Annotated in this window: 246 protein-coding genes, 12 tRNA genes, 1 other RNA gene, 3 pseudogenes and 1 other annotated feature (2 of these 263 cut by a window edge); of the genes and pseudogenes, 124 read left to right on the top strand and 138 right to left on the bottom strand. The window is 55.2% G+C overall.

Annotation, left to right across the window (positions count from 1 at the left end; genetic code table 11):
* A protein-coding gene (uvrB, locus tag E0E17_RS13015; RefSeq protein WP_130834463.1) for an excinuclease ABC subunit UvrB crosses the window boundary here: on the bottom strand, window positions 1–815 show its beginning. Its footprint begins 1207 nt before the window's first position; only the first 815 of its 2022 coding nucleotides appear in the window; the start codon lies at window positions 813–815; its stop codon lies off the left edge, out of view.
* A gap of 895 nt (window positions 816–1710) precedes the next feature.
* Between uvrB and E0E17_RS13010 the strand changes: the two genes are divergently transcribed.
* Window positions 1711–2427 (top strand): ATP-binding cassette domain-containing protein, encoded by a 717-nt coding sequence (locus tag E0E17_RS13010; RefSeq protein WP_130834462.1) that lies wholly within the window; start codon window positions 1711–1713, stop codon window positions 2425–2427.
* Window positions 2428–2435: 8 nt separating this feature from the next.
* On the opposite strand, the gene bioD is transcribed toward E0E17_RS13010, so the two are convergent.
* Genes bioD through bioB form a run of 4 tightly spaced genes read right to left on the bottom strand, consistent with a single transcriptional unit; the run spans window position 2436 to window position 6025 of the window.
* Window positions 2436–3107 carry a dethiobiotin synthase gene (gene bioD, locus E0E17_RS13005; protein ID WP_130834461.1) on the bottom strand — a complete coding sequence of 224 codons (672 nt, stop codon included), beginning with the start codon at window positions 3105–3107 and terminating at the stop codon, window positions 2436–2438.
* The gene (gene bioC, locus E0E17_RS13000; protein WP_130834460.1) at window positions 3104–3856 is read right to left on the bottom strand and encodes a malonyl-ACP O-methyltransferase BioC; all 753 of its coding nucleotides are present in this window, start codon (window positions 3854–3856) and stop codon (window positions 3104–3106) included. Before bioC ends, bioD begins: the two co-directional genes overlap by 4 nt.
* Entirely contained in the window at window positions 3840–4994 is a 1155-nt protein-coding gene (bioF, locus tag E0E17_RS12995) for an 8-amino-7-oxononanoate synthase (RefSeq protein WP_130834459.1), read from the bottom strand. Before bioF ends, bioC begins: the two co-directional genes overlap by 17 nt.
* Window positions 4994–6025, bottom strand: a complete 1032-nt coding sequence (bioB, locus tag E0E17_RS12990; RefSeq protein WP_130834458.1) for a biotin synthase BioB — start codon at window positions 6023–6025, stop codon at window positions 4994–4996. The genes bioF and bioB overlap by 1 nt, the downstream gene beginning before the upstream one ends.
* 86 nt (window positions 6026–6111) lie before the next feature.
* Here bioB and bioA point away from each other — a divergent pair, with 86 nt between their 5' ends.
* From bioA to E0E17_RS12970, 4 genes are all read left to right on the top strand, one after another.
* Window positions 6112–7404 (top strand): adenosylmethionine--8-amino-7-oxononanoate transaminase, encoded by a 1293-nt coding sequence (gene bioA, locus E0E17_RS12985; RefSeq protein WP_130834457.1) that lies wholly within the window; start codon window positions 6112–6114, stop codon window positions 7402–7404.
* Window positions 7405–7474: 70 nt separating this feature from the next.
* On the top strand, window positions 7475–8527 hold the full coding sequence (gene curA / locus E0E17_RS12980; RefSeq protein WP_130834456.1) for an NADPH-dependent curcumin/dihydrocurcumin reductase: 1053 nt from the start codon (window positions 7475–7477) through the stop codon (window positions 8525–8527).
* Window positions 8527–9207, top strand: a complete 681-nt coding sequence (locus E0E17_RS12975; RefSeq protein WP_130834455.1) for a type 1 glutamine amidotransferase domain-containing protein — start codon at window positions 8527–8529, stop codon at window positions 9205–9207. Before curA ends, E0E17_RS12975 begins: the two co-directional genes overlap by 1 nt.
* Window positions 9208–9221: 14 nt before the next feature.
* Window positions 9222–9698, top strand: a complete 477-nt coding sequence (locus E0E17_RS12970) for a kinase inhibitor (RefSeq protein WP_130834454.1) — start codon at window positions 9222–9224, stop codon at window positions 9696–9698.
* 63 nt (window positions 9699–9761) lie between these two features.
* Here E0E17_RS12970 and pgl read toward each other — a convergent pair whose 3' ends face one another.
* A complete protein-coding gene (pgl, locus tag E0E17_RS12965) occupies window positions 9762–10760 on the bottom strand; it encodes a 6-phosphogluconolactonase (protein WP_130834453.1) in 999 nt (332 codons plus the stop codon).
* A gap of 156 nt (window positions 10761–10916) precedes the next feature.
* Here pgl and E0E17_RS12960 point away from each other — a divergent pair, with 156 nt between their 5' ends.
* On the top strand, window positions 10917–11735 hold the full coding sequence (locus E0E17_RS12960) for a pyridoxal phosphatase (protein ID WP_130834452.1): 819 nt from the start codon (window positions 10917–10919) through the stop codon (window positions 11733–11735).
* On the opposite strand, the gene modC is transcribed toward E0E17_RS12960, so the two are convergent.
* The 4 genes from modC to E0E17_RS12940 all read right to left on the bottom strand — a co-directional run bounded on the left by modC (window position 11736) and on the right by E0E17_RS12940 (window position 14640).
* Window positions 11736–12794, bottom strand: a complete 1059-nt coding sequence (gene modC, locus E0E17_RS12955) for a molybdenum ABC transporter ATP-binding protein ModC (RefSeq protein WP_130834451.1) — start codon at window positions 12792–12794, stop codon at window positions 11736–11738.
* On the bottom strand, window positions 12788–13483 hold the full coding sequence (gene modB / locus E0E17_RS12950) for a molybdate ABC transporter permease subunit (RefSeq protein ID WP_130834450.1): 696 nt from the start codon (window positions 13481–13483) through the stop codon (window positions 12788–12790). Before modB ends, modC begins: the two co-directional genes overlap by 7 nt.
* Entirely contained in the window at window positions 13480–14253 is a 774-nt protein-coding gene (gene modA / locus E0E17_RS12945; protein ID WP_130834449.1) for a molybdate ABC transporter substrate-binding protein, read from the bottom strand. Before modA ends, modB begins: the two co-directional genes overlap by 4 nt.
* A 231-nt stretch (window positions 14254–14484) precedes the next feature.
* Entirely contained in the window at window positions 14485–14640 is a 156-nt protein-coding gene (locus E0E17_RS12940; RefSeq protein ID WP_130834448.1) for an AcrZ family multidrug efflux pump-associated protein, read from the bottom strand.
* A gap of 148 nt (window positions 14641–14788) precedes the next feature.
* Between E0E17_RS12940 and modE the strand changes: the two genes are divergently transcribed.
* The 6 genes from modE (at window position 14789) to gpmA (ending at window position 21478) form a co-directional block, all read left to right on the top strand.
* Entirely contained in the window at window positions 14789–15571 is a 783-nt protein-coding gene (gene modE / locus E0E17_RS12935) for a molybdenum-dependent transcriptional regulator (RefSeq protein ID WP_130834447.1), read from the top strand.
* Between the two features lie 73 nt (window positions 15572–15644).
* Window positions 15645–17117, top strand: coding sequence for a molybdate ABC transporter ATP-binding protein ModF (gene modF, locus E0E17_RS12930; protein ID WP_130834446.1), 1473 nt, complete (start codon window positions 15645–15647; stop codon window positions 17115–17117).
* 235 nt (window positions 17118–17352) lie between these two features.
* Window positions 17353–18399, top strand: coding sequence for a galactose-1-phosphate uridylyltransferase (galT, locus tag E0E17_RS12925; protein WP_130834445.1), 1047 nt, complete (start codon window positions 17353–17355; stop codon window positions 18397–18399).
* Entirely contained in the window at window positions 18396–19544 is a 1149-nt protein-coding gene (galK, locus tag E0E17_RS12920) for a galactokinase (protein WP_130834444.1), read from the top strand. The genes galT and galK overlap by 4 nt, the downstream gene beginning before the upstream one ends.
* Window positions 19538–20572 carry a galactose-1-epimerase gene (gene galM, locus E0E17_RS12915; protein ID WP_130834443.1) on the top strand — a complete coding sequence of 345 codons (1035 nt, stop codon included), beginning with the start codon at window positions 19538–19540 and terminating at the stop codon, window positions 20570–20572. The genes galK and galM overlap by 7 nt, the downstream gene beginning before the upstream one ends.
* Window positions 20573–20725: 153 nt before the next feature.
* Window positions 20726–21478 carry a 2,3-diphosphoglycerate-dependent phosphoglycerate mutase gene (gene gpmA / locus E0E17_RS12910; RefSeq protein WP_130834442.1) on the top strand — a complete coding sequence of 251 codons (753 nt, stop codon included), beginning with the start codon at window positions 20726–20728 and terminating at the stop codon, window positions 21476–21478.
* A 59-nt stretch (window positions 21479–21537) separates the two neighbouring features.
* Here the strand turns inward: gpmA and aroG are convergent, their stop codons facing one another.
* Window positions 21538–22590 carry a 3-deoxy-7-phosphoheptulonate synthase AroG gene (aroG, locus tag E0E17_RS12905; RefSeq protein ID WP_130834441.1) on the bottom strand — a complete coding sequence of 351 codons (1053 nt, stop codon included), beginning with the start codon at window positions 22588–22590 and terminating at the stop codon, window positions 21538–21540.
* Window positions 22591–22880: 290 nt separating this feature from the next.
* On the opposite strand from aroG, the gene E0E17_RS12900 reads away from it, so the two are divergent.
* The 4 genes and pseudogenes from E0E17_RS12900 (at window position 22881) to zitB (ending at window position 27908) form a co-directional block, all read left to right on the top strand.
* Window positions 22881–23237, top strand: a complete 357-nt coding sequence (locus tag E0E17_RS12900) for a YbgS-like family protein (protein WP_272940793.1) — start codon at window positions 22881–22883, stop codon at window positions 23235–23237.
* Window positions 23238–23340: 103 nt separating this feature from the next.
* Window positions 23341–23928 (top strand): response regulator transcription factor, encoded by a 588-nt coding sequence (locus tag E0E17_RS12895; protein WP_130834440.1) that lies wholly within the window; start codon window positions 23341–23343, stop codon window positions 23926–23928.
* Window positions 23910–26998 (top strand): annotated as a pseudogene (locus tag E0E17_RS12890) (ATP-binding protein). The gene E0E17_RS12895 and the pseudogene E0E17_RS12890 overlap by 19 nt, the downstream one beginning before the upstream one ends.
* Window positions 26967–27908 carry a CDF family zinc transporter ZitB gene (gene zitB / locus E0E17_RS12885; RefSeq protein ID WP_130834439.1) on the top strand — a complete coding sequence of 314 codons (942 nt, stop codon included), beginning with the start codon at window positions 26967–26969 and terminating at the stop codon, window positions 27906–27908. Before E0E17_RS12890 ends, zitB begins: the two are co-directional and overlap by 32 nt.
* On the opposite strand, the gene pnuC is transcribed toward zitB, so the two are convergent.
* The 3 genes from pnuC to E0E17_RS12870 all read right to left on the bottom strand — a co-directional run bounded on the left by pnuC (window position 27905) and on the right by E0E17_RS12870 (window position 30352).
* Window positions 27905–28624 carry a nicotinamide riboside transporter PnuC gene (gene pnuC, locus E0E17_RS12880; protein ID WP_130834438.1) on the bottom strand — a complete coding sequence of 240 codons (720 nt, stop codon included), beginning with the start codon at window positions 28622–28624 and terminating at the stop codon, window positions 27905–27907. The genes zitB and pnuC overlap by 4 nt on opposite strands.
* Before the next feature lie 25 nt (window positions 28625–28649).
* On the bottom strand, window positions 28650–29711 hold the full coding sequence (gene nadA / locus E0E17_RS12875; protein WP_130834437.1) for a quinolinate synthase NadA: 1062 nt from the start codon (window positions 29709–29711) through the stop codon (window positions 28650–28652).
* 140 nt (window positions 29712–29851) lie between these two features.
* Window positions 29852–30352 carry a methylated-DNA--[protein]-cysteine S-methyltransferase gene (locus E0E17_RS12870; protein WP_130834436.1) on the bottom strand — a complete coding sequence of 167 codons (501 nt, stop codon included), beginning with the start codon at window positions 30350–30352 and terminating at the stop codon, window positions 29852–29854.
* Between the two features lie 165 nt (window positions 30353–30517).
* Here E0E17_RS12870 and E0E17_RS12865 point away from each other — a divergent pair, with 165 nt between their 5' ends.
* Window positions 30518–31993 carry an AlkA N-terminal domain-containing protein gene (locus E0E17_RS12865; protein ID WP_130834435.1) on the top strand — a complete coding sequence of 492 codons (1476 nt, stop codon included), beginning with the start codon at window positions 30518–30520 and terminating at the stop codon, window positions 31991–31993.
* A 125-nt stretch (window positions 31994–32118) separates the two neighbouring features.
* Here the strand turns inward: E0E17_RS12865 and E0E17_RS12860 are convergent.
* From E0E17_RS12860 to E0E17_RS20235, 17 genes are all read right to left on the bottom strand, one after another.
* Window positions 32119–32194, bottom strand: a tRNA-Lys gene (locus E0E17_RS12860).
* Window positions 32195–32245: 51 nt separating this feature from the next.
* Window positions 32246–32321 (bottom strand) — tRNA-Lys (locus tag E0E17_RS12855).
* Between the two features lie 61 nt (window positions 32322–32382).
* Window positions 32383–32458, bottom strand: a tRNA-Lys gene (locus E0E17_RS12850).
* Between the two features lie 166 nt (window positions 32459–32624).
* Complete coding sequence (cpoB, locus tag E0E17_RS12845; RefSeq protein ID WP_130834434.1) at window positions 32625–33425, bottom strand: cell division protein CpoB; 801 nt, start codon at window positions 33423–33425, stop codon at window positions 32625–32627.
* A gap of 9 nt (window positions 33426–33434) precedes the next feature.
* Window positions 33435–33953 carry a peptidoglycan-associated lipoprotein Pal gene (gene pal, locus E0E17_RS12840; RefSeq protein ID WP_130834433.1) on the bottom strand — a complete coding sequence of 173 codons (519 nt, stop codon included), beginning with the start codon at window positions 33951–33953 and terminating at the stop codon, window positions 33435–33437.
* 43 nt (window positions 33954–33996) lie between these two features.
* Window positions 33997–35292, bottom strand: a complete 1296-nt coding sequence (gene tolB / locus E0E17_RS12835; RefSeq protein WP_130834432.1) for a Tol-Pal system beta propeller repeat protein TolB — start codon at window positions 35290–35292, stop codon at window positions 33997–33999.
* 120 nt (window positions 35293–35412) lie between these two features.
* The gene (gene tolA, locus E0E17_RS12830) at window positions 35413–36690 is read right to left on the bottom strand and encodes a cell envelope integrity protein TolA (RefSeq protein WP_130834431.1); all 1278 of its coding nucleotides are present in this window, start codon (window positions 36688–36690) and stop codon (window positions 35413–35415) included.
* A gap of 27 nt (window positions 36691–36717) precedes the next feature.
* A complete protein-coding gene (tolR, locus tag E0E17_RS12825) occupies window positions 36718–37146 on the bottom strand; it encodes a colicin uptake protein TolR (RefSeq protein ID WP_130834430.1) in 429 nt (142 codons plus the stop codon).
* 15 nt (window positions 37147–37161) lie between these two features.
* Entirely contained in the window at window positions 37162–37848 is a 687-nt protein-coding gene (gene tolQ, locus E0E17_RS12820; protein WP_130834429.1) for a Tol-Pal system protein TolQ, read from the bottom strand.
* Window positions 37845–38249, bottom strand: coding sequence for a tol-pal system-associated acyl-CoA thioesterase (gene ybgC / locus E0E17_RS12815; protein ID WP_130834428.1), 405 nt, complete (start codon window positions 38247–38249; stop codon window positions 37845–37847). The genes tolQ and ybgC overlap by 4 nt, the downstream gene beginning before the upstream one ends.
* A gap of 298 nt (window positions 38250–38547) precedes the next feature.
* Window positions 38548–38658 (bottom strand): cytochrome bd-I oxidase subunit CydX, encoded by a 111-nt coding sequence (gene cydX / locus E0E17_RS12810; RefSeq protein ID WP_130834427.1) that lies wholly within the window; start codon window positions 38656–38658, stop codon window positions 38548–38550.
* A 15-nt stretch (window positions 38659–38673) separates the two neighbouring features.
* Entirely contained in the window at window positions 38674–39813 is a 1140-nt protein-coding gene (cydB, locus tag E0E17_RS12805; protein ID WP_130834426.1) for a cytochrome d ubiquinol oxidase subunit II, read from the bottom strand.
* A gap of 15 nt (window positions 39814–39828) precedes the next feature.
* A complete protein-coding gene (gene cydA / locus E0E17_RS12800; RefSeq protein ID WP_130834425.1) occupies window positions 39829–41397 on the bottom strand; it encodes a cytochrome ubiquinol oxidase subunit I in 1569 nt (522 codons plus the stop codon).
* Between the two features lie 595 nt (window positions 41398–41992).
* The gene (locus E0E17_RS20525; RefSeq protein ID WP_207302056.1) at window positions 41993–42346 is read right to left on the bottom strand and encodes an SDR family NAD(P)-dependent oxidoreductase; all 354 of its coding nucleotides are present in this window, start codon (window positions 42344–42346) and stop codon (window positions 41993–41995) included.
* On the bottom strand, window positions 42346–42747 hold the full coding sequence (locus tag E0E17_RS20520; RefSeq protein WP_207302055.1) for an SDR family NAD(P)-dependent oxidoreductase: 402 nt from the start codon (window positions 42745–42747) through the stop codon (window positions 42346–42348). The genes E0E17_RS20525 and E0E17_RS20520 overlap by 1 nt, the downstream gene beginning before the upstream one ends.
* A 13-nt stretch (window positions 42748–42760) precedes the next feature.
* On the bottom strand, window positions 42761–43432 hold the full coding sequence (locus E0E17_RS12790) for an O-methyltransferase (RefSeq protein ID WP_130834424.1): 672 nt from the start codon (window positions 43430–43432) through the stop codon (window positions 42761–42763).
* Between the two features lie 90 nt (window positions 43433–43522).
* Entirely contained in the window at window positions 43523–43672 is a 150-nt protein-coding gene (locus tag E0E17_RS20235; RefSeq protein ID WP_165446228.1) for a hypothetical protein, read from the bottom strand.
* 101 nt (window positions 43673–43773) lie between these two features.
* On the opposite strand from E0E17_RS20235, the gene E0E17_RS12785 reads away from it, so the two are divergent.
* Window positions 43774–44406 carry a TetR/AcrR family transcriptional regulator gene (locus E0E17_RS12785; RefSeq protein ID WP_130834423.1) on the top strand — a complete coding sequence of 211 codons (633 nt, stop codon included), beginning with the start codon at window positions 43774–43776 and terminating at the stop codon, window positions 44404–44406.
* Between the two features lie 106 nt (window positions 44407–44512).
* On the opposite strand, the gene tnpA is transcribed toward E0E17_RS12785, so the two are convergent.
* The 9 genes from tnpA to sdhC form a co-directional block, all read right to left on the bottom strand.
* Window positions 44513–44950 carry an IS200/IS605 family transposase gene (tnpA, locus tag E0E17_RS12780; protein WP_130835546.1) on the bottom strand — a complete coding sequence of 146 codons (438 nt, stop codon included), beginning with the start codon at window positions 44948–44950 and terminating at the stop codon, window positions 44513–44515.
* 172 nt (window positions 44951–45122) lie between these two features.
* Complete coding sequence (gene sucD, locus E0E17_RS12775) at window positions 45123–45998, bottom strand: succinate--CoA ligase subunit alpha (RefSeq protein ID WP_130834422.1); 876 nt, start codon at window positions 45996–45998, stop codon at window positions 45123–45125.
* On the bottom strand, window positions 45998–47164 hold the full coding sequence (gene sucC, locus E0E17_RS12770; RefSeq protein ID WP_130834421.1) for an ADP-forming succinate--CoA ligase subunit beta: 1167 nt from the start codon (window positions 47162–47164) through the stop codon (window positions 45998–46000). Before sucC ends, sucD begins: the two co-directional genes overlap by 1 nt.
* 76 nt (window positions 47165–47240) lie before the next feature.
* Window positions 47241–48461 (bottom strand): 2-oxoglutarate dehydrogenase complex dihydrolipoyllysine-residue succinyltransferase, encoded by a 1221-nt coding sequence (odhB, locus tag E0E17_RS12765; protein WP_130834420.1) that lies wholly within the window; start codon window positions 48459–48461, stop codon window positions 47241–47243.
* Window positions 48462–48477: 16 nt separating this feature from the next.
* Window positions 48478–51285, bottom strand: coding sequence for a 2-oxoglutarate dehydrogenase E1 component (gene sucA, locus E0E17_RS12760; protein ID WP_130834419.1), 2808 nt, complete (start codon window positions 51283–51285; stop codon window positions 48478–48480).
* A gap of 217 nt (window positions 51286–51502) precedes the next feature.
* Window positions 51503–52219 (bottom strand): succinate dehydrogenase iron-sulfur subunit, encoded by a 717-nt coding sequence (locus E0E17_RS12755; protein ID WP_130834418.1) that lies wholly within the window; start codon window positions 52217–52219, stop codon window positions 51503–51505.
* 18 nt (window positions 52220–52237) lie between these two features.
* Entirely contained in the window at window positions 52238–54004 is a 1767-nt protein-coding gene (gene sdhA / locus E0E17_RS12750) for a succinate dehydrogenase flavoprotein subunit (RefSeq protein WP_130834417.1), read from the bottom strand.
* A complete protein-coding gene (gene sdhD / locus E0E17_RS12745) occupies window positions 54005–54355 on the bottom strand; it encodes a succinate dehydrogenase membrane anchor subunit (RefSeq protein ID WP_130834416.1) in 351 nt (116 codons plus the stop codon). It lies immediately after the preceding gene.
* Complete coding sequence (gene sdhC / locus E0E17_RS12740; protein ID WP_130834415.1) at window positions 54349–54738, bottom strand: succinate dehydrogenase cytochrome b556 subunit; 390 nt, start codon at window positions 54736–54738, stop codon at window positions 54349–54351. The genes sdhD and sdhC overlap by 7 nt, the downstream gene beginning before the upstream one ends.
* Window positions 54739–55372: 634 nt before the next feature.
* Here sdhC and E0E17_RS12735 point away from each other — a divergent pair.
* Window positions 55373–56656, top strand: coding sequence for a citrate synthase (locus tag E0E17_RS12735; RefSeq protein ID WP_130834414.1), 1284 nt, complete (start codon window positions 55373–55375; stop codon window positions 56654–56656).
* A gap of 55 nt (window positions 56657–56711) precedes the next feature.
* Here the strand turns inward: E0E17_RS12735 and nei are convergent, their stop codons facing one another.
* The 12 genes from nei to seqA form a co-directional block, all read right to left on the bottom strand.
* Window positions 56712–57500 (bottom strand): endonuclease VIII, encoded by a 789-nt coding sequence (gene nei, locus E0E17_RS12730; protein WP_130834413.1) that lies wholly within the window; start codon window positions 57498–57500, stop codon window positions 56712–56714.
* Between the two features lie 11 nt (window positions 57501–57511).
* The gene (pcp, locus tag E0E17_RS12725; RefSeq protein WP_130834412.1) at window positions 57512–58159 is read right to left on the bottom strand and encodes a pyroglutamyl-peptidase I; all 648 of its coding nucleotides are present in this window, start codon (window positions 58157–58159) and stop codon (window positions 57512–57514) included.
* A 7-nt stretch (window positions 58160–58166) separates the two neighbouring features.
* On the bottom strand, window positions 58167–59183 hold the full coding sequence (locus tag E0E17_RS12720) for a DUF979 domain-containing protein (RefSeq protein ID WP_130834411.1): 1017 nt from the start codon (window positions 59181–59183) through the stop codon (window positions 58167–58169).
* Window positions 59183–59911 (bottom strand): DUF969 domain-containing protein, encoded by a 729-nt coding sequence (locus tag E0E17_RS12715; protein ID WP_130834410.1) that lies wholly within the window; start codon window positions 59909–59911, stop codon window positions 59183–59185. The genes E0E17_RS12720 and E0E17_RS12715 overlap by 1 nt, the downstream gene beginning before the upstream one ends.
* 55 nt (window positions 59912–59966) lie before the next feature.
* Window positions 59967–60704 (bottom strand): 5-oxoprolinase subunit PxpA, encoded by a 738-nt coding sequence (pxpA, locus tag E0E17_RS12710; RefSeq protein WP_130834409.1) that lies wholly within the window; start codon window positions 60702–60704, stop codon window positions 59967–59969.
* Window positions 60694–61626 carry a 5-oxoprolinase subunit PxpC gene (gene pxpC / locus E0E17_RS12705; protein ID WP_130834408.1) on the bottom strand — a complete coding sequence of 311 codons (933 nt, stop codon included), beginning with the start codon at window positions 61624–61626 and terminating at the stop codon, window positions 60694–60696. The genes pxpA and pxpC overlap by 11 nt, the downstream gene beginning before the upstream one ends.
* Window positions 61620–62276 (bottom strand): 5-oxoprolinase subunit PxpB, encoded by a 657-nt coding sequence (gene pxpB, locus E0E17_RS12700; protein WP_130834407.1) that lies wholly within the window; start codon window positions 62274–62276, stop codon window positions 61620–61622. Before pxpB ends, pxpC begins: the two co-directional genes overlap by 7 nt.
* A 165-nt stretch (window positions 62277–62441) precedes the next feature.
* Window positions 62442–63185 carry a type 2 GTP cyclohydrolase I gene (locus tag E0E17_RS12695; RefSeq protein ID WP_130834406.1) on the bottom strand — a complete coding sequence of 248 codons (744 nt, stop codon included), beginning with the start codon at window positions 63183–63185 and terminating at the stop codon, window positions 62442–62444.
* An 18-nt stretch (window positions 63186–63203) separates the two neighbouring features.
* Window positions 63204–64631: a deoxyribodipyrimidine photo-lyase gene (phrB, locus tag E0E17_RS12690; protein WP_130834405.1), complete on the bottom strand. Its 1428-nt coding sequence runs from the start codon at window positions 64629–64631 to the stop codon at window positions 63204–63206.
* A gap of 14 nt (window positions 64632–64645) precedes the next feature.
* Window positions 64646–65602 carry a YbgA family protein gene (locus tag E0E17_RS12685; RefSeq protein ID WP_130834404.1) on the bottom strand — a complete coding sequence of 319 codons (957 nt, stop codon included), beginning with the start codon at window positions 65600–65602 and terminating at the stop codon, window positions 64646–64648.
* Window positions 65603–65930: 328 nt separating this feature from the next.
* A complete protein-coding gene (pgm, locus tag E0E17_RS12680; RefSeq protein WP_130834403.1) occupies window positions 65931–67571 on the bottom strand; it encodes a phosphoglucomutase (alpha-D-glucose-1,6-bisphosphate-dependent) in 1641 nt (546 codons plus the stop codon).
* Between the two features lie 24 nt (window positions 67572–67595).
* Complete coding sequence (gene seqA / locus E0E17_RS12675) at window positions 67596–68144, bottom strand: replication initiation negative regulator SeqA (protein ID WP_130834402.1); 549 nt, start codon at window positions 68142–68144, stop codon at window positions 67596–67598.
* Window positions 68145–68390: 246 nt separating this feature from the next.
* Here seqA and ybfF point away from each other — a divergent pair, with 246 nt between their 5' ends.
* The 4 genes from ybfF (at window position 68391) to fur (ending at window position 71062) form a co-directional block, all read left to right on the top strand.
* Window positions 68391–69155 (top strand): esterase, encoded by a 765-nt coding sequence (gene ybfF / locus E0E17_RS12670; RefSeq protein WP_130834401.1) that lies wholly within the window; start codon window positions 68391–68393, stop codon window positions 69153–69155.
* A 166-nt stretch (window positions 69156–69321) separates the two neighbouring features.
* Window positions 69322–69597 (top strand): LexA regulated protein, encoded by a 276-nt coding sequence (gene ybfE, locus E0E17_RS12665; protein WP_130834400.1) that lies wholly within the window; start codon window positions 69322–69324, stop codon window positions 69595–69597.
* Window positions 69598–69733: 136 nt separating this feature from the next.
* Window positions 69734–70264: a flavodoxin FldA gene (fldA, locus tag E0E17_RS12660; protein WP_130834399.1), complete on the top strand. Its 531-nt coding sequence runs from the start codon at window positions 69734–69736 to the stop codon at window positions 70262–70264.
* Between the two features lie 354 nt (window positions 70265–70618).
* Window positions 70619–71062 carry a ferric iron uptake transcriptional regulator gene (gene fur, locus E0E17_RS12655; protein ID WP_130834398.1) on the top strand — a complete coding sequence of 148 codons (444 nt, stop codon included), beginning with the start codon at window positions 70619–70621 and terminating at the stop codon, window positions 71060–71062.
* A gap of 50 nt (window positions 71063–71112) precedes the next feature.
* On the opposite strand, the gene E0E17_RS12650 is transcribed toward fur, so the two are convergent.
* From E0E17_RS12650 to nagE, 3 genes are all read right to left on the bottom strand, one after another.
* Window positions 71113–71520, bottom strand: a complete 408-nt coding sequence (locus E0E17_RS12650; protein WP_130834397.1) for a hypothetical protein — start codon at window positions 71518–71520, stop codon at window positions 71113–71115.
* Window positions 71521–71741: 221 nt separating this feature from the next.
* Window positions 71742–73409 (bottom strand): glutamine--tRNA ligase, encoded by a 1668-nt coding sequence (gene glnS, locus E0E17_RS12645; RefSeq protein WP_130834396.1) that lies wholly within the window; start codon window positions 73407–73409, stop codon window positions 71742–71744.
* Window positions 73410–73562: 153 nt separating this feature from the next.
* Window positions 73563–75590: an N-acetylglucosamine-specific PTS transporter subunit IIBC gene (gene nagE, locus E0E17_RS12640; RefSeq protein WP_130834395.1), complete on the bottom strand. Its 2028-nt coding sequence runs from the start codon at window positions 75588–75590 to the stop codon at window positions 73563–73565.
* Between the two features lie 335 nt (window positions 75591–75925).
* Here nagE and nagB point away from each other — a divergent pair, with 335 nt between their 5' ends.
* The 11 genes from nagB to E0E17_RS12585 all read left to right on the top strand — a co-directional run bounded on the left by nagB (window position 75926) and on the right by E0E17_RS12585 (window position 82116).
* Complete coding sequence (gene nagB / locus E0E17_RS12635) at window positions 75926–76726, top strand: glucosamine-6-phosphate deaminase (protein WP_130834394.1); 801 nt, start codon at window positions 75926–75928, stop codon at window positions 76724–76726.
* A gap of 83 nt (window positions 76727–76809) precedes the next feature.
* Complete coding sequence (gene nagA / locus E0E17_RS12630; protein ID WP_130834393.1) at window positions 76810–77958, top strand: N-acetylglucosamine-6-phosphate deacetylase; 1149 nt, start codon at window positions 76810–76812, stop codon at window positions 77956–77958.
* A gap of 7 nt (window positions 77959–77965) precedes the next feature.
* A complete protein-coding gene (nagC, locus tag E0E17_RS12625; RefSeq protein ID WP_130834392.1) occupies window positions 77966–79186 on the top strand; it encodes a DNA-binding transcriptional regulator NagC in 1221 nt (406 codons plus the stop codon).
* A 379-nt stretch (window positions 79187–79565) separates the two neighbouring features.
* Window positions 79566–81233, top strand: a complete 1668-nt coding sequence (gene asnB, locus E0E17_RS12620; protein WP_130834391.1) for an asparagine synthase B — start codon at window positions 79566–79568, stop codon at window positions 81231–81233.
* A 220-nt stretch (window positions 81234–81453) separates the two neighbouring features.
* Window positions 81454–81530 (top strand) — tRNA-Met (locus tag E0E17_RS12615).
* Between the two features lie 8 nt (window positions 81531–81538).
* Window positions 81539–81623: transfer RNA gene (locus E0E17_RS12610), tRNA-Leu, on the top strand.
* A 24-nt stretch (window positions 81624–81647) separates the two neighbouring features.
* Window positions 81648–81722 (top strand) — tRNA-Gln (locus E0E17_RS12605).
* A gap of 35 nt (window positions 81723–81757) precedes the next feature.
* Window positions 81758–81832, top strand: a tRNA-Gln gene (locus tag E0E17_RS12600).
* A 22-nt stretch (window positions 81833–81854) separates the two neighbouring features.
* Window positions 81855–81931, top strand: a tRNA-Met gene (locus tag E0E17_RS12595).
* Between the two features lie 6 nt (window positions 81932–81937).
* A tRNA-Gln gene (locus tag E0E17_RS12590) sits at window positions 81938–82012 on the top strand.
* A gap of 29 nt (window positions 82013–82041) precedes the next feature.
* Window positions 82042–82116: transfer RNA gene (locus tag E0E17_RS12585), tRNA-Gln, on the top strand.
* An 88-nt stretch (window positions 82117–82204) separates the two neighbouring features.
* Here the strand turns inward: E0E17_RS12585 and ubiF are convergent.
* Window positions 82205–83380, bottom strand: coding sequence for a 3-demethoxyubiquinol 3-hydroxylase (ubiF, locus tag E0E17_RS12580; protein ID WP_130834390.1), 1176 nt, complete (start codon window positions 83378–83380; stop codon window positions 82205–82207).
* Window positions 83381–83545: 165 nt separating this feature from the next.
* On the opposite strand from ubiF, the gene miaB reads away from it, so the two are divergent.
* The 9 genes from miaB (at window position 83546) to E0E17_RS12535 (ending at window position 92821) form a co-directional block, all read left to right on the top strand.
* Complete coding sequence (miaB, locus tag E0E17_RS12575) at window positions 83546–84970, top strand: tRNA (N6-isopentenyl adenosine(37)-C2)-methylthiotransferase MiaB (RefSeq protein ID WP_130834389.1); 1425 nt, start codon at window positions 83546–83548, stop codon at window positions 84968–84970.
* Between the two features lie 208 nt (window positions 84971–85178).
* The gene (locus E0E17_RS12570) at window positions 85179–86240 is read left to right on the top strand and encodes a PhoH family protein (protein WP_130834388.1); all 1062 of its coding nucleotides are present in this window, start codon (window positions 85179–85181) and stop codon (window positions 86238–86240) included.
* Window positions 86237–86710, top strand: a complete 474-nt coding sequence (gene ybeY / locus E0E17_RS12565; RefSeq protein WP_130834387.1) for an rRNA maturation RNase YbeY — start codon at window positions 86237–86239, stop codon at window positions 86708–86710. The genes E0E17_RS12570 and ybeY overlap by 4 nt, the downstream gene beginning before the upstream one ends.
* A gap of 83 nt (window positions 86711–86793) precedes the next feature.
* Entirely contained in the window at window positions 86794–87675 is an 882-nt protein-coding gene (corC, locus tag E0E17_RS12560; RefSeq protein WP_130834386.1) for a CNNM family magnesium/cobalt transport protein CorC, read from the top strand.
* Window positions 87676–87679: 4 nt separating this feature from the next.
* Complete coding sequence (gene lnt, locus E0E17_RS12555) at window positions 87680–89203, top strand: apolipoprotein N-acyltransferase (RefSeq protein ID WP_130834385.1); 1524 nt, start codon at window positions 87680–87682, stop codon at window positions 89201–89203.
* Window positions 89204–89623: 420 nt separating this feature from the next.
* A complete protein-coding gene (locus E0E17_RS12550; protein WP_130834384.1) occupies window positions 89624–90520 on the top strand; it encodes a glutamate/aspartate ABC transporter substrate-binding protein in 897 nt (298 codons plus the stop codon).
* A gap of 153 nt (window positions 90521–90673) precedes the next feature.
* Entirely contained in the window at window positions 90674–91414 is a 741-nt protein-coding gene (locus E0E17_RS12545; protein ID WP_130834383.1) for an amino acid ABC transporter permease, read from the top strand.
* A gap of 3 nt (window positions 91415–91417) precedes the next feature.
* Window positions 91418–92095 carry a glutamate/aspartate ABC transporter permease GltK gene (gltK, locus tag E0E17_RS12540; RefSeq protein ID WP_130834382.1) on the top strand — a complete coding sequence of 226 codons (678 nt, stop codon included), beginning with the start codon at window positions 91418–91420 and terminating at the stop codon, window positions 92093–92095.
* Window positions 92096–92821 carry an amino acid ABC transporter ATP-binding protein gene (locus E0E17_RS12535; RefSeq protein WP_130834381.1) on the top strand — a complete coding sequence of 242 codons (726 nt, stop codon included), beginning with the start codon at window positions 92096–92098 and terminating at the stop codon, window positions 92819–92821.
* A gap of 42 nt (window positions 92822–92863) precedes the next feature.
* Here E0E17_RS12535 and E0E17_RS12530 read toward each other — a convergent pair whose 3' ends face one another.
* Complete coding sequence (locus E0E17_RS12530; protein ID WP_130834380.1) at window positions 92864–93343, bottom strand: zinc ribbon-containing protein; 480 nt, start codon at window positions 93341–93343, stop codon at window positions 92864–92866.
* Between the two features lie 230 nt (window positions 93344–93573).
* On the opposite strand from E0E17_RS12530, the gene leuS reads away from it, so the two are divergent.
* The 13 genes from leuS to lipA all read left to right on the top strand — a co-directional run bounded on the left by leuS (window position 93574) and on the right by lipA (window position 107106).
* The gene (leuS, locus tag E0E17_RS12525; protein WP_130834379.1) at window positions 93574–96156 is read left to right on the top strand and encodes a leucine--tRNA ligase; all 2583 of its coding nucleotides are present in this window, start codon (window positions 93574–93576) and stop codon (window positions 96154–96156) included.
* Between the two features lie 14 nt (window positions 96157–96170).
* Complete coding sequence (gene lptE / locus E0E17_RS12520) at window positions 96171–96773, top strand: LPS assembly lipoprotein LptE (protein ID WP_130834378.1); 603 nt, start codon at window positions 96171–96173, stop codon at window positions 96771–96773.
* Window positions 96770–97801 carry a DNA polymerase III subunit delta gene (gene holA, locus E0E17_RS12515; RefSeq protein WP_130834377.1) on the top strand — a complete coding sequence of 344 codons (1032 nt, stop codon included), beginning with the start codon at window positions 96770–96772 and terminating at the stop codon, window positions 97799–97801. The genes lptE and holA overlap by 4 nt, the downstream gene beginning before the upstream one ends.
* Entirely contained in the window at window positions 97794–98438 is a 645-nt protein-coding gene (gene nadD / locus E0E17_RS12510; RefSeq protein WP_130835545.1) for a nicotinate-nucleotide adenylyltransferase, read from the top strand. Before holA ends, nadD begins: the two co-directional genes overlap by 8 nt.
* Window positions 98439–98531: 93 nt before the next feature.
* On the top strand, window positions 98532–98849 hold the full coding sequence (gene rsfS, locus E0E17_RS12505) for a ribosome silencing factor (protein ID WP_130834376.1): 318 nt from the start codon (window positions 98532–98534) through the stop codon (window positions 98847–98849).
* A gap of 3 nt (window positions 98850–98852) precedes the next feature.
* Complete coding sequence (gene rlmH / locus E0E17_RS12500) at window positions 98853–99323, top strand: 23S rRNA (pseudouridine(1915)-N(3))-methyltransferase RlmH (protein WP_130834375.1); 471 nt, start codon at window positions 98853–98855, stop codon at window positions 99321–99323.
* A gap of 34 nt (window positions 99324–99357) precedes the next feature.
* Window positions 99358–101262 carry a peptidoglycan DD-transpeptidase MrdA gene (gene mrdA / locus E0E17_RS12495; RefSeq protein ID WP_130834374.1) on the top strand — a complete coding sequence of 635 codons (1905 nt, stop codon included), beginning with the start codon at window positions 99358–99360 and terminating at the stop codon, window positions 101260–101262.
* 8 nt (window positions 101263–101270) lie between these two features.
* Window positions 101271–102383, top strand: a complete 1113-nt coding sequence (gene mrdB, locus E0E17_RS12490; protein WP_130835544.1) for a peptidoglycan glycosyltransferase MrdB — start codon at window positions 101271–101273, stop codon at window positions 102381–102383.
* A 12-nt stretch (window positions 102384–102395) separates the two neighbouring features.
* Window positions 102396–103472: an endolytic peptidoglycan transglycosylase RlpA gene (gene rlpA, locus E0E17_RS12485; protein ID WP_130834373.1), complete on the top strand. Its 1077-nt coding sequence runs from the start codon at window positions 102396–102398 to the stop codon at window positions 103470–103472.
* A gap of 124 nt (window positions 103473–103596) precedes the next feature.
* Window positions 103597–104808, top strand: coding sequence for a D-alanyl-D-alanine carboxypeptidase DacA (gene dacA, locus E0E17_RS12480; protein ID WP_130834372.1), 1212 nt, complete (start codon window positions 103597–103599; stop codon window positions 104806–104808).
* A 101-nt stretch (window positions 104809–104909) separates the two neighbouring features.
* A complete protein-coding gene (gene ybeD, locus E0E17_RS12475) occupies window positions 104910–105173 on the top strand; it encodes a DUF493 family protein YbeD (protein ID WP_130834371.1) in 264 nt (87 codons plus the stop codon).
* Window positions 105174–105311: 138 nt separating this feature from the next.
* On the top strand, window positions 105312–105971 hold the full coding sequence (lipB, locus tag E0E17_RS12470) for a lipoyl(octanoyl) transferase LipB (protein WP_130834370.1): 660 nt from the start codon (window positions 105312–105314) through the stop codon (window positions 105969–105971).
* A gap of 169 nt (window positions 105972–106140) precedes the next feature.
* Window positions 106141–107106 carry a lipoyl synthase gene (lipA, locus tag E0E17_RS12465; RefSeq protein WP_130834369.1) on the top strand — a complete coding sequence of 322 codons (966 nt, stop codon included), beginning with the start codon at window positions 106141–106143 and terminating at the stop codon, window positions 107104–107106.
* A 105-nt stretch (window positions 107107–107211) separates the two neighbouring features.
* On the opposite strand, the gene tatE is transcribed toward lipA, so the two are convergent.
* The 5 genes from tatE to E0E17_RS20675 all read right to left on the bottom strand — a co-directional run bounded on the left by tatE (window position 107212) and on the right by E0E17_RS20675 (window position 110307).
* The gene (tatE, locus tag E0E17_RS12460) at window positions 107212–107415 is read right to left on the bottom strand and encodes a twin-arginine translocase subunit TatE (protein ID WP_130834368.1); all 204 of its coding nucleotides are present in this window, start codon (window positions 107413–107415) and stop codon (window positions 107212–107214) included.
* A gap of 100 nt (window positions 107416–107515) precedes the next feature.
* Complete coding sequence (locus tag E0E17_RS12455) at window positions 107516–108310, bottom strand: deaminated glutathione amidase (protein ID WP_130834367.1); 795 nt, start codon at window positions 108308–108310, stop codon at window positions 107516–107518.
* Between the two features lie 51 nt (window positions 108311–108361).
* A complete protein-coding gene (locus E0E17_RS12450; RefSeq protein ID WP_130834366.1) occupies window positions 108362–108790 on the bottom strand; it encodes a GNAT family N-acetyltransferase in 429 nt (142 codons plus the stop codon).
* A gap of 304 nt (window positions 108791–109094) precedes the next feature.
* Window positions 109095–109304 carry a transcription antiterminator/RNA stability regulator CspE gene (gene cspE / locus E0E17_RS12445; RefSeq protein WP_130834365.1) on the bottom strand — a complete coding sequence of 70 codons (210 nt, stop codon included), beginning with the start codon at window positions 109302–109304 and terminating at the stop codon, window positions 109095–109097.
* A gap of 895 nt (window positions 109305–110199) precedes the next feature.
* Window positions 110200–110307, bottom strand: coding sequence for a small membrane protein YohP (locus E0E17_RS20675; protein ID WP_500812372.1), 108 nt, complete (start codon window positions 110305–110307; stop codon window positions 110200–110202).
* 233 nt (window positions 110308–110540) lie between these two features.
* On the opposite strand from E0E17_RS20675, the gene E0E17_RS12435 reads away from it, so the two are divergent.
* Both E0E17_RS12435 and E0E17_RS12430 read left to right on the top strand, forming a co-directional pair.
* A complete protein-coding gene (locus E0E17_RS12435; RefSeq protein ID WP_130834363.1) occupies window positions 110541–110786 on the top strand; it encodes a hypothetical protein in 246 nt (81 codons plus the stop codon).
* Window positions 110787–110894: 108 nt separating this feature from the next.
* Window positions 110895–111980: a malate/lactate/ureidoglycolate dehydrogenase gene (locus tag E0E17_RS12430; protein ID WP_130834362.1), complete on the top strand. Its 1086-nt coding sequence runs from the start codon at window positions 110895–110897 to the stop codon at window positions 111978–111980.
* Between the two features lie 50 nt (window positions 111981–112030).
* Here E0E17_RS12430 and gntT read toward each other — a convergent pair whose 3' ends face one another.
* The gene (gntT, locus tag E0E17_RS12425) at window positions 112031–113347 is read right to left on the bottom strand and encodes a gluconate transporter (protein ID WP_130834361.1); all 1317 of its coding nucleotides are present in this window, start codon (window positions 113345–113347) and stop codon (window positions 112031–112033) included.
* A 296-nt stretch (window positions 113348–113643) separates the two neighbouring features.
* Between gntT and E0E17_RS12420 the strand changes: the two genes are divergently transcribed.
* Window positions 113644–114789: an iron-containing alcohol dehydrogenase gene (locus tag E0E17_RS12420; RefSeq protein ID WP_165446227.1), complete on the top strand. Its 1146-nt coding sequence runs from the start codon at window positions 113644–113646 to the stop codon at window positions 114787–114789.
* 29 nt (window positions 114790–114818) lie between these two features.
* Here E0E17_RS12420 and E0E17_RS12415 read toward each other — a convergent pair whose 3' ends face one another.
* The 5 genes from E0E17_RS12415 to E0E17_RS12395 form a co-directional block, all read right to left on the bottom strand.
* Window positions 114819–115640 carry a Cof-type HAD-IIB family hydrolase gene (locus E0E17_RS12415; RefSeq protein ID WP_130834360.1) on the bottom strand — a complete coding sequence of 274 codons (822 nt, stop codon included), beginning with the start codon at window positions 115638–115640 and terminating at the stop codon, window positions 114819–114821.
* A gap of 114 nt (window positions 115641–115754) precedes the next feature.
* A complete protein-coding gene (locus tag E0E17_RS12410; protein WP_130834359.1) occupies window positions 115755–116189 on the bottom strand; it encodes an RcnB family protein in 435 nt (144 codons plus the stop codon).
* Between the two features lie 536 nt (window positions 116190–116725).
* Window positions 116726–118393 (bottom strand): methyl-accepting chemotaxis protein, encoded by a 1668-nt coding sequence (locus E0E17_RS12405; protein WP_130834358.1) that lies wholly within the window; start codon window positions 118391–118393, stop codon window positions 116726–116728.
* Window positions 118394–118726: 333 nt separating this feature from the next.
* Window positions 118727–119860 carry an MFS transporter gene (locus tag E0E17_RS12400; RefSeq protein ID WP_130834357.1) on the bottom strand — a complete coding sequence of 378 codons (1134 nt, stop codon included), beginning with the start codon at window positions 119858–119860 and terminating at the stop codon, window positions 118727–118729.
* Window positions 119860–120399 carry a TetR/AcrR family transcriptional regulator gene (locus tag E0E17_RS12395; protein ID WP_130834356.1) on the bottom strand — a complete coding sequence of 180 codons (540 nt, stop codon included), beginning with the start codon at window positions 120397–120399 and terminating at the stop codon, window positions 119860–119862. The genes E0E17_RS12400 and E0E17_RS12395 overlap by 1 nt, the downstream gene beginning before the upstream one ends.
* A 215-nt stretch (window positions 120400–120614) precedes the next feature.
* On the opposite strand from E0E17_RS12395, the gene idnO reads away from it, so the two are divergent.
* The 7 genes from idnO to E0E17_RS12360 all read left to right on the top strand — a co-directional run bounded on the left by idnO (window position 120615) and on the right by E0E17_RS12360 (window position 127572).
* Window positions 120615–121379 carry a gluconate 5-dehydrogenase gene (gene idnO, locus E0E17_RS12390; protein WP_130834355.1) on the top strand — a complete coding sequence of 255 codons (765 nt, stop codon included), beginning with the start codon at window positions 120615–120617 and terminating at the stop codon, window positions 121377–121379.
* Between the two features lie 108 nt (window positions 121380–121487).
* Window positions 121488–122777: an MFS transporter gene (locus E0E17_RS12385; RefSeq protein ID WP_130835543.1), complete on the top strand. Its 1290-nt coding sequence runs from the start codon at window positions 121488–121490 to the stop codon at window positions 122775–122777.
* Between the two features lie 101 nt (window positions 122778–122878).
* Window positions 122879–123868, top strand: a complete 990-nt coding sequence (locus tag E0E17_RS12380; protein WP_237680785.1) for a LacI family DNA-binding transcriptional regulator — start codon at window positions 122879–122881, stop codon at window positions 123866–123868.
* 301 nt (window positions 123869–124169) lie between these two features.
* Window positions 124170–125045: an iron/manganese ABC transporter substrate-binding protein SitA gene (gene sitA, locus E0E17_RS12375; protein WP_237680784.1), complete on the top strand. Its 876-nt coding sequence runs from the start codon at window positions 124170–124172 to the stop codon at window positions 125043–125045.
* Between the two features lie 3 nt (window positions 125046–125048).
* Entirely contained in the window at window positions 125049–125873 is an 825-nt protein-coding gene (locus E0E17_RS12370) for a manganese/iron ABC transporter ATP-binding protein (protein WP_130834353.1), read from the top strand.
* On the top strand, window positions 125873–126730 hold the full coding sequence (gene sitC, locus E0E17_RS12365; RefSeq protein WP_130835541.1) for an iron/manganese ABC transporter permease subunit SitC: 858 nt from the start codon (window positions 125873–125875) through the stop codon (window positions 126728–126730). The genes E0E17_RS12370 and sitC overlap by 1 nt, the downstream gene beginning before the upstream one ends.
* Window positions 126727–127572 (top strand): metal ABC transporter permease, encoded by an 846-nt coding sequence (locus tag E0E17_RS12360; RefSeq protein WP_130834352.1) that lies wholly within the window; start codon window positions 126727–126729, stop codon window positions 127570–127572. The genes sitC and E0E17_RS12360 overlap by 4 nt, the downstream gene beginning before the upstream one ends.
* Window positions 127573–128017: 445 nt before the next feature.
* Here E0E17_RS12360 and E0E17_RS12355 read toward each other — a convergent pair whose 3' ends face one another.
* The 50 genes from E0E17_RS12355 to E0E17_RS12125 all read right to left on the bottom strand — a co-directional run bounded on the left by E0E17_RS12355 (window position 128018) and on the right by E0E17_RS12125 (window position 159474).
* On the bottom strand, window positions 128018–128467 hold the full coding sequence (locus E0E17_RS12355) for a tail fiber assembly protein (protein WP_237680783.1): 450 nt from the start codon (window positions 128465–128467) through the stop codon (window positions 128018–128020).
* The gene (locus tag E0E17_RS20440) at window positions 128467–129747 is read right to left on the bottom strand and encodes a hypothetical protein (protein WP_237680782.1); all 1281 of its coding nucleotides are present in this window, start codon (window positions 129745–129747) and stop codon (window positions 128467–128469) included. Before E0E17_RS20440 ends, E0E17_RS12355 begins: the two co-directional genes overlap by 1 nt.
* Window positions 129748–129809: 62 nt before the next feature.
* The gene (gene cor / locus E0E17_RS20645; RefSeq protein WP_130834351.1) at window positions 129810–130034 is read right to left on the bottom strand and encodes a phage exclusion lipoprotein Cor; all 225 of its coding nucleotides are present in this window, start codon (window positions 130032–130034) and stop codon (window positions 129810–129812) included.
* Between the two features lie 90 nt (window positions 130035–130124).
* Window positions 130125–130775, bottom strand: a complete 651-nt coding sequence (locus E0E17_RS12340) for a hypothetical protein (RefSeq protein ID WP_130834350.1) — start codon at window positions 130773–130775, stop codon at window positions 130125–130127.
* Window positions 130775–131086 (bottom strand): hypothetical protein, encoded by a 312-nt coding sequence (locus E0E17_RS12335; protein WP_130834349.1) that lies wholly within the window; start codon window positions 131084–131086, stop codon window positions 130775–130777. The genes E0E17_RS12340 and E0E17_RS12335 overlap by 1 nt, the downstream gene beginning before the upstream one ends.
* Window positions 131086–134274 (bottom strand): TipJ family phage tail tip protein, encoded by a 3189-nt coding sequence (locus tag E0E17_RS12330; RefSeq protein WP_130834348.1) that lies wholly within the window; start codon window positions 134272–134274, stop codon window positions 131086–131088. Before E0E17_RS12330 ends, E0E17_RS12335 begins: the two co-directional genes overlap by 1 nt.
* A gap of 51 nt (window positions 134275–134325) precedes the next feature.
* Window positions 134326–134925, bottom strand: a complete 600-nt coding sequence (locus E0E17_RS12325; protein ID WP_130834347.1) for a tail assembly protein — start codon at window positions 134923–134925, stop codon at window positions 134326–134328.
* A 45-nt stretch (window positions 134926–134970) separates the two neighbouring features.
* Window positions 134971–135393, bottom strand: a complete 423-nt coding sequence (locus tag E0E17_RS12320; protein ID WP_130834346.1) for a hypothetical protein — start codon at window positions 135391–135393, stop codon at window positions 134971–134973.
* Between the two features lie 56 nt (window positions 135394–135449).
* The gene (locus E0E17_RS12315; RefSeq protein ID WP_130834345.1) at window positions 135450–136163 is read right to left on the bottom strand and encodes a C40 family peptidase; all 714 of its coding nucleotides are present in this window, start codon (window positions 136161–136163) and stop codon (window positions 135450–135452) included.
* A 2-nt stretch (window positions 136164–136165) separates the two neighbouring features.
* A complete protein-coding gene (locus tag E0E17_RS12310) occupies window positions 136166–136921 on the bottom strand; it encodes a phage minor tail protein L (RefSeq protein WP_130834344.1) in 756 nt (251 codons plus the stop codon).
* Complete coding sequence (locus E0E17_RS12305; RefSeq protein WP_130834343.1) at window positions 136918–137256, bottom strand: phage tail protein; 339 nt, start codon at window positions 137254–137256, stop codon at window positions 136918–136920. The genes E0E17_RS12310 and E0E17_RS12305 overlap by 4 nt, the downstream gene beginning before the upstream one ends.
* Before the next feature lie 3 nt (window positions 137257–137259).
* Window positions 137260–139767, bottom strand: a complete 2508-nt coding sequence (locus E0E17_RS12300; RefSeq protein ID WP_130834342.1) for a phage tail tape measure protein — start codon at window positions 139765–139767, stop codon at window positions 137260–137262.
* Between the two features lie 21 nt (window positions 139768–139788).
* Window positions 139789–139959 carry a phage tail assembly protein T gene (locus E0E17_RS20230; RefSeq protein ID WP_165446226.1) on the bottom strand — a complete coding sequence of 57 codons (171 nt, stop codon included), beginning with the start codon at window positions 139957–139959 and terminating at the stop codon, window positions 139789–139791.
* 5 nt (window positions 139960–139964) lie between these two features.
* The gene (locus E0E17_RS12295; RefSeq protein WP_130834341.1) at window positions 139965–140450 is read right to left on the bottom strand and encodes a phage tail assembly chaperone family protein, TAC; all 486 of its coding nucleotides are present in this window, start codon (window positions 140448–140450) and stop codon (window positions 139965–139967) included.
* A 3-nt stretch (window positions 140451–140453) separates the two neighbouring features.
* On the bottom strand, window positions 140454–140951 hold the full coding sequence (locus tag E0E17_RS12290) for a phage tail tube protein (protein ID WP_130834340.1): 498 nt from the start codon (window positions 140949–140951) through the stop codon (window positions 140454–140456).
* A gap of 55 nt (window positions 140952–141006) precedes the next feature.
* The gene (locus E0E17_RS12285) at window positions 141007–141372 is read right to left on the bottom strand and encodes a DUF3168 domain-containing protein (RefSeq protein ID WP_130834339.1); all 366 of its coding nucleotides are present in this window, start codon (window positions 141370–141372) and stop codon (window positions 141007–141009) included.
* Window positions 141369–141854 (bottom strand): HK97-gp10 family putative phage morphogenesis protein, encoded by a 486-nt coding sequence (locus tag E0E17_RS12280; RefSeq protein ID WP_130834338.1) that lies wholly within the window; start codon window positions 141852–141854, stop codon window positions 141369–141371. Before E0E17_RS12280 ends, E0E17_RS12285 begins: the two co-directional genes overlap by 4 nt.
* Complete coding sequence (locus tag E0E17_RS12275; RefSeq protein ID WP_130834337.1) at window positions 141847–142179, bottom strand: phage head closure protein; 333 nt, start codon at window positions 142177–142179, stop codon at window positions 141847–141849. The genes E0E17_RS12280 and E0E17_RS12275 overlap by 8 nt, the downstream gene beginning before the upstream one ends.
* A 5-nt stretch (window positions 142180–142184) precedes the next feature.
* Window positions 142185–142406 (bottom strand): hypothetical protein, encoded by a 222-nt coding sequence (locus E0E17_RS12270; protein ID WP_165446192.1) that lies wholly within the window; start codon window positions 142404–142406, stop codon window positions 142185–142187.
* A 70-nt stretch (window positions 142407–142476) separates the two neighbouring features.
* Entirely contained in the window at window positions 142477–142803 is a 327-nt protein-coding gene (locus E0E17_RS12265; RefSeq protein ID WP_130834335.1) for a head-tail connector protein, read from the bottom strand.
* A 9-nt stretch (window positions 142804–142812) separates the two neighbouring features.
* A complete protein-coding gene (locus tag E0E17_RS12260; protein WP_130834334.1) occupies window positions 142813–142998 on the bottom strand; it encodes a hypothetical protein in 186 nt (61 codons plus the stop codon).
* A gap of 46 nt (window positions 142999–143044) precedes the next feature.
* Entirely contained in the window at window positions 143045–144262 is a 1218-nt protein-coding gene (locus E0E17_RS12255) for a phage major capsid protein (protein WP_130834333.1), read from the bottom strand.
* A gap of 9 nt (window positions 144263–144271) precedes the next feature.
* The gene (locus E0E17_RS12250) at window positions 144272–145120 is read right to left on the bottom strand and encodes a head maturation protease, ClpP-related (RefSeq protein ID WP_130834332.1); all 849 of its coding nucleotides are present in this window, start codon (window positions 145118–145120) and stop codon (window positions 144272–144274) included.
* Window positions 145121–145130: 10 nt separating this feature from the next.
* A complete protein-coding gene (locus E0E17_RS12245; RefSeq protein WP_130834331.1) occupies window positions 145131–146435 on the bottom strand; it encodes a phage portal protein in 1305 nt (434 codons plus the stop codon).
* Complete coding sequence (locus E0E17_RS12240; RefSeq protein ID WP_130834330.1) at window positions 146435–148165, bottom strand: terminase large subunit; 1731 nt, start codon at window positions 148163–148165, stop codon at window positions 146435–146437. The genes E0E17_RS12245 and E0E17_RS12240 overlap by 1 nt, the downstream gene beginning before the upstream one ends.
* Complete coding sequence (locus tag E0E17_RS12235; RefSeq protein WP_130834329.1) at window positions 148165–148638, bottom strand: phage terminase small subunit P27 family; 474 nt, start codon at window positions 148636–148638, stop codon at window positions 148165–148167. Before E0E17_RS12235 ends, E0E17_RS12240 begins: the two co-directional genes overlap by 1 nt.
* A gap of 209 nt (window positions 148639–148847) precedes the next feature.
* Window positions 148848–149198, bottom strand: coding sequence for an HNH endonuclease (locus tag E0E17_RS12230; RefSeq protein WP_130834328.1), 351 nt, complete (start codon window positions 149196–149198; stop codon window positions 148848–148850).
* Window positions 149199–149231: 33 nt separating this feature from the next.
* Window positions 149232–149438, bottom strand: a complete 207-nt coding sequence (locus tag E0E17_RS20225; RefSeq protein ID WP_165446225.1) for a hypothetical protein — start codon at window positions 149436–149438, stop codon at window positions 149232–149234.
* Window positions 149439–149551: 113 nt separating this feature from the next.
* A complete protein-coding gene (locus E0E17_RS12225; RefSeq protein WP_130834327.1) occupies window positions 149552–150241 on the bottom strand; it encodes a KilA-N domain-containing protein in 690 nt (229 codons plus the stop codon).
* A 337-nt stretch (window positions 150242–150578) separates the two neighbouring features.
* The gene (locus E0E17_RS12220; protein WP_130834326.1) at window positions 150579–150854 is read right to left on the bottom strand and encodes a hypothetical protein; all 276 of its coding nucleotides are present in this window, start codon (window positions 150852–150854) and stop codon (window positions 150579–150581) included.
* On the bottom strand, window positions 150841–151065 hold the full coding sequence (locus E0E17_RS12215; RefSeq protein ID WP_130834325.1) for a DUF7940 domain-containing protein: 225 nt from the start codon (window positions 151063–151065) through the stop codon (window positions 150841–150843). The genes E0E17_RS12220 and E0E17_RS12215 overlap by 14 nt, the downstream gene beginning before the upstream one ends.
* Complete coding sequence (locus E0E17_RS12210) at window positions 151062–151529, bottom strand: lysozyme family protein (RefSeq protein WP_130834324.1); 468 nt, start codon at window positions 151527–151529, stop codon at window positions 151062–151064. Before E0E17_RS12210 ends, E0E17_RS12215 begins: the two co-directional genes overlap by 4 nt.
* Entirely contained in the window at window positions 151526–151837 is a 312-nt protein-coding gene (locus tag E0E17_RS12205; RefSeq protein WP_237680781.1) for a phage holin family protein, read from the bottom strand. The genes E0E17_RS12210 and E0E17_RS12205 overlap by 4 nt, the downstream gene beginning before the upstream one ends.
* Before the next feature lie 236 nt (window positions 151838–152073).
* Window positions 152074–152148, bottom strand: a tRNA-Asn gene (locus E0E17_RS12200).
* 170 nt (window positions 152149–152318) lie between these two features.
* Window positions 152319–152807: an antiterminator Q family protein gene (locus E0E17_RS12195; RefSeq protein ID WP_130834323.1), complete on the bottom strand. Its 489-nt coding sequence runs from the start codon at window positions 152805–152807 to the stop codon at window positions 152319–152321.
* On the bottom strand, window positions 152788–152925 hold the full coding sequence (locus E0E17_RS12190; RefSeq protein WP_237680780.1) for a YlcG family protein: 138 nt from the start codon (window positions 152923–152925) through the stop codon (window positions 152788–152790). The genes E0E17_RS12195 and E0E17_RS12190 overlap by 20 nt, the downstream gene beginning before the upstream one ends.
* Before the next feature lie 100 nt (window positions 152926–153025).
* Window positions 153026–153388, bottom strand: coding sequence for a RusA family crossover junction endodeoxyribonuclease (locus E0E17_RS12185; RefSeq protein WP_130834321.1), 363 nt, complete (start codon window positions 153386–153388; stop codon window positions 153026–153028).
* Window positions 153385–153675 (bottom strand): DUF1364 domain-containing protein, encoded by a 291-nt coding sequence (locus E0E17_RS12180; RefSeq protein WP_130835538.1) that lies wholly within the window; start codon window positions 153673–153675, stop codon window positions 153385–153387. The genes E0E17_RS12185 and E0E17_RS12180 overlap by 4 nt, the downstream gene beginning before the upstream one ends.
* A complete protein-coding gene (locus tag E0E17_RS20640; RefSeq protein WP_130834320.1) occupies window positions 153668–153853 on the bottom strand; it encodes a protein NinF in 186 nt (61 codons plus the stop codon). Before E0E17_RS20640 ends, E0E17_RS12180 begins: the two co-directional genes overlap by 8 nt.
* Before the next feature lie 93 nt (window positions 153854–153946).
* On the bottom strand, window positions 153947–154120 hold the full coding sequence (locus tag E0E17_RS12170; RefSeq protein WP_130834319.1) for a NinE family protein: 174 nt from the start codon (window positions 154118–154120) through the stop codon (window positions 153947–153949).
* A complete protein-coding gene (locus tag E0E17_RS12165) occupies window positions 154104–154334 on the bottom strand; it encodes a DUF3310 domain-containing protein (protein WP_130834318.1) in 231 nt (76 codons plus the stop codon). Before E0E17_RS12165 ends, E0E17_RS12170 begins: the two co-directional genes overlap by 17 nt.
* The gene (locus E0E17_RS12160) at window positions 154319–154663 is read right to left on the bottom strand and encodes a hypothetical protein (RefSeq protein WP_130834317.1); all 345 of its coding nucleotides are present in this window, start codon (window positions 154661–154663) and stop codon (window positions 154319–154321) included. Before E0E17_RS12160 ends, E0E17_RS12165 begins: the two co-directional genes overlap by 16 nt.
* A 186-nt stretch (window positions 154664–154849) precedes the next feature.
* Window positions 154850–155305, bottom strand: a complete 456-nt coding sequence (locus tag E0E17_RS12155; protein WP_130834316.1) for a YbcN family protein — start codon at window positions 155303–155305, stop codon at window positions 154850–154852.
* Window positions 155271–155570, bottom strand: a complete 300-nt coding sequence (locus tag E0E17_RS12150) for a DUF4752 family protein (RefSeq protein WP_439654634.1) — start codon at window positions 155568–155570, stop codon at window positions 155271–155273. Before E0E17_RS12150 ends, E0E17_RS12155 begins: the two co-directional genes overlap by 35 nt.
* Window positions 155570–155764, bottom strand: coding sequence for a hypothetical protein (locus tag E0E17_RS12145; RefSeq protein WP_130834315.1), 195 nt, complete (start codon window positions 155762–155764; stop codon window positions 155570–155572). Before E0E17_RS12145 ends, E0E17_RS12150 begins: the two co-directional genes overlap by 1 nt.
* The gene (locus E0E17_RS12140) at window positions 155761–157644 is read right to left on the bottom strand and encodes a toprim domain-containing protein (RefSeq protein WP_130834314.1); all 1884 of its coding nucleotides are present in this window, start codon (window positions 157642–157644) and stop codon (window positions 155761–155763) included. Before E0E17_RS12140 ends, E0E17_RS12145 begins: the two co-directional genes overlap by 4 nt.
* A gap of 111 nt (window positions 157645–157755) precedes the next feature.
* Entirely contained in the window at window positions 157756–158622 is an 867-nt protein-coding gene (locus tag E0E17_RS12135) for a replication protein (protein WP_130834313.1), read from the bottom strand.
* Window positions 158619–158762 carry a hypothetical protein gene (locus tag E0E17_RS20220; protein ID WP_165446224.1) on the bottom strand — a complete coding sequence of 48 codons (144 nt, stop codon included), beginning with the start codon at window positions 158760–158762 and terminating at the stop codon, window positions 158619–158621. The genes E0E17_RS12135 and E0E17_RS20220 overlap by 4 nt, the downstream gene beginning before the upstream one ends.
* A 33-nt stretch (window positions 158763–158795) precedes the next feature.
* Window positions 158796–159134, bottom strand: coding sequence for a hypothetical protein (locus tag E0E17_RS12130; protein WP_130834312.1), 339 nt, complete (start codon window positions 159132–159134; stop codon window positions 158796–158798).
* Between the two features lie 112 nt (window positions 159135–159246).
* Window positions 159247–159474, bottom strand: a complete 228-nt coding sequence (locus E0E17_RS12125; protein WP_130834311.1) for a transcriptional regulator — start codon at window positions 159472–159474, stop codon at window positions 159247–159249.
* Window positions 159475–159581: 107 nt separating this feature from the next.
* Between E0E17_RS12125 and E0E17_RS12120 the strand changes: the two genes are divergently transcribed.
* The 26 genes and pseudogenes from E0E17_RS12120 (at window position 159582) to E0E17_RS12005 (ending at window position 170072) form a co-directional block, all read left to right on the top strand.
* On the top strand, window positions 159582–160295 hold the full coding sequence (locus tag E0E17_RS12120; RefSeq protein WP_130834310.1) for an XRE family transcriptional regulator: 714 nt from the start codon (window positions 159582–159584) through the stop codon (window positions 160293–160295).
* Between the two features lie 339 nt (window positions 160296–160634).
* Entirely contained in the window at window positions 160635–160841 is a 207-nt protein-coding gene (locus E0E17_RS12115; protein WP_130834309.1) for a hypothetical protein, read from the top strand.
* Complete coding sequence (locus tag E0E17_RS12110; RefSeq protein WP_130834308.1) at window positions 160838–161080, top strand: transcriptional antitermination N peptide; 243 nt, start codon at window positions 160838–160840, stop codon at window positions 161078–161080. The genes E0E17_RS12115 and E0E17_RS12110 overlap by 4 nt, the downstream gene beginning before the upstream one ends.
* Window positions 161081–161083: 3 nt before the next feature.
* Window positions 161084–161308 (top strand): hypothetical protein, encoded by a 225-nt coding sequence (locus tag E0E17_RS12105; RefSeq protein WP_130834307.1) that lies wholly within the window; start codon window positions 161084–161086, stop codon window positions 161306–161308.
* Complete coding sequence (locus E0E17_RS12100) at window positions 161301–161552, top strand: DUF7446 family protein (protein ID WP_130834306.1); 252 nt, start codon at window positions 161301–161303, stop codon at window positions 161550–161552. The genes E0E17_RS12105 and E0E17_RS12100 overlap by 8 nt, the downstream gene beginning before the upstream one ends.
* A 42-nt stretch (window positions 161553–161594) precedes the next feature.
* The gene (locus E0E17_RS12095; protein ID WP_130834305.1) at window positions 161595–161834 is read left to right on the top strand and encodes a hypothetical protein; all 240 of its coding nucleotides are present in this window, start codon (window positions 161595–161597) and stop codon (window positions 161832–161834) included.
* A 48-nt stretch (window positions 161835–161882) separates the two neighbouring features.
* Window positions 161883–162038, top strand: a complete 156-nt coding sequence (locus E0E17_RS20215; protein ID WP_165446191.1) for a hypothetical protein — start codon at window positions 161883–161885, stop codon at window positions 162036–162038.
* 266 nt (window positions 162039–162304) lie between these two features.
* Complete coding sequence (locus tag E0E17_RS12090) at window positions 162305–162493, top strand: DUF5444 family protein (protein ID WP_130834304.1); 189 nt, start codon at window positions 162305–162307, stop codon at window positions 162491–162493.
* Window positions 162483–162638 (top strand): hypothetical protein, encoded by a 156-nt coding sequence (locus E0E17_RS20210; protein ID WP_165446223.1) that lies wholly within the window; start codon window positions 162483–162485, stop codon window positions 162636–162638. The genes E0E17_RS12090 and E0E17_RS20210 overlap by 11 nt, the downstream gene beginning before the upstream one ends.
* Before the next feature lie 14 nt (window positions 162639–162652).
* The gene (locus E0E17_RS12085) at window positions 162653–163525 is read left to right on the top strand and encodes an ATP-binding protein (RefSeq protein WP_130834303.1); all 873 of its coding nucleotides are present in this window, start codon (window positions 162653–162655) and stop codon (window positions 163523–163525) included.
* On the top strand, window positions 163525–163992 hold the full coding sequence (locus tag E0E17_RS12080; RefSeq protein WP_130834302.1) for a single-stranded DNA-binding protein: 468 nt from the start codon (window positions 163525–163527) through the stop codon (window positions 163990–163992). The genes E0E17_RS12085 and E0E17_RS12080 overlap by 1 nt, the downstream gene beginning before the upstream one ends.
* 22 nt (window positions 163993–164014) lie before the next feature.
* Window positions 164015–164347: a hypothetical protein gene (locus E0E17_RS12075; protein ID WP_130834301.1), complete on the top strand. Its 333-nt coding sequence runs from the start codon at window positions 164015–164017 to the stop codon at window positions 164345–164347.
* Between the two features lie 2 nt (window positions 164348–164349).
* The gene (locus E0E17_RS12070) at window positions 164350–164742 is read left to right on the top strand and encodes a zinc-finger-containing protein (RefSeq protein ID WP_130834300.1); all 393 of its coding nucleotides are present in this window, start codon (window positions 164350–164352) and stop codon (window positions 164740–164742) included.
* Window positions 164723–165205 (top strand): hypothetical protein, encoded by a 483-nt coding sequence (locus E0E17_RS20315; protein WP_207302053.1) that lies wholly within the window; start codon window positions 164723–164725, stop codon window positions 165203–165205. The genes E0E17_RS12070 and E0E17_RS20315 overlap by 20 nt, the downstream gene beginning before the upstream one ends.
* Window positions 165198–165587, top strand: a complete 390-nt coding sequence (locus tag E0E17_RS12060; RefSeq protein WP_130834299.1) for a hypothetical protein — start codon at window positions 165198–165200, stop codon at window positions 165585–165587. Before E0E17_RS20315 ends, E0E17_RS12060 begins: the two co-directional genes overlap by 8 nt.
* Entirely contained in the window at window positions 165580–166017 is a 438-nt protein-coding gene (locus tag E0E17_RS12055; protein ID WP_130834298.1) for a hypothetical protein, read from the top strand. The genes E0E17_RS12060 and E0E17_RS12055 overlap by 8 nt, the downstream gene beginning before the upstream one ends.
* A complete protein-coding gene (locus E0E17_RS12050) occupies window positions 166007–166282 on the top strand; it encodes a hypothetical protein (RefSeq protein ID WP_130834297.1) in 276 nt (91 codons plus the stop codon). Before E0E17_RS12055 ends, E0E17_RS12050 begins: the two co-directional genes overlap by 11 nt.
* A gap of 157 nt (window positions 166283–166439) precedes the next feature.
* On the top strand, window positions 166440–166673 hold the full coding sequence (locus tag E0E17_RS12045; protein WP_130834296.1) for a hypothetical protein: 234 nt from the start codon (window positions 166440–166442) through the stop codon (window positions 166671–166673).
* 35 nt (window positions 166674–166708) lie between these two features.
* Window positions 166709–166951, top strand: coding sequence for a DNA polymerase III subunit theta (locus E0E17_RS12040; protein WP_130834295.1), 243 nt, complete (start codon window positions 166709–166711; stop codon window positions 166949–166951).
* Window positions 166948–167133 (top strand): hypothetical protein, encoded by a 186-nt coding sequence (locus E0E17_RS12035; protein ID WP_130834294.1) that lies wholly within the window; start codon window positions 166948–166950, stop codon window positions 167131–167133. Before E0E17_RS12040 ends, E0E17_RS12035 begins: the two co-directional genes overlap by 4 nt.
* 51 nt (window positions 167134–167184) lie before the next feature.
* Entirely contained in the window at window positions 167185–167328 is a 144-nt protein-coding gene (locus tag E0E17_RS20435; protein ID WP_237680779.1) for a DUF5405 family protein, read from the top strand.
* Window positions 167329–167450: 122 nt separating this feature from the next.
* Window positions 167451–167663, top strand: a complete 213-nt coding sequence (locus E0E17_RS12025) for a hypothetical protein (RefSeq protein WP_130834293.1) — start codon at window positions 167451–167453, stop codon at window positions 167661–167663.
* Complete coding sequence (locus E0E17_RS12020; protein ID WP_130834292.1) at window positions 167660–167971, top strand: hypothetical protein; 312 nt, start codon at window positions 167660–167662, stop codon at window positions 167969–167971. Before E0E17_RS12025 ends, E0E17_RS12020 begins: the two co-directional genes overlap by 4 nt.
* Before the next feature lie 46 nt (window positions 167972–168017).
* Complete coding sequence (locus E0E17_RS12015) at window positions 168018–168602, top strand: phage N-6-adenine-methyltransferase (protein WP_130834291.1); 585 nt, start codon at window positions 168018–168020, stop codon at window positions 168600–168602.
* Window positions 168603–168660: 58 nt separating this feature from the next.
* A pseudogene (locus tag E0E17_RS20555) lies at window positions 168661–168777 on the top strand (helix-turn-helix domain-containing protein); the annotation flags it as partial.
* Window positions 168778–168908: 131 nt separating this feature from the next.
* Complete coding sequence (locus E0E17_RS12005) at window positions 168909–170072, top strand: integrase (RefSeq protein WP_237680778.1); 1164 nt, start codon at window positions 168909–168911, stop codon at window positions 170070–170072.
* Between the two features lie 15 nt (window positions 170073–170087).
* Here E0E17_RS12005 and E0E17_RS12000 read toward each other — a convergent pair.
* Window positions 170088–170164 (bottom strand) — tRNA-Arg (locus E0E17_RS12000).
* Window positions 170165–170343: 179 nt separating this feature from the next.
* On the opposite strand from E0E17_RS12000, the gene folD reads away from it, so the two are divergent.
* From folD to malI, 4 genes are all read left to right on the top strand, one after another.
* Window positions 170344–171210 (top strand): bifunctional methylenetetrahydrofolate dehydrogenase/methenyltetrahydrofolate cyclohydrolase FolD, encoded by an 867-nt coding sequence (folD, locus tag E0E17_RS11995; protein ID WP_130834288.1) that lies wholly within the window; start codon window positions 170344–170346, stop codon window positions 171208–171210.
* 1 nt (window position 171211) lies between these two features.
* Window positions 171212–171433, top strand: coding sequence for a ribosome-associated protein YbcJ (gene ybcJ, locus E0E17_RS11990; RefSeq protein ID WP_130834287.1), 222 nt, complete (start codon window positions 171212–171214; stop codon window positions 171431–171433).
* A 258-nt stretch (window positions 171434–171691) separates the two neighbouring features.
* A complete protein-coding gene (locus tag E0E17_RS11985; protein WP_130834286.1) occupies window positions 171692–173191 on the top strand; it encodes a PTS transporter subunit EIIC in 1500 nt (499 codons plus the stop codon).
* A gap of 84 nt (window positions 173192–173275) precedes the next feature.
* Window positions 173276–174292, top strand: a complete 1017-nt coding sequence (gene malI / locus E0E17_RS11980; protein ID WP_130834285.1) for a Mal regulon transcriptional regulator MalI — start codon at window positions 173276–173278, stop codon at window positions 174290–174292.
* 67 nt (window positions 174293–174359) lie between these two features.
* Here malI and cysS read toward each other — a convergent pair whose 3' ends face one another.
* Complete coding sequence (cysS, locus tag E0E17_RS11975) at window positions 174360–175745, bottom strand: cysteine--tRNA ligase (RefSeq protein WP_130834284.1); 1386 nt, start codon at window positions 175743–175745, stop codon at window positions 174360–174362.
* A gap of 217 nt (window positions 175746–175962) precedes the next feature.
* On the opposite strand from cysS, the gene ppiB reads away from it, so the two are divergent.
* The 4 genes from ppiB to purK all read left to right on the top strand — a co-directional run bounded on the left by ppiB (window position 175963) and on the right by purK (window position 178873).
* Window positions 175963–176457, top strand: coding sequence for a peptidylprolyl isomerase B (gene ppiB / locus E0E17_RS11970; protein WP_130834283.1), 495 nt, complete (start codon window positions 175963–175965; stop codon window positions 176455–176457).
* The gene (gene lpxH / locus E0E17_RS11965; RefSeq protein ID WP_130834282.1) at window positions 176457–177173 is read left to right on the top strand and encodes a UDP-2,3-diacylglucosamine diphosphatase; all 717 of its coding nucleotides are present in this window, start codon (window positions 176457–176459) and stop codon (window positions 177171–177173) included. The genes ppiB and lpxH overlap by 1 nt, the downstream gene beginning before the upstream one ends.
* A gap of 129 nt (window positions 177174–177302) precedes the next feature.
* Window positions 177303–177812, top strand: a complete 510-nt coding sequence (purE, locus tag E0E17_RS11960) for a 5-(carboxyamino)imidazole ribonucleotide mutase (RefSeq protein ID WP_130834281.1) — start codon at window positions 177303–177305, stop codon at window positions 177810–177812.
* Window positions 177809–178873: a 5-(carboxyamino)imidazole ribonucleotide synthase gene (gene purK / locus E0E17_RS11955; protein WP_130834280.1), complete on the top strand. Its 1065-nt coding sequence runs from the start codon at window positions 177809–177811 to the stop codon at window positions 178871–178873. Before purE ends, purK begins: the two co-directional genes overlap by 4 nt.
* A gap of 42 nt (window positions 178874–178915) precedes the next feature.
* On the opposite strand, the gene ybbP is transcribed toward purK, so the two are convergent.
* Together ybbP and ybbA are read right to left on the bottom strand one after the other, a co-directional pair.
* Window positions 178916–181333 carry a putative ABC transporter permease subunit YbbP gene (gene ybbP, locus E0E17_RS11950; protein WP_130834279.1) on the bottom strand — a complete coding sequence of 806 codons (2418 nt, stop codon included), beginning with the start codon at window positions 181331–181333 and terminating at the stop codon, window positions 178916–178918.
* Window positions 181330–182016 carry a putative ABC transporter ATP-binding protein YbbA gene (ybbA, locus tag E0E17_RS11945; RefSeq protein WP_130834278.1) on the bottom strand — a complete coding sequence of 229 codons (687 nt, stop codon included), beginning with the start codon at window positions 182014–182016 and terminating at the stop codon, window positions 181330–181332. The genes ybbP and ybbA overlap by 4 nt, the downstream gene beginning before the upstream one ends.
* On the opposite strand from ybbA, the gene tesA reads away from it, so the two are divergent.
* The 5 genes from tesA (at window position 181984) to E0E17_RS11920 (ending at window position 185789) form a co-directional block, all read left to right on the top strand.
* On the top strand, window positions 181984–182610 hold the full coding sequence (gene tesA, locus E0E17_RS11940) for a multifunctional acyl-CoA thioesterase I/protease I/lysophospholipase L1 (RefSeq protein ID WP_237680777.1): 627 nt from the start codon (window positions 181984–181986) through the stop codon (window positions 182608–182610). The genes ybbA and tesA overlap by 33 nt on opposite strands.
* 31 nt (window positions 182611–182641) lie before the next feature.
* Window positions 182642–183415: an SDR family oxidoreductase gene (locus tag E0E17_RS11935; RefSeq protein WP_130834277.1), complete on the top strand. Its 774-nt coding sequence runs from the start codon at window positions 182642–182644 to the stop codon at window positions 183413–183415.
* 80 nt (window positions 183416–183495) lie between these two features.
* Window positions 183496–184353, top strand: coding sequence for a thioredoxin family protein (locus E0E17_RS11930; RefSeq protein ID WP_130834276.1), 858 nt, complete (start codon window positions 183496–183498; stop codon window positions 184351–184353).
* Window positions 184354–184416: 63 nt separating this feature from the next.
* Window positions 184417–185331: an SPFH domain-containing protein gene (locus E0E17_RS11925; RefSeq protein WP_130834275.1), complete on the top strand. Its 915-nt coding sequence runs from the start codon at window positions 184417–184419 to the stop codon at window positions 185329–185331.
* Complete coding sequence (locus tag E0E17_RS11920) at window positions 185331–185789, top strand: NfeD family protein (RefSeq protein ID WP_130835535.1); 459 nt, start codon at window positions 185331–185333, stop codon at window positions 185787–185789. Before E0E17_RS11925 ends, E0E17_RS11920 begins: the two co-directional genes overlap by 1 nt.
* Here E0E17_RS11920 and cueR read toward each other — a convergent pair.
* The gene (gene cueR, locus E0E17_RS11915; protein WP_130835534.1) at window positions 185777–186184 is read right to left on the bottom strand and encodes a Cu(I)-responsive transcriptional regulator; all 408 of its coding nucleotides are present in this window, start codon (window positions 186182–186184) and stop codon (window positions 185777–185779) included. The genes E0E17_RS11920 and cueR overlap by 13 nt on opposite strands.
* 340 nt (window positions 186185–186524) lie before the next feature.
* On the opposite strand from cueR, the gene E0E17_RS11910 reads away from it, so the two are divergent.
* From E0E17_RS11910 to ybaK, 4 genes are all read left to right on the top strand, one after another.
* Entirely contained in the window at window positions 186525–186944 is a 420-nt protein-coding gene (locus E0E17_RS11910; protein WP_130834274.1) for a hypothetical protein, read from the top strand.
* A gap of 189 nt (window positions 186945–187133) precedes the next feature.
* A complete protein-coding gene (copA, locus tag E0E17_RS11905) occupies window positions 187134–189647 on the top strand; it encodes a copper-exporting P-type ATPase CopA (RefSeq protein WP_130834273.1) in 2514 nt (837 codons plus the stop codon).
* A gap of 70 nt (window positions 189648–189717) precedes the next feature.
* Entirely contained in the window at window positions 189718–190521 is an 804-nt protein-coding gene (locus E0E17_RS11900) for a TraB/GumN family protein (RefSeq protein WP_130834272.1), read from the top strand.
* Window positions 190522–190694: 173 nt separating this feature from the next.
* Window positions 190695–191174, top strand: coding sequence for a Cys-tRNA(Pro)/Cys-tRNA(Cys) deacylase YbaK (gene ybaK / locus E0E17_RS11895; RefSeq protein ID WP_130834271.1), 480 nt, complete (start codon window positions 190695–190697; stop codon window positions 191172–191174).
* On the opposite strand, the pseudogene E0E17_RS11890 reads toward ybaK, so the two are convergent.
* Window positions 191171–192043 (bottom strand): annotated as a pseudogene (locus tag E0E17_RS11890) (LysR family transcriptional regulator). The gene ybaK and the pseudogene E0E17_RS11890 overlap by 4 nt on opposite strands.
* A gap of 88 nt (window positions 192044–192131) precedes the next feature.
* Here E0E17_RS11890 and E0E17_RS11885 point away from each other — a divergent pair.
* Window positions 192132–192566 carry a multidrug/biocide efflux PACE transporter gene (locus tag E0E17_RS11885; RefSeq protein WP_130835533.1) on the top strand — a complete coding sequence of 145 codons (435 nt, stop codon included), beginning with the start codon at window positions 192132–192134 and terminating at the stop codon, window positions 192564–192566.
* A gap of 30 nt (window positions 192567–192596) precedes the next feature.
* Here the strand turns inward: E0E17_RS11885 and ushA are convergent, their stop codons facing one another.
* Window positions 192597–194300, bottom strand: coding sequence for a bifunctional UDP-sugar hydrolase/5'-nucleotidase UshA (gene ushA, locus E0E17_RS11880; RefSeq protein ID WP_237680828.1), 1704 nt, complete (start codon window positions 194298–194300; stop codon window positions 192597–192599).
* Between the two features lie 509 nt (window positions 194301–194809).
* Between ushA and ybaL the strand changes: the two genes are divergently transcribed.
* Complete coding sequence (gene ybaL, locus E0E17_RS11875; protein WP_130834269.1) at window positions 194810–196474, top strand: YbaL family putative K(+) efflux transporter; 1665 nt, start codon at window positions 194810–194812, stop codon at window positions 196472–196474.
* A gap of 55 nt (window positions 196475–196529) precedes the next feature.
* Here ybaL and E0E17_RS11870 read toward each other — a convergent pair whose 3' ends face one another.
* The 4 genes from E0E17_RS11870 to E0E17_RS11855 all read right to left on the bottom strand — a co-directional run bounded on the left by E0E17_RS11870 (window position 196530) and on the right by E0E17_RS11855 (window position 200597).
* A complete protein-coding gene (locus E0E17_RS11870) occupies window positions 196530–197831 on the bottom strand; it encodes an inosine/guanosine kinase (RefSeq protein WP_130834268.1) in 1302 nt (433 codons plus the stop codon).
* Window positions 197832–197889: 58 nt separating this feature from the next.
* Window positions 197890–198849 carry a ferrochelatase gene (hemH, locus tag E0E17_RS11865; protein WP_130834267.1) on the bottom strand — a complete coding sequence of 320 codons (960 nt, stop codon included), beginning with the start codon at window positions 198847–198849 and terminating at the stop codon, window positions 197890–197892.
* Window positions 198850–198961: 112 nt separating this feature from the next.
* Window positions 198962–199606, bottom strand: a complete 645-nt coding sequence (gene adk, locus E0E17_RS11860; RefSeq protein WP_130834266.1) for an adenylate kinase — start codon at window positions 199604–199606, stop codon at window positions 198962–198964.
* 148 nt (window positions 199607–199754) lie between these two features.
* Window positions 199755–200597 (bottom strand): DUF6024 family protein, encoded by an 843-nt coding sequence (locus E0E17_RS11855; protein ID WP_130834265.1) that lies wholly within the window; start codon window positions 200595–200597, stop codon window positions 199755–199757.
* Between the two features lie 191 nt (window positions 200598–200788).
* Between E0E17_RS11855 and E0E17_RS11850 the strand changes: the two genes are divergently transcribed.
* Window positions 200789–201658 carry a LysR substrate-binding domain-containing protein gene (locus E0E17_RS11850; RefSeq protein ID WP_130834264.1) on the top strand — a complete coding sequence of 290 codons (870 nt, stop codon included), beginning with the start codon at window positions 200789–200791 and terminating at the stop codon, window positions 201656–201658.
* A 50-nt stretch (window positions 201659–201708) separates the two neighbouring features.
* On the opposite strand, the gene htpG is transcribed toward E0E17_RS11850, so the two are convergent.
* The 6 genes from htpG to E0E17_RS11820 all read right to left on the bottom strand — a co-directional run bounded on the left by htpG (window position 201709) and on the right by E0E17_RS11820 (window position 207951).
* Window positions 201709–203583, bottom strand: coding sequence for a molecular chaperone HtpG (htpG, locus tag E0E17_RS11845; RefSeq protein ID WP_130834263.1), 1875 nt, complete (start codon window positions 203581–203583; stop codon window positions 201709–201711).
* 97 nt (window positions 203584–203680) lie between these two features.
* Window positions 203681–204286 (bottom strand): recombination mediator RecR, encoded by a 606-nt coding sequence (gene recR / locus E0E17_RS11840; RefSeq protein WP_130834262.1) that lies wholly within the window; start codon window positions 204284–204286, stop codon window positions 203681–203683.
* Window positions 204286–204615, bottom strand: coding sequence for a YbaB/EbfC family nucleoid-associated protein (locus tag E0E17_RS11835; protein WP_130834261.1), 330 nt, complete (start codon window positions 204613–204615; stop codon window positions 204286–204288). Before E0E17_RS11835 ends, recR begins: the two co-directional genes overlap by 1 nt.
* A gap of 55 nt (window positions 204616–204670) precedes the next feature.
* Window positions 204671–206662, bottom strand: a complete 1992-nt coding sequence (gene dnaX / locus E0E17_RS11830; protein WP_130834260.1) for a DNA polymerase III subunit gamma/tau — start codon at window positions 206660–206662, stop codon at window positions 204671–204673.
* Window positions 205262–205323 (bottom strand) — a sequence feature (DnaX frameshifting element). Its footprint overlaps the gene before it by 62 nt.
* 205 nt (window positions 206663–206867) lie before the next feature.
* Window positions 206868–207419: an adenine phosphoribosyltransferase gene (gene apt, locus E0E17_RS11825; RefSeq protein ID WP_130834259.1), complete on the bottom strand. Its 552-nt coding sequence runs from the start codon at window positions 207417–207419 to the stop codon at window positions 206868–206870.
* 145 nt (window positions 207420–207564) lie between these two features.
* Window positions 207565–207951 carry a DUF454 family protein gene (locus E0E17_RS11820; RefSeq protein WP_130834258.1) on the bottom strand — a complete coding sequence of 129 codons (387 nt, stop codon included), beginning with the start codon at window positions 207949–207951 and terminating at the stop codon, window positions 207565–207567.
* Window positions 207952–208007: 56 nt separating this feature from the next.
* On the opposite strand from E0E17_RS11820, the gene priC reads away from it, so the two are divergent.
* Together priC and rsmS are read left to right on the top strand one after the other, a co-directional pair.
* Window positions 208008–208550: a primosomal replication protein PriC gene (priC, locus tag E0E17_RS11815; protein WP_130834257.1), complete on the top strand. Its 543-nt coding sequence runs from the start codon at window positions 208008–208010 to the stop codon at window positions 208548–208550.
* Between the two features lie 195 nt (window positions 208551–208745).
* Window positions 208746–208901, top strand: coding sequence for a pleiotropic regulatory protein RsmS (gene rsmS, locus E0E17_RS11810; RefSeq protein WP_130834256.1), 156 nt, complete (start codon window positions 208746–208748; stop codon window positions 208899–208901).
* Here rsmS and acrR read toward each other — a convergent pair.
* Complete coding sequence (gene acrR, locus E0E17_RS11805; protein WP_130834255.1) at window positions 208898–209536, bottom strand: multidrug efflux transporter transcriptional repressor AcrR; 639 nt, start codon at window positions 209534–209536, stop codon at window positions 208898–208900. The genes rsmS and acrR overlap by 4 nt on opposite strands.
* A 142-nt stretch (window positions 209537–209678) precedes the next feature.
* Between acrR and E0E17_RS11800 the strand changes: the two genes are divergently transcribed.
* The 7 genes from E0E17_RS11800 to hha all read left to right on the top strand — a co-directional run bounded on the left by E0E17_RS11800 (window position 209679) and on the right by hha (window position 216088).
* Window positions 209679–210884, top strand: coding sequence for an efflux RND transporter periplasmic adaptor subunit (locus E0E17_RS11800; protein WP_130834254.1), 1206 nt, complete (start codon window positions 209679–209681; stop codon window positions 210882–210884).
* A 16-nt stretch (window positions 210885–210900) separates the two neighbouring features.
* Entirely contained in the window at window positions 210901–214056 is a 3156-nt protein-coding gene (locus E0E17_RS11795) for an efflux RND transporter permease subunit (RefSeq protein ID WP_130834253.1), read from the top strand.
* Between the two features lie 145 nt (window positions 214057–214201).
* The gene (locus tag E0E17_RS11790; RefSeq protein ID WP_130834252.1) at window positions 214202–214456 is read left to right on the top strand and encodes a type B 50S ribosomal protein L31; all 255 of its coding nucleotides are present in this window, start codon (window positions 214202–214204) and stop codon (window positions 214454–214456) included.
* A gap of 3 nt (window positions 214457–214459) precedes the next feature.
* Window positions 214460–214600, top strand: coding sequence for a type B 50S ribosomal protein L36 (ykgO, locus tag E0E17_RS11785; protein WP_130834251.1), 141 nt, complete (start codon window positions 214460–214462; stop codon window positions 214598–214600).
* A 365-nt stretch (window positions 214601–214965) separates the two neighbouring features.
* Complete coding sequence (locus tag E0E17_RS11780; protein WP_130834250.1) at window positions 214966–215319, top strand: hypothetical protein; 354 nt, start codon at window positions 214966–214968, stop codon at window positions 215317–215319.
* Window positions 215320–215467: 148 nt separating this feature from the next.
* Complete coding sequence (tomB, locus tag E0E17_RS11775; RefSeq protein ID WP_130834249.1) at window positions 215468–215845, top strand: Hha toxicity modulator TomB; 378 nt, start codon at window positions 215468–215470, stop codon at window positions 215843–215845.
* 24 nt (window positions 215846–215869) lie between these two features.
* On the top strand, window positions 215870–216088 hold the full coding sequence (gene hha, locus E0E17_RS11770) for a hemolysin expression-modulating protein Hha (protein WP_130834248.1): 219 nt from the start codon (window positions 215870–215872) through the stop codon (window positions 216086–216088).
* 734 nt (window positions 216089–216822) lie between these two features.
* Here the strand turns inward: hha and ffs are convergent.
* An RNA gene (gene ffs, locus E0E17_RS11765) (signal recognition particle sRNA small type) lies at window positions 216823–216919 on the bottom strand.
* A 181-nt stretch (window positions 216920–217100) separates the two neighbouring features.
* On the opposite strand from ffs, the gene E0E17_RS11760 reads away from it, so the two are divergent.
* On the top strand, window positions 217101–217412 hold the full coding sequence (locus E0E17_RS11760) for an MGMT family protein (protein ID WP_130834247.1): 312 nt from the start codon (window positions 217101–217103) through the stop codon (window positions 217410–217412).
* A 98-nt stretch (window positions 217413–217510) separates the two neighbouring features.
* A complete protein-coding gene (locus tag E0E17_RS11755; protein ID WP_130834246.1) occupies window positions 217511–218686 on the top strand; it encodes an IS4 family transposase in 1176 nt (391 codons plus the stop codon).
* 43 nt (window positions 218687–218729) lie between these two features.
* Here the strand turns inward: E0E17_RS11755 and E0E17_RS11750 are convergent, their stop codons facing one another.
* Window positions 218730–219287 (bottom strand): YbaY family lipoprotein, encoded by a 558-nt coding sequence (locus E0E17_RS11750; RefSeq protein WP_130834245.1) that lies wholly within the window; start codon window positions 219285–219287, stop codon window positions 218730–218732.
* A 202-nt stretch (window positions 219288–219489) separates the two neighbouring features.
* On the opposite strand from E0E17_RS11750, the gene tesB reads away from it, so the two are divergent.
* Window positions 219490–220257: the 5' portion of an acyl-CoA thioesterase II gene (gene tesB, locus E0E17_RS11745; RefSeq protein ID WP_130834244.1), read on the top strand. 90 nt of this gene lie beyond the right edge of the window; 768 of the gene's 858 nt are visible here — the first part of the coding sequence; the start codon lies at window positions 219490–219492; the stop codon falls past the right edge of the window.

Here is a 220257-nt window from a genome sequence, read left to right as displayed (position 1 = left end):
TTACGCCGATCCGCCAGCTCCAGCTTGATCTCTTCCATTGCCTGCAAAATACGTTCGCGCGGCGTGACGTAGTGGGTTTTGGGATAGATGGTGTAGCGCGGCACCACCTGGGTTACCTGCCCGGTGAGCGGATCAAACAGCGACAGGCGCTCCACTTCTTCATCAAACAGCTCAACGCGCAGCGCAATTTCATCTGATTCCGCCGGGAAGATATCGATCACTTCGCCACGTACGCGGAAGGTGCCGCGCTGGAAAGCCTGATCGTTACGGGTGTACTGCAACTCCGCCAGCCGGCGTAAGATGCTGCGCTGATCGATAATCATGCCGCGCGTCAGATGCAGCATCATTTTCAGGTAGAGGTCGGGATCGCCCAGACCGTAGATCGCCGAGACGGAAGCCACCACAATCACGTCGCGTCGCTCCAGCAGCGCTTTCGTCGCCGAAAGACGCATCTGCTCGATATGCTCATTCACCGAGGCATCTTTTTCGATAAAGGTATCGGAGCTGGGAACATAAGCTTCCGGCTGATAGTAGTCGTAGTAGGAGACAAAATATTCGACGGCGTTATCCGGAAAGAACTCCTTCATCTCGCCGTAAAGCTGCGCCGCCAGCGTCTTGTTCGGGGCCAGCACCATGGTAGGGCGGTTAAGGTCAGCAATGACATTGGCAATGGTAAAGGTTTTACCCGATCCCGTTACCCCTAACAGCGTCTGGTGGGCCAGACCATCTTCCAGTCCCTCTTTCAGACGACGGATCGCCTCTGGCTGGTCGCCAGAAGGCTGGAAAGCGGAATTGAGTTTAAAAACTTTGCTCATGAGTGGGGTTCCTGCTGAAGAATTCGCCGCGCGGCTTGCTAATTCTACTCCGCTCCACCATTTTTGCCAGCAAAAAATACTGGATATCCTTACAGCCTTTTGTCATGATGCCTCATTGACAGGCAGACTGGCTTAATAATTTCGCCTGCACCAAAACGCCCATATTTGTTGCGCAAGGTTATCCCCAGCCGGAGCGCGGATCTAACATTTGTCAATAGAATGACACAAAATTACAGGTAGATGAAAAGCAGGAAAAGACTCAGGCTTGATTTTCATTAAGCTGTTGATAATAAAGGTCAAGAGTAAAAAGGCCAGTTTAACAGCATAATGTATCCAGGCCGCGTATTTCCTCGCTTGCGCCACGTTTTCATTGTCTCATACACAAGGTTATCCACAGGAATAGTGGATAACTGAAGCGAGGCCCGCCGCCATCAGCTGTGTATAATTTTCAGGCGCATTATTCAGACCCAGAAAAATAATTTTTTTGCGCCTGTTTTTCCTGCAAAGCATAACGATTTCACTCTGCTTTTTCCTTTTCCGCGCCTCGATGGGCACATTGATCAACATGCGTCCGCTGAAGGATCCCGCTGCTGCGCCCTGCCCGGGGATCGATTGCACCAGATATGTTAAGCGATCGGCACTATTAAGGTGCAGACCTTTTATATCCTGCCGTAATTGTTAAGCATCATTCAACTTTCCGGCGATTTTAGCCCCTCTGCGCTGACCTTTTTCCTGGGTACCGGCATCTGGCCCGGGAATTGCAAGGTTATTGCTGACCGGGAAACCGGCCGCAGAATAACGGGCTGGTGCAGTGGCGATCGCCCCGGAGCTTACTGTTTGCCAGACGACGCAGAGCGGAAGCATTCAGGCTAATTATCTGAAAGGAGAGTATCAGATGCTGAGTTTACGTTCGGTCAATCAGTTTTACGGTCACAATCATATTCTCTGGGATGTGGATCTGGATCTGCCGCCTGGCACCTGTACCGGCGTGCTGGGTCGCCCTGGTATGGGGAAAACCACGCTGGTAAACTGCATTATGGGGCATCTGCCGGTTAACAGCGGATCCATGACCTGGCAGGCTGAGGGATCGCCGCCGGAAGATCTGCTGATCCGCCCGCCTGAACAGCGCGCCCGCATGGGTATTGGCTATGTTCCCCAGGGGCGTCTGACATTCTCCCATATGAGCGTGGAAGATAATCTGCTGATCGCCTTGCTGGCGGGTCAGGAAGATCGCCACCGTGCCATTCCTGAAATGGTGTTCGATCTCTTTCCCGCGCTCTATTCGTTACGCCATCAGCGCAGCGGCGAATTGCCGCTGGATCAACAGCAGCAGCTGGCGCTGGCGCGCGCGCTGGTGTTACAGCCGAAGCTGCTGATTCTGGATGAACCCACCGAGGGTATGTCCCCCTGGCTGGAAGAAGAGATGGGAAATTTGTTGCGTCGTCTGAACCGCGATTACGGCCTGACCATTCTGCTGCTGGAGCAGCGCGTCTCCTTTATCCGCCGCGTGGCCGACTATTTCCTGCTGCTGCACCGTGGCCGTAACGTGGCGCAGGGGAGAGTGGCGCAGCTGGATGATGTCACCGTCAACAAATGGCTGACGGTGACCTGAGCGGCAGCTTATTCCGGTAGCCGGAGATAGTGACCGCAGCGGGCCTGTTCAGCCTCCTCCGTCAGCCAGGGAATAATCCCCAGACAGGGTGCCGCCAGACGCTGCTTCAGCGTCGCCAGATATTCTGACTGGCGTTTGCCGGGCGGCTGCACCGTATTGGCGATCCAGCCCACCAGCGGCAGCCCCGCCGCGCGCACCGCATCAGCGGTGAGCAGCGCATGGTTAATACAGCCCAGTTTTACCCCAACCACCAGAATCACCGGCAGTTGCTCTGCTCTGACCCAGTCGGCAAAAGTCAGACTCTCTGACAACGGCGTGTACCAGCCGCCAGCGCCCTCCACCAGGATCCACTCCGCCTGGCGCTCCAGCTGCCGTAATCCCTGTGACAGCGCCGCTGCGCTGACCGGCCTTCCTTCTTCGGCGCTGACGATATGAGGCGATGTCGGCTCCAGAAAAGCGAAGGGATTGACCTGTTCATAAGGCAGCGTCACGCTGCTGTAACGCTGCAGCGCCAGCGCATCGCTGTTACGCAGCCCCTCAGCGGTGACTTCGCAGCCGGAAGCCACTGGCTTATAACCTGCCGTACGATAACCCGCCGCACCTGCCGCCTGCAGCAGCGCGCCACTGGCGACCGTTTTCCCTACTTCAGTGTCCGTTCCGGTGACAAACCAGCGTTTCATGTAGTAATCACTCCATACATCAGTTGATAACTTAAGCGACAGCCCTGTGCATCGCGCGCCCAGTGCTGCTCCAGCTGCGCCAGGCGCTGGCGGGTGAGAATGGTGTTGTCGCGCCCCTGATGCAGATGGGTGGCGCCAATTCCCTTCAGAGAGCGCATGGCGCTCAGCGCATCGGCAAAATGCAGCGTGACGGTTTGCTGCTGCAGCCTGACGTCAAGATCGCCGCAGGCGGCGCGAATCTGCTCTGCGCTGAGAAAACGGTTAGCGTGGGGATGCGCATCCAGATAGCGCCAGGCGTCGTGCAACTCCTGCAGCGATCCGGCAGTAAGCGTCGAGAAGAGTACCGTGCCGCCCGGTCGGGTTACGCGCGCAAACTGCTGCAGCGCAATGCGCAGATTGCTGCTCCACTGCACCGCCAGATTGCTCCAGACCAGATCCATGCTGGCGCTGGCGACGGGCAACGCATCGATATCGCCCAGCAGATAGCGATCGGCGCTCTGCTGCTGGCGCGCCTGCTGCAGCATGGCAGCGGAGAGATCCAGCGCCGTCACCTGATGACCGCGCTGCCGCCAGAGATGGCTGAACCAGCCGGTGCCGCAACCTGCGTCCAGCAGTTGCGGGCCTGGCTGCGGCGGAGCCAGCGCCAGCAAGGCGGCCCCGCTGTGCCGCTGCAGATCAGCATGCTGGTTGTAATGGCTGGCGGCGCGGCCAAAAGCCTGCGCCACCGCCTGTTTATTCACTGGCGGCATCGCTGAGCGCCTCCAGTAAACGATCGATATCCTGCTCTTCGTGACGGGCGGTCAGGGTGATACGCAGCCGTGCCGTGCCGGGGGGCACGGTGGGGGGACGGATAGCCGTCAGCCAGAAGCCCGCCGTGCGTAAGCGCTGCGCCAGCGCCAGCGCGCGTCCGTTATCGCCCACCAGCAGCGGCTGAATGGCGCTGGCTGAGGGCAACAGCGACCAGGGCAGCGCTGCCGCCCCCTGGCGGAAACGCTGAATCAGCTGCTGCAGTTTTTGGCGCTGCGCATCCGCCTGCTGAATCTCACGCAGCGCCGCCTGCAGAGCGCAGGCCTGCGCCGGCGGCATGGCGGTGCTGTAGATCAGGTGACGGGCGAACTGAACAAGATAATCAGCCGTCTCCTCGTCACACAGCACGGCGGCCCCGCTGACGCCAAAAGCCTTGCCAAAGGTGACCACCAGCAGCTCCGGTTTTACCTGTTGTTGCCAGCAACTGCCGCGTCCCTGTTCGCCGATCACACCGATACCGTGAGCATCATCCACCAGCAGCCAGCCGTCTGCCGCGCGTGTCTGCTGCGCCAGCGCGGCCAGCGGCGCGCTGTCGCCATCCATGCTGAAAATACCTTCGGTAACCACCAGCGTATTGCCTGCACAGGGCGTTGCGAGACGCGCGGCCAGACTCGCTGGCTGATTGTGGGTGAAACGGCGCAGGGTGGCGGGCACATGGCTGGCCGCATCCAGCAGCGAGGCGTGTGACAGTTTATCCGCCAGAATGCGGTCCCCTTTCCCGGCCAGCAGATGGATTAACGCCTGATTGGCGGCAAAGCCGGAGATAAACAGCAGCGCGCGCGAGTAGCCGAGCCAGTCAGCCAGTTGTTGCTCCAGCTCAGCATGATAACGGCTGTGACCGCTGACATGTCCCGAGGCACCCGCCCCGGCCCCGCTCTGCGCCGCCCCCTGCTGCCAGGCACGGATCAGCGCCGGATGCTGACTGAGGCCAAGATAGTCGTTGCCGGAAAAGTGCAGATAACGCTCTCCCGCCACCTGCAGCCAGCGACCATCATTCTGTTCAATCACCGGACGCTGCCGCCAGGCATCCGCCGCGCGCCGCGTCTGTAACGCCGCCTGGATCTGTTGCTGCCAGCCCATCAGCGCGCCGCGTTGTAAAAATGTTCGTTGTCCGCCTGCAGTAGCTGCGCGCTGAGTTGCTGCTGCTGTTCGTTATCCCCGGCGTGGGTATGGCTGTGTTGTGGATTGAGCCCCAGCTTGCGGAACAGCAGCAGATCCTTGTCCTCTTCCGGGTTCGGCGTGGTAAGCAGCTTGCAGCCGTAGAAGATCGAGTTCGCGCCCGCCATAAAACACATTGCCTGAGTCTGCTCGCTCATCTGCTCGCGTCCGGCGGAGAGGCGCACGTGGGAGGTGGGCATCATGATGCGCGCCACCGCGATGGTGCGGATAAAGTCGAACGGATCTACATCCTCATTCTCCGCCAGCGGCGTGCCCTTGACCTTCACCAGCATATTGATCGGCACGCTTTCCGGCGGTGTCGGCAGGTTAGCCAGCTGCACCAGCAGACCGGCGCGATCGTTGACCGTCTCTCCCAGCCCGACAATACCGCCGGAACAGACTTTGATGCCGACATCACGCACTTTTTCCAGGGTATCCAGCCGCTCCTGGTAGCTGCGCGTGGTGATGATATTGCCGTAAAATTCTGGCGAGGTGTCAAGGTTATGGTTATAGAAATCGAGCCCGGCGGCGGCCAGACGCTGCGCCTGAGTGTCGCTCAGGGTGCCGAGCGTCATACAGGTTTCCATACCCATCGCCTTCACGCCCTGCACCATCTGCTCAAGATAAGGCATATCGCGGTCGTTGGGGTTTTTCCATGCGGCGCCCATACAGAAACGGCTGGAGCCAGCCGCTTTCGCCTTGCGTGCCGATGCCAGCACCGCATCCACTTCCATCAGCCGCTCTGCCTCCAGCCCGGTTTTATAGCGGGCGCTCTGCGGACAATATTTGCAGTCCTCCGGGCAGGCACCCGTTTTGATCGATAACAGGGTGCTGACCTGCACCTGACGCGGATCAAAATGTTGCCGGTGCACCTGCTGCGCCTCAAACATCAGTTCCAGAAAGGGTTTATCAAACAGCGCCTGCGCGGCCGCCACTGTCCAGCGTTGTGCCATTGCTTACTCCAGAAAAGGGTGTCATCCCGGGGGTTATCGTGGTTATACTTGTAAACTAAATCTTTTAATTTCGGTTTACAAGACTGATGTTCACTCAGGATGATCGCGCATTTGACCGCCAGCATATCTGGCACCCTTACACCTCGCTGCATGAGCCCCTGCCCTGCTATCCGGTGGTGGCGGCGGAAAAATGCCAGCTGGAACTGGCCGATGGCCGTCGTCTGGTGGACGGCATGTCCTCCTGGTGGGCCGCTATCCACGGCTATAACCATCCGCGCCTGAACCAGGCGCTGCAGCAGCAGATGGCGCAGATGTCGCATGTGATGTTCGGCGGCATTACCCACCCTGCCGCCGTGCAACTCTGTCGCCAGCTGGTGTCGATGACGCCTGAGGCGCTGGAGTGCGTTTTCCTCGCCGATTCAGGATCGGTAGCGGTAGAAGTGTCGATGAAAATGGCGATGCAGTACTGGCTGGGACGCGGTGAAAGACGCCAGCAGTTTCTTACACTCCAGCGCGGTTATCACGGCGATACCTTTGCCGCGATGTCAGTGTGCGATCCCGATAACTCAATGCACAGTTTGTGGCGCGGTTTCCTGCCGCCGCATCATTTTGCCGCTGCGCCGCAGTGCGCTTTCGACGATGCCTGGGATGAGCGTGATATCGACGATTTTGCCCGCCTGATCGCGCAACATCATACGCAGATCGCGGCGGTGATTCTGGAGCCAATTGTGCAGGGTGCCGGGGGGATGCGCTTTTATCATCCGCGCTACCTGCAGCGGGTGCGCGAATATTGCGATCGCTATGGCCTGCTGCTGATCGCCGATGAGATCGCCACCGGCTTTGGCCGCAGCGGCAAGCTGTTCGCCTGTGAGCACGCGCAGATCGTGCCCGATATTCTCTGTCTCGGCAAAGCGCTGACCGGCGGCACCATGACGCTCTCCGCCACCCTGACCACGCGCGAGGTTGCAGACACCATTGGCCGCAGCGAGGCGGGCTGCTTTATGCATGGCCCCACCTTTATGGGCAACCCGCTGGCCTGCGCGGTGGCGAGCGCGAGCCTGGCGCTGGTGCAGGAAGGCGCCTGGCAACGCCAGGTGGCAGGCATTGAACAGCAACTGCGAGACCAGCTGCTGGCGCTGCGTAGCCATCCGCAGGTGGCGGACGTGCGCGTGCTCGGCGCAATCGGTGTGGTGGAAAGCCGGACACCAGTCAATATGGCGGCCATCCAGCGTTTCTTCGTGGATCAGGGCGTCTGGATCCGCCCCTTTGGCCGCCTGATCTACCTGATGCCGCCCTATATCATCACCGCTGACGAACTGGCGCAGCTGACCACAGCTATCGGCCGGGCGCTGGATAATCCGGCGTTATTTAACGCTTAGTGTTCCCTCTTCGGCAACTCACGGTGTGATGCACTACGCTTGTATCACACCTCATCAACAGGAGCCGACAATGACACAAAACAAAGAGACGAACCGTCGACTGGTACTGGCGTCCCGCCCCACTGGCGCGCCCACAGACGCTAATTTCCGCATGGAGCAGAGCGAGGTTCCCTCTCCCGGCGAGGGGGAAGTGTTACTGCGTACCGTCTGGCTCTCCCTTGATCCCTATATGCGCGGCCGGATGAGCGATGCGCCTTCCTATGTGCCGCCTTACGAGCTCGATGAGGTATTAGGTGCCGGTACGGTGGCCGTGGTGGAACAGTCACGCCATCCCGATTATGCCGAAGGAGACTGGGTCGTCAGCCAGAGCGGCTGGCAGGATTATGCTCTGTCGAATGGCGAGGGTCTGATTAAACTGAGCGGCCCGGTGCTGAAACACCCCTCCTGGGCGCTGGGTCTGCTGGGCATGCCCGGTTTTACTGCTTTTATGGGGCTGCTGGATATTGGCAACCCGCAGCCGGGGGAAACCGTGGTGGTAGCGGCAGCAACCGGTGCGGTGGGCTCAGTGGTGGGCCAGATCGCCAGACTGAAGGGCTGCCGCGTGGTGGGCATCGCCGGCGGACCAGAGAAATGTCGCTATGCCCGCGAAACGCTGGGCTTCGATCATTGCGTCGATCACCGGCAGGACGATCTGGCGGAACAGTTAAAACAGCAGTGTCCGCAAGGCATTGATGTCTATTTTGAAAACGTGGGCGGCAAGGTGTTTAACGCCGTGCTGCCGCTGATGAACACCAAAGGGCGCATCCCGGTCTGCGGTCTGATCGCGGACTATAACGGCACGCGGCCACCGGAAGGGGTTGATCATTTACCGCTGTTACAGAGCGCTGTCTTACGTAAACGCCTGCGCATGCAGGGTTTCATTATCAATCAGGATTACGGCGATCGCTTCGATGAGTTTTTCAGCCAGATGAGCCAGTGGGTGGCCGACGATCGCATTGTATTCCGTGAACATATTGTCGACGGCCTGGAAAACGCCCCGGAAACTTTTACCGGTATGCTGGAAGGTAAAAATTTCGGCAAGGTGATTATCCGCGTCGCACAGGATGAACCGGAGGCAAACTGATGAAAATTCTAATGGTTTTAACCTCGCACGATACGCTGGGCGACACCGGCAAAAAAACCGGTTTCTGGCTGGAGGAGTTCATCGCCCCCTGGTATGTGTTTAAAGATGCAGGCATCAGCGTGGTGCTCGCCTCACCGGCGGGCGGCAAACCGCCGCTGGATCCGAAAAGCAACGAACCGGATGCGCAAAGCCATGATGCTGAACGTTTCCATCAGGATGCCTGCGCGCAACAGGCGCTGGCCAATACTCAGCGGCTGGAGAGCATCGACAGCAGCCAGTTTGACGCCGTGTTTTATCCGGGCGGTCATGGCCCGCTATGGGATCTGGCTGAAAATAAGCACAGCATTGCACTGATTGAAAACCTGTTCGCCAACGGCAAACCGGTGGCTGCCGTATGCCACGCACCGGGCGTCCTGCGCCATGCGAAGAAACCGGACGGCACCCCGCTGGTGGCCGGGAAACGGGTCACCGGCTTTACCAACAGTGAAGAGAAAGCCGTCGGGCTACTGGAAGTGGTGCCTTTTTTGGTTGAAGATGAGCTGCGCAGACTGGGCGGTAACTTTGAGCGCACCGGGGACTGGGGAGCTTACGCCGTTACCGATGGGCATCTGATCACCGGACAGAACCCCGCCTCCTCAACTGTCACCGCTCAGGAGCTGTTGAAACTGCTTCACCAATAATGACAGGAGGTTTGATGAGAGTTTACAGCCAGGATTTCAACGACGGCGATAAGATGCCGGAGCGCCATGTTTTTAACGGCATGGGCTACCAGGGCGATAACCTGTCCCCGCATCTTGCCTGGGACGAGGTGCCGGAAGGGACGAAAAGTTTTGTGGTCACCTGCTACGATCCCGATGCCCCTACCGGCTCCGGCTGGTGGCACTGGGTGGTAGCTAATATTCCGGCGCAGGTGACGGTACTGCCGCAGGGTGCCGGTTCCGGCGTTGCCGAGCTGCCCGCCGACGCCATTCAGACCCGGACCGATTTCGGCCAGAATGGCTACGGCGGCGCAGCGCCGCCGCAGGGTGAGAGCCACCGCTATATCTTTTCCGTACACGCACTGGATGTGGAAAAGCTGGATGTCGATGAGAACGCCAGCGGCGCTATGGTTGGTTTTAACGTCCATTTCCATGCGCTGGCCAGCGCGTCCATTACGGTGAAATACGCCTGACCCTTCCTTCGCGTATCGGTCTCCCCCTTCCTTACTGAGTGAGAAGGGGGAAAACCTCCCCGCTTATTGCAGCGCGTGGATCACTACCCACATCGGTCCCTGACCTACCGCATAGCGCGCCAGCGGCGTCAGCAATCCCTGCGCCTGATCGATTTTATACACCTCAATATGATGCGATTTTTGGCCGGCCGCCACCAGGTAGTGGCCGGTGTTATCGATATTGAAGCCGCGCGGCTGGGTTTCGGTCGGCTGATGTCCTTCAATCGTCAGCTGTGCGCCATCTTCGCTGACGCTGAAAATGGTGATGGTGCTGCTGGTGCGATCGCAGGCGTAAAGATGGCGGCCATCCGGCGTCAGATGAATATCCGCCGCCCAGCGCGTGCCGTTAAAGTCTGACGGCATCATGTCAAGGCTCTGCACGCATGCCACCTCGCCCTGCGCATTACGCAGCTGCCAGACGTTGACCGTACTGTCCAGCTCGTTGACGCAATAGGCGTATTCTCCGTTGGGATGAAAATCCATATGACGCGGGCCCGCCCCTTCCACGGTCGTCACCTGCGCCTGCTGACGCGGCGTCAGGGTACCTTCGTCCGTGAGTTCGAACAGGCAGATCCGATCCTGCTTCAGCGCCGGTACAAATAACGTCTGACTGGCGCGGTCAATATTGGCGGAATGGCAGCCCGCCATATCGCCGAGCACCTGCGTGGGTGCCTGTGGCAGACCATCTTCGCCGATGGGACTAATGCTGACGCAGCCATCATTATAGGAGCCGCTGAACAGATAACGACCGCGGCGATCGGTAGAAATATGGGTTGGACTACCCGGCAGTGGCGCCTCTCCCGCTTCGCTCAGCGTACCGTCGCTGCCGATGCGGAACGCCAGAATGCGAAAGTTCGGACGCACGCCGGCATAGAGAAAATCCCCCGCCGGACTCACCACCAGCGGCTGTACCTGGCCGGCAACATCGGTTACCTGCAACAATGTCAGTGCGCCATCTTCATGCATCTGCCAGGCGTGGATCTGCTGACTTTCCGGACTGGCGGTGTAGACAACTTGCTTCATACCTTCTCCTTGTTCGCTGCCTGTCTATCGTGTGAGGCACAACTTTAGCGCGTTTTAATGTCCGGCGCTGGATTGATTTATGTCCTGCTTTTTGTCTCAGGGCCGTGGTTGGGTGTAGACTTGGCGTTTTGTTAACCTCTTCGACTGGAATGATTAATGAGCTATCGTGTTATCGCCCTCGACCTGGACGGCACACTGCTGACGCCCGGTAAAACCATTTTACCCGAATCGCTCGCCGCACTGGCACGCGCGCAGCAGGCTGGCGTTAAGGTGATCATCGTGACAGGTCGTCATCACTGCGCCATTCACCCTTTTTATCAGGCGCTGCAGCTTGATACGCCAGCTATCTGCTGCAACGGTAGCTATCTGTATGATTACCATAATAAAAAGGTGTTGTCTGCCGATCCGCTGGGACAAGATCAGGCGCTGCGCGTGATTGAGATGCTGGACGAGCAGGCGATTCACGGTCTGCTGTATGTGGACGATGCCATGCTGTATCAGACGCCGACCGGTCATGTGATGCGGACGCTGAACTGGGCTCAATCCTTACCCGAGCACCAGCGCCCCGCCTTTATTCAGGTGCCGGATCTGGCGCAGGCGGCGCGGGATGCGGGTGCGATCTGGAAATTCGCCCTCTCCCATCCCGACACGCGCGCGCTGCAGCAGTTTGCCAGCAGCGTAGAACAGGAGCTGGGGCTGGCCTGTGAGTGGTCATGGCATGACCAGGTGGATATTGCTCAGCGCGGCAACAGCAAAGGCAGGCGCCTGGCGCAGTGGGTCGCCAGCCAGGGCCTCGCTATGGATAACGTGCTGGCGTTTGGTGATAACTATAACGATCTCAGCATGCTGGAGAGCGTAGGGCTGGGCGTGGCGATGGGTAATGCCGACGATGCCATCAAAGCGCGTGCGAAACGCGTGATCGGCACTAATCTGGAGCCAGGCATCGCCGAGACCATCTATAAAGAAGTGCTCTGATCAGGCCGTCACCGAGACACTTTTAATCTGGGCATAAAGCCATAGGCCAGGCCGAATGCCCAGTTCATCCCGCGCCCAGGGCGAAATGCGCGCCCACAGTTCACTGTTGCCAATGCGCAGCTTCACTTCAATCTGATCATTCACCTCAATCAGCTCCACCACCTGCGCCGGTAAGATGTTGCGGATCGAACTGTTCTGCGGCTGTTGCAGCGCCAGCGACACATCGGCGGACTGGATACGAATACGCAGCGGCGTTTTGACCGGCTGGCTAACCCGGTTCACCCAGATATGCTGGTCGCCGAGCAACAGCGCGGACATCGGATAGTCGGGATGATGCTCCAGCACCTGCACGCGCAGCACGCTGCTCAACTCGCTGCGTGGCAGCCAGGGGCGCATCGCGCTGCTGCTCCACACTTGCTCCAGCGGCCCGCACGCTTTCACCTGGCCGTTATCCAGCACCAGCACATTATCCGCCAGCTGCAGGATCTCCTCCAGACTGTGAGAAACGTAAAGCACAGGAATATCCACCTGCTGCGCCAGCTTTTGCAGATAGGGCATCAGCTCGCGCTTGCGCGGCAGATCCAGCGACGCCAGCGGCTCATCCATCAGCAGAATATCCGGCGCGCTCAGCAGGGCGCGGCCAATAGCGACGCGCTGTTTTTCCCCGCCGGAGAGAGAAACAGGAAAGCGATCCAGCAGCGGCGCAATGCCCAGCAGCTGCACCAGTGCGTTAAACTGCGGCTTCATAGCCGCGGCCATGCCATATTTCAGATTGCCGCGCACCCGGTAGTGAGGAAACAGGCGCGCATCCTGGAAGACGTAGCCCACGCGCCGCTTTTCCGGCGGCAGAAAAACACCGCTTTCCGCATCGCTCAGCAGACGATCGTTAAGCTGAATACGTCCGCGCTGAGGACGGGTTAAGCCGCCAATGGCGTTAATCAGCGAGGTTTTGCCTGCTCCGGAAAGCCCGAAGATGGCAGTAATGCCTTTGGCGGGCAGCGTGGCGTTAATCTCCAGCTGGTGATCGCCCAGCCGCTGCGAGAAAGCGAGCTTCAGCATGCTGCCCCCAGTCGCTTACGTCCCCAGCGCGTCAGCCATTCCGAGATCAGCAACGAGCAGAGCGCCAGCGCAATTGCCACTACGCACAGGCGCGCGGCGGCAGCTTCCGCCCCCGGCGTTTCAATTAAGCTGTACATCGCCAGCGGGATGGTGCGCGTTTCGCCCGGAATATTGGAGACAAAAGTGATGGTGGCACCAAACTCGCCCAGCGAGCGGGCAAATGCCAGCACCGTACCGACAATAATGCCCGGCAGCGTTAAGGGCAGCGTGATGGTGAAAAACACTCGCCAGCGACCGGCGCCCAGCGTGCGCGCCGCCTGCTCCAGTCGGGTATCTACCGCCTCCAGCGCCAGACGAATCGCCCGCACCATCAACGGAAACGCCACCACCGCCGAGGCGATCGCCGCGCCGCGCCAGCTGAAGGCGACGCTGATGCCAAACAGATCATACAGCCATTCACCAATAAAGCCGCGCCGTCCCAGCGCGATCAGCAGCAGATATCCCACCACCACCGGCGGCAGCACCAGCGGCAAGTGGATCAGGCTGTCGAGCAGGGCTTTGCCCGGAAAACGACAACGTACCAGAACCCAGGCCATCAGGATGCCGAGTGGCAGACTAAAGAGTACGGCGATAGCCGATATTTTCAGGCTAAGCAGCACCGCCTGCCATTCGAGATCGCTGAGCATCATGTTCGAGGTGTAAATCCGTAACGTTTAAAAATGGCTGCCGCTTGCGGCCCTTGCAGATAGTGATAAAAGGCCGAGACGGCAGGGGTATTGTGATCTTTCACGATCGCCATCGGGTATTCTACCGGCTTATGGCTGGATGCGGGAAACACGCCGACCACGGCCACTTTGTTACTGGCAACCGCATCTGAACCATACACAATGCCGTACGGAGTTTCATTGCGTTCGACCAGCGCCAGCGCGGCGCGCACATTATTGGCACGGGCCAGCGCCGGTGACAAGCTCTCCCAGGCACCCAGTTTTTGTAACGCCTCTTTTGCGTAGAGACCTGCGGGCACATGATCCGGATCGCCTGTCGCCAGCCGCTCGCCATGCAGCAGCGTTTTCCACGGCGTGCTGGCGTTAATCGCGACCGGCTGCGGCTGCGCGGCCTGCGGTGCGATCAGCACCAGATCGTTGCCCAGCAAGGTGACGCGACTCCCCACCTCCACCGCCTGTTCTTTTATCACATAATCCATCCACTGCTGATCGGCAGAGATAAACAGCGCGGCAGGCGCGCCCTGCTCTATCTGACGTGCCAGCACCGAGGAGGAGGCGAAAGAGGTGACGATCTCCACCTCTTTGCCCTGCTGATAATCACGGGCAATATCCTGCAGTGCATTGGTGAGTGACGCTGCGGCAAAAACGGTAATTTTCTCCGCCGCCAGGGCATGACCAGCAAAAGTGAGCGTCAGCAGCGCAGCAACGCGCCAGCCGCGTAAAGTAACAGACATCGTCTTCTCCGGGTTTCGTTATATACTTCATGATACAACGATAATTCTGACACTGTCATGCCCTTTATCGGCGCGAAACAGACAAGGTTGAGAGGATCTTTACAGCGACCTGCGCTATCAGCGATGCATGAAAAGAGTGCGGGCCGGGTCAGCAGGAACTGTCACCGGAGAGCGGATGATTGTTCAGGAGAGAACCACGCCCGCCAGACGGCAGGCGTGGTGAAGATAAAATCAGCGCGATGAATTCGCGGGGCGATCGTCACGACGACCAAATTTGGAGATGACGTTAAAGACTTCACCCAGACCGTAGATAAGTCCAAGCATAATCGCCATTACTACTGGCACCATGATCACCGCCAGGGCCAGGCTTTTAAGCAGTTCCAGCATGGGAGCCTCACTCTCGATAAAAAAGTGATTGTAACGGCTGAGGAAAAAAGTGCACTCGCCTTTTTGTGCTTTTACATTTCCTGCCCGACGGCGTGACGTGGCGGCTGGCAGAACTTACACTCTGCGAAACCCTTTTTCCGGAGCTGATATGCAGGCCGAAATCTCCCTTAATATCCGATTGCAGCAGAAGCTGTTTGCCGATCCGCGCCGCATCGCCTTGCTGGCACGCATTCAGGAAACCGGCTCGATCAGCCAGGGCGCAAAGCTGGCGGGCATCAGCTACAAAAGCGCCTGGGACGCCATTAATGAGATGAACCAGCTGGCGGAGCAGACGCTGGTGGAACGCGCTACCGGCGGTAAAGGCGGCGGCGGCGCCCGGCTGACGCGCTATGCAGAGCGTTTAATCCAGCTTTTTCATCTGATGGAACAAATCCAGCAAAAAGCCTTTGATGTGCTGCAACAGGATAATCTGCCGCTCGACAGCCTGCTGGCCGCCATTGCCCGCTTCTCGCTGCAGACCAGCGCACGCAACCAGCTGTTTGGCACGGTTATCGCTCGCGATAATCAGCCGGTTACGCAGCATCTGGCGGTGTTGCTGGCGGATGGCGTGACGCGTATCCGGGTGGCGCTCACCCGCCACAGCGCCGAGCGTCTGCAGCTCGACAGCGGTAAAGAGGTACTGGTGCTAATCAAAGCCCCCTGGATTCACATTACCAGCGCCGATGGCGAGTACGATAATCAGCTGTCGGGGCAGATCACCACTATCGAACCGGGCGAGACGCAGAGTGAGGTCTTAATCCGGCTTGAGAGCGGCGAAACGCTCTGCGCCACCCTGAGCAATGCGGAAGTTGAGCGGCAGCAGTTACAGTGCGCTATGCGTGTCACCGCTGGCTTCAATGCAGAACATGCCATCATTGCAACTCTGCTTTGACCTTCTTCACCATTTGACATCGCTATCTTCTGTGGTTAAAACAGCCATTACGATGCATAAAATGGAACAGAAGATGGCTTTATTGCAAATTTCGCAAGGCACGTTTCGTCTTAGTGATACCCGCACCCTGAATCTGCATGACCTGAAGCTGCGCAGCGGTGAGAGCTGGGCCTTTGTCGGGGCGAACGGTAGCGGTAAGTCATCGCTGGCGCGCGCCCTTGCCGGTGAACTGCCCGCCCTCAGCGGCAGCCTGACCTCGGACTTTACCCGTCCCACGCGCCTGTCACTGGAGCAGCTACAAAAGCTGGTCACCCGGGAGTGGGAGCGAAACAATACCGATATGCTCAGCGAGGGCGAAGATGACACCGGCCGCACCGCAGCGGAGATCATTCAGGATGAGGTGAAAGATGCGCAGCGCTGTCAGCAACTGGCCGCCCGGTTTGGCATCGCCCATCTGCTGGATCGTCGCTTTAAATATCTCTCCACCGGCGAAACGCGTAAAACGTTGCTCTGTCAGGCGCTGATGCCTGAGCCCGACCTGCTGATCCTTGATGAGCCTTTTGATGGTCTGGACGTCAGCTCGCGCGCCAGCCTGGCGGAGACGCTGCAGACGCTGCATCGTCACGGGCATACGCTGGTGCTGGTGCTGAACCGCTTCGATGATATCCCCGCGTTTATTGAACAGGTGGGCGTACTGGCGGAGTGCACTCTGACGCATGTCGGGCCGCGTGAGACGATTCTCGGCGAAGCGCTGGTGGCGCAGCTGGCGCACAGCGAACGTTTGCAGGGCATGGCGCTGCCGGAAGCGGATGCACCTGACCAGCTACCTGCGCTGGCGGATGACGCGCCGCGCATCACCCTGCGCAAGGGTGTGGTCTCCTGGAACGATCGTCCCATCATTCACGGTCTGAACTGGGAAGTGAAAGCGGGTGAACACTGGCAGATTGTCGGGCCGAACGGTGCCGGAAAATCTACCCTGCTCAGTCTGGTCACCGGCGATCACCCTCAGGGTTACAGCAACGATTTGACCCTGTTCGGCATCCGGCGCGGCAGTGGCGAAACCATCTGGGATATTAAACAGCATATCGGCTACGTCAGCAGCAGCCTGCACCTTGATTATCGTGTAAGCGTTAATGTGCGTACCGTGGTGCTCTCCGGCTTTTTTGATTCCATTGGTCTCTATCAGGCGGTTTCTGACCGACAGAGCGCGCTGGCTAACCAGTGGCTGGCGCTGCTCGGCATGGATAATACGCTGGCGGATGCGCCTTTCCACAGCCTCTCCTGGGGACAGCAGCGCCTGGTGTTGATTGCCCGCGCACTGGTGAAACATCCAACGCTGCTGATCCTGGATGAACCGCTACAGGGACTCGATCCGATCAACCGCCAGCTGGTACGCCGCTTTGTCGATGTGTTGATCGGCGAAGGACGCACGCAGCTGCTGTTTGTCTCCCATCACGCGGAAGATGCGCCACAGTGCATTACCCACCGTCTGAGCTTTATACCGGACGGCGATCGCTACCTTTATCAGCAGGAAACTGTACGCTGAACCTTCCGGGACGTCGCCTGACGCAACGTCCCATCTCCTCTGTGCAGCCCGAAATGTAAGCGCTACCATTTTTTCCCTGCTGCTATACTTTAATCTGTTGCAAAACCTTACCAATACCATTATTACGCTTGTGTAAACGATTTCATTTATCCAGACTGGATCACGCTTTATTGCCAGTCTGTATGCTATTTTTTATCGAAGCGTTTTGAGCTTTCTGACTTTACCAGGACCTGACATGGAAAAATTCAATCCGGTTGATCATCCGCATCGCCGCTACAATCCGCTCACCGATCAGTGGGTTTTAGTCTCGCCACACCGGGCCAAACGTCCGTGGCAAGGCGCGCAGGAGACACCCGCGCTGGAACAGCTACCGGCACACGATCCTGACTGTTTTCTGTGCGCGGGTAACACGCGCATTACCGGAGATAAAAACCCTGATTACAGCGGCACTTATGTGTTCACCAACGATTTTGCTGCGCTGATGACCGATACGCCCGCCGCGCCACAGAGCGACGACCTGCTGATGCGCTGCGAGAGCGCGCGCGGAACCAGCCGGGTGATCTGCTTTTCACCGGATCACAGCAAAACCCTGCCGGAGATGTCGCTGAGCGCACTGGAAGAAGTGGTGCGTACCTGGCAGCAGCAGACCGCCGATCTCGGTCGTCACTATCCCTGGGTGCAGGTGTTTGAAAACAAGGGGGCGGCGATGGGCTGCTCCAACCCCCATCCTCATGGTCAGGTCTGGGCGAACAGTTTTCTGCCCAATGAAGCGCAGCGTGAAGACGATCATCAGCGCAGCTACTATGCACAGAAAGGCTCGCCGATGCTGGTGGATTACGTGGCGCGTGAGCTGCAGGACGGCAGCCGCACCGTGGTTGAAACTGAACACTGGCTGGCGGTAGTGCCCTGGTGGGCTGCCTGGCCGTTTGAAACCCTGCTGCTGCCGAAAGCGCATATCAAACGCTTAACCGATCTCAATGAAGCGCAGCGTCAGGATCTGGCGCTGGCGTTGAAACAGCTCACCAGCCGTTACGATAACCTGTTCCAGTGCGCCTTCCCCTACTCTATGGGCTGGCACGGCGCGCCTTTTAACGGCGAAGCGAACGATCACTGGCAGCTGCATGCCCATTTCTACCCGCCGTTGCTGCGTTCGGCAACCGTGCGCAAATTTATGGTTGGCTACGAGATGCTGGCTGAAACCCAACGTGATTTAACGGCGGAACAGGCGGCAGAACGTCTGCGTTCTGTCAGCGCTGTCCATTTCCGCGAGGCTAAAGCATGACTCTGAAAAGCACCACTCAACAGATTTTCACCGAAAAGTTTGGCTATCAGCCAACCCATACCATTCAGGCGCCGGGCCGTGTCAACCTGATTGGCGAACATACCGACTACAACGATGGTTTTGTGCTGCCCTGCGCCATCGACTACCAGACCGTAATCAGCTGTGCGAAGCGCGATGATCGTCAGGTACGGGTGATCGCGGCCGATTACGACAATGCTGAAGATCAGTTCTCGCTGGATGCGCCGATCATGAGCGTGCGGAAGCCGATGTGGGCAAACTATGTACGCGGCGTGGTGAAACATCTGCAGCAGCGCAACCCGGCATTTGGCGGCGCGGATATGGTGATCAGCGGCAACGTACCACAGGGCGCGGGCCTCAGCTCCTCCGCCTCGCTGGAAGTGGCGGTGGGCACGCTGTTCCAGCAGCTTTACCATCTGCCGCTGGATGGCGCGGAGATCGCGCTGAATGGTCAGGAAGCGGAAAACCAGTTCGTTGGCTGTAACTGCGGCATTATGGATCAGCTGATCTCCGCGCTGGGTAAAAAAGATCATGCCATGCTGTTGGATTGCCGCTCGCTGAGCACCCGTCCGGTGCCGATGCCGTCTGATATCGCGGTCGTGATCATCAACTCCAACTTCCGCCGCAGCCTGGTGGGCAGCGAATACAATACCCGTCGTGAGCAGTGTGAAACCGGCGCGCGCTTTTTTGCCCAGCCAGCATTGCGCGATGTGGACATCGCACAGTTTCAGGCGGTTGAGCACGAACTCGATCCGCAGGTGGCGAAGCGTGTGCGCCATGTGCTGACGGAAAATGCCCGTACCCTGGAGGCGGCCGACGCCTTAAGCAAGGGCGATCTGAAACGCATGGGCGAACTGATGGCCGAATCGCACGCTTCAATGCGTGATGACTTTGAAATCACCGTGCCGCCCATCGACACCCTGGTTGAGATCGTCAAATCGGTGATTGGCGATCGTGGCGGCGTGCGCATGACCGGCGGCGGCTTTGGCGGCTGCGTGGTGGCGCTGATGCCGCTGGATCTGGTGGATGAAGTCAAAGCGGCGGTAGCGGAACGTTATGAAGCGCAAACCGGCCTGAAAGAGAGCTTCTGGGTATGTAAAGCATCAGAAGGAGCGGGACAATGTTAAACGACGCACAATCGCTGGCGCCGGACGGTCAGCCCTGGCGCATCACGGTATTACGTAACCGCAACGGCATGGTCGCAACCTTTATGGACTGGGGCGCCACCTGGCTTTCCGCCCGCGTGCCGCTGCAGGATGGTACGGTGCGTGAGACGCTGCTGGGCTGCGCCACGCCTTCCGATTATCTGCATCAGACCGCCTATCTGGGAGCCACGGTAGGTCGCTATGCCAACCGCATCGCTGGCGCCCGGCTGCAGCGCGGCGATATTCAGCTGACGGCCAATCAGGGCGCGCATCAGCTGCATGGCGGGCCGGAAGGGTTCGACAAGCGTCGCTGGCAGATTGTCAGCCAGAGCGAGAATGCCGTGCACTATCGCCTCGATTCGCCTGATGGCGATCAGGGATATCCGGGCACGCTGATCGTCGATCTGCATTATCAGCTGGATGATGACAATGGGTTGTCTGTTCGCTTTGCGGCGCAGACCGATAAAGCCTGTCCGGTGAACCTTACCAATCACGCCTATTTTAACCTTGACGCAAATCATGGCGATGCGCGCCAGCATCGTTTACAACTGCAGGCCGATCACTATCTGCCGGTAGACAGCGAAGGCATTCCCAATGCGCCGTTGAAAGCGGTAGCAGGCACCAGCTTCGATTTCCGCCAGCCGAAAGTGGTGGCGCAGGATTTCCTTAGCGATGAGGATCAGCAAGCGGTGCAGGGTTACGATCACGCTTTTCTGCTCAACAACGCCGGGGATGCCAGCCAGCCAGCCGCGCAGCTGTGGTCAGCAGATGGCAAGCTGCAGCTGACGGTGTTCACCTCTGCGCCTGCGCTGCAGTTCTATTCGGGGAATTACCTGGCAGGTACCCGTGCGCGCGAGCATGAGAGCTATACTGCTTTTCAGGGCATTGCGCTGGAGAGTGAATTTCTGCCGGATTCGCCGAATCACCCTGAATGGCCGCAGCCGGACTGCTGGCTGCAGCCAGGTGAAACCTATCAGTCTGTGACACGTTATTGCTTCACCGCGGGCTGAGAAACGGGATGAAAAACACGCACTGCGTACGACACAGGCTTACGCGGTGCCAGGTTTTCCGCTATGGTAAGGCACTATCGATTTGCCGTCCCTTGTCGGCAAGCGCGTGGTTTCCATTATCATAGAAACATTAGAGCATTAAGGAGTTAAGCTATGGCTGTAACTAAGCTGGTTCTGGTGCGCCACGGCGAAAGCCAGTGGAACAACGAAAACCGCTTTACCGGATGGTACGATGTGGATCTTTCTGAGAAAGGCCGCAGCGAAGCCAAAGCAGCAGGTCAGCTGCTGAAGAAAGAGGGATTCACTTTCGATTTCGCCTATACCTCCGTGCTGAAGCGCGCTATCCACACCCTGTGGAGTGTGCTGGACGAGCTGGATCAAGCCTGGCTGCCGGTGGAAAAAACCTGGCGCCTGAATGAGCGTCACTACGGTGCGCTTCAGGGCCTGAACAAAGCGGAAACCGCAGAAAAATATGGCGACGAGCAGGTAAAACAGTGGCGTCGTGGCTTTGCCGTGACCCCACCAGAACTGGATCGCAACGATGAGCGTTTCCCGGGCCACGACCCACGTTATGCGAAACTGAGCGCCGAACAGTTGCCGACCACCGAGAGCCTGGCCCTGACCATCGATCGCGTGATCCCTTTCTGGAATGAATCTATCCTGCCGCGCATCAAGAGCGGTGAGAAAGTGATCGTCGCCGCGCACGGTAACTCCCTGCGTGCGCTGGTGAAATATCTGGATAACATGAGCGAAGAAGAGATCCTCGAGCTGAACATCCCGACCGGCGTACCGCTGGTGTATGAGTTCGATGAAAACTTCAAGCCTGTCAAACGTTACTATCTGGGCGACCAGGCTGAAATCGAAGCGAAAGCGGCAGCCGTGGCTAACCAGGGTAAAGCAAAGTAAGCCGTCGCTGAAATGCAAAAAGGCCAGACATTGTCTGGCCTTTTTTCTGCGCTGCGTTTTTAGCCGCGACGCGCTTTTACCGCATCAGCCAGCTGGCGCAACACCTTCACGGTATCCTCCCAGCCAATGCAGGCATCAGTGACGCTCTTACCATAGACCAGCGGTTCGCCGCTCTCCAGGCTCTGGTTGCCTTCCACCAGATGGCTTTCCAGCATCACACCGGTAATGCCATGTTCGCCGCCAGCAATCTGCTGCGCCACATCGTCCGCCACCACCAGCTGCTTCTGGAACTGCTTGCTGCTGTTGGCGTGGCTGAAGTCGATCATCACCTGCGGGCGCAGACCCGCTTTCTCCAGACCGGTTTTCACCGCGCTGACGTGGTGTGCGCTGTAGTTGGGCTCTTTGCCGCCACGCAGGATGATATGGCAATCTTCATTGCCGCTGGTTTCGACAATGGCAGAATGACCATATTTGGTGACGGAGAGGAAGCAGTGCGGCGCACTGGCGGCATTAATGGCATCAATCGCCACTTTAATGGTGCCATCGGTGCCGTTTTTGAAACCTACCGGGCAGGAAAGACCGGAAGCGAGTTCACGATGCACCTGCGATTCGGTGGTACGAGCCCCAATTGCGCCCCAGCTCATCAAATCTGCGACATATTGCGGCGTGATCATATCGAGGAATTCGCCCGCGGTCGGCAGGCCGGTATCGTTGATATCCAGCAGCAGTTTACGGGCAATACGCAAACCTTCGTTGATTTGATAGCTGCCGTCCATCCAGGGATCGTTGATCAGTCCTTTCCAGCCGACAGTGGTACGCGGCTTTTCAAAGTAGACGCGCATCACCACTTCCAGCTCGCCTTTCAGCTCCTTACGTAGCGCCAGCAGGCGTGTCGCGTACTCTTTGGCGGCTTCCGGGTCGTGAATCGAGCAGGGACCGATCACCACCAGTAAGCGGTCATCTTCACCGTGCAGAATCTGGTGAATAGCCTGGCGGGCCTGAAAAACGGTTTGTGCCGCGTTGCTGCTGGCGGGATATTTTTCTAACAAGGCAACAGGAGGGAGCAGCTCTTTGATCTCCCTGATGCGTAAATCATCATTCTGGTAATTCATACTCTGTCCATATCATTATTGGCCCGATGCGCTCAGGCACATCCTGCACAATGTAGCCCTTCAGCGAGGTGGTGTAAATTAGCTCTTCAGCGTAAAGGTATGTTTAAAATTTGCACTTATCGCCCTTTGCACTAAACTTTTAACGGTAAGCACTGAGGAGAATGTGTCTTACCTTATTTTTATTCAGACAGCGCTAACCTGGCGGGATTTTATTCCGTCACACCTCCTGTCTGGTCAAAACTGCCCCACCGGTTTTGAAACGGCAACTATCATTAATTAACAGGAGCATAATGATGAATAAGTTTGCAATGATTTTTCTGACAGCAGCGATGACTTTAGGCAGCGGTGCGGCCATGGCTACCAGCTCAAATAACGGTACTGCCAACCAGGCAGCCGATGCGGGTGCCGCAGCGGGTGGCGCAAAACAGAACCTGCCACCGAATAATGTGGATAACAGCCAGATTAATAATAGCGGTACCAATACTAACAGCGGCGCTACGTCTTCAGGCAGCATGGATAATATGTCGGCTGATGACATGCATCAGAACAGCCAGTGTAAAGATGGCAAATGCCCGGATATTAACCGTAAGGTGCAGACTGGCACCGGCAGCGACGTGAATACCCAGACCGACGGTACCACGCAGTAATTATCCCTTTCTGTATAAATAAAGGAGAGCCTGAGCTCTCCTTTATTTTTCCCTGCCCGCTTTTCCGTTATGCTGAGCCGATGAAATATTCAGAGATTTTTTCATGGCCTCACTGTTACTCATCGATGATCATCCGCTGGTAGAAGTAGCGCTGGAAGCGGCCCTCGACAAGTCACCGGTTCCGCTGCGTTTGTTTTCCGCTAACAGCGAAGCCGCCGCGCGCCAGTTGCTGCTGCAACAGCGCATCGATCTTATCGTGCTGGATATCGGTCTGCCCGACAGTGACGGGCTGGAGCTGCTGCGACGTCTGAAGGCGCGCGAAGAGCCCTGCCCCGTTCTGATCTATTCCGCTCAGCAGACCCAGCACTATATAGGTACTGCCCGGGCGCTGGGCGCGGCGGGGTATGTGATTAAAAGCCAGAGTATGAACCAGCTGTTAAGCGCTATCCTGGCGGTGCTGGGCGGTCAGACGGCGTTCCCGCCCGGCGTGGAGGCCGCGTCGCCGCTGCCTTTAACCGGCAAAGAGCGTCAGGTGCTGGCCCTGCTGGCCAGCGGGCTCTCTAACCTGCAGATCGCCGGGCAGCTGCATATCAGCAATAAAACCGTCAGTACCCACAAAAAGAATATTCTGGAAAAAACGGGTGCCCGCTCGGTGGTGGAGCTGGCCGCGCTCTGGAAAGCGCAACAGTGATACGCTGGCTGTGGGCGCTCTGCCTGTTATGCACCCTGAGCGTGTATGCTGACTACCGACCGGTCAGCAGCGTTACGCTGCCGGTAATGATGCCGCTGCAGGATCAGCACCATGGACAACAGCGCATAGTTGGCGTACTGGCCGCCAGTAACGCCCCCTGGGCGATGCGCGTGGGTAGCGACCTCTACGGCATTACCGCCGACTATCTGGCGGCCCTGAGTCAGCTCACCGGCGTTCAGTTCTCCGTCCGGCTTTTTCCCGATGAGGCGCAGCAGCTGGCCGCGCTACAGCGGGGTGAACTCGATTTTCTCCTGACCCTGACGCCTGGGGACCTACCCTCCGGTATCCTGCTGAGTGACAGCTGGTACAGCAGTCCGCTACGCATCTACCGCAACCGGGCAAACCAGCGCGCCGTGATGTTTAACAGCCGCGACGCCCGGCTGGCAATCGGTCGGGAAACCCTGGAGCGGCTGCCCGCGACGCGGCGCGCAGGTCATCACTGGCGCGAGTATGAGAGCGATTTGCAGGCGCTCTATACGCTACTCAATCAGCAGAATGATTATGTGGTGGCAGACGAAACCAGCGCCAGTTTTCTGCTCAGTCAGTTACAGCAGGGACAAATCTATCAGCTGGCCTCTGCTGCCGACCTGGGCGCGCAGAGCCTGCACGCCGCCGCGCAAAATCCGGCGCTGATTGACTGGCTGAACCGCAGCCTGCGTCAGCTGCCGCTGGAGCTGGTCAACGCGATTCAGGGGCGCTGGAGCGCCCCGCTGCCCCGCTATCAGGACACCCAAACGTTGCCGCTTACCGCCATGGAACGCCAGTGGCTGAGCGCCCATCCGCAGATCTTCTACGCGGCAGAGAGTGATAACTATCCCTGGAGCTACCGCGACGCCAGCGGCCAGGCGCGCGGTTACGGCGTCGATCTGTTAAATGCCATTGGCCAGAGCACCGGTCTGCGTTTCACGCCGCGCTGGGTAGATAACCCGCAGCAGGCCAGTGCGCTGTTAGAGCAACAACAGGTCCTGCTGCAACTGGTGCAGCCGTTAACCGGCGAAGGGATGCAAAGCGCCACACTACCTGTCTGGCGCGCCCTGTGGGGCATTTACAGCACCGACCGCCTCCCGCTGCTGCACTGGCGCGATCTGCAGGACAAGCGTATCGGCATATTGCGTGCAGACCAGGCGCAACAGCTGCTGCCGCCTGACGCCCGCGTGCAGTTGTTCAACGATCGCCGCACGCTGTACGACGCGCTGATAAGCGGCCAGATCGATGCGCTGTCCGATAATGTGCTCTCGGCACGCTGGCGCATCGCCGGCCGCTATCCGGATCGTATCCATCTGGCTTTTGTCGCCAGCGATATCGCCTGGCCGATCGCCATCGGGGTGGCCCCCTCCCAGCCGTTGCTGCGTGACATCGTGAATAAAGGCCTGCAGCAAATCCCGCCGGAAACGCAGCGCCAGATGCGTGATAACTGGGCGATGCCACCGCAGCCGGGCAGCGAAATGGCGATGCGCTCCCTGCCCGCTATTGTGCTGATACTGGCGGGGATAGCGATCCTGGTTTTACTCATCCTGCTGGTACGTCGCTATCTGCAGCAGCGGCGTGAACGGGTGCAGCGGGAACAGGCGGAGCAGGCCAATCGCATGAAAAGCCAGTTTCTTGCTACCGTCAGTCATGAACTGCGCACCCCGATGCAGGCGATCCTGGGGCTACTGGAACTGGAAAAACAGCAAAACAGCAGCGCTAATCTTGCCCTGCTGCACAGCAGCGCCCGCTCACTGCTCACTTTGCTGAACGATTTGCAGGATCATGCGCGCATCGAGAGCCAGACCTTTAATCTGGCGCCCCGCCCACTGGATCTTCCGCAGTGGCTGGCACAGCTGCAGCGTTTTTATCATCCGCTGATGCGTGAAGCGGGGCCGCAGCTGCGGGTAGAGGCGCTGACACCGCTGCCGGACAGGATCCTGATTGATGCCGATCGCCTGCAGCAGATCACGAATAACCTGATCACCAACGCCCTGAAATTTACTCAGACGGGCGAAATACGCCTGACGCTGGCGGTGACGCAGCACATCAGACTGGAAATCAGTGACAGCGGCAGCGGTATTCCTGCGGACGAGCAGCCGAAATTGTTCGATCCGTGGTATCAGGCGCCCTCCGGCAAACGGCTCTCGGTGCAGGGGAGCGGTCTGGGACTGTTTATCTGCCGTGAGATTGTGCAGCACATGGGGGCGATATTACGCTGCACTCCACGCCGGGGATCGGCACACGTGTGACCGTAACGCTGCCCCTGCAGCTTGCCGACAGCGAGGCGATGTCAGAAGCAGCCGCGACGACATGGCCGCGCTATCCCGCGCTGCGTGCGGCGATCGTTGACGATCATCCGGCAAACCTGCTGGTGATGCAGCAGCAGCTGGCGCAATTCGCTATTCAGGCCGACTGTTTTGCCGCCGGTAAGGCGCTGCTGCGCGCCGATGCCGACCGCCCTTACGATCTGCTGGTGATTGACCAGATGATGCCGCGTCCGGACGGGCCGCTGCTGCTGCGGATTTTGCGCCGTCGCCACCGTCAGCGCAGGCATCGCTCGTTACGCGTGCTCTGCTCAGCGGATGCGCAGTTGCGTTTTGCTGACAGGCTACTGGTGGATGAAGTGATACTGACCAAGCCGCTGGCGCTGCAGGATATTGCCCGCGTGCTGGCGGCGCATTTTCCCGATCCCCTGGCCGGAATAGCAGAGAATATCTCGGCTCTGGGGCAGCATAATGAGAAGTATATTGCCCGGCTGCGCACAACCCTGCGTGAAACACTGAGCAGTGACAGCCAGGCGATTGACCAGGCGCATGCTACCCAAAACTGGCCAGCGCTGGCGCGCGCCGCCCACCATATGAAAAGCAGCTGGCTGCTACTGGGCATTGCCGAAGGCGCAGCTCTGAGCCAGCAGCTGGCCGATAAAGCGAAACAGCATCAGGACGCGCCTGAAGCGCGGGAATTGCTGATATCATTAACCCACAGGTTGCTGGCAAAACTGGAAACTTATGGCCCATACACATCATCACGCGGAAAATAATGGAAATCGTACCCGACTGGCCGCTGCCTTTGGCGTAACGGCGCTGTTTATGCTGGCAGAAGTGATTGGCGGCTGGCTCTCCGGCTCGCTGGCGTTACTGGCGGATGCCGGACATATGCTCACCGATGCCGCCGCCCTGCTGATGGCGCTGCTGGCGGTACAGTTCGCGCAACGGAAACCCAATGCGCGTCACACCTTTGGCCTGTTGCGTCTGACGACGCTGGCCGCTTTTGTTAATGCGCTCGCGCTGCTGGGAATTACGGTCCTGATTGTCTGGGAAGCGCTGCGCCGTTTCTGGCAGCCGCAACCTGTAGCGGGTGGTCTGATGCTGGGGATTGCGATTGCCGGTCTGCTGGCGAATCTGTTCGCGTTCTGGCTGCTGCACCGCGGCAGCGCTGAAAAGAACCTCAATGTCCGTGCCGCCGCCTTGCATGTGCTGGGCGATCTGCTCGGTTCGCTGGGGGCGATCGCGGCCGCCGTGATCATCATGCTGACCGGCTGGACAGCCATCGACCCCATTTTATCGCTGCTGGTCTCGCTGCTGGTATTGCGTAGCGGCTGGTCGTTGCTGCGTGAAAGTCTGCACGAATTGCTGGAAGGGGCCCCCGTTTCCGTTAATGTGACGAAGCTGAAGCGCGATTTGACCCTGAACATTCCCGAAGTGCGTAACGTACACCATGTGCATCTCTGGCAGGTGGGCGAAAAACCGGTGCTGACGCTGCATGTGCAGGTGATCCCGCCTTACGATCATGATGCGCTGCTGCAGCGCATCCATCACTATCTTCATCAGCACTATCAGATTGAGCATGCCACGGTACAGATGGAGTACCAGCCCTGCACCGGCCCGGACTGCGCGCTCTGTTTCGCCGCCAGCGGGGAAGATGCTCATCATCACGGGCACCACCACTAAGAAGAGAGCGCGTGCGAGCCCTGCTTGCGCGCGCTGACTATCCACAGGCGTGAGCCATTAAGGGCAATCAGCGTCAGGATTACATACTCCAGCGTCATGGCATACACGCCCTGGCGGGCAAAAATCATTACGCTGATCACATCAATCACTACCCACAGCAGCCAGTTTTCCACATACTTGCGCGTCATCAGAATCATTGCCACTACCGAAAGCACCGTCATGGTGGCATCCCAGAAAGGAAACGCATCGGGCTGCAGCTCGGGCAGAACGACCTGCAGGCCCAGCGCGTTCATCAGCCAGACCGCCATACGCGTCAGGAAAGCGAACACCGGATCGATATAGCGCGTCAGCAGCGCAATAGCTATCACGCAGGCCGCTGCCCAGCCCAGCGCTTTTGGCAGCGGTAGCCAGCGAATTTTCAGCAGCGCCTGATTATCGGGGGTCTGACGGCTCCAGGCGTACCAGCCATAGAGATTGGCGGCAAAGAAGAACAGCTGCAGCAGCAGGCTGGCATAGAGCTGAATCTGAAAGAAGATCACTGCAAAGAGCGTAACGTTCACCAGCCCGAAGGGATAGTTAATTACTTTCTCCTGACTGGCGAGCCAGATGCAGAGCAGTCCCGCCAGCGTCCCTACCGCCTCAATCCAGGAGAGGTCATAGCCGCCAACGCCCAGCGGAATGTGGAGCAGAATATTTTGCGTGCTGAAAAAGTTCATATCACACCTGCAGAAATGACACGCCTCAGGCGTTGCCTTTCACATTAAGTTTAAGGGTTGCAGCAAAGGATAGCATGCGGTTCAGGGGCAGCAGTGCCGCCTCGCGCAACGCGGCGTCAACCTGGATCTCATGAGCGCTACCGCCCTGTTCCAGCCCGTCGGCAATCGCCCTCAGCCCGTTCATCGCCATCCAGGGGCAATGGGCGCAGCTGCGGCAGGTAGCGCCTTCACCGGCGGTCGGAGCCGCGAGCAGCTCTTTTTCCGGCACCGCCTGCTGCATTTTATAGAAGATGCCGCGATCGGTGGCGACAATCAGCTGCGGGTGCGGCAGCGTTCTGGCCGCCTGAATCAGCTGGCTGGTAGAACCCACCGCATCGGCCAGTGCGACAATCGCCTGCGGCGATTCGGGATGCACCAGTACGGCTGCTTGCGGAAACAGCGCTTTCATCCGTTGCAGCGCCTGGGTTTTAAATTCGTCGTGCACGATGCACGCCCCCTGCCAGCACAATACATCCGCGCCCGTCTGCTGCGCCACATAACGCCCCAGGTGCCGGTCCGGCGCCCAGATGATTTTTTCGCCCAGGCTGTCAAGATGCGCAATCAGTTCTACCGCAATGCTGGAGGTGACCACCCAGTCCGCCCGCGCCTTCACTGCCGCTGAGGTATTGGCGTACACCACCACGGTGCGATCGGGATGCGCATCGCAAAAGGCGTTGAAAGCCTCAGCGGGGCAGCCCAGATCGAGCGAACATTCTGCTTCCAGCGTCGGCATTAGCACAGTTTTTTCGGGGCTGAGAATTTTTGCCGTCTCGCCCATAAAGCGCACCCCAGCCACCAGTAACGTTGAGGCGGCGTGCTGGCTGCCAAAGCGCGCCATTTCCAGCGAATCGGCCACGCAGCCACCCGTCTCTTCCGCCAGTGCCTGAATCTCGGGGTCAGTGTAGTAGTGGGCAACCATAACCGCATTACGCGTCTTTAACAGCGTTTTGATTTTCTGCCGGTAGAACTGTTTTTCTTCATCGTTAAGGCGGGCGGGTTTGGCTGGAAAAGGATAAACGGCGCTTTCAGAATCAAACATCAGGCTCATAACGCGTCTCTCGTTTTTTGTATTTAACGAATATGGCTTGATTAAGCCATCAGGCGGCGTATATGCCGCTACCGTGTTTTTTATGCTAAACACGATAGCGGAGTTTACTGATGATGTCGTGCTTTTTTTCTGTTCTGCGCTCAGGATGTGAGGCAAACAGTTTCCCGCTGCGTTTCCAGCGCCAGCAGGAAGGCTTTAACCTCCAGCCCACCGGCAAAACCGGTGAGTTTTCCGTTCGCGCCAATCACCCGATGGCAGGGGGCGACAATAGAGAGCGGATTGCGCCCGTTGGCCGCTCCGACGGCACGCACCGCGGCCGGATGTCCAATCTGCTCGGCGATCTGTCGGTAGCTGCGCGTTTCCCCGAAAGGAATGCTGAGCAGCGCCTGCCACACTTTTTTCTGGAACGCCGTACCGGCAAAATCGAGCGGCAGATCGAACTGTTGCCGTCGCCCATGAAAATAGTCGTCAAGCTGACGGGCCGCTTCACACAGCAGCGGATGCTGGTCGTTTTGCTGGAGCGGACGGAGCCTGACATGCTTCGGCACCTCATTTTCCCACAGGATCGCTGCCAGTCCCGCCGCGCTGGCAACCAGCGTCAGTACGCCTACCGGTGAGTTGATGGTTTTGTAATGGTACACAGGATGACCTCCGGCTCATACACATACAGTGTCGCTATTATCCCACTTTTTTGCCCGCTGACTGGCTGTTTTCGGTCCTCATAGTAAACTGTTTGCCTGTCCGAAAGCAGCGAGTTTCTTTTCCTGTTTTGCCGCAGGATAAGCATTATTTACCGGAGAATTGCCATGCTCGATCCCGATATTGCTTACCAGGCATTAACCGCACGCGATACCCGCTTTGATGGCGTCTTTTTTGTCGGCGTGACCTCAACCGGTATCTATTGCCGTCCCGTCTGTCCGGTCAGGCCACCGCAGCGGAAAAACTGTCTGTTTTTCGACAGTGCTGAAGCGGCAGAAAAAGCCCACTTTCGCCCCTGTCTGCGCTGCCGTCCGGAACTGGCACCGGGCAATGCGCCAGTCGATAACCGGCACCGTATTGCTGACCTGCTGGTTCAACGTATCAATGAAGGTCTGCTGGAGGAAAATGCGCGACTTGAAGCGATCGCCGCCGAGTTTGGCCTGAGCCTGCGTCAGCTGCGACGTATTGTGCACCAGGAACTGGGCGTATCGCCGCTTGAACTCAGACAGACGCGACGCATGTTGCTGGCGAAACAGCTGTTAACCGAAACGCGCCTGCCGATTACCGATATCGCCTATGCCAGCGGTTTTAACAGCCTGCGTCGCTTTAATGATGTTTTTCAGGCGCGCTATCGCATGACGCCAGGTTGCCTGCGTAAAGAGGCTAACCAGCAGGAATGTCCGGTTGCCAGCGGCGATGGCGCGCAACTGTTGCTGAGCTATCGTCCGCCCTATGACTGGCCCACAATGCTGGAGTTTCTTAGCCTGCGCCTGATGAAAGATGTCGAGGCGGTAGATGACAACAGTTATATGCGCACCGTGAAGCTGGGCAACTATCGCGGCTGGCTGCGCGTAACAGCGCACCCGCACAAACCGGCGCTCCAGGTGGAATTCAGCCATTCTCTGGTTCCGGTGCTGCCTGCCCTGCTACAACGGCTGCGCAACCTGTTTGATCTTAGCGCCCAGCCGCTGCTGATAGCCGGACGTTTGCAGCAGGATCCGCTACTGGCGGAGAGCGTGCAGCGTAATCCGGGACTACGAGTGCCCGGCGCCTTTGATGGCTTTGAACTGGCGGTACGCGCCATTCTGGGGCAGCAAATCACCGTGAAGGCGGCAACAACCCTGAGTAGCCGTTTCGCCGGAGCCTTTGGCGAGGAGATTCTTACCCCTTTCCCTGCGCTAAGCCGTCTTTCTCCGCCTCCGGAAGCGCTGTTGAACGCGACGCTGGATGAAGTGGCGCAGCTCGGCATCGTCAGTACTCGCGCCCGCGCGATTCTGGCACTTGCCGCCGCCTGTCACACAGGTGAAATTCGCTTTAGTGGCGCGATCAGCCCGGAGATTATTATCCAGCGGCTGCTGGCGCTGCCGGGAATAGGGCCCTGGACGGCAAATTATATCGCTATGCGCGCACTGCGCTGGCCCGATGCTTTTCCGAAAGAGGATATCGCTATTCGTAATAATCTCGGCAGCGTGACGCCAGCCAGCGCGGAGGCGCGTTCACAGCCGTGGCGGCCCTGGCGCAGCTATGCTGTTATGCATATCTGGAAAAACCTGAACGCAGTTAAACCGAAAAAAGCGTCCTGAAAGCGCTTTTTTCTGATCTGGTGGCTCGTACAGATATGCGCTGCTCCATCCCTGCGGCTGAAGGCGCACGTCAGGCATTGTGCGCTACAAACGAAAAAAGCGCCCTGAGGCGCTTTTTCCTGAATTGGTGGGTCGTGCAGGATTCGAACCTGCGACCAATTGATTAAAAGTCAACTGCTCTACCAACTGAGCTAACGACCCGCTGGGGGTTGGACAACGTGCTAAGCTAAAAAGCCAGCCAGCAGCTTAAGATGGTGGGTCGTGCAGGATTCGAACCTGCGACCAATTGATTAAAAGTCAACTGCTCTACCAACTGAGCTAACGACCCATCTTAGGTTGTACAACGATGCTGAAGGTATCTGCGCCACTGTGCACTGCGTGCAGAGAGATGGTGGGTCGTGCAGGATTCGAACCTGCGACCAATTGATTAAAAGTCAACTGCTCTACCAACTGAGCTAACGACCCATCTTCAGGCTTGCCGATACGTATTCAGATATGTCCCGGCAACGGCGGCATATATTACTGATTTAGCGGGGTAGCGCAACCCTTATTTTCCGGCACAGGGTGCAACTGCTTACCTTTCATGCGGTGAGACCAGAATTCAAACGAAATCCGGTCCATCCGGCATAAATTACAGACTGGTCAGACGTTTCTGCGCTTGTTTCGCCGACTCGCTATTGGGGTACTGTTTGATTACCTGCTGATAAACCGCTTTGGCTTTTGCCGTATCGTTTTTATCCTGCATGATAACGCCCACCTTAAACAGCGCTTCAGCACTTTTTGGCGACTTAGGATAGTTTTTTACTACGGTAGCAAAGTAGTAGGCGGCATCATCCTTTTTGCCTTTGTTGTAAAACAGCTGACCCAGCCAGTAGTTGGCATTCGGCTGATAGGTGGAGTCAGGATAGCGCTTCACCCATGCCTGCAGAGCCGTGATGGCCTGATCGTACTGTTTTTTCTCCAGAATCAGCGCCACCGCAGCGTTATAGTCACTGTTGGCGTCACCGCTCTGTGCCGGTGCTGCAGAGGAGGCCGTTGCCCCCGCATCAGCGCCAGTGCCAGCTGCCGCGCCTGCAGAAGCCGCCGCATCGCCGCCTGCCCCACTCTGACTGGCGTTACTGCCGCTGCTGAGCGCATCGATCTGCTGATAGAGCTGCTTTTGCCGCTCAACAATCTGGCTCAGCTGGTAACTGTTCTGTTCAATCTGCCCGCGCAGCGAGTCGATATCGCTCTGGTTGGCATTAATCTGCTCTTGCAGCTGCTGCAAAAGTTGCGCCTGGGCATTAGAGATACGTTCAAGGGTGGTAACCCGATCTTCGATCGAGCCGGAGCCGACGCTACTGATTGATGCCTGGGCATTAGCGGCCCAGGGGGCCGCTAAGCCAACCAGTAACGACAGACTCACAATATGAAGCCTGAAGTTACTAATCATACGATTCTCTTAGTAAACCAGAACGGCACGACGGTTTTTAGCGTAAGCAGATTCGTCATGACCCAGAACGGCCGGTTTCTCTTTACCATAAGAAACGATGGACATCTGGTCAGCTGAAACGCCTTTACCCTGCAGGTACATTTTCACTGCGCTGGCACGACGCTCGCCCAGTGCAATGTTATATTCCGGCGTACCGCGCTCATCCGCATGACCTTCGATGGTCACTTTGTAAGACGGGTTGCTACGCAGGAAAGCAGCATGCTGGTCCAGCATCTGCGCGTAATCAGACTGGATGTCATATTTGTCCAGGCCGAAGTAAACGATGTTGTTTCTCTGCAGTTCCTGCATCTGCAGACGCGCCTGCTCGTCAGAAGACATGTTGCCGTTCATGCCCGCACCAGCACCGTAAGCGCCATCAGCACCCATACCGGTCTGGTCATTGTTGTTATTTTTGTGGGAGCTACAAGCCGCTACAGCCATAACCGGCAGAGCCAGCATTAAACCCTTCAGCACTTTGTTCAGTTGCATTTCTAAATCCTATTATTGTTTGCCATACATATTTACACATGCATCACAGATACGGCGACCAGGCAGGGAATTTGACCTGTCCATCAGTTGCCGGAAGACGCGCTTTGAAACGCCCGTCAGTTGAAACCAACTGCAACACGGAACCCATCCCCTGAGTAGAGCTATAGATCACCATCGTGCCGTTAGGTGCAAGACTCGGCGTCTCATCCAGGAACGTGTCCGTTAATTGCTGAACGGCTCCCGTTTCCAGATCCTGTTTGGCGACGTGCTGAGCACCACCACTGGTGCTAATCATCACCATTGATTTGCCATCCGTAGCGACATCAGCGTCCTGATTCTGCCCACCTTCCCAGGTGATGCGCTGCGGCGTACCGCCGTTGACGCTGACTTTATAAATTTGCGGCGCACCCGCCTGATCCGAGGTGAACGCCAGAGTCTGACTGTCCGGGAACCAGGTCGGTTCAGTGCTGTTGTAACGGCCATTGGTTACCTGACGTACCTGACCTGAGGCCAGATCCATCACATAGAGGTTCAGACTGCCGGTTTTCGACAGGGCAAAGGCCAGTTTCGAGCCATCCGGCGAGAAGGCCGGCGCACCGTTATGGCGCGGGTAAGAGGCGATCTGACGGATAGCGCCGTTAGCCAGCGTCTGTACTACCAGCGCTGACTTACCGCTTTCAAAGGTCACGTAAGCGAGTTTGCTGCCATCCGGCGACCAGGTCGGCGACATCAGCGGCTGAGGTGAACGATGTACCACAAACTGGTTGTAGCCATCATAGTCTGCCACGCGAACTTCATACGGGAACTGACCGCCATTGGTCTGTACTACATAGGCGATACGGGTACGGAAAGCCCCTTTGATGTTGGTGAGTTTCTCAAATACTTCATCGCTGGCGGTATGTGCCGCGTAACGCAGCCACTGTTTGGTCACTTTAAACTGGTTCTGCGCCAGCACCGTACCCGGCGCGCCTGCGGTGTCTACCAGCTGATAAGCGATCTGATAGCTGCCATCCGGATTCGGCTGCACCTGACCGACCACTACGGCGTCAATGCCGAGGGCGGTCCAGGCGGCAGGTTGCACTTCCTGCGGGCTGGCAGGCTGCTGCGGCAGTCGCGAGCGATCCAGCGGATTAAATTTACCGCTGTTGCGCAGGTCGGCCGCCACGATTCCGCCAATATCTTCCGGCGCAGCGCCAGGACCTGCCCATTTAAACGGCACCACACCGATAGGACGCGCGGTGTTTACCCCCTGGGTAATTTCGATGCGAACTTCTGCATGCAGCATGGCTGCCCACAGCAGTATAAAAAAGCCTAACGTTACACGAAGTGCCTGCTTCATTTTATCTCCCTTATCTGAACCTCAGTCCACGATAATTCGCACTGTTCCTGAAAACGACGAGTTAAAGCCTAATAGAGTACGGCAAGCTAACCATAGTTCAACCCGCCGTGCGTTACTGCATTATTGCGGTTTGAAATCCAGCGGTGCGTTTTTAAACACCTGGTACACATCCTGGCTCGGTGGTTTCGGGAACCGCGCCTGACGTGCCGCCGCCAGTGCTGCCTGACACAGCGCAGGATCGCCCCCTTCTGCTTTGGCGTCAATCAGCAAGCCATCGGGCGCCAGTTTAATGCGCAAGCTACAGGTACGCCCTTTGTAGCTTTCCCAATCGTAAAACTTACTCTGGATCGCCGCGCGGATCTGTCCCGCATAATTGCTGATATCCGCCCCCGAGGCGCCCGATTTCTTCTGGTTGCCCTGCCCCGCCGCTGCCGCGCCGCCGCTCTTACCGGCGTCACCGCTTTTCGGCGCATTCTTACCAGAAGCCAGTCCGCCCAGCAGATCGTCTACATCGCTATCGCTTTTCGCCGCTTCTGCCGCCGCTTTTTTCTTCGCTTCGGCCGCGGCTTTGGCTTTCGCCTCTGCTGCCGCTTTCGCTTTAGCCTCGGCTTTCGCTTCTGCCGCAGCCTTTTCTTTTGCCTCAGCAGCCGCTTTCTCTTTCGCTTCCTGTGCCGCTTTGGCTTTGGCTTCGGCCGCCGCTTTCGCCTTCGCTTCAGCTGCTGCCGCTTTCGCTTCCTGCGCCGCTTTCTGCTTCGCCGCCTCGGCAGCAGCCTGTCTGGCCTGCTCTTCCGCTTTCTTCTTCGCTTCAGCTGCCGCCTGCTTCGCCTGCTCTTCCGCTTTCTTCTTCGCTTCAGCCGCCGCCTGCTTCGCCTGCTCTTCCGCTTTCTGCTTCGCTTCAGCCGCCGCCTTCGCCTGCGCTTCAGCCTGCGCTTTCGCTTCCGCCTTCGCTTTGGCCGCTGCGGCTTCCGCCGCTTTTTGCTGCTCCTGCGCCTGTTTTGCTGCTTCCTGCGCCTGACGCTGCTGTTCCTGCGCTTGTTTCGCCTGCGCTTTGGCCTCTTCCTGCGCCTGCAAACGCTCTCTTTCCAGCTCTTTCAGACGCTGCTGTTCCGCCGCCTGTTTCTGCTGCAGCTCTTCCGCCTGCTGCTGAGCCTGCTTTTTACGCTGCTGCTCGGCGCGCTGACTGTCACTTTGCTGATTTTGCTGGCGATTATACTGTTCTACTACCGCGCCAGGATCGACCATCACCGCATCGATATCGCTGCCGCCACCGCCTCCGCTGGCCTCGATATTTTCGCTAAACGAGCTCCATATCAGTAAGGCGATCAGGACGATATGCAATATCACCGAAATGATTATCGCGCGCTTTAACTTCTCGTTTTGCTCGGTTGCCTTCGACACTCTCGGTTCCCAAAAAACGGTTCGACTTTAAATCGGCTGCGTCATCAAACCGACGGATTTAACACCTGCCTGATGCAGCAGATTCAACGCCTTGATGATTTCGTCGTAAGGCACATCTTTGGCACCGCCGATCAAAAAGACAGTTTTTGGATTCGACGAAAGACGTTGCTGTGCCTCGCTCACCACCTGCTCTGGCGGCAACTGCTCCATACGGTCATGGTCGACAACCAGACTGTACTGACCCACCCCCGAGACCTCGACGATCACCGGCGGATTGTCATTGCTGCCAACCGTTTTCGAATCGGTAGCGTCAGGCAGATCGACTTCGACGCTCTGGGTAATAATCGGCGCTGTCGCCATAAAAATGAGCAGTAGCACCAACAGCACATCCAGCAGCGGAACGATATTGATTTCCGACTTCAGGTCACGACGCCCGCGACCGCGCGTTCTGGCCATGAATAACCTCCGCTCTTACTTGTTGCTGTCGCTGGAGAATGCCTGACGATGCAGGATAGCCGTGAACTCTTCCATAAAGTTGTCGTAGCCCTGCTCCAGCTTGTTCACCCGCTGGTTCAGTCGGTTGTAGGCCATTACCGCCGGAATCGCGGCAAACAGGCCGATCGCAGTGGCGATCAGGGCTTCAGCGATACCGGGCGCGACCATCTGCAGCGTGGCCTGTTTCACCGCCCCCAGGGCGATAAAGGCGTGCATAATCCCCCAGACAGTGCCAAACAGACCGATATAAGGGCTGATCGAGCCGACTGTACCCAGGAAAGGAATATGATTTTCCAGCGTTTCCAGCTCACGATTCATTGAAATGCGCATCGCCCGGCTGGCCCCTTCCACTACCGCTTCAGGTGCATGATTGTTGGCGCGATGCAGACGGGCAAACTCTTTAAAGCCCGCATAGAAAATCTGTTCCGAGCCCGCCAGCTCATCGCGACGCGCCTGGCTCTCCTGGTAGAGGCGCGACAGCTCAATGCCTGACCAGAATTTGTCTTCAAACGCTTCCGCCTCGCGTCCGGCGGCATTGAGGATGCGCGTACGCTGGATGATGATAGCCCAGGACGCAATTGAAAAGCCGATTAAAATCAACATGATAAGTTTGACCAGAAGGCTCGCCTTCAGGAACAAATCAAGAACGTTCATGTCAGTCACTGCTTGAACTCCGCGACAATAGACCTGGGAAGCGCTATCGGCTTCATAAGATGTGGGTTGATACAGGCAATCAGGACTTCTGCTTCGTTGAGCACTACGCCTTCGGCATTCACGATACGTTGGGCGAACGTCATGGTTGCCCGCGTTATCTTTCTGACTTCGCTCTGAATTTCCAGAAGCTCATCAAGACGCGCTGGCGCAAGATAATCTACCGTAATCCGCCGTACCACAAAAGCGACCTGCTCTTCCAGCAGACGGTGCTGCTGGAAATGGCGCTGACGCAACATTTCGGTACGTGCTCGTTCATAGAAAGCGATATAGCTGGCGTGATAAACCACTCCCCCGGCATCGGTGTCTTCGTAATAGACCCGAACCGGCCAGCGAAACAACGTTGTGCTCACTTTACATCCCGACCCGTTTTAAACGTTGCTTACTATACGCAAGAGATTTCGGGTTTGGAATGGCTCGCCTGAGTCAGGAGAAAATAATTATCAGACAATCACAACCGGAAACCTTTCCGGCTGATTTCTTGACCATCGCATGACAAAAGTGCAAGAAAGCGCTGCTTTTCCCGCCGGATAACGGGGTAATGCGCCGCGGCCAGATAACAGGGGGATGGTATCAGCGCAACGCCCTTGCCGCTGATACCCGAAAACAACCAGGGCCCGTAACGGGCCCTGGTTGTTGATAGACAGGTTATTACGCCTGTTTATGGTTATTGCTCTCTTCCACATGCTCCAGCGCCAGCGCCGTGATAACGCCGAAAGCGCAGGCCAGCAGGGTGCCGAGAATCCAGGCAAAATACCACATGGTCTGTCTCCTGTATCAGTAGAGGGAGTGCGTATTGCTCTCAATATGTTGGTGGGTAATGCGGCCATACATCTTGTAATAACACCAGGCGGTATACGCGAGGATAATCGGCACAAAAATGATGGCGGCAAAGGTCATCAGCTTCAGCGTTAACAGGCTGGAAGTCGCATCCCACATGGTCAGGCTGACATCCGGCACCGTGCTGGAAGGCATGATAAATGGAAACATCGCGATGCCCGCCGTCATGATCACGCAGGCCAGCGTCAGTGATGAGGAGATGAACGCCCAGCCGCCCTGCTCTTTGCGCGAGCAGAAGATGGTCAGCAGCGGCAGCAGACAGCCGAACAGCGGGAAGAGCCAGAGCAGCGGCGTGTTATGGAAATTCACCAGCCAGGCACCCGCCTCACGCGCCACCGTTTTCCCCAGCGGGTTAGAGGCGGCATGGTGGTCGATCACGCTTTTTACCACATAGCCATCAATGCCGAAGATCACCCAGCCCCCCGCCAGCACAAAGCTGACCAGCATCACCAGCGCCGCGATTTGCGCCGCCAGACGTGCCCGCTGATGCAGTTCGCCGCTGGTGCGCATCTGCAGATAGGTAGCCCCCTGAGCCATAATCATGGTCAGGCTGATAATGCCCGCCAGCAGGCCAAAGGGATTCAGCAGCTGCAGGAAGTTACCGGTGTAGAACAGACGCATATATTCATCGGTGTGAAAGGGCACACCCTGCAGCAGGTTGCCGAATGCCACGCCGATCACCAGCGGCGGCACAAAACTACCGAGAAAAATGCCCCAGTCCCAGCTGGCGCGCCAGCGCTTGTCTTCAATCCTGGAGCGATATTCAAATCCCACCGGACGGAAAAACAGCGAGGCGAGCACCAGGATCAGCGCCATGTAAAAGCCGGAAAAGGCAGCGGCATACACCATCGGCCAGGCCGCAAACAGCGCGCCGCCGGCGGTGATCAGCCAGACCTGATTACCATCCCAGTGCGGGGCGATGCTGTTAATCATAATGCGTCGCTCCGTATCGCTGTGCCCCAGCAGAGGCGTCAGCATGCCGACGCCCATATCAAAGCCGTCAGTCACTGCGAAGCCAATCAGCAGCACGCCGATCAACAACCACCAGACAAAGCGCAAAACTTCATAATCAAACATGGATATTCTCCTTTATCAGCGCGCAGGCTGCGTGGTGACAGCAGCAGTTTCGTGATGGTAGCGTCCGGTGTGCATGCTGCTCGGCCCGCGACGGGCAAATTTGATCATCAGGTACATTTCCGCCACCAGAAACAGCGTGTAGAGACCACAAATCAGCGTCATTGAGAAAAGAAGATCGCTGACCGTCAGCGACGAATTAGCCACCGCGGTGGGCAACACTTCACCGATAGCCCACGGCTGACGGCCATACTCGGCCACAAACCAGCCCGCCTCCACGGCGATCCAGGGTAGCGGAATGCCCCACAGCGCAGCTTTCAGCAGCCAGCGGTTATTGCCGATGCGGTTACGTATCACGCTCCAGAAGGCCAGGGTGATAATGCCCAGCAGCAGCACGCCGCACAGCACCATAATGCGGAATGCAAAGTAGAGCGGCGCCACGCGCGGAATGGAATCCTGCGCCGCCTGCTGGATTTGCGCTTCGCTGGCGTCCGTGACCTTGTCGGTATAGCGTTTCAGTAGCAGGCCGTAACCAAGGTCCTGTTTGCTCGCTTCAAACGCCTCACGCACTGCCGGATCCTGGCTGCCTGCGCGCAGTTCATTTAACAGCGCATAGGCTTGCATACCGTTACGGATACGGAGTTCATGCTGCGCCAGCAGCGCTTTCAGGCCGGTCACCGGGGTATCTACTGAGCGCGTGGCGATCAGACCCAGAAGATAGGGGATCTGAATGGCATAACGGTTTTCCTGGGTTTCCTGATCAGGCACACCAAACAGAGTAAAAGGTGCAGGCGCCGGCTGGGTTTCCCACTCGGCTTCAATCGCGGCCAGCTTGGTTTTCTGCACATCCCCCATTTCATAGCCCGATTCATCACCCAGAACGATTACCGAGAGCACGGCAGCCAGGCCAAAACTGGCGGCAATGGCAAAAGAGCGTTTGGCGAAAGTGATGTCGCGCCCTTTCAGCAGATACCAGGCGCTGATACCCATAATAAACATCGCGCCGGTGGTGTAGCCTGCCGCCACGGTATGGACAAATTTCACCTGCGCCACCGGATTCAGTACCAGACCGGCAAAGCTCACCATCTCCATACGCATGGTTTCGAAATTAAAGTGCGAGGCCACCGGGTTCTGCATCCAGCCGTTCGCCACCAGAATCCACAACGCGGACAGGTTGGAACCCAGCGCCACCAGCCAGGTGACCGCCAGATGCTGCCCTTTGCTCAGACGATCCCAGCCAAAGAAAAACAGGCCAACAAAAGTCGATTCGAGGAAAAAGGCCATCAGTCCTTCAATTGCCAGCGGCGCACCGAAAATATCGCCGACATAGTGCGAGTAGTAGGACCAGTTGGTACCGAACTGAAACTCCATCGTCAGGCCGGTCGCGACGCCGAGGGCAAAGTTAATACCAAATAATTTGCCCCAGAACTTTGTCATGTCCTTATAAATCTGTTTGCCTGACAGCACATATACGGTTTCCATAATGGCCAGCAGAAATGCCATACCCAGCGTTAACGGGACAAAAAGGAAGTGGTACATTGCTGTCAGCGCAAACTGTAAACGTGACAGTTCGACGATATCTAACATAGTGACTCCTGGTTCTCAGCTAAAACGCCCCGTTTATTCGCTACATTTCAGCGTGATTAAATGCGTGGCGGACAGAACGTTCAGAAAAGAGGGATGATTAATTTCCAGCTTTGTTACCTGTCGTGCAGCAGTAAAGGCTGCCTGACGTCAACGCGCAAAGCCTGTGTAACGCTGCTGATTTCATCAGTTCAACCCCGCTTTTATGCCGGTGTACGCGAATGTGGTGCGTGCGGCTTCATCATTTTTCGATAATATTTGGTAATATTCGAACGGGTAATGAATTGATGCAGCGCAATTAAACCTCCCGGCGCTGCGCTTTTCCAGCGCTATAATTTTCTTTAAATTGCCATTTATTGATCTGAATTAACGAATTGCATGATGAGATATGTTCAGCGGGCTTTTTTGTTAATTAATTGTTTTGCTGCGGCAAATATATTCAGAAATTAATAACCTTTTTTCTTTTTTATTAACGCGACACGGCGACGTCGGCCTGCGGAAAAAAGCGGGAGGCAACGCCACCGGACAGTGAGGAACAGCCTTGTGGCGTTTGCTGGCAGTATTTCAGGATGACAGCCATCAGTCGACACCGGCGTCTTCAGTTCGCGTTCATGGCAAAAAAGATCGCCTCGAAGGTGCCGTTGCGCTCCGCCCAGCGGCGCGGGAGATCCTGCTCCAGCACGATTTCACCGCCAGGATGCTCGCCCTGCTCCAGCCGCTGCATCACCCCGGCAAGACAGGTCGCGAGCGGCATGGCGCGCGGATCCTGCATCTGCTGGCTGCCGGTGAGTCCGGTCTGCACATAAGGCGGAGAAAGCTCCAGCACCTCTACCGGGATGCTGCGCAACTGATGACGTAGTGACGTCAGCCAGGCATGCAAAAACGCCTTACTGGCGCAGTAGGCAGGAAAATCCGCGCGTGGTACAAAGGCCGGCGCCGAGCTGGTGGCCATCAGGGTGGCATTCGGCTATTTTCTGAGAAGCGGTAAAAGCGCGGCCGTGATGCGCCCACTCCCAGAATATTAGTTTCTGTGATCGCCTCAGCATCGCTGCCATCCCAGCTATCCGCCCGCACATCCTCCGCACGTGAAATACCGGCATTGGCGATCAGCACATTCAGCTGCGGAAAGCTGGCCCGTACCTCTGTCGCTAACCGGGTCACCTCTTCCGGATTGGTGAGGTCGGCCGTTAGCCCGAGCATGCCCGGACGTTCGGCGACTACTCTTTCCAGTAACGCCTGACGCCGTGCGGTAATAATGACGCGGTTGCCGCGATGATAAAAGGCTTCCGCAAGGGCGCGGCCTGTGCCGCTGCTCCCGCCGGTAATAAGCATGGTGTTGCCTGTGAGTTGCATGATGGTTTTCCTGTCAGCCTGCTCGCAGTGAAAGTTCGACATCCTCCGCGAACGGCACGGAAATATAGCCACTGTCCGGCGCACGCACCCGTTGCAGATAATCCGGGCTGTACTCAGCGTTATCGGCAATAATCAGTGCGCCCGTGCGCAGGCGTGGCTCCACCAGCGTCAGAATGTCGTTATAAAGCGCTTTCGCCCCATCAAGCAGCAGCAGATCGATGGTGTCAGGTAAATCGCTCGCCAGCGTGTTTAGCGCATCGCCAACGCGGATTTCCACCAGATCGTCCAGGCCGCCAGCAGCCAGATGTTGCCGCGCGCGTGCCACCTTTGAAGGCTCAAACTCGCAGCTGATCAGACGACCGCCGCCGTTATCGCGTAACGCGGCAGCCAGATGCAGCGTTGAAATACCGAACGACGTGCCAAACTCGATGATATGACATGCATGAATACTGCGTGCCAGCATGTAAAGCAGCCTCCCCGTTTCGCGCGTTACCGGAAGCCAGAGCTCTCTGAGACGGGTATATAAATCAAGATATTCCGTTTTGCTGTGCATCAGGCGCTGACGCTCCGTATGAGGGATGTCGATGATGGCTGTACTGTTGACCGACTCGGCCTGGGTGAACAGATGCTCCAGCAAAGGTGCCAGCGGCGCAGCAGTGAGAGTTGTCGTTGATGAGGTGGTCATAGCGATCTCCAGTCTGAAAAGGTGCCCTCTGAAGAGGACTTGCTTATAAAAGCGAATTAATCATCGCGTTTTCAGCAATAATACGACTGTTTATTCGCGTTCACTATTCGCATGCATGTTCGCATTTTCGTCCCACGCCCGAGGCCCGCAAGCCCGCTTATAGCGCGCCGTTGCGCGCTTTTCCTGTTCTTTGGTCAGCGCCAGCTCAGGTTTTACCTCAGGAAAAATCGCCTTTTCCATGCGGCAGAACGCCCTGCAATCCCGGCAAAAAGCTGACGAATTCGTCGTATTTAAGGTAGGATAGAAGCTCTCTTTTTTGCCGTGATTTTGCCGGGCCCATTATGACCAGCCGACGCCGTCCACAGATTGCTACCCGTAAACAACCGCAACAGGCGCGTTCAGCCAGCCTGGTGAGCGCCATTTTGCAGGCGGCCGTTCAGGTCCTTGCCGAAGAAGGCGTCACGCGTTTTACCACGGCCCGGGTAGCGGAAAAAGCTGGCGTCAGCGTCGGATCGCTCTATCAATACTTTCCGAATAAGTCGGCGATTCTTTTTCGCCTGCAGATCGATGAGTGGCAGGAAACCACAGATATGCTGCGCGCTATCCTTGAGGATGTCAGCCAGCCGCCACTGGTGCGCCTGCGCACGCTGGTACACGCCTTTATCCGTTCAGAGTGTGAGGAGGCACCAGTGCGGATAGCGCTGAACGACGCCGCGCCGCTCTATCGCGATGCGCCCGAAGCGCAGCAGGCACGGATGGCGGCGGATCGCACCATGGCGCTGTTTATGCAGGAATTACTGCCGGAGGCGCCTGCGGCGACACGGCAACGGGTTACAGAGCTGATCACCACCACCTTTAGCGCGGTGGGAAGCCGCTTTTCAGAAACGCCGCGCACGCCAGCAGAAATTGCAGCCTGGGCGGATGCCCTGACGGATATGTTCTGCGCTTACCTGCGCGAACTGCAGCAGCGGTAAGCGGGCAGCCCCCCTGTAAGGCCAGTAAAAATCCGCCTTCATAGAAGGCGGCTTTATTCTTCGCCCCATAGGGGCGTACTAAGTTCGGACTCTTAGAGCCCTCTCTTCACACCTCATGAAGCGATAGTTGTTTATCTTCAACTTCATGCTTCTCTTGATATTTTACATATTTACGGATCATTTCAGCATTTACTCCGACTGTGTCCACACAGTATCCTTTGGCCCAAAAGTGATTGCCCCATAATTTGTACTTACGCAGGTACGGGAACTTACTGAACAACCTTATTGCTGTTCTGCCTTTCAAATGACCCATTACTTCCGATACTGATAGCTTCGGTGGAATCTTTACCAAAAGATGTACATGATCCAGCTGCACATTTAACTCAACTATCTGGATTTTAAGCTGTTCGCTTAAAATCCAGATTTGCCGGCAAACCTCTTTACCAACATTTCCTTTTAATATCCTGAAGCGACACTTTGGCGTCCAGACTATATGGTATTGACAATGCCACAGCACGTGGGAAGCTTTTTGAAACCTGCTCATGTTGAATTTCCTTATCAGTTGTGGGGACAACGGATAAGAAGTTTGACATGGGCGGGTTTTTACAGGCAGAGCCAAAACCGAGGCGATAACCACGCCCGCAGGACGTGGTTTTAAACTGGCAATAAAAAAGGCCACCCGCAGGTGACCTTTATCGCAACACACCAGTGTTAACTTATTTCTGCGGAAGAACCGCTTTTACTGCGTCGCCGATATCGGCCAGGCTGCGTACAGTTTTCACGCCAGCGGCTTCCAGTGCGGCAAATTTCTCATCAGCCGTACCTTTACCACCTGCGATGATCGCGCCCGCGTGACCCATACGTTTGCCTTTCGGCGCGGTCACGCCAGCGATATAGCCGACAACCGGTTTGGTCACATGCTCTTTGATAAAGGCAGCCGCTTCTTCTTCTGCACTACCACCGATCTCGCCGATCATCACGATCGCTTCGGTCTGCGGATCGTCCTGGAACATTTTCAGGATATCGATGAAGTTAGAACCCGGGATCGGGTCACCACCGATGCCCACACAGGTGGACTGGCCGTAGCCGATATCAGTGGTCTGTTTTACCGCTTCATAGGTCAGAGTCCCTGAACGGGACACGATGCCGACACGACCAGGCAGGTGAATATGACCCGGCATGATACCGATCTTACATTCCCCCGGGGTGATAACGCCCGGACAGTTTGGTCCGATCATACGGACACCCGCTTCATCCAGCTTCATTTTCACGGTCAGCATATCCAGCGTCGGGATACCTTCAGTGATGGTAATGATCAGTTTGATGCCCGCGTCGATCGCTTCCAGAATACCATCTTTGCAGAACGGTGCCGGAACGTAGATCACCGTTGCGGTTGCGCCAGTGGCTTCCACTGCTTCGCGTACGGTATTAAACACCGGCAGGCCCAGGTGCGTGGTGCCGCCTTTGCCTGGCGTGACGCCGCCAACCAGCTGAGTGCCGTAAGCCAGCGCCTGCTCAGAGTGGAACGTACCCTGTCCACCGGTAAAACCCTGGCAGATCACTTTGGTGTTTTTATCGATCAAAATGGACATTATTTACCCTCCGCAGCAGCAACAACACGCTGTGCCGCGTCTGTCAGGCTGGTTGCTGCAATGATGTTCAGACCGCTGTCCGCCAGTTTCTGGGCGCCCAGCTCAGCGTTGTTACCTTCCAGACGTACCACGACCGGTACGTTCACGCCAACTTCAGCCACCGCGCCGATGATACCGTCAGCAATCAGGTCGCAGCGCACGATGCCGCCGAAGATGTTGACGAATACGGCTTTCACCGCGTCATCAGACAGGATGATTTTAAAGGCTTCGGTAACGCGCTCTTTGGTTGCGCCGCCGCCTACGTCGAGGAAGTTAGCAGGCTGACCACCGTGGTGTTTCACGATGTCCATGGTGCCCATCGCCAGACCGGCACCGTTCACCATACAACCGATGTTGCCTTCCAGCGCAACGTAGTTCAGTTCCCACTGTGTTGCGTGCGCTTCACGCGGATCTTCCTGGCTCGGATCGCGCATTTCACGCAGCTCCGGCTGACGGAACATGGCGTTGCCATCCGCGCCCAGTTTGCCGTCGAGGCACACCAGATCGCCCTGCTTCGTGATCACCAGCGGGTTGATCTCAACCAGCGCCAGGTCGCGCTCAAGGAACATGGTCGCCAGACCCATAAAGATTTTGGTGAACTGGCTGACCTGCTTGCCGGTCAGACCCAGTTTGAATGCCAGCTCGCGGCCCTGATAAGGCTGCGGGCCTGTCAGCGGATCCAGCGCCGTTTTATGGATCAGGTGCGGGGTCTCTTCCGCTACTTTCTCAATCTCAACACCGCCTTCGGTAGAGGCCATAAAGACCACGCGACGGCTGGCACGGTCAACAACCGCACCCAGATAGAGTTCCTGATCGATGTCGGTTGCCGCTTCAACCAGAATTTCGTTAACCGGCTGACCATTAGCATCGGTTTGATAAGTGACCAGACGTTTACCCAGCCAGTTCTCCGCAAAAGCACGAATCTCTTCTTTGCTCTTGACCACTTTCACACCGCCCGCTTTACCACGGCCACCGGCATGAACCTGACATTTTACTACCCACGGGCCTGCGCCAATTTTGGAGGCCGCTTCTTCCGCTTCACGTGGCGTAGTACAGGCGTAACCGGTTGGTGCCGGTAAACCATACCGTGCAAACAGCTGTTTCGCCTGGTATTCGTGTAAGTTCATGATGTTCTATCCATTCAGGTCTGAAAAGAGTAATGGGTTGGGCGCGCACGTTACGCGCCCGTTATCCCGGTATAAATCAAACGTCCAGCAGCAGACGAGCCGGATCTTCCAGCATCTCTTTCACCGCGACCAGATAGCCGACGGATTCACGACCATCGATCAGACGGTGATCATAAGAGAGTGCCAGGTACATCATTGGCAGAATCACGACCTGACCATTCACTGCCATCGGTCGATCTTTAATGGCGTGCATACCCAGGATAGCGCTCTGCGGCGGGTTGATAATCGGCGTCGACATCAGCGACCCGAACACACCACCGTTGGTGATGGTAAAGTTACCACCGGTCAGTTCGTCGACAGTGAGTTTTCCGTCACGTCCTTTAACCGCCAGTTCCTTAATTTTCTTCTCGATGTCAGCCATGCTGAGCGCATCAACATCTTTCAGCACCGGCGTTACCAGACCGCGCGGCGTGGATACTGCGATGCTGACATCGAAATAGTTGTGGTAAACCACATCTTCGCCATCAATAGAGGCGTTCACTTCCGGGAAACGCTTCAGCGCTTCCACTACCGCTTTGATGTAAAAAGACATAAAGCCCAGACGCACACCGTGACGCTTCTCGAAGGCTTCGCCGTACTGCTTGCGCAGATCCATGATCGGCTTCATGTTCACTTCGTTGAAGGTGGTCAGCATCGCGGTGCTGTTTTTTGCTTCCAGCAGACGCTCAGCCACGCGTTTACGCAGGCGCGTCATTGGAACACGCTTCTCGCTGCGGTTGGCAACGGGTGCCTGCGCTGCCGCCGCTTCTGGCTGCGGAGCCGCTTTCTGCGTTTCAGTTTTCTTCGCCAGATGTTTTTCTACATCTTCACGCGTAATACGGCCGCCGACGCCGCTGCCTTTGATCTGGGCAGCATCCAGATTGTGTTCTGCAATCAGGCGGCGAATCGCCGGGCTCAGCGCGTCATTGCTTTCCGCTTCCAGCGAGGCGGTCTGACGCTGCGCTGGCGTTGACTCAGCGCCTTCAACTTTAGCTGAGCTCTCTTTACCGCCGCTGTTGCCTTCTTTCAGGCGCCCCAGAATCTGACGAGAGGTGACTGTCGCGCCTTCGTCTTCCAGCACGGCATCCAGAATACCATCAGCCGCAGCCGGCACTTCCAGTACCACTTTGTCAGTTTCAATTTCTACCAGTACTTCATCACGGCTTACCGCATCACCCGGTTTTTTGTGCCAGGTTGCCACCGTGGCATCAGCAACGGATTCAGGCAGGTCGGGAACGAGAATCTCTACACTACTCATTAATCTTTCCTTTTAATTAATCAACGTTCAGCGCGTCGTTAACCAGGTCTTGCTGCTGTTTTTGGTGAACGGACATATAGCCAACGGCCGGTGAAGCGGAAGCAGGACGGCCTGCATAACGCAGTGAAGCCCCTGCCGGAATCGCTTCGCGGAAGTGATGCTGACTGCAATACCATGCGCCCTGGTTCAGAGGCTCTTCCTGACACCAGACGAAATCCTGGACATGCGCGTAATTTTTCAGCGCTTCCTGCACCGCTTTATGCGGGAAGGGATAGAGCTGCTCAATACGCACAATTGCCACATCAGTTTGTTCATTTTTACGGCGCTGCTCCAGAAGGTCGTAATAGACTTTACCGGCGCACAGCACCACGCGTTTGATGCCCTGCGGATCAAGATTGTCCACTTCGCCAATCGCTGGCTGGAAGCTGCCGTTTGCCAGCTCATCCAGCGATGACACCGCCAGCGGATGACGCAGCAGCGATTTCGGCGACATCACGATCAGCGGACGACGCATACCGCGCAGCGCCTGACGACGCAGCATGTGATACACCTGAGCCGGGGTAGAAGGTACGCATACCTGCATATTCTGCTCAGCGCAAAGCTGCAGATAACGTTCCAGACGGGCGGAGGAGTGCTCCGGGCCCTGGCCTTCATAGCCGTGCGGCAGCAGCATCACCAGACCACACATTCTGCCCCATTTCTGCTCGCCAGAGCTGATGAACTGGTCGATCACCACCTGCGCGCCGTTGGCAAAATCACCAAACTGCGCTTCCCAGATGGTCAGGGTGCGCGGTTCTGCCGTGGCATAACCATATTCAAAGGCTAGCACCGCTTCTTCTGACAGTACGGAGTCCCAGACTTTGAACTGGCCCTGACCGCTGTGGATGTTTTGCAGCGGCGTATAGGTTGAACCATTCACCTGGTTATGGACCACCGCGTGACGATGGAAAAAGGTACCGCGGCCCGCATCTTCGCCGGAGAGACGCACCGGAATGCCCTCATCTACCAGCGTGGCGTAAGCCAGGTTTTCCGCACCGCCCCAGTCGAAGGGCTTGTTACCTTCGGCCATCTCCTGGCGATCGTTATAAATTTTCGCGACACGCGACTGCACTTCGATCTCTGTTGGCACCTGGCTGATACGACGCGCCAGTTCCTGCAGGCGTTTCATCTCTACTTTTTCCGGATAACCCTCATCCCACTCATGGTTGAGATACGGCGACCAGGTAAAGGAGTGCAGGCTCATCGGACGCCACTCAGGCACCACGCATTCACCGGCATCAAGCGCATCACGGTAGAGATTGACCATTTCGGTGGCATCTTCCAGCGCGACCACTTTCTCCGCTTCCAGACGATCGGCATAAATTTTACGCGGCGTCGGATGTTTTTTGATTTTCTGGTACATCAGCGGCTGGGTTGCGCTTGGCTCATCCGCTTCGTTATGACCGTGGCGGCGATAGCAGACCAGGTCGATAAAGACGTCGCGTTTGAAGGTGTTGCGATAGTCGAGCGCCAGACGGGTAACAAAAGCGACAGCTTCCGGATCGTCCGCATTGACGTGGAAAATCGGCGCCAGCACCATTTTGCCGATATCGGTGCAGTACGGCGTTGAACGCGCATCTTTCGGATTCGAGGTGGTGAAGCCCACCTGGTTATTAATGACGATACGTACCGTACCGCCCACCTGATAACCGCGCGCCTGCGACATGTTCAGGGTTTCCTGAACCACACCCTGACCGGTGACTGCGGCATCGCCGTGGATGGTAATCGGCAGCACTTTATTGCTGCTCGGTTCGTCCAGGCGATCGAGACGTGCACGCACTGACCCCATTACCACCGGACTGACGATCTCCAGGTGTGAAGGGTTAAATGCCAGCGCCAGGTGCACCAGACCGCCTTCGGTTTCCACATCAGAGGAGAAGCCCATATGGTACTTCACGTCCCCGGTGCCGAGGTGTTCTTTGTGTTTACCGGCGAATTCGTCAAACAGATCCTGCGGTTTTTTACCCAGAACGTTAATCAGAACGTTGAGGCGGCCACGGTGTGCCATCCCCAGTACCACTTCGCGTGTGCCATTTTTGCCAGCGTGACGAATCATTTCACGCAGCATCGGCACCAGCGCATCGCCGCCTTCCAGCGAGAAGCGTTTCGCTCCCGGGAATTTAGCGCCGAGGTATTTTTCCAGCCCTTCCGCTGCGGTCAGCTCTTTCAGGAAACTTTTTTTCTCATCGTTGCTGAACGAGGCATGGCCCACCACCGATTCAAGACGCTGCTGAATCCAGCGTTTCTCTTCGGTGTTGTTGATATGCATATATTCGGCGCCGATAGATCCGCAATAGGTCTGTTTCAGCGCTTCATAGAGTTCGCCCAGTTTCATCGTCTCTTTGCCGATAGCAAAAGAGCCGACATTAAAGGTTTCCTGAAAATCGGCCTCGGTCAGGTCATGAAAGGCCGGATCGAGATCGGCTACCGGTTCCTGCTTCCAGAGCCCAAGGGGATCAAGGTTTGCGTGCTGATGGCCGCGAAAACGGAACGCGTTGATCAGTTGCAGGACTTTGACCTGCTTGGAGTTGATAGCTGGATCGGAAACTGAGGCGGTGTAACGTGATGCGTCTTTAGCAAGGCGGCGAAAATATTCGCGCGTCGTAGAGTGAAACTGTTCGGGCTTCACGCCAGTGCCTGGCAGTTGCTGGAACATTTCACGCCACGCAGCATCAACAGAGTCAGGATCGGTCAGGAAATCCTCATAGAGTTGTTCTATGTAAGACTGGTTCGCGCCGGCCAGCCAGGAGGAGTCCAGCCAGGGCTTCATCGCGCTGTTCTGCATTGTGATCCCTTAAGCATTAGTGTGCTTTTTTTGAGGTTTCATTGTTGCCGCTTTCACGGCTTGCCGTAGTGAGTTCAGCGATACGAGCACTGTGCGCTACCAACGCCCGGCCCGTAAGGGAACCTTTGTAAGAGTTGTCCTGTGAGAACAGTGACAATTCTTACAGAGATTTCCAGCGAGATCCGGGAACCAGGGCGGTTCCCGGACAGTTAACGTGTTACGCCCCGCGCTGCAGCAACATCGACTTGATATGGCCAATGGCGCGTGTCGGGTTCAGCCCTTTCGGACATACGCTCACACAGTTCATAATGCTGTGACAGCGGAATACACTGAAAGCATCACTCATATTATCGAGACGTGCTTCAGTTTCTGTATCACGACTGTCGATCAGGAAACGGTAGGCAGCCAGCAAACCGGCCGGACCAATAAATTTGTCCGGATTCCACCAGAACGACGGGCATGAGGTGGAACAGCAGGCACAGAGAATGCACTCGTACAAGCCATCCAGATGCTCACGCTGCGCCGGCGTTTGCAGATGCTCACGCGCCGGTGGGTTTTCCCCGTTATTCAACAGGTAAGGTTTGATCTTCTCATACTGCGCATAAAATTGTCCCATATCCACCACCAGGTCGCGGATAACCGGCAGACCCGGCAGCGGGCGGATAACAATTTTCTGTTTGCCGTTGCCCAGCGCTGACACCGGGGTAATACAGGCCAGGCCGTTTTTCCCGTTCATGTTCAGGCCATCTGAACCACAGACGCCCTCACGGCAGGAGCGACGAAACGCCAGCGTCGGATCTTTCTCTTTCAGGCGAATCAGCGCGTCCAGCAGCATCATGTCACGTCCGTCTTCCGCTTCCAGGGTGTAGTCCTGCATACGCGGCGCGGCGTCCACTTCCGGGTTATAACGATAAATGGAAAATTCGAGTCTCATGGTCGCTCTCTCCGCTAATTAATAGGTACGCACTTTCGGCGGGAAGGCCGCGCGCAATTTCGGCTGCATGTTCACCTCGCGGCGTGTCATGCTCTCCGTTTGCGGCAGATAGAGACTGTGGCACAGCCAGTTTGCATCATCACGTTCCGGGTAGTCGAAGCGGCTGTGCGCGCCGCGACTTTCCGTACGGAAGTTTGCCGCCACCGCTGTGGCATAAGCGGTTTCCATAAGATTATCCAGCTCCAGACATTCGATACGCTGGGTGTTGAAGTCCGGAGAACGGTCATCAAGACGGGCAGATTTCAGACGCTCGCGGATCTGTTTCAGTTCTTCCAGGCCCTGTGCCATAGCGTCGCCTTCACGGAATACCGAGAAGTTGTTCTGCATGCAGCGCTGCAGCGCCTTACGAATTTCAACCGGGTCTTCGCCGGTGGTGTTGTTTTCCCAGCGGTTGAAACGCGCCATGGCCGCATCGATCTCTTCCGGCGTGGCGTCACGCAGCGCGCCCTGCTCCTGAATAGATTCCTGCAGATGCAGACCCGCCGCACGACCAAATACCACCAGGTCAAGCAGGGAGTTACCGCCGAGACGGTTAGCGCCGTGCACCGATACGCAGGCAATTTCACCGACAGCAAACAGGCCCGGGATCACTTCATCTTCACCCTGCGCATTCACGCGCAGCGCCTGACCGGTCACTTTGGTCGGAATACCGCCCATCATATAGTGACAGGTCGGGATAACCGGAATCGGCTCTTTCACCGGATCGGCGTGCGCGAAAGTGCGCGACAGTTCCAGAATACCCGGCAGACGTGACTCCAGCACCTCTTTGCCCAGGTGGTCCAGTTTCAGCTTGATGTGCGGACCCCACGGGCCATCACATCCGCGGCCTTCACGGATTTCAATCATCATGGAACGGGCAACCACATCGCGGCCCGCCAGATCTTTGGCGTTCGGCGCGTAACGCTCCATAAAGCGCTCGCCGTGCTTGTTCAGCAGATAACCGCCTTCACCACGGCAGCCTTCGGTAACCAGCACGCCCGCCCCGGCAATCCCGGTCGGGTGGAACTGCCACATTTCCATATCCTGTACCGGCACGCCGGCACGCAGCGCCATGCCGACACCGTCGCCGGTATTGATGTGTGCATTCGTGGTGGACTGGTAGATACGACCAGCGCCGCCCGTAGCCAGCACGGTCGCTTTGGCTTTGAAATAGACGGTTTCGCCGGTTTCAATGCTGATTGCGGTACAGCCCACAATGGCGCCATCCTGATTTTTCACCAGGTCAAGGGCGTACCATTCGGAGAAAATCGTGGTTTTGTTTTTCAGGTTCTGCTGATACAGGGTATGCAGCAGGGCGTGACCGGTACGGTCCGCAGCCGCCGCAGTACGCGCCGCCTGTTCGCCACCAAAATTTTTCGACTGACCGCCGAACGGACGCTGATAAACGCGACCATCCTCAAGACGGGAGAAAGGCAGACCCATATGCTCCAGCTCCAGAATCGCTTCCGGGCCGGTTTTACACATATACTCGATCGCGTCCTGGTCACCGATATAGTCGGAACCTTTGACGGTGTCGTACATATGCCATTCCCAGTTGTCTTCATGGGTATTACCCAGCGCAACGGTAATACCGCCCTGGGCAGAGACGGTATGGGAACGGGTAGGAAACACTTTTGATAGCAGGGCGCAGCTCTGGCCCGCCTGGGAGATTTGCAGTGCGGCACGCATACCTGCGCCGCCAGCACCGATCACTACCGCATCAAATTCTCTGACTGGCAAATTCATTTACACACCCCACACAACAACAGTTCCATAAATAGCAAAGGCCAGTAACGCGACCACAATCACCAGCTGTACGATCAGGCGCACCGCAAGATGTTTGACGTAGTCTGTCAGCACTTGCCACATCCCAATCCAGCCATGAATCAGAATGGAGAACAGCGTCAGCAGGGTAAACACTTTGGTGAACGAAGAAGCGAAAAAACCGCGCCAGATCTCATAGGTCAGCGTGTCGGTCATGACGACAAAGCCGAGAATGTAGAGCGCATAAAGCGTAATCAGAATTGCAGAAGCACGCAGCAGCAGCCAGTCCTGAATGCCATTGCGTCCCAGTGCAGTAGCATTATTGCTTACCATACAAGGACTCCAGCCAAAATTGAAAGCACGACAGTAATAACAAAAGATAGATATGCAGAACGTCTTCCCACGTCCATCGTTTCCGCCAGAAAGCCGAAGTCCATCATCATATGACGAATGCCGCCCACGGTATGGAACGCCAGCGCGGTGAGAATGCCCCACATGATAAATTTGACGAAGAAGCTGTCCATGATGGCAGCGGCCTGCAGAAAGCCTTCAGGAGAAGAGAGCGATAAGCCCAGCAACCAGAGCAGAATGCCTACAGCAACGAGGGTGATAACGCCGGTGACACGGTGGAGAATGGACGATATTGCAGTAACGGGAAACCGGATCGTCGTGAGATCCAAGTTGACAGGTCGTTGTTTTTTCACGGTTTTGCCCACACAGCTCTTTTCTTTATTTTGCTTCCTCCGGTCCTGAGGGCGCAGTAAGAACACGGTTGTGGTCGAACTGTAACCGTCACCAAAACAGCAACATCCAGTGTTAATTGACGCGGTAAGAAACGCTGGGTGGCTCCTGGTGTCAGGGAATTCCGGAGACCTGGCGGCAGTATAAGAGGATCACATTCCTATTACAATTCCCCTACAAACCCTTTGGGCACATTTAAGTGAATCAGTGATCCCTCTCACGTTTTTCACATTTTCTACAAATTTAATTATCTGATTTGACAAAAGTTAAACAATTCGGTTACAAACAGACGCACTAAACCCCTATGATGCACAAAAGTTATGGGGATACACTTTCCCCTACGCTCAAGTTATGTAACATTGCATTTGTGAGCGACCAAAAGCATCAGGTTATTGGTTACCAACAAGTTATGACTCGACCAGATCTTTAACAACCGCGATTTGCAGCATGTCATGCCTTGATGATTACTTGCCTTGACGCACCTGCCACTCTGTATCCTGCACGCAAAAAGTTACCGCAGAGTGAAGCTGTTAGGTTTTGGCGATACGCAACATGAACGCTTTTCAGGTGTCTAAGATCTTTACCTACGAAGGCGCTAAGGAGACGAAAATGGCAGATAAAAAAGTAACGCTAACCCTACAAGGCGAAGCACCTGTTGAACTGGACGTGCTGCAAGGCACATTAGGCCAGGATGTTGTTGATGTTCGCGCCCTTGGCTCAAAAGGCCTGTTTACCTTCGATCCTGGTTTTACCTCTACGGCCTCCTGTGAATCTAAAATCACCTTTATTGACGGTGAGGAAGGTATTCTGCTGCACCGTGGCTACCCTATCGATCAGCTGGCGACTCACTCCAATTATCTGGAAGTGTGCTATATCCTGCTGTACGGCGAAAAACCCACCCAGGCGCAGTTTGATGAGTTTCGTACCACGGTAACGCGCCACACCATGATTCATGAGCAGATTACCCGTCTGTTCCATGGCTTCCGTCGCGACTCACATCCGATGGCGGTGATGTGCGGCGTGACCGGCGCGCTGGCTGCGTTCTACCATGATTCGCTGGACGTGAATGTTGAGCGTCACCGTGAAATTGCCGCCTTCCGCCTGCTCTCCAAAATGCCGACCATGGCCGCGATGTGTTACAAGTACTCTATCGGTCAGCCGTTTGTTTATCCGCGCAATGACCTCTCTTATGCCGGTAACTTCCTGCATATGATGTTCGCTACCCCGTGCGAAGAGTACAAAGTTAACCCGATCCTGGAACGCGCCATGGACCGTATTCTGATTCTGCATGCGGATCACGAGCAGAACGCGTCGACCTCTACCGTACGTACTGCGGGCTCTTCAGGCGCTAACCCCTTCGCCTGTATCGCTGCGGGCATCGCCTCCCTGTGGGGACCGGCGCATGGCGGCGCGAACGAAGCGACCCTGCGTATGCTGGAAGAGATCAGCACCGTTGAGCATATTCCGGAATTTGTACGCCGCGCCAAAGACAAAAATGACTCTTTCCGTCTGATGGGCTTTGGTCACCGCGTCTACAAAAACTACGATCCGCGCGCCACCGTGATGCGTGAAACCTGCCATGAAGTGCTGAACGAGCTGGGCATGAAGGATGACCTGCTGGAAGTGGCGATGGAGCTGGAACACATTGCGCTGAACGACCCCTACTTTATCGAGCGTAAACTCTACCCGAACGTCGATTTCTACTCTGGTATTATTCTGAAAGCGATGGGTATCCCCTCCTCCATGTTCACCGTGATTTTTGCCATGGCGCGTACCGTGGGCTGGATTGCACACTGGAAAGAGATGCACGACGAAGGCATGAAGATCGCCCGTCCGCGTCAGCTGTATACCGGCTACACGGAGCGCGAATTCACCTCCGATTTGAAAAAATAGTTTCAGATAATGTGATGAAAAGGCGGGCTTGCCCGCCTTTTTTTATGGCTGTCGATCAGTGCTGGCAGCCGGGACACCAGTAAAAGGGCCGTGAGGACAAAGTGCCTTTTTCAATGGTACTGCCGCAGCGTCGACACGCTTTTCCCTGGCGATGAAATACTTCAAAGCGAAAGGCGGCCGCGTGATGATAGCCTTTCATGGTGCCACGCAACTGATAAGAACGGCGTGGTATCGCCAGCAACGCATCACTGAGTCGCGTCAGTTGTACTTCATCCAGCGCCTGTGGCTTATGGCGCGGCGACAGCTGCGCCTGCCAGAGAATCTCTACCCGCAGATAGTTACCCAGCCCGGCAAGAAACGCCTGATCGAGCAGCAGACCGCTCAGCTGACGCCGTCGAAACACTGGCGATAACAGCCGCGCGTGTACATCCTCCACGCTCAGGCTGTTGTCGAGCACGTCGGGGCCGACGCGCTGCAGGAACGGGTGAGCCGCCAGCGTCTCCGCATTCAGCATCATGATATCCGAGGCGCTGTAGAGCAAAATGGTCTGATCTGCCGCCGCCAGTCTGACGCGCAATACGCGCTGCGTCTCCGGCAGGGTGCCGCTGGGAACAATGCGCCAGACGCCATACAGCTGATTGTGGCTGTAAAGCGTCTGGCCGGTAGAGAAATGGGTCAGCAGCGCTTTGCCCCGGGTTTCGATAGCTGTCACCTGCTCGCCCACCAGCCCGGCTTCATAATTTTTCAACTGTGGAAAGGCAAACCAGACCTCCGTGAGCGGTTTGCCGACAATCGCGTTTTCCAGCTGATCCGCCGCACGGCGGATCTCCGGTCCCTCAGGCATAGTGGCTCCGCTTAATGGGTCGCCCCGCCGGGCAGGCGCACATCCTGATCCCTCTCCAGCGCGACGCGTATCGCAATCGCCAGTGCCTGTACCACATTTTCCGCTGCCATGCTCGGCGCGCCCGGATGATGTGCCGCCTGTTCAGGCAGATAAGGGATATGAATAAAGCCGCCACGTGCCAGCGCGCGGCTGTTGTGCAGACGATGCAGCAAGCCATACATCACATGGTTGCAGGCAAAGGTACCGGCAGTTTGCGAGACGGAAGCGGGGATGCCCGCGTCACGTACCGCTGCCACGATAGCTTTGATCGGCAGCGTCGAAAAGTACGCAGCCGGGCCGTCAGCAACAATACGCTCATCCACGGGCTGATAACCCTGATTATCAGGAATACGTGCATCATCCACGTTGATCGCCACACGTTCAACGGTGATATCGCTACGGCCTCCCGCCTGGCCCACCGCGATAATCAGCTGCGGTTGTAACTCATCCATCGCCTGCCACAGCACTTCCAGCGCATGACCAAACACGACCGGCAGCTGGCACACCACAACGCGCGCCCCACCGATCACTTTATCCTCCAGCTGTCGGACCGCTTCCCAGGAGGGGTTAATCGCCTCGCCGCCAAAAGGCTCAAAGGCCGTGACCAGAACAGTTTTCATTGTATCCTCACAGGAACATCAGGAAATAAAGCAGGAAGATATTGACCACTAACAGTAGCACACCGGTCGGCACCTGCGCTTTGATCACCGCGTTACGATCCGGCAGCTCCAGCAGCGCGGCGGGCACGATGTTGAAGTTGGCGGCCATCGGCGTCATCAGCGTACCGCAGTAGCCGGAGAACATGCCGATCGCGGCCATAACCGCCGGATTGCCGTCATGCTGCATCACCAGAATGGGGATGCCGACCCCTGCCGTCACGATGGGGAACGCGGCAAAGGCATTGCCCATCACCATGGTCAGCAGTGCCATGCCAACGGCATACACTGCCACGGCAACAAAGCGGTTATCTACCGCCAGCCAGGTTTCCGTCAGATAAGAGATGGCGCTGCCGACGCCGGCGCTGGTAAACAGCAGGCCAAGCGTGGCGAGGATCTGCGGCAGGATAAATGCCCAGCCGATAGAATCCAGCAGGCGGCGCGTCTCCTGCATCGACTGGATCGGATGCTCGTGCGTCATTTTCAGCGTTAACAGCCAGGCCAGCAGACAGCCAACCATCATGGAAAAGAGCGTCACCAGTGTCGAGTGGTTGCCCGCGCCAAACACGGCAGTCTGTAAGCCCGGAATATGGTTAAACGCCAGCACGCCAATCACCGTGACAACAGGAATGGTCAGCGCAGGCAGAAACAGCTTATTGTGCAAGCGTTGGGCGCTCGCCTTACGCTCCTTCTCGCTGCGCTGGTGATAGCGTCCGAGCTTAACCCCGCCCAGTCCGGCGATCAGCGCCATAAGCACCACCATAATGCCGACGATAATATGCAGGGTGCGTACCGCCTGTTCAGGCGATGCGGTGAAACCGCTCAGCCATTGCGCCGTCCCGTCGCTAATAAAGAAAATCAGACCATACAGCGCCCAGAACAGCCCGGTGGTGAAGCGACGCGGGTTAGCGCTGTCACGCCAGGAAAGGATGGCAACCACCAGCAGGATCAGGCCCGCCAGCCACATCAGATATTGTTGCTGAAACATTATTGCTCCCCTTTCGCTTTCAGTGCCTGATGATTCAATGTGCTGAGCTCACGCGCCAGCTTACGGTCAAGGCGCATCAGGCGCGCAGCATGAATCACAAAGGCACACAGTGCGGTGGGGATGCCCCAGACGGCGATATGCAGCGGCTCGGTCTGAATCCCCGCCGACTCCTGCATAAAGTTATGCATAAAGATGATCGCCCCGAAGGCGACGAAAATGTCTTCGCCGAAAAACAGCCCGACGTTATCAGTGGCGGCGGACATAGCACGCAGGCGATGGCGCACTTCTGGCGTGACCTCACCGTAACGGTTTTCTGTCGCCCCTTCGGCCATTGGCGCCAGCAACGGGCGCACCATTTGCGGATGACCGCCCAGGCTGGTCAGCCCCAGTGCGGCGGTGATTTCACGCACAAACAGATAAACGATCAGCAGTCGTCCTGCGGTGGCGGTTTTAATCTGAGCAATCCACGCCTGTGCGCGCTCCTTCAGACCGTGACGCTCCAGCAGACCGATTACCGCCAGCGGCAGCAACAGGATCAACGGCAGGTTACGGGTATTGAGAAAGCCGGCCCCCAGCTTTTCCAGAATATCCCCCAGCGGCATTTGCGCGGCGAGACCGGTAACAAACCCGGCGGCGATCACCACCAGCACCGGATTAAAACGTAACAGGAAACCGACCACAATGGCGACAATGCCCAGCAGCGGCCAGAGATTTACAACGTTATCCATCTTTTCCTCTCGTCAGAAATAAAAAGCCCGGCACCGGGCCGGGTAAACATCAAAACTACGCGCTGGTTACGGTAATCTGACGGGTGGTAAACGCCTCACGCAAACGGCGGGCGAACAGCAGCGCATGTTCACCGTCGCCATGCAGACAAACGGTTTGCGCCTTAACCCTGACCCACTCCCCGCTCACGCTCTCTACCTGGCCCTGCTCTACCATGCTCAGCGTCTGCGCAATGGCCTGTTCTTCGTTGTCGATCAGCGCCCCTGGCTGACCGCGCGGCACCAGCGCGCCACTCGCCTGATAGCCGCGATCGGCAAACACTTCCTGACGCGTCGCCAGCCCGTAATGCTCACCGGCCCGGATCAATTCACTGTTCGCCAGACCCACCAGGATCAGTTGCGGGTCAACCGCCCTGACCGCACGCGCAATAGTATCGGCCAGCTGCGCATCGGCCGCCGCCTGGTTATAGAGCATACCGTGCGGCTTTACATGCACCAGCACAACCCCTTCGCTCTCCGCCAGGCTTTTCAGCGCCCCGATCTGATAAATAACCTGGGCATACAGGGTTTCGGTCGGCAGCTGCATCGCGGTGCGGCCAAAGTTTTCCCGATCGGGAAAGCCGGGATGCGCGCCGATAGCCACCCCGTTCTCTTTTGCCCAGCGCACCGACTGCAGCATGGTTTGCGCGTCGCCAGCATGGAAACCGCAGGCGATATTAGCCGAGCTGACCAGCTGCAGCAGCGCGCGATCGCTGCCGCTGCCTTCGCCCAGATCGGCATTCAGATCAATCTTCATGACTCAGTCCCCACGCCATATGATCCAGTGCACGCTGTTGATACAGTTTCGCCTGCATCGCCTCTTCCAGCGTACAGTGGACAAAATGAATCGGATCGCCCAGACGGATCTGAGCAAGATGGTAGAGATCGGCTTCGATCACGCAGGCAATACGCGGATAACCGCCGGTGGTCTGCGCATCGGACATCAGCACAATGGGCTGGCCGTTAGGCGGCACCTGGATGACGCCAGGTACCAGGCCGTGAGACAGCAATTCCCGGTTATGGGTGCGCTTCAGTTCACGTCCCTGCAACCGATAGCCCATGCGATTGCTCTGGGGACTCAGCGTCCAGCTGGTACGCCAGAACGCCTCCTGCGCTTCGCGGCTGAACTCGCTGTACTCCGGCCCCGGTAAGGTACGGATGCGGTTGCCCCAAAGCAGCTGACGCACCCCTGCGGGCTTTGTGAAGGCGCGCACTGGCTCTCCGAGCGGCAACCGATCGCCATCCTGCAGCTTACGTCCCTGCCAGCCGCCAAAACCCGCTTTTAAATCGGTACTGCGTGATCCCAGCAGTAAAGGCACGTCAAAACCGCCATCCACCGCCAGATAACTGCGCATGCCGCGTACCGGCATCGAAAGCGAAAGCGTTTGCCCACGTCTGACCGGTAGTCGCCAGCCGGTCCACACCGCTTTGCCATCCAGCTCGGCGTTGCAGCCCGCGCCGGTCAGGGCGATCCAGCCGTCACGTTCAAACTGCACTTTGAACTGCCCGAGCACGATCTCCAGCACCGCGCTGTCGGGCGCATTGCCCACCAGTAAGTTGGCAGTTTGCATGGAAGGGGCATCCAGCACCCCGCTTAAGCCGATGCCATACTGACGCCAGCCTTTGCGCCCCAGGTCCTGAACGCTGCTGGCCAGTCCCGCCCGTAAAACTGTTAACATACGCCCTCCTTCTGCGGCACAAAGCGCACTTTATCGCCGGGACGCAGCACGGTCGGCGGTTCCTGATACGGATCAAACAGCGCAAGCGGCGTCTGGCCGATCAGTTGCCAGCCGCCGGGCGTCGCCAGCGGATAGACCCCGGTCTGGCTGCCACCAATGCCCACCGAGCCCGCGGGCACGCTGAGGCGCGGTTCCGCTCGCCGTGGCATATGAAGGCGCGCATCCAGGCCGCCCAGGTAGGGAAAACCGGGCTGGAAGCCGATAAAATAGACGTCATATTCGCTACTGCTGTGCAGTTCCACGACCTGCTGCGGCGTCATCTGTGCCTGCTCCGCAACCCAGAGGAGATCGGGCCCGGCGTCGCCGCCATAAATCACCGGTATCGTCACCTGACGTGACACCGGCAGTTGCGCCTCGCTCTCTTCCCACCAGCGCTGCAGGCGTTCAATTGCATCCAGCGCCTTGTGCTGCGGATCGCGCAGCAACAGCGTCAGATTATTCATGCCCGGGATCGCTTCCAGGACTTCTGGATTGGTTTGCAGCCGTTCGCACACCCCCCATATACGCTGCTGACTGATCAAAGAAACGGGCGGTTCCAGCTCCAGGACCACAGCCCGCTCACCCAGCAGATAACAACGTGCTCGTTGCAAAACCAACCTCCGTTATGCGTCAACTGACACCTGAAAGGCGAAGGTCATCTTCTCGCCTGAATGCATAAGCATTACTCATGAAGCATTTAGTTATGCGAAAGTGACAGAGTTGTGTCAACAGATTTACTTCCTCCACAGGCTGCGGAGGAAGGGGTTGCGGAAAAATCAGGCAGGATTGGGGATATCGATAAAGGTGACGTCGAGGGCATAGTGTTCAGCCAGCCAGTCACCCAGCGCTTTGATACCGCCACGCTCCGTGGCGTGGTGTCCAGCGGCGAAGAAATGCACTCCCTGTTCACGCGCGCTGTGGATGGTCTGTTCCGAGACTTCGCCGGTGATAAAGGCATCAACGCCAAAGGCGGCCGCATTATCAATAAAGCCCTGCCCGCCACCGCTGCACCAGGCAAGACGCCGAATCTGCGCCGGTGCGTTATCACCACAGTGCAGCGGCTCGCGCCCCAGCCGCTGCGCAATGCGCCGGGCAAACGCTTCGCCAGTGACCGGCTCGGCCAGCTCGCCCCAGAGCACCAGCGGCATCACTTCGCCGCGCACCTCAATGTCCAGCAGCTTAGCCAACTGAGCATTGTTGCCGAGCTGCGGATGGGCATCGAGCGGTAAGTGCCAGCCGTAGAGGTTAATATCATTTGCCAGCAGAGTGCGCAGCCGGTTGCGTTTCATCCCTTTAATCACCGGCGCCTCGTTTTTCCAGAAGTAGCCGTGATGCACCATCACCGCATCGGCGTTACGCTTTACCGCCTCATCCAGCAGCGCCTGGTTGGCGGTGACGCCGGTGATAATGTGGGTGACCTGTTCACGCCCCTCCACCTGCAGGCCGTTAGGGGCGTAATCACTAAAGCTGCCGCTGTTCAGCTGCTGATTAACAATCTGTTCAAGCTCAAAATTATTCATAACTCCTCCGTGAAAGCCTCAGCCGATATTACGTGCTCGCTCGAAAGCTTCCAGCGTTTTTTGTCGGGCTGCCTTATGTTCCACAATTGGCTGAGGATAATCGAGCCTCTGGTTATTTTTCTTTGCCCAGAGCTGCGGCTGATGGATGGCGCTATCCGGCACCGCATGCAGTTCCGGTAGCCAGCGTCGAATAAAGACGCCTGCGCTGTCGAAGCGTTCACCCTGGGTAGTGGGATTAAAGATGCGAAAATAGGGTGCCGCATCGGTGCCAGTGGATGCCGCCCACTGCCAGCCGCCGTTGTTGGCGGCAAAATCGCCGTCGATCAGGCGCTGCATGAAGTAGCGCTCGCCTTCGTGCCAGTCAATCAGCAGATCCTTCACCAGAAAACTGGCGCTGATCATACGCAGCCGGTTGTGCATCCAGCCAGTCTGGTTCAGCTGGCGCATCGCCGCATCCACTATCGGATAGCCGGTTTGCCCCGTTTTCCACGCCTGCAGATGCGCTTCGTTCTGCTGCCAGGCAATATGTCGTGTCCAGGGGATAAAGGGCTGGTGCCTGCAGAGCGCTGGCCAGGCGACCAGCAGGTGGCGGTAAAACTCGCGCCAGATCAGCTCTGACAGCCAGTTGAAAGCGCTGCCCTGCGCCAGCGCATCAGGGTGTTCTTTCAGGAGCCGGTGCAGGCACTGACGCGGCGAGAGTACGCCTGTTGCCAGATAGACCGACAACCGACTGGTGCCCTCCACGGCAGGGTTATCGCGATCGCTGGCGTAACGGGTTACCGGCTGCTGACTGAAGTGACGCAGGCGTTGCAGTGCTCCCGTTTCCCCCGGAGGAAACAGATCTTCATCAAAGGCTTCCTGCGGATAATCGAACGCCGGAATGCTCTCCCAGAGCGGTAAAGGCGCGCCCGGACGCGGCTTCGGCGCGGGGACGCACGCTGGCAGCTCCTGTTGCAGACGGCGGATAAAGGCTTTACTGAACGGCGTAAATACTTTGTACATTGCGTTATTGCCGGTGCGTACGCTGCCGGGCGGCAACAGCAGGCTGTCATCGAAGCCCTGACAAATTATCCCCTGCGTATCCAGAATGCGCTCTGCCAGCGCATCCCGTTCCCGTTCGTTGATTTCATACTGATAGTTATAAAACAACGCATCGACACGGTGCTGCCGGCAAAAGTCGCTGAGTGCATCTACGGCAGCGCGAAAATCATGGCACGCCAGGCAGTACAGCGGAATACCGCGGCTGGCCAGCGCCTCCTGCAGCTGTTGCAGGCTGCAATAAATAAACGTCGCCTGTTTCGCTGCCATATTGTGTTGCCGCCACTGGCCCGGCGTGGCGATATAGAGCGCCAGCACCTGCGCTCCCGAGTCCTGACAGGCAGCGTACAGCGCCAGATTATCGTTAATGCGTAAATCGTTACGTAGCCAGACAACATGCGTGCTCATCAATCGCTTATCACCTACTGCCCATAGCGCAGACGCAGCGCTTCCGGATAAGGGTCGAAATAGCGCTGTTGCGCCAGCCAGGGATCAGGAAACGCCGCCATATAATGTTTCAGCATGGTGATCGGGACCAGCAGCGGCTGCAGACCCCGACGATAACGATCGATAAGCTGCGTCAGCTCCTGACGCTGCGCACGGGTCAACTGATGACGGAAATAGCCCTGCACATGCATCAGCACATTAGTGTGATTGCGTCGCGTGGCCTGGTGGGCCAGCAGCTGCATCAGGCGCTGACGGTATTCAAATGCCCAGGCGTCCAGCGAGTCCCACTGCTGCATCGCTGCCACAAAGCGACCCAGCTCGCGATATGCCTCCTGCGAGTGGGAAAGCAGCAGCAGCTTATAGCGGGTATGAAAGGTCAGCAGCGCGCCGGGGGTGAGTCCCTGCCGCCACAGCTGATTGAACTCATGCAGGGCGCAGATACGGATGATGAAATTTTCGCGAATCAACGGATCCTGTAAGCGGCCATTCTCTTCCAGCGGCAGCCAGGGTATTTCCTCACGCAGCGCCCGGGTAAAAATGCCCATGCCCACTTTACGGTTGTTATTCCCGCCAGGCTCATACACACGCACCCGCTCCATGCCGCAGCTGGGGGATTTGGCGCAGAGAATATAGCCGCAAAGATGATGCAACGATTTAACCCGTGATGCCGACCACGCCTGCATCTGATCGGTGACCGCTTCGTCACCCGTTTTGCTGAAGCAGAGCTGGACCTGCTGGTCCGCCTCCTGCACCAGTCGCAGCGCCGGACGCGGCGTCGGCAAGCCAATCGCCATTTCAGGACAAACAGGTTCATAGCGCACAAAAGGGGCGAGCTCGTCGGTGGCGAAGGCGAAACGCTTATGACCACCATCGAACCTGACGTTATCCCCGAGCAGGCATGCACTGATTCCTACCGGAATTTTCTCGCTCATACTTGTACAACCTTTGAAAGTTTGTAGAAGTTTAAGTGTAACGGAAAAGCCGATCGATTACAGCGCAGCAACGCAATATTGTGCAAATATTCACCAAACAGGAAGGTCAGCCAGTAAAAATCCGCCTTCATAGAAGGCGGCTTTGATTGTATCCCATAGGGGGGTACCAAAAACCTTAAAAAGAAGTCTCTGCCTGTTCCGTAAGATTCAAATCCAGAGACGATAAGGCAGAGCCAAAACGTATTGATGACCACGCCCGCAGGACAGGGTTTTAAGCTGGCAATAAAAAAGGGCGCCCGCAGGCGCCCTGTTTATCGCAGATTCAGAATCAGGCGTTTTTCAACACTTCACTGACGATCTCTACCGCTTCTTTTTCAATCTGCGCGCGGTGCTCGGCGCCCAGGAAGCTTTCACAGTAGATTTTGTAGGCGTCTTCCGTGCCTGACGGACGGGCAGCAAACCAGCCATTTTCCGTCATCACTTTCAGGCCACCGATGGCAGCGCCATTGCCCGGCGCTGCCGTCAGGCGTGCCGTAATAGGATCACCCGCCAGGGTGTCCGCGCTGACCATCTCCGGCGACAGCTTAGAAAGCGCCGCTTTTTGCGCTGAAGTGGCAGCAGCCTGCAAGCGGTTGTAGCTTGGCGCACCAAAACGCCCGGCCAGCTCATCATAGTGCTGTTGCGGGTTTTTACCGGTTACGGCGGTGATCTCCGCCGCCAGCAGACAGAGAATGATGCCATCTTTGTCCGTTGACCAGGGGGTGCCGTCGAAGCGCAGGAAGGAGGCGCCAGCGCTCTCTTCGCCGCCAAAGCCAAAGCTGCCGTCGTACAGGCCATCCACAAACCATTTAAAGCCCACCGGCACTTCAACCAGCTTGCGGCCGATATCCTTCACCACACGGTCTATCATGGCGCTGGAAACCAGGGTTTTACCCACTGCCACTTCACTGCCCCACTGCGGACGATGCTGGAACAGGTAGTTAATCGCCACCGCCAGGTAGTGGTTCGGGTTCATCAGTCCCGCGGGCGTCACGATACCGTGACGGTCATAGTCGGGATCGTTGCCGAAGGCCAGATCGAATTTATCACGCAGCGCCAGCAGACCTGCCATCGCGCACTCAGACGAGCAGTCCATGCGCACCACGCCATCTTTATCCAGATGCATAAAGCGGAAGGTTTGATCAATAGCGTCGTTGACGATGGTGATATCGAGCTGATAGTGCTCAGCAATTCGTTGCCAGTAGGCCATGCCGGAGCCGCCGAGCGGATCGACGCCAATTTTCAGGCCTGCTTTCTGGATGGCCGGGAAATCGATCACCTGCGCCAGCCCTTCCACATAGGGTTGAATCAGATCTTTTTCCTGAATATGACCGCTTGCCCAGGCCTGATCCAGCGGCAGACGTTTCACCTCTTTCAGCCCGTCTTTCATCAGTTGGTTAGCACGATCTTCCACCACTTTCGTGACGTTAGTATCTGCCGGGCCGCCATTGGGAGGATTGTATTTAATGCCGCCATCTTCCGGCGGGTTGTGTGACGGCGTGATCACAATACCGTCCGCCAGCGCACCGCCCTGTTTGTTATGCTCCAGAATAGCGTTGGATATGGCCGGGGTTGGCGTGTAGCCATTATCCAGCTGTACGATAACGTCAACACCGTTAGCGGCCAGCACTTCCAGCACCGACAGGATCGCCGGTTCCGAGAGCGCATGGGTATCTTTACCCACGTAGCAGGGACCGGTAATGCCATTCTTGTGACGCTCTTCCGCAATCGCCTGGGCGATGGCCAGAATATGCATTTCGTTGAAGCTCTGTCGTCCTGCGCTACCGCGATGGCCTGAAGTGCCAAATTTCACCGCATGTTCCGGGTTCGCCACGTCGGGCTTCAGGACATAGTATTGTGAGGTTAATTGTGCAACGTTAATCAAATCGCTCTGCCGGGCGGGTTGCCCGGCACGGGGGTGATTGGCCATTGGCGCTTCTCCCTGACGCTTCAGTTAAATGGTGCCGCAAACTTTATCCGTCAGCTCCTGCGGGAACTGCATAGACAGCATAATGTGCTCTACCATGCTGCATTTGCGACCGGTATTGGTGTTAGTGATCACCCAGTACGGTGTGCCGGGGACATGCTTCGGCTTGGTATGGGTGCCATGCTGCAACAGCGTATGTTCATCGCCCGCAAAATAGACGCGCGTTCTGCCCTGTAGTGCTGCCGTCGCGTCAGCAAACGCCTGCGGGTCAAGACGATACAAAGTTGACAAAATCAGCATAAAGCGATTTACCGCTTTTTTCTGCTCGGCATACTCGTCAGAGAGCAACAGTTCGCGCACCGCCCGTACCCGATCCTGTGGGCGTGGTTCAGCGGGAGCAGGCTGTTCCTCTTTCACCGTAGCGCTCGCGGCCGCGGCAGTTGCCGCTTTCGTGGGGCTCTGACCGGCGGTAAACTTCAACATCCGCCGCAAGATATCAGATGCGCTTTCGCCAATGTGCTGAGTATGGCTGGCAATATAGCGGTAAAGCTCTTCGTCAACTTCGATCGTTTTCATTTTTTTCCGTACGGTTCTCGCGGGTGACAGAACCACGCATTTTCTGATTAAGCCTTAGCAGAGCCGGGCCAGAGAAAGTGTGAGCGGGTTCTAACATAAGGATTATAAAGTTAAATCCCGGGAGGCCGATAGCGCCAGGGCTATTTAAGGGCAAAAGTCAGAATATGTCCTAATGCCAGCCGACATCCCCCGGAAACGTGAATTCATGATAACCTAAGCTCAGGTTACAACCGTAAGAACTTTGCCATGATTTTGAATGCCCGTCTGCAAACTGAGCAATCTGCTGCTGATTCTCTGCCTATTTTGTTGATTCACGGCCTGTTTGGCAGCCTGGATAATCTGGGCGTACTGGCGCGTGGGTTGAAAAACGATCGTCCGCTGATTCAGGTGGATGTCCGCAATCACGGTTTATCGCCGCATGCGCAGGAGATGAACTATCCTGTTATGGCGCAGGATATGCTGGAGACGCTGGACGCGCACAGTATCGATAAAGTGGCGGTGATTGGTCATTCCATGGGCGGAAAAATTGCCATGACCCTGAGCGCGCTGGCACCTGAGCGTATTGAGCGGCTGGTGATGATCGATATTGCGCCGGTGGATTACAACACGCGCCGCCATGACGATATCTTTGCGGCGGTCAGGGCGGTCACTGCGGCTGGCGTGCAGCAGCGCAGTGCGGCGGCGCAGGTGATGCGCGACTATATCCGGGAAGAGGGCGTTATTCAGTTTATCCTGAAATCCTTTCACGAAGGAGCCTGGCGCTTTAATGTGCCGGCGCTGTGGGAGAATTATCGCACCATCTCCGGCTGGGAAACGGTGCCCGCCTGGCCCCACCCGGCCTTGTTTATCCGCGGCGGCGATTCCGGTTACCTTGATAATCAGTACCGTGATGCGCTGCTGCGTCAGTTTCCGCAGGCCCATGCGCATGTGATTAGCGGCGCGGGTCACTGGGTACATGCTGAAAAACCGGACGCGGTATTACGTGCGGTGCGGCGATTTTTTGCGCTTTAAAAGCAAAAGCTTGCCGGCTGCGTTTAGGATTGGCGTCATCTGCTTCCCTGGAGTATGATGGCGCGCTAAAATTTTACCGCTGTCGATTTAAACAGGGTAAACGCCGATAATTCATAAGCCGCGCAGTGCGTTTTCGCCATTCGCGCCCACTCAGTTTCACGAAGCCATGGCAAAAGAACACACGGACCGCACGACGCTCGATCTCTTTGCTGATGAACGTCGTCCCGGTCGCCCAAAAACCAGTCCGCTTTCGCGCGATGAACAGCTGCGTATCAATAAACGCAATCAACTGAAACGTGACAAAGTGCGCGGGTTACGCCGTGTCGAGCTTAAAATGAACAGCGAGGCCGTTGAGGCGCTTAACCAGCTGGCTGAGCAACGGAATATGAGTCGCAGCGAATTGATCGAACAAATGATCCTCGCGCAACTTAATCTCGGCTGAAACAGCCCAAAGCGCACGCAGCGACAAAAGTAGCGGCTTTACGAGTTCCGCCCCTTACCGTCGTCTGCTATCATTCGCGTATCTGTGTACACTAAACACCCATCTGTTTATTTGGATTCAAGAGGTTATTTTACCCATGGCAATCGTAGGCATCTTCTTTGGCAGCGATACCGGCAACACCGAAAACATTGCAAAAATGATCCAGAAACAACTGGGTAAAGATGTTGCTGAAGTGCATGACATTGCCAAAAGCACCAAAGAGGATCTTGAAGCGTTCGACATTCTGCTGCTGGGTATCCCCACCTGGTACTATGGCGAAGCCCAGTGCGACTGGGATGATTTTTTCCCTACGCTGGAAGAGATCGACTTTAATGGCAAACTGGTTGCCCTGTTTGGCTGCGGCGATCAGGAAGATTATGCAGAATATTTCTGTGACGCGATGGGCACGATTCGCGACATTATCGAACCGAACGGTGCGGTGATCGTCGGACACTGGCCTACCGCCGGTTATCATTTTGAAGCCTCAAAAGGCCTGGCGGATGATGACCATTTCCTCGGTCTGGCGATTGATGAAGACCGCCAGCCTGAATTAACCAACGAGCGCGTAGAAAAATGGGTTAACCAGATTTTCAACGAGCTGCAGTTGAAAGAAATTCTCGAAGCCTGATCCATCTTGTCTCAATGTGAGCCCCACCTCACATTGAGACGACGGAATTCTCTATAAAAATAATAGGGACGAGTTTTTAACTTTTACCGCCAAATCTGTAGAATACCCGCATCGGTCAGCCACTTATTCTTCTGATTGAAGAGATGAGGTTGAACGAAATGTTAACAGATACCTGCTTAGCCCGCGCCAGCATAGCGGTTTTTTCCCGTGCTGAGCATGAGAGTGACAGGCTTCCCCCTCGGTTTTCATTTCGATGCTTCAGTTCTATAATGAGACGCAAATAAGATTCGCGTCGACCGATATTCAGGGCTCTGCGCCGCAAAGTGACCAGTAAAGTAACAGGACAATATCTGCATGACTGACAACAACTCCGCATTAAAAAAGGCTGGCCTGAAAGTCACGCTGCCCAGACTGAAAATTCTGGAAGTGCTTCAGGAACCCGAGGGCCATCATGTCAGTGCGGAAGATTTGTATAAGCGTCTGATTGATATGGGCGAAGAGATTGGTCTGGCAACGGTTTACCGTGTTCTGAACCAGTTTGATGATGCCGGAATTGTCACGCGTCATAACTTTGAAGGCGGTAAGTCCGTATTCGAACTGACCCAGCAGCAACATCATGATCACCTGATCTGCCTCGACTGCGGCAAGGTCATCGAATTCAGTGACGAATCGATCGAAACCCGCCAACGTGAAATTGCGACGCGCCACGGTATCAAGCTCACCAACCACAGCCTCTATCTCTACGGGCACTGTGCGCTGGGAGACTGCCGCGAAGACGAGACGCTCCACGATAAATAAGTGTGCTATGCAGTAATCACAAATAAGCCGGTGATCGCTCACCGGTTTTTTTATACCTGCGCGTCAGCGATCAGGGTCTCCTGCAAGAAGCGCCAGCGCGGCACCGCAGTTGTGCAATCCAGAATAGCGAGGGATAAACAGCTCTTGTTAACCCCATTCATCATCAGTAATTCGCGGTACTGAATCGTTATCTCCTGCTCATGCTGAGAAATCACAACATGCTCACTGGTGGCGATACGTGCCCCTTCCCGCTGGCCATGCAGCTGACGAAACAGCGCTTCGGTCTCGTTCAGGTTGAGTTGCTTTCCATGCGGCGTCACCATTTTAAAGTCAGGATGAAAAGAGGAAAGGAACAGATCGAAACTATCATCACTGTTATCAGCACTATTGAAAATTCTTTCGATAAGCTGATGTAATACCACCACACTGTTTCTGGCTTCCTGGGCAAGGCTCATCATTTTCTTTCTCTTACTACCCGCTATGCTTGGTTTGGGAACGAATATCCTACCTGAAAAAACAGATTAATATTGTTGAATTAATTAACTACTGTAAACGATTTACCACTTTGTTACCAGGATCTCACCCCTGGCATCAGTGGACAAAAAATCAGAGATATCCTGCAGCCGGGCAATAAAAAAGGGCGACAGCTCGCCCTTAAAGTGAAACGGTCATCCGCCTGTCAGTCGCCGATTTTCGCCCAGGTATCGCGCAGGCCTACGGTGCGGTTAAACACCAGGCTGGACGGCGTGGAATAGACGCTGTCCGCGCAGAAATAGCCTTCACGCTCAAACTGATAGGGCTGGCTGGCGTCAGCGTTACGCAGGCCCGGCTCGACAAAGCCCTGTTTGATTTCCAGCGATTGCGGGTTAATGGTGGTCAGAAAATCTTCTGCGGCACCCGGATTGGGTACGCTGAACAGACGATCGTAAAGACGGAATTCCGCTGGCTGCGCATGAATCGCCGATACCCAATGGATAACCCCTTTGACCTTGCGACCGTCGGCTGGATCCTTGCTCAGGGTATCCACATCACAGGTACAGTAGATGCAGGTGATATTGCCCTGTTCATCTTTCGCCACACGCTCCGCGCGGATAACATAGGCATTGCGTAACCGCACCTCTTTACCCAGCACCAGACGCTTGTACTGCTTGTTGGCTTCTTCACGAAAATCCGCACGATCGATCCAGACTTCACGGCTGAACGGCACCTCGCGCGTACCCATCTCCGGTTTGTTGGGATGGTTCGGCATGGTGATGATCTCATTATGCCCGGCGGGCAGGTTCTCAATCACCACTTTCAGCGGATCCAGCACCGCCATGGCGCGCGGCGCGTTTTCGTTCAGGTCGTCACGAATGCACGACTCCAGCGAGGCCATTTCGACAATGTTGTCCTGTTTGGTCACGCCAATGCGGCGACAGAACTCACGAATGGAAGCAGCGGTATAGCCGCGACGACGTAAACCGGAGACGGTCAGCATGCGCGGATCGTCCCAGCCTTCCACCACCTTCTCGTTCACCAGCTGTGTCAGCTTGCGCTTTGACATCACGGCATATTCGAGATTCAGACGCGAAAATTCATACTGACGCGGATGTACCGGAATAGTGATATTATCCAGCACCCAGTCGTACAGACGACGGTTATCCTGGAACTCCAGCGTACAGAGCGAATGGGTTATCCCTTCCAGCGCATCGGAAATGCAGTGGGTGAAGTCATACATCGGATAGATGCACCACTTGTTCCCGGTCTGGTGATGTTCGGCAAATTTAATGCGGTAAAGCACCGGATCGCGCATCACGATAAAGCTGGACGCCATGTCGATTTTCGCGCGTAAACAGGCTTTGCCCTCGGCGAAACCGCCGTCACGCATCTTTTCAAACAGCGCCAGATTCTCTTCTACGCTGCGATCGCGGAAGGGGCTGTTTTTGCCGGGCGCAGTCAGCGTGCCGCGATATTCACGGATCTCTTCCGGGGTCAGCTCATCAACGTAGGCCAGTCCTTTCTGAATCAGCTCAATCGCGTAATGATAGAGTTGGTCGAAATAGTTTGAGGAATAACGTACCTCACCACTCCACTCAAAGCCCAGCCATTGCACGTCACGTTTGATTGACTCGACGAACTCCATATCCTCTTTTACCGGATTGGTATCGTCAAAGCGCAGATTGCACTCTCCCTGATAATCTTGCGCAATGCCAAAATTCAGGCAGATCGATTTAGCATGACCAATGTGCAGGTAGCCATTGGGCTCTGGCGGGAAACGGGTATGCACGCTGTTGTGCTTGCCGCTCGCCAAATCTTCGTCGATGATCTGACGAATAAAGTTAGTTGGGCGGGCTTCAGCCTCACTCATCTCAAAGTCCTCAATACGAATAGCTGGTGATTTGTAGCATCAGGTAACCGATTATGATCCACAAAGCGATGCAGGGAAACAACCTATTGTTGGGGGAACAGAAAGAAAAAAGGCAGGAATCGCTTCCTGCCCGGGTAAATCACTTTCTGTGGTTTAGCCTTTTACCTCGAAGAGACGCGTTTCCCCCGCCACAACGTTGCCGCTGGCCAGCAGCGTCAGACCGGCAAAGTCATCGCTGTTGCTGACCACCACCGGACTGATCATGGAGCGGGCATGGGCATTGAGGTAATCAAGATCCATCTCCAGTACCGCCTGACCGGCCGCCACGGTTGCACCCTCTTCCACCAGTCGCGTGAAGCCTTTGCCTTCCAGCGCCACGGTGTCGAGTCCCATATGCACCACAATCTCCACGCCATTCTCCGTTTCCAGGCAAAATGCATGGTTGGTGGCGAAGATTTTCACCAGAGTACCGGCAATCGGCGCGACCACATGTTTTCCTGTGGGCTTGATCGCCAGGCCATCCCCGACAGCTTTGCTGGCAAACGCCTCATCCGGCACGCTCTCCAGTGCCACTACCTCACCACTGACCGGTGCCAGCAGGGTCGCGATCACTTTTTTATTGCTGACCGTACTGACTGGCGCTTTCGTCACGGCAGGCGTGGCGGTGGGGCTGGCGGCAGCGGCAGCCACCGGGCCTTTACTCAGCACGCTTTTCATGGCGGAAGCGATGCTTTCTGCCCGGGTGCCGACAATAATCTGCACGCTCTGCTTGTTCAGACGAATCACGCCCGATGCGCCCAGGCGTTTCGCCAGGCTTTCGTTTACCTGCGCAGAATCGTTCACGTTCAGGCGCAGACGGGTAATACAGGCATCGATCTGGGTCAGGTTGTCTGAACCGCCAACGGCGCTGATATAACGACGCGCCAGAGATTCAGTTTCCCCTTCCTTGCCGCCGCTGTGATCGACATTCGCGTTATAGCCGTCACTTTCATCACCCGCTACCGCCAGCTCACGGCCCGGCGTCAACAGATTGAACTTTTGAATAGTAAAACGGAACACCAGATAGTAAATGGCAAAGAAGACGATGCCCTGCGGAATCAGCATGTACCATTGCGTTGCCAGCGGATTACGCGTTGACAATACCATATCCACCAGGCCGGCGCTGAAGCCAAAACCTGCAATCCAGTGCATGCTGGCCGCAATAAACACCGAAATACCGGTCAGGATAGCGTGGAGCACATAGAGCACCGGCGCCACAAACATGAACGAGAATTCCAGCGGTTCCGTGATGCCGGTAAAGAAAGAGGCAAAGGCTGCCGCCAGCATGATACCGGCCACTTTCGCGCGGTTTTCCGGACGTGAGCAGTGGTAGATTGCCAGCGCTGCGCCAGGCAGACCAAACATCATGACCGGGAAAAAGCCCGCCTGATAACGACCGGTGATACCCACAATGCCGGTGCCATTGGCAATCGACTGTGCGCCGCCCAGGAATTTCGGAATATCGTTAATGCCAGCCACGTCAAACCAGAACACTGAGTTCAGCGCATGGTGCAGCCCCACCGGGATCAGCAGACGGTTAAAGAAGGCATAAATACCCGCACCCACCGAACCTAATTTCTGAATGTGCTCGCCAAAGCCGACCAGGCCACCATAAATCACCGGCCAGATATACATCAGAATAAAGGCGACCAGAATCATCAGGAAAGAGACGAGAATGGGAACCAGACGCCGTCCGCTGAAGAAGGAGAGCGCTTTCGGCAGCTCGACATGGCTGAACCGGTTATAGACTTCAGCCGAGAGAATACCGACCAGAATGCCGACAAACTGGTTATTGATTTTGCCAAAGGCGGCGGGCACTTGCTCTGCCGGAATCTTCTGAATCATCGCCACCGCTGCGGGTGAACAGAGCGTGGTAACCACCAGAAAGCCGACAAAGCCGGACAACGCGGCAGCACCGTCTTTATCTTTTGACAGGCCATAAGCGACACCCACCGCAAACAGCACTGACATGTTATCAATAATGGCTGCGCCTGATTTGATCAACAGCGCAGCCAGCGCATTACCGGCACCCCAGCTGTCCGGATCAAGCCAGTAACCTACCCCCATCAGGATGGCGGCGGCAGGCAGCGTCGCCACTGGCACCATCAGCGCGCGTCCCACCTTTTGTAAATAACTCAGCATATTCCCCTTCCCCCTATAAAACTGGCTTATTGCCCTGTTACCGTTTCATCTTATTATGCCCGGTAGCAGAGTGATTGATGACACTACACATCAAGGCTGGCAGTGTAAAAAGAAATTAATTCGCTTCGCAAATTAAATCCTTCCTGATTGTGACTTTTATCACCTTAAAGCATTACCTCTGTTTCCACCCTCTGGCTATCTTCATAAACTTATTTTATGATACGAAATATCAACACGCAGTTTTCCCGGTAGCCCGGCTGTAAAGCGATTACGCTCTCTGATGAGGAACCGAAAAATGCTGCGCCACTTTCCAGTTTGTCTGTAAGAGGTGAAATATGAGATTGATCCCCCTGGCAACACCCACCCAGGTTGGTAAATGGGCGGCACGCCACATTGTGAATCGCATCAACGCATTCAATCCCACCGCCGAGCGTCCGTTTATCCTTGGCCTGCCCACCGGCGGTACTCCGCTGGAAGCTTACAAGCATCTGATTGAGATGCATAAAGCGGGCCAGGTCAGTTTTAAAAATGTTGTTACCTTCAATATGGACGAGTATGTGGGCTTACCGAAATCGCATCCGGAGAGCTACCACAGCTTTATGTATCGTAACTTTTTCGAGCATGTCGATATTCAGGAAGAGAATATCAATTTGCTCAACGGCAATGCGGAAGATATTGATGCAGAGTGCCGCCGTTACGAAGAAAAAATTCGCGCGTACGGCAAAATTCATCTGTTTATGGGCGGCGTCGGTAACGATGGTCATATCGCTTTTAACGAACCCGCCTCTTCTCTCTCTTCACGTACCCGTATCAAGACCCTGACCCATGACACCCGTCTGGCGAACTCACGCTTCTTTGACGGTGATGTTGATCAGGTACCTAAATATGCGCTCACCGTGGGCGTGGGCACGCTGCTGGACGCAGAGGAAGTGATGATCCTGGTGACCGGCCACATTAAAGCGCAGGCGCTGCAGGCCGCGGTTGAAGGCAATGTGAATCATATGTGGACCATCAGCTGCCTGCAGCTGCACCCCAAAGCGGTGGTGGTCTGCGATGAACCTGCCACCATGGAACTAAAGGTCAAAACCGTGAAGTATTTTCGCGAAATGGAAGCGGAAAATATGAAAGGTGTGTAATTAAGACGTTGATGGTCGCCTGTGAGCTGTAAAGAAGGATACCCCCTTTACCGTTTTTCGCAGGCATAGCCGGGAGAAAAGCGATGTATGCATTAGTAAATGGCCGTATTTATACCGGTCATGAGATTCTGGACAATCATGCGGTAGTGATTGCCGATGGCCTGATTAAACGCGTTTGCCCGCAAAATGAGCTGGCACCGGACGTCACGGTGCAGGATGTGGGGGGCGCCATTATTGCCCCCGGTTTTATCGATTTACAGCTTAACGGTTGCGGCGGCGTGCAGTTCAATGATGAGATTGATGCCCTGAGTGTAGAAACCTTAGCGACAATGCAGCGCGCCAATGAAAAATCGGGCTGCACCAGCTTTTTACCGACACTGATCACCAGCAGCGATGCATTGATGAAGCGGGCCGTAGAAACCATGCGCGCCTGGCTGGCTGAGCATCGTCATCAGGCGCTGGGACTTCATCTGGAGGGCCCGTGGCTGAATAAAGTGAAAAAAGGGACGCATAATCCCGATCTGATCCGTCTGCCCGATCCGGCGCTGGTCGATTATCTGTGCGCAAATGCGGATGTGATCAGCAAAGTCACCCTGGCGCCAGAAATGGCAGGCAGCGCAGTGATTCGTCAGCTGACGGAAGCGGGCATTATCGTCTCCGCCGGACATTCAGCCGCCACTTATGAAGAGGCGAAAGCAGGTTTTCGCGCCGGTATCCGTTTCGCCACGCATCTTTATAACGCCATGCCGACCTTTGCCGGTCGTGAGCCGGGGCTGATTGGGGCGCTGTTTGATGCGCCTGAGGTTTACTGCGGCATTATTGCAGATGGCTTGCATGTCCATTACGCTAACGTGCGCAATGCGAAACGCATCAAAGGCGACAAGCTGGTATTAGTGACCGATGCCACCGCGCCGGCAGGTGCCTCCATTGATAAATTCATTTTTGCAGGCAAAACAATATACTATCGAAACGGGCTGTGCGTTGATGAAAACGGCACGCTGAGCGGTTCAGCACTGACCATGATCGAAGCGGTGCGCAACAGCGTCGAGCATGTCGGTATTGCGCTGGACGAAGCGCTGCGTATGGCAACGCTCTATCCGGCCCGCGCTATGGGCGTGGAGAAGCAGCTGGGAAGCGTCACGGCAGGCAAAGTGGCAAACCTGACTGTTTTCACCCGCGATTATCGGATTATCAAGACGTTAGTCAATGGAGACGACGTCCTCAGCGAGTAACTACTGAATGACCACTGGCGGCCAGACACAAATAGGAAATGTCGATCTTGTCAAGCAACTCAACAGCGCAGCCGTCTACCGGCTGATTGATCAGCAGGGGCCCATTTCGCGTATTCAGATTGCCGAATTGAGCCAGCTTGCGCCCGCCAGCGTCACCAAAATTACCCGTCAGCTAATTGAGCGCGGCCTGATCAAAGAGGTCGATCAACAGGCCTCAACCGGTGGTCGCCGCGCCATCTCGATCGTAACTGAAACCCGCGGCTTTCATACTATCGGAGTACGCCTCGGTCGCCATGATGCCACGCTCACCCTGTTTGACCTCAGCGGCAAATCGCTGGCGCAGGAAGATTACCCCTTACCGGAACGCACCCAGGAGACGCTGGAAAATACGCTGTTTCAGGCCATCGCCAGCTTTATGGAGCATCACCAGCGCAAGATACGCGAGCTTATCGCGATCTCGGTCATTCTGCCCGGCCTGGTCGATCCGGTTAACGGCATTATTCGCTATATGCCGCACATCAACGTCAGCCAGTGGCCGCTGGTGGAGAGACTGCAACAGCGTTTCAAAGTTACCAGCTTTGTCGGACATGATATTCGCAGCCTGGCACTGGCTGAGCATTATTTTGGTGCAAGCCGCGACTGTGCCGATTCCATTGTGGTGCGCGTGCACCGCGGTACCGGTGCGGGGATTATCACCAATGGCCATATTTTTCTCGGCAGCAACGGCAATGTGGGCGAGATCGGCCATATTCAGGTGGATCCTCTGGGTGAACGCTGCCACTGCGGCAACTTTGGCTGTCTTGAAACCATCGCCGCTAACGGCGCTATCGAAAATCGCGTGCGTCATCTGTTACAGCAGGGCTATCCCAGCAGCTTAACCCCGGAAGATTGTCAGATGCCGCAAATCTGCAAAGCGGCCAATCAGGGCGACGTCCTCTCCTGTGAGGTCATTGAATATGTCGGCCGTTATCTGGGTAAAGCCATCGCCATCGCCATTAACCTGTTCAATCCGCAAAAGGTGGTGATCGCCGGTGAGATCACTGACGCGGAAAAAGTGTTACTGCCAGCGATTGAAGGCTGCATTAACACGCAGGTACTGGCGGCATTTCGTAAAAACCTGCCGGTAGTACGCTCCGAACTGGATCACCGTTCCGCGATTGGCGCTTTTGCTCTGGCGAAACGCGCGATGTTGAACGGCATCCTGCTGCAGCATCTGCTCGAAGAGTAACGACAGACTCACCACCACGCCGCTGTTCTGCCAGCGGCGTCTTCTGTTGCGCTTCTCCTCCTTCCTCTTCGCTGTCAGTGCTGCCGCGTTCCGCTCTGTCACGGCGCCTGCTGACGGCTTTCTGCCGCGCCAGCCCTCTCTCTGCCATCCGGTTAAAATTTATCCATAATTATCGCGTTATTGTTGATGCATCAATTTAACAAGCTTTTTATTGTTGAATATTCAATTTTCAGCCGAGGGCAACAATCTTTTTCTCAGAAAAACACGAATTCGCTTGCATAGCAGGGGCAAAATGGCGCATTTTCTTATCCATGACGCAGCCACAGGCTGTAAGACAAACGTAGAAATACATCACGCTAAGATGTGCCGGGAGTAGGTTATGTGTTCAATTTTTGGTGTACTGGATCTGAAAAGCGATCCGACAGAACTGCGCAAAAAAGCGCTGGAGTCATCTCGTCTGATGCGTCACCGCGGGCCGGACTGGTCAGGCGTGTATGCTGACGACCATGCGATTCTCGCCCATGAACGTCTGTCTATTGTCGACGTGAACAACGGCGCGCAGCCGCTTTACAACGCTGACCATACCCATGTCCTGGCCGTTAACGGTGAAATTTATAACCACCAGGCGCTGCGTGCCGAGCTGAGCGATCGCTATCAGTTCCAGACCGGTTCTGACTGTGAAGTGATTCTGGCGCTCTATCAGGAAAAAGGCGTCGATTTCCTCGACGACCTGCAGGGTATGTTCGCCTTTATCCTGTATGACCGTGTTAAAAACACTTATCTTATCGGTCGCGACCATATCGGTATTATCCCGCTCTATATGGGTAACGATGAGCACGGTAACTTCTTTGTCGCCTCCGAAATGAAAGCGCTGGTACCGGTTTGCCGCACCATCAAAGAATTCCCACCGGGAAGCTACCTCTCCAGCACCGACGGCGAAATTCGTCGTTACTGGCAGCGTGACTGGATGGAGTACAAAAACGTTGAGCATAACGTGACGGACGCTGCTGGCCTGAAAAACGCGCTGGAAGAGTCAGTGAAAAGCCATCTGATGTCCGATGTGCCTTACGGCGTGCTGCTTTCTGGTGGCCTCGACTCCTCGATTATCTCTGCGGTAACCAAGCGCTTTGCTGCCAAACGCATTGAAGATCAGGATAAAAGCGCAGCCTGGTGGCCGCAGTTGCACTCCTTTGCTGTGGGTCTGGAAGGCTCGCCGGATCTGAAAGCCGCCAAAGCGGTGGCCGATCATCTGGGTACCGTGCACCACGAAATCCACTTTACTGTGCAGGAAGGGCTGGATGCGATTCGCGACGTGATCTATCACATCGAAACTTACGATGTGACCACCATTCGCGCCTCCACCCCGATGTACCTGATGTCGCGTAAAATCAAAGCGATGGGCATTAAAATGGTGCTCTCTGGCGAAGGTGCGGATGAAGTGTTTGGCGGCTATCTCTATTTTCATAAAGCCCCCAACGCGAAAGAGTTCCATGAAGAGAACGTGCGTAAGCTGCTGGCGCTGCATATGTACGACTGCGCCCGCGCTAACAAAGCGATGTCCGCCTGGGGTGTGGAAGCGCGCGTCCCCTTCCTGGATAAAAAATTCCTTGATGTCGCTATGAGCATCAACCCTGCCGATAAAATGTGCGGCAGCAACGGCAAAATGGAAAAACACATTCTGCGTGAATGTTTCTCCTCTTACCTGCCGGAAAGCGTGGCGTGGCGTCAGAAAGAGCAGTTCTCCGATGGTGTTGGCTACAGCTGGATCGATACGCTGAAAGAAGTCGCAGCGCAGCAGGTCAGCGATCAGCAACTGGAAACGGCGCATTTCCGCTTCCCGTACAACACGCCGACATCAAAAGAAGGCTACCTCTATCGCCAGATTTTTGAAGAGCTCTTCCCGCTGCCGAGCGCGGCAGAATGCGTACCGGGCGGTCCGTCCGTCGCCTGCTCTTCTGCGAAAGCCATTGAGTGGGATGAAGCGTTCAAATCTATGGACGATCCTTCTGGTCGTGCAGTTGGCGTGCATCAGTCAGCGTATAAATAATTCTCTTTTGCTATCAAAAGACAAAGGGCTCTGCGGGGCCCTTTTTTATTTGCTATTGCTGCGCTTACGATCAGAAATTGCCGAATAAATCATCAGCCTGCTCATAAGCCAGACAAACACACGGGTTAAGGCGAAATTCGGCAAAAAATTTGTTGACGCTGCCAGGTCAACTCCGCATAATGCGCCCCGCAACGCCGATGAAGGTAACGCGAAAAAAGATGGCTACGTAGCTCAGCTGGTTAGAGCACAGCACTCATAATGCTGGGGTCACAGGTTCGATTCCCGTCGTAGCCACCATCTTTTTTGCGGGAGTGGCGAAATTGGTAGACGCACCAGATTTAGGTTCTGGCGCCGCAAGGTGTGCGAGTTCAAGTCTCGCCTCCCGCACCACTTCAGTCATCGGCCAGCAACGGATGGGGTATCGCCAAGCGGTAAGGCACCGGTTTTTGATACCGGCATTCCCTGGTTCGAATCCAGGTACCCCAGCCAATCCGATTCAGTGCTTGTGGATACAAGTCGAATATTGGGATATCGCCAAGCGGTAAGGCACCGGTTTTTGATACCGGCATTCCCTGGTTCGAATCCAGGTATCCCAGCCATTATCGGATAGCAGTACAATCTGGCTACGTAGCTCAGCTGGTTAGAGCACAGCACTCATAATGCTGGGGTCACAGGTTCGATTCCCGTCGTAGCCACCATTTTATTGGGGTATCGCCAAGCGGTAAGGCACCGGATTCTGATTCCGGCATTCCGAGGTTCGAATCCTCGTACCCCAGCCATTTTCAAGACAATTTGATCAAGACACTATTGGGGTGTCGCCAAGCGGTAAGGCACCGGATTCTGATTCCGGCATTCCGGGGTTCGAATCCCTGCACCCCAGCCAAATTGCACAACAAAGCCCGCTTCTGCGGGCTTTGTTGTTTCTGCATGTCATCAAAGCGATAAAGCAGCGGCCCGCTGGCCGCCAGCCTTTACAATCCCAGGGCGTAACGCAATACCTGACGCTTGAGAATGCCTGCCCGCTCCGCCGCCATTAATCCCAGATTACGTAAGATCCTGACCGGCGGCAGACGGTTACTGAAGGCGAAGTAAAAGAGATCCATCCCGCTTTGCATCAGCATATTATCGCGCTGCCGCTGCCGCTGGTAACGTAGCAGCACGCTCTCTTCACACCAGGGCTCGGCGCGGGCGCGGGCGTCACACAAGACGGTGATCAGCGCATCCACATCACGGTAACCCAGGTTCACGCCCTGTCCCGCCAGAGGATTAATGGTATGCGCCGCATCCCCGACCAGCGCCAGCCCCGGCAGAACGTAGCGCGTGGCATGACGGCGTACCAGAGGAAAGGCCGCCGCCCGCTTCGCATGAAAACGGCCCAGCCGTGCCGGGAAATGCGTCGCCACCTCTTTTTCCAGCTGCGGCAGCGGCAACGACTGGAGCTGACGGATACGTGCCGGTTTGTCATACCAGACCAGCGAGGCGCGGCGATCATACAGAGGAAGAAAGGCGCGCGGGCCGTCCGGCGTAAACTGCTGCCAGGTGGCGTCTCCGGCGTCGTGCTCGCACTCCACGCTGATCAGCAGACAGGATTGCGCATAGTTCCAGCCGTGAACGCCGATGCCTGCCAGCTGACGCACCCGGGAATTAGCACCGTCGGCACCCACCACCAGCCGTGCCGCCAGCGTCTCACCGCTGGCGAGATGCAGTTTCCAGCCGCCGTTATACTGTTGCAGATCATTCAGCGTCGCCGGACAAAAGCACCGGATGTTGTCGTATTGCTGCATCCTTTCCCACAGCGCCCGCTGCAGCACCGCATTCTCAACCATATAACCCAGTTCCGGCAGCCCCAGCGACCCGGCGTCAAAACTGACATGCGCCGTCTGCCACTCCCAGGTTTCCAGCTTGCGGTAAGGGGCACAGCGCATCGCCTGCACCGCAGGCCACACCTCCAGTTGTTTCAGCAGATCCACCGACGCGGCACCAATGGCCGAAATACGCACATCCGGCTCGCTCTGCGCAACAAAAGGCGCCGGCTCAGCCCGCTCAATCAGCGCAACGCGAAACTGGTGCGCAGCCAGCCCGCAAGCCAGCGCCGTTCCCACCATGCCGCCGCCCACGACCACGACATCAAATTGGTTATCCTGCATCTTTTCTCCCTCTTACCCCTTCCCCTGCTCAGGAAGTACCTTATGCGCTAAAGTGTACCGGAAAATTACGGCACAATCAGGAAAGCCCTTATACTGGTCACAACAGCAGCAAAGCATTACAATACGCGCCCTGCACTTCCTTGCACTGAATCAATGGCTAGTTCGATGACGAAAAAACTGCATATCAAAACCTGGGGCTGTCAGATGAATGAGTATGACTCATCCAGGATGGCTGACCTGCTGAACAGCACGCACGGCTATACCCTGACAGAGGATGCCAACGAGGCGGACGTTCTGCTGCTCAACACCTGTTCTATTCGTGAGAAGGCGCAGGAAAAGGTCTTCCACCAGCTGGGTCGCTGGAAGACGCTGAAAGAGCGTAATCCTGATCTGATTATCGGCGTCGGCGGCTGTGTGGCCTCGCAGGAAGGCGATCACATTCGTCAGCGTGCCAGCTATGTGGATATCGTGTTCGGACCGCAAACGCTGCACCGCCTGCCGGAAATGATTAACAGCGTCCGCGGCAATAAAAGCCCGGTGGTGGATATCAGCTTCCCGGAGATCGAAAAATTTGACCGTCTGCCGGAGCCGCGTGCGGAAGGCCCTACCGCCTTTGTTTCCATCATGGAAGGCTGCAACAAATATTGTACGTTCTGCGTGGTGCCTTATACGCGTGGTGAAGAGGTCAGCCGTCCCAGCGATGATATCCTGCTGGAAATTGCCCAGCTGGCCGCTCAGGGCGTGCGTGAAGTTAACCTGCTGGGTCAGAACGTCAACGCCTATCGTGGCGCAACCTATGATGGCGGCATCTGTACCTTTGCCGAACTGTTGCGCCTGGTGGCAGCGATCGATGGCATCGACCGTATTCGTTTCACCACCAGCCACCCGATCGAATTCACCGACGATATTATCGATGTCTATCGCGATACGCCGGAGCTGGTGAGCTTCCTGCATCTGCCGGTGCAGAGCGGCGCTGACCGTATTCTGACGCTGATGAAGCGCGCCCACACCGCGCTGGAGTACAAAGCGATTATCCGTAAGCTGCGCGCGGCGCGTCCGGACATTCAGATTAGCTCAGACTTCATTATCGGCTTCCCGGGGGAAACCCAGCAGGATTTCGAGCAGACCATGAAGCTGATCGCCGACGTCAATTTCGATATGAGCTTCAGCTTTATCTACTCGGCGCGTCCGGGTACGCCTGCAGCCGATCTGCCGGATGATGTCTCTGAAGAAGAGAAGAAACAGCGTCTCTACATTCTGCAGGATCGCATCAACCAGCAGGCGATGGCCTGGAGCCGTCGTATGCTGGGCAGCGTACAACGCATCCTGGTGGAAGGCACCTCACGCAAGAATGTGATGGAGCTGTCCGGCCGTACGGAAAACAACCGCGTGGTGAACTTTGAGGGTTCACCGGACATGATCGGTAAATTTGTCGATGTGGAAATTGTGGATGTTTATGCCAACTCTCTGCGCGGCAAAGTGGTACGCCGCGAAGAAGAGATGGGCCTGCGCATCGCGCAAAGCCCGGCTGCCGTAATCGCCCGTACGCGCAAAGAGAATGATATTGGCGTCGGTCTTTTCCAGCCCTGATCGCCCTTCCCTCTGCGGCGGCACTTCCGGTGTCGCCGCTGTTTTCATCCTGTTGCACTTGGTTTCTGACAGCGCCGCCCAAATATTATTTCCGAAGCTTGCGCCTGGCCATTCCGACATAAATACTTCTGTTGTGGCATCACGCATTTAGCGTAACGGTGTGTAAGACATTTTACCCAACTGGCCCTGAGTGACCCAAAGGATTAGTTTGAATATCGAAACACGTGAAATCACCCTTGAACCGGCGGATAACCATCGCCTGATGAGCCTGTGTGGTCCGTTCGATGACAATATAAAACAGCTCGAGCGGCGGCTGGGCATCGAGATTAATCGCCGTAACAACAGCTTTAAACTCTCAGGGCGCGCTCTGTGTGTAGAGGCTGCCGCCACCATTCTGCGCACGCTTTACGTGGATACCGCGCCGGTACGCGGCGTTATTCCCGATATCGAGCCTGACCAGATTCATCTGGCGATTAAAGAGAGCCGCGTGCTGGAGCAAACCGCCGAGAGCGTGCCGGAATATGGCAAAGCGGTCAATATCAAGACCAAGCGTGGCGTGATTAAACCGCGTACGCCGAACCAGGCGCAGTACATCGCCAATATTCTCGATCACGATATCACCTTTGGTATCGGCCCCGCCGGCACCGGGAAAACTTATCTGGCGGTGGCGGCAGCTGTTGATGCCCTGGAGCGTCAGGAGATCCGACGTATCCTGTTGACACGTCCGGCGGTAGAAGCGGGTGAGAAGCTGGGCTTCCTGCCTGGCGACCTGAGCCAGAAAGTGGATCCCTATCTGCGTCCGCTGTATGACGCGTTGTTCGAGATGTTAGGCTTCGAACGGGTTGAGAAGTTGATTGAGCGTAACGTGATTGAGGTGGCGCCGCTCGCCTATATGCGTGGCCGTACCCTCAACGACGCCTTTATCATTCTTGATGAGAGCCAGAACACCACCATCGAACAGATGAAAATGTTCCTGACGCGTATTGGCTTTAACTCTAAAGCGGTGATTACCGGTGACGTCACACAGATTGACCTGCCGCGTAACACCAAATCGGGGCTGCGCCATGCCATCGAAGTGCTGGGCGAAGTGGAAGAGCTGAGCTTCAACTTCTTCCACGCGGAAGATGTGGTGCGTCACCCGGTGGTTGCGCGTATCGTCAATGCCTATGAAGCCTGGGAAGCCTCAGATCAGAAACGCCGCGAAGAGCGCAAACGGGAAGCTATTGCAGCCCAGTCCGCCGCCAGTACAGATACACAGGGGAATCCATGAGTGCGGTGATCCTTGATTTACAGCTGGCCTGTGCGGACAACACAGGCCTGCCGGATGAAGCCGCGTTTCAGCACTGGCTGGAAGCCGCTGTTACCCCGTTTCAGCCAGAGAGCGAAGTCACTATTCGTCTGGTGGATGAGACGGAGAGCCATGAGCTTAATCTGACTTATCGCGGTAAAGACAAGCCGACCAATGTACTCTCTTTTCCCTTTGAGGCGCCGCCCGGCATGGAACTGCCGCTGCTGGGCGACCTGGTCATTTGTCGCCAGGTCGTAGAGCAAGAGGCTGTCGAACAAGGGAAAAGCCCGGAAGCGCACTGGGCGCATATGGTGGTGCACGGGACGTTGCATCTGCTCGGCTATGACCATATTGATGATGATGAAGCCGAAGAGATGGAAGCGCTGGAGACCGAGATAATGCTTGCTCTTGGCTATCCCGATCCGTACATTTCCGAGAAAGAAGACGCCTGAGTTCAGACCTCAGGTTATCCTGCTGTCGGCATCGACGCCGACAGTTTTGTTCCTCCGACCAGAGAGATCTGTAAAATAACGCCATGAGCGACGACCATTCTCAAAACAGCGATGCACCCAGTAGTAAAAAGGGATTCTTTTCCCTGCTGCTCAATCAACTTTTTCACGGTGAGCCACAAAATCGTGATGAATTGCTGGAGCTGATCCGCGACTCTGAACAAAAAGAACTTATCGACCCGGACACCCGCGACATGCTCGAGGGGGTGCTGGATATTGCGGAGCAGCGCGTGCGCGACATCATGATCCCGCGCTCGCAAATGATTACCCTGAAGCGCAATCAGAGCCTGGAAGAGTGCCTGGCGGTGATTATTGAGTCGGCACACTCCCGTTTTCCGGTGATCAGTGAAGACCGGGATCACGTCGAAGGTATTCTCATGGCGAAAGATCTGCTGCCTTTTATGAGCAGCACCTCTGAGCCGTTCAGCATCGAAAAAGTGCTGCGTCCTGCGGTGGTGGTGCCCGAGAGCAAGCGCGTCGATCGCATGCTCAAGGAGTTCCGCTCTCAGCGCTACCATATGGCTATCGTCATCGATGAATTTGGTGGCGTCTCCGGCCTGGTCACCATTGAAGATATCCTTGAGCTGATCGTCGGCGAAATCGAAGATGAATATGATGAAGAAGAAGATCGCGATATTCGTCAGCTCAACCGCCACACCTATACGGTGCGCGCCCTGACGCCGATTGAAGATTTCAACGAGGTGTTTGCCACGCATTTCAGCGATGAAGAGGTGGATACCCTCGGCGGTCTGGTGATGCAGGGGTTCGGTCATCTCCCGGCGCGCGGTGAAAGCATTGAAATCGAGGGCTATCACTTCAAAATCGCCATGGCTGACAGCCGTCGTATTATCCAGATTCATGTCACCATTCCGGACGACGCGCCAATCCCACAACTCGAAGACGAATAAGTTTATGGCACTGGCCTCTCTCTACCAGCGGCAGCGGGTACGCTTGCTGCTGGCGTTATTAACGGGTGCCGTTGGCACCCTGGCATTCTCGCCTTATGACTTCTGGCCCGCCGCACTGGTAGCCTTGGGTGGCCTGCAACTGTTAACGCTGAATCGCAGTACCCTGCAGTCAGCCGCCATCGGTTTTGCCTGGGGCTTCGGCCTGTTTGGCAGCGGCGTCAACTGGGTCTATGTCAGTATTGCCACCTTTGGCGGCATGCCTGGCCCGGTGAATGTCTTCCTGGTGATCCTGCTGGCCGCTTATCTTGCCCTCTACCCGGCCCTGTTTGCCGCTGTGCTGCACCGCCTCTGGCCGCGGACCAGCATCTGGCGTCTCGCCCTGGCGGCCCCGGCACTCTGGCAGGTCAGCGAGTTTTTGCGCGGCTGGATCCTGACCGGCTTTCCCTGGCTGCAGTTTGGCTACAGCCAGATCGACGGTCCGTTAAAAGGCATAGCACCGCTGGCTGGCGTTGAAACCGTCACCTTTCTGCTGATGATGATTGCTGGCCTGCTGGTGTATGCGCTGGTGAAACGCAATCTTGTCGCGCTGGTTGCCGCTGCGCTGCTGTTGCTGTTGCCCTGGCCGCTGCGCTCTGTCAGCTGGTATCAACCGCTGCCACAGCGCAGCGTGGAAGTAGCGATGGTCCAGGGCGATATCCCGCAATCGATGAAGTGGGACCCGCAGGAGTTACTTAACACCCTGCGTACCTACAGTGGCGCCAGCCAGCCGCTGATGGGCAAAGCGCCGATTATTATCTGGCCGGAATCCGCCATTACCGACCTGGAAAGCAATCAGCAACCCTTTTTACATGCCCTGGATGCGGAGCTGCGCGCCCGTGGCAGCAGCCTGATCACCGGTATTGTCGATTCCCGTCCGGCGCAGAATCGCTACCAGGATTACAACACGGTAATTGTGCTGGGCGGCGAGCAGCCCTACAGCTATCAGTCACAGAACCGTTATCAGAAAAATCATCTGGTGCCGTTCGGTGAATTCGTTCCGCTGGAGAATCTGTTGCGGCCGCTGGCGCCCTTTTTTGATCTGCCGATGTCCTCTTTCAGTCGTGGCGACTATCTGCAGCCTGCGCTGCAGGCCGCAGGCTATCATCTGACCACGGCGATCTGTTATGAGATTGTGCTGGGCGAGCAGGTACGAGCCAACTTCAATCCGGATACCGATTTCCTGCTGACAGTCTCTAATGATGCCTGGTTTGGCCACTCTATCGGTCCCTGGCAGCATTTCCAGATGGCGCGCATGCGCGCGCTGGAACTGGGACGTCCGCTGTTGCGTAGCACCAATAACGGCGTTACCGCTGTGGTGGATGCCAGCGGCGAGATTCAGCACATCCTGCCGCAGTTTACCCGCGATGTGCTGGTCGCCAGGGTGACGCCCACCGCAGGCGAAACGCCTTACGCGCGCGCCGGACTCTGGCCGGTATGGATAATGACGCTGCTGGCGGGCCTTGTCGCGCTGCTGAGACGACGTCAATAGCCCCTGCACGCTCCTGAACGGCGAAGTTTTTACTTCGCCGTTTTTATTTCCTCTCCCGTTTGTCGTGCGCGTTTTTCACGCTCCGGCCCGCCATTCTGCTCCTGGCATGATGATTGCTAGTCTTTTCTGGTGTTTTTCAGACATCGCGCTATTGCTACGTAATCTGATGTGCGTTGCACCAAAGAAGCACGGACCTGCGCTCACTTATAGTGCATCGGCAGGGAATTGCCTTTTTTTGGTGCGGCTCACTTCGCAAAAAAGAAACTTTTTTGTTTCATTACGTTAACGATCCGCTATGTTAGAGAATATTCTGAGCGCAGTTGCGCTATGGGATAAAAAGAAAAGCAGCAGGAAATACACACAACATCATCAGCAGGACAGTTTTTGTTCTGCGCCATATCGATACGAAGGAGTTGGAACATGCAGATACGCAAAGTGGCTTTATCTCTTCTGCTGCTGAGTGCAGCAGCAGGGGCGGCCCAGGCGGAAGAGCTCAGCGGCACCCTGAAAAAGATTAATGATAATGGCGTAATCGTCATTGGGCACCGTGAGTCATCAGTTCCCTTTTCTTATTATGACAACCAGCAAAAAGTGGTCGGTTACTCCCAGGCTTACTCCAACGCCATTGCTGAAGCGATCAAAACAAAGCTGAATAAGCCCAACCTGCAGATCAAAATGATCCCGATCACTTCTCAGAACCGTATCCCGTTGTTGCAGAACGGCACCTACGATTACGAGTGTGGATCGACCACCAACAACATTGAGCGTCAGAAACAGGCCGCTTTCTCCAATACCATTTTCGTGATTGGTACCCGTCTGCTGGTGAAAAAAGGCGGACCGATTAAAGATTTCGACGATCTGAAAGGCAAAACGGTGGTTGTCACCTCCGGTACTACCTCTGAGATCCTGCTGAACAAGCTGAACGACGAGAAGAAAATGGAAATGCGCATTATCAGCGCCAAGGATCACGGTGACTCTTTCCGCACGCTGGAAACCGGTCGCGCCGTTGCCTTTATGATGGATGATGCTTTGCTGGCAGGCGAACGTGCCAAAGCGAAAAAACCGGATAACTGGGAGATCGTCGGCACCCCGCAGTCAAAAGAGGCCTACGGCTGTATGCTGCGTAAAGACGATCCTCAGTTCAAACAACTGGTGGATGAAACGATTGTAAAAGCCCAGAGCTCAGGTGACGCGACGCAATGGTTCGAGAAGTGGTTCAAACAACCGATTCCACCGAAGAACCTGAACCTTAACTTTGAGCTTTCTGACGATATGCAGGCGCTGTTTAAGTCGCCAAACGACAAGGCACTCAACTAAAAACGACAACAAGGGCAGCCTGGCTGCCCTCTCGATTGTTGAACCAGAGGCTCGGACAGACAGACTGCTGCAGGTCGTTCCCCTTCAGCAGGAACAAGAAGCCTCTCATCAATCTTCAGGGTAGCTCAGCTACCCTTTTTTCCGGAGCTTGTTATGGGTATAGATTGGAACTGGGGTATTTTTCTGGAACAGGCCCCGTTCGGCAACACCACGTACCTCGGCTGGCTGTGGTCCGGTTTTCAGGTGACTATTGCGGTCTCCTGCTGTGCCTGGATTATCGCCTTCTTTGTCGGGTCTTTTTTTGGCATTCTGCGTACTGTGCCCAATCGCCTGCTGTCAGGCATTGGTACCTGTTACGTGGAACTGTTTCGTAATATTCCACTGATTGTTCAATTCTTCTTCTGGTATCTGGTAGCCCCGGAACTGGTGGGGGAAGATCTTGGCATGTGGTATAAGGCTGAACTGCATCCCAACATTCAGTTTTTCCTCTCCTCGATGATCTGTCTGGGTCTGTTTACCGCCGCTCGCGTGTGTGAGCAGGTGCGTGCAGCCATCCAGTCGCTGCCGCGCGGACAGAAAAATGCCGGTCTGGCCATGGGACTGACGCTACCGCAAACCTATCGCTATGTGCTGCTGCCGAATGCCTATCGCATAATCGTGCCGCCCATGACCTCTGAGATGCTTAACCTGGTAAAAAACTCCGCAATCGCTTCTACTATCGGCCTGGTCGATATGGCGGCGCAGGCGGGCAAACTGCTTGACTACTCTGCTCATGCTTACGAATCCTTTACCGCCATTACCCTGGCTTATATCGGCATCAACCTGGTGATCATGCTGCTCATGAGCCTGGTTGAGCGCAAAGTGCGTCAGCCTGGTTCGATGGGAGGTAAATAAATAATGTACGATTTTGACTGGAGTTCGATTGGCCCCAGCCTGCCCTACCTGCTGAACGGAATGATGGTGACGCTGAAGATCACCGTGACCGCGGTTATCGTCGGTATTATCTGGGGCACGCTGCTGGCGGTGATGCGTTTGTCGACCTTTAAGCCCATCAGCTGGTTCGCCAAACTGTACGTTAACCTGTTCCGCTCGGTACCGCTGGTGATGGTGCTGCTGTGGTTCTATCTGGTGGTGCCCAGCTTTTTACAACAGGTACTGGGACTATCGCCGAAAACTGATATCCGCCTGATCTCCGCGATGGTGGCGTTCTCACTATTTGAAGCGGCCTATTACTCGGAAATTATCCGCGCCGGGATTCTGAGTATCTCGCGCGGTCAGGGCAACGCCGCGCTGGCGCTGGGGATGACCAACTGGCAAGCAATGAAACTGATCGTTCTGCCACAGGCGTTCCGTGCCATGGTGCCGCTGTTACTGACGCAGGGTATTGTCCTGTTTCAGGATACTTCGCTGGTGTATGTACTTAGCCTGGCTGACTTCTTCCGCACCGCATCATCGATCGGTGAACGTGACGGCACCCAGGTGGAAATGATTTTGTTTGCAGGTCTGGTCTACTTTGTGATCAGCCTGAGCGCTTCGCTGTTGGTCAGCTATCTCAAAAGAAAAAGGACGGTATAAATGATTAACCTGAAAAACGTTTCTAAGTGGTATGGTCACTTTCAGGTGCTGACCGACTGCTCAACCGAAGTCAAAACCGGTGAGGTGGTTGTGGTATGCGGTCCGTCCGGCTCCGGTAAGTCCACGCTTATCAAAACTGTTAACGGACTTGAGCCCATTCAGCAGGGCAGCATTGTGGTTAATGGGATCGAAGTTAACAACAAAAAGACCAATCTGGCGCAGTTGCGCAGCAAAGTGGGAATGGTGTTCCAGCATTTTGAACTGTTTCCCCATCTCAGTATTGTTGACAACCTGACGCTGGCGCAGGTTAAAGTGCTGAAACGCGACAAAGAAGCCGCACGCGAGAAAGGTCTCAAATTGTTGAGCCGCGTAGGACTTGCCGCCCATGCACAGAAATTTCCCGGTCAGCTTTCCGGGGGGCAACAGCAGCGCGTGGCTATCGCCCGTGCCCTCTGTATGGATCCGGTTGCTATGCTATTTGATGAGCCAACTTCTGCGCTCGACCCGGAAATGATTAACGAAGTGCTGGACGTCATGGTAGAGCTGGCGCAGGAAGGCATGACCATGATGGTGGTGACCCATGAAATGGGCTTTGCGCGCAAAGTGGCCAACCGCGTAATCTTTATGGATGAAGGTAAAATCATCGAAGACAGACGCAAGGATGACTTCTTTGATAACCCGCAATCTGACCGCGCCAAAGATTTCCTCGCAAAAATTCTGCACTAACAGGCAAGCGGGCGTCTGATGCGCCCGCTTTTTCATACGCGTTTAAGGTTCAAACGGCTGCCGCTGGAACTGATCGTGACCACACTCCGGGCAACGGGAAAGGGTTTCCGGGGTATAAATCGCCCGCTCGAAATGGCATTTCTCACACACCAGGTTGCCCAGACCAACCACCTCCCCGCTGTGATAGACGCCGTGATGATGTAGATCCTGAAACACCTCCCGCCACTCCAGCTGACTTTTATCGGTGATGTCCGCCAGCTCTTTCCACAGGCTTTCCCGGATCACGCGCATAAACACCGAGTCCCCGATAGGCTCAGCCTCTTCATAGCTGCGGGCAAACTCCCCCATATCACGCCGTACCGCCCGTAAAATCTCTTCCACCTGGCTGGGGGTTAAATCGTTGCGCTGCTGTAAGCGCTGACGTGTTTCCGTCATCAGCGCATCGAGGTTACGGTCACCGCGACTGATACGTTCGCTTAATGAGGCAACCGTTTCACGATAGACCTGTGCCACTTTGTTCATTTTATTCTCCTTTCTGTTCTCGCCGCGTTAATTAAGTTTAGACCGCTTATCGTCTTTCTCCCGTTGAGAAAAGGTTGAATCGGCAGGCTGAGCACCAGAGGAGCGCGGCGGGATAAATCGTGGTTGCGCTGGTGCGAAGTGTTGTTGATAAGCGGCCTTATGGGTATGCTATGCGGATCGAAAATGAGATCTTTTAAGTTCGCGCTATTCACAAAGGACCACAGGCTGCCATGCAAGAGCAATACCGCCCGGAAGAGATAGAATCCCACGTCCAGCAACACTGGCACGAAAACGAAACGTTTAAAGTGACCGAGCAGGAAGGCAAAGAAAAATATTACTGCCTCTCTATGCTGCCCTATCCTTCTGGCCGTCTACATATGGGCCACGTTCGTAACTACACCATCGGCGACGTGATTGCCCGTTATCAGCGTATGCTCGGCAAAAATGTGCTGCAGCCTATTGGCTGGGATGCGTTTGGTCTGCCGGCGGAAGGTGCCGCGGTGAAAAACAATACTGCGCCAGCGCCCTGGACCTACGACAATATCGAATACATGAAAAACCAGCTCAAACTGCTGGGCTTTGGCTATGACTGGAGCCGCGAAGTGGCGACCTGTAAGCCCGACTACTATCGCTGGGAACAGTGGTTCTTCACCAAACTGTATGAAAAAGGCCTGGTCTATAAAAAGACCTCGGCGGTGAACTGGTGTCCGAACGATCAGACGGTGCTGGCGAACGAACAGGTTATCGACGGCTGCTGCTGGCGCTGCGACACCAAAGTTGAGCGTAAAGAGATTCCGCAGTGGTTTATTAAAATCACCGCCTATGCGGAAGAGTTGCTCAACGATCTCGACAAGCTGGAAGAGTGGCCGGAGCAGGTCAAAACCATGCAGCGCAACTGGATCGGCCGTTCGGAAGGGGTAGAAATCACCTTTGACGTGGCCGACAGCGAAGAGAAAGTCACCGTTTACACCACGCGCCCGGACACCTTTATGGGTGCCACCTATGTGGCCGTTGCCGCAGGCCATCCGCTGGCGATCCAGGCGTCAGTGAACAATCCGGCGCTGGCCGATTTTATCGCCGAATGCCGTAACACTAAGGTTGCAGAAGCAGAAATGGCGACCATGGAGAAAAAAGGCATGCCTACCGGCCTGTTTGCTCTCCATCCGCTGACCGGTGAAAAAATTCCGGTCTGGGTCGCTAACTTTGTCCTGATGGAATATGGCACTGGCGCCGTCATGGCGGTACCGGGACACGATCAGCGCGACTGGGAATTTGCTACCAAATACGATCTGCCGATCAAGCCAGTGGTACTCAACCTCGACGGCAGCGAGCCGGAGGTCAGCGCAGCGGCGATGACCGATAAAGGCGTGCTGTTCAACTCCGGGCAATTCAGCGGTCTGGATCATCAGGCGGGCTTCAATGCTATCGCTGACGCGCTGGCTGAAAAAGGCGTCGGCGTGCGCAAGGTGAACTATCGTCTGCGCGACTGGGGCGTATCCCGTCAGCGTTACTGGGGCGCGCCGATCCCCATGGTGACGCTGGAAGATGGCACCGTGATGCCGACGCCGGAAGATCAGCTGCCGGTGGTGCTGCCGGAAGATGTGGTAATGGATGGCATTACCAGCCCGATCAAAGCGGATCCCAACTGGGCGAAAACCACTGTCAACGGTCAGCCTGCGCTGCGCGAAACCGATACCTTTGACACCTTTATGGAGTCCTCCTGGTATTACGCGCGTTATACCTGCGCTGACTATAACGAAGGGATGCTGGATCCCGCTGCCGCCAATTACTGGCTGCCGGTGGATCAATATATTGGCGGTATTGAACACGCCATTATGCACCTGATGTATTTCCGTTTCTTCCATAAGCTGTTGCGCGATGCGGGTCTGGTGAACTCTGATGAGCCGGCAAAACGCCTGCTCTGCCAGGGCATGGTGCTGGCGGATGCCTTCTATTACCCCGGCGCCAACGGCGAGCGTAACTGGGTATCGCCAGTTGACGTGACCCTGGAGCGTGATGAAAAAGGACGCATCGTTAAAGCCACCGACGCAGCTGGCCGCGAGCTGGTCTATGCTGGCATGAGCAAAATGTCGAAGTCGAAAAACAACGGCATCGATCCCCAGCTGATGGTTGAGCGCTACGGTGCCGATACTGTGCGTCTGTTTATGATGTTCGCTTCACCGGCGGATATGACGCTGGAGTGGCAGGAGTCGGGCGTCGAGGGCGCTAACCGTTTCCTGAAACGTGTCTGGAAGCTGGCTTATGACCACACCACAAAAGGGGCCACGCTGGCGCTGGATGTGGACAGCCTCGATGACGATCAGAAAGCGCTGCGTCGCGATCTGCATAAAACCATCGCCAAAGTGTCAGATGATATTGGCCGTCGCCAGACCTTTAACACCGCGATTGCCGCTATCATGGAACTGATGAACAAGCTGGTACGTGCGCCGCAGGAGAGCGAGCAGGATCGCGCGCTGATGCAGGAAGCGCTGCTGGCCGTAACGCGTCTGCTCTATCCGTTCACCCCGCATGCCAGCTATGTGCTGTGGCAGGCGCTGGGCGGCGAAGGCACCATTGATAATGCCCCCTGGCCGCAGGCGGATGAAGCCGCGATGGTAGAGGAATCAGTGCTGGTGGTGGTGCAGGTGAACGGTAAAGTGCGCGGTAAAATCACCGTTGCCGCCGACGCTACCCAGGAACAGGTGCAGGCACGTGCGGCTCAGGAACATCTGGTCGCGAAATACCTTGATGGTGTCACTATCCGTAAAGTGATTTATGTACCGGGCAAACTGCTTAACCTGGTCGTAGGTTAAGTTCAGGAGGAACTGTGCGACATCCGATTATCAGGCTGTTTGTCACTCTGGCGGTATTGATTACCGCCGGTTGCGGCTTCCATCCGCGCGGCACCACCCAGGTGCCTGCGGAGCTGAAAAGTATGATTCTCAGCAGCAGCGATCCCTATGGTCCGCTGACGCGAACCATACGCCAGCAGCTGCGTCTGAATAATATTCATCTGGTCAGCGACGCAGAGGCGGAAAATCGTACCGATCTTCCTACGCTGCGCCTGGGTGCGGAAACCCGTGGACGTGATACTGCGTCAGTGTTTATCAGTGGCACCACCGCAGAATATCAGCTGGTGATGACCGTACGCGCGCAGGTATTGCTGCCGGGCAAAGGTCTCTATCCCATCAGCACTACGGTCTATCGCTCCTTCTTCGATAACCCGAATGCGGCGCTGGCGAAAGATGCCGAGCAGGATATTATCATTCAGGAGATGCGCGAACGTGCGGCCGAGCAGCTGGTGCGTAAGTTGTTAAGCGTGCATGCGGCACAGATCAACAACAAGAGTACATTACCGCAACCGGATGCGCTGGACCCCGGTGCCGACTCGCCGGAAGTGCCCTCCTCTTCGGCTACCAGCCTGCAATGATCAGGATCTACCCTGAACAACTCAGCGCGCAACTCCGTGAGGGGCTGCGCGCTTGCTATTTGCTCAGCGGCAATGAACCGCTGCTGCTGCAGGAAAGTCAGGATCTGATCCGTACCGCCGCAGCCGCACAAGGCTTCGAAGAGCATTTCAGCGTCACCCTGGATGCGCACACCGACTGGGAAAGCCTGTTTATGCAGTGCCAGTCGCGCAGCCTGTTTACGCTGCGCCAGACGCTGACGTTGATCCTGCCGGAAAACGGCCCGCCCGCCGCCATGGCGGAGCAACTGGTGAAGCTTGCTGGCCTGCTGCATAGTGATATTTTGCTGATCCTGCGTACGGCGAAGCTGAGTAAAGCGCAGGAGAACAGCGCCTGGTTTAAAGCGCTGAGCAGCCATGCGGTGCTGGTGCCCTGCCTGACGCCGGATCATGGTCAGCTGCCGCGCTGGGTGATGAATCGGGCGAAAGCGATGCAGCTCGCCCCCGATGAAGCGGCTGTGCAGTTACTCTGTTACTGCTACGAAGGCAATTTGCTGGCGCTGGCTCAGGCGCTGGAACGCCTCTCGCTGCTGTGGCCCGATGGCAAACTGACGCTGCCGCGCGTGGAAGAGGCGGTAAACGATGCTGCCCATTTTACCCCCTGGCATTGGGTCGACGCGCTGCTGGCGGGCAAAAGCAAACGTGCGCTGCATGTTCTGCACCAGCTGGCGAAAGAGGAGAGCGAAGTGGTGATTCTGTTACGTACGCTGCAGCGCGATCTGATGACCTTACTGCATTTACAACGCCACCAGCATCAGCAGCCGCTGCGCACACTGATGGATCAACAGCGCATCTGGCAGAATCGTCGCGCCCTGTTTAGCGAGGCGCTGCAGCGTCTGGACGCGCTGCGCTTGCAGCGCGCGCTGCATCTGCTGACACGTGTTGAACTTACCCTGAAGCAGGATTATGGTCAGCAGGTCTGGTCGCAGCTGGAAACCCTGACGCTGCTGCTCTGCAGTCGCGCCTTTCCGGTGAGTTATGCCGATGCCTGAGCTGCACGCCCTGTTCGGTGGCACCTTCGATCCGGTGCATTATGGCCATCTGCGTCCGGTTGAGGCGCTGGCACAGCTGGTGGGATTAAAAAAAGTCACCCTGCTGCCGAACAACGTCCCGCCACACCGGCCACAGCCGGAAGCCTCGCCCGCGCAGCGCGTCGCCATGTTGCAATGTGCAATTGCCGGGCGGCCGCTGTTCGATATTGACCAGCGTGAACTGGCGCGTACCACCCCCTCCTGGACCGTTACCACGCTCGAGTCGCTGCGTGCCGAGCGTGGCCCCCGGCAGCCGCTCGGATTTATCATTGGTCAGGATTCGCTGCTGTCATTAGCGAAGTGGCATCGCTGGCAGGATCTGCTGTCGCTGTGTCATCTGCTGGTGTGCAAGCGCCCCGGTTATGCCACGCGTATGGAAACGCCGGAGATGCAGCGCTGGCTGGAGCAACATCTTGCGCAGCAGGTTCAGGATTTGCAGCAGAAACCTGCCGGTTATATTTGGCTGGCCGACACGCCGCTGTATAATATATCAGCAACAGAGATTCGCCAGCGTCGGCATCAGGGCCTCCCTTGCGATGACCTGTTACCCCCGTCGGTGATTGATTATATCGACCGCACGGGCTTATATCGCAACTGATCGCAGCGTGCTATACTGCGCCGCTTCATTTTTGGCTGTGTTTTCCGGGCTTACAGCCAGCCCGCTATTGACCTGTTTCCAAGGGGGAACCTTTTGCAAGGTAAGATACTCCAAGAGTTCGTTATCGATAAAATCGATGATCTGAAAGGCCAGAACATCGTGACGCTGGATGTACACGGCAAATCCAGCATTACCGACTGCATGATCATCTGCACCGGCACCTCTACCCGTCATGTCGCCTCTATTGCTGACCATGTGGTACAGGAATCGCGCGCGGCCGGTCTGATCCCGCTTGGCGTGGAAGGCAAAGAAGTTGCCGACTGGGTCGTGGTCGATCTCGGCGACGTGATTGTGCATGTGATGCAGGAAGAGAGCCGCCAGCTTTATGAGCTGGAAAAGCTCTGGGGTTAAGGCGTGAAGCTGCAACTTGTTGCCGTCGGCACCAAAATGCCCGACTGGGTACAAACCGGCTTTATGGAATACCTGCGCCGTTTCCCGAAAGATATGCCGCTGGAGCTGACTGAAGTGCAGGCTGGCAAACGCGGCAAAAACGCTGACATCAAACGCATTCTGGAAAAAGAAGGCGAAGCGATGCTGGCGGCTGTGGGAAAAGGCAACCGCATCGTCACGCTCGATATTCCGGGACACCCCTGGGAAACTCCGCAACTGGCGCATCAGCTTGAGCGCTGGAAACAGGACGGGCGTGACGTCAGCCTGCTGATTGGCGGCCCGGAAGGGCTGGCACCCGCCTGTAAGGCCGCAGCGGAACAGAGCTGGTCGCTGTCGACCCTGACGTTACCTCATCCGCTGGTGCGCGTGCTGGTTGCTGAAAGCCTGTATCGTGCGTGGAGCATCACGGCCAATCATCCTTATCATCGTGAATAACCGATAAGGCCACACCCGACTTAACAAGCAGCGGATGAAATTACAAAGCAACGACTTTCGCGATTACAGCGCCGAACAGAAACTTTTTGTCCGTCGGGCGCTTGTCGCTTTCGCCGGTATTTTAGTGCTCTCCTGCGTACTGGTGGTCAATCTTTATCACCTGCAAATCCTGCGCTTTGAGGATTACAGCACCCGTTCCAACGAAAACCGTATCAAGCTGGTCCCCGTTGCCCCCAGCCGCGGCATTATCTATGACCGTAACGGTGTGCCACTGGCGCTGAACCGCACTATCTATCAGGCCGAACTGGTGCCGGAAAAAGTGGAGGATCTGCAGAAGACGCTGCAGGATCTGCGCCCGGTGCTGGACCTCACCGACGATGACCTTGTGGCTTTTGAAAAAGAGCGCAAGCGTTCACGGCGTTTTACCTCTATTCCGCTGAAAACCGGCCTGAACGACGTACAGGTGGCACGTTTCGCCGTGAATCAATATCGCTTTCCCGGCGTAGAGGTAAAAGGCTATCAGCGTCGTTACTACCCCTACGGCCCGACGCTGACCCATGTGGTCGGCTATGTCTCCAAAATCAACGATCGTGACGTGGCGCGCCTGGACAAAGAGGGGCTGTGGCCTAACTACGCCGCCACCCATGATATCGGCAAGCTGGGTATCGAAAACTATTACGAAAATGAGCTGCACGGTAAAACCGGCTACGAAGAGGTAGAAGTTAACAACCGTGGCCGCGTCATTCGTCAGCTGCATGAACAGTCGCCCCAGGCGGGTCGGGATATCTGGCTGACCATCGATCTCAAGCTGCAGCAGTATATTGAAACGCTGCTGACGGGCAGTCGCGCCGCCGTGGTGGTCAGCGATCCGCGTACCGGCGAGATCCTCGCGCTGGTCTCGACCCCCAGCTACGATCCCAATCTGTTTGTCGATGGCATCTCCAGTAAAGATTACAAGGCGCTGCTGAACGATGAGAATCGTCCGCTCTATAACCGCGCGATTCAGGCTGCCTACCCGCCAGCTTCTACCGTCAAACCTTATGTGGCGGTTTCTGCGCTGAGCGCTGGCGTGATTACGCGCAATACCAGCCTGTTCGACCCCGGCTGGTGGCAACTTCCCGGCTCGGAAAAGCGCTATCGCGACTGGAAAAAATGGGGACATGGCCGTCTGAACGTGACCCGATCGCTGGAAGAGTCGGCGGATACCTTTTTCTATCAGGTCGCCTACGACATGGGCATTGATCGCCTGTCGGAATGGATGAACAAATTTGGCTACGGACATCGTACCGGTATCGATCTGCCGCAGGAGAGCCCGGGGAATATGCCGACGCGTGAATGGAAAATGAAGCGCTTCAAAAAACCCTGGTATCAGGGTGACACCATTCCGGTCGGGATTGGCCAGGGCTACTGGACCGCAACCCCAATTCAGATGAACAAAGCGCTGATGATTCTGATTAACGATGGCGTGGTAAAAGTGCCGCATCTGCTGCGCGCCACGCGCGAAGGCCGCAATATGATCCCGTTCCGTCAGCCGCCAGAAGCGCCGATTGGCGATATCCACTCCGGCTACTGGGAGATTGCCAAAGATGGCATGTATGGCGTGGCTAACCGGCCAAACGGCACAGCACACAAAAGCTTTGCCGACGCGCCCTATAAAATCGCCGCCAAGTCGGGGACCGCGCAGGTGTTTGGCCTGAAAGAGAATGAAACCTATAACGCGCATAAGATTGCCGAGCGTCTGCGTGACCATAAATTAATGACCGCGTTTGCGCCTTACGATAAGCCGCGCGTGGCGGTCACCATCATTCTGGAAAACGGCGGCGCCGGTCCGGCGGTGGGCACCGTGATGCGCCAGATTCTCGACCACATTATGTTAGGCGATAACAATACGGTACTGCCGGACGCCGCCCCCACCCCGCCCGGCTATGAAGGTGAATAATTATGTCCATGAGCGATAGCCCGCAAAAAAAATCGATCTGGACACGCATCCATATCGACCCCCTGTTTCTGCTGGTCATTCTCGCCCTGCTGATTTACAGCTCTATTGTGATCTGGAGCGCCAGCGGCCAGGATCCGGGCATGATGGAGCGCAAAATGGTCCAGATTATGATGGGACTGGTGGTAATGGTCGTGATGGCGCAGGTCCCGCCACGGGTTTATGAAGGCTGGGCGCCCTATCTCTATATTTTTTGCGTGATTCTGCTGATCGCTGTGGACGCCTTTGGCCATATCAGTAAAGGGGCGCAGCGCTGGCTCGATCTGGGCGTGGTGCGTTTCCAGCCTTCGGAGATCGCCAAAATTGCGGTGCCATTGATGGTGGCGCGCTTTATTAACCGCGACGTCTGTCCGCCGACGCTGAAAAACACCGCTATCGCCCTGATCCTGATTTTTGTTCCTACGCTGCTGGTGGCTGCTCAGCCCGATCTGGGAACCTCGATCCTGATCGCTACCTCGGGCCTGTTTGTGCTGTTCCTCTCCGGTATGAGCTGGAAGCTGATTGGCGTCGCCGTGCTGTTGCTGGCGGCCTTTATTCCGGTGCTCTGGTTTTTCCTGATGCATGACTATCAACGCGACCGTGTGATGATGCTGCTGGATCCGGAGAGCGATCCGCTGGGGGCCGGTTATCATATTATTCAGTCGAAAATCGCCATTGGCTCTGGCGGTCTGCGCGGCAAGGGCTGGCTGCACGGTACGCAGTCGCAGCTGGAATTTTTGCCGGAACGCCACACGGACTTTATTTTTGCCGTGCTGTCGGAAGAGCTGGGGCTGGTTGGCGTGCTGGTTCTGCTGGCGCTCTATCTGCTGCTGATTATGCGCGGCCTGTTTATCGCTGCACGGGCGCAAACCACCTTTGGCCGGGTCATGGCGGGCGGTTTGATGCTGATTTTATTCGTTTATGTTTTCGTTAATATTGGCATGGTTAGTGGTATCTTACCGGTAGTTGGCGTACCTTTGCCGCTGGTGAGCTACGGCGGCTCCGCGCTAATCGTGTTAATGGCCGGATTTGGCATCGTGATGTCGATCCACACCCACCGAAAAATGTTATCAAAAAGCGTTTAAGAGGCTGTACACATGCGTAAGGACTGGCTTGGCGTTGGACTGGCGACCCTGTTACTGGCTGCGTGTAGCGCACCCGAACAGCAGCAGACGGTGGCTCCGCCACAACCTGCTTATAACGGCCCGGTAGTGGAAATCCCCGGCGTGGAGCCGCGTTACGAACCCTACAATCCGGCGACCAGCCAGGATTACAGCGTTAACGGTAAAAACTACCGCATCATTAAAAATCTTGCCAACTACAGCGAAGTGGGTCTGGCCTCCTGGTATGGCGAAGAGGCCTCAGGCAAGCGCACCGCGATCGGTGAAAGCTACGATCCGGAAGCGCTGAGCGCCGCGCACCCGACGCTGCCGTTGCCCTCTTATGTACGCGTGACTAACCTGGCGAATGGTCGTCAGATTGTGGTGCGCGTCAACGACCGGGGTCCCTATACGCCAGGCCGTGTTATCGATCTCTCCCGCGCCGCAGGCGATCGCCTGAATATCTCCAACAATAGCCGTGTGCGTCTCGACTATATTGCCGTCGCGCCGGATGGCACCCTTTCCGGTCCCGGCACCATTGGCACTCAGGTAGCGAAACAGAGCTATGCCCTGCCGCCGCGTCCCGATCTCGCTGGTGGCATGATAATGATGGGCAGCAGCAGCGTCGCCCCGGCAGCAACCAGCGCAGCTACCCGTCCGGTGGATAACAGCACGCTGCAGAGCGATGACACTATGGGCGCACCGGTGCGCAGCAGCGGCTTTCTGGGCGCGCCGCAACCTTTAGCCAACGGCGTGCTGGAAGGCAGCGAGCCTGAACCAGCATCGGCTATGGTTAACAGCGAGCCCGCAACGCCGGTCAGCGCGCCAGCCAGCGCCGCTCCGGCAGGCGCAGGTTATGTGGTGCAAGTCGGTGCGCTGAATGATGCCGCCCGTGCCCAACAGCTGAAAAACAGCCTGAGCCAGCGCTTTGGCGTACCGGGTAAAGTTGAAACAAGCGGTTCGGTTTATCGCGTGCAGCTGGGCGGCTACCCGACGCGTGGTGAAGCAGCGGCACTGCAGCAGCGGCTGGCCAGCGAAGCCCAGATTTCATCTTTTATTACCAGCAGCAAATAATGGTTTGTGCGCTCCGGTAACGTCTGTTAACAACAGCGTTGCTAAGTAAGATGCCTGTAAAACAGGCCTTTGCTATAGTAAGGCACTTTTTTAACTTAACCCCACGGATGTTGTAGTCCTTAACATGAATACGCTGAAATCCTCTCGTTTCCTGAAACGCCTGACAGTGGGATCACTGATCGCTTTTTCTCTCAGCCATGCTGCCGTTGCTGACGATATCAATCTGAAGACCATGATTCCGGGTGTACCGGATATCGATGCCGAAGCGTATATCCTGATCGACTATCACTCAGGGAAAGTCCTGGCGGAAAAAAATGCGGATGCGCGTCGCGATCCCGCCAGCCTGACCAAAATGATGACCAGTTATGTGATTGGCCAGGCGGTGAAAGCCGGGAAAATTCATCAGGATGATATCGTTACCGTTGGTCAGGATGCCTGGGCCACCGGCAACCCGGTGTTCAAGGGCTCATCACTGATGTTCCTGAAACCAGGCGACCGCGTACCGGTATCACAGCTGACGCGCGGCATTGTGCTGCAGTCTGGTAACGACGCCTGTGTTGCCATGGCGGATTATGTGGCGGGCAGTCAGGATGCGTTTGTTGGCCTGATGAACAACTATGTGAAGGCGCTGGGCCTGCAGAATACTCACTTCCAGACCGTACACGGCCTGGATGCGGACGGCCAGTACAGCTCGGCACGCGATATGGCGCTGATTGGTCAGGCACTGGTGCGTGATGTGCCTGAAGAGTACGCGGTTTATAAAGAAAAAGAGTTCACCTTTAACAACATTCGTCAGACGAACCGCAACGGTCTGCTCTGGGACACCAGCCTGAATGTTGACGGCATCAAAACCGGGCATACTTCGGCGGCAGGCTATAACCTGGTCGCCTCTGCCACAGAAGGCCAGATGCGCCTGATCTCGGCGGTACTGGGCGGCCACACCTTTAAAGGCCGTGAGATTGAGAGCAAGAAGCTGTTAACCTGGGGCTTCCGCTTCTTTGAAACCGTAGCGCCGCTGAAAGCCGGTAAAGAGTTTGCGTCAGAACCGGTCTGGTTTGGTAACAGTGATCGCGTGCAGCTCGGCGTCGATAAAGACGTTTATCTCACCATCCCGCGTGGCCGCATGAAAGATTTGAAAGCGAGCTATGTGCTGTCCAATACCGAACTGCACGCGCCTTTACAGAAAAACCAGGTGGTGGGCAGCATTAATTTCCAGCTGGATGGCAAAACCATTGAGCAGCGTCCGCTGGTGGTGCTGAATGAAGTGCCGGAAGGCGGCTTCTTCAGCCGTATCGTTGACTATATCAAGCTGATGTTCCATCACTGGTTTGGCTGACAGCCCGCTGGCGGTTGAAAAATCGCCACAGCGTCACCATTTAAAGGTAATATATCTGCTCCCGCCCCGGCGGGAGCCTGTTTTTATGCACCGGAGTTAATATGAAAACCAAACTGAATGAACTGCTCGAATTCCCTACCCCCTTCACCTATAAAGTGATGGGTCTGGCGCAACCGGAGCTGGTTGATCAAGTGGTTGAAGTGGTGCAACGTCATGCGCCCGGCGACTATTCCCCCGATATCAAGCCGAGCAGCAAAGGCAATTATCACTCTGTCTCCATTACCATCACCGCGACCCACATCGAACAGGTTGAAACCCTGTACGAAGAGCTGGGCAAAATCGACATCGTTCGCATGGTACTCTGAGCGGCACGCCATCGCTGCCAGGATGCATCAGGTTCTGGCTGCAGGCGAGCCCCCGCAGAGCGTCAACCGGCAAAGGGAGTTGGTCTTGCCCTTTGCCAACGTTATACTCATCCTCTCATTCCAAACCGGACCGCCGTTTTGTCAACAGATACGCTTCTCGTTCGTCAGCTTGGTTTGCGCAACTGGCAAACCGTTTCTGCCGCCATGCACCAGTTTACCGATCAGCGCGACGATCACAGCGCTGATGAAATCTGGCTGGTGGAACACTTTCCTGTTTTCACCCAGGGTCAGGCGGGTAAAGCGGAGCATGTGTTAATGCCCGGCGATATCCCGGTGGTCCAGAGCGATCGCGGCGGCCAGGTGACCTATCACGGTCCCGGTCAGCAGGTGATGTATGTGCTGATCGATGTTAAACGCCGTAAGCTGGGGGTACGCCAGCTGGTCACGGCGCTGGAAGAGACGGTCATCGCCACGCTGGCCCATTTTGGTATCGAGGCCCGCGCACGCGCCGATGCGCCTGGAGTTTATGTGGGCGCGCAGAAGATCTGTTCGCTGGGCCTGCGCATTCGTAAAGGCTGTTCGTTTCACGGTCTGGCGCTGAATGTCGCCATGGACCTGGAGCCGTTCAGCCGTATCAATCCCTGCGGCTATGCGGGTATGGCAATGACGCAGCTGAGCGCCCTGCACGCCGGCGTCACGCTGACGGATGTGCAACCGCAACTCATCGCGGCCTTTGCCCGTCTGACTGGTTATAACAAGGTTGAATGGCGCCCTGCAGCGGAGTGCGCATTACTTTAACTGTGTGTGCGCATTTACAATTTTGTAACCTTACGCACGCTACAGCGGCTGCTTCCTGGCCGGTGAGATGATATAATTTTGCAAATTTTTCAAATAAAGTTGAAAGCGTCGTTCTCAGTTTGAGTGAGGAAGCTTTCAAATCGCAATCCCGACCGGAACCTGCAGATTTATGAGTAAACCAATTCAGATGGAACGCGGCGTCAAATATCGTGACGCAGATAAGATGGCGCTGATCCCGGTAAAAGCGGTGGTCACTGAACGGCAGGAGCTGTTACGGAAGCCTGAATGGATGAAAATCAAACTTCCCGCCGATTCCAGCCGTATTCAGGGCATCAAAGCGGCGATGCGTAAAAACGGCCTGCACTCCGTTTGTGAAGAAGCCTCCTGTCCGAACCTGGCGGAATGCTTTAACCACGGTACCGCCACCTTTATGATTCTGGGTGCCATCTGTACCCGTCGCTGCCCCTTCTGTGATGTGGCACATGGTCGCCCGAATGCTCCCGATGCCGGTGAGCCAGCAAAACTGGCGCAAACCATTGCCGACATGGCGTTACGTTATGTGGTGATCACCTCGGTAGACCGCGACGACCTGCGTGACGGTGGCGCACAGCACTTTGCCGACTGCATTACCGCGATTCGTGAAAAAAACCCTGCCATTAAGATCGAGACCCTGGTACCCGATTTTCGTGGTCGCATGGATCGCGCTCTGGAAATTCTCAACGCCACGCCGCCAGACGTCTTTAACCATAATCTGGAAAACGTACCGCGCGTTTATCGTCAGGTGCGTCCCGGCGCTGACTATAACTGGTCGCTGAAGCTGCTGGAGCGCTTTAAAGAAGCCCATCCTGAAATCCCCACCAAATCGGGACTGATGGTAGGCCTGGGCGAAACCAATGCCGAGATTATTGAAGTGATGCGCGACCTGCGTCGTCATGGCGTAACTATGCTGACGCTGGGGCAGTATCTGCAGCCGAGCCGTCATCACCTGCCAGTACAACGCTATGTCAGCCCGGCGGAGTTTGATGAGATGAAAGAAGAAGCGCTGGCGATGGGCTTCACTCATGCCGCCTGTGGTCCTTTTGTTCGCTCCTCTTACCATGCAGACATGCAGGCAAAAGGTCTGGAAGTAAAATAACGGTTTCCTGTGCTGTTGCGCACGTAAAAAAAACCAGACTGCTCGCAGTCTGGTTTTTTTATCTCAGTCACAATTTTTTACAAAGCGTGATGATAAACGCGTCGCTTACTCTTTATGGCTGATGCGCTCTGCAGGTATTTCTTCAGCCGTGCGTTTATCGGCACGAGCGCCATCATCTTTCAGCGCTTTTTTAAAGCCTTTGATGGCAGAACCCAGATCGCTGCCCAGCGTACGTAACTTACTGGTGCCAAACAGCAGTACGATAAGTGCAGCAATAATCAGCAATTTAGCAATACTGATCCCTTCCATAAATTTACCTTTCAACCTCAGCAAAAAATCGGTCAAGGCTATTTACACGCACTTTACTGGCAGCCACAACAGGATTCTGTAACAAGGTAAGATTGTTGCCTCAGGGTATTTGCAGTTCCGGGCGGGCAAAACGACGATTCTCCAGCACTGGCAGCACGCGACGGGCATAAGCGATACGTTGCGCATCCAGCTCGGCAAAGATCAGCGCCGCCACTTCAGGCGCGCTGGCAATCGGCACACCCAGCGGATCGATAACCAGACTATTACCGATATTACGCGGTCCACACTCGCCTGCGGCCACCACGTAGCAGGTATTTTCCAGCGCACGCGCCCGGGTAAGCAGTTCCCAGTGCATCTCTTTCAAGGGCCCACGCACCCAGGCTGCGGGCAGGACCAGCACCTCCGCGCCATCCAGTGCCAGACGTCGGGCCAGCTCAGGAAAACGTACGTCATAGCAGGTCATTAACCCCACCTTCATGCCCGCCACCTCCACCAGCGGCGGGATAACCTGCCCGGAACGCACTCGTTGCGACTCCTGCATCGCAAAAGCATCATAAAGATGCAGCTTTTCGTAGGCCGCGATGATTTCACCGTTACGCAGGGCAATCAGCACGTTGAGCGCCTTCCCGTCTCCGCCAGGGACATGTACGCTCATCATGCTGGTCAGGCTGTTTCCTTTACTGGCGGCCAGCAGCTGCGTCAGAAAGGGGCCATTCAGCGGCTGTGCCGCTTTTACCACCCAGTCCGGGTCGCTGATATCCGTGGCCAGTACCCCTTCGGGCATCACCAGTAAATCAGCCCCTCCGGCCAGCGCATCCTGCATCAGACTGCTGCAGAGTTCCGCATTCTTTTGCCATTCGCGATTGACCGCGAATTGCCCTATGGCAACTTTCATTATCATCCCCCTTTGCGGCTACGACCGTGATGACATCCGGGTATGAAGCCTTCAGCCCGACAGCGCCTTCGTGTAATAGCACGGCGACTCTACATAACCTTCGCGCTGATAAAACTGATTCGCCTTCAGCCGTGAAGCATGACAATGCACTTCCAGCCGATCGCATCCGTGCTGGCTGGCCATCTCTTCAGCATAGCGTAACAGCTGCTGCCCCATCCCCTTGCTGCGCTCGCCTTCCGCAATACAGAAGTAGCTGATACGGGCAAAATCACCCTTCAGAGCCAGCTGAGGGATAAAATGCAGCGAGAGAAACCCCAGCACGCGTCCGTTATATTCGGCCACCAGCAGTCGTTCATCGGGATGGGTGGTTAACTGGGCAAGGCGCTCTTCAATAAAACTTTCAGTGCCACCGTAGCCTAATTCAGCCAGCAGCGCACTCAGGTCAAAGCTATCTTGTGGCTGTGCCGGACGTATATTCATTCTTCCTCCTGAATGGTGAGAATCCTGTTGCTCAGTTATATAGCGAGCGCTGCAAAAAAGCTGCATCACGGAATTGTTATAATTATGTTAATTGTCTATTGTGTGACCATTCTCACAAATCTGTCGATACCCTGAAGGCATCTGTGAGTATGTAATACAGTGTTACGCCAGGAAAAGTAGGTTGCCTGCAGGCGGCGGTGGCACCAGAGACTGGCTGGCGGAGGTCAAGAAGCGTATCATGCGTCAGAACGCAGAAATAAAAAAACCCGCCAGAAGGCGGGTTTTTAGAATTCGGACTGTAAAATTACAGAGCGACAACGTTAGCAGCCGATGGGCCTTTAGCACCGTCGGTGATTTCGAACTCAACGCGCTGGCCTTCAGCCAGGGTTTTGAAACCGTTGCTCTGGATAGCAGAGAAATGACAGAAAACATCTTTGCTGCCATCTTCAGGAGTAATGAAACCGAATCCTTTGGATTCATTAAACCACTTAACGTTACCTTTAATCTTGGACATCTATATTACCTTTACATGAAAAATGGACACTAAACTGTGTCGACACCTAGTACAGCAATTGCAGCGACATTTGTCCAGTCCGAATCGATGAAAAAGTGATAAATATCTATTTTTTTTGCAACGCAGCGTCTTTATCTCGTCGGCTGTTGCATGAAAATCCCTTTTTTTGCTCTCTTTGTGACACCATCAGTTAAGGCACTTCTTTGTAAAATAAGATATTTCTCAGTTCAGTGACGAATGCATCGCGGATTACGGCAGAAAAAAAGTGTAATGGCGAATATTTGCCGTTTATTCACTTCTCTTTTCGGACAGAAAGCGCCTTAACCGGTAAAGAGTGCGCTATAGCCTTCTCCTGCCCGGCAGTTTTTTTCTGCCGCCCGCAAAAAAGAAATGTTAAAAAAGTGCCCTGCGACCGTTCTTAACCTTTTCCCGGGTTAAAAAATATCGTTTGGGCACATTTTATTGATTTAAATCAAAGAAAAATCATTTTTGCAGTAAAACCACTCAGCTTCATTAATACTGCCCTTACAGAAACAGTTGCATTTCAATACGTTAAGGCAAATAATTTCAGCGCACAACAAATAAGATAAATTTATAGATTCCGCGCATATTTTTGTTAAGATTAATCCTAAATATGCAAAAGGAAGGATGCCTCAGCAAATGGTCATGAAAATTCGCTGCACGCGTTGCGGCAGTGCAAAATTCATCTTTACGGTTAACGGGCAGGCGGACAAACGCCACGGTGCCTGCTGCGCATGTTGTCAAAAGCCGTTAAGCGCGACAGATTTGTTGCCCAACACCACTGTTGATCCTATTGCGCGCTGCCTGATTAAACAAAGCAGCAGCACTCAGGGCAGATAAAGAGACGGGCACCTGCGTACAAGTGCCCGTTCACTTAAAAAATTAACTTAAACACCCCTGTCAGCGTCAGTAAACCCACGATAAAAATGATGGCGATAATCCACAGTATGATTTTCATTTTGCTCTCCTTTTCTTCATTCATTTGTGCATTCCGTTCCTCAGTATAGATGAAAGTTTTTTATTCATTGTGCGGCGCACCCTGCCAGCTCGCTTCGTTGTCGTTTTGTTTAATTTTCATCTTTTTCTGCGAGCAGGATCGCAAATGAAGGCTTTTCTTATCATCACCGCTTCGTTCTGAACGAAACTGGTAACTAAACTTGATGTGGCACGGAGTGCTTTAATAGTTATGGTTGACAAAAAGTCACAGGAGATCTTATGAGCACAGTTAATATCAGCCTGGGTCGCTACAGCCTGAACGCCAGAAACATTGGCGATCATATTAAAGGCACTATTGCTATTAATGATGAAGGCGGTTCGCAACTTACCCGGCAGGATTTTGACGAACACTATCTCGACGACGTCGTGAACAACGTGATCTATCCCGTCACCGGCGGTAATCGCGATATTGCACGGGCGCTACGTGAGCAGATGGTCAAAGCAGGTTTCGAACAGCCACATTAATTTTCAGGGCCACAGGATGTGGCTCTTTCTCAGAGTTAATCATCACTTGCCGTAACGCTGTTTTCCTCGCAGGATGGAAATAACCATCATGACAAGGAGAACAATAACGTGAGTACTCTGTATCGTATTGATTCTGAACATCTGCATCAGTTTGTGCAGTCCCTCTGGCTGTATGCCGGAAGCGGCGCTGAAGAAGCGCGTTTAGTCGCTGATCATCTGGTTGCCGCCAATCTGGCCGGGCACGATTCTCATGGTGTCGGCATGATCCCCAGCTACATGGCCTCCCTCGCGCAGGGGCAGTTGCAACTCAATCAACACCCCAGCGTGGTGAAAGATGTGGGGGCGGTGCTGACGCTGGATGCGCATAACGGCTTTGGTCAGGTTGCCGCCTGGGAGGCGATGCAACAGGGGATTGCGCGCGCAAAAGATTTTGGCGTTGCCGCTGTGGGCTTACATCACTCTCATCATATTGGCCGTATCGGTCACTGGGCCGAACAGTGCGCTGCAGCAGGCTTTATCTCGTTCCACTTTGTCAATGTGATGGGCGATCCAATGGTGGCGCCTTTTGGCGGCAGCGATCGTCGCTTCGGCACCAACCCCTTCTGCGCGATTTTCCCACGACCGGGTAAGAAACCCCTGCTGCTCGATTTTGCCACCAGCGGCATCGCTTTTGGTAAAACACGTGTGGCATGGAATAAAGGCGTGGAAGTAGCTCCGGGTTATCTGATCGACTATCAGGGTAAAGGCACGACCGATCCTGGCGTCATGCATCAGCAGCCTTATGGTTCACTGCTACCCTTTGGCCTGCATAAGGGCTATGCGCTGGCCACCATGTGTGAAATTCTGGGCGGTGCGCTCTCCGGTGGACGCACGACCCATGATGCTACCGTTCAGGACAGCAGCAACAGCGCCATTTTCAACTGTATGACCACCATTATCCTTAACCCTGAGGCGTTTGATGCGCCCGCGATGCATGAGGAAGCGGAAGCCTTTCTCGACTGGGTGAAACGTTCGCCACAGAGCGGTGACGAGCCGATTCTGGTGCCGGGGGAATGGGAGGAAGCAAACCGTAAAGCGCGACTGGAACAGGGGATTCCGCTGGATGCCAACAGCTGGGAGCAGATTTGTCAGGCGGCACATCAGGCAGGCATGCCGGATGAAGAGCTGGAAGGCTTTCGCGCGCGGGTGAAATAACGCAATCTGAGCGGTGCTGAGGCACACAGCCTCAGCACCCTGAGGGGTTGTTACATCAGTGAAGCGAGTAACAGTGACCCCAGCAGGCCACAGACCGAAATGATGGTCTCCAGCGCTGACCAGGAGCGCAGGGTCTCACCGATAGTGAGATTGAAATACTCTTTAAACAGCCAGAAACCGGGATCGTTGACGTGGGAAAAGATCACGCTGCCGGACCCTACGGCGATCACCATCAACTCCGGGCTGACGCCGGTGGTGGCGATCAGCGGTGCCACAATGCCCCCGGCGGTAATCGCAGCCACGGTCGCCGATCCCAGCGCAATACGTAGCACCGCCGCCACTGACCAGGCCATAAAAATCGGTGAGAGATTCGATTGCTGCATCATCGCGGCAATATATTTATCCACGCCGCTGTCCACCAGCACCTGTTTGAACGCCCCGCCGCCGCCAATGATTAACAGCATCATGGCAATAATTTTAATCGAGTCGGTTATCGTCCCCATGACTTCATCCATGGTACGACCGCGATTCAGGCCAAAGGTGAAAATGGCGATCAATACCGCAATCAGCGTTGCCATTATCGGATCGCCAAAGAACTCGGCATAAGGCAGCAAGGCATGACCTTTCGGCAGCACCATCTCCGCCACCGCCCGTAGCGCCATCAGCACCACCGGCACCAGCGAAGTCCAGACACTTACGGCAAAACCGGGCATCTCCTCTTCACGGAACTTTTTCGGGTTCCACAATCCTTCAGGAATCGGTTTATCAATGCCTTTCAGAAAGCGCGCATAGACCGGCCCGGCAAGGATAACGGTAGGAATACCCAGCAGAGTGCCAAACAGCAGCGTTTTGCCCATATCGGCATCAAACAGGGTGGCAATCGCTGTCGGGCCCGGATGAGGAGGCAGAAAACCATGGGTGACAGATAACGCCGCCGCCATAGGGACGCCCACATAGAGCAGCGGGACGCGCGCCGACGCGGCAACACTGAAGACTAAAGGCAGCAGCAGAACGAAGCCAACTTCATAGAACAGGGCGAAACCCACGGTAAAACCGGTGAGCACCAGCGCCCACTGAATATGTTTCTGACCAAACTTATCGATCAGCGTGGTGGCGATACGCTGTGCGCCACCACAGTCGGCCAGCAGTTTTCCCAGCATGGCTCCAAAGCCCATGATCAGCGCCAGACTGCCCAGGGTGCCGCCAACCCCATTTTTGATAGAGAGAATCACTTTATCGACCGGCATCCCCTGCATGACACCCACCGCCAGTGCAACCAGAATCAGTGCGATAAATCCATTGAGTTTGAAGCGAATCATCAGCAGCAGCAGTAACGCTACGCCAATCGCCACAATAAGTAATGGCATACTTTTTCTCCTGATGGTGTTCCTGCGCCGGGCGCAGGGAAACACACTTTTATTATTTCCTGCTTACATCAGCAGGTTGAGTAAGGTCTGTCAGGTTAGTGAACAGACCCATGCCCCTGTTACCGATAACATGTTAAGGGTAACATGGCACTGATAACATCCGCGGCGTTGAAGGAATTTTTGTTTTGCGAAGGTGATCAACTTTTTGCCCTTCCGTTAGCGAAAAGTTTGTCCAGGACTCCAGTCCCGCCTCAGTTACACTGACTCCCCCTTCCCCGCAATAAAGGATTGCCCAGGTGAGTGAGAATCTGAGTGAGCTGTACAGCAATCAACAAACCCTGTTTGGACGCGGCAGCCTATCCAGGCTGCTACCGATGTTGTCGGCGCAGCCGCTGCCAACTCTGTTGTTTTGTGGTCGATCGTTCTGGCACGGCCCGGCGGGCGATGCCCTGAAAAGCGCACTGCAGACGCAGATCGTCGGCTACGAAATCGTCAGCCACGAAGCCTCGCCGGCGGAGATTGATGCCTGGGTAGCGCGCTGGCGCGGCAAGGTGGAGCGCGTGGTCGCGATTGGCGGCGGCAGCGTGCTGGATGCGGCGAAAGCGTTCAGCGCACTGATGCTGCATCCACTGCCAACGCTGCGTTATCTGGAAAAGGTCGGCGACACGCCCGTTCAACCGGTAACGCTGCCGTTGATTGCTGTGCCGACCACCGCAGGCACCGGGAGCGAAGTGACACAAAACGCGGTTATTACCGATCAGCAGCAGATTAAAGTGAAAGCCTCATTGCGTCATCCCGCCTTCGTGCCGCCTGTCGCGATCCTTGATCCCGACCTGCTGAAAGGCACGCCCGATCATATTCTCGCCAGCTGCGCCATTGACGCTTTTACACATCTGTTTGAGGCCTATCTGTCATGCAAAGGGAATCTTTTCACCCGTCAGTTTGCCCTGAACGGGCTGCAGCAGTTTATGCAGGCGTGGCCAGCCCTGAACCGTGACGATGCCGCAGGCGATGCGGCACGAGAGGCGATGATGCTGGCCTCCTGGCTGGGCGGGGTTTCGCTGAGCATGGCCGGGTTAGGCGTGATTCACGGTATTGCCGGTGAGCTGGGTGCCATCAAAGCTTTCCATCATGGCGAAGTGTGCGGTCGCCTGCTGTTCCCTTTCCTTGACCTGCTGGATACGCAACCTGATGTACAGCAACAGCAGCTGATGCAGACGCTTCATCAGGCGCTGTTCGCAACGCCCGTAGCATCACCAGCGCACCATCTGCGCGAGTGGTTACAGACGCATGCCATTACGCCCTTCTGGCAGGAGGGGCCAACGCTGAGCGAGGAAGATGTGGAGTGGATTCTGGCGCGTTCAAACAGCAAAAACGCGCTGGTGGAGTACAGCAAAGCGGCGCAGCGCACCTTACTGGAACAAGCCTGGCGTATTGTATAAGCGCAGGACGATAACGCTGCGGCGCGTTGTCAGTGAAACGGCGCGGCAGCGTTCAGCATCTGCTCGATCACCTGCAATACCCCTTCCTCGTTGTTAGCTGGCGCCTGATAACGCGCCGCCTCTTTTACCCGTTGCGGCGCGTTAGCCATGGCGAAGCTGTAGCCAGACTGCACCAGCATTTCGAGATCGTTACCGCCATCACCGAAAGCGAGCACCTGATCGCTGGTGATGCCCCAGCGTTGTTCAAGCAGACGCAATCCGTGCGCTTTATGCAATCCGGGCACAATCAGATCTACCGAGCCATGACCGCTGGAGGTCGCGGTAGCAGCCCCTTTGTGCAGGCGTTCAATATCGGCCATCAGCACCGGAACGTACTCATCCGATAAATTCAGTGCAAATTTAAACAGCTTATCGTCTGTCTCGTCGAGACTATTGATGGCCTGCAGACGATGGCAATAGTGACGCATTTTATTCAACCAGATCTCATCAGCGCCGGAAAAGTAGTAAGCGCTCTGACGGCCGGAAAGCAGGAATTTCAGGCCGGGATAGTTGCCCTGATGCAGGGTATCCAGCACCCGCTCGATATCATCGCGGGAAAATTCACCACAAAACAGCTCTTCGCCGCGATCGATAATCAGCGCGCCATTCTCCGCAACAAAAGTGATTTCATCGGCAATCCCGGGAAAAAACGATTTAAGTTGATAATACTGATTTCCACTGGCCACGACGAAGCGGATCCCTCGTGCCTGCATCTGCTGATAGAGCGACATAAATCGCTGACGGTTGTAGCTTTTTTTATCGTCCAGGAAGGTACCATCCATATCTACAGCAACCAGTTTCACCGCAGTCATCACGACTCCTTTTCCGACATTAATAACAGGGATTGCTGATTAGCATAGCCTGGCGCAAGCGAGAAGCAGAGCATAAAGAAAGGATAACGGATGGCTTGTGCCATCCGTCAGAGATTACTCATTGAACGCACTGTTCAGAATAATGGAGGTAATCACTCCGGTCGCGGCGGCAATTAATACATAATTACCGTTGACGGACGCCCAGTGCTCACCACGCGCTGGCGCGCGCAGGCCGCGGTCACGCCAGTTATCAACGCGATAATGGTTGCCGCGAAACGCTGCCGGGGCCGGACGCCCACGGCGAAAATCGTATCCGTTCCAGGTAAAGTGAGCGCGACTGGCACGGCGATGTCCGTATGCGTTGCCATGTTGTTCATGGTAACCGCGACCCGCGGCCTGTGGACGATGCGTCTGATGATGATCACTCGCTCCCCGGTGCTGCCAGCCAGGACCCTGATGATCGCCCGATCCGCCAGCCCAGGAAAATGAAGAAAAGAGCATGCAACCGGCAATAACGGATGCGATAAAGCTGTGTGTGATTTTTTTCATCTTACTCCCTCCGGTAATCACGGTTTTCTTACGCACCGCTGACAATCACTATCTTCCATCTCAGCGAGTAAAGTCATCTCTGATTTTCTTAAAAGCAGCTTAATTACAATATATTACGTAATCTCAGCGCTTCGTTGACACTTTATCGTTTGCGGAAACAAATTTACATATTAACGCTGTCAGCCTGCACTTTTCCGCAGCAGTAAAATAACGAGAAAAACGGGATGGATGTCCCCCCCTCCTCAGAGACAGGGTGTGAGGCCATTGCAGAGCCGGGAAGGAATGAAAAACCCGATCGCCATGCGATCGGGAACCATGCTTTCATTAACAGGTAAAAATTCCCTTACGATGAGAAGGGAAAAGAGGTTGCACAACGCCACATCACAGGCGTTATTCAAGCGTAGTTCTCTTTTCCGTTAAGTGATAAACCTGTTTTAGCGTGTGCTGCCAGTAACCAGCGGTCGATGCTGGCGGTGTCATGACTCCCACTTTTTCTGGCCAACTGTCAACGCGGCTGGTCAGAAGAAAAAGCGGAATCAGAACGTCTGCCAGTTGTCATCAGCCGTCGCCGCAAGCGCAGCGGGCTTTACGCTGTTTTCACTGTTGCGGGAAGCGATGACTCTTTTAACTGACGACGAATTTCCGGTCTGCATGCGGAAGACGGCTACCGCTTCATTCAGATGACGCGCCTGCTCTTCCAGCTGCGCAGCGGCGGCAGATGACTCTTCCACCAGCGCGGCATTTTGTTGCGTAACCCGATCCAGCTCAGCAACCGCAACGCCCACCTGTGCGATGCCCTGACTCTGCTCGTCAGAGGCCGACGAGATTTCATCCATAATATCACGCACCTGTTGCACCGATTTCAGGATCTGCTGCATAGACTCCTCTGCAGAGACTGCCAGCTGCGATCCGCTACTGACACGCACCTCAGACTCTTCGATCAATCCTTTGATATCTTTTGCCGCGACTGCACTGCGCTGTGCCAGATTACGCACTTCTCCCGCCACCACGGCGAAACCGCGTCCGTTCTCGCCTGCCCGCGCAGCTTCCACCGCCGCGTTCAACGCCAGAATATTGGTCTGGAAGGCAATGCTCTCAATAACGCTGGTAATTTCACCGATTTTCTTCGAACTCTCCTCAATGCCGTACATGGTTTTAATCACACCATTCACAATTTCACCGCCATTCTCTGCGGTTTGCGTTGCCGTTAATGCCAGCTGCGCGGCCTGATGGGCATTATCCGCGTTATGTTTTACCGTTGAGGTAAGTTCTTCCATGCTGGCTGCGGTCTGTTCCAGCGACGCCGCCTGCTGTTCAGTACGCGAAGAGAGATCACTGTTACCCAGCGCGATTTCACTGACACCGGTGAGAATAATATCTGCGCCGCTGCGCACATTACCAACGGTACGGATCAGCGATGTTTGCATCCGCATCAGTCCCGCCTGCAGACGTCCCATTTCGGTCCGGCTGTCCGTATCGAGGATAATATGTTGGGTGAGATCGCCCGCCTCGATACTGTCGATATGCGCCAGCGCCTGGTTAAGCGGCTTCAGCAGTACACGGGAAATCACTATCCAGCAGATAATAATCGCCGCAATAACCAGCACTAAAATCGCACTCAGCAAGACCAGCATCTGGTTATAGGTTTGATTACTCTCTTCTGCTACCTGCTTCGCTACGCTGCTTGCAGCCGCCCGCCAGCGCTCATAATCTTCCGACATCGCTTGCTGTTTCGGCGCGGCATTAATGGCGAAGAGTTCATCGACATTGCGTTTATCCGCCACGTCCATCAGCTGATTCAGGATGTCATAATATGCCTGGTAGCTCTGTTCCAGACGGGTAGTGAGCGCCGGTTCAAGGCCATGCACCGCCGCCTTCTGGCGAAATTGCTGAAACTGTTCGGCGGCAAGCTGTAACTGCTCACGGCCATGTACCATCATGCTTTCCACCTTCGCGCTCTGCGGTCCCTCTTTTAATATCCAGAGCACGACGCGGTTCACATCGGCACGCACAGCATTTAAGGCGTACCATGAGTTTGTTAATGCTTCTACTTTTTCGTTATTGGTACTGGCGCTGAGTAAATGTTCTCTGTCCTGATTGAGTGATGTCAGGAAAACCCCTCCCGAGAACAGCTGCATCACACCAAATAAAACGATGCTGATCAGTAAAAATGTCGACGTTCTGATCCGACTAAAAACAGACATAACCACCTCGTAAAATGTAACCCAAAGATTCAAATGTGAGCCAGGTCACATTTATCGACCACTTTACCGGTAACATTAGCGAAAGATATTGAGTGTATTCGCCTGCATGTCGACCGACATACAACCACAGCGCCACAGAAAGCACTCGTTAATTCTCTTTAAGAATGTTGTAATTAATGAAGCGATTAAAAAGGATTTTCAGAGCGCTGAGTGCGACACCAGAGTTAAAACGACAAAGGAACATGGCAGGAAAAGCCCGCTCTGGCGGGCTGATATGCGAAAAGCAAAGCGGATAATAACGACCTCTCTGGCGAAACCGGACTTCCCGGTTTGTCAGCGGTTCTTTTCTGCGGTGAGGAACATCATCAACAGAGATAACAGGGCAAATCCTGTCAGCGCCAGAGCCGCTCCTGCCTGTGCGTAAATTTGGCCAAAAACCACCGACCCCGTTACCTGGCCCGCCGCCAGCATAAAGAAGGCCATACTAACGCCTGCTGCAGGCGACACTATCCCTGAGGTCGCGCCCCAGACCAATAACACGCCGGAGAGGATGACATAACCTGCACCACAAAGCGCAACCGCCGGAATGAACCACCATGAGAAGCTATGGCTGTAGGCCAGCAGAATCAGCGGTGCCGCCATAGCGAGCTGGGAGAGACGATAGATCTGTTTCATACTCAGCCAGTTTGCCATTATCCCGGTCAGCACCCCCGCGATCCCCGCCCCGCCGCTGACCAGCCACAGCATGCTGGCACTCTTTGCATCCACGCCGTTATGATGCCGCAAAATATCCGGACCAAAACTCCACCAGGCTGCGCTGGCCATCCCGCTGATAAAGGCAATAATGGCAAGACGCATCATGGGCTGACTCAGAAATACATCACGCCAGCGAATTTTCTCCACCCTCGCCTGCTGCGCACCGTCAGGCAGATAACGCAGCACGGGAAACAAACAGAGCAGCGCAGCGGCCCCGAAGGTAATACAGGCAGCGCGCCAGCCGCCCGGCATCAGCAGTAATATCGGAACAGAGAGAATAATCCCTGCCCCGGTACCGGCGTTGATCACGGTATTCGCCAGATTCTGCTTCTTTTCAGAAACGGTGCGGGTCACTGCGCCCGCCAGAGAGGGAGAGGCCAGACCGGAGCTCAAACCGGCAATAAACAGCCCGGTGGCCAGCATTAGTGGGGAAAAAGCACAGGCCAGCATCACCAGTCCCGCCGCCGCGCAGACTACGGAGGTTACCGCCGGTAAACGAGGGCCAAAACGCGCAACCAGCAGCGAAGCGCCCAGCGCCGAAAGGCAGTAAGCCATGTAACTGCTGGCCGCAATAATACCTGATACGCCGGGGCTGAAAGGGATCTCTGTGACGACCGCTGGCATCATCAGCCCCCATGAGAAGCGGGCCATGCCATAAGTGACGGCAATCAGGGAAAAACCCGTGACGCCAAGCGCAACAGAAGCTCTCATTAGGGTTCCTTACTGCTGTCCATCAGGAGTAGAGCCGCGTTGCCGGCATGCACAGCGGCGGCAGACCCGGTGATCAGGGCGGTGGTTACCGCACCTTCAAACAGCATCCACAGGGCATTCACCAGCGTGTCGCTGTTACTCCGCCCCGTCTCTCTGACACAGGCGGCGATATAGGCACGCAACGCATAGCGAAAATCCAGCGCTTGTGCCGCCAGTTGCTGATCCTCCCCGGCATATTCGCCCCATGCTTTGATAAAAAAGCAGCCCAGCGCCCCCTGCTCCAGCATCCACTGCTCCAGCACCCGAAAAAGCGTGCCGATCGCTTCCGGGTGCCCGGGCGGTTGTAGCGCAGCGAAAAAGCGATTTTTACGTTCTTCCATCACGCACTGAGTCAGGATCTCGCGTGAAGGGAAATAGCGATAGAGCGTACGCGTCGAGACGCCCGCCTCGCTGCATATACGGTCTGTACTGGTGGCATGAAAGCCATTGTTATAGAACAACCACTCCGCTGCCTGAAGAATGTCTTGTTTTTTGTCCATGCTGTAAAAGTAAAGCGATCGTTTTACTTTTGCAAAGTTTTTGCTTTTTACTGACAAACACAGGCTTGCCGCTGTTTTATCTGCCCTGGAAATTCAGGCTTGATCACACATCGCAAATAATCCTGCTCAGCGTGCGGCAGGACGCTTGTATTTAACTGTTACGCGTATACAGTTACGCGTAACAGATCACAAACAGCTGAAAATGCGGTGACAGTATGGAAAACTTATTTGACTTAACAGGCAAACGCGCACTGATTACCGGCTCAACCCAGGGACTGGGATTTTTAATGGCGCAGGGCCTGGGAGAGTATGGCGCAGAGATTATTGTAAACGGTCGCGATCAGGCGCGCGTCGACAACGCTGTTGCGCGCTTACGCGATTTGAAAATCACTGCACAAGGTTATGCCTTTGATGTTACCGATGCCGCAGGTGTGAAAAACGCTATTGAGACTATTGAAACGCAAACCGGCCCTGTCGATATCCTGATTAATAATGCCGGTATTCAGCGGCGCTATCCTTTCACTGAGTTCCCGGTAGAGGAATGGGACAAGGTGATTGATGTTAACCAGCGCGCCGTTTTTTTAGTATCGCAACAGGTTGCCCGTTATATGTCGCAGCGGAAACAGGGCAAAATTATTAATATCTGTTCGATGCAGAGTGAACTGGGACGAGAGACCATTACGCCCTATGCCGCATCAAAAGGGGCAGTAAAAATGCTGACCAAAGGCATGTGTGTGGAACTGGCCAGACATAATATTCAGGTGAATGGTATCGCACCCGGCTATTTTGCTACGGAAATGACCGCACCGCTGGTCAATGATAAAGATTTTTCCGACTGGTTATATAAAAGAACCCCCGCAGCCCGCTGGGGAAAGCCGCAGGAATTAATTGGCTCAGCCGTATTTCTCTCCTCACAGGCCTCTGATTTTGTTAACGGTCATATTATTTTTGTTGATGGTGGCATGCTGGCCTCCGTCTGACGTACTGCACATTTAATTTACCGCTTGCCTTTCTGATGACGAATAATTTCGTCATCACAGGATAGTTGCGCCCTGAATAAAGAACTTTAGCCTGAGGGAAGAATGATGATGAACGCAATAAATAAACTTAGCCCGAAAAGATGGTGGTATTTAATGCCGGTGATTTTTATCACCTACAGTCTGGCTTATCTGGATCGGGCAAATTACGGTTTTGCCTCGGCGGCGGGCATTGACCGCGATCTCGGTATTACCAAAGGGATCTCTTCTCTGACAGGCGCGCTGTTTTTCCTGGGCTATTTCTTTTTTCAGGTTCCCGGCGCGATTTACGCGGTAAAACGCAGCGTGCGTAAGCTGGTGTTATGCAGCCTGATTTTGTGGGGCCTCTGTGCGACCGCCACCGGTCTGGTGAGTAATATACCCACGCTGATGGTCATCCGCTTTACGCTGGGTGTGGTGGAAGCAGCCGTAATGCCTGCGATGCTGATTTATATCAGCAACTGGTTTACCCGCGCAGAGCGCTCACGCGCCAATACTTTTCTGATTCTGGGTAATCCGGTCACGGTGCTCTGGATGTCTATCGTTTCCGGTTACCTGATCCATGCTTACGGCTGGCGGGAAATGTTTATTATCGAGGGACTCCCTGCTGTGCTGTGGGCGGCCGTGTGGTGGTATGTGGTACGCGATAAACCTTCTGAAGTCAGCTGGCTGAATGCCCGGGAAAAGCAGGCTCTTGCTAACGCCATGGAGCAGGAACAACAGGGCATCAAGCCGGTCCGTAATTATGGCAAGGCCCTGCGCTCCGGTAATGTGATCAAACTGTGCGCCGTTCATGCGTTGTGGAGTATTGGCGTTTACGGCCTGATGATGTGGATGCCTTCTATCCTGCGCTCTGCGGCAAAAATTGATATCGTCTCCGTCGGCTGGCTCTCCGCCCTGCCTTACCTGGCAGCCATTACGCTGATGCTACTGGTTTCCTGGGCCTCCGATAAATTTCAGAACCGTAAACTGTTCGTCTGGCCGCTGCTGTTACTGGCATCCGTTGCATTTTTCAGCTCTTACCTGCTGGGCGATGCGCACTTCTGGCTCTCCTACGGACTTCTGGTTCTGGCGGCAGCCTGTATGTATGCGCCTTACGGACCTTTCTTCGCCCTGATCCCGGAACTGCTGCCGAAAAATGTTTCCGGCGTCTCCATGGGCCTGATTAACAGCTGCGGTGCCCTGGGGGCCTTCCTGGGAGCCTGGCTGGTCGGTTATATGAATGGCCTTACTGGTTCGCCGGGTGCCTCTTATACCTTTATGGCGGTGGCATTGCTGGCTTCAGTATTCCTGATGCGCCAGGTACGTGTGCACACCGACAGCGAACCGACGCCGATTGCTGAAGTCAGCCATTCCGGATAAAAGGCGCGGGCAGTACGCTTGTTATCGTTCTTTGTTCTGTGGAATAATCCCTGGAGACTTTTGTACCAGAAACAATAGGATAAATGCCTCCGGGGAATTTAATGAAGAAACGCATGACATTGCAGGATATCGCCGATGTAACTGGCCTGACACGTATGACCGTCAGCCGTTACCTGCGCGATCCGAATCAGGTTTCGCAAAAAAGCCGTGAAATTATTTCAGCTGCAATGGAAGCGCATCATTATATTCCTAACCGGGCGCCTGAGATTTTATTTACATCACGCAGTAAAACCATCGGCATTATTATCCCCTCATTTCAGAATCATATCTTTTCCGATTTACTGGCTGGTGTGCAGCAGACAGCCGCCGCTTTTCAGTATCAGACCATTATTTCTAACTCAGAATATGACCCCGAACGGGAAGAGCAGCAGATTATTAATCTGCTCTCCTATAATATCGACGCCCTCCTGTTGACGGATAAATCTCATACGCCGCGTGCGCTGAATTATCTGAAAAGCGCGGGGATCCCCATTGCTGAATTGATGGATATTAATGACGACTTTCTGGATATCCAGGTTGGCTTTGATAACCAACAAGCGGCAATGGATGTGGCCGCCCTGCTGCTGGCTCGCGATAAAAAGCGGATTACCTTTATCGGCTCGATGCATGATGCGCGCGATATAAAACGTTTTGCTGGTCTGCAAAAAGCGCTGGCAGCGCAGGGGCTTGCTGCCAGTTATATTGCGCCGGGCGAAATTTCTTCTATTCCGCTGGGACGTAAACTTTTCCGGCAGATGCTGACGCGCTACCCTGAAACTGACGCGGTGTTCTGTACCAACGATGATCTGGCGGTAGGCGTTCTGCTGGAGTGTCAGGCGCGCGGCATACGCGTACCGGAACAGATCGCCATTGTCGGTTTTCACGGTCTGGATGTTTCGCAGGCAAACTTATGCCAGATTGCTACCGTGATAACGCCGCGCTTCGATATCGGTCGTGTGGCGGCGGAGCTGGTAATTAATCGTCTGGATAACAAAAAAAGCGCCACCAGCGTACGTCTGGATTATCAGATCGACAGTGGTGATACCCTGTAGCGTGCGCATGTCGCTTACCCGCGGTGCGCCTCTCCTCGTCCTGCCCCGGCAGACACGGGCATCCTCAGTGAAAAGCGCTTATCAGGTGAAGCCCTTCACATAGCTTATCTCCAGCGCTGGCCTGCAGCCTGTTGCCCTCTTCCTGACATCCCTTTCAGACACGCCCGCGAGCAGAAACAAGAAATATCTTCATTCCGATATAGCCTATGCTATTTAATATAGCCTATGCTAACTATGATCTAATTTTAACCAATTCCGGGGAGTCGATATGCGCGCAGCGAGAAGAATAGCGGTAGCCCTGATGAGTGTTGTTTTAGCCGCAGCGACAACCGGCGTCTGCGCTGCGGAAAAATTTAAGGTGATTACCACCTTTACCGTTATCGCCGATATGGCGAAAAACGTGGCGGGCGACGCCGCAGAAGTCACCTCCATCACGAAACCCGGCGCGGAAATTCACGAATATCAGCCAACCCCAGGCGATATAAAACGCGCGCAAGGCGCGCAGCTGATTCTGGCTAACGGCATGAACCTGGAGCTGTGGTTTCAGCGCTTCTATCAGCATCTCAAAGGCGTTCCGGAAGTGATCGTCACTGAGGGCATCCAGCCGATGGGGATAACCGACGGCCCTTATAATGGCAAGCCAAACCCTCACGCATGGATGTCGCCTGATAACGCCCTGATTTACGTTGATAATATTCGTGACGCATTCATGAAATACGATCCGGATAACGCTGAAACCTATCAACGCAATGCCGAAGTCTATAAGAAACAGATCACCGCGACGCTTGAACCGCTGCGTCAGCAAATCGCTGTCATTCCGCAGCACCAGCGCTGGATAGTTACCAGCGAGGGCGCATTCTCCTATCTGGCGCGCGATTTGGGGCTGAAAGAGCTCTATTTGTGGCCAGTCAACGCCGATCAACAGGGAACGCCGCAGCAGGTGCGTAAAGTGATTGATGCGGTCAGGAAAAACCGTATCCCGGCAATCTTCAGTGAAAGCACCATTTCTGATAAACCGGCGCGTCAGGTGGCCCGTGAAACCGGCGCGCATTACGGCGGCGTGCTGTATGTCGACTCGCTCAGTGCGGAAGAAGGTCCGGTACCGACCTATATCGATCTGCTGAATGTCACCTCCCGCACACTGGTGCAGGGGATTACAGATGGCATGAAGGAGTAAATAATGATTCAGCCTGCAGGTATTTCCGTGTCACAGGTTACGGTCACTTACCGAAATGGACATACGGCATTGCGGGACACGACCTTCAATGTGCCGGGTGGCGCAATTGCCGCCCTGGTCGGCGTTAATGGCTCCGGTAAGTCAACACTGTTTAAGGCGATAATGGGGTTTGTCCGTCTGGCAGCTGGAAGCATTTCAATTCTGGGTATGCCCACACGGCAGGCCTTACGACGCAGCCTTGTCGCCTATGTGCCGCAATCGGAAGAAGTAGACTGGTCATTCCCGGTGCTGGTGGAGGATGTCGTGATGATGGGCCGCTACGGGCATATGAGCATGTTGCGCAGGCCAAAAGAAGTCGATCGCCGTATCGTCACTGAGGCTCTGGAGCGCGTGGATATGCTGGCGTTTCGCCATCGTCAAATCGGCGAACTCTCCGGCGGGCAGAAAAAACGCGTTTTTCTGGCGCGCGCGATTGCGCAGCAAGGGGAAGTCATACTGCTGGATGAACCATTTACCGGCGTCGATGTGAAAACGGAAGCCCGCATCATCAGTTTACTTGGCGAGTTGCGCGACGAAGGCAAAACCATGCTGGTTTCAACCCATAACCTGGGCTCGGTCACCGGCTTCTGTGATTACACCGTGATGGTGAAAGGCACTGTGCTGGCGAGTGGCCCGACAGCCACCACCTTCACCTCTGAAAATCTTGAGCTGGCTTTTAGCGGCGTGCTTCGGCATGTAGTGCTCAGCGGCTCGGAGGAGCAGGTTATCACTGACGATGAGCGTCCTTTTGTCTCACACCGTCTGCCAGCAGAGAAACGGAGGCAATGATGCAAACTCTCCTCGAACCTTTTGGTTATGAGTACATGCTCAATGCGATGTGGGTATCCGCTATGGTGGGTGGTCTGTGCGCCTTTCTTTCCTGCTATCTGATGCTCAAGGGTTGGTCGCTGATTGGCGATGCCCTGTCGCACGCCATTGTCCCTGGCGTGGCAGGGGCATATATGCTTGGCCTGCCATTCTCGCTGGGCGCCTTTTTATCGGGCGGCCTGGCGGCGGGCAGTATGCTGTTTCTTAATCAGCGTACCCGTCTGAAAGAAGACGCTATTATTGGGCTGATCTTCTCCTCTTTTTTCGGGCTGGGGCTGTTTATGGTTTCGCTGAACCCCACCTCCGTCAATATTCAGACGATCATTCTCGGCAATATTCTGGCCATTGCCCCGGCGGATATCATTCAGCTTGCGACTATCGGCGTCGTCTCTACCTTGATTCTGTTTTTTAAATGGAAAGATCTGTTAGTGGTTTTTTTTGATGAAAACCACGCCCGGGCTATCGGTTTATCCCCGGAAAGACTGAAGATCCTGTTTTTCACCTTACTTGCTGTTTCTACCGTTGCCGCACTGCAAACTGTCGGCGCATTTCTGGTGATCTGTCTGGTTGTCACACCTGGCGCGACGGCCTGGCTACTCACGGACCGCTTCCCGCGTCTGCTGACGATCGCCGTAGCTATAGGCAGTATCACCAGTTTCCTCGGGGCCTGGGCCAGCTACTATCTGGATGGCGCGACCGGCGGCATCATTGTGGTCGCGCAGACGCTGATCTTCCTTCTGACCTTCGTCCTGGCACCCACGCATGGTCTGTTAGCCAATCGTCGTCGTGCACGACAGACTTCGGAGGCTCGCCCATGATTGCACTGTTACTCGAACCGTTCCAGTTCGCTTTTATGAACAATGCGTTAGTGATTTCACAGATGGTCGCTATTCCCTGCGCGCTGTTATCGGTTTTTCTGGTGCTGAAAGGCTGGGCATTACTGGGCGACGCCATGAGTCATGCGGTCTTTCCTGGCGTGGTGCTGGCCTGGATGCTGGGCCTGCCGCTGGCAGCAGGGGCGTTTGTTGCCGGCCTGTTCTGCGCCGTCGCGACAGGCTACCTCAAGGATAACAGTCGGATAAAACAGGACACCCTGATGGGGATCGTTTTTTCCGGCATGTTCGCCGTCGGGCTGATTTTATATATTGCGCTTAAACCGGAGGTGCATCTCGATCATATTCTGTTTGGCGATATGTTGGGGATCAACACAGCGGACATTATGCAAACCGGGCTGATTGCGGCGGCAATTGTGCTGGTTATTGTAATGAAATGGCGCGATTTTTTGCTCTACTGCTTCGATTATCAGCAGGCGCAGGTCAGTGGATTGCGTACACGCTGGCTGCACTATGGCCTGTTGTGCATGGTGTCGCTCACCATCGTCGCTACGCTGAAAGCGGTCGGGATTATTCTCTCTATCTCGTTACTTATCGCGCCCGGCGCTATTGCAGTATTGCTGACCAAGCGGTTTCAGTTTGCCTTGTTGATTGCGGTCGTGGTGTCCATGCTGGTCTCACTAAGCGGTGTGTATCTCTCGTTCTTTATCGACAGCGCGCCAGCGCCCACCATCGTCGTACTGTTCGCCGCGGTGTTTATCGTGGCATTTGTGGTTTCAAGCCGCCACGCCCGACGGACAGAGCTGCAGCACACTGTTGAAGAGTAAAACAAATCTGTTGATGACAGGTGTTGGCGACCTAACTGCGCAGAAGTGCCATTACATATGTTGGTAGCTGAACAGGGGATGAATAAGAGCGGAACGTATTGCATCTGCTTGTTGCGCGTACAATGGGCATAGTGAGAATGCGGACGAAAAGACGGATAAAGACAGCAGGAGGACAACTATAACCGCTTGAAATTTAATGGCACGCCCTACAGGATTCGAACCTGTGACCTACGGCTTAGAAGTTCCTAGAATCACCTTTTAACACAGTAACTTACCGCATTCTGCCGCGCTCACACTTCCCATAATGCGAAAACATGGAAAGGTTTGAAAAAGGTCTCAAACCTTTGCGTGTCCCAAAATTGTCCCAGGGGAATTCCCTCACCTTCGAGTGCTTCACCGTCCGGTGTGATGGCAATGGCGAAGCCCCGTTACCGGGGCCTGCGGGTTATGATGCTGGCTTTTCCGGCCAGGTGATATCAGGGGCGGTTGAGGTCGATACGGCTGTCACTGCATCAATGTAATCCAGCCAGGCGTTAAACTTCGCCTTATCTGCATCACTAAGGCGACCGAGAGCCAGCTTACTCGGCCAGTTCTGCTCATTGATATAGGCATTGGCGGCGGCAATCAGCGCCTCTTTCTGCGTATCGGCTTCGGCAACTTGTAGTTTTTTAAGTCTCACCTCATCAACAAAAACTGCCCCTGTCTCATCATTAATATCCCACGACTCCTGAGGGTAACTTGTCGGAAGTGTTTCATAATCAACGATCCAGTACCGCACCCCTTCCGGAACGCCTATTTTCGCTGCGTCATTAACAGACAGCCCGCTTATTTCTTCTGGCGTAGGAGTCATAACCATTACATCGTTATTTAATACAAAGATAATTACCTTGCTCATTAAACTCCCCCCATAATAATCACGTTCATTTCGGCAGGGTCAAAAAGTCCGGTGCTGTTAGCCGTAGCGTAAGAGGCTACCACTACGCACTGACTGACTGTTTTCAGGTCATTTACCCTGTAGAAACCTGAGTAAGCCCCTACAACGGTATTGGGTGATCTCAGCGTTATGACGTGAGAGTAATTAGCGTTATTCATCCTTCTGGTGAAATTTATAAAGTAAACGCCACCTGTAGATCTCGAAACGCTGGAAACATTAAAACTGTCTGAAATGGTAACGGCGAAAGTGGCAGGATCTACGGTAAAAGATACCCATGCCGAGGCCATTTGCTTTGAAAGCGCACTGGTAGAGTCATATAACTGGCCTGCAGTTGCTGCTGCCTTGCTTCCCGAAACAACATCCGCTTCGGTCGAGATGATTATCCCCTTCGGAGTTACGATGTTTCCGTCACCATCTCTGGTTATATCGCCAACTTTGGCTTCAATAGAACTTTCGTCATCGAATAATATATCAGACGCTCTGACAGTAATGTGTCCCCCGTCGTCCGGAGATACGCCGTTAACCGTTTTGACGCCTCCGGCCTGATTGGCAGCCTGCTCTGCGCGGTCTGCCTCGGTTTGCGCTCTGTCGGCCTGCTCTGTGGCGGTTGTTGCGCTGGCACCTGCGGACGTTGCACTGTCGGCTGCGGAGGTCTCACTGCTTTCAGCATTCGCGGCACTGGTGTCTGCCTCCAGCGCCTTCTGCGTGGCTGTTGCGGCGGCATCGGTAGCTGTTTGAGCAGCATTACTTGCCGTAACTTTGTCTGCTGCCACCTGCTGCGCATCCGCATCAATCTCACCGGCGATAACCTGCAGGCCTTCCAGATCGATATCTTTCAACATCTCAACCACTTTCAGCCAGCTGGGGCCGGTGAATTCAGAGCCGTCAGGCAGTCGAACGGTAATATTGGCGTCTTCGCTGAATACCTGCTGCCAGTTGGCTTTATCGGCGTTAAGCCCGCGAATCGCCCGGGCAACATCGGCCGCCACCTGCGCGGTTATCCCTACCAGCGTGGCATTGGGTACGCCAGTCCATGCCAGTCCTGACATAGTCGGGCCGGTGTAATTTGTGGTCAGTGTCAGGCCAGTGGCGGATTCAACAGATTTAACCCCGAGCGTATAGGTCACGCCACCCGCAACCACGACGAGGAAATCATTTGCCTTTAATTCAGAATTAAAAGCGGTTCCCGTTCCGGTGACTGTCGCCGAATTATTGGTTAATGCAATAGTGCCTGCTGGCATATTTATCTCCAGACAATAAAAAACCCGGCGCGGTGGCCGGGTCTCGGTGATATTGATTTACTTTATTTATCGCATGTTGAGTGAGTGAAGTTGTTTTTAGAAACCCACTTCCACCCGAATGGATTGCCTGCGTAATACTGTGTCTGATTAGCCACTGTGCGTACGTCATATACAGGCACGGATGTATCCTGACCCGCAATATTAGCAGTAGCCGTACACTTCTGAGGGGGTAGCGACTGGCAGCCAGCTAAAACAAAGATACCGAGTAACACCAGAGCAATTTTCATTTCTTTATCCATTAAGAAAATTATGCTGATGTTATATGGTGAGGGCAAATTATATTCAAATTCAAAAAACGATCGTTTTGATCGAATTAATTAATAATTCGTTATGTCAATTGCTTTTATGGCATTCCTGTAATTTATGTTTGTAATATTCCCTGCGCCACCACCTCCTGAATCACCCCGACCCACAGCCTTGATAACTGTAGAGCTTCCGTTGTAATAGGCGCTTGTGAAAAAGGGAGCGAGAAAAGGATATGGCATATTTCCCTGGTAGACAACTCCGGTGATGTAGCCGAGCATTTCTGGTGCGACAGCATAATTTCCGGCCAGTGTCGTATTAATGTTGTACCCTGCAGACTCTGCCCCCGGAGTGCCCACGCGCACTACACCTCTCAGAACTTTTGTTTCATGGGTAATAATACAGCGCCCCTGCTCATCCCATATTGCTACACCCCATGGAGGTGGGGTCTGGTACTGATAACTGAAAATGTAGACTGTAAATGTGGAACCCGGTGTTCCGGAAGCGTTGATTTTATAAGTGTTTGATGCTGAGTCATAGTAGTAATAAAAGTTAACGTTCGCCGTTGTGGAGTTACAGAAAACAAATCGTAGCGCTCCGTCATTAGCGTGAACAGTCCTGTCACCTATCGGGTATGTGGTTTTGGATGCCAGGGATAATGGCAATGTGCCATCCACATAAAAAGGGTTTCCCTGCGTGTCGGTTAGCAATGCGCCGAATTTCATTAAGTCTTCCTCAGATAAAATATGACATTCGAGCTTCCTGCGGGCTCGGTATCTGCCGCATAAGAGCTGCCTGCGTCAGATATGCTTACCGTGCTGCCGGAAACCCTAAATCTTCGGCGAGTTGTTGTTCCTGCGGCGGCTGTGCTTTGAGAAAGATAATCAAGAACAAATCCTGCGGGCACGGTAAAAGACCATGCCCCGCTTACCTGATTTTGAGACAGTTGAACTGTTCCAAGTGCCAGTATGCGAACGAATCCGGTATTAATATCTTTCCGGTTTTCGTCCCATACTCTGAAACCCCATTCAGCCATCAGAATACCCCCGTGAGCCTTCCTATCTGAATAAGTTTCCCATCGGCTGACTGTACGCTGATAGTATTATTGTCCTGCTTCATTTTCCCCTCACCTGAAACGGATCCATAGTTGACGAAGGTGCCTCCTTTATCAAGCCTCCACCCTGTCTGTCCCGCCACATAGTTATTGGACTGGATGAAGTTGCCGATTTTGGCGTTAGTGATGGTTCCATCCTGAATGAACGCCTGGTTGATGAAGACCTGACCGTTCACCACAGCAAAGGGTGAATATTGCGTAGTTCCGCTTCCGCTTAACAGCACAAACTGATTTGCGTTAAAAGCGACGCGCGTTACTACAGGCTTACCCGCTTCAGAGATTGCTGCCACAGACATGCCGGCAAGGTATTCAACATCGTTTATTTTCACCCCGACCTTCAGCGTATGGATTGCTGATGCGCCGTTTGAGTCCACCATCGCGGTGAGTTTGTTCTGCAGCTGAGCAGAGACCGCACCCACCTGAGCACGAACATCTTCCTGCAGGTCGGCCAGTCCTTTATCTACTTCCGCGATGGTAGTTTTTACCGTCAGGATTTCTGCCCGCACTTCTCCCATCTGTCGGAACTGGTGATCAACCGTAGCGTTGTTATTTAAGGCGTTCTGCAACGCAGCCTCAATGCTATCCTCCAGGCTACTGGTCAAACGCTCTCCGTCTTTGGACGTCAGGAAATCACCAACAACATCGCCGAGGTAATCATCAGCGTTGTCGTTAGCCATGCCTCGAATCCAGTCAGTCCATCCCGATTCATTCCCTGTTTTATCCACCAGCTGTGCGCGATACCAAAATTCCTGGCCCGCTTTCAGCCCAAGCTGTGTGTAAGTGGCCTGCGGATAAGGCACGTCAGTCAGAAGTAACGGGTCAGATTGATCGGAGTTGGCTGCGTACTGGATTTCGGTTTTCAGCGTATCTGAGGTATTTGCAGGGAATCCCCAGTTTAGCTCTATGCCCCAGTTAATTCCCTTTGCGGTGAAACCGACTGGTTTTGGTGGGTTACCAACTTTTCCCGTTAACGTTTTTTCAGTTGAATATTCCCATCCGGACGAAATTTCAGCGGCATTGATAGCGCGGGCGCGAACAAGATAACGGCCGGTATAAATGTTTGGCACTTCAAAAGAGGTAGTTGAAGAACGAGGCACGTTTACCCAGTTACCGTCATTACGGCGCCACTGCGCTTCATACGCGATAGCATTCTGGACCGAGTCCCAGTGAACGCGCATTGTTTCCAGGCTGATGCCCTGTTGCACGATCGAATAAGATTCGATAACGATATTCGAGGGTGCCGACTGGTTGCCGGGAGGAATAACGCTGACCGGACGCTGATCAATCACTGCTCCGGTATCGATACGGGCATATTTATCCGGATCATGCGCCGCGCCGGTAATGGTGAATGTGCCATCGTCATTCTCTGTTACGGTGGTGACGCGGTATTGCTGATCGTAAAGCTCGCTGGATTCTACCGTCCAGACGCATTCCGCTTCCGGTTTTTCGCTGTAAGCGGTGGTAACGGTAACTTTTGCACCTGATACCGACTGAACAGTTCTGAACTGCGCCACACCGCTCGGCAGGTTAATCATCAGGCGATCACCCGCTTTGGCATCGGGTACCCGGTCCAGTGTTAGCACCCGTCCGTTAACAGCGCTGATACGACCGCCAGCCACGCGACCTGAGAGTGTTTCATCTGCCACCGCGATAATATGCCCGGGCTGCGGAATATCCCCGTCCAGGCCCACACTGAAGGATACAACACGGTCTTTATTGTTGGTGACGATGCCCCAGCGCCCTTTTCTGTTGGCTTCAGACTGCCGGGTACATCCGATCGCCGTCAGCTCAAGTTGGTTATAAACCTTGTACCGGGCGATCAAATCTTTTTCGAAAACCGGCTCCATGGCATCGGAATAGCCATTATCCGGGTCTGACCATGACACCAGTGCGGAGGTATACCGGGTTTTGGTGGTACTGCTCTGGTAAGCAAATTCACCGTCGACTACGTTGGCATTAGTGAACACATAATCCACATCGCGCGGCATGTCGGCCAGACAAACGATCTGGCCACCGCCCCAGTAAGTCATACCACGGAAGATGGCGGCGAAGTCACGCAGCACAGAATAAGCTTCGTTGCGGTTCTGTACGTAAACATCACATTTGTAACGCACCTCTGTACCGTTCCCGCCCCGGCCATCTGGCACCGGCTGGTCACAGTACTGCGCTACCTGATAGAGCTTCCATTTATCAATATTTGCTGCAGTAAGACGATCGCCCAGGCCAAAGCGGTCTGTAACGACAATGTCATAAAAAATCCAAGCCGGGTTATCGGTCCACGCCCATTTAAACCCACCCAGCCACGTTCCTGAGTAAGTGCGGGTTACCGGATCGTAATTATCAGGTACGCGGATAACGCGGCCTTTGGGCTCGCAGGTGATTTGCGGGATGCTGCCATTAAACTGGCTTGAATCGAATTCGATATAAAGCAGAGCGGTATTCGGGTAACGAAGCTTGGCATCAATGACCTCGGTATAACTTTCGAGGGTCATGGAATCGCCAACTTTTGCACTGTTCGCATCGGCCGTAATTTTGCGGAGCCGGACGGTCCAGGTACTGGCACCCTGCGGTAAATCAATGCGGTGGCTTCTCTCGTAGCCGGTGGTTGTCTTGCCAGTGACGGAAGTTTTCAGGACCTCTTTCCAGGTGCCACCGTCCGTCTGCAAGTCAACGGCGTAGTTAACTTTGTATCCGACCAGGTCACCATCATCTTCCTGCATGAAAAGCGCCGGCCATTTCAAGCGCAGACGAACAGCTGAAAGTTGGGTGTTGGTAAATGTGCGCACCCAGGGTGTATTCGTGGAGATATCCGATCCCACTGAAATTTCGTTTTCAGTCCCCGGTATGCCCTGAATGTAGCTTTGCGCCTGCGTGCCAGAGCGGAACTCCCACGTTACGCCACTGAAGTTACGTGATCCGTCATCGTTTTCAATCGCTGTGCCATCAAGAAAAATGTTCTTGCCTGTCAGGCCACCAGCAAATTCCCCTTCTCCAAGGGCAATAAGAATCTTGGCTTTCGCTACAGATTGCAGGTCGTCAGGTTGTTCTGTGGGTGTACGAGATGAGGAAGAACCGCCCTTGCGGCCTTTAATAGCGGTTGCAGTTGCCATATTGCGCCCATAAAAAAAGGCCGCCGGAGCGACCTTTGGAAAAGGTTAGAGTTATTGCTGATCTTCGACGTAAATACCGGCAGAGATGATTGCGCCCCCAATGCGCCGCTGACCATACAAAAGCGGAACAGGGTATCCCTGAGCAGTGGTATTCGTTGCGCTGCCGAATGCGTAGGAGGCCTGGTTATCAGGGTCCTGCTTACTGGATAGTCCGCCAGGCTGCGGCGAAAGCATCTGAATAACTCCACCTGCCGTTAACCCGATGCCTGCACTAATCAGTGCCCCGCCTACTGGAGCCGCCCATCCGTAGGAAAGTCCGGTAACAATCACACCGACGACAACCAAAACAGCGCCCAGGATTGTTTGAAGAATACCGCCGCGTTTGCTGCCAATAATAACCGGCATGATACGAATAACTTCTCCTGTTACGGGAAATCCCAAATCATCGACACCTATATTTTTCTTTCCGCTGAATACAGCAAAGGTCAAGCCTCGCTTGCGACTGGTGAGCATAAACTTTTCAAACCCATCGACTGTAGCGGCCAGCGCCTGGCAGGCTTCATGCCTTTTCGAAATCAAGCGGTGATGCACTTTCCCGAAGGTTTTGCCAAGAATGCCGCCCAGCTCAATTCTGGTCATGATCTCTTTCATAAAGTCTCACCCAAAAAAAAGCCACTCCTGAGAGTGGCCGGTTCATTATTCGTTTGGTAGCGGCTTTATATCCACATTGCCGCTTGGATCGGCAAAGAGCCTTACCGCTTTAACACTGTTAGGGGCAAGATTGAAATCCCGCATTGAGGGAACTGCATCTGACAAACAAAGCTTACCTTCTCCTTTCATGCCCAGGCTGACTTCACCTGACTGCAAATAAAATACAGCTTTCTCTGATGGCTCAAGCGAAGCTGCTCTTTTGCCATTGATATAAACTCCAGTAAAACAACCGCTTCCCAGATACCCGCTATCTCTGACAACGATGAGCGTTGAATCGGTCTGTTCCGTTTTTTGCTGATAGAGGAAAACGCGATCAGATGGTGCAGGTTTGGCTTTGCTGGGCAGAACCGCTTCGGTTGCACAGCCACTGGCAGTCATAACCAGCAGCGCAAAAATTAACTTCCTCATATTCTCTCCCTTTTTAATTACTGAAAAAGAATATCAATCCTCGGACCTGAGGCAAGTTAAGTTAATAAATCTTTATGTCGCACTATCTTCATCGTGCGATCAACCCAGTAACCACCATACGGAATACGGTTACTGATACGGCCATATAAGTGGTGCAGAAGCATATTCCCGTCCAGCAGAACGCCTGCATGATTCCATTTATTTGACTGCACCTGCATCATCACGACATCGCCTTCCCGGGGCGGACCGCTGAATTCCCGGAATCCGGCTTCGTACCACTTATCCTGGTAAAAGTTGTCTTCGTACTGGTCTTCCCACCAGGGATAATCGACACGATAATCAGGCAGCTCTATGGCGTGGTTCTGCCGGAAGTAACTCATCACCAGCCCCCAGCAATCTGTATGGCCAAGGACAAAAGGACGCTCAAGCAGCGGTAACTCTCCGCGTGGCTGAATGGTGCGCACGTCCCCTTCCGGCCAGCTCACAATGTGCCAGGGTACGCCATTAGCATCGCACTGCGCCTCATCCAGTGGGCTGGGGCGGGTTGTTGCGTCGGGATGGCTGTGAACAATCGCGGTGACCGTCCCCCAGTCTTCCGCCTCGGCGTAATCTTCAGGTGACAGGTGAAACTGCTCTTTAGGATCAGAAGCCAGATTGCGGCACGGGAAATAGCGTTCCACTCTGCTTTTTTGCGCCACGACTCCGCAGCATTCCCGGGGATATTCTGCAGCAGCATGCGCCATGATTGCCGCTATAGTTTTTTTCCGCATAGTTAACTCCTGATGAGAGAGGTTCCGGGGAATCCTCCAAATGACAATTCCTCGTGCTCACCAAACCGCAATTTGCACCCGGTAAGCGTCCCGCTGCATTCATCCAGCGAAGGATCGTCAACCGGGTTGTTGAATTTGTCGAAATAACGCGTTCCGGCGTAGTCGCACCCGTCTCCGGTACGGTACTTGCCACGGATGCACCAGGTGCACAGGGAATGCAGCTGCCGGGTAGGGATCATCAACCCCTGCAGGTCCATCGGGCTGCTGAGCGTGAATTCCACCTGCGTTCTTGTTTCAGCGCTTTTGCTGTCAATGTAGAACGTCTTCAGCTTTTCCTGCGTCGCGTCTGCGGATGGATTTCCGTCCGGGAAGTTTTTTGCGTCGAGGTACTTGGCAAGGGTGTCGTGAATAAACACCTTTGCCTGCAGCATGTCGTCGTAAGCCAGGCATAACGCCGTGATAGAGCTGTCAAGGTTGGCTACCGTCAGCTTTGGCTGCGCGCTGCTGCCTGTGGTTGAAGTTTCAATGCCATCTATTTTGCATGGCCACGGTTTGTATTCGTTACCCTGCCACCAGATGGATTTTGCAGGCAGCTTTGACTCATCACCTCCTGCAGCGATAATTTCAGCTTCCGTATGGGGGATGTTATAAGCATGGAACCGCAGAACCTCGCCAGTGCCGAATGCCGTACCGTCCACCTCAATCAGCCGGACAGCGCTGCCCGGCTCCAGTTTCTGATAGTCACTGTTCAGACTCATGGTTTAAACGCCTGTTCAAAGGTTGCGGCAAGGTTGAACAGGCCCGCCCCCAGCGCTGTTGGTGTATACGTATCACAGCGATAAAGGCCCACTGACTCCAGCGGAGGTTTCCACTGAAACGCACGTACTCCACCGTGCTTATCGAGAAAGGCTTTTATTTCGCTGATATACGCCTCGCCGCCGGTAAATGTCAGGTCCCAGCTCTGACTCCTGGTATTCAGACCGTTACCAGACACCTGGGTGTAACCGTCACCGAACTGCACTTTTCTGGTGTTAAATTTCATTTCCCCCGCCGCATTAATACGCGGGCTCCAGGTAAATTCTTCGATGGCCATGTGTTACCTGCTCTTCATTGCGTTCCAGATATCACCGCCAGGGCGGATATCTCTCATCATGTTTTCTTTGTACCGCCGATCCACAAAACTGCCGATTTCTGATCCAAACTGTTCCCAGCCATTGGTTGACTGAGATTTTGTGTTTCCGTCACCGTCGATACTGATGTAAACCTGTGGAGCTGAACTTCCGGACGGCGCCATGCCACCGTCACCCAGGGCTCTGACACCCAGCGATCCGTCTGCGGCGCGAGTCAGGGGCATGATCGCTTCAGGGCCAGCCTCACCCATCAGGCCTGCGCCTTTTGCAAAAGCGAACAGCGTGGGAGAACTGACAATTGAGTTGCTGTACTGGCTGAGATCTGGCGACGCGTAAACGCCACCTTTGGCATTAAAGGTAAGGTTGTTGTAAGCCCCGGAGGAAAATGAGTTTGAAGCCGATGCACCGGCAGATGCGCCGCCGCCAAAATACCCGGCAATGCCAGATGCAACAGAGCCCAGAATCCCGGAAGAGGAGGAACCGCCGCCCATAGCGCTGACTACCGCCATCTGCAGCGCTACTTTCTCAATTATTTGCAGGACTGAAATGCCCCAGGACTTCCAGCTGACCTTATTACCCTCAAGCATTGAGGTAACATTATCGAAGACGCCATTAAGTGAAGACTGAACGCCGTAAGAAACCGCGCCGGATACGTCACTGATGTCGTTAAACCAGTCAGCCAGGCCATCTTTGGCTCCAGAAGACCAGTCAGACTGCATGGCATCCAGGCTCTGATAGTAATCATCCTGAATCTTCAGGCGCTCAGACATGGCGCTTTTCAGTGAAGCGGTTTCAGTGTCATACAACGATTTCGTTATGTCGCCTGACTGATACTGAAGCTGTAAATCTTTCTGCTTATCCAGAAACTCACGCTCAATACTCAGCCGTTCTTTCATCCGGCTGCGTTCTTTATCACCCAGGCCCGCCCCCTGAATATCGACATTAAGTGAGGCTTTGGCGTTATCATTCTGATTCTGAAGTTCTGCGGCAAAGGCAGCGGCTTTGGCGTTTTCAATGTTTGCCTTTTTCAACGTATTGAGGCGGTCTATTTCGGTTGCCAGCTGCTCCAGTCGGGTTTTCTGCCTGTCACTGATGCCAGCAAGTTTTCCATCAGCAATATCAAACTGAAGCTTCTGTGCCTCCGTGACTTCCGCTGTTTTTTTCCCGGTTGTGTCTATCAGGGCGATCTGGCGCAGATAACTTTGCTCGGTTGCTTTAAAAGCGTTTTCGAGTTTTTTAAGTCCTGCATCTGGCGTAGTTTTGCCGTTGGTTTGACCTGGCGGAAGTCCAAAGGCATCCGGGCCGGTTACTGTTGCAACCGCAGTCGGCAGAACGCCACCGTTCGTATCCGCTTTAAGAAGTTTATTTTTCTGAGCTATCAGCGAATCCAGCTCAGCTTTCATTTTCCCTGTGCTGTCGTCTTTACCGAAAAGCCATCCCGCGAAAGATTCGCCCTGGTCGTAAAAACCTGAACGTTTTGAAATCATCTGCTGAAGATATTCAATCCGTTCAGCGACCTGATCGATATTATTTACATCGATATTCCCGCCAATAGCGGCCATTCTGTTACTGGACTTAGCAGCCAGCTCACCAGCGGCTGCGGCTGCCTTAACCAGCCACCCAGCAAGTTGAGCAACCTCACTAACCAGATCGACAAGACCCTTCAACACTGCCGGGTCAGTAAGTACTTTATGGACTTTATCCAGTGAACCCTGAAGCGGGCTGAGATCGACTTTTGCCAGCCCGGAAGCGATCTCCATTTTCAGCCCTTTCACCTGGGCTTCCATGTCCAGAAACAAATTGTTGACCTTCACAAGGTCGTCAATCGACTGCGGATCGGGGGCGACGCCATAATCCTTGGCGAGCTGGATAAACTGCTTCAGCTTCTCGTTGTTGTTGTCAAAGAGAGGCAGCAGTTTTGACAGGTCGTTACCCAGACTTTCAAGGATCGTGACCTTACCAGCATTGGTGCTGATTTTTCCGAGGGCCTCACCGATCGCAAGCATTTGCTGATCCGGAGATACTTTTGAAAGCTTTTCTGCGGAAAGGCCAAGAGAATTAAGAGCGTCAACGGCTTCTCCAGACTGGTTCAGAATGGCGTCACCAATCTTGTCACCGAGATCTTTGAAGATGTCCGCCATCTGGTCGCCCTGGACGCCAGCTCTTTCAGCGGCAAACTGCCATGCCAGTAATTCCTGAGTAGAGATTTTCAGGGATTTAGCCCACTGGTCTGTAGCGCTAACCTGCTCAGCTGTACTTTTAAGCAGAGCGAATCCTGCTGCGCCAGCAGATACAGCAGCCGCTTTTAGAGCCGCGCCCACAGACAAGATAGCAACAGTGCTTGCTGCCGCATCCTGCTGGACCTGCTTCGCCCATTTCTGTGATGCGCGCTCCGCTTTATCCATACCGGAAACAAAACCACCAACCTTTGCAATCAGGTCAATGGTTAATGTACCGAGAGACTTGGAAGCCATAATTACTCCATTAGCTGAGATTTACGCCCAGGACTTCATGGCCTCATCCAGCCCGATTGGCTCGTTACTGGCGGGCTGTGGGGTAAAGTGAAGAGTAAAATCCGTCACGCTGAAAGGAGGCGTGTTCGCCCCCCGGTTGACGTTGGCGATCGTACTGGACACCATCCCTGCAGCCCACTCAGTGCGCATCATCGGGTTCAGGCTTCCGTAGCGTTGCCGGTACTTAACCCAGAGCTGGAATTCCCGGAAGCTGAGGATTTCCTGCGCTTCTGCGATGGTCCTGCCGCCGATACCGTTGAGGACGAGCTCACACCAGATTTCTTCTTCTGCGCTGAGCTCGTGCTCTTTCCCAGATCGTTAACCTCCTGAATGGCCACCAGCAGCGCAATGGTCAGCGCACCATCCAGAGAGCCGCGTTCCGGGTCAGCCTCGCCGGTGATGTCTGCAGGAGTGAATACCGGCTTGCCGTTCTCATCACAGACAGAAGCTGCAATGCGGCCAGCAACGCCATCCACTTTTCCGCCGTATGCCAGCACATCAGAAGTGGCGGTGTGATACCCCATCGGGCGGATATAGACCGTGGCGGTAAATTCCTCACCGCCCTGCTTCCAGGAAATTTCTTTTTCAACGGGACGGCCGGTGAATGCCCCGGCCTTTTTGAGTGAGTCGAGAGTCAGCTTCATGCGTTAAGTGCTCGCTTTGGGCACCCAGACCGCCGCGCCGGAACGCTGGATCGAGGCAGAAGAGGAAACAACCGTGTTCGCCGAGAAATCAAACGGGAAATCGGACACGTAGCCTTTGAATACGAACCAGGTACGGCTGTCAGGCAATACCAGCCCATCCACAGCATCGGTGTCATCAGCGCCAGCAACAGTGGGTGAAGCGGTGCCATCTGACCAGCCAATCGCAAAGGTCAGGTCCTGATCCTCTTCATCATCAGAAATGGACAGGTTATACAGCATGATATGGCTGCTGTTTTTCGGGTCGGCGTTAAGCGTCAGGGACGCCTGCCCGGGGGTACGCAGACCGCGCTTATACGTACGGTCTGTGCGCTCGGAAAGACAGGTGTCTTCAATCTGGTCAGCAGGGTTGCTGCCCGGGGAGAATGCAGTGATGCACTCCACTTCGCTCACCACACCTTTTGTGAGCACGAAAAGCTGCGTGCCTTGAGTCAGTACAGACATGGGTTATCTCCGGTCATAAAAAAACCGGCTCAGGGCCGGTTGGTAATAGGTAGGGTCAGCGTCTGACTATCCAGTCCACATCGAATGAATAGCGGTAGCGCCGTGTATCGCTGTCAATTTCCTGCCCGCCCCAGCGAGTGATATAGGCATGAGGTTCGATTGCGTCACGGAGTGCAGCGGCCACAGTGATCACTTCATCAGGCGTATCGGCGTAAACATCAACCTGAAGCGTGAAAGTGTCAGCGTCAGGCCGCTGAGCAAGATAGTTTTCCGGCTCGCCGCTGATGTTCTGCCAGACGGCATAGGGATAAATAACGTTGTCGTCCTGCAGGCCAAACGGGTAAAGCCGGAGCGTATCGCCCCCGATAAGACTGTTGACCGCCTGACTGGCCGCGCAGACCGCAAATATGGGTGCAATCATGGCGGCACTCCTTTTTTCCGCGCCCGTTTGATAGCCCGATCAATCGCTTTCTCATATTCGTCAGAAAACGTTGTCACGACCTCACTGATACTGCTTTCGGCTGCGGGGCGCATAAAGGGCTGAGCACGCATTTTCTCGGTGCCAAACTCCAGCAGGCGCCAGTGCGGCGTTGGCGCATTCTGCGCTTTGTCCGGGTGCTTTTTCAGCACAGCGCCATGAAGTACGCCAATGCGAAACCCCAGATTGCCGGTCTGTTTGAAAAGACGGCCGTTCCAGCGCTGGGCCACGTTATCGGCAATGCTGCGCCCGGTCACCGGATCATCAAGATGCTGAGCGTTGGCCTTCGCTTTATTGACGATGACATTCCCGGCGCGGCGCAAAGCAGATCGCCCACCTTTCCGGCGCAGGTCATCACTGATTTCATCCAGTTTTCCCAGCAGGGAATCCAGACCGGTAAGACTGAAATCAACACCGTCAGCCATCGTTAACCCCCTGTGAGCAAGGCAGCGTCAGATATTCCGAACCGCTTTTATCGTCAGCAAGTACGCCATGAATATTGTAAATCCGGCCCCGGTAAAGGATGCGGTGTTTGTTCGTCACATCCTGCCGGTAACGAATGGTAATGCGCGATGTCACTTCGCTTTGCCCGGCCTGCGCCGCGACAAATTCCCGCACCGACAGGTCAACAACATCAGCCCAGAGTGTCGCAACATCCTCCCAGGTGTTTATGATCGCGCCAGTAGTCGGGCTCTGCTTCTTTACCGGTTTTTGCAGGGTTATGCGGTGGCGTAGTTTTCCGGCCTGCATGGTTGCTACCCCTTTGGTTTTCCGCTGAGATAGGTGCCGCGGGGCATCTCAACCTCACTCTCTTCAGCCGCCATCGACTGGTAGATCAGTACCGAAAGCGTCTCATTGGATTCAGCCAGGCGGTTTATCGCCTCCGTCTGGGCTTTCATCCCCTCGGCTACCTGATGGAAGCTTTCCGCCAGCTTCTCCAGCGTTGTCGCCAACAGACTTTCCTGTAACTCTTTCATGGGCAATCTTCATCCATTTTTTGAGCCACGCGCGGCGGCGTTCACATCCGGCACAGGCCATAACGACTCCTTACAGCCCGTAGACACGATATGGCTGCAGAAATGACTCTACAGCCATATCGACCGTCGTTGAGCTGCCGTTGGTCACTACTGCCTCGCGGTTCGCATACCAGTGAGCGATCAACATCAGCATGGCGGTTTCGATATCTTCGGTGTAAAGCAGCCGATAAGGCTCAGCCAGGTAAGCTGTATCGTCAGAAGATTCGAAGAGCTTGCGGCGGGTGTAATTTTCGACATAACGCACCGCCGCTTTTATGCGGGCAGCTATCCACTCATCTTCTTCTGTCGAATCGGAATCAATGCGGCAGTGCAGTTTGACCTGCTCGACGGTCAGCATAGAAACTCCTTACTTAGCCTTGCCCTTGCCCTTTGGATCTTTATCACTGCCGGGCTCAGCTTCTCGGGCCTTAACTTCTTCAGCATAACCACGCTGAATCAGTTCCCGGCCATGCTGCTCCAGAGTTTCAAAAACCACCCCTTCCGTCAGCACTTCGCCTTTCTGGTACGTAGGTTTGATGGATCGCAGTTTCATGCCGTTCTCCCAAAAGAAAGAGCGGCCCGCAGGCCGCCGTTATTGATTACGCACCACCAGCGACAGGCGCAGTGAAGGAGCCATAAATAAACGCTTCCGGACGCTTCACCGCCAGAGCCAGACGCTCTTCGCAACGGATTGAGATCATGTTTTTCTCAAAGTCGTCGGCGTTCTCGGTGGAGATAACCACGTTGGCATCTTCACGGTCGAAAAGCTGCGCTGCAGCGTTGAAGGCGCCGGTCAGGAACTTGCCCTGGAACGCCGCAGCCTCGGTGGCCACCACCGGCAGGCCCCAGAGAGTCGGACCGGTCAGCGATGACGGATTCGCCAGAATGTAGCGGCCCAGCGTGTCTTTGGTCAGTTCAATCTTCGCCCAGTCAATGAAGTGCAGAACGTGGCCGGACGCCGGGAAGCGTGCCAGCTGCGCCTGCAGCATGGCCAGACGCAGATCGTCGATACCGTTCTGCTGCTCGACGGTGAATGCGGCGTTGAACGCGGTCGCCTGCGGCACGATGCCGTGCAGGTGTGCGCCGGTGCCGTCGCCGAACAGAATTTCCTGTTCTTCCACGTACTTCAGGCCGTAGCGCATCTCAGCGTCTACCGTGGACTGCAGCTGCGCAAAGTCATCCAGAATCTGCTTGGACGCTTTGAACATATGCGCGATGGTGGTGACCGGGGTAATTTTGGTCGCGAACTCAATGCTGCTGTACGGCTTCGTGGTGCCTTCAGGTACAACCGCAGCGGCGTTGGTAAAGCCGGTCTGCTGCACCCAGAAAATGGCCGGGGAAGAGGTACGGCCCGGGGCAATCAGGTCACGAATGAAAAGGCGCTGTTTCGGCGCGGTATCGATACCCGGCAGGCGCTGCGGCTCAACCACACCCTCTGCCACATCCGTTGACAGCAATGCTGCATTAACCGGCACGCTGACGCGCTTGCCGCCTTCAACGCTGGCCGCAAAGGTTTTCAGTGCTTCGGAGCTGATGACCACCTGACCTACCGTCTCAACAACCTTTTTCGCGTTGTTCAGTGGCATATTGGCAACGTGCTGTTCCAGCTCACCCAGAGAGGCTTTCAGCGTTTTGTTCGCTTCGTTCAGAGCATTAAATTCGGAAGCGATTTTATCTACCGCATCTTTGGTCTGAGCCGACAGCTGACCGGAGTTTTTTGCCTCTTTCAGGGCGTCTTCGGCCTTCTGGCTGAAGGTGCCGGAAACTTCTTCCAGCTTCGCAGAGACTTTTTTCAGTAAATCGTTAACTTCAGACATGGTTTTTCCTTATTTGCCGAACGCCGCCAGGGCGTCTTCAAGTTGTTTAAGATCGTCAGGATTGATTTCTTCGGTAGCGCCCGGCGTACCATCATGATCGGCAGCAGCGCCTGGCTTGCTGCCGGTTAAAGCTTTCAGGAGTTTTCGACGTTCAGATCGGGGCGTGTCGGCTTTTGCCAGTAACGCATCGAGCTTGCGCAGTGCGGCCGCCGGACTGTCGTCGTCATTCGCGATTTCCTCAGCGGACAGAAGCCGGTCAGCAAAACCTTTTTCGACCGCGTCGCTGCCGCCAATGTAGGTTTCACCGTCCATCATTGCGGCTACTTCATCCATGCCGAGACCGGTACGGGCGGAGTAAATGTCACCCATGGCTTTATCAAACGGCTCCATATCGGCCGCTATCTGAGCCAGATCGTGACGATTACCCATCGCATAAACCCAGCAGTTGTGGATCATCAGGAATGCGCCGCGGCCAATCTGAATATCATCCCCGGCCATGGCGATAATGGAGGCCGCTGAAGCCGCAAGGCCCAGCACCTTCACCGTAACCTTGCCCCGGTACTCACGAAGCAGGTTATAAATCGCCAGGCCTTCGAACATGTCGCCGCCAGGGGAGTTGATGTTGACCGTAACGTCAGCACCATCCAGGGAGCGGAGCGCCCCGGCGATACGACTGGCGGTTACGCCGTCGCCCCAGTAGTCCGCACCGATCACATCAAATATTGAAATGCTGTTTTCATCAGCGTTAGCGGCCTTGATGCCGCCGTTCCAGCGCTCCATGGCAGCAGACGGCAAGTCCCGTTTTGAGAGCGCAGAAGGCCGCCCCGCCGGTGCAGCCGGAAGGCTTTTCAGTGTCATGGAATAGCTCCTAAGCCGCCTTTTTCAGCGGGGATTGTTCGAAAGGAATATCAGGGAAAACGTAGTTATGGATTTTCAGAAGGTTAGCGGCCTGCGCTGCCTGGCTGTTTTTCTTCAGGTCTTCCAGCGGCGTCAGATTGAGTTGCACGGTATAAATATCGCCGCCTTCGATCGGAGGCATGTTTTCCAGACGGCGCACATCGTTGCGCGACATCCATCCGTTCTGCAGTGCGGTTGTGTAATACGCAGCACGCCCGGCGCTGTCCGCCCGCAGCAGACCTTCAACAGAGAACTCTGCAAACAGGTCGTCGTCACCATCCAGCAGGCAGCGGGAAATCTCCTGCTCAATGTTCACTAACAGAGGTCGCAGCGTGTTGGTCAGGAACTGCAGGTTCATTCCCTCAACGCTGGATGCCCAGCTGCTTTGCTTGTCCGCGTGACCGACCATAAACGGCGGAACACGGAACCAGCGGCAGATTTCTTCGATGCTGAATGCGCGGGACTCCAGCATCTGCGCCGCCTCGGGATTCATGGTGACGTTCTGATATTTCAGCCCGCCTTCAAGCACCATGATCTTCCCGGCATTACGGGAGCCAATAAACTTCGCCATGTAGCCGCGAAGCCTTTCCCGCTGCTCTTCATTCAGCGCGCCATCAGCACTGAGAAAACCGGAGCTTTGCAGGCCGTTCTCAAATATTTTTGCCGCCGACTCTTCAACGGCCATTGCTGAGCCGATCACGTCACGGCCAGCCATCATCGGCATCATTCCGCAGACGCCATCCAGACCGAAGCCGCGAATGTGCATGATGTTCTTGGCGGGGATAACGCGGGCCGTTGCAGATTCTGTATAGGTATATTCCAGGCTGCCATTGTCCAGCCGTTTTACCACCATATTCTGCGGAAGTAGTGGCACCAGCGAGACAAGCCGGTTACCGATCATCTTCTTCTCGACAAAGGCGTTACCACGCAGGCAAATGCTGGCTACCAGCATCAGCATGAAGCGTGAAGGCGTCATTTCGAGGTTGGGACGGCGGCAGAGTACCTGATAAGCCGGGTGATTGGTGGCGGGCTTGCGTGACCCGTCAGGCTGGCGCTCGTAAATCTTCAGCGGCAGCGTAGACACTGACTCACTGAGTAACCGTACGCAGGCCCAGACGGCGGAAAGGTGGATCGCTTTGTCAGCCGATACCACCTTTCCGCTACTACTCATGCCCATCCATTCCTGCCAGAAGGTTCCCGTCGTCAGTTCGATCGGCACACCCAGCCAGTTCAGCAGTGCGCTTTTCACCCTGCCGGGCTGTTTGTTCTCTTTCATCAGAAACCTACCATTATGGGATTATCAAAGAAGCCGCTTAAATCCTGTGGTTCTTCTCCGCCATTCAGGATGAGACGACTCAGGCCGGTAAACATCGCTACCGGGCCGTCTATCTTCGCCTCGGGCGTCGATTTGTTGGGGAAGATGTTGTCGTTCTTATCGACCTTGGCAGTGACGTTGCTCATCATCCAGGTCATCACCGGGTGATTACCGTGGTGAAGGCGACCTGCATATGCCAGAGCTTCCGTTTCTTTCATGGCTTCAGACAGGTTACGAACGGTCTGCGCCACCTCAACCATGGGCACCCCTTCTTCCGCCAGTGACAGGCTGAATTGCGTTGCGCCCCATGGGTCAAAGCCAATTTCACGCAGGTTTTCACCGGCGATCCATGCCATCAGGTCTTCTTTAATGACGGCGTGATCGACCACATCGCCATCTGTCAGTGTCAGGTGACCGCTGTCGCTCCACTTCTGATACAGTTCCGCCATCTGCCGGGAGCAGCGCTCCAGACGGCCTTCAGGCAACCAGAATTTAAAGTCTGCGTGAACATGGCCAGCAGGGGCCCGCCAGACCTTTACAGCTGCGCAGATATCGATTTTATTTGCCAGATCGACGCCAACCCACATCGGATAGGTTTTCAGCTCATGCTCCGGCGCAAGAGGCTCGCAGGCCTCCCACTTCATCATGTCCATCCAGGCTGATTCAGCGCTTACCCAGATGTTCAGGTGTTTGGTGAAAAAGTTATTGCGGGCTGATACCTGCTCCTGAGCCTTCTTAGCCAGGCGGCGCAGATCATCCCAGCGCTTACAGATGCCCAGCCCGGGATTAGCCTTTTGCCAGACTTTCTCGTCGAAAGGCTCATCACCTTCATCAAGGGTAAAAATAATCCCGAAAAAGGTGTCATCCTCAACCACGCCACTTAATACCTTGACCGCATAATCGCGCAACTCGTAACAGATCCCCTCACGGTTAAAGCCCGCAGTAGTGATTGCAAACAGCAGGGATTGTGATCGGGCACCTGTCGCGGTTTCCAGAACATCCCATACATCGCGGGTACGGTGGGCGTGCAGCTCATCGACGATAGCGCAATGGATGTTCAGGCCGTCAAGGTTGTTCGCGTCACTGGAGAGTGGCTCAAACTTGGATGCGGTTCGTTCCTGGAAAATGGCAAGCTTGTTGTAATCGAAAAGCCGACCCAGCGCGGCGCGGGACTGCTTAATCATGTTCACCGCGTCGTTAAATACGATGCGTGCCTGATCACGGGTCGTGGCCGCAGAGTAAACCTCAGCGCCGCCTTCACCGTCCGCGCCGGCCATATACAGGCCAATGCCCGATGAAAGCGTGGACTTGGCATTTTTACGCGCCACTTCGTTGTAGGCAGTGCGGAACCGGCGAACCATGACCGGGCGGCCCTTGTCACTCATCACCTGCTCACCAGTCTGCTCGTTTACCAGGGGGACAACGAAACCAAAGATGTTAATCAGGATGAAGATGTGCCAGTCCATCAGCTCAATCGGCTTGCCAGCCAGATCGCCTTTAACGTGCGGCACGAACTTATAGAAGTTCAGGATGTGCTGGGCGCGGCTTTCACTGAAGAAGATATTGCGCTTCTCCCCTTCCTGCAGATCATCAAGGAAGCGGGCACACGCCTGCTTAACATATTTACACGCAACAATTTCGCCACCAACTACGCGCTCGGCATAGCGGATTCCGTCAGCAACCTTTGCCATCAGTCCCTCGCTTTCAGGAATTCTTCCAGCGGGTCTGCTTTATCGGGCCCGCCAGCATTCACTTTGCTCCGTGACGCCGGAGTCATGCCAAATTCGGCCAGCATGGCGCGGATGCGTTTCCAGGCATCAGCTTTCATCGCTGCTGCCGGGTGTGCCTTTATCATTACGTCACCGGTCTGGGTTTCTACCCGGTAGGTATAACCTTCAGTATCCAGCGTTTCGCAGTGGCGCCGGTATTCGGTATAGGCTTCGATCAACAGCTCAAGCGCTTTGGCATCGAGCTGAGTCAGCACGCCGATATTGTCCAGCTCCTGAGCAATCTGCTGGAACCAGTACTTCCCCATCTTGTCGAGATGCTTCGGAGTATTGGGTATCCCTTTCTCCGGCTTCGGCTCATTCTGGTTAATCGGTCGCTTGGATGGGTTCCCCTTCACCAAAACCAGGTGTGACGGGGTTTTCGGTGGTCCGGGCATAGGGAAAACTCCACTGAAAGGGCACTTTGGGGGTACCCATAAAAAAGGTTTCTAACCTGCGGCGATGAAAATAAACCTGAGGCGGCGGTCCTTTAGGCCTAAGGCCCTGAACTTTTGCCCCGCCCTCCCTCAAATGGCGTCCTAATCGAGAATCATTATCATTCGAAGCGTTATAGTTTCATTTGCAACTATATTGATGATATTGATTCTCATTTGAGCCTTTCACGGGCCGTTTTGCGCTTATGGCAGGGCCAGCATAGGGCTTCGAGGTTGCTGTCCTCATCGGTGCCACCATGAGCTTTGGGTTTGATGTGATCAACCGTAGCTGCCGGGACTGGCCTGCCGTTCCTCAGACACTCCTGGCAGATGTGCCGGTCACGCTTGAGGATGCGTGCGCGGATAACATCCCATTTGCTGCCGTAGCCGCGCTGGTGCCTGCTCTGCCCGCGCTGATGCTGTTGCCAGCCTTCGTTACGGTGAGCCTCGCAATAACCTGAGCGATCTGTTGTGGTCTTTGGGCAACCTCGCTTTCGGCATGATCGGGGAATAGCTGCGGGCATATTCACTCCAATAAAAAACCTCCCGAAGGAGGTTTAGTCCGTAATCTTTTTTGCACTAGGCCAGCCATTAAATGCTGACATCTCGACGCCTTCGAATCGCTTCTCAATGTCGGATAGACTTACTGCCGAGTGCTCATCATCTGCCATATTCTCCATAAGGCGCATTTCGCTGCCTTCTGATATGGAGGTGTCCAAGTGGTTACGAAATCGGTTCGGGTTATTACTACCTTCAATAGACATGCTGACCTCTGGACTTAATCAGTCCGGACTCGCAACGCTTCACAGCGTGGCTAACCGTTATCCCTTGTCGGAGGATTCGTTAAGAGCCGTTGTGAAAGAGGCTCTCCACTCACTTATGCTGCCAGGGTGTGCTGTTCTTCAATCAGCGGCTGGCGATGGTTCCGGTCAAACATTCCTTTCAGCACTTCTTTTCGCTGTTCGAAATCCCACCCCATACTGATGAACACAGTGTTAGCTCGTTGAAGCTCAGTGATGCAGTGGATTTGCTCGGGGGTGAGGTAGTCTCGAATGGCTTCCTTTTTCCCAATCTCATGGTGTACGCGAAACTTTGCTGCCGTCATACCCAATGCCAGCCGGTTAATCAGATCGGCCTCGTTACTGAAGTGGTGCGGCGCAATCTGTTTCCCCTGCGCCTCTCGCTCATGCTTGATGGCGTCAGTCATAGGCTTATATTCGAGGCGTGCAGTGTCGCGATAGGAAACGCGAATCTGCTCTTTTGCCGCGATCGCATCAAAGGTTCGAATGACGTGCAGGTGGAACTTGGCACTGATCCACATTGCGTAGGCATAAACGAGCTCTTTGCAGACAAAGACACCGGGATGCTTACCACCTTTCTGCACGCTCACCGGCTCTACCGCCATATCTGGCGTTAGCTCTTTGACAAGGTCATCAAACGATGCAAGGCGTGAAAACCTGTTAGGTTCATGCTTTGCTTCGCCGCCAGATGCCTTGTGCAAATCGTTCAGACAGAAACGACCTTCTTTATCCTGCTTTACAGCTACGTCAAAAATTACAATCTTCATACGGATACCTATAGAAAGTGAGCCTGTCGCACAGAGAAACTCGCCCCAGAGAGGTCCGCACCTATACGGGTTTCTCTCAGGCTCGCTTTCTGTAGGCTCTGGGTTGTTGTTTGCGCGTGCGAGGCGCATAAAAAAGCCCCGCGTTAGCGAGGCTGATGTTGCTCTGTTAATGAGGGTGAATCTTCTTGGGGGTTGTCACAACTTCCCGCAGATTCTGTCCCACAGCTCGTTATGGGTGTTGATCGCCCTCACCGTCCTGATATCCATCAGGTCAGCGTCTTTGCCGTGAGTTCGGATAGGACTGAACAGCGTGCAGCTGGAGTCGGTAACGATGTACTCAGTCGTCGGTGTGGTATTTCGAGTTCCGCAGCCGGTCGCGAGCGGTGGGATCATCAAGAGAAGCATTTTCCTGCTGAACATCTTTCGCCACCTTAATGTGCGTTGACTCGATATCGGTTCTGGCTTCAGCCTGGCGCTTAATGCGCTCTGCTTCCGCTACATCGGCTTTAGCCTGCGTTTCGGTCTTTCCGACCTTCTTCCCGCCAAGGTAGGTAGCGATGATGGCTGCAATCAGCGCCACGACACCGCCGATGATAGTTTCAATGGTCATCATGCTTATTCTCCGGTGGTTTCTGTAATGTCATCCGGGAATAAACGCCGATGACCATGACCACGATGGCCGCAATGCGCATCCAGCTGGAGGGGATTTCCGCTTTCCATTCCGGCGGCAGTTCAAACCAGATGGTTGGCAACATGCCGAGAGCAATAATGGCTTTCGTTGAATGCCAGCGCCACCAGTTGCGCCAGTCGCTTACCAGCTTCATATCAGCCCCTTGTAGATGTCATAGGTGCCGGTACGCATTACATCAGCATGACGGCGGGCGCGGGCCGGAGTCTGACGGGCCCAGCGGCTGTTAAGCATTTCGTTTGCAGCACTCAGGAAGTCGCCATTCGAAATAAAAATGAGCGTCTTACGGAAATCTGCCAGACCTCCCGTTCCAAGCTGAAAGGCCATCGACGTGAGAATGTCCTCGCGCGCCGGATTGCATTGCTTCAGGGCTGCGGCAATTGCACTGTTTCGCTTCATCTCCGCCTGCTTGCTGGCGACAATCACCTGTTTCCAGACATCGCCTACCGCTCGCGGAACCGTGAAGGTGTAATTTGCCAGGCTGGCACCTTTCGGGCCAATCTTTATGCCACCGGCAACCGTGGGATAGCCGAGCGTGTCGAGATAGGGCTTTTCTACATAGCCCTCCTCAAAATTAAGTATCTGGATTATCTGGCTCACTGGATCCTTACCCCCGTCAACCTTTCCCAAAAGTAAGTCAGAGCGACAGAACCCATCGTCCCACTGACACCTGCGGCAAAAAGCATGTAATAAATATCCAGGCCGCCCGCCATGCTGAGAAAGCCACTCAGCAGGCCGCAAAATCCAGAGACAACAATCTGAGCAACCGCTGCTGCCCAACTCCATGAAGCGCGACTTTGCTTTATGTCGATGAGGTAGCGAACGAGTCCGCCCCAGCAAGCGACGCCGAGTAATATCAGCCATGACAACCCGGCAAGGTTAGGGTCTTTGTCAGGCATTCTTTTCATTTCCACCCCCACTCAAGGGGACTCGCTTTTAAGACTTGATGAAATGGTGAACTGAGCGAGCCCGGTTAAACTTCTCAATGTCACCTGAGAAATCCCCGCGCTTTACCCCTTCTTTCGAATCATCAGCTGTGTGAAAAATGCGCCCGCTGCCACGGTGAGGGAAATCCATAAGGTCGCTGTGATTGGCAGGAGCGCAAAAAAGAAAAAGGCCGCTCTGATGGCGACCCTCTGGAATGTGGCGGGCGAGGCAGGATTCGAACCTGCGACCAATCGGTTAACAGCCGATCGCACAACCCCTGTGCTTCTCACCCTGAATTTTTGGCAATAAAAAACGCCTCTCGGTTGGTAGCCGGAGGCGTCTTGATCTCTCACTGTTTACAACCAGAAAGTGATGAAACTTTTAGTACCGCAGCATCCTAAGAACACTTACGGTAGCTTACCCTTATATAGTGGCTCAATGGATCAATGAAGTCAATCCCCTTTATGCGACTTTTCTAATTTTCACGACACGTTTGCGGTTGTTAAATGCAGATAGCAGCGGATTGTAGAGAAGATACAAACTGGCGTTTAGTATTTCATCCACCTCCCGCCTGCAGGTAACCATGGACGGACGCCTGATACTTTCTCCACCCCTTCCTGACATTTTGCGAGGACTTGCAACCTTGTGGTAGTACGATGCAATGGCTCGCTTGGAAGACCCGTGAGCGTAGTAACTGAGCAGGATGCCAAAGGCTTTTTTGTCGATGTACATGACGGAGTCCACGACCTGAGAAATCAAGAGTCCGTCGTCATCATTGCACATTGGGCGGGATGGATAAGATTGCGGCTCAACAGTCGCCATATACTGCGCTATGACACTGCTCTGGCGCTTTTCCAGCCTTCCTGAATAAACCCACGCGCCCCAAAGCTCTAACCATCCATTCAGCCAGTCATGCTGCTCTTTGGTGAGATTAAGCTCGCGTACCGGCATAATTCGCTCCTATCATTTTCGCTGTTCGTCTTAATATCTGGTAATCCACGGTAAATCCGCCCTTCCGCCTATAGAGGCGCAGGTGTAGCCATTTCTCTCTGAGGTATTCCGCTATCATTTCTTCCTCCGCCGGGGTTCGGTATCCCATGACTGCCAGTGAGCGGGCTGTATGGTGGGTTCTATGGGGCGGAACCGGTTAAGTAGTCGGGTTAGCCAGGTCATGCGGCCTCCAGTTCGGTGATGACGATTAGCAGCTTCCCGCCCTGCACTTTTTCCCGACGCCGCACCCGGAAATCATCAATCTGCTCGTCGTCCACCATGAATCCGGCGCTGGCAAGCGAATCGAAAACAGCCTTCTGCAGGTTGTCTAGGTCGCGGCGGCGCTTATCGGGGGCGTGGGCATCAATGGTGATTCGGAGTCGTGCTGTGGTGTTTATTGCGAGGTTTGCTGCGGTGATAATACTGTGTACTGCGGTTCGGTATTTCTTCCCTTTGTCGCTGATGTAGTGCCTTCCTCTGGCATGTCGCCAGTAGGTATTCACTGTCGGCGGCCAGGGTAACTCCAGCCTGTAATCGTTCATCGTTTCACTTTGCCCTCCCTGAGCAGTGCGTTCTGCGTGCGGATAACGCCTTCCAGATGCGCTATGCGGGCCTCAGTGGCGTCACAGCGCCGTGTGCGCCGGTCTATCTCGTCATGGCACCCTGAGCAGGCCCACGCGCCGAAAAGGTCGTCTGGCTTCATTCCGGTTCCGCATATGCCAACCATGCGGTAGTGAGCGAGCACAACAGTTTCAGGGTTGCCGTTACAGACGCCGGGTAATCGCACCTGGCATTCTCTGCCCCGGGCTTCTTTGCGAAGATTACTCATCATCGCCTCCCGTCATGTCGAAGTGAGGATCGGTTAGCGTCCACAGGTCGAGACACTCTGCGCAGGCATAGACTTCCGATGGCTTGAGGCGTATTCCACAACCAACGCAAACCAAAGCAGATGGCTCGCCACTTCCAGTACGGCGACTTGATGAGCTGGTTACTTTCGGCTTCTTCATAGAGATAATCCTGCTCGCATTCTTCGCATGAATGCCCGTAGTGATATTTGTCTTCTGAGGTTAGGCAGGTGTGGCAGCGGCAGCAGCGTTCTTTCATCGTGTGAGCCTCATTCTGTTAGCCATGGCCGCGCGCAGTCCGCCCAGGTACTGGAAGGTTTTGATTTGCGATTCGGTTGGCTGGGGTTTTCGTTTACTTCTGCGGCGCGGTACTTGGTAGATGGCGTGAGACTCATAACGTTGCCATAGGGATTTACGCTGTCGGGCCATCGCCAAGCTCCTTAATCAGTCTGTCGATGTACCAGCGCGCTTTGTTCACATCCTCAGCGCCGTTCTTTGCCTCATACCGCCACAGATACTTAATGATGTTCGCTACACACGCCGCCTCGATGCCCTGCTTGTTGACGGTGGCTGCGGCTATGGCGTCGATACATTCAATGCCGCCCTGCGTGTAGTGCTTCGGATGGTTTACTGCGTCATGCATTGGCGGGCTCCTGCAATCCGGTTGTTGAACTCCACCAGGCGGGAGTGTTTCCGACATTGCTCAATGGTGCTGACCGGTGCCGGACGGGACGCCATCTCTTCCGCATAGCTTTTCCCGAATTTCGGATACCGGGATGCCAGGCGGAACTCATAGCCTTTCGCGCGCTTCATTTTCTTCCGTCGGATCAGGCCATCACGGAACGCCCGGGCGAGCGCCTGACCGGCTGCTTTGTAAGAAAGTCCCGCCCCCTGAAAGAACAGGGTTGCTTCTGCGGATGTGGATGTTGCGTGCCCTGTGAAGAGCTTTTTGATTAATTCAGCGTGGTTCATGCTGCGCTCCTGAGTTGAGTATTTACCGTGCCCTGCTGGCTGGTCGTGAACATGGGGTAACGGGTCGGGTCGAATGGCCCGTTTCCATTTCTGCGGCGGTGGTCTGATAAACGCTGTAAGGCTTCTTATGGGCGTGAGAAAGCCACACAGCCTCTTCAATAGCTGCGTTAATGTCGGTGAATGTGGTCATTGGTTCTGTTTGTCTCGCAGTTTTGCGTATTCGCTGTCGTCTGGCACCGTCAGCCTGCATCCGATGTTCAGCGCCCAGCCTTCCACCTGGGTGAGGTAGAAATGCATGTCGCCGGTATCGAGGTCTGAGGTGTGCCGCAGCGTGCGGATAGTGGTTTTCTCTCCCGTGACGACATCAACCATCTCCCGCTCCTCGTAACCGAGATAGGTGTGTTTCATCGCGTCTTTCACCCATTCCGGAGACGCAAAAGGCTTACCGCGCCGGATGAGAAAGGCGCTGATTTCTGCGTACCACATGTGGGAAAGAGAGTTCTGAGAGAGGCTGCGCTTATCGCGCCAGGGCTTTATTGTGAGTCTGTAGCATTCGCCGGATTCGAGCAGAGGTTGAAGCTGTTGCCCGATGGCGCTGAAGTTTGATTTATGAAGGCGTATGCCGTCCTTCGGTATCTCCATCGGCTTCACCTTTTCTGTACATCAAGATATTCAGATCGCCTTTAGTTGCTACCCGCATGGTGCTACCGTCCTTTAGCCGGTCAAGCTGGAATGCGTCGTACAGCTCGTTGACAGCCTTCTGTCTACGCGATTCCTTCCTTCGCTTATCCCACTGCTTAGCCACTAAAAGTACGAACCATTCGAAGGCCTTGACGACAATGAATGCGTAGCTAATTGCCATGAGACCAATCATCATCCACTCAGAAATGCTGATGCTCTTATCCATCACTTCCTCTCCTTCAGCTCATCAGTCAGGATCGCGTGAATGTCACCGGCAAAGATAGCGCTGTGCTTCAGCAGATCTTTTGCCTCTTCCAGGGTGCGGGGTTCGCGTTCCATCAGCTTCTGCCAGCCCTCGGCAATGTTTCTGGCCTGAGATAGCTGCCGGGTGCAGCTGGGGAATTTGATTATGTTATTCATGCGTACTCCGTAACATTCTCGCTCGCCCATGCCTGGTCGTATTCATCTGCGGGCATGTTGGCGATGTAGTTGTAAGGCGTTGCGCCGTCCATCATCAGGAACTGGTGCGATTGCTCGTGAAGGTAAAGCGGTATTCCGCCTTCCCAGCCTTCTCCGTTTCGCTGCTTCTCCAGCATCAGAACCGAAGCTGAACCGGCAAGGGCGGCCTGCTCTTTTTCATTCAGAGGCTCATTCATGTGCTGCTTCTGTAAGGCTCTCTCCCTGACCTTGTTACGCCAGATGATGAACAGGTTGTCGGTCAGGTCAGTAATAGCGCCAGTGCCTTTCACATCCATCTTGCCGGTAGGTTTTTCCTCGCTGTCTCCCTTACGGCTGTGCGTCACCATGATGACGTGGCTGTTGGTTCGGTTCTTGAAATCACATACCGCGTCAACAAACGCTTTCTGGCCGTTGTAGTCGTCGTCGCCGATTCCACACTTCATCAGGCTGTCGATGATGAACAGCTGAATGCCGTAGCGGCGATGGGCGTACTCGAAGATTTCCAGAAGGCGATCCGCTTTTGCGGTGCCGGTCAGGCCGAACAGCCACAGGCGGTCGTCGTAGAAGTTAAACGCCGAGTCGATTTCCATCTGTGGCGGCAACTTCAGGCAGGTAGCCTGACGGGTAAGTCGCTTCAGTAACGCGCCGGGCTTTAACTCCAGAGACGCCACGCATGATCTGACACCCTGCCGCATGGCTTCCAGTACCATGTGACCGACAACTTCAGTTTTCCCGTGCCCGTTCACCCCATTGACGATAGTCAGCTCTGCCTCGCGGAAGGCGAAGTTGTGGTTCAGCGTTTCCCACGGGCTGCGGAACAGGCACTGCTCTTTGCCGTAGAAGGCGTTGATGGTGTCCTGATAGAACTCGCGGGCGCTGTAGAGTTCTTCCGGATCGAAGTAGGCCGCACGCTCCAGAACATCGATAACCTCATCGGCGGTCATGCCTGCCTGCAAGCACTCGTTGATGTCTTTGTGAGGCAGGTTAACCAGTCGGCAGCGGTGTTCCCCGAGGCGGGATGCGATTTCTCTCGCAGCGGTCTGCCCTACTTCGTCGGAGTCCATTGAAATCCAGATTTCGTCGAAGCGGTCGAGGTTGTGAAATTCAAATTCAATCCACTGTTGTTTTGCCCCCTTACCCCCGCCAAACGGAACCGAAAGCGCCGGAAGTCCGTACTGGAAGTAAGTCATGCAGTCGATTTCACCTTCGCAGATAACAACAACCCGGATGTTTTTCGGCATCGCCTGCCAGCCAAACAGGCACGGCTCGCAATCCCCTTCGGCCATAATCACCTTCTTCCCGTCAGGGCGCTCAGTGCTGATGCGCTTTACCTGCAACAGCTCACCGTCGCGCTTGTAGGGGAAGGCCAGCGCATCAAGCTCACGCTCACCGTTCCAGACCTTAGCCGAAGCCACTTCAAACGCCTTCGCTGTCTCAGCGGTGATGCCGCGGGATGCAAGGTAGTCGATGTGCTTTTCGGTTTTGGTGAGGTACTTGCTGATTTTCTTGCGGTCGGGGCGGGAAAATTTCTTTTGCTGCTTTGCTGCGAAGTGGTGGTCGTTATCCTTGATGCCGAGAAACTCTTTCGCTTCCGTCATCGCCTGGTGTAATCCGCAGTCCTTGACGGCAACCCACAGGTCTAACAGGTCGCCTCCGCTGCCTTCTGCGAAATCCTGCCAGACTTTCTTGCCTGCCAGATTCACCTTCAGGCTTTTCCCTGACTCCCCGTTAACGCTTCCTGCAACCCACTCATGTGCCTCTTTTTTGCCGTTTGGCAACAGGTATCGGGCTACCCTGTCGACCTGATTCCACAACAGGTCACTTAATTCGGCTGGCGTCATCAGCATGACCTCAGTTGGAGTTTTTCAAACCAGAACCGGACAAACGCAGCGCTCAGCAGGCCGTGGTTATATCCGGCAATCAGCAGTGACTTAATCCGTGGCTTCATGTGATCACCTGTCGATAAACACGTAGCCAGACTTGGTTACTGTGATGGCTGATTTAACGCTGCTTGAAGTAGTTGCCGCTGCTGGCTTCTCGTCATTCCAGCGCTGGCCGTTGAGGTAGCTGGCCGGTAGTAGCCGGTCAAAGCCAAACTGCTTACTGGCGATGCGGGCTGAAATGTCATCTGCCAGCATGGTCGCAAACTCCTCTGCGGTTCCCTTACTTATCGAGCGCCACTCTTTGAACTGAGTGCGAAATGCTGAAGATGCGTTTTTCTTGCCAGCCTTACGCATTCCTGCACACCAGAAAATGGTTTCGAATGCCCGGTCTGTATCCTGATTTTTTGTTGCAGTCTTAGCGGACTTTTCACACACCGTCTGAACTTGTTCGGACATAGTGTTTTTATTGTCTTTCTTTTCTTTTGTAATATTGTCTTTTGTGGTTAGCAGGTTCTGCTTAATGCAATTAGCAGGTTCCGCTAAGGAATCCTTAGCAGGTTCCGCTAATGTTTTGCGGAATCCGTTATTCTTTGTTTCCCACTCAGAAATGTTGGTATTCATGCCAACTTTCCGGCCTTCCTGAATCAGTACTTTCTTTCTGACCAGATTATTCTTGGCGGTAGAGCAATGCGTGTAATGCTTATCAATCATCTCTGACAGCTGCTCATTGCTGATCCAGTCCATCTTCTTGCTAAATCCGTACGTCTTGCGCCAGACGGCCATCAGGATGCACAGCTCCGTCTCAGGCAGACCAGAACACATTGCAGCATCAAGAAGGTCATTAGCGAGGCGCAAGAAACCATCTTCAAGCTGCGCCACTTTACGCTCCACGGGTTCTCTGGGAACCCCGAAAGTTGCATACGCTACGTTACTCATTTGCCCTTCTCCTTCGCTTTATGCTCTTCCAGGATGCCTTTCAGCTTCTCGGCGACCTTCGGGTTGAAGCCTTTGCAGAATTCGATACGGGCAAGGTTTTTATGCATTTCAGCCTGGTAAGCTACATGTTTCTTTGGCATAATTTCTCCTGTGAATTGTCCTAGCTATTCGCATCAGGCCGAGATTGAGTTGCTGCTCATCTCGGCTTTTTCTTTGGTCATTTCCAGCTGCAGGCTCGCGAATTTCATCGCCATCGACATGAGCCAGCGGTACTCCTCCAGAGAGACTTTCTTCTCCCCTTTCAGCACGAAATCTTCCACACCACTTGCGGCCAGTGTTTCCATCAGCTCCGGGTACTTCTCAGTCCGGCGCAGGATGGTTGAATCAGCCACATCGAGCAGCTTCGCAACGACTGACTGGCGGGTATTGCTCAGCGCCTGATGGGCGGTAGACAGTAAGTGACGACCGATAAAGGCGATCGTTGGTGATTTGCGTGGTTTTGCTTGTTCCATTTAGTAGTATTCTCTTGTTGATTAATTAGTTACATGAGCAAACCGTGGGGTTTGCCACTTAATGATTCCCTGGTGTTCCGAGGGAGGTCAGGTTATTAAAGAGCGGTACTGCTTACGCTGCCTTGTTGGGATTCGGGAACAGCGTTGGTAAGTCCGGACGGATCTGATGAGCTTTAATCTGTCCGTTTGTTGCTCTAACCAGAGAAGCAACGTTATGGGGCGCTACCTTTGCCTTGTTATGCAGCCATTTCTGTACGGCCGCCTGACTCACACCGCACGCTTGGGCCAATCCCTTTTGCGTGCCGACAATGGCAATGGCAGTTTTAATTACTTGGTTCATAAAACCACCTCCGTTGTAATGCAGTACTAAATATATAACTATGGTTGTTATTTTGCAAACACTTTAGTTGTTTGACTGCGTATTACTACGGTTGTATTTTGCGCGGCATGAAAATGACACTTGCAGAACGACTAAAGCTGGCAATGCGCAACGCGAATGTGACTCAGGCATCACTGGCTGAGCGGATCGGCGTGTCGCAAGCAGCAATACAGAAGCTAACTTCAGGTAAAGCCAAGAGCTCTACGAAGCTAGTTGAGATAGCCAGAGCATTGGATGTAAGGCCTGAGTGGCTTTCCGATGAGAATGGCGAGATGAAATCCTCTAACCGCGTGAGTGAAATACCGGGCAGCTATGATGTTGTGCCCGTCGATCCCTGGGATAGCACAACCCCTTTGCGCTCAGATGAAGTAGAGGTACCGTATTACAAGGATATTGAGCTGGCTGCCGGAGACGGTAGCTTTGCGGAAGAGGATAATAACGGGTTTATGCTTCGTTTCTCTAAGTCGACACTCCGCAAGGTTGGTGCTGACACCAGCGGTGAGGGTGTAATTTGCTTTCCTGCTTACGGCAATAGCATGGAGCCCATAATTCCAAGCGGAACTACGGTGGCTGTTGACTGCTACAACAAGAAAATCATAGATGGGAAGCTGTACGCTATCAACCAGGACGGCCTGAAGCGCATAAAGCAGCTTTACAGGAAGCCGGGAGGAATGGTCGTCATTAGAAGTTTTAACAGGGATGAATATGCAGATGAAGAAATCCCTGAAGAGAAAGTGGAAGTGATGGGAAGAGTATTCTGGTGGTCCGTTTTAGACGTCTAGCTTTTACATAACAAGAACCCGCTTCGGCGGGTTTTTTATTGCCCCAAGTAAATTTCTACAACTTTTTTCCTTTCAAAAACAACCACAAAACAACCACCATCAAAATATTACAACCACAGTTGTTGACATGATTACAACTATAGTTTTAAATGAACCCATCAGCAGGACGCTGGCGCAGTACGAAACGGATATCAGCTCTTTAACAATATGACCCTGTGAATACACAGGCCGAGGCGAGTGCTTCGGGAATGGTGATGACCTACGTTGGCCTAAGGCGGGACGGGAATAGTGGATAGAGCGCCACTCGCCATTCACCCAAGCACTCATCGAGGAATACCCATGAACAAGCAGCAATTTAAAGCAATGCGTAGTGAATATCGTCAGCGTGCAGGTCGTTACGCTCGCAACGGCTGGCGCAACCTTTTCGGTGACCTGCAGGAGGAAATGCCTCTGATGGTTAAGTGTCTACCGAGTGATCGCCCGGTTTCAATCCGCGTCTGGCTGAAGCTAGACGATATGCGTCGTGCCAAAGAGGTGTCTGCATGAACAGAAATCAACGCCGTATGGCTGCCTTCAACGCAAAGAAAGCAGCTGAAGCAATGAACGAGTCGCGCTTCGAGAAGAAAGTGGCTCGTGCGCTGTCTGGTTGCAGCTTAAACGTAGCCAAAGCAACCACCCTGCCGAGTCTGCGTGATCGGAATGAAGGCGGTGCTGTATGTCTGCCGGCTGTGGCTATCTACAGTGCGGGTCATCGCAAATCTAAAGACATCGTAACGGCGAGGTGAGAGATGATTGAGCAACTCAACTTTTATATGAATCAGGCATCGCCTGAGCTACTTGAAAGTCGTCGAGAATACATCGAGCGGGTCATCGTCGGAAAGCTTAAGCGCGGCATCGAGATATTCAGGTCATGGCCGCCAGAGTTTGCCACCACGCCAGAATCAAAAGTACTTATAGGCGCATACGAATCTGGCCTTACATTCTTCACTGAGAGAGGTTTCAACAATGCCTAATCCATTAACTCTGGGGTTCTCCCCATTAAGCGGAAAGATTTATGCAGGGCGCAGTAAGCCAGTTAAGGGTGCTGCGCCGGGTGTGCGCCAATTCACCGGTGACAAGGTAGATGTAACGGATGATGCGCTGGGGTGCGTGGCTGACAAGCTTCTTAAAGAAGGTAAGCCGGTGCGATGGGATTTAGGCGACGGGAAAATCCTGACGCTAAGCGCGGCGATTAGCGAGCCAGAACAGGCTGAGTAATCGGCCTTTTTTATTGCCGGTGATAAGCCGATGGAGGGATAGATGATAAACACGGATTACCCCAGCGATCTCAAAGAGAAGCTGGGAAATGCAGTGGCCGGCTCATTTGCTTCATGCCTGTATGAGCAGGAATACCGGGCTGTAACGTCAGCGATTGTTGAGTTTCTCACAGCGCTAAACCTGACAGCTGAAGAAGTCAGTGAAGTTCTGCGGCGAGCAGACGGTAGGGGCGCCGATACCGACCGATGTATCGACGAAATAATCGAAGCATTTAACGATTAGAAGCCCGCCACCGAGCGGGTTTTTTATTGCCTGTAACAGGAGAAGAAGATGACCAACGAGAATTTTGGTTTTGATGAGTGGATGGACTTTCTGCGCGACCATGCAGCAAAGAAAGGTGGCGCGGCAAACTTTCCTGATGAGTGGCAGGAGGATTATGAAGCCGGGCTTACCCCTGAAGAGGCTTGGAGCAAAGCCTGGGATTAATTAACAGCGCAATGGCTTGTCACGACAGGCCATTACGGTGTTAATCACCACTGCGCACTGCGGTACGCAATCCAATAGCTATTAACCCTTTCGCCCTGGCAATGCCGGGGCTTTTTTTTACCAACACCAAATGAATTAAGGACACCAACGATGAATATGGCAATCGCTGGTTGGCCCGTCGTTGGCCAGCCGCTACCTAAACGAAACCCGCTCATTGAGCTGCTTATCCGCATAGCAAAAACACTTAACCAGAAAGGTGAGCCCTTATGACGATTATCCCCGTTAACGGAACCATTCTGGTTCAGCAAGGCAATCGCGAATTTAACAAGTTGTACGAAGAATCGTTTCCCGACACGAAAGAGGGAATGAACAAAGCCGTTATGTGGGCCAGCGCTATATCGCTCGGCTGGCATGACTGTCAGGACCAGGACTGGGAGAAGCACCATGCAGCATGATGAAGACGCTTTTATCGCACTGATGGAGGGCATGCTGGGTGATCTGGCAGACCCTATGACATACGAGCAAGCCGCAATGGATGCGATTGCTGATTACCGCACGGAGCAACAACAGAACCGCATCGACTGGTGCGCCCATAACTGACACTGAGGTGTGAGATGAAATTTGAAAAAGCCATGAGGAAGAAAGCCAAGCTGCGGCTGGCACTTACCGGGCCAAGTGGTTCAGGGAAGACGTATAGCGCGCTGCTGGTAGCGAAAGGCATCGGCGGACGCATTGCGGTCATCGACACGGAAAAAGGCAGTGCGTCGCTCTACTCTGACGTTGCTGAATTCGACGTCCTGGAGCTGGATCCGCCATTTACGCCGGAGCGCTTCATTGAAGCTATCAGCGCTGCCGAGCAGGCCGGATATGACAGTCTGATCATCGATAGCATCACTCATGAATGGGGCGGCGTTGGCGGTTGCCTGGAGCTCGTAGACACCATCGCTAAGACGAAGTATCGCGGCAATTCATGGTCAGCATGGAGCGAGATTAACCCGCGTCACCGTTCGTTCCTGGATGCGATTCTGCGCTCCTCAATGCACATCATCGCCACCATGCGCAGCAAGACGGAAACGGCTCAGGTTGAGGAGAACGGACGCAAGAAGGTCGCCAAGCTCGGCATGAAGTCAGAGCAGCGTGATGGCGTCGAATACGAGTTCACCACCGTGCTCGATATCGGACACGAAACGCATCATGCGATCGCCAGCAAGGACAGGACGAAGCTCTTCAGTAATGCCGACCCAGTGGTTCTCAGCGAGCAGACTGGCAAGCAGTTGCTCAACTGGCTGGAGTCTGGCGCAAATCCTGCTGAAGAGTCGCTGAAGGTATTCACTCAGTCAGCGGCTGAAGCAGCCAGCATTGACGACCTCAAGCCACTTTTCGAAGAAGCATGGCGCACCCTGCGCGGCACCGAATATCAGGCTAAGGCCAAAGAAATTTATGACATCCGCAAGGCGGAACTTGAGCAGAATAGCGAGGCAGCATAATGGCTACACGTGGGGTAAATAAAGTCATCCTGGTTGGGAATTTAGGGCAGGATCCGGAAATTCGCTATATGCCCAGCGGAGGGGCAGTAGCTAACATCACCCTGGCAACGTCAGAAAGCTGGCGGGATAAGCAGACGGGCGAAAACAAGGAAGTTACTGAATGGCACCGCGTAGTTTTGTTCGGAAAGTTGGCGGAAGTCGCGGGCGAACACCTGCGCAAAGGTTCGCAGGTGTACATCGAAGGCCAGTTGCGAACCCGTAAGTGGCAGGACAACAGCGGGCAAGACCGCTACACCACGGAGATTGTGGTTAACGTTGGTGGAACCATGCAGATGCTGGGCGGCAGGCAGGAAGCCAGTCAGGGAAACCGCCAGCCACAGTCACGGAGTCAGCCGCAGCGTGGACAATCTACGCCACCGGCCAACAATGAACCTCCGATGGACTTCGACGACGACACCCCCTTCTAACGCTCACCAGTAAGGCTCTCACATGACCAAACCTCAGTCCGGGGCGGATTCGTCACGCCCGTACAGAACCGACATGCACGGATTGCCATACCTCGGCCCTGAGGCATTGAGAGCCGCAAAGCTGAGGATACGCATTCAGCGGATGATTCTTTCAGTAGACGAACACGACAGGCTGGCAGAACTGGAAAGCACCGAGGAAAAGGAGCGCTTCGTCGATGAGATAGCGGAACGCCAGAGGCTGCAACGGAATGCAGCAATGACTTCTTACTACCCTGCCCGACCGCTGGTTAAGCAGGAGAGCTATATCAACTTAGCCTATCCCGAATGGGCTGATAAGCATTACCACGGGGATTAAATATGTCAGTCATTTGCGATTACTGCGGTAAGGATGCCGCGCTTGTATCAGGAAAGGAAATGTACCCCCACCGCCCTGATTTGTATGGCCTGCAATTCTGGAAGTGTTCGCCATGCGAGGCATGGGTAGGTTGCCACAAACGCTCCAACGCTGTTCCGCTTGGGCGCCTGGCAAATGCAGAGCTACGAAAAGCAAAAAGTACAGCTCACGCAGCGTTTGACCCGATCTGGAAATCAGGCAGGAAAAGCAGAAAGAACGCATATCTATGGCTGAGTCGAAAGCTCGGCATTCCTTTCAAAGACTGTCATATCGGAATGTTTGATGTCGCGACGTGTTCCGAAGTCGTCAGGGTTTGCAACGAAATGGAGAGTTTTCATGACAATCAAACGCTATAACCAGGCATTTCACGAAATGGCCGGGGGCTTTATGCAGGCGCATCATGAAGGGGAATATGTGAAGTGGGAGGATGTGGAGGAGCTGGCTGCGGAGCTTTGCGCCGTTGAGCAAATCCATTCCGAAGCCGTTTTCGTCACTGATGAAGATTACGAACAATGCCCCTCGAATGTTCAAAATATCATCAGGCATCTTGCGGTTATGAAGATGCCCGCATACGAAGCCCTTGCCAACCAGCTCCGGGCGGAGGGCATTCACTTTGTCGCCAATCGTATGCTGGCAGCATGGGAAAGCGGGTTTATCGATGACACACCGGAGCAGGCTTTAGATATCTCCGGCGCAGTGTTAAGCACTCTGGAGTTCTTGCCTAACGCCTCTCCCGAAGAATTTAAGCGTGATTACGCAGATGAAGTTCGCTCAGCAATCGACGCCCAACTCCGCGACAAAGGAGGCAGCAATGGCTGATATTCAGAAGCTGAAAGAACTGGCTATGGCGGCAAAGCAGGGAGGCAGTAGAGATGCGCAGATATGGAATTTCGTAAATCAGGTAACTCCGGCCACCATTCTTGAGCTGATTGCCCGCTTAGAGGCAGCAGAGGAGCTAAATAATCATCTGGAATTAGCTGTTAGAAAGGCTGAGGGTGTAAGTGCAGCTCTGAGAAAAAGAGCGGAAGATGCAGAAAATAAATTGTTATTCACCCGCGCCGCGCCGCCAGCGCCGGTTAAGTTGCCGGAGCCTTATTGCGTCGTGTGTGACTACGTTTATGACGCGCAACAACTGCGAGACGCCTTAGACGCCGCAGGGGTTAAATGGGTGCGGAATGGGGAGGAATCGAAAGATGAATAATCAGAAAATGACAAATGAAGAACGGCAGGCGCTGATTGCGTTTGCGGAAGATGTTGTAGAGCGCGGAGAGGAGTTAGGATACAGCTCAAGAGAGCGTCAGGTATTCAGCATTGCGCTCGCCAGCCTGAAGTCGGAGCCGGAAGTATACGAAGCAGAGATAAACGGCGTGATGTCGTCTGTAACGAAGTCTCATTACGACGATTGCAAAAAGTACGGCGTAAAAACACGGGTACTCTACACCGCCCCGCCCGCCTCGGCTATCGCGCTGCCGGATGAGATTGTCGGCTGGGTGCGTGAAGAGGATGGAGACAGTCGAGACCCGCTTTTCCTGTGCGGGAAAATTAAGCCGTTTCCCGATGGCAAGGCGTACAACAGCAAGTACTTCCCGGTCAAGCGCCTTAACGGGATGGAGGTGAGCGATGGTGAGTAAAGAGCGGCTTGAGCAGATAGCGAGCGGCGTGGCTTACGGCTTCGACCTGACAGAACGCACCCAAATAGCAAGGGAGCTTCTCGCCTGGCGCAAGGCGGCATCCGAACCGGTTGCCTATTACTGGTTTAACGAAAGCGATTATGGCCGTGATGTCTCGCTGACCTCACCTGAAGAAGATGATGACGCTGCAGACGCATTTGAAAACGGCTGGCAAGTGGAGCCGCTTATCCGCATACCGAAACTGACCGGAGGTGATGAGTGTTAGCCGGATTCGTTCTCCTCGTTACCTCCACCTTCCCTGTCGCTATGCCAGTATCAGAAACAATTTACCCCACCCTTGAAGCCTGTACGCAGATGAAGAAGCGGATTCTGGAGCGTAAGCCGTTTGCTCAGCTTGAGTGTGGTGAAGTAAGGAGATGATTATGATTAGTGATCAAAGGCTGGAAGAAGCTATTCGAATGGGAGCTGAGGATGAGCTATTGTCAGCATCAGAAACGGCGGCATTAGCAAAAGAACTGCTGGCGCTGCGCAAGGCGTTTAGCAATCCAGTGGCCTACTATGGCGACGGCGCTTATTACAACACCCTCAAAGCAGCAACTAAAGATGGCTGCGAATATTATATAGAACCGCTGTACGCCCGACCTGTTCCAGAATAATCTCACCGAGATATACTCCACTCAGGAGGAATCGCATGACACACAATATCGCAGCACGCAGCAAAGAAGAAAGGGATAAGGTTAACGTCGATTTAGCCGCATCCGGCGTTGCTTACAAAGAGCGCATGAACCAGCCGGTTATCCCGTATGAAGTGGAGATGCAGCAGCCGGAAGCGTTGCGGCCGTACTTTCAGGAGCGGCTTCAGCACTATCGCAGCCTGTCACAGCAGTTCCCGCGCGGCGGCGATCCGGTTTATCAAAAGGAGAGCAAGGAATGACTACCAAGAAGTGGTTTGTTTCATATGAAATCGAAAAAGAAGTACACCCACCAATCAAACTTCACACCTTTGTTGAAGGTTATGACGGAGAGGTTGCACTTGATGAATGGATAACATCCAAGTGCGAGCGCCTTAATCTTGAGAAGGAAAATATAAACATTCTTCAATTCAACCTCATATAAAACCAACCTGCTCCGGCAGGTTTTTTTATACCCAAAATTTGGAAAAACAACATGCAAATCAGTATTAGTGAAAAATACGTGGTCACTGGAGACCAGTATCAGTACATCCTGAATGAGCGAAAGACGGTCAAGGAAGGTAAAAACGCCGGAAGCGAATACCAGCAGACGGTTGGATATTTTCCGAAGCTTTCGTAACTGGTGGCGGCCCTTCTTCATCTTGAAGGCCGGACTGCCGACGTTGCCTCCCTGGAGCATCTGGAGAAATATATCGAGCGCGTAGCTGCGCAGTGCGAGCAGGCTTTCAAGGAGGTGGCAGCATGAGTCACGCCGATATTCTTGACGAAGCCTCAGAACGCGAGCAGCAGCTGATCGCCATTGCCCTGGCCAACCGGCCAAAGCCGGGAATGACGTTTACCGGCAAGTGTCACTACTGCGAGGAGCCGATAAGCAAGGGGCATTATTGTTCGGCTGAGTGCAGAGAAGACCATAGCCGGGTGCAGTGGGCGCAGAAACAGAGAGGTGTGGTATGAACGTTGAATGGAATGGCGAAGGTTTGCCGCCTGTTGGAAAGTGTCAGGCAAAACAGAAGGGTCAGATCGGATGGAGTGATTTTGATGTGGTAGCTGAAAAGTTCGGAACCATATTCGGGTTCTGGACAAGAGCTGGCACTTGCGGCGCATTGGACACTGATAAATGGGAATTCAGGCCCATGCCGCACGAAGAGCTTATTAAGCGAGAGGAGGCAGTCAAAGCGCTTAACGATATCTGCTGGTCATGCGGAGATGATGTTTACGACGCCATCTTAGCCGGCAAAATCCCCCACATTACCCTGAAGTAACACCCACCCACCCTATTCACTATCGCGCTCTGCGTGAGGAGTTGTTATGCCTGATGAAATACGCCCCATATCTGGCTACCACGACAGCCAGACACCTCCGGCACACCGTGACAACTGGCAGACGCCGCCTGAGATATTCGCCGCTCTTAACCGGGACTTCCGTTTTGTCGCTGATGTGGCAGCCAGCGCGCAGAATAACTTACTACCGGTTTACTTCACCGAAACGGATAACGCGCTGGAACAGGACTGGGCCGGGCAGCTTCCGATCGGCATCGTCTGGTGTAACCCACCTTACAGCGATATTTCTCCATGGGTGAAGAAAGCTGATGAAGAGTGCCGCAACGGGATCGGCACTGTAATGCTCGTTCCGGCCGATACGTCGGTTGGGTGGTTTAGTCTGGCGCGGAAAACCTGCACTGAGGTTCGCTTTATCATTGATGGCCGGATCTCCTTTATCCGCGCCGATACCGGCAAGCCCGTTAACGGAAACAACAAGGGATCGATGCTGCTCATATGGAACCCGTTCGTGTCTGATTTTGGCCTGACAGGTTTTGTCCCGCGCGACACGCTAATGGCGATCGGAAGAAAGCTACTTGCCTGCCAGAGAAAAGAAACCGGCCAGGCAGCATGACCAACCCCACCCCATTCTCCGGGCGAGCGCTTAACTGACCTCGCCCTTTTTTGTGGCTATGGCCGCCAGAGGAGTAGATATGGAAACTTATTCGCTTTCCATGGATGAAGCCTGCGCATTTCTTGGCATTTCACGGCCTACCGCTTTGCAGTGGATACGCTCCGGCCGACTGCCTGCGACACGGAAGGATCCGTCTAAAACCAGGTCACCTTACCTTCTCACCCGCCAGGCCTGTATTGCCGCTCTCAACAATCCAATGCACACTGTCGCCGTGAGCGCGGCGGTTGCACATGAGGAGAAAATATCATGTCGATCTTCCGCAGAGGTTCCGTCTGGTACGGGAGTTACACGACGCCGGGCGGCAAGCGAATTAAAGAATCTCTTGGCACAGAGGACCGAAAGCAAGCACAGGAGTTGCACGACCGGCGAAAGGCTGAGTTATGGCGAATAGAGCGCCTGGGTGATTTCCCGGATGTAACGTTCGAAGAAGCCTGCCTGCGATGGCTGGAAGAGAAGGCGCATAAAAAGTCACTCGATGCCGATAAGGGCCGGATCGGATTCTGGCTCATGCATTTTGAAGGGGTGCTGCTGAAGGATATCAGCGAAGCAAAAATTTATGCGGCTGTAAGCCGGATGACTAACAGGAAGGCAGCAGAAAGATGGGGGATGCGAGCCGCGTCGATGAAAAAGAAAGGCGTGGATATCGGGCCCTATAAGCCAGCCCCCGTATCAACGTCAACCAAGGCAAAGCACCTGGCATTAATGAAGGCTCTGATGCGAGCGGCAGAAAGGGAATGGAAGTGGATCGAGAAGTCACCTGTCATTAAGGTGCCTCAGGAGAGAAATAAGCGGGTGCGGTGGCTCGAACCCGCTGAGGCTCAACGACTGATTGATGAATGCCCTGAACCTCTTAAGTCTACCGTAGAGTTTGCTCTGGCGACAGGCTTGCGCCGGTCAAACATTGTCGATTTGAAGTGGCAGCAAATTGATATGCAGCGCAAGGTGGCGTGGATATACCCGGAGGAAAGTAAGTCAGGCAGAGCAATTGGCGTTGCACTGAATGACACAGCCTGCGCCGTTCTGAAGCGGCAGCTTGGCAAGCATCACAACTGGGTGTTCGTACACACCGAAGCTGTGAAGCGGAATGACGGAACGACAACGGCGAGCGTCAGGAAGATGCGCGTCGATTCAAATACTGCATGGCGGGCAGCATTAAAAAGAGCCGGTATTGAGGACTTTCGATTTCATGACCTTCGACACACTTGGGCGAGCTGGTTAATTCAGGCTGGCGTCCCGTTATCGGCATTACAGGAAATGGGTGGCTGGGAAAGCATCGAGATGGTGCAGCGTTATGCACATCTGGCGCCTAACCATTTAACGGAGCATGCGAGGCAAATTGACGCGATTTTTGGCAATCGTGTCCCAAATCTGTCCCACAGGGAAAATTTGAAGGCGGAAGGAGAGAGCTAACTACTTGAAATTTAATGGCACGCCCTGCAGGATTCGAACCTGCGACCTACGGCTTAGAAGGCCGGTGCTCTATCCAGCTGAGCTAAGGGCGCACGGGGATTGCGTGGATTATACGGTCACGACCCGATGAGTCAATAATTTTGCTCTGTATTGCGGGTGGTTGCTGAAGATTCAGACAACCGCATTGATTCAGTGCCTGACAGCACGCCGCGCTTCTGACAAAATAGGCGCCTTCCCCCGATTCATCACAATACAGTGGATTTCCTCTCTGATGGCAGCAAAAATTATTGATGGCAAAACGATTGCGCAGCAGGTACGCCTTGAGGTTGCGGAAAAAGTAAAGCAGCGCCTGGCGGCGGGTAAACGCGCCCCTGGACTGGCGGTCGTTTTGGTCGGCGAAAACCCCGCTTCGCAAATCTATGTCGGCAGCAAACGTCGTGCCTGTGAAGAGGTTGGCTTTATCTCCCGCTCTTACGATCTCCCCGCTACCACCAGCGAAGCCGAGCTGCTGCAGCTGATTGATGAGCTGAATAACGACAGGGAGATCGACGGCATTCTGGTGCAGCTGCCCTTACCGGCAGGCATCGATAACGTTAAGGTGCTGGAACGCATCGTACCGGACAAAGATGTGGATGGCTTCCATCCCTATAACGTAGGTCGCCTGTGTCAGCGCGCGCCAAAGCTGCGCCCCTGCACGCCGCGCGGTATCGTCACCCTGCTGGAACGCTATAATATTGACACCTTCGGTCTGAATGCGGTGGTCGTAGGCGCGTCCAATATCGTTGGCCGTCCAATGAGCATGGAACTGCTGCTGGCGGGTTGCACCACCACCGTGACCCATCGCTTCACCAAAGATCTGCGTCATCACGTAGAACATGCCGATTTGCTGGTCGTGGCGGTAGGCAAGCCGAACTTTATTCCGGGCGACTGGATCAAGCCGGGGGCGGTTGTCATTGATGTAGGCATTAACCGTCTGGAAAACGGCAAAGTGGTCGGCGACGTCGATTTTCATGCCGCCAGCGAACGCGCGGCTTATATCACGCCGGTGCCGGGTGGTGTTGGACCGATGACGGTGGCCACACTGATTGAAAATACGCTGCAGGCATGCGAAGCCTGGCACGATATTCAGGAGAGCTGAGATGGCAAATTTTGCCCTGGGTAAACACCCCTACGTTGAACTGTGTGACCTGCTGAAGCTGGAAGGCTGGAGTGAAAGTGGCGCACAGGCAAAAATCGCCATCAGCGAAGGGCAGGTAAAAGTTGACGGCGTGGTGGAAACCCGCAAGCGCTGCAAAATTGTGGCCGGACAGAAAGTCTCTTTTGCCGGGCACAACGTCACGGTAACCGGTTCCGCTGAATAACCTTCTGTTATGCAGGCCGGGTCAGGCATTCTGCCGCCCGGCTTTCTCCTTGCTTTCCCCGGCCCCCCTTCTCCCCTGACACGCGCACTTTTCCCCGGCAAAATTCGATCGGCGTCAAACTATCACTATTTCGTATCGCTGAATGTGAAAATCTTGTTGCAGCGCGATCAGGCATATTGAAGGATAAGTAGAACGTTCTAGTAAAACGTTCTACTGACAATAACAACGCTGTTAAAACGCTCTTCAGGGGGAATGGGTATGAGTCTGCTATCCGGATTTGTGAAATCGCTGTCTAAATTGTCGATGATTGGGCGCGCCTTAATGCTGCCTATCTCGCTGCTGCCTGCCGCCGGTCTGCTGCTGGCGTTTGGTGATAAATTTCATCTGCCGCTGATGATGAACGCTGGCGGCGTCATCTTCGATAACCTGCCGCTGCTGTTTGCGATTGGTTCCGCGGTCGGTCTGGCGTCCGAGTCGGGTATCGCCGCGCTCTCCGCCGCCGTATCGGTCTTTGTCACCAATATCACCATCGGCACATTGTTAAATATCACGCCGGAAATGGCCTCTCAGGGCGGGAAATATGCGATGGTGGTGGGTATTACTACGCTGCAGATGGGCGTCTTTGGCGGTCTGATCTGCGGCATTCTTGCTGCCTGGTGCTATAACCGCTTCCATACTCTGCAGCTGCCGGAGTTCCTCGGCTTCTTCTCCGGGAAACGCTTTGTGGCCATCGCCACCGCTTTCCTCTCATTCCTGCTCGGCCTGCTGTTACCTTATATCTGGCAGCATATTCAGAACGGTATCGACGCCCTGTCGGTGATGGTCAACGGTGATAACCAGGCGGCCTCCACCTTTATTTTTGGCCTGGTGGAACGCGCATTGATCCCGCTTGGCCTGCACCATATCTGGTACCCCTCTTTCTGGTACTCCTTTGGCGACTACACCACTCAGGCAGGTCAGGTGATCCACGGCGATCAGAGCATCTGGTTTAAAATGCTGGAAGAAGGCACGAAATCCTTCAGCAGCGACACCTATCAGAATGCCGGTAAGTTTATGCAGGGTGAATTCCCGCTGATGCTGTTCGCTCTGCCTGCGGCCTGCCTGGCGATGTACCAGGAAGCGCACAGCAAAAACAAGAAGATCGCCTCCGGCATCCTTTTCTCCGCTGCCCTGACCTGCTTCCTGACGGGGATCACCGAGCCGGTAGAATTTACCTTTATTTTCGTTGCGCCGATCCTCTATGTCTTTAACGCCATCATGGCGGGTCTGGCCTATATGATGATGTATCTGCTGCACGCTCACATCGCCAAGTCATTCTCCGCCGGCCTGATTGACTATATCTCTTTCGGGATTCTGCCTTCCTTTAACGGTTATCAGACCAATTTCCTCAATGCGGTGATTGTCGGCGTTCCGATGGCGCTGATTTACTACTTCACCTTCCGCTTTGTTATCCGTCGTTTCGATGTCAAAACGCCGGGCCGTACTGATGTGACCGCCACGACCAATAATAAGACCGATGCTGAGCTCGCCAGCGAAATCATCGGCCTGATGGGCGGCGCGCAGAACATCGCTTCCGTAGGCTCATGCATTACGCGCCTGCGCCTTGAAGTCGAGAAAAGCGAAATGGTGGACCGCGAAGGTCTTAACGGCATCGGTGCCCGCGGGGTGGTGTTTGTCGGCGATAATGGCGTTCAGGTGATTTTTGGCGCCAGGGCACAATTTATCGCGCAAAGCATGTCCAGCCAGATCGCGAAGTAATACTATGCTGCACTGAGGCGTCTCCCGTCGCCCCGGGAGACGCTGTTATTTCAGGTGGATAACGGCGAACAGCAGGGAGCGGATGTGAAGAAAGTCAGTATTATTGATGTAGCCAGAGAGGCCGGGGTCTCGGTCTCTACCGTTTCGCTGGTGCTGCGTCAGAAAGGAAAGATCTCAGACGCAACCATTGAACGCGTGCAGGCGGCGATTAACACCCTGGGCTATGTGCATAATGTTGCCGCCGCTAATCTCCGCTCCAGTACCTCCAATCTGATCGGCCTGATATTGCGCGATTTCAGCGACAGCTTTTCCATTAAAGTGATGGCCAGCGTGGTGCTGGAACTGGAAAAACAGGGCTATATGGTATTCCTGGGCCAGCCACTCAATGATGGCGAGCACCTGGAGCGCTGCCTGCTTTCCTTCAAACAGCAGGGTGTGGCGGGCGTCATCTATCTGGCGTCAGACACGCACAGCGCGCGGCTACCCGAACAAATTCGCCACTGTCCGATGCCGCTGGTGGTGGTATCGCAATCGCTGCTGGAAGAAGAGTGCAACCTGGTAATGCGTGATAACCGCCAGGCCGCCAACCTGGCGGCACGCTATCTGATTGAGCGCGGGCATCGTCATATCGCCTATATCGGCGGCAGCGAAGGTGACCTGATTCGCCAGCAGCGTCTGCTGGGATTTCGCAGCGCCATGACCCAGTATGGCCTGACACTGCGCGCCGAGGCGACACCGGTGTGTAACGACGACACCCATTCAGCCAGTTTTGTGACGCGCCAGTTACTGGAACAGAATAACACCTTCACCGCCCTGCTCTGTCACTCGCCCGATGCGATGATTGGCGCCCTTTCCGGCATCCATCATGTTGGACGAACCGTCGGGAAAGATGTGTTTCTCACCCAACAGGTGGCGCTGGTAGGCTTTGAAGATATGCTGCACATCAACCTCACCTCCCCCTCCTTCACCTATGTGGCTTCCGCCAGTGAAGAAACCGGACGGCAGGCGGCTGAACTGATTATACGTACGCTCAAAGAGCCAGTGCTCAGGACGCAGCGTATTACGCTCTCTGGCGAGTTAGTGGTGCGGGAATCGGCGTAGAGACAGCCATAAGGCGTCGCCGCAGGAAAAACAGCCCGGACAGCATCACGCTGCCGGGCTGGCGTTATTACTTACGACGCCAGGTGGTGCCCTGCGCACCATCTTCCAGCACAATCCCCATCTCGTTAAGACGGTCACGCGCCGCATCCGCCGCCGCCCAGTCTTTCGCTTTACGCGCATCCAGACGCTGCTGGATCAACGCTTCGATCACCTGCACTTCATCATCGCTGGCCTGCGCGCCGCTCTGCAGGAACTGTTCCGGATCCTGTTGCAGAATGCCCAGCACCTCGCCCAGCTGACGCAATTTCGCCGCCAGCCCATTCGCCACCGCACTGTCAACACTCTTCAGACGATTCACTTCACGCGCCATATCAAACAGCACTGAATAGGCTTCCGGCGTGTTGAAGTCATCATCCATCGCGGCGCGGAAACGGACCTCAAACTCCTCTCCCCCTGCCGCCTGTACATCGCGGTCAGTATGACGCAGCGCGGTGTAAAGACGCTCCAGCGCCGCACGCGCCTGGTTCAGGTTGTCTTCACCGTAGTTCAACTGGCTACGATAGTGACCGGACATCAGGAAATAGCGCACGGTTTCCGCATCATAGTGCTGTAGCACGTCGCGCACGGTGAAGAAGTTACCCAGCGATTTTGACATCTTCTCGCGGTCAACCATCACCATCCCGGAGTGCATCCAGTAGTTAACGTACGGGCCGTCATGCGCGCAGGTGGACTGCGCGATCTCATTTTCATGATGCGGGAACATCAGATCTGAGCCGCCGCCGTGAATGTCAAAATGTTCGCCCAGCTGTTTGCAGTTCATGGCAGAACATTCGATATGCCAACCCGGTCGGCCATTGCCCCAGGGCGAAGACCATGCGGGCTCTTCCGCTTTGGACATTTTCCACAGCACGAAGTCCATGGGATTACGTTTTGCTTCAGTTACTTCGACGCGCGCGCCAGCCTGCAGCTGTTCCAGATCCTGGCGGGACAGCAGGCCATAATCGGCGTCACTTGCCACATCAAACATTACATCGCCGTTCTCCGCCACGTAGGCGTGTCCGCGATCGAGCAGTTTGTTCACCAGCTCGATAATTTCGCTGATATGGCGCGTAGCGCGCGGTTCCAGATCGGGCGGCAGGATATTCAGCGCCGCAAAGTCGTTATGCATTTCACCAATCATACGATTGGTCAGGGTTTCAATGCTCTCGCCATTCTCACTGGCACGTTTAATGATTTTGTCATCAATATCGGTGATGTTACGCACATATTTCAGCCGATAACCGCAGTAGCGCAGATAGCGCGCGACCACGTCGAAAGCCACAAAGGTACGCCCGTGGCCAATATGACAGAGGTCGTACACCGTGATGCCGCACACGTACATACCAATCTCACCGGCATGGATAGGTTTAAATTCCTCTTTCTGGCGACTCAGCGTGTTATAAATCTTTAGCATTGAACGATTCCGTTTAGACGTGTGCGGGTTACGCTTATTTTCAGATGGTCTGATTATTGTGCCGTATTTTTCCCGCTCGCGCGACGCAAAGCAAGCCAACAGCCGCTGCCTTGCTGACGCATCATCAGAAATTATGATATAAGTGCCTCTGTAAAATGGCCCGCTCTCCTTTCGGCGCGGTCCACAACACTGACAACCCCTTTTACAGGACGAGAATATGGTTACCTTCCAGACAAACCACGGCGATATCGTCATCAAAACCTTTGATGATAAAGCGCCTGCTACCGTGAAAAACTTTCTGGATTACTGCCGCGAAGGCTTTTACGACAACACCATTTTCCACCGTGTGATTAACGGTTTTATGATTCAGGGCGGCGGCTTTGAGCCTGGCATGAAACAGAAAGCCACCAAAGAAGAGATCCGTAACGAAGCAAACAACGGTCTGAAAAACACCCGTGGCACCCTGGCGATGGCGCGTACCTCTGCACCGCACTCCGCTACCGCCCAGTTTTTCATCAACGTAGCGGATAACGACTTCCTGAACTTCCGTGACGAAAGTCTGCAGGGCTGGGGCTACTGCGTATTCGCTGAAGTGGTCGAAGGCATGGACGTGGTTGATAAAATCAAAGCGGTTGCCACCGGCCGCAGCGGTATGCATCAGGACGTGCCGAAAGAAGACGTCGTCATTCAGAAAGTGACCGTCAGCGAGTAATGTCGCGCACGCTGTTTATCGCAGATTTACATCTGTGCCAGGAAGAACCGGCAATCACTGCCGGTTTTCTGCGTTTTTTACAGCGGGAAGCGCACCACTGTGATGCGCTCTATATCCTTGGCGACCTGTTTGAGGCCTGGATCGGCGATGACGATCCCAATCCGCTGCATCAGCAGATCGCTGCCGCGCTGAAAGCCCTGCCGGTTCCCGTCTTCTTTATTCATGGCAACCGCGACTTTTTACTGGGCCATGCATTTGCTGCGGCCTGCGGCATGACGCTGCTGCCGGAAGAGCAGATTGTGGAGCGCTACGGACAGCGGGTGCTGATTATGCATGGCGATACGCTCTGCACCGACGATCAGGGCTATCAACGTTTTCGCGCGAAGGTCCACCAGCGCTGGCTGCAGAAACTGTTTCTTTCCCTGCCGCTGTTTATCCGCAAACGCGTTGCCCTGCGCATGCGCGCCGGTAGCCAGCAATCGAACCAGCATAAGTCATTAAGCATTATGGATGTCAATCAGGCGGCGGTAGAAGCGGCGATGACACGCCAGCAGGTGCAATTGCTGATCCACGGCCACACGCACCGGCCCGCGATACACGACCTGAAAGTGCAGAATCGTCCCGCCCGCCGTGCGGTACTGGGCGCCTGGCATACACGCGGCTCGATGATCCAGCTCGACGCCAGCGGCGTAACCCTGATCGATTTCGACTTCTGAATGTGCAGGAAAACGGCCCTGTAGCGGTGACGCAACCGTTTTCCTCGCTGGCGTCTCATGCTATCCTCTGTGCCCTCTTCACCTGCCCGCCCGGCCAGGTTCGTTTGTCTATTCACAGGAGTTGACCGCATGTCATCCAACGCCGCCCCGGTCCGCATCGCTATTGTTATGGGTTCTAAAAGTGACTGGGCTACCATGCAGTTCGCTGCGGAAATCCTCACCAGCCTCGAGGTGCCGTTTCACGTTGAAGTGGTTTCTGCGCACCGCACCCCCGATAAACTGTTCAGCTTTGCCGAAACGGCGGCGCAGAACGGCTTTCAGGTGATTATCGCCGGTGCTGGCGGCGCGGCGCATCTGCCCGGCATGCTGGCCGCCAAAACCCTGGTGCCGGTACTGGGCGTACCGGTCCAGAGCGCGGCACTGAGCGGTGTCGACAGCCTCTACTCCATCGTACAGATGCCGCGCGGGATTCCGGTAGGCACCCTGGCGATTGGCAAAGCGGGGGCGGCAAACGCCGGCCTGCTGGCAGCGCAGATCCTGGCGCTGCACGATCCCGAGCTCGCCAGCCGTCTGGCGGCCTGGCGTCAGAGCCAGACTGACGACGTGCTGAATAACCCGGATCCGCGGGAGGAAGCATGAAGCCGGTTTGCGTATTAGGAAACGGTCAGCTGGGCCGTATGCTGCGTCAGGCGGGCGAGCCGCTGGGGATTGCCGTCTATCCGGTAGGCCTGGATGCTGAGCCGGAAGCCCTGCCCATCGCCCAGAGCGTGGTTACCGCCGAAATTGAACGCTGGCCGGAAACAGCCCTGACGCGTGAACTGGCGCGTCATCCGGCGTTTGTGAATCGCGACATTTTTCCGCGTCTGGCAGATCGTCTGACGCAAAAACAGCTGCTCGATCAGCTGAACCTCGCCACCGCCCCCTGGCAGCTGCTCGCTGCCGCCAGCGAATGGCCGCAGGTGTTTGCCCGTCTCGGTGAACTGGCGATTGTCAAACGCCGTACCGGCGGCTATGACGGCCGCGGTCAGTGGCGCTTACGCGCCCATGAGACCGACGCGCTGCCGGCCGAGTGCTACGGCGAGTGCATCGTTGAGCAAGGCATTAACTTTTCCGGTGAAGTGTCGCTGGTCGGTGCGCGCGCGCATGACGGCACGACGGTGTTCTATCCGCTTACGCACAATCTGCATCAGGAGGGGATCCTGCGTACCAGCGTGGCGTTCCCGCAGGCCGATCCCGCGCAGCAATGCCAGGCGGAGCAGATGCTCAGCGCCATTATGCATGAACTGAATTACGTCGGCGTGATGGCAATGGAGTGTTTTGTCACGCCGGAAGGCCTGCTGATTAACGAACTGGCCCCGCGTGTTCATAACAGCGGCCACTGGACGCAAAACGGCGCTTCCATCAGCCAGTTTGAACTGCATCTGCGCGCCATTCTGGATCTGCCGCTGCCACAGCCGGTGGTGATAGCGCCTGCGGTGATGATCAATCTAATCGGCACGGCAGTGAACCTCGAATGGCTACAGCAGCCGCTGGTGCATCTGCACTGGTATGAAAAAGAGGTGCGGCCAGGACGCAAGGTAGGCCATCTTAACCTCAGCGACAGCGACAGCACGCGTCTGAAAGCCGCCCTGCAGGCGCTGGTGCCGCTGCTGCCAGCGGAATACGCCAGCGGCATCGATTGGGCCCTTGCTAAGCTGTAACTCAGCGCAAAAGTACAAAAAGCGGGGCCAGCCCCGCTTTTTTTATGCCGCTTCGAAACGGCGGAACAGCGCCTGGCCCTTCAGCAACCTGACGCCCAGCCAGCCGCCGCAGAACGACAGCAGCAGCGCGCCGGTCAGCGGCAGCGCCAGCCAGAGTTGCCAGTCGGGCTGCCAGGGGAAATCAAATATTTTGCGCTGCAGGCCCCAGAGCGCAGCCTCTGCCCCCATCGCCGCCGCCACACCTGCCACCACGCCAATCAGCGCAAACTCACACCAGAGCGTGGTACGCAACAGGCGCTTGCTGGCCCCCAGCGTGCGGTACACCATCAGTTCCTGATGTCGCTGGCGCATCCCCACCTGAATCTGCGCCAGCAGCAACAGGCCTCCGCACAGGGTCACCAGCACCACCATAATCTCCAGCGCCTGGCTCACCTGCGCCAGCACCTGGCCAATCTGGCGCATCATACTGCCAATATCCAGCAGGCTCAGAGTCGGAAACTGGCGGTTCAGCTGGGCCAGCAGCGTCGGGTTATGCTCCATGCGGAAGCTGGTCAGCCAGGTTTGCGGCTGTGCATCGAGCGCGCCAGGGGGAAAAATAAAGAAGAAATTGGGTCGCAGGCTCTCCCAGTCCACCTTACGCAGACTGCTGATTCTGGCCGTAAACTGCTGCGTATCGCCAGTAAAAGTCAGTGTATCGCCGAGCGTCACGCCCAGCCGTCCCGCCAGCTCTTCCTCCATCGAGACTTCACCCGCTTGCGGCGGCCAGCGGCCTGCGGTGAGCGGATTGTGATCCGGGCGTTCCGCCTGCCAGGTGAGGTTCAGCTCGCGATTTAGCGCATTATCCTGCTTCGGATCGGCCTCTTTCCCGTTGATTTCTGTCAGGCGCACGCGCGCAATCGGATAGAAAGTTTCCGTTTTAATCTGATGTTCAGCAAGGAAACTGCGTACCTGCGGCACTTGCTCCTGCGTGATATTCAGCAGGAAATAGTTAGGGCTGTCGGGCGGCAGCTGTTGTTGCCAGCGGTCGAGCAGATCGCCGCGCAGCACCAGCAGCAATGCCAGCAACATAAACGACAGGGAAAAAGTGGAGAGCTGGCTCAGCGTCATCCAGGGCTGGCGCAACAGTCGGTTAATGGCCAGCCGCAGCGCCAGATTTTTTATCACCAGGCGACGCAACAGCAGTAATGTCCCCCAGCCAAGCAGCGCCAGCAGCAGCGCCAGCATCACGACCCCGGCCAACAACGCCCAGAGCAGTTTGCTGCCGCCCACCAGCAGCGCCAGCAACACCACCACCAGCCCCGCCATCAGCGGCAGATAAAATTTTAATGGCCAGACGCGCGCCACCACATCACGCCTCAATACGCGCAGCGGCTGGGTCGCCAGCAACAGGCGATAAGGCCGCAGCCCCACCAGCAGCGAAATCACAAACAGCGATCCCAGCGCCCACAGCCAGGGCCAGAAACTGGCCGCGGGCAAGCTGGCGGGCAGTACCGGCTTCAGCATCGCGAGCAGGAGCGCCTCAAATCCCAGCCCAAGCACGCTGCCGCAGAGCGCCGCCAGCAGCAATACGGCCAGCCACTGACCCACGATCAGCTTCTGCAGAGCCGTGCGCGTCGCACCGAGCGTTTTCAGTACCGCCACCAGGTCGTAGCGGCTGCGACAGTAGTGACTCATCGCTACCGCTACTGCCGCCAGCGCCAGCATCAGGGTCAGCAGTGCGGAGAGCAGCAAAAACTGCTGGGCCCGCTGCATAGAGCGGCCGAGCGCATCCTCAGAATTCTCCACGCTGATCCAGCGCTGATCGGCTTTCAGCTGCGGAACGATCCAGCGATCGTAACGCGCCAGCTGCTGCGGGTTGCCGGAAAATTTATAGTGCCAGCTGAGGCGGCTACCGGGCTGTACCGCCCCGGTCTTCCCGACATCCGCCAGATTCATCATCAGGCGTGGCGCGGTCTGAAACGGATTAAATCCGCCGTCAGGCTCCTGAATCACCGCACCGGCAATCTGCAGCCGGGTATCGCCGACCTCAATAGCATCACCAGCTTTCAGATTCAGCAGCGCCAGCAGTCGCGGCGCGGCCAGCACCGTGCCCGCCTGCGGCTTCAGGCCGGGTGGATCGGTCTGCAGGGTGCCAAACATCGGATAGCGATCGTCCACCGCTTTCACCGCCGCCAGCTGTGGCGTCTGATCGGCAAAGGTCATGGTCATAAAACGGAGCTGGCTGCTGACCGTTAGTCCCTCCTCGCGCGCCTGACTCAGCCACTGCGGCGGCACCGGCGCACTGCTGCGCAAGGTGCGATCGCCCGCCATAAAATCGCGGCTCTGCTGGCTGAGCCCTTTCTCCATGCGATCGCTGATCGATCCCAGCGCCAGCACGCAGGCCACAGCCAGCGTCAGCGCCAGCCAGACAATCAGCAGCGAGGGCGAGCGCCACTCGCGCCAGAACCAGCGCCAGATCATGCTTCCTCCTGTAGTTTGCCGTCACGCAAACGCAGCCGACGATCGCAGCGCGCCGCCAGTTGTTCATCATGGGTCACCAGAATCAGTGTGGTGGCGAAATCACGGTTCAGCGAGAACAGCAGATCGGCGATACGATCGCCGGTTTTACGATCCAGATTGCCGGTCGGTTCATCGGCAAACAGCAGATTCGGGCGACCATTAAACGCCCGGGCCAGCGCGACCCGTTGCTGTTCGCCGCCGGAAAGCTGGGCGGGGAGATGGTGCAGGCGCTGCCCCAGGCCGAGTTGTGTCAGAAGCGCACTCGCCTGCTGACGGCTCTGACGCTCATTATCGCCACGCAGCAGCGCAGGCAGCTGGACATTTTCCAGCGCGTTCAGCGTCGGTACCAGCATAAAGGATTGAAACACGAAACCCACGTGTTGCGCGCGCAGAGCAGCCCGCTGCTCTTCATTCATCTGATGCAGTGGTTGCCCCATCAGATGGACTTCTCCGTTGCTGCCGTCATCCAGCCCGGCCAGAATTCCCAGCAAGGTCGACTTCCCGGAACCCGATTCGCCAATCAGCGCCAGGGTCTGTGCTGGTTTGACAACCAGCTCAACTCCGGTAAGGATGGACAACTGATGCTCTCCCTGACCGACGGATTTAGTAAGATGATGAACTTCAACAATGTTTTCCGCTGGCATTATCCCTTCCTGTTTTTCTTGCTTTTACTGGTCTCGCGTCTCGCCGCAGCGGACACACTGATGGTGCTTGGCGACAGCCTGAGTGCAGGTTATCGCATGGCGGCCACGGAGGCCTGGCCGAACCTGCTGGATAAAAAATGGCAGCAGCAGCCCCGGGTGGTCAACGCCAGCATCAGCGGCGATACCGTGGGTCAGGGGCTGGCGCGGTTGCCCGGGTTATTAAAACAGCATCAGCCGCAATGGGTGTTAATCGAACTGGGCGGTAATGATGGTTTACGCGGCTTTCCGCCGCAAACTATTGAGCAGGATCTGCGCAAAATCATTGACGGTATACGCGCGGCCAACGCCAGACCGTTACTGATGCAGATTCGCCTGCCTGCTAATTATGGACGCCGTTATACCGAGGCGTTCAGCGATATCTATCCCAAACTGGCTCAGCAATATGATATTCCGCTGGTGCCCTTTTTTATGGAGCAGGTTTATCAGAAGCCGGAGTGGATGCAGCAGGACGGTATCCATCCCGCCCCCGCCGCCCAGCCCTGGATTGCCACACTCATGGACCAGGCACTGGCTCCGCTAGTTAAACACGAGTAACGGATCGTCGTGCTATCTGACAGGTAAAGTTATGCAAAAAAACGTTCTTATTACCGGCTGTTCCAGTGGTATCGGCCTGGTGGCGGCGCAGGATTTGCTGACGCGCGGCTATCGCGTCCTGGCAGCCTGCCGTAAGCCAGCAGATGTTACGCGCATGAACGAGCTCGGTTTTACCGGCATCTTGCTGGATCTGGACGATGCGCAGAGTGTAGATCGGGCCGCCGATGAAGTTATTGCCCTGACCAGTAACCGCCTTTACGCGCTGTTTAATAATGGCGGTTTTGGCCTTTATGGCCCGCTGTCTACGCTGTCACGCCAGCAACTGGAACAGCAGTTCGCTACTAACTTTTTCGGCACTCATCAACTGACCATGCGTTTGCTGCCCGCGCTGCGGGCCAGCGGACAGGGACGCATCATCAATACCAGTTCGGTGCTGGGGCTGATCGCCACGCCTGGCCGGGGCGCCTATGCCGCCAGTAAACACGCGCTGGAAGCCTGGTCCGATGCGCTGCGTATGGAGCTGCACAGTAGCGGCATACGCGTCAGCCTGATCGAACCGGGGCCAATTCGCACCCGTTTCACCGAGAATGTGACCCAGAGCGAACAGGAGAAGCCGGTGCGCAATCCGGCCATTGCTGCGCGCTTTACCCTGCCGCCGGAAGCCATTTTACCTGAACTGCGTCACGCGCTGGAGAGTCAACATCCGCGTTTGCGCTATCCGGTGACGATGGTCGCACACAGCCTCAGCCTGCTGAAACGGTTACTGCCAGGCTGGATGCTGGATCGCATTTTGCGCAACCATTAAGCAGATTGCCATAATTGAACTTGAAGCGCCGGGCTTCATCCCCATATCCTCAGAACATTTACAGCGAAAGAGACGTCTTCATGTCACCACAAGCTTCGATTATCGACATTAATGAATCCAACCTGCATCAGACGCTGGAGCAGTCCATGCAGCTGCCGGTGCTGTTCTACTTCTGGTCTGACCGCAGTCAGCATTGTCAACAGCTGACGCCGGTGCTGGAACGTCTGGCGCAGGAGTATGCCGGGCAGTTTATTCTGGCCAAACTGGATTGTGATAAAGAGCAGATGGTGGCGGCGCAATTTGGCCTGCGCGCCATTCCTACCGTCTATCTGTTCCAGAACGGTCAGCCGGTTGACGGCTTCCAGGGACCGCAGCCGGAAGAGGCGATCCGCGCGCTGCTGGAAAAAGTGTTGCCGCGTGAAGAAGAACTGAAGGCGCAGCAGGCGATGGCCCTGATGCAGGAAGGCAAACCGCTGGATGCCCTGCCGTTGCTGAAAGAGGCCTGGCAGCTGAGCAATCAGACCAGTGAAATCGGTTTTCTGCTGGCTGAAGCGCTGATTAGCCTGAACCGTAGCGATGAAGCGGAGGCGGTGTTAAAGGTAGTGCCCTTGCAGGATCAGGATACCCGCTACCAGGGCCTGATGGCGCAGATCGACCTGCTTAAGCAGGCGGCCGATACGCCGGAAATTCAGCAGTTGCAGGCGCAGCTGGCGCAGGATGCCGGTAACGCCGGGCTGGCGACAAAACTGGCGCTGCAGCTGCATCAGGTGGGCCGCAACGAAGAGGCGCTGGAGCTGCTGTTTGGTTTCCTGAAGCAAGATCTCAACGCCGCTGAGGGTCAGGCACGTAAAATGATGCAGGAGATTCTGGCGGCGCTGGGTACCGGTGACGCGCTGGCGGGTAAATATCGCCGTCAGCTCTACTCCCTGCTCTACTGAGTTACTGATGGTTTCCACGGGCCGAAGCGACTCGGCCCGACAAGCTGACAGTCTGGAGGTTATATGATTACTGTGATTCCGGTACTTATTGTCCTGGCACTGGTGGTGGTCTGGGCCGGGGTGAAAATTGTCCCGCAGGGCTACCAGTGGACCGTAGAGCGTTTTGGTCGCTATACGCGCACACTCCAGCCCGGCCTGAGTCTGGTGGTGCCCTTTATGGATCGTATTGGTCGCAAGATTAATATGATGGAACAGGTGCTGGATATTCCCTCTCAGGAAGTCATCTCCAAAGACAACGCCAACGTCACCATTGATGCCGTCTGTTTTATTCAGGTGGTCGATCCTGCCAGCGCAGCTTATGAAGTCAGCAATCTCGAACTGGCGATTATCAATCTTACCATGACCAATATCCGTACTGTGCTCGGCGGTATGGAGCTGGATGAGATGCTCTCCCAGCGCGACAACATTAACACCCGCCTGCTGCATATTGTTGATGAAGCCACCAACCCCTGGGGGGTCAAAATCACCCGTATTGAAATCCGCGATGTGCGACCGCCGCAGGAGCTGATCGCCGCGATGAACGCCCAGATGAAAGCCGAACGTACCAAGCGTGCCGATATTCTCACGGCGGAAGGGGTGCGTCAGGCCGCGATTCTGCGCGCCGAAGGGGAAAAACAGTCGCAGATCCTTAAAGCAGAGGGCGAGCGCCAGTCCGCCTTTTTACTGGCTGAAGCGCGTGAACGTCAGGCAGAGGCGGAGGCGACCGCGACCCGCATGGTCTCCGACGCAATTGCGGCAGGGGATATCCAGGCGGTGAATTACTTTGTGGCGCAGAAATATACCGATGCGCTGCAGAAAATTGGTGAGTCTGACAGCAGTAAGGTGGTAATGATGCCACTGGAGGCGGGCAACCTGTTGGGTGCGGTGGCTGGCATCAGCGAACTGCTGAACGACAAGCGCCGGAAGCCCGAATCATGATAATGGCCGAGATCATCGCTCATCCCCACTGGTTCTGGCTCACCCTGGGCGGCCTGCTGCTGGCCGCAGAAATGCTGGGTACCAGCGGCTATCTGCTCTGGAGCGGCCTGGCGGCGGTGCTGGTGGGACTGGTTGAGTGGCTGCTTCCGATGTCCTGGAAGGGTCAGGGGCTACTGTTTGCCGCGCTGACGCTGCTGTGCCTGTTTTTATGGTATCGCTGGTTGCGCTATCGCGAACGCCAGCAGAGGCCAAATGCGCTGAATCAACGTGGCAGGCAAATGATAGGCCGCCATCTGACGCTCGATACGGATCTGCGTGACGGTATCGGCCATGTACGTCTGGGTGACAGCAGCTGGCGCGTGCAGGCCGATCGCGATCTGCCGGCCGGTACAGAGGTGGTTGTGGTGAATGTTGAGGGGATTACGCTGCGCATTCAGCCGCGCCATCACTCAGAGTGATGGCCGCAGCAGCCCGCCAGATGGTTGATAATCGGGCAGTCCGCGCTTTCATCTCCCGGACAGGCGGCCGCGAGTTGTAACAGTCGTGCATGCATGACCTGCAGCTGTTCAATATGCGCCGCAATCTCGTCCGCTTTTTGCAGCGTACGTGCTTTCACTTCCGCGCTGTGGCGCGCTGGATTATTAAACAGCTGCACCAGTTCGCGGCACTCTTCCAGATTAAAACCCACCTGACGCGCCTGGCGCAACAGCGTGAGCTCCTCCAGATGACGTGCGCTGTAGCTGCGGTAGCCGTTTTCGCTGCGCAGCGGCGGCGTCACTACCCCTTTCTCCTCATAAAAGCGGATCGCTTTACGGGTTAAGCCGGTTTTGCTGGCAACATCACTGATATTCATCATGCTCTCCTCTTTCCCCGGAAGATTGTATCACCGGCCTGTTCAGGCGGATGCTATCGCTCTGATAGTGTGCTGATTCGCCGGTCACTGGCAACGATAATTTTTAAAATGTGCAGGCGAGAAGTTTAAGATGGAAGCGACAGGCTGTCAGGCCGCTATATCACATTACTAAAAACACTTCTTTTTATTAAAAATAGTTTTACATACAAATAAAGATTTAACAAAGAGACTTTCCAAACCAGAAAACAAATTATTAAAAAACAGATGAGTGCTTTATAGAATTATTTCTCTTTGATTAGCGTACAATTTCAAGCCCGGTTATTACACAGAGGACCATGCGATGCAAATTGCAAAAATCATATACTGGGCCAGGTGTCAACACGCCCACGCAGATGAAAATGTCCATATCAAAAACAAAGCAATAAAAAGCCTTTTAAAAGAAGTGATTAATGTAAGCAACAAAAGCTATCGGGCCGGCTGGCAGCAGTCCCGAAGTGAAATCATCAGCGACGCAAACACATTATTAGCCAAAGCAAATCAATATACAGAAATTATTAATGCAAACCCGCACACGCATAATAAAAATAAATCAGCAAGGATAAATAATGGTAAAAAGCTGCTTGAAGTTATTATCAGGAATGTTCAAAACCCTCGCAGCCGGGAAAATGGGGTAAGCAGCCTGCCATCCCATTGCAGCTCCCTGGCAGAAATACAGGCAAAAAAAGCCGAAAAAGAGTCTGCCGAAGAATATCTCTACTAACAAAACCCTGCCAGCCTGCAGGCTGGCTTTTTATCCTGGCCCTTCCTTACTCTACACAACCCGCAGTCTGCCCCTGCATAGCTATTTATCTCCTGCGCTTTATTGACCTTCCCCTTGATGGAAGGTTTAAACTTTGTCACGTATCACCTTTCCTTGCGGGGCTGCCCCGCTCTTTTTAAGGAGTCAACGATGTCACAAACAACCGTACTGGCCCTGGATGGTCTCTCCTGCGGTCACTGCATTAAACGCGTCAAAGAAGCGCTGGAACAGCGCAGCGACGTTGAACAGGCGGAAGTTACGCTGGAAGAGGCACGCATTGCAGGTCAGGCCGAAGCGCAGGCGCTGATCGCCACTGTTGAGCAGGTGGGCTATCACGCGACCCTGAAACAGGACGACGCACACCCAAAGCCTGAACCGCTGACAGCAACAGAACCACAGCCGGAAGCGCTGACAGCGGCGTCTCAACAGCTTCCGGCACCGGAGCGCGCTGACGCGCTCCACCTGCTGATTGACGGCATGAGCTGCGCCAGTTGCGTGAGTCGCGTGGAACGTGCCTTACAGCAGGTAGCTGGCGTCAGCCAGGCGCGCGTTAACCTGGGCGAGCGCAGCGCCCTGGTACTGGGCAGCGCCGATCCTCAGACCCTGGTCGCCGCCGTCGAAGAGGCGGGTTACGGCGCGCAGTTTGTTGCCGATGAAGGCGAACGGCGGCAGAAACAGCAGCAGAGCGCGCGTCAGGCAATGCGCCGCTTCAGCTGGCAGGCGGCGCTGGCCCTGCTGCTGGGCGTGCCGATGATGTTCTGGGGCATGTGGGGCGACAATATGATGCTCAGCGCCGCGAACCGTACGACCTGGCTATGGCTGGGCGGCATTACGCTGCTGGTGATGCTGGTGGCGGGCGGTCATTTCTGGCGCAGCGCCTGGCGTAGCCTGCGCAAGGGCACGGCGACCATGGATACGCTGGTGGCGCTGGGCACTGGCGCCGCCTGGCTCTACTCCATCAGTGTGGCGATCTGGCCCGACTTTTTCCCCCATCAGGCACGCCACCTCTATTTTGAAGCCAGCGTCATGATTATCGGCCTGATTAATCTCGGCCATGCGCTGGAACAGCGCGCGCGTCAGCGTTCATCACAGGCACTGGAGCGCCTGCTGGATCTGACGCCGACCCAGGCGCGGGTGATCACCGATCAGGGCGAGAAAAAGGTGCCGCTGAGCGAGCTGCAGCCTGGCATGACGCTGCGTCTGGTCACCGGCGATCGCGTCCCCGTGGATGGCGAGATCACTGACGGCGAAGCCTGGTTCGATGAGGCGATGCTCACCGGCGAGCCGGTGCCGCAGGCAAAAAGCCGTGGCGCCAGCATCCACGCCGGAACTCTGGTGCAGGATGGCGCAGTGCGCTTTACAGCCCGCGCCATCGGTCAACACACTACCCTGGCGCGCATTATCCAGCTGGTGCGTCAGGCGCAAAGCAGCAAGCCGGAAATTGGCCGGCTGGCGGATCGCATCTCTGCGGTTTTTGTCCCGGCGGTGGTCGCCATTGCGCTGATCAGCGCCCTGATCTGGTATCTGGTGGGGCCGCAGCCGCAAATTGTCTATACGCTGGTGATTGCCACCACGGTGCTGATTATCGCCTGCCCCTGCGCACTGGGGCTGGCAACGCCGATGTCGATTATCGCTGGTGTCGGGCGCGCCGCCGAGCTGGGCGTACTGGTGCGCGACGCCGACGCGTTGCAGCGCGCCAGCACGCTGAATACGCTGGTGTTTGATAAAACCGGCACGCTGACGGAAGGCCAGCCGCGCGTCGTTGATATTCAGACCTTTAACGCCGCTGAACGCGCCGGGGTTGTGCGCCTGGCGGCAGCCCTTGAGCAGGATTCCAGCCACCCGCTGGCGAAAGCGCTGGTGGCGGCGGCTGAGGGCGCAACCCTGCCTGCGGTTGAGCAATTTCGTACAATACGCGGCCAGGGCGTCAGCGGTACACTGGCAGGCAAGTCGCTGCTGCTGGGTAACCCAGCCCTGCTGCTGCAGCAAAACATTGATTGCAGTCCCGCTACGCAGGCGCTTACCGCCCTCACGGCACAAGGCGCGACGCCGGTGATGCTGGCCGTCGACAACCAGTTGGTTGCCCTGTTCGCCCTGCGCGATGCGCTACGTCAGGAGAGTCGTGACGCCCTGCAGCGTCTGCACCGCTCAGGTTATCGTCTGATCATGCTGACCGGCGATAATGCGCAGACGGCGCAGGTAATCGCGCAGGAAGCGGGTATTGATGAGGTGATGGCGGGCGTCCTGCCGGAAGGGAAAGCGGAAGCGATACGCCAGCTGCAGCAACAAGGTGCGCAGGTGGCGATGATCGGCGATGGCATTAACGATGCCCCTGCGCTGGCTCAGGCGGACGTGGGCATCGCCATGGGCAGCGGCAGCGATGTGGCGATTGAAACCGCAGCCATGACGCTGATGCGCCACGATCTGCATGCCGTTGCGGATGCGCTGGCCATCTCGCGCGCAACGCTGCGCAATATGAAACAGAACTTACTCGGGGCCTTTGTTTACAACAGTCTGGGCATTCCGGTGGCGGCGGGCGTGCTCTATCCCTTTACCGGCACGCTGCTCAGCCCGGTGCTGGCCGGTGCTGCCATGGCGCTCTCCTCGATCACCGTGGTGAGCAATGCCAATCGCCTGTTGCGCTTCCGACCGCCCAAATCCTGATTGCAGCGACGGCCCTGTTCTTCACCGGTTGAAATCGCTAGCATGGCTTTTTAACCAATAAGGACAGGGCATGATGCGCAGCTTGTGGCGATCATTAAACGCGATGTTACGGCGCCTCGCCCCGGTCAGCTACGCCTGGCCCGCCGTGGATATTCACCTGGGGGATCGGGAATTTCATCTGGTCGGCAGCATCCATATGGGGACGCGTGATATGCAACCGCTGCCGGCAAAACTGCTTACCCGACTGCAGCAGGCCGATGCGCTTATTGTGGAGGCGGACGTTACTCAGGGCTCGTCACCCTATGTCAAAAGTGACGAACAGCCGCCGCTGGCATCGCGTCTGGATGCGCAGGCGCTGGCGCAGCTGCAGAAGCTGTGTGACGACCTGCAATTGTCGATGGCGCTGTTTGATACGCTGCCTGCCTGGCAGATTGCGCTGATGTTGCAGGCGCAGCAGGCACAGCAGCTGGGGCTACGGCCCGACTACGGTATCGATTATCAGCTGCTACTGGCGGCGAAACGCTGGCAAAAGCCGGTGCAGGAGCTGGAAGGGGCGGATGTCCAGATTGCGCTGCTGAAAGCCTTGCCCGATGAGGGTATGGCGCTGCTGCAGGATACCCTGGTGCACTGGCATACCAACGCACGGTTGTTACAAACCATGATTAGCTGGTGGCTGGACGCGCCGCGTCGCCAGCCACCGGCGTCGCTGCCCACCACATTCAGTAGCACCTTGAGTGAGGTACTGATGAATCAACGCAACCAGCACTGGCGGGATGTACTGACGCAGCTACCGCCGGGGCGTTATGTGGTGGCGGTAGGGGCGCTGCATCTGTATGGCGAGGAGAACTTACCGGATTTACTGAGGCGGGCCTGAAAAAAAGAAGGCCAGTATCGCTACTGGCCTGTCAATGTAAAATCGATTTATGGTTTTGGTTATCGCTCAGCCTCAGCGGCTGGCGCAGGGCCAATTCTCGCGCAAAGTGCCCCTTTACGCCAGCTTTATTCATTCGTTCATGGTTTAAAAATTGTACAGCACCAGGAGCCGTTATGACGCCCGCAGTAAAACTCCTCGAAAAACAAAAAGTCAGCTTCACGCTACACCCTTATGAGCATGACGCCAGCGAAACCAATTTTGGTGATGAAGTGGTGCGCAAACTGAATCTGAATGCCAGTCAGGTGTATAAAACCCTGCTGGTGGCACTCAACGGCGATGTAAAGCAGCTGGCGGTTGCGATCACGCCGGTCTCCAGTCAGCTGGATCTGAAAAAGGTTGCCCGGGCGCTGGGCGCGAAAAAGGCGGATATGGCAGATCCGCTGCTGGCCCAGCGGGTAACCGGCTATCTGGTAGGCGGCATCAGTCCGCTGGGGCAAAAAAAACGGCTGCCCACGGTGATTGATATTCTGGCGGGCGACTTCCCCACGATCTTTATTTCCGGCGGTAAACGCGGGCTGGATATTGAACTGTCACCCCAGGATCTGTCGCGTCTGCTGGATGCGCCGCTGACGGATATTGCCCGTCGCGATTAAGCGGGCGGCTGGGCGCAGAGTTGATCGATCATCCAGCGCCCGGCGGGTCCGGGAGGATGGCGCGTCGACCAGATCGCCTCAACCGCAATATGTTGCGGCCAGCCCGGCACCCTGAGCTCTTTCAGTTGCTGATGTCCAAACTGTTGCACCAGCCAGCGCGGCAGCACGCTCCAGCCAAACCCCTGCTCCGCCATCTCCAGCAGCAGCAGATAGGAAGGCGCTGACCAGACCCGTCCGGCGCTCAGCGGACGCGTGCTGCTCTGCGCCCAGGTGTTCAGGCGCAGCTGGCGCACTTCCTGCAGCGCAGCTTCGGTGACCTGCGGCTGTCGTGCCAGCACATGATCGCGGTGCAGCCAGATCGCCATCTCCGCCTGCACCTGCAGACGTGCCGCAGCAATATCGGGCAGCAACCGCGGCTGGGCGCGCACAATGCCCAGCTGGACACGGCCGCTCTGCAACAGCGCCAGCACATCCTCATCCTCGGCAATCATGCATTCAAATTCGATATCGGGATAACGCGCTTCAAAGCCTTTCAGCAGCTTTTCATGATGATCGGCCTGCCAGAAATCGGAAATCGCCAGGCTGAGCCGCGGTTCTACACCCTACGCGAGACGTACCGCCAGCTCATCGAGCCGGTGACTGGCGTGCAGAATGGCTTCTACCTGCGCCAGCGCGCGCTTCCCTTGTTGGGTGAGCACTGGCTGGCGCCCCTGGCGGTCAAACAGGGTAAAGCCAAGATCCGCCTCCAGCGCCGCTACGGCGCTGCTGATAGTCGACTGGCTTTTACCCAGCGCACGGGCCGCAGCGGAAAAAGAGCCGCTTGCCACCGTCTGCACAAAAGCATTCAGAGATTCCGGGGAGTATTTCATCATTATCCATCGCTTTTATCGATAGGTTCTCATTTTAGCCTGGTTACAGTCTGTGAGAAGATAGCGCTCTGTTATTAAGGAGAAGATGATGCAAGCCCGCTCACTGAAAGAACGTTTTTGTCACGCTGTGTGCTTTGAGGTGCTGGCGATAGTTACGGTCTCTCCGCTCGCCGCCTGGGCAATGGATAAGCCGCTGTTTCAGGTGGGTGCGCTGGCGATCGCCCTTTCTACCGTCGCCATGCTATGGAACATGATCTATAACGCTGGCTTCGATCGCCTCTGCCCGCCTGATCGCGTCAGACGTGGTCTGGTACTGCGTGTACTGCACGCACTCGGGTTCGAAGGGGGATTTATTTTAATCGGTCTGCCGATTGCCGCAGGCATGCTGCACATCGGTCTGTGGTCGGCATTTATGCTGGAGGTTGCCTTCTTCCTCTTCTTCCTGCCTTATACCGTGGCGTACAACTGGGCATGGGACAAACTGCGCCAGCGCTGGATAAGGCGTAAAGTGTGCGAAGCATAAAAAAGAGGAGGCATCACGCCTCCCCTGCACTTACTGACTGGCCCCGAACGAAGATGGCCAGAGCCAGGCCAGCAGCATTTTGGGATAGGAGCGGTGGCGCATTTTCTCTTCTTTGCTGTCGCGCTCGCGCTTTTGCGCTTCGGTCAGATAAACAATCTCGCCGCGCGGCGCATACTCGCTCGCTTTCAGCGGTGAATGTTCACTGATATAGCGCTTCAGCACTTCCGCATCCACCAGCCCGGTGTTGACGAAACCCGCATGCTGATCGAGACGGGGATAGCCATCGCCGCCGGCAGCATTAAAACTGTTGATCGCCATGCGCCAGGTTTTTTTCGCCTCCAGCGGTACGCCATTGATTTTGATCCCGCTGACGCCGCTGCCGTCCGCGACCAGGCTGACGTTGGCAAACTGCGCAAAGCCCCCGGAATCAGGCTTAATATTGGCGACCACCGCCAGATAACGGGCAATCTCCTCGCCGGTCAGCGTCACCACGCAAAGCTGATTGGCGAAGGGCTGCACCTCCAGCACGTCATGGTACGTGATCGGCCCTGACGGCAGCGAGGTGCGAATCCCACCACCACTCATCAGCGCAAAGTCCGCCTGGGTACGCGCCATCTGCGCGCGCAGGATCAACTGTCCCATATTGGTCTGCTCAAAACGCACTTTGTTGCGTTCGCCGATAAAAGTCCCCTCAGCGCGTCCTATTTTGACCTGCAGCTGCGCCTCGCCGCGCTTCTTGAACGGCATCAGCAGCTTCATCATCGCGCCGTTGCCCGTCACCTCTTCTCCCCAGGTGAGCCAGGATTCGCTGCCGTCCCGGTTTTTGATCTTATGCTTCAGGTTCACCGGCACCAGCTGATAGTTTTCCAGCGTCAGTTCGCCATTACGAAAAGTAAAATCGCCACGGCCAATGTATTTGCCCCACTCTTGCGCCTGCATAATCCAGACGCCATTTTGCTGATCCGGCCGGCAGGGGGTGCCCGGCTGATAGTCACGCTGACTGACGTTCTCTTTTTCCATGCACACCGCATCGTGTGAATGGCCGCCGACAATGATATTCAGCGTCCCTGCCGGCAGCGAGCGCGCCAGCGTCACATCTCCCGGCGCGTTACTGCCGTGATGACCGTTGTCATAATGCCCCATATGGGTCAGGGCAATGATGACGTCCGGCTTCTCCTGCGCGCGCAGTTCCTCTGCCGCCTTGCGCGCCTCGGCAATCGGATCGCGGAATTCAATGTCCTGCAGATAAGCGGGATGGGCGATTTTCGCCGTATCTTCTGTGGTCAGCCCGATAACAGCGATTTTCAGCCCCATACGGTTAAACAGCGCCCAGGGTTTAAACAGTCGCTTGCCGCTGCTTTTCTGATAGATATTGGCGGAGAGCAGCGGAAATTTGGCCCATTTTTCCTGCTGGCGCAGCACCGTCAGCGGATTATCAAACTCATGGTTGCCGATCGCCATGGCGTCATAGCCCACCAGGTTCATCCCGCGAAAATCGGGCTCCGCATCCAGCAGATCCGATTCCGGCGTGCCGGTGTTGATATCGCCGCCAGAAAGAATCAGGGCACCGCCCCCTCGTGCCTGCACTTCATAGCGCATCTTATCCATCAGGGTTTTCTGCGCGGCCAGACCATATTCGCCCTGCGCGTTAGGCCAGAAGTGACCGTGATGATCGTTGGTATGCAATACCGAAAAGCGATAGGTGCGATCCTGTTGCCAGGCATGCGTAAACATTGGCACCAGGGCCAGCGTAAGCGCAAAATATTGTGCTATCCGTTGAGGTAAAAACAAAACCGTTCTCCTTATTCCCTGCTGACCAGCCCCGGACGGGTTTTACTGACTTTTTCGCTCCACTGTGTCGCATATTCTGTCGGTGAACTCAAGTCGAAAGCGGGTTTACGCGCCTTAAACGCGCCAGACACATCTGATAAAGGCCTGTAATATGTCAGAAAAGCGCGTTGTTATCCCACCGCAACCTTTATTCCGCACGTAACGCTCATGTCAGGCCATAATTTCCCGGTACGTCAGCCTTTTCAGGCAGAGAAATTTTTCCGTGACTGCCCTTGATTATCAGCAAATGCAGCCGATATAGAGAGATAAGCTTCAGAAATAGCCTGCTGAGTCCAATCCTGACCTTTTTTTGACTTTTTTTCAGGTTTGCTTCCTTTTCACACACGTTAACAGGCATATTGACATACACTGAGTTGTTACAAGCGGATACATTTGCGCATAAGGAGCCAGGCATGCATAGCACTACCCCCTTAATCACCACCATTGTTGGAGCGCTCGTTCTCGCCTTCCTCCTCGGTATGCTGGCGAATCGCCTGCGCATCTCTCCGCTGGTCGGCTATCTGTTTGCGGGTGTGCTGGCTGGCCCTTTTACGCCCGGTTTCGTTGCTGATACCACCCTGGCATCGGAACTGGCTGAACTGGGGGTAATTCTGTTGATGTTTGGGGTGGGCCTGCACTTCTCGATGAAGGATCTACTGGCGGTAAAGTCCATCGCCATTCCCGGCGCGATCGCCCAGATTATGGTGGCGACGTTGTTGGGAATGGGGCTCTCCCGGGCGCTGGGCTGGTCGTGGATGACCGGGCTGGTATTTGGCCTCTGCCTTTCAACTGCCAGTACCGTGGTGCTGCTGCGCGCGCTGGAGGAGCGTCAGCTGATTGACAGCCAGCGCGGACAAATCGCTATTGGCTGGCTGATTGTGGAAGATCTGGTGATGGTACTGACGCTGGTGCTGTTGCCTGCTGTCGCCTCAATGTTGGAAGAAGGTAATGCCAGCCCAACCCTGCTTGCCTGGGATCTGCTGCTGACCATGGGTAAGGTCGCCACCTTTATGGTGCTGATGATGGTGGTAGGCCGCCGCGTGGTGCCCTGGATTCTCGCCCGCAGCGCCTCAACCGGCTCACGTGAACTTTTCACCCTGTCGGTGCTGGCTCTGGCGCTCGGTATCGCCTATGGTGCCGTGACCTTTTTTGATGTCTCTTTTGCCCTGGGCGCTTTCTTTGCCGGTATGGTGCTGAACGAGTCTGAGCTGAGTCATCGTGCCGCGCACGATACGCTGCCGCTGCGTGACGCCTTTGCCGTGCTGTTCTTTGTCTCGGTGGGCATGCTGTTTGATCCGATGATTCTGCTGGAGCAGCCGCTGGCGGTGCTGGGAGCGCTGGTGATTGTGGTGTTGGGCAAATCCCTTGCCGCCTGGCTGCTGGTGAGCCTGCTGGGTCATTCACGCCGTACCGCGCTGACCATTTCCGTGAGCCTTGCCCAGATTGGCGAATTCGCCTTTATTCTGGCCGGGCTCGGTATTTCGCTGGGCCTGCTGAGTGAGGAAGGACGCAATCTGGTGCTGGCCTCGGCCATCCTCTCGATTATGATCAACCCGATCCTCTTTTCCCTGCTGGAACGCTTTCTGGAAAAAAATGAGACCATTGAAGAGCAGACCTTCGAGGAGGCGGTGGAGGATGAACAACAGAATCCGGTGGATATCTGCAATCATGTTGTGCTGGTGGGCTATGGCCGGGTCGGCAGTCTGCTGGGGGAGAAACTGCTGGAGGCGAATGTGCCGCTGGTGGTCATAGAGAATTCCCGCCCGCGCGTCGAGGCGCTGCGCGCGCAGGGTATCAGAGCGGTGCTGGGCAATGCGGCCCGTGCCGAAATCATGGAACTGGCCCGCCTCGATTGCGCCAGCTGGCTGCTGCTGACCATCCCTAACGGCTATGAATCGGGTGAAATTGTCGCTGCCGCACGGGAAAAGCGCGACAATCTGGAAATTATCGCCCGGGCGCACTATGACGACGAAGTGAACTACATCCTCGAGCGCGGTGCCAGCCGCGTGGTGATGGGCGAGCGCGAAATCGCCAGCAGTATGTTGCAGATGCTGGAAGCGGAGATGAGGCCTCTCTGAGCGCGCCAGAAAAGCCACGCCGGGGCAGCAACCTGCCCCGGCGTGAGTTAGCCAGTTAACGATCCCAGTAGGACTCCTCCAGGCTGTCTTCACGTTCAGGCAGACCGCGCGTCAGGCGCGGCGAGTGCTGGTTAAGCACCTGATAGCTGACGCGGTTCGCATACTTGCACACCTGCGCCAGTGACGAGTAAGTCAGGTAAGGACGTACATGTTTGCTGGAGTTCGGCACCTTCTGGCGATGATAGTTGTTGGCGGTAATATCATGCAGCAATGCCGCCAGCGCCCCATCACCGGCACCGTTGGTATTCATGATTTTCTCCGGGCCGCCCATATAAGGCGCAATATGGGAGTAAATGCGCAGTGGTTGTTCACAATCCTGCTGACGCATGACGCGGCTGAACTCATACTGGTTAAATTCAGCGATGGCGCCAGGCAGCAGCGGATGATCGGTTTTGCGCTTGTTCGCCTCTTCGGTGTAGCCCGCCATATATAATCCCGCCGGTCCGGCGGTGCAGAGCACCAGATCCACCCATTCCAGCGCCCGGTCGGCGGCCAGCAGTGGATCGCTTTCGCCGGTCAGAGCCAGCGCTTCCTCTTCGTTCATCGCGACAATCGAGACGTGATCGCGCAGGAAATCGCGCCAGAACTGCGGGTTATCGCCAATCACAAATTTGGTGCCCAGCGTCAGTACCACCGGCACCTGATGGCGTTTCGCACAGGCGATGGCCTGCATGGTCGCTTCCGGCATCGGTTCGCCCGCTTTGCAGCGCACCAGATAGGAAGTCAGCACCAGCGCCGAGGCGCCGGCGATCACCGCTTCCGGAATGCTCTCCGCGCGCAGCTGGTTCATCTGTCCCGGGCTGATGGCAAACGTACGCTCGCCCTGCTCGCCAATCAGGGTAAAACAGCGGCCAATGGCACCATCGACACCCTGCAGATAGTTCAGATCCACGCGGCTGGAGGTGTTACAGAGGTAACGATAGGCGTAACCGCCTATCTGGATGTTATTGCACATCACTCCCAGCAGTATAGAGCGATCGTCAGCCAGTACCGAATAGTTATGCAGGGTGTTGCCAATGGTACCGCCGGCAAACTGGTGGCTGATCAACTCATCGCGCATCAGCTCACGATAAAGCGCTTCCGCCACCCCATCCTCGATCACCAGCGAATGCCCGGCACTCAGGCCGTAGCGCGTCAGAAAGTCGTTGTCGACCTGGGCCTCAATATCGACCAGGGTTTGATCAATACCCACCACCCAACTGCCCTCCTCCTGCTCGCTTTGCACAGCTTGCAGTAAGGGATCGCGGGCGCTGACGGGAAAGTAGTGTTTGGATTTGCGTTTGCCAGGAAATTTCATCGTACATATCGTCAGGAAAAACAGGCAGAGGAGGATAGCACACTCTCTGCCGTTACCCTTACAGAGGTGTGTTAACTAACTGCACCATCATCTCAATATGGGCGGCGTCGTCGTTCAGCGCCGGGATATATTCAAACTTCTCACCGCCGGCATGCATGAAGAACTCACAGTTCTGCTCGCTGATCTCTTCCAGCGTTTCGAGGCAGTCCGCAGAGAAGCCGGGACTCATCACCTGCACATGCTTAACTCCCTTACCGGGCAGACTCTGCATGGTTTCATCAGTATAAGGCGTCAGCCAGGGCTCACGACCAAAACGCGACTGGAAGGTCATTTTCACCTGATCCGGGCGCAGCCCCAGCGCCTGAGTCAATGCCGCCGTGGTGTCGGCACAACGCTGCGGATAGTCATCGCCTTCGTTAGCGAAACGCTGCGGGATACCGTGATAGGACATGACCAGCAGATCGGGTTGACCATGTTGCGCAAAGGAGCGTTCTACCGAGGCTTTCAGTGCTGCAATATAGGCGGGATGTTCCGCATAATCGCGGATAAAACGGATGTCCGGCATGGTACGGTAAGTTTTGAACGCGCTGTGCAGCCCGTCCCAGACCGCAGCCACCGTGGAGCAGGAGAATTGCGGATAGAGCGGTAACACGATAAGACGCGTAACGCCCTGCGCCATCAGGCTATCCACCGCGCTTTTCAGGCTGGGGGTACCGTAGCTCATCCCCAACGCCACAGGCATGTCCAGACGCTGTGCGAGCGCATCACGCTGGCGTTTGCTGTAGACCATCAGCGGCGAGCCCTCATCCATCCAGACAGAGGCATACAGTTTGGATACGCGCGGCGAGCGGAAAGGAAGAATGATGCCGTTCAGAATCGGCCACCATAACCAGCGCGGCGTATCGACCACGCGCGGGTCACCGAGAAATTGTTTCAGATAGCGTTTTACCGCTGGAGTTGTTGGCGCATCTGGCGTACCTAAATTCACCAGCAACACGCCAGGCTTGTCTTGCCTCATTTTTATTCCTTGAATGACGTAAGGATGCGTGAAAACGAGGCAATTGTAGCCGAAATAGCGGGAGGGAAAAGCAATTGCTGCAAAAGGGGCCAGCATACTGGCCCCGGAGGGGTTAGCCGAGAATGCGCGCCAGTTCTGCGCTCACTTCCGCTACCTGACGGGTACCGTCAATTTTGTGGTAAGAGGTGTTGCCCGCTTCCGCTTCTTTGCCATAATAAGCGATCAGCGGCGCGGTCATCTGATGGTACTCAACCAGACGTTTACGCACGGTCTCTTCCTGATCATCTTTACGCGTGGTCAGCGGCTCGCCAGTGACGTCATCTTTGCCTTCTTCTTTCGGCGGATTAAAGGTAACGTGGTAAACGCGACCGGAAGGCGCATGCACGCGACGTCCTACAATACGCTCAACGATCAGTTCGTCCGGTACGGCGAACTCCAGCACGTAATCGACACTGATACCCGCTTCTTTCATCGCGTCAGCCTGAGGAATGGTGCGCGGGAAGCCGTCCAGCAGGAAACCGTTTTTGCAATCTTCCTGAGTGATACGCTCTTTTACCAGCGCAATCACCAGTTCATCGGTCACCAGCTTGCCGGCATCCATAATGGCTTTAGCCTGGTTTCCCAGCTCAGTGCCCGCCTTAACGGCAGCACGCAACATATCGCCGGTGGAGATTTGTGGTATACCATATTTCTCCATGATGAATTGAGCCTGAGTGCCTTTACCTGCGCCCGGAGCACCGAGCAGAATAATACGCATTGCGTAATTCCCCTTGCGAATCGCATTGATCAATCTGAAAAGGGCAAGAACATACCATTATGACCCGTTATCCACAAGGCAAGGGCCGGGGTTCCTGCTAAGCCTTTACTTTACCCCCTTTGGCTGCAGAAGCCAGCCTGCAGAGAACTTAAGCGCTTTTTTCAGACTTTATGTCGCCGCTGAACAGGGCTGTGACGCGTTTTCGTACATTTTGCGTCATATTGACGCGTTTTTTACCGTTGCTGCGCGCCCAGGCGTCCACCTGTAACTTTTTTTCCCGTGGCCAGAAATGCATCCCACGATCCAGGCGTTCAGGCAGGCGCAAGCGCTGCTCAGGGGTCAGCGTAAAGCAGGCAAACGGCAGCCCCGGCTGTTGGCAGGCATGTAACCCACCGGTAGCCGCCACCTGTAGCGCGTCCACCACGGCCACATTCCACGGACGCCAGTCAGCGCTTTTCATCCGCGCCAGCGCCGCCTTTACCGCTTCGTCTAATGGCATGCTTTGTTCAAATAAGCGTAGCTCGCTGCGCACCAGGGTACTGAAATCCTGGGTGCGTAGCGCAATCAGAACCAGATCCGCGCTCAGATCGGCATGGCGATCGAGTCGACTGACAAAAAGACTGGCCTCATCCACTAACTGCTCATGCAGCAGGGTCGCAAAACTTTCTGTCGCATCGGTAACCCCCCGACTGTGGCACTCCTTTAACCCACAGACCCGGCCCTGCGGAATATCCACATGCGGCACCAGCGCGATGCTACCCGCGTTCACCGGCACCGCCGGCAAAATGTTCAGCTCGCTGATGGGGTAAAGCGCTGCATAGCGTGAATGGTTACGCGCCTGTTCCTGACGCAAAAACAGTTGAGAAAGAATAATGCGTGCGATGTGCAATGAAGGAACGAAAAAAAGATCGAACTGCTCCAGCCGGTAGTGGCGAGACAACAGCGCTCTTAATGTATTGTGATCAGAGGAGGTGGAAGCAAAGGCAGCCATAAGGGCTCTATTCTCTTTAGGACAAGGTGGCTGTAAGACACTCCTGCGCCAGAGGCCCTGCCCGGCGCTGGCACAAGCGTAACGGGGAGTCAACCCGCCATATTAGGCTGCCAAGGTTAGGCCAATGCGGCTGGACTTTAAAATGATATAAACTGACAATCCCTGTTAGGTTTTTACGCAGAGAGACGAGCATGACAGGGCTTCCCTCATTGAGGGCGTTACACTATTTCCATCAGGCCGCACTTCATTGCAGCTTCAGTACCGCTGCAGAACGGCTTCACGTAACGCATAGCGCCGTTAGCCATCAGGTACGTCAACTGGAAAGCTGGATGGGTACGCCGCTGTTCGTGCGCACCAGCGGACGGGTGAAATTAACCTCTCAGGGCGAACGGCTGTTGCTCAGCTGTCAGAAAGCGTTTAGCGAATTGCGCACGACCTGTGAAAGCATCCGTACCGGTATGCGCCACCACCTCACCATCTCCTGCTCCCCCAGCTTTCTGTCACAATGGTTGATCCCGCGTATCGCCACTTTTTATCAACGCTATCCCGATATCACCATTCAGTTTCAGGGACTCGTGGATGTCGATCAGCTGCGTAGCGAGCATACCGATGTGCTGATCAAAAGTGCCGAGCTGCCGCCAGGCGAGGATATTGCCTCTACACAGATCAGCGATGAATGTATCGGGCCGGTCTGCTCGCCGCATTTTGCCCGCGGTTTTCGCAGTGCCAGCGATCTCCCCCATCTGCCGCTGCTGCATGCCAATACCTGGCCAAACGCCTGGATGGAGTGGGCAAAAAAGAGCGGTACGTCGGGTCCGTTCTGGCCGGGCAAGCACTTTGACAATCTGGCGCTGGCTATTCAGGCGGCGCGAAATAACCTTGGTATTACCATAGCGCCGCAGTTGCTGGTGCGTCAGGAGTTGTCAGAGGGAGGGCTGATTGCCCCGTTGGGCTTTGTGCGCGTCGATCGCACAACCTGGATGATGACCAAAAAGGATCGTGGCGAGGAAGCCGAGGTTTCGCTGTTTCGCAGCTGGCTACAGGATGCCGTCCTGCGCTAAGCGGACAGAGAAAAGGCCGATGCCCGTGGGCGATCGGCCTGAGAGGGGTTTTAGGCGCTCAGCAACTGGTTCATGCGGCGGATAAACTGGTTGGGATCGTCCAGGGTGCCGCGTTCAGCCAGCAGCGCCTGATCCAGCAGCAGTTCAATCCATTCACCAAAGCGCGTTTCATCCTGGGTGTCGGCGACGCGTTTCACCAGGCTGTGTTCCGGATTCAGCTCGAAGATATATTTCACTTCGGGAACACTCTGCCCTGCCGCCGCAAACAGCTTCGCCATCTGCGTGCTGATTTCGTTAGCATCAGTGGTGACAATCGCCGGGGTATCGGTCAGGCGATGCGTCAGACGCACCTCTTTGACCCGATCGCCCAGCAGCGTTTTCACGCGCTCAACAAAAGGCTCCAGCGCTTTTTCCGCTTCTTTCTGCGCTTCTGTCTCTTCATCGGCCAGCTTGTTCAGCGACTCATCCGCTTTGCTCACTGACTGGAAAGCTTTACCGTCAAACTCGGTGAGGTAGCTCATCATCCACTCATCGATGCGATCGGAGAGCAGCAGCACCTCAATGCCTTTCTTACGGAACAGCTCCAGATGCGGGCTGCTTTTCGCTGCGGCATAACTGTCCGCAGTGATGTAATAGATCTTCTCCTGCCCTTCCACCATGCGGCTGACGTACTGCTCCAGCGAGACGTTCTGCTCCGCACTGTCGTTGTGGGTCGAAGCGAAGCGCAACAGTTTAGCGATCGCCTGCTGGTTAGCGCTGTCTTCAGCCGGGCCCTCTTTCAGTACCAGGCCAAACTCTTTCCAGAACTGCTGATATTTTTCCGCGTCATCCTTCGCTAATTTATCGAGCATCTGCAGCGAACGTTTTGCCAGCGCTCCGCGCAGAGTCTGAGTGACGCGGCTGTCCTGCAGAATCTCACGCGATACGTTGAGCGGCAGATCGCTGGAGTCGATCAGGCCGCGCACGAAGCGCAGGTAGTTCGGCATAAACTGCTCGGCGTCATCCATGATGAAAACACGCCGCACATAGAGTTTCAGACCATGTTTATGATCGCGGTTCCACATATCCCAGGGCGCGCGCGCCGGAATATAGAGCAGGCTGGTATATTCCTGCTTCCCTTCCACGCGGTTGTGACTCCAGCTCAGCGGATCGGTGAAGTCATGGGCGATATGTTTGTAAAACTCGTTGTACTCTTCGTCACTGATTTCTGATTTGTTGCGCGTCCACAGCGCCTGGGCCTTGTTGATTTTCTCCCAGTGAGTGGTGTCGTTCTCTTCGTCTTTGCTTTCGATCTCGACCGGCAATGCAATATGATCGGAATATTTACTGATAATGCTGCGTACGCGCCAGGCATCAAGGAACTCATCCTCACCTTCGCGCAGGTGCAGGGTGATTTCGGTACCGCGATCCGCTTTGCTGATGTCGGCAATGGTATATTCGCCTTCTCCTGCAGACTCCCAGAACACGGCTTCGTCAGCGGAAGCGCCAGCCGCACGGGTACGCACGGAAACCTTGTCGGCGACAATAAAGGCGGAGTAGAAGCCCACGCCGAACTGACCAATCAGCTGGCTGTCTTTGGCCTGGTCCGAACCGAGCGACGCCAGGAAAGCTTTCGTCCCCGATTTGGCAATGGTGCCCAGGTTTTCAATTACCTCGTCACGTCGCATCCCGATGCCGTTATCACTCAGCGTCAGGGTACGGTTTTCCTTATCAACAGAGACCCGCACGCGCAGCTCGCCGTCACCTTCATACAGCTCCGGGGCGGAGAGCGCACGGAAGCGCAATTTATCTGCCGCATCCGAGGCGTTGGAGATCAGCTCACGCAGGAAAATCTCTTTGTTTGAATAGAGGGAATGGATCATCAGGTGCAGAAGCTGCTTCACCTCTGACTGGAAACCACGCGTCTCTTGTCCTTTCATGGTCATTGATACCTCAACAGATCAGGTTTAACGAACGTTGGGGGAGAAATGGGGGTGGGAAATGAAATTTCAAGCCGGCATCCGAACGGGCACCGGCAAGCGCTTAAAATTTAATCTTGTGACGTCCCGCCAGCGAGTGTGACAGCGTGGTGCCGTCAACCATCTCCAGCTCGCCGCCGACCGGCACGCCATGCGCGATGCGGCTCGCCTCGACGCCATACTGACCACAGAGCTCAGCGATGTAGTTTGCCGTGGCTTCTCCTTCTACCGTGGGGTTGGTGGCAAGGATCACCTCCTGAATGGTCTCATTTTCCAGCCGCTGCTCCAGCCGGTCGAGACCAATATCATGCGGCCCGATGCCATCCAGCGGTGAAAGATGGCCCATCAGCACAAAATAACGGCCGCCGAACTGACCGGTCTGCTCAATGGCGTGAATGTCAGCCGGGCTTTCCACCACGCAAATCTGACCATTTTGCTGGCGACGCGGGTTAGCGCAGATGGTGCAGATCTCCTGCTCGGTAAACGTGCGGCAATCCGCACAGTGACCGATCTCGGACATTGCGCGCGTCAGCGCCTGCGCCAGCCGCATCCCACCGCTGCGATCGCGTTGCAAAAGCTGGAACGCCATACGCTGCGCCGATTTTGGCCCGACACCGGGCAGGCAGCGCAACGCTTCCATCAGGGATTCAAGCAGTGGACTGGTCTGCATCAGAACGGCAACTTAAAGCCTGGCGGCAGCTGCATACCGGCGGAGACCGATGCCATTTTCTCTTTCTGCGCTTCATCAATACGACGCGCGGCGTCGTTGAAGGCTGCGGCAATCAGATCTTCCAGCATCTCTTTATCATCTTCCAGCAGGCTGGGATCCACTTCCACGCGGCGGCAGTTATGTGCGCCGTTAATGGTGACTTTGACCAGGCCTGCGCCTGATTCACCGGTCACTTCCAGCGCGGCAATCTCTTCCTGCACCTGGGCCATCTTGTCCTGCATCTGCTGGGCCTGCTTCATCAGATTGCCCAATCCGCCTTTACCAAACATAGTTTTCTCTCTCAGCTTAGGCCGCAATACTCTCCGACAGACAGCTGCGGCATGTTTAAACGGGTCGAATACTCTCTTCATCCAGATCCGCATCAAAGAAGCGACGCAGGGTCTGAATATGGGTATCGCTAATAATAGACTGACGCGCCTGCGCCAGTTTTTCTTCATAAATGGCCTGCCGCCACTCCAGTGGCGTCAATACCGCAGGATTATCATCTTCAATGACGGTGACTTCAACTACCTGCCCCGCCGCATTGCTCAGCGCCTCGCTCAACGCCTGACGGGCCGAGGGCGAATTCAGATGACGCTGGCTGGGCCGCAAATGCAGAATCACCGCCTGCGCTGTCTGCTCTTTCCACGCGTTCAGGGCGAGCTGCTGTACCAGTTTCGGTAACGGCAGCGTGGCGATTTCCGCCGCCCAGGGATCGCGCTGCTGCGCTTCTTCCGCCAGACGTGCTGCCAGTTCAGGGGTTTTCTCATGCTCCAGCGCGGAACGCAAGGCTTTTGGCGTTGCTACCGCGGCTGGCGCATTGACAGGTTCGCTCTGCGCTTTCCAGCGATACGCTTCTTTCTTATCAGGTTCCTTGCTGACCACCTGACGTTGCTGGCTGCGTTCGCTGACGTTGGCGAGACGTTCCAGCGCCGAGGTGGCCGGCCGCGCAGGGCGCGCCGCCGGCTCACTCTTTTTTGGCTTGCTGGCTCCCTGACGCAGCAGCTGAGTGCGCGCCTGCAGGAGCTGGCTGGTGGCATCGGACAACGTCTCTGGGGGACGCGGCGGCGCAGCAGAAGCAGGCGCGGCAGCAGGCTGAGACGCACGCGGCGTAACTACTGCCTGCGGCGCAGGTGCCTGAGGCGCGGCAACAGGTTGCGGTGCGGGATCAGGCGGCGCCATCTGCGGCTGTGCCGCCGCTGCGTCAGGCGTCGCGAGCGCCGGACGCATCACTGGCTCGGCCACCGGTGCCATGGGATGAAACGCCAGCGCACGCAGCAGCGTCATTTCTACGCCCAGCCGACGATCCGGCGCCATCGGCAGATCTTTGCGTCCCATCAGCAGGGTCTGATAATAGAGCTGCACATCGGCTGGCGGCAGCTGACGCGCCAGATCACGCAGTCGCTGCGCATAGCTGGCTTCATCTTCGGTCAGCGAATCGGGCAGCAGTTGCAGCATGGCGATACGGTGCAGCAGACGCAGCATTTCAACCAGCAACGCCTCCCACTCCACGCCCCGGGCTGCCGCCTGGTTCAGTAGCGCCATCACCTGCGCGCCGTCGCCCTCTACCAGCGCCTCAATCAGCGCCAGCGGCTGTTCATCATCCAGCGTGCCCAGCATCATACTGACGGTGGCGCTGTTGACGGCGCCCTGTCCCATGGCAATCGCCTGATCGGTCAGGCTCAGGGCATCACGCATACTGCCGTCGGCGGCACGCGCCAGCAGCTGTAAGGCGCGTGGCTCACTGCTGATCGACTCCTGCTCCAGCACATAAGCCAGCTGCTGACGGATCTGATCCAGATCCAGCGCTTTAAGGTGGAATTGCAGACAGCGTGACAAGATGGTCACCGGCAGCTTTTGCGGATCGGTGGTGGCCAGCAGGAATTTGATGTGCGTCGGCGGCTCCTCCAGCGTCTTCAGCAAGGCATTGAAGCTGTGACGCGAGAGCATATGCACTTCGTCAATCAGATAGACTTTAAAACGGCCACGCGCCGGTGCGTACTGGACGTTATCCAGCAGATCGCGCGTGTCTTCGACTTTGGTGCGCGAAGCGGCATCGATTTCGATCAGATCGACAAAACGGCCCTGTTCAATCTCACGACAGTTGTCACACTGTCCGCAGGGCGTGGCAGTAATGCCGGTTTCGCAATTCAGTCCTTTCGCCAGCAGGCGGGCAATGGTGGTTTTCCCCACGCCGCGCGTGCCGGAAAAAAGATAAGCATGATGGATGCGCCCCAATGACAATCCATTCGCCAGCGCAGTCAGCACATGTTCCTGACCGACTACATCAGCGAACGCCTGGGGACGCCATTTTCGCGCAAGTACCTGATAGCTCATGTGGATTCAGTCACTGGGTATCGTTGAAACGGAACAGCAGGCGCGACGCGGAGGTCACCACTACTCTTCACAAAAAAGGTGAGAACAGAACATCTGCAACCCCTGTATATCGTCACTGCAGTTTACCAGTCACGCATTGATATGCCTATTACTTTAGGCTGAAAACAGGGGGTCAGCGCCCCGCTTCGCGGCGGGGCTAAGACGATCAGTGACCCGCGAAATTCACCAGGCTATAGCACTCAATACCCTGGGCTTTCAGGCGGGTTTCGCCGCTCAGATCGAACAGATTAATCACGAAGGCGGCGTCTTTTACACTACCACCGGCACGGCGAATCAGTTTAACCGTGGCTTCGATGGTGCCGCCGGTAGCCAGCAGGTCATCGACCACCAGCACCACATCGCCCGGCTGGATCGCATCTTTATGCAGCTCCAGCTGGTCAGTGCCATATTCCAGCTCATAGGCTTCACTGAAAGTCTCACGCGGCAGCTTACCTGGCTTACGTACCGGCACAAAACCGACGCCCAGCCCCAGCGCGACCGGCGCGCCAAATAAAAAGCCGCGCGCTTCCGTGCCGACAACTTTGGTGATGCCTTTATCGCGATAGCGATCGACCAGCAGCGCAATGGTCGCAGCATAGGCCTGGGGATCTTCCAGCAGGCTGGTCACGTCCCGGAACAGAATGCCTGGTTTCGGATAATCAGGGATGCTTTTGATGCTGTTTTTAATGAGTTCGAGCTGCTGCGCAGTTGCGGTCATAATGTTACGCCTGGTATTAATGCAATATCGCGCAGCTTCCATTGCATCTGTCCCTGATAACAGGCAGATTGGCAAAAGTTCACAAGGGGAAGCCACGCACGAAGACGCCCAAATCTAAGCAAATAGCGCAATAAATGCAACCTTATCACCGTGGCTTGTGATCATCTGTTGTTTCTGTCACCACCGGCATGCGCAGCATAAACAGCACCAGCAGCGCCAGCATCACCCCCAGCGCGATACGCAGCCAGAAGAGGTGAACGAACCAGATAGAAAAGGAAAACGTCAGGATCACCAGCAGAATTGCGCGTCCTTTGGTACCGGGCGGCACGGCACGATATTGTTGCCAGTGGCGAATATAACGGCCAAAGGGGGAGCACCAGAGCAGCCAGTGATGAAAGCGCGGTGACGAGCGGGCAAAACACCAGGCTGCCAGCAACATAAAAGGTGTGGTAGGCAATAAAGGTAATAGAATCCCCAGCGTGCCCAGCACAATTGCCAGCCAGCCGATTGTCAGTAAGATAATGCGCTGCATGGTACCGCCTGATAAAACTATTCTGTGGCTACGTTAGCACAGTCGGATAAAGCGTAATGAAAACATCTGCGACGCGCGAGCGTCTTTCGCAGTTGCTCCTGGCTCTGCGGCAACAGATCATGACTATCCCGGATGGCGCACCCCGTCAGCCCCGTTTCGATCGCCAGCTGTTCAGCAGCAAAGGAACGCGCCTGCAGGATTATCTGGCTGAAATTGAGCATAACTTCCGGCAACTCTGTCAGGATACGCCCGATAACCCGCGAGCAGCCTGGCTGGCGGCCCATTTAGTGGATCAGATCGCTGCGTTACAGCGTGAAGCCCACACCCAGGATGTCCGTCCGCACCGGGAGCGCCCGGTAGCGGATCGCCAGCAACAGAAACGCGAAGAGTATCGCAGTTATGAGCAACGCCTGCAGGCGATGCTCGATCAGCGCGAACAGCGGCTGGCGCTGGCGGAAACCCTGGCGGTGCAGAAGCAGCTAAAGCTGGAGATTGAGGCGCTGGAGGGGCGTCTGGCACGCTGTCGTCAGGCGCTGCATGCGCTTGAATGGCAGCCCGCTTCCGCCTTTTCCCCCGTCCGGGGTAAAAAGGTGGATTAACGCCGCGCCGCCGCAGCTTTCCTCTATACTTAGCGGCAGCTCAGCAGCAGGAAAGCATCATCCAGTGACGCGCCAGAATAGCATTGGTCCGGGCGGCAACCTGGTTTCATCGGGGCAACTCTGTTATCCTGGATCCCGCGGTGCTGGCCGATCCCCTGCTGATGGCAGCAATATTACCCATACAGGAAATTAACGATGTCTCTGGAAAACGCTCCTGATGAAATCAAGCTGGCCGTGGATTTAATTATGCTGCTGGAAGAGAACCCGCTGCCGACGCAGACCGTGCTGGCTGCGCTGGCGATCGTTCAGCGGGATTTTGAGAAAAAGCTGGCGGCGGAAAAGGAGGCCTAACGGACGACCGCCAGCGTCGGACTGAGGCGCAGCATATCGATAAAGGTGTCTACCAACTGCGGCGCCTCGGCAGCCAGGTCGAAGCTTTCCGGCGTAAACAGCCAGCTTTCCATCATGCCATTCACATAGCCGCGCATAATCACCGCCGCCTGACACGTATTAAGGGTGGCAGGAAGCTGGCCAGCCTCAATGCACAAGCGCAGCATCCCTTCAATCCTGCTGTAACACGTCTGCAATAAACTCTGCTGAATATGGCGCAACGCGGTCATCTCACCGACAAATTCACATTTATGGAAAATGATCTCCATGAGCGCACGCCGTTGTGGATCCTGCGCGGTGGCTTCAAGCAGATAGATCAGCATGGCGCGTATAACAGAAAGTGGATCACCAGGGTATTTTGTCTGATACTCAAGTTCCAGATTCTCCAGGCCTGCGTCACACTGCACCCAGATTTCATTCAGCAGATCGGCTTTATTTTTAAAGTGCCAGTAAATCGCTCCCCGTGTGACACCCGCTGCGGTGGCAATGTCCGCGAGCGAGGTTGCCGAGACGCCATGTTCAGAGAAGCAAGTGATGGCTGCGTCGAGTATTTGGTGACGCGTTTCAAGCGCTTGCTGTTTGGTTTTTCGTGCCATAGGGGTCTTTTTTTACTGACAGGAAGATTTACATACATTTGTGAATGTATGTACCATAGCACGGCCCCTGTTTTAACGCAGCAATGGGTTAATCGGTTTGTGATCCATTGATCATTTGATATCGGACACTAGAGGTTTATTTATGAATAAAAACAGAGGATTATCGCCTCTGGCGGCCGTCCTGATGCTTTCAGGCAGCTTTGTGTTAACAGGATGTGATGATAATAAATCCCAGCAAGCCGCCCAACAGCAGCAACCGCCGGAAGTCGGTGTGGTAGTGTTAAAAAAAGAGCCGCTGAAAATTACCACTGAACTGCCTGGCCGTACCTCGGCCTATCGGGTGGCAGAAGTACGTCCTCAGGTTTCCGGTATCATTCTGAAGCGCAACTTTGTGGAAGGCGCTGACGTGAAAGCGGGTGATTCTCTCTATCAGATCGATCCGGCCACTTATCAGGCGACTTATCAGAGCGCCAGGGGCGATCTTGCGCAGGCGGAAGCGAATGCCCGCATTGCGCAGCTGACCCTGAAGCGTTACAAGCCGCTACTCGGCACCAAATATATCAGTCAGCAAGATTACGATACCGCCGTGGCTACCGCAGCTCAGAACGATGCGGCGGTTCAGGCGGCGAAAGCGAATGTTGAAACGGCACGCATTAACCTTGCGTACACCAAAGTGACCTCGCCTATCAGCGGTCGCATTGGCAAGTCCAGCGTGACGGAAGGGGCGCTGGTGCAGAACGGACAGGCCACAGCGCTGGCTACCGTACAGCAACTCGATCCCATGTACGTCGACGTGACCCAGTCCAGCGATGACTTTATGCGCCTGCGCGCAGAGCTGGAGTCGGGTCAGTTGAAACAGGTCGACGGCAAAGCGAAGGTCACACTGCTGATGCAAAACGGCAGCGAATATGCCCAGCCGGGTACGCTGGAGTTCTCTGATGTATCCGTTGACGAAACTACCGGCTCCATCACCCTGCGCGCCATTTTCCCGAACCCGGATCATCGTCTGCTGCCCGGCATGTTCGTGCGTGCGCGCCTGGAAGAAGGCACCAATCCGAATGCGTTGCTGGTTCCGCAACAGGGTGTGAGCCGTACGCCTACCGGTCAGGCCACCGTGATGGTTGTGGGCGCCGACAATAAAGTTGAAGTACGTAACATCACTGCTAACCAGGCGATTGGTGACAAGTGGCTGGTGACTGACGGCCTGAAAGAGGGCGAGCGAGTGATTACCGTGGGTCTGCAACGTGCCAAACCCGGCATGCAGGTGACGCCTCAGGAAGTCGCGGACGATGCGCAAGCAGTTTCAGAATCACAGTCTCAGGCTCAGTCTGAAAAATCATCGTCATAACAGGAGCCGTTGAAACATGGCTAAGTTCTTTATCGATCGCCCCATCTTTGCGTGGGTTATCGCCATCATCGTGATGCTGGCGGGTGCGCTATCGATTCTTAAGCTACCGATTGAGCAATATCCAAATGTTGCGCCGCCGGCAGTTCAGATTCGTGCAGCTTATCCGGGCGCAGATGCGAAAACATTACAGGACTCGGTAACTCAGGTTATTGAGCAGAATATGAACGGTATCGATGGGCTGATGTACTTCTCATCGAACAGTGACTCTTCTGGTAACCTGCAGCTGACGCTGAGCTTTGAATCCGGCACCGACCCTGATATTGCTCAGGTACAGGTACAGAACAAGCTACAGCTGGCTATGCCACTGCTGCCGCAGGAAGTGCAACAGCAGGGGATTCAGGTACAAAAATCCTCCAGCAGCTTCCTGATGGTCGCCGGCTTCGTCAGTGAAGATGGCAGCATGACGCAGAACGACATCGCAGACTTTGTGGCTTCAAACATCAAAGATCCTATCAGCCGTACCTCGGGTGTCGGTGATACTCAGATCTTTGGTGCGCAGTATGCGATGCGTATCTGGATGGATCCGAGCAAACTCAATAACTATCAGTTGACGCCGGTAGATGTCATTAATGCCATCAACACGCAGAACGCCCAGGTGGCGGCAGGTCAGTTAGGCGGAGCGCCCGCTGCGCCGAATCAGCAGTTGAATGCGTCAATCATTGCCCAGACCCGTCTTACCTCCACCGAGGAGTTCGGCAAAATTTTGCTGAAAGTGAACAGCGACGGTTCGCAGGTACGTCTGCGTGACGTGGCCAGAATGGAACTGGGCGGCGAAAACTACGAGGTGATTGCCCGTTTTAATGGCAAACCTGCCTCCGGTATCGGTATTAAACTGGCAACCGGGGCTAACGCCCTCGACACCGCGACCGCGGTTAAAGCGGAGCTGGGTCGTCTGCAGTCGACCTTCCCGGCCGGTCTGAAAGTGGTGTATCCCTATGACACCACCCCCTTCGTTAAAATCTCGATTAACGAAGTAGTGAAAACCCTGTTTGAAGCGATCCTGCTGGTGTTCCTGGTGATGTATCTCTTCCTGCAGAACTTCCGTGCCACGCTGATTCCGACCATTGCCGTGCCGGTGGTGTTGTTAGGGACCTTCGCGATTATCAACGCGTTTGGTTACTCGATAAACACCCTGACCATGTTCGGGATGGTGCTCGCTATCGGCCTGCTGGTGGATGACGCCATCGTGGTGGTGGAAAACGTGGAACGCGTGATGGCGGAAGAAGGCCTGCCGCCCAAAGAGGCGACACGGCGCTCCATGGAGCAGATCCAGGGCGCGCTGGTGGGGATTGCGCTGGTGCTCTCCGCGGTGTTTATTCCTATGGCATTCTTCGGTGGCTCGACCGGGGTTATTTATCGCCAGTTCTCCATCACTATTGTTTCGGCGATGGTGCTGTCAGTGCTGGTGGCGTTAATTCTGACCCCTGCGCTCTGTGCCACGCTGCTGAAACCGATTAAAGCTGGCGATCACGGCAAAACCGGCGGCTTCTTCGGCTGGTTTAACCGTCTGTTCAACAAGAGCACCGATCATTACGTTGACAGCGTCGGCCATATTGTGCGCAGCACCGGTCGTTATCTGCTGATCTATCTGTTGATTGTGATTGGTATGGCATACCTGTTCCTGCGTTTGCCCTCCTCCTTCCTGCCGGAAGAAGATCAGGGGCTGCTGCTGGCTCAGGCACAGCTACCGGCTGGTGCTACCCAGCAGCGCACCCAGAAGGTCATGGATCAGATCACCGATTACTTCCTGACCAAAGAGAAAGATACGGTGCAGTCAGTGTTTACCGTTAACGGCTTCGGTTTTTCGGGTCGTGGTCAGAACACCGGTATCGCCTTCGTCAGTCTGAAGCCCTGGGATGAGCGAGCCAGCAGCGATATGAAAGTGCCAGCCATCGCCGGACGCGCTATGCAGGCGCTGGGAGCCATCAAAGATGCGATGGTTATCCCATTCAACCTGCCAGCGATTATCGAGCTGGGTAACGCCACCGGCTTCGACTTCCAGCTGATCGACCAGGCTAACCTGGGTCATGAAAAACTGACTCAGGCGCGTAACCAGCTGCTGGGCATGGTCGCGCAGCATCCGGATACGCTGGTTGGCGTGCGTCCGAACGGTCTGGAAGATACGCCGCAGTACAAACTGATTATCGATCAGGAAAAAGCTCAGGCGCTGGGCGTTGCGCTCTCCGATATCAATACCACCTTACGTGCTTCCTGGGGCGGAACCTACGTCAATGACTTCATTGACCGGGGCCGCGTAAAGAAAGTTTACGTTATGGGTGAAGCGCAATCGCGTATGCTGCCGGAAGATATCGGTAAGTGGTACGTGCGTAATAACGTCGGTGAAATGGTGCCATTCTCCGCCTTCTCCTCGGCCAGATGGCAGTACGGCTCGCCGCGTCTTGAGCGTTATAACGGCTTGCCTTCCATGGAGATTCTCGGCCAGGCTGCCCCGGGCAAAAGTTCGGGTGATGCAATGGCACTGATGGAAGAACTGGCGTCGCAGCTGCCTACCGGCATCGGCTATGACTGGACCGGTATGTCCTATCAGGAACGCCTCTCAGGTAACCAGGCGCCGGCACTTTATGCTATCTCGCTGATTGTGGTGTTCCTGTGCCTTGCCGCGCTTTATGAGAGCTGGTCGATACCCTTCTCGGTCATGCTGGTGGTGCCGCTTGGGGTTGTCGGTGCGCTGCTGTTCACCACGCTGCGTGGCTTGAGTAACGACGTTTACTTTGTGGTTGGCCTGTTGACCACCATCGGCCTCTCGGCGAAGAACGCCATCCTGATCGTAGAGTTCGCCAAAGATCTGATGGAAAAAGAGGGCAAGGGTCTGATAGAAGCTACGCTGGAAGCATCCCGTATGCGTCTGCGTCCTATTCTGATGACCTCGCTGGCATTTATCCTCGGGGTACTGCCGCTGGCGATCAGTACCGGTGCCGGTTCCGGCGCGCAGAACGCCGTAGGTACAGGCGTAATGGGCGGGATGATCGCCGCGACGGCGTTAGCGATCTTCTTTGTGCCGGTGTTCTTTGTGGTGGTTCGTCGCCGCTTTGGCAAGAATAAAGCGGAGATCGAACAGGGTCACCCGGTAGAACATACCTCTTCCCACTAACAGTTTCTTCCTGCAAAAGGCCGCCTGCGCGGCCTTTTTTTATGCCTGTTTTCGCCCTTTCCGCCGTTCATCTTCCCATGGCTTGTAATCTGCATCTCAGTGGTGCATACTATTGTTATGTTATAACGTAACAGAGGAAATTACGATGAAATCCACTATCCATCCGGTCTTTCGCCCGGTCGTTTTTCATGACACCAGCGTCGACCGTTATTTCAAAATCGGATCGACGATAAAAACTGAGCGGACCATTGATTTTCAGGGTGAAATTCTGCCCTATGTCGCGCTCGATATTTCTTCTGCTTCGCACCCGCACTACACCGGCAGGCAGCAAGCCGTTGCCAGAGAAGGCGGTGCGGCGCGCTTCAGACAGCGCTATGGCCGTTTAGTGGCAGGAGAATAAGCGATGCAGGTGCTCAGCTCGTTACGTGCGGCGAAGGCGCGCCATCGGGACTGCAGGATAGTGCGTCGCCACGGGCGCATTTATGTCATCTGCAAATCAAATCCGCGCTTTAAAGCAGTACAAGGCCGCAAGAAGAAAAGCTAATCAATCAAGGGTGGCCGCAGCTCACGCGGCCTGCCCTTTTCCCCTTCTGTCGTTCAGGTGCTCTGCCTTTCATCCCTGTAACCCATGCTTTCCAGTTGATAAGTTTTCTTTACGCAATAAGCCCGTCCCTGTTGCCGCAGGAAACAGGGGCAGCAATTTATCCGTAGAAAAAATGGCGTAAAATGTGTCAAAAGATAACGGTTATCCCAAAAAGTCATAATCCAGGCTATGTTAATAATCATGACGTAGTGAGTGAAACACGGAAGATATATCACAATGATAGACACCACCATGCGTGTTATCCTTGAAAATGACTTGCAGAAGTTCAATCATAGGGTTTTAAACCTTCCTCTGTCAGGAAAGCGATGCAAGCTGTTATTCAGTGTGAGATTGAGCCCGGCGAGAACAATTGCGATAAATTAACAGCGGTTATTGAACAGAATATTCCCAAAATAGCCGAAGCGCTGATCGGAGAGTTAGACTGGTATTCACAAAATGCGCAGTTAGTTCCGGGGAGTATTAAAATTATTTTAATCGCAGCTGTAGCGCCAGACCGATTTAAAATGCATTACCGTTTTGAATGGAACTTATTTAGTCCTTGCCAGGATCTAAATGAAATTGTTGTACGCGAAGAAAGCGTTACCTTTCTCATTTTGCCTGGTGAAATCAGATTTGAAGTGATTGATAACGCCCGGCCCTCACCTGCAGATGAATTGTAATATTTCGTCATTGAGGTGAGCAAAGCTAATCATTCTGGCTTATATTTATAGAGTCCGTTAATTAACCTGTAATAAAAATCGCTTCCAGGCCACGTAACTTTAAACTCACCGCGCTGCGGTAACTGTGTAAGCTATGGAGGGGAAAAAGATGGACGAGTACTCACCGAAACGGCATGATATTGCCCAACTCAAATTCTTGTGTGAGAATCTGTTCGATGAAAGTATGGCGAGCCTGACTGACAGTCATCACGGCTGGGTAAATGACCCCACTTCTGCGAGCAACTTGCAACTAAACGATTTGATTGAGCATATCGCTTCTTTTACGATGAATTACAAAATCAAACATGCTGAAAATGAGGGGCTGATCCGGCAGATCGATGATTACCTTGATGATACCTTTATGCTCTTTAGCAGTTATGGCATCAGTACACAGGATCTTCAGCGATGGCAACATTCAGCTAAACGCTTATTTAATATGTTTGCTGAAGAGTATGCTTTTCTTCAACAACCTAGCCATTCCTTTTAGCAATAACGTAAGAACGGTTTAATTATGAACAATAAGGCTTTAACAAAAACGGATTATTTGATGCGGCTCAGGCGTTGTCGCTCAATCGATACGCTTGAACGTGTCATTGAAAAAAACAAGTATGAACTCCCTGACGATGCTCTGGCGGTATTCTATTCCGCTGCCGATCATCGTCTGGCTGAACTGACCATGAACAAACTCTATGACAAAGTCCCGAGCTCGGTATGGAAATTCGTGCGTTAAACTGACCCTGATTAGGCTTTTAATCGCCCTGCCCGTGGTTACGCCACCCCTTATTGACTCATACAGATAATATTTGCCTGCCGGCGAGGGATCGGCTACAGGCATTATTTGTCAGCAAGGGAATGAATAAGCGGGAAAAGGCGACGGCAGAAATGACGGCGGCCTGGTCTGTTAAGGGTTTTGCAATAAAAACGATTTATTTCAACGCTTAACACGGCGGAGCAAAATGCGTCTCATAAAAGGGTGACACTGATAGCGTGTTATCTTATTGCGACTTAAATAAAAATGGTCGCATTGCGCCAGCCTCAGGCTTTCAGTTTAAGCAGGGTTACCTGAGCGTCGATTACAACGATCAGCGGGTGCACTCTCTCAGGACCATCCTGCCGGTAAAAACAACCTGCAAGCCCGTTCCCAAGCCGGAAAACGCCTGACCTGAGTTTTATTCCCTGTACATGGGAATCGTCTTCTGTCAGCCTGGCCAGAGAGTAAGAACAGGAAAGCCAAATCGACGGGTGTCAGTCATGCGGCAGGGAAATACGAAGCAAGCGCTTCATCCGATGGCATTACGCACATTAGTCCTGCGCCAGTAGCAGATCACGTGGCAGGAACGCATAAGATGTCGCTACGATTTGCATTCTGATGGATGCACAGAAGTGGTATTACTGCAGTATCAATGCACTAAACAGAGGGACTACCTGAAGGATGTCATACCGTTAGCATAAATTGGGTGGGGGCCCTGCCAGCTACATCCCGGCACACGCGTCGCCTGCTGCGGCTGCTTCCTTCCGGATCTGACCGAGTTCACAAGTTAGCGTTGCGGGAGAACCAACAGGGCCCCCATTGATAAGCTCTTATCGTAAGAGCGCAGGCATTATCGGGGAAGCCCAGGTGAATTGCAAGGGCATGACGGGTAACCGTTGGATTATTGAACAAGCCATGCGGGCCTGCGGATTCACGCGCAACCTGGCATGATGTTAAAATGGATTTACCCTATCTCTGACAGGATGTTCCCGTGACCGACAACGACAGTTTTCAACAGCGTATCTGGCAAATCGTTGCGGCCATTCCCTGCGGCAAAGTCACTACCTATGGCGATGTGGCGCGTCTGGCCGGTTCACCGCGTGCGGCGCGCCAGGTCGGCGGCGTGTTACGTCGTTTACCGCCAGGTAGTCAGCTGCCCTGGCACCGGGTGATTAATCGCCATGGCACTATTTCACTGACCGGAGATGACCTTTTTCGTCAGCGCGATGCGCTGGAGGCGGAGGGCATTGAAGTGAGTGATGATGGCCGCATCGCGCTGGAGCGCTATCGCTGGCAGCCATAAAAACGCCCCTGACGGGCTGAGGGTTCCCCATAAATAAAGACAGGCATAGAAGGTTATGATCTACTTAGTGTTCCACCAAAAAGTAAGGTCACACCTCTATGCCTGTTTCACAAGTTTGCCATAAATTTTTTAGCCAGTCCCTGAACTCCATTCATCAGTACCGTAAAAACGCTCTGCTTGATATGACCGTGGCTCTGACGCGTGGTGCTTCGCTTTCTCTTACCAGCATCGGCAGATATCTGCCAGGCCCCGCACGTGTTAAGCACAAGATTAAGCGTGTTGACCGGCACCTCAACAGCGACCTGATGTTCAGTGATATTCCCTGTGTCTACCAGCAGCTTGTATCCCGCCTCACACACAGCCTTTCAGTTTGTGTCATTGCTGTGGACTGGAGTGGTTATCCTTCATCAGAGCTCAGTGTTTTGCGGGCAAGCTTATTGTGTGATGGCAGAGCTATCCCTCTGATGAGTAAAGTCATTTCCTCCCGCTACCAGAACAACTCTGCCGTACAAAATGCCTTTCTCGATCAGATGGCTGTCGCCATCGGCAAAGATAAGCAGGTCATTATCGTGACCGATGCAGGCTTTCGCAGCAGCTGGTTTCACCACATCCGCTCTCTGGGCTGGGATTTTGTCGGACGAGTCAGGGGCAGCCTCTATTTTCAGGTCATCGGGGATGAAGAGTGGCAGATGGCGCGGGATATTGTGTCATCAACAACGGCACGCTACCCGGGATTCGGGCGTCTGGCACGTAACGCCAGTCGTGACTGTCCGGGACATTTCTACACCGTGCATAAGCGGGCGACGGGCAGGAAAAGCAGCCAGCATTACCCCAAAACAGACAGGATGTACCGTAAAAACGCGCGTGAACCGTGGCTGCTTTTTACCAGCCTGATGGAATATAAGCCACGCGAGACAGTTAAACTTTATAGTCGCCGTATGCAGATAGAACAGAACTTCAGGGATGAAAAAAGCGAGCGCTATGAGCTGGGACTGCGGGCAAGTAAAAGCCGGGGAGAAAAACGAATATCCGTGCTTTGCCTGGTTGCAGCTCTCTACAGCATCATCCTGTGGCTGACGGGATATTACCTTGAAAGTAAGGGAATAAATCGATGGTTCCAGGCGAACAGTGAGAAATCACGCAGGGTGCTGTCGTATCTGACATTGAGTGAAAATGTCATCCGGCAGTCGCCGGAGCTCCTGTCGGGAATGAACCCCGACAGGGTGTATGCCGATATGGCCAGAGCCTACAGAAACATCATCATGGTGTACTGATAATGTTTCTGGGGATCCCTCAGCCCTGCCGGGGCGTTTTCTGTTACAAACGGGTAGGCGCAGGTAACGCCGCAGATGGCGTCACTTGCGTGGGTGAGGTTGAGGGTACGGTAGTCGCCGCGCCTGCCTGCGTCGGCATCGCCATATGCGGTACCGGCACCAGAACCAGCTCCGCTTTGCTTCCGCCCTGATTAATCACCGGTTTCACCTCTTCGGTAATAAAGGCCATTTTGCCATCAATAGTAATGGCTGCGCTCAACAGAATGCGCGCATTTGGCTGGATATCGGCAGGATTAAAGGGCAAAACAAACTGGAAGGGAGCCTGTTTCCCATCGGTATGTACCACACGCTGGGCCAGTACTTTTGACGGCACGTCAGCCACGGAAGCATCTGACAGCGTGACGGTCAGCACCGCATCGGGCGGCAACGCAATTTTCTGCCGGATATAGATTGAGCCGCTCACGTTGGGCTGCGCAATCGCCGCCTGCTGACCTGCGACGGCAGAGCCTAAGGTTGGCGTCGGTACATCACGACCTTTATCAGCACAGCCAGCCAACGCGACCGCCAGCGCCACACCGCTAATAAGTTGCCAGTGTTTCATTGATGTCGTCTCCTTCTGAACAAAATGATTATCGGCAGCGAATTCTTCGTACAGCTCATCACCCGCTGTATGGCATTAATTCTGGCACAAAAAAAGGTGACTTGCCTGGAAGCAGATGAGCGCGCGGAAAGCGCAGAGAATGATTGACGGAAACTGGTCGGATCTTTCAAACTTAACCGATCCCGCCATTGAGGAAAATATCATGAGCCAGGCACTGCATAATTTGCTGAATCTGTTAAATCTGGAGAAACTGGAAGAAGGGCTGTTTCGCGGTCAGAGCGAAGATCTGGGCCTGCGGCAGGTCTTTGGCGGACAGGTTGTTGGTCAGGCGCTCTATGCGGCAAAACAGACGGTGCCGGAAGAGCGTATCACCCACTCTTTTCACAGCTATTTCTTACGTCCTGGCGACAGCCAGAAACCGATCATTTACGATGTGGAAAATCTGCGCGACGGTAAAAGTTTTAGCGCGCGTCGCGTCAGCGCCATCCAGAATGGCCATCCCATTTTCTATATGACGGCCTCTTTTCAGGGCCCCGAGAGCGGCTTTGAGCATCAGAGCGTAATGCCCTCGGTACCAGGTCCGGAGACGCTGCCCTCAGAACACGATATTGCCCATAAAATGGCAGCAATGTTACCGGTGAAAGCGCGCGATAAGTTTCTTGCCGAACGTCCTTTTGATATCCGTCCGGTCAAATTTCATAACCCACTCAAAGGACATGTGGATGAGCCGGCGCGTCAGGTCTGGATCCGGGCGAATGGCGCCCTGCCCGCTGACTTACGTATTCATCAGTATCTGCTGGGTTACGCATCCGATCTCAATTTCCTGCCGGTAGCGCTCCAGCCACATGGCAAAGGCTTCCTCGAGCCCGACATGCAGGTCGCCACTATCGATCACTCAATGTGGTTTCATCGCCCCGTAGACCTGACGCAGTGGCTGCTCTACAGCGTGGTGAGTACCTCATCGTCCAGC

It is taken from the genome of [Erwinia] mediterraneensis (assembly GCF_900604315.1).
Taxonomy (GTDB): domain Bacteria; phylum Pseudomonadota; class Gammaproteobacteria; order Enterobacterales; family Enterobacteriaceae; genus Pantoea; species Pantoea mediterraneensis_A.
This window is presented reverse-complemented; position numbering and strand designations above follow the sequence as displayed.

What these genes read in the sequence shown, in the direction of transcription:
- E0E17_RS12360 (WP_130834352.1), top strand. Translation starts at nt 126,727, where the DNA reads ATGATTGCACTGTTACTCGAACCGTTCCAGTTCGCTTTTATGAACAAT.
- cydB (WP_130834426.1), bottom strand. Translation starts at nt 39,813, where the DNA reads ATGTTTGATTATGAAGTTTTGCGCTTTGTCTGGTGGTTGTTGATCGGC.
- E0E17_RS12155 (WP_130834316.1), bottom strand. Translation starts at nt 155,305, where the DNA reads ATGGAGATACCGAAGGACGGCATACGCCTTCATAAATCAAACTTCAGC.
- cydA (WP_130834425.1), bottom strand. Translation starts at nt 41,397, where the DNA reads ATGTTAGATATCGTCGAACTGTCACGTTTACAGTTTGCGCTGACAGCA.
- E0E17_RS11885 (WP_130835533.1), top strand. Translation starts at nt 192,132, where the DNA reads ATGCAAGCCCGCTCACTGAAAGAACGTTTTTGTCACGCTGTGTGCTTT.
- sitC (WP_130835541.1), top strand. Translation starts at nt 125,873, where the DNA reads ATGCAAACTCTCCTCGAACCTTTTGGTTATGAGTACATGCTCAATGCG.
- E0E17_RS12550 (WP_130834384.1), top strand. Translation starts at nt 89,624, where the DNA reads ATGCAGATACGCAAAGTGGCTTTATCTCTTCTGCTGCTGAGTGCAGCA.
- E0E17_RS20210 (WP_165446223.1), top strand. Translation starts at nt 162,483, where the DNA reads ATGCAGCATGATGAAGACGCTTTTATCGCACTGATGGAGGGCATGCTG.
- E0E17_RS12215 (WP_130834325.1), bottom strand. Translation starts at nt 151,065, where the DNA reads ATGAAGCTGGTAAGCGACTGGCGCAACTGGTGGCGCTGGCATTCAACG.
- E0E17_RS12020 (WP_130834292.1), top strand. Translation starts at nt 167,660, where the DNA reads ATGAACGTTGAATGGAATGGCGAAGGTTTGCCGCCTGTTGGAAAGTGT.
- leuS (WP_130834379.1), top strand. Translation starts at nt 93,574, where the DNA reads ATGCAAGAGCAATACCGCCCGGAAGAGATAGAATCCCACGTCCAGCAA.
- holA (WP_130834377.1), top strand. Translation starts at nt 96,770, where the DNA reads ATGATCAGGATCTACCCTGAACAACTCAGCGCGCAACTCCGTGAGGGG.
- sucA (WP_130834419.1), bottom strand. Translation starts at nt 51,285, where the DNA reads ATGCAGAACAGCGCGATGAAGCCCTGGCTGGACTCCTCCTGGCTGGCC.
- E0E17_RS12220 (WP_130834326.1), bottom strand. Translation starts at nt 150,854, where the DNA reads ATGATGACCATTGAAACTATCATCGGCGGTGTCGTGGCGCTGATTGCA.
- hha (WP_130834248.1), top strand. Translation starts at nt 215,870, where the DNA reads ATGAACAATAAGGCTTTAACAAAAACGGATTATTTGATGCGGCTCAGG.
- E0E17_RS12260 (WP_130834334.1), bottom strand. Translation starts at nt 142,998, where the DNA reads ATGAAACTGCGATCCATCAAACCTACGTACCAGAAAGGCGAAGTGCTG.
- E0E17_RS12280 (WP_130834338.1), bottom strand. Translation starts at nt 141,854, where the DNA reads ATGGCTGACGGTGTTGATTTCAGTCTTACCGGTCTGGATTCCCTGCTG.
- E0E17_RS11985 (WP_130834286.1), top strand. Translation starts at nt 171,692, where the DNA reads ATGAGTCTGCTATCCGGATTTGTGAAATCGCTGTCTAAATTGTCGATG.
- E0E17_RS12315 (WP_130834345.1), bottom strand. Translation starts at nt 136,163, where the DNA reads ATGCGGAAAAAAACTATAGCGGCAATCATGGCGCATGCTGCTGCAGAA.
- gntT (WP_130834361.1), bottom strand. Translation starts at nt 113,347, where the DNA reads ATGCCATTACTTATTGTGGCGATTGGCGTAGCGTTACTGCTGCTGCTG.
- E0E17_RS12025 (WP_130834293.1), top strand. Translation starts at nt 167,451, where the DNA reads ATGAGTCACGCCGATATTCTTGACGAAGCCTCAGAACGCGAGCAGCAG.
- phrB (WP_130834405.1), bottom strand. Translation starts at nt 64,631, where the DNA reads ATGAGCACGCATGTTGTCTGGCTACGTAACGATTTACGCATTAACGAT.
- E0E17_RS12400 (WP_130834357.1), bottom strand. Translation starts at nt 119,860, where the DNA reads ATGAGAGCTTCTGTTGCGCTTGGCGTCACGGGTTTTTCCCTGATTGCC.
- pxpA (WP_130834409.1), bottom strand. Translation starts at nt 60,704, where the DNA reads ATGAAGATTGATCTGAATGCCGATCTGGGCGAAGGCAGCGGCAGCGAT.
- E0E17_RS12300 (WP_130834342.1), bottom strand. Translation starts at nt 139,767, where the DNA reads ATGGCTTCCAAGTCTCTCGGTACATTAACCATTGACCTGATTGCAAAG.
- E0E17_RS12225 (WP_130834327.1), bottom strand. Translation starts at nt 150,241, where the DNA reads ATGAAGATTGTAATTTTTGACGTAGCTGTAAAGCAGGATAAAGAAGGT.
- E0E17_RS12120 (WP_130834310.1), top strand. Translation starts at nt 159,582, where the DNA reads ATGAAAATGACACTTGCAGAACGACTAAAGCTGGCAATGCGCAACGCG.
- cpoB (WP_130834434.1), bottom strand. Translation starts at nt 33,425, where the DNA reads ATGATTAGTAACTTCAGGCTTCATATTGTGAGTCTGTCGTTACTGGTT.
- E0E17_RS20440 (WP_237680782.1), bottom strand. Translation starts at nt 129,747, where the DNA reads ATGCCAGCAGGCACTATTGCATTAACCAATAATTCGGCGACAGTCACC.
- E0E17_RS12960 (WP_130834452.1), top strand. Translation starts at nt 10,917, where the DNA reads ATGAGCTATCGTGTTATCGCCCTCGACCTGGACGGCACACTGCTGACG.
- E0E17_RS12650 (WP_130834397.1), bottom strand. Translation starts at nt 71,520, where the DNA reads ATGATGAGCCTTGCCCAGGAAGCCAGAAACAGTGTGGTGGTATTACAT.
- E0E17_RS12455 (WP_130834367.1), bottom strand. Translation starts at nt 108,310, where the DNA reads ATGAAAGTTGCCATAGGGCAATTCGCGGTCAATCGCGAATGGCAAAAG.
- E0E17_RS11780 (WP_130834250.1), top strand. Translation starts at nt 214,966, where the DNA reads ATGCAAGCTGTTATTCAGTGTGAGATTGAGCCCGGCGAGAACAATTGC.
- E0E17_RS12305 (WP_130834343.1), bottom strand. Translation starts at nt 137,256, where the DNA reads ATGGCCATCGAAGAATTTACCTGGAGCCCGCGTATTAATGCGGCGGGG.
- E0E17_RS12530 (WP_130834380.1), bottom strand. Translation starts at nt 93,343, where the DNA reads ATGAACAAAGTGGCACAGGTCTATCGTGAAACGGTTGCCTCATTAAGC.
- sucC (WP_130834421.1), bottom strand. Translation starts at nt 47,164, where the DNA reads ATGAACTTACACGAATACCAGGCGAAACAGCTGTTTGCACGGTATGGT.
- rlpA (WP_130834373.1), top strand. Translation starts at nt 102,396, where the DNA reads ATGCGTAAGGACTGGCTTGGCGTTGGACTGGCGACCCTGTTACTGGCT.
- E0E17_RS12405 (WP_130834358.1), bottom strand. Translation starts at nt 118,393, where the DNA reads ATGTCTGTTTTTAGTCGGATCAGAACGTCGACATTTTTACTGATCAGC.
- E0E17_RS20435 (WP_237680779.1), top strand. Translation starts at nt 167,185, where the DNA reads ATGCAAATCAGTATTAGTGAAAAATACGTGGTCACTGGAGACCAGTAT.
- tnpA (WP_130835546.1), bottom strand. Translation starts at nt 44,950, where the DNA reads ATGAGCAGGTTTCAAAAAGCTTCCCACGTGCTGTGGCATTGTCAATAC.
- E0E17_RS12685 (WP_130834404.1), bottom strand. Translation starts at nt 65,602, where the DNA reads ATGAGCGAGAAAATTCCGGTAGGAATCAGTGCATGCCTGCTCGGGGAT.
- nadD (WP_130835545.1), top strand. Translation starts at nt 97,794, where the DNA reads ATGCCTGAGCTGCACGCCCTGTTCGGTGGCACCTTCGATCCGGTGCAT.
- galT (WP_130834445.1), top strand. Translation starts at nt 17,353, where the DNA reads ATGGAAAAATTCAATCCGGTTGATCATCCGCATCGCCGCTACAATCCG.
- pxpC (WP_130834408.1), bottom strand. Translation starts at nt 61,626, where the DNA reads ATGTTAACAGTTTTACGGGCGGGACTGGCCAGCAGCGTTCAGGACCTG.
- E0E17_RS12395 (WP_130834356.1), bottom strand. Translation starts at nt 120,399, where the DNA reads ATGGACAAAAAACAAGACATTCTTCAGGCAGCGGAGTGGTTGTTCTAT.
- copA (WP_130834273.1), top strand. Translation starts at nt 187,134, where the DNA reads ATGTCACAAACAACCGTACTGGCCCTGGATGGTCTCTCCTGCGGTCAC.
- tomB (WP_130834249.1), top strand. Translation starts at nt 215,468, where the DNA reads ATGGACGAGTACTCACCGAAACGGCATGATATTGCCCAACTCAAATTC.
- modA (WP_130834449.1), bottom strand. Translation starts at nt 14,253, where the DNA reads ATGTCTGTTACTTTACGCGGCTGGCGCGTTGCTGCGCTGCTGACGCTC.
- mrdA (WP_130834374.1), top strand. Translation starts at nt 99,358, where the DNA reads ATGAAATTACAAAGCAACGACTTTCGCGATTACAGCGCCGAACAGAAA.
- E0E17_RS13010 (WP_130834462.1), top strand. Translation starts at nt 1,711, where the DNA reads ATGCTGAGTTTACGTTCGGTCAATCAGTTTTACGGTCACAATCATATT.
- E0E17_RS20225 (WP_165446225.1), bottom strand. Translation starts at nt 149,438, where the DNA reads ATGTCTATTGAAGGTAGTAATAACCCGAACCGATTTCGTAACCACTTG.
- E0E17_RS12170 (WP_130834319.1), bottom strand. Translation starts at nt 154,120, where the DNA reads ATGGCCCGACAGCGTAAATCCCTATGGCAACGTTATGAGTCTCACGCC.
- folD (WP_130834288.1), top strand. Translation starts at nt 170,344, where the DNA reads ATGGCAGCAAAAATTATTGATGGCAAAACGATTGCGCAGCAGGTACGC.
- E0E17_RS11900 (WP_130834272.1), top strand. Translation starts at nt 189,718, where the DNA reads ATGATGCGCAGCTTGTGGCGATCATTAAACGCGATGTTACGGCGCCTC.
- cor (WP_130834351.1), bottom strand. Translation starts at nt 130,034, where the DNA reads ATGAAAATTGCTCTGGTGTTACTCGGTATCTTTGTTTTAGCTGGCTGC.
- apt (WP_130834259.1), bottom strand. Translation starts at nt 207,419, where the DNA reads ATGACCGCAACTGCGCAGCAGCTCGAACTCATTAAAAACAGCATCAAA.
- tolB (WP_130834432.1), bottom strand. Translation starts at nt 35,292, where the DNA reads ATGAAGCAGGCACTTCGTGTAACGTTAGGCTTTTTTATACTGCTGTGG.
- E0E17_RS12240 (WP_130834330.1), bottom strand. Translation starts at nt 148,165, where the DNA reads ATGGCAAAGGTTGCTGACGGAATCCGCTATGCCGAGCGCGTAGTTGGT.
- fldA (WP_130834399.1), top strand. Translation starts at nt 69,734, where the DNA reads ATGGCAATCGTAGGCATCTTCTTTGGCAGCGATACCGGCAACACCGAA.
- zitB (WP_130834439.1), top strand. Translation starts at nt 26,967, where the DNA reads ATGGCCCATACACATCATCACGCGGAAAATAATGGAAATCGTACCCGA.
- E0E17_RS12435 (WP_130834363.1), top strand. Translation starts at nt 110,541, where the DNA reads ATGAGCACAGTTAATATCAGCCTGGGTCGCTACAGCCTGAACGCCAGA.
- curA (WP_130834456.1), top strand. Translation starts at nt 7,475, where the DNA reads ATGACACAAAACAAAGAGACGAACCGTCGACTGGTACTGGCGTCCCGC.
- nadA (WP_130834437.1), bottom strand. Translation starts at nt 29,711, where the DNA reads ATGAGCCTGATGTTTGATTCTGAAAGCGCCGTTTATCCTTTTCCAGCC.
- E0E17_RS12180 (WP_130835538.1), bottom strand. Translation starts at nt 153,675, where the DNA reads ATGAGTAATCTTCGCAAAGAAGCCCGGGGCAGAGAATGCCAGGTGCGA.
- pgl (WP_130834453.1), bottom strand. Translation starts at nt 10,760, where the DNA reads ATGAAGCAAGTTGTCTACACCGCCAGTCCGGAAAGTCAGCAGATCCAC.
- dnaX (WP_130834260.1), bottom strand. Translation starts at nt 206,662, where the DNA reads ATGAGCTATCAGGTACTTGCGCGAAAATGGCGTCCCCAGGCGTTCGCT.
- E0E17_RS12015 (WP_130834291.1), top strand. Translation starts at nt 168,018, where the DNA reads ATGCCTGATGAAATACGCCCCATATCTGGCTACCACGACAGCCAGACA.
- E0E17_RS12290 (WP_130834340.1), bottom strand. Translation starts at nt 140,951, where the DNA reads ATGTCTGTACTGACTCAAGGCACGCAGCTTTTCGTGCTCACAAAAGGT.
- nagC (WP_130834392.1), top strand. Translation starts at nt 77,966, where the DNA reads ATGACCACTGGCGGCCAGACACAAATAGGAAATGTCGATCTTGTCAAG.
- mrdB (WP_130835544.1), top strand. Translation starts at nt 101,271, where the DNA reads ATGAGCGATAGCCCGCAAAAAAAATCGATCTGGACACGCATCCATATC.
- E0E17_RS12380 (WP_237680785.1), top strand. Translation starts at nt 122,879, where the DNA reads ATGAAGAAACGCATGACATTGCAGGATATCGCCGATGTAACTGGCCTG.
- ushA (WP_237680828.1), bottom strand. Translation starts at nt 194,300, where the DNA reads ATGTTTACGCATGCCTGGCAACAGGATCGCACCTATCGCTTTTCGGTA.
- odhB (WP_130834420.1), bottom strand. Translation starts at nt 48,461, where the DNA reads ATGAGTAGTGTAGAGATTCTCGTTCCCGACCTGCCTGAATCCGTTGCT.
- E0E17_RS12695 (WP_130834406.1), bottom strand. Translation starts at nt 63,185, where the DNA reads ATGAATAATTTTGAGCTTGAACAGATTGTTAATCAGCAGCTGAACAGC.
- aroG (WP_130834441.1), bottom strand. Translation starts at nt 22,590, where the DNA reads ATGAATTACCAGAATGATGATTTACGCATCAGGGAGATCAAAGAGCTG.
- E0E17_RS20525 (WP_207302056.1), bottom strand. Translation starts at nt 42,346, where the DNA reads ATGGCCACCAGCTCGGCGCCGGCCTTTGTACCACGCGCGGATTTTCCT.
- E0E17_RS12310 (WP_130834344.1), bottom strand. Translation starts at nt 136,921, where the DNA reads ATGAGTCTGAACAGTGACTATCAGAAACTGGAGCCGGGCAGCGCTGTC.
- bioA (WP_130834457.1), top strand. Translation starts at nt 6,112, where the DNA reads ATGTTCACTCAGGATGATCGCGCATTTGACCGCCAGCATATCTGGCAC.
- E0E17_RS12270 (WP_165446192.1), bottom strand. Translation starts at nt 142,406, where the DNA reads ATGAAAGAGTTACAGGAAAGTCTGTTGGCGACAACGCTGGAGAAGCTG.
- E0E17_RS11925 (WP_130834275.1), top strand. Translation starts at nt 184,417, where the DNA reads ATGATTACTGTGATTCCGGTACTTATTGTCCTGGCACTGGTGGTGGTC.
- sucD (WP_130834422.1), bottom strand. Translation starts at nt 45,998, where the DNA reads ATGTCCATTTTGATCGATAAAAACACCAAAGTGATCTGCCAGGGTTTT.
- E0E17_RS12355 (WP_237680783.1), bottom strand. Translation starts at nt 128,467, where the DNA reads ATGAGCAAGGTAATTATCTTTGTATTAAATAACGATGTAATGGTTATG.
- pgm (WP_130834403.1), bottom strand. Translation starts at nt 67,571, where the DNA reads ATGGCCAATCACCCCCGTGCCGGGCAACCCGCCCGGCAGAGCGATTTG.
- priC (WP_130834257.1), top strand. Translation starts at nt 208,008, where the DNA reads ATGAAAACATCTGCGACGCGCGAGCGTCTTTCGCAGTTGCTCCTGGCT.
- E0E17_RS12090 (WP_130834304.1), top strand. Translation starts at nt 162,305, where the DNA reads ATGACGATTATCCCCGTTAACGGAACCATTCTGGTTCAGCAAGGCAAT.
- E0E17_RS11870 (WP_130834268.1), bottom strand. Translation starts at nt 197,831, where the DNA reads ATGAAATTTCCTGGCAAACGCAAATCCAAACACTACTTTCCCGTCAGC.
- E0E17_RS12325 (WP_130834347.1), bottom strand. Translation starts at nt 134,925, where the DNA reads ATGAAAGAGATCATGACCAGAATTGAGCTGGGCGGCATTCTTGGCAAA.
- E0E17_RS20215 (WP_165446191.1), top strand. Translation starts at nt 161,883, where the DNA reads ATGACCAACGAGAATTTTGGTTTTGATGAGTGGATGGACTTTCTGCGC.
- E0E17_RS12370 (WP_130834353.1), top strand. Translation starts at nt 125,049, where the DNA reads ATGATTCAGCCTGCAGGTATTTCCGTGTCACAGGTTACGGTCACTTAC.
- gpmA (WP_130834442.1), top strand. Translation starts at nt 20,726, where the DNA reads ATGGCTGTAACTAAGCTGGTTCTGGTGCGCCACGGCGAAAGCCAGTGG.
- E0E17_RS12895 (WP_130834440.1), top strand. Translation starts at nt 23,341, where the DNA reads ATGGCCTCACTGTTACTCATCGATGATCATCCGCTGGTAGAAGTAGCG.
- corC (WP_130834386.1), top strand. Translation starts at nt 86,794, where the DNA reads ATGAGCGACGACCATTCTCAAAACAGCGATGCACCCAGTAGTAAAAAG.
- E0E17_RS20220 (WP_165446224.1), bottom strand. Translation starts at nt 158,762, where the DNA reads ATGCCAAAGAAACATGTAGCTTACCAGGCTGAAATGCATAAAAACCTT.
- E0E17_RS12335 (WP_130834349.1), bottom strand. Translation starts at nt 131,086, where the DNA reads ATGGCTGAATGGGGTTTCAGAGTATGGGACGAAAACCGGAAAGATATT.
- E0E17_RS20235 (WP_165446228.1), bottom strand. Translation starts at nt 43,672, where the DNA reads ATGGAAAAGGCGATTTTTCCTGAGGTAAAACCTGAGCTGGCGCTGACC.
- E0E17_RS20640 (WP_130834320.1), bottom strand. Translation starts at nt 153,853, where the DNA reads ATGAAGAAGCCGAAAGTAACCAGCTCATCAAGTCGCCGTACTGGAAGT.
- E0E17_RS20315 (WP_207302053.1), top strand. Translation starts at nt 164,723, where the DNA reads ATGACAATCAAACGCTATAACCAGGCATTTCACGAAATGGCCGGGGGC.
- E0E17_RS12100 (WP_130834306.1), top strand. Translation starts at nt 161,301, where the DNA reads ATGCCTAATCCATTAACTCTGGGGTTCTCCCCATTAAGCGGAAAGATT.
- E0E17_RS12005 (WP_237680778.1), top strand. Translation starts at nt 168,909, where the DNA reads ATGTCGATCTTCCGCAGAGGTTCCGTCTGGTACGGGAGTTACACGACG.
- E0E17_RS12080 (WP_130834302.1), top strand. Translation starts at nt 163,525, where the DNA reads ATGGCTACACGTGGGGTAAATAAAGTCATCCTGGTTGGGAATTTAGGG.
- miaB (WP_130834389.1), top strand. Translation starts at nt 83,546, where the DNA reads ATGACGAAAAAACTGCATATCAAAACCTGGGGCTGTCAGATGAATGAG.
- E0E17_RS12095 (WP_130834305.1), top strand. Translation starts at nt 161,595, where the DNA reads ATGATAAACACGGATTACCCCAGCGATCTCAAAGAGAAGCTGGGAAAT.
- E0E17_RS12070 (WP_130834300.1), top strand. Translation starts at nt 164,350, where the DNA reads ATGTCAGTCATTTGCGATTACTGCGGTAAGGATGCCGCGCTTGTATCA.
- E0E17_RS11910 (WP_130834274.1), top strand. Translation starts at nt 186,525, where the DNA reads ATGCAAATTGCAAAAATCATATACTGGGCCAGGTGTCAACACGCCCAC.
- E0E17_RS12160 (WP_130834317.1), bottom strand. Translation starts at nt 154,663, where the DNA reads ATGAACCACGCTGAATTAATCAAAAAGCTCTTCACAGGGCACGCAACA.
- E0E17_RS12035 (WP_130834294.1), top strand. Translation starts at nt 166,948, where the DNA reads ATGACTACCAAGAAGTGGTTTGTTTCATATGAAATCGAAAAAGAAGTA.
- E0E17_RS12450 (WP_130834366.1), bottom strand. Translation starts at nt 108,790, where the DNA reads ATGAATATACGTCCGGCACAGCCACAAGATAGCTTTGACCTGAGTGCG.
- E0E17_RS12205 (WP_237680781.1), bottom strand. Translation starts at nt 151,837, where the DNA reads ATGAAAAGAATGCCTGACAAAGACCCTAACCTTGCCGGGTTGTCATGG.
- E0E17_RS12545 (WP_130834383.1), top strand. Translation starts at nt 90,674, where the DNA reads ATGGGTATAGATTGGAACTGGGGTATTTTTCTGGAACAGGCCCCGTTC.
- E0E17_RS12085 (WP_130834303.1), top strand. Translation starts at nt 162,653, where the DNA reads ATGAAATTTGAAAAAGCCATGAGGAAGAAAGCCAAGCTGCGGCTGGCA.
- E0E17_RS12045 (WP_130834296.1), top strand. Translation starts at nt 166,440, where the DNA reads ATGATTAGTGATCAAAGGCTGGAAGAAGCTATTCGAATGGGAGCTGAG.
- gltK (WP_130834382.1), top strand. Translation starts at nt 91,418, where the DNA reads ATGTACGATTTTGACTGGAGTTCGATTGGCCCCAGCCTGCCCTACCTG.
- ybcJ (WP_130834287.1), top strand. Translation starts at nt 171,212, where the DNA reads ATGGCAAATTTTGCCCTGGGTAAACACCCCTACGTTGAACTGTGTGAC.
- E0E17_RS12275 (WP_130834337.1), bottom strand. Translation starts at nt 142,179, where the DNA reads ATGCAGGCCGGAAAACTACGCCACCGCATAACCCTGCAAAAACCGGTA.
- E0E17_RS11755 (WP_130834246.1), top strand. Translation starts at nt 217,511, where the DNA reads ATGCCTGTTTCACAAGTTTGCCATAAATTTTTTAGCCAGTCCCTGAAC.
- E0E17_RS12320 (WP_130834346.1), bottom strand. Translation starts at nt 135,393, where the DNA reads ATGAGGAAGTTAATTTTTGCGCTGCTGGTTATGACTGCCAGTGGCTGT.
- modC (WP_130834451.1), bottom strand. Translation starts at nt 12,794, where the DNA reads ATGCTGAAGCTCGCTTTCTCGCAGCGGCTGGGCGATCACCAGCTGGAG.
- modB (WP_130834450.1), bottom strand. Translation starts at nt 13,483, where the DNA reads ATGATGCTCAGCGATCTCGAATGGCAGGCGGTGCTGCTTAGCCTGAAA.
- E0E17_RS12115 (WP_130834309.1), top strand. Translation starts at nt 160,635, where the DNA reads ATGAACAAGCAGCAATTTAAAGCAATGCGTAGTGAATATCGTCAGCGT.
- E0E17_RS12265 (WP_130834335.1), bottom strand. Translation starts at nt 142,803, where the DNA reads ATGCTGACCGTCGAGCAGGTCAAACTGCACTGCCGCATTGATTCCGAT.
- modF (WP_130834446.1), top strand. Translation starts at nt 15,645, where the DNA reads ATGGCTTTATTGCAAATTTCGCAAGGCACGTTTCGTCTTAGTGATACC.
- E0E17_RS12785 (WP_130834423.1), top strand. Translation starts at nt 43,774, where the DNA reads ATGACCAGCCGACGCCGTCCACAGATTGCTACCCGTAAACAACCGCAA.
- asnB (WP_130834391.1), top strand. Translation starts at nt 79,566, where the DNA reads ATGTGTTCAATTTTTGGTGTACTGGATCTGAAAAGCGATCCGACAGAA.
- galM (WP_130834443.1), top strand. Translation starts at nt 19,538, where the DNA reads ATGTTAAACGACGCACAATCGCTGGCGCCGGACGGTCAGCCCTGGCGC.
- E0E17_RS12165 (WP_130834318.1), bottom strand. Translation starts at nt 154,334, where the DNA reads ATGCATGACGCAGTAAACCATCCGAAGCACTACACGCAGGGCGGCATT.
- glnS (WP_130834396.1), bottom strand. Translation starts at nt 73,409, where the DNA reads ATGAGTGAGGCTGAAGCCCGCCCAACTAACTTTATTCGTCAGATCATC.
- sdhD (WP_130834416.1), bottom strand. Translation starts at nt 54,355, where the DNA reads ATGGTAAGCAATAATGCTACTGCACTGGGACGCAATGGCATTCAGGAC.
- E0E17_RS12195 (WP_130834323.1), bottom strand. Translation starts at nt 152,807, where the DNA reads ATGCCGGTACGCGAGCTTAATCTCACCAAAGAGCAGCATGACTGGCTG.
- E0E17_RS12790 (WP_130834424.1), bottom strand. Translation starts at nt 43,432, where the DNA reads ATGACCACCTCATCAACGACAACTCTCACTGCTGCGCCGCTGGCACCT.
- E0E17_RS12105 (WP_130834307.1), top strand. Translation starts at nt 161,084, where the DNA reads ATGATTGAGCAACTCAACTTTTATATGAATCAGGCATCGCCTGAGCTA.
- E0E17_RS12385 (WP_130835543.1), top strand. Translation starts at nt 121,488, where the DNA reads ATGAACGCAATAAATAAACTTAGCCCGAAAAGATGGTGGTATTTAATG.
- E0E17_RS12145 (WP_130834315.1), bottom strand. Translation starts at nt 155,764, where the DNA reads ATGAATAACATAATCAAATTCCCCAGCTGCACCCGGCAGCTATCTCAG.
- seqA (WP_130834402.1), bottom strand. Translation starts at nt 68,144, where the DNA reads ATGAAAACGATCGAAGTTGACGAAGAGCTTTACCGCTATATTGCCAGC.
- E0E17_RS12715 (WP_130834410.1), bottom strand. Translation starts at nt 59,911, where the DNA reads ATGGATAACGTTGTAAATCTCTGGCCGCTGCTGGGCATTGTCGCCATT.
- ykgO (WP_130834251.1), top strand. Translation starts at nt 214,460, where the DNA reads ATGCAGGTGCTCAGCTCGTTACGTGCGGCGAAGGCGCGCCATCGGGAC.
- E0E17_RS12940 (WP_130834448.1), bottom strand. Translation starts at nt 14,640, where the DNA reads ATGCTGGAACTGCTTAAAAGCCTGGCCCTGGCGGTGATCATGGTGCCA.
- E0E17_RS11835 (WP_130834261.1), bottom strand. Translation starts at nt 204,615, where the DNA reads ATGTTTGGTAAAGGCGGATTGGGCAATCTGATGAAGCAGGCCCAGCAG.
- cspE (WP_130834365.1), bottom strand. Translation starts at nt 109,304, where the DNA reads ATGTCCAAGATTAAAGGTAACGTTAAGTGGTTTAATGAATCCAAAGGA.
- E0E17_RS12410 (WP_130834359.1), bottom strand. Translation starts at nt 116,189, where the DNA reads ATGAAAAAAATCACACACAGCTTTATCGCATCCGTTATTGCCGGTTGC.
- E0E17_RS12245 (WP_130834331.1), bottom strand. Translation starts at nt 146,435, where the DNA reads ATGAAAGAGAACAAACAGCCCGGCAGGGTGAAAAGCGCACTGCTGAAC.
- E0E17_RS12970 (WP_130834454.1), top strand. Translation starts at nt 9,222, where the DNA reads ATGAGAGTTTACAGCCAGGATTTCAACGACGGCGATAAGATGCCGGAG.
- adk (WP_130834266.1), bottom strand. Translation starts at nt 199,606, where the DNA reads ATGCGTATTATTCTGCTCGGTGCTCCGGGCGCAGGTAAAGGCACTCAG.
- E0E17_RS11930 (WP_130834276.1), top strand. Translation starts at nt 183,496, where the DNA reads ATGTCACCACAAGCTTCGATTATCGACATTAATGAATCCAACCTGCAT.
- pal (WP_130834433.1), bottom strand. Translation starts at nt 33,953, where the DNA reads ATGCAACTGAACAAAGTGCTGAAGGGTTTAATGCTGGCTCTGCCGGTT.
- E0E17_RS12135 (WP_130834313.1), bottom strand. Translation starts at nt 158,622, where the DNA reads ATGAGTAACGTAGCGTATGCAACTTTCGGGGTTCCCAGAGAACCCGTG.
- pcp (WP_130834412.1), bottom strand. Translation starts at nt 58,159, where the DNA reads ATGAAAACTGTTCTGGTCACGGCCTTTGAGCCTTTTGGCGGCGAGGCG.
- fur (WP_130834398.1), top strand. Translation starts at nt 70,619, where the DNA reads ATGACTGACAACAACTCCGCATTAAAAAAGGCTGGCCTGAAAGTCACG.
- E0E17_RS12150 (WP_439654634.1), bottom strand. Translation starts at nt 155,570, where the DNA reads ATGGATAAGAGCATCAGCATTTCTGAGTGGATGATGATTGGTCTCATG.
- galK (WP_130834444.1), top strand. Translation starts at nt 18,396, where the DNA reads ATGACTCTGAAAAGCACCACTCAACAGATTTTCACCGAAAAGTTTGGC.
- lipA (WP_130834369.1), top strand. Translation starts at nt 106,141, where the DNA reads ATGAGTAAACCAATTCAGATGGAACGCGGCGTCAAATATCGTGACGCA.
- E0E17_RS12250 (WP_130834332.1), bottom strand. Translation starts at nt 145,120, where the DNA reads ATGACACTGAAAAGCCTTCCGGCTGCACCGGCGGGGCGGCCTTCTGCG.
- E0E17_RS20230 (WP_165446226.1), bottom strand. Translation starts at nt 139,959, where the DNA reads ATGATGCGCACTGAGTGGGCTGCAGGGATGGTGTCCAGTACGATCGCC.
- E0E17_RS12330 (WP_130834348.1), bottom strand. Translation starts at nt 134,274, where the DNA reads ATGGCAACTGCAACCGCTATTAAAGGCCGCAAGGGCGGTTCTTCCTCA.
- bioC (WP_130834460.1), bottom strand. Translation starts at nt 3,856, where the DNA reads ATGCCGCCAGTGAATAAACAGGCGGTGGCGCAGGCTTTTGGCCGCGCC.
- E0E17_RS12230 (WP_130834328.1), bottom strand. Translation starts at nt 149,198, where the DNA reads ATGCCCGCAGCTATTCCCCGATCATGCCGAAAGCGAGGTTGCCCAAAG.
- lnt (WP_130834385.1), top strand. Translation starts at nt 87,680, where the DNA reads ATGGCACTGGCCTCTCTCTACCAGCGGCAGCGGGTACGCTTGCTGCTG.
- pnuC (WP_130834438.1), bottom strand. Translation starts at nt 28,624, where the DNA reads ATGAACTTTTTCAGCACGCAAAATATTCTGCTCCACATTCCGCTGGGC.
- recR (WP_130834262.1), bottom strand. Translation starts at nt 204,286, where the DNA reads ATGCAGACCAGTCCACTGCTTGAATCCCTGATGGAAGCGTTGCGCTGC.
- ybaL (WP_130834269.1), top strand. Translation starts at nt 194,810, where the DNA reads ATGCATAGCACTACCCCCTTAATCACCACCATTGTTGGAGCGCTCGTT.
- E0E17_RS12050 (WP_130834297.1), top strand. Translation starts at nt 166,007, where the DNA reads ATGGTGAGTAAAGAGCGGCTTGAGCAGATAGCGAGCGGCGTGGCTTAC.
- ybaK (WP_130834271.1), top strand. Translation starts at nt 190,695, where the DNA reads ATGACGCCCGCAGTAAAACTCCTCGAAAAACAAAAAGTCAGCTTCACG.
- hemH (WP_130834267.1), bottom strand. Translation starts at nt 198,849, where the DNA reads ATGAGGCAAGACAAGCCTGGCGTGTTGCTGGTGAATTTAGGTACGCCA.
- E0E17_RS11800 (WP_130834254.1), top strand. Translation starts at nt 209,679, where the DNA reads ATGAATAAAAACAGAGGATTATCGCCTCTGGCGGCCGTCCTGATGCTT.
- E0E17_RS12055 (WP_130834298.1), top strand. Translation starts at nt 165,580, where the DNA reads ATGAATAATCAGAAAATGACAAATGAAGAACGGCAGGCGCTGATTGCG.
- cydX (WP_130834427.1), bottom strand. Translation starts at nt 38,658, where the DNA reads ATGTGGTATTTTGCCTGGATTCTCGGCACCCTGCTGGCCTGCGCTTTC.
- E0E17_RS12125 (WP_130834311.1), bottom strand. Translation starts at nt 159,474, where the DNA reads ATGAACCAAGTAATTAAAACTGCCATTGCCATTGTCGGCACGCAAAAG.
- ppiB (WP_130834283.1), top strand. Translation starts at nt 175,963, where the DNA reads ATGGTTACCTTCCAGACAAACCACGGCGATATCGTCATCAAAACCTTT.
- E0E17_RS12535 (WP_130834381.1), top strand. Translation starts at nt 92,096, where the DNA reads ATGATTAACCTGAAAAACGTTTCTAAGTGGTATGGTCACTTTCAGGTG.
- htpG (WP_130834263.1), bottom strand. Translation starts at nt 203,583, where the DNA reads ATGACCATGAAAGGACAAGAGACGCGTGGTTTCCAGTCAGAGGTGAAG.
- E0E17_RS11855 (WP_130834265.1), bottom strand. Translation starts at nt 200,597, where the DNA reads ATGGCTGCCTTTGCTTCCACCTCCTCTGATCACAATACATTAAGAGCG.
- E0E17_RS11795 (WP_130834253.1), top strand. Translation starts at nt 210,901, where the DNA reads ATGGCTAAGTTCTTTATCGATCGCCCCATCTTTGCGTGGGTTATCGCC.
- E0E17_RS11820 (WP_130834258.1), bottom strand. Translation starts at nt 207,951, where the DNA reads ATGCAGCGCATTATCTTACTGACAATCGGCTGGCTGGCAATTGTGCTG.
- bioD (WP_130834461.1), bottom strand. Translation starts at nt 3,107, where the DNA reads ATGAAACGCTGGTTTGTCACCGGAACGGACACTGAAGTAGGGAAAACG.
- E0E17_RS12110 (WP_130834308.1), top strand. Translation starts at nt 160,838, where the DNA reads ATGAACAGAAATCAACGCCGTATGGCTGCCTTCAACGCAAAGAAAGCA.
- ybbA (WP_130834278.1), bottom strand. Translation starts at nt 182,016, where the DNA reads ATGCCAGCGGAAAACATTGTTGAAGTTCATCATCTTACTAAATCCGTC.
- E0E17_RS20520 (WP_207302055.1), bottom strand. Translation starts at nt 42,747, where the DNA reads ATGCAACTCACAGGCAACACCATGCTTATTACCGGCGGGAGCAGCGGC.
- sitA (WP_237680784.1), top strand. Translation starts at nt 124,170, where the DNA reads ATGAGTGTTGTTTTAGCCGCAGCGACAACCGGCGTCTGCGCTGCGGAA.
- cueR (WP_130835534.1), bottom strand. Translation starts at nt 186,184, where the DNA reads ATGAATATCAGTGATGTTGCCAGCAAAACCGGCTTAACCCGTAAAGCG.
- sdhA (WP_130834417.1), bottom strand. Translation starts at nt 54,004, where the DNA reads ATGAATTTGCCAGTCAGAGAATTTGATGCGGTAGTGATCGGTGCTGGC.
- lpxH (WP_130834282.1), top strand. Translation starts at nt 176,457, where the DNA reads ATGTCGCGCACGCTGTTTATCGCAGATTTACATCTGTGCCAGGAAGAA.
- E0E17_RS12190 (WP_237680780.1), bottom strand. Translation starts at nt 152,925, where the DNA reads ATGATAGCGGAATACCTCAGAGAGAAATGGCTACACCTGCGCCTCTAT.
- dacA (WP_130834372.1), top strand. Translation starts at nt 103,597, where the DNA reads ATGAATACGCTGAAATCCTCTCGTTTCCTGAAACGCCTGACAGTGGGA.
- E0E17_RS11935 (WP_130834277.1), top strand. Translation starts at nt 182,642, where the DNA reads ATGCAAAAAAACGTTCTTATTACCGGCTGTTCCAGTGGTATCGGCCTG.
- ybeY (WP_130834387.1), top strand. Translation starts at nt 86,237, where the DNA reads ATGAGTGCGGTGATCCTTGATTTACAGCTGGCCTGTGCGGACAACACA.
- tatE (WP_130834368.1), bottom strand. Translation starts at nt 107,415, where the DNA reads ATGGAAGGGATCAGTATTGCTAAATTGCTGATTATTGCTGCACTTATC.
- nei (WP_130834413.1), bottom strand. Translation starts at nt 57,500, where the DNA reads ATGCCTGAGGGACCGGAGATCCGCCGTGCGGCGGATCAGCTGGAAAAC.
- ybeD (WP_130834371.1), top strand. Translation starts at nt 104,910, where the DNA reads ATGAAAACCAAACTGAATGAACTGCTCGAATTCCCTACCCCCTTCACC.
- nagA (WP_130834393.1), top strand. Translation starts at nt 76,810, where the DNA reads ATGTATGCATTAGTAAATGGCCGTATTTATACCGGTCATGAGATTCTG.
- ubiF (WP_130834390.1), bottom strand. Translation starts at nt 83,380, where the DNA reads ATGCAGGATAACCAATTTGATGTCGTGGTCGTGGGCGGCGGCATGGTG.
- modE (WP_130834447.1), top strand. Translation starts at nt 14,789, where the DNA reads ATGCAGGCCGAAATCTCCCTTAATATCCGATTGCAGCAGAAGCTGTTT.
- purE (WP_130834281.1), top strand. Translation starts at nt 177,303, where the DNA reads ATGTCATCCAACGCCGCCCCGGTCCGCATCGCTATTGTTATGGGTTCT.
- E0E17_RS12415 (WP_130834360.1), bottom strand. Translation starts at nt 115,640, where the DNA reads ATGACTGCGGTGAAACTGGTTGCTGTAGATATGGATGGTACCTTCCTG.
- nagB (WP_130834394.1), top strand. Translation starts at nt 75,926, where the DNA reads ATGAGATTGATCCCCCTGGCAACACCCACCCAGGTTGGTAAATGGGCG.
- E0E17_RS12140 (WP_130834314.1), bottom strand. Translation starts at nt 157,644, where the DNA reads ATGACGCCAGCCGAATTAAGTGACCTGTTGTGGAATCAGGTCGACAGG.
- E0E17_RS12130 (WP_130834312.1), bottom strand. Translation starts at nt 159,134, where the DNA reads ATGGAACAAGCAAAACCACGCAAATCACCAACGATCGCCTTTATCGGT.
- purK (WP_130834280.1), top strand. Translation starts at nt 177,809, where the DNA reads ATGAAGCCGGTTTGCGTATTAGGAAACGGTCAGCTGGGCCGTATGCTG.
- ybfE (WP_130834400.1), top strand. Translation starts at nt 69,322, where the DNA reads ATGGCAAAAGAACACACGGACCGCACGACGCTCGATCTCTTTGCTGAT.
- E0E17_RS11850 (WP_130834264.1), top strand. Translation starts at nt 200,789, where the DNA reads ATGACAGGGCTTCCCTCATTGAGGGCGTTACACTATTTCCATCAGGCC.
- idnO (WP_130834355.1), top strand. Translation starts at nt 120,615, where the DNA reads ATGGAAAACTTATTTGACTTAACAGGCAAACGCGCACTGATTACCGGC.
- ybfF (WP_130834401.1), top strand. Translation starts at nt 68,391, where the DNA reads ATGATTTTGAATGCCCGTCTGCAAACTGAGCAATCTGCTGCTGATTCT.
- tesA (WP_237680777.1), top strand. Translation starts at nt 181,984, where the DNA reads ATGATGAACTTCAACAATGTTTTCCGCTGGCATTATCCCTTCCTGTTT.
- E0E17_RS12075 (WP_130834301.1), top strand. Translation starts at nt 164,015, where the DNA reads ATGACCAAACCTCAGTCCGGGGCGGATTCGTCACGCCCGTACAGAACC.
- rsmS (WP_130834256.1), top strand. Translation starts at nt 208,746, where the DNA reads ATGTCTCTGGAAAACGCTCCTGATGAAATCAAGCTGGCCGTGGATTTA.
- E0E17_RS12235 (WP_130834329.1), bottom strand. Translation starts at nt 148,638, where the DNA reads ATGCCCGGACCACCGAAAACCCCGTCACACCTGGTTTTGGTGAAGGGG.
- nagE (WP_130834395.1), bottom strand. Translation starts at nt 75,590, where the DNA reads ATGCTGAGTTATTTACAAAAGGTGGGACGCGCGCTGATGGTGCCAGTG.
- E0E17_RS12185 (WP_130834321.1), bottom strand. Translation starts at nt 153,388, where the DNA reads ATGAACGATTACAGGCTGGAGTTACCCTGGCCGCCGACAGTGAATACC.
- E0E17_RS12255 (WP_130834333.1), bottom strand. Translation starts at nt 144,262, where the DNA reads ATGTCTGAAGTTAACGATTTACTGAAAAAAGTCTCTGCGAAGCTGGAA.
- E0E17_RS12340 (WP_130834350.1), bottom strand. Translation starts at nt 130,775, where the DNA reads ATGAAATTCGGCGCATTGCTAACCGACACGCAGGGAAACCCTTTTTAT.
- E0E17_RS12720 (WP_130834411.1), bottom strand. Translation starts at nt 59,183, where the DNA reads ATGTTTCAGCAACAATATCTGATGTGGCTGGCGGGCCTGATCCTGCTG.
- E0E17_RS12900 (WP_272940793.1), top strand. Translation starts at nt 22,881, where the DNA reads ATGATGAATAAGTTTGCAATGATTTTTCTGACAGCAGCGATGACTTTA.
- E0E17_RS12285 (WP_130834339.1), bottom strand. Translation starts at nt 141,372, where the DNA reads ATGATTGCACCCATATTTGCGGTCTGCGCGGCCAGTCAGGCGGTCAAC.
- E0E17_RS12295 (WP_130834341.1), bottom strand. Translation starts at nt 140,450, where the DNA reads ATGAAGCTGACTCTCGACTCACTCAAAAAGGCCGGGGCATTCACCGGC.
- E0E17_RS11790 (WP_130834252.1), top strand. Translation starts at nt 214,202, where the DNA reads ATGAAATCCACTATCCATCCGGTCTTTCGCCCGGTCGTTTTTCATGAC.
- E0E17_RS12040 (WP_130834295.1), top strand. Translation starts at nt 166,709, where the DNA reads ATGACACACAATATCGCAGCACGCAGCAAAGAAGAAAGGGATAAGGTT.
- bioB (WP_130834458.1), bottom strand. Translation starts at nt 6,025, where the DNA reads ATGGCACAACGCTGGACAGTGGCGGCCGCGCAGGCGCTGTTTGATAAA.
- bioF (WP_130834459.1), bottom strand. Translation starts at nt 4,994, where the DNA reads ATGGGCTGGCAGCAACAGATCCAGGCGGCGTTACAGACGCGGCGCGCG.
- E0E17_RS12865 (WP_130834435.1), top strand. Translation starts at nt 30,518, where the DNA reads ATGCTCGATCCCGATATTGCTTACCAGGCATTAACCGCACGCGATACC.
- E0E17_RS11750 (WP_130834245.1), bottom strand. Translation starts at nt 219,287, where the DNA reads ATGAAACACTGGCAACTTATTAGCGGTGTGGCGCTGGCGGTCGCGTTG.
- E0E17_RS20675 (WP_500812372.1), bottom strand. Translation starts at nt 110,307, where the DNA reads ATGAATGAAGAAAAGGAGAGCAAAATGAAAATCATACTGTGGATTATC.
- acrR (WP_130834255.1), bottom strand. Translation starts at nt 209,536, where the DNA reads ATGGCACGAAAAACCAAACAGCAAGCGCTTGAAACGCGTCACCAAATA.
- E0E17_RS12060 (WP_130834299.1), top strand. Translation starts at nt 165,198, where the DNA reads ATGGCTGATATTCAGAAGCTGAAAGAACTGGCTATGGCGGCAAAGCAG.
- E0E17_RS12975 (WP_130834455.1), top strand. Translation starts at nt 8,527, where the DNA reads ATGAAAATTCTAATGGTTTTAACCTCGCACGATACGCTGGGCGACACC.
- E0E17_RS12755 (WP_130834418.1), bottom strand. Translation starts at nt 52,219, where the DNA reads ATGAGACTCGAATTTTCCATTTATCGTTATAACCCGGAAGTGGACGCC.
- E0E17_RS12735 (WP_130834414.1), top strand. Translation starts at nt 55,373, where the DNA reads ATGGCAGATAAAAAAGTAACGCTAACCCTACAAGGCGAAGCACCTGTT.
- tolR (WP_130834430.1), bottom strand. Translation starts at nt 37,146, where the DNA reads ATGGCCAGAACGCGCGGTCGCGGGCGTCGTGACCTGAAGTCGGAAATC.
- cysS (WP_130834284.1), bottom strand. Translation starts at nt 175,745, where the DNA reads ATGCTAAAGATTTATAACACGCTGAGTCGCCAGAAAGAGGAATTTAAA.
- ybbP (WP_130834279.1), bottom strand. Translation starts at nt 181,333, where the DNA reads ATGATCTGGCGCTGGTTCTGGCGCGAGTGGCGCTCGCCCTCGCTGCTG.